This window comes from Kocuria sp. GQ42, from assembly GCF_059758435.1.
The window spans coordinates 1-224,098 of record NZ_JCAXEN010000004.1 but is presented as its reverse complement, the minus strand read 5'-3'; the positions used below and the strand labels follow the sequence as shown (position 1 = coordinate 224,098).

Here is a 224,098-nt window from a genome sequence, read left to right as displayed (position 1 = left end):
AGGAGCCGGCGGGCACGAGGCGGACGGAGACGGAGTTGATGCAGTACCGGAGGTCCGTGGGGGTCGGGAAGCCCTCGCCGCCGAAGACGTGGCCCATGTGCGAGTCGCAGGCGGCGCACCGGACCTCCACCCGCTCCATGCCCAGGGCGGTGTCCTTGATGTAGCGGACCCGGTCCTCGGCCAGTGGCGCGTAGAAGGAGGGCCAGCCGCAGTGCGCGTCGAACTTGGTGTCGGAGCGGAAGAGCTCCGCCCCGCACGCGCGGCACTCGTAGACGCCCTCGGCCTTCGTCTCCCAGTACTCGCCGGTGAAGGGGCGCTCCGTGCCCGCCTCGCGCAGCACGTGGTACTCCTCCGGGGACAGGATCGAGCGCCAGTCCTCCTCGGTCCGTCCGGTGGCGTCGGGGCGGTCGCCGTGCCTGGTGGTCTCGCTCATGGTGTGGTCCTCCGGGATGTGGTCGGTGCTCCGGGCGGCGGTCCCCGCACGGGGCCCGCCCGGCGGTCCGCACGGGGCGGCTCGGGGCCTGCGGGGCGCGGACCGCCCGGCCAGCACAACGACGCGTCCCTCCCGGTTATGCCCGGGCTGCGTGGAAGACTGGGGGGCATGCCCCGTCGCCCCCTGCCGGCCCCCGCCGCCCCCGAGCCCCAGTCCGCGACGCAGTGGGCGCGCGGCGCCGTGGTGGGCGCGGCCGTCACGGTGGGGGCGGCGTCCCTGTCCTTCGGGCTCTCGAGCGCGGCGGCCGCCTACTTCGCGCGGCAGGTGGTGGTCCCGCCGAAGTACCGCTCCGAGGACCTGCAGATCCTCGGCGTCACCCGCACCGGCGAGGACGGCGACCCGTCCGCGACGACGCTCGTGCGGCTCCCCGCCACGGTGGACACGACCGTGGCCGGGACCTACAGCCTGCGCTTCGACGCGGGCCGCGGTCACGCCCGGATCGGCGCCATCCGCTCCTACTCCCCCCGGGAGGGCACCGTGACCCGGGTGGTCGAGGAGGTCTACTCGGGGGACCTCTCCCGGGCGGCCCGCGGCTTCTGGTCCGGGACGGTCTACCCGGACCCCGGGGCGGCGGGCCTGCCGTTCGAGGAGGTGGAGATCCCGATCGAGGTCGGGCCGGCACCCTGCTGGGTGGTCCCCGCGGAGGGCGGGCCGACCCCGGAGGGCGAGCGGCCCCGGGTGCTCCCGGGGCCGTGGGCGATCATGGTGCACGGGCGCGGCGCCAACCGGATGGAGACGGTCCGTGCCGTGCCGGTGGCGCGGGAGCTCGGGCTGACCTCCCTGCTGATCTCCTACCGCAACGACCGGGAGGCGCCGCCCACGCACGACTTCCGGTACGGGCTGGGCTTCACGGAGTGGAAGGACGTGCAGACGGCGATCAGCTACGCGAAGTCCCGCGGCGCCACCCAGATCGTGCTCTTCGGCTGGTCCATGGGCGGGGCGATCTCGCTGCAGACGGCGGACCTGTCCTTCTACCGGGACGACATCGCGGCCCTCGTGCTCACCGGCCCGGTGGTCGACTGGTTCGAGCTGATCGCCCACCACTCCCGCTCCCGCCGGATCCCCTCGGGGATCGGCCGGCTGGCCACCAACCTGATCTCCCACCCGGCGGGGCGGATGCTGACCGGTCTCGCCGCTCCGGTGGACCTCCAGGCGCTCGACTGGCTCTCCCGGTCCGAGCACCTGCGCACGCCCACCCTGGTGCTGCACTCCGTGGACGACGAGTTCGTCCCGGCCGCCAGCTCCCGCCGGCTCGCGGAGCTCAACCGGCTCGTGGAGTTCGTGCCCTTCGCCCGCGCCCGGCACACCAAGGAGTGGAACGTGGACCCGCAGCGCTGGGAGGACGCCGTGCGGCGCTGGCTGCCCGCCCGGCTGGCCCAGGACGCCAGGACCCTCGGGCCCGTGCGCGCGCAGCGGCACTGAGAGGCGGTCCGGACCGCAGCGCGGCGGCGCTGAGATCTGGTCGGGGCCGCGGCCCGGCGGCGCCGAGACCGGGTCAGGAGCGCAGCGCGGCGGTGCGCCCGCCCGTGAGCCGCAGCAGCTCGGCCGGCGGCAGCTCGACGTCGAGCCCGCGCCGCCCGCCGGAGACGAGGACCGTGGGCCACGCCTCCGCGGAGTCGTCGAGCAGGGTGGGGGAGGGCGTCTTCTGCCCGAGGGGCGAGATGCCGCCCACCACGTAGCCGGTGCGCCGCTCCGCGAGCCGGGGCTCGGCCAGGGCGGCCCGCTTCCAGCCCAGGGCGGCCGCCGCCGCGCGCAGGGACAGCCGCGCGGAGACGGGCAGCACCGCGACCGCCCAGTCCCGCTCGTGCACGACCAGCAGCGTCTTGAACACCTGGTCCGGGTCGCGCCCCAGCGCGGCGGCGGCCTCCAGCCCGTAGGACGCCGCCGCCGGGTCGTGGGCGTACTCGTGCACGGTGAAGGCCACGCGCTCCCGCGCCAGGAGCGCGACGGCTGCGGTGGGGCCCGCCCCGCGGGACGCCTTCGCCATGCCGGTGCCCCGGGGCCTCAGGCGTCCTGGAGCTCGCGGACGCGCCGCTTGATCCGGGCCAGCATCGCGGACATCCCGCGCATCCGCAGCGGCGAGACCAGCTGGGTGAGCCCGAAGCGCTCCGGCAGGTCGTCGGGGACGTCCAGGACCTGCTGGGCCGGGAGTCCGTCGAGGCCCTCGTGCAGGATCGAGGCGAAGCCGCGGGTGGTCGGGGCCTCCGCCGGGGCGGAGAAGAACAGCCGCACCGGGGCGCCGGGGCCGGGGACGGCGCCCTCCTCCCACTCGACGGTCAGGAACAGCGGCGACTGGCACTCGACCACCTGCTCGAGCTCCTCCGGGTGCTCGCCCAGGCGGTCCGGCAACGCCGGCAGGGAGCGGGAGAAGTCGAGCAGCAGCTCGAGTTTGTCCTCCTGCGGCACGGCCGTGAAGTCCGCGACGAGCTCCTCGAGCTGGGCGGGCAGGGCCCCGCTCATCGGGCGGACCCCGGGACCTCGCCGGGCTCCTCGCCGCGGACGATCGGCACGCGCACGGAGTTGCCCCACTCGGTCCAGGAGCCGTCGTAGTTGCGGACCCTGTCGTAGCCCAGCAGGTGCTTGAGCACGAACCACGTGTGGCTGGAGCGCTCGCCGATGCGGCAGTACGCGATGATGTCGTCGTCGGGGGAGAGCCCGACCTCGTCGCGGTAGATCGCCTCGAGCTCCTCGCGCGAGCGGAACGTGGCGTCCTCGGCGGCAGCCCGCGCCCACGGCACGGACGCCGCGGTCGGGATGTGCCCGCCGCGCAGCGTGCCCTCCTGGGGGTACTCGGGCATGTGCGTGCGCTCGCCCGTGTACTCCGGCAGGGACCGGACGTCGATCAGCGGCTGCTCGCCCAGGTGGGCCAGCACGTCCTCCTGGAAGGCGCGGATCGGGGCGTCGTCGCGCTCGACCACGGGGTAGTCGGCGCGCTCGGGCACGACCTTCTCCGTGGACAGCTCACGGCCCTCGGCAACCCACTTGTCCCGCCCTCCGTTCATGAGCCGCACGTCCGGGTGGCCGAACAGCTCGAACACCCACAGCGCGTAGGCGGCCCACCAGTTGGACTTGTCCCCGTAGACCACGATCGTGGTGTCGCGGGAGATGCCCTTGCGGGCCATGAGCTCGGCGAACTGGGCCGCGTCGACGTAGTCGCGGGTGTCGGGGCGGTTCAGGTCGGTGTGCCAGTCGATCTTCACGGCGCCGGGCACGTGGCCGGTCTCGTAGAGCAGGACGTCCTCGTCCGACTCGACCACGACGACCCCGGGGTCGTCCCGGTGCTCGGCGACCCACTGGGTGGACACGAGTCGTTCGGGGTGCGCGTACTGCGCGAATGCTTCGTTGTTCTCCACGGCAACGCCCATGGGGACTCCTTCCGGGGTGGGGATCAGGGCAACAGGTCCTCGCGGACCGGCTTCCCCTCCAGGGTAGTGGTCCCGGCGGTGGACCGCCCCCGCCGGGGAGCCGCCGGGGCCCGGCCCGGCCCGGCCGCGACCCCGTCGCGGCGGTGCCGCCGCCCTGATGACGCGGCGGGCGCGTCCCGGGCGACGGGGAGCCGGTAAAATCGCCGGAGCACGCGCGTGCGCCGCTCGGCGCGCCGAACCAGCGAACCGCCGGGCGCGGCGGACAGAGAGGTCTCCCAAGTGAGCATTCAGATCGAACACCTCACCGAGCGGCGCCCCCAGGTGTCGGCCGACGAACTGCTGTCGGCGTTCCGGCCCTCGGAGCGCTTCGGGGAGGTCTCGTTCGACACCTACCGCCCCGACCCGCAGCAGCCGTCCCAGGCGGAGGCGGTGCGGGAGCTGCGGAAGTTCGCGGAGTCCGTCAACCGCTCGACCGGCTCCGGCGGCGGGTTCTTCACGAGGCTCTTCGGCGGGGGCCCCCGCAAGGACGAGGTCCGGACGGGGATCTACCTCGACGGCGGCTTCGGGGTGGGCAAGACCCACCTGCTCGCGTCCCTGTGGCACGCGGTCCCCGGCCCCAAGGCGTTCGGCACCTTCGTGGAGTACACCAACCTCGTGGGGGCCCTGACCTTCCGCAAGGCCGTCGACGCCCTGAGCGCCTACAGCCTCGTGTGCATCGACGAGTTCGAGCTCGACGACCCCGGGGACACGGTCCTCATGTCCCGGCTGATGCGCGAGCTCGCCGACTCCGGCGTGCGGATCGCGGCGACGTCCAACACCCTGCCCGGCTCGCTCGGCGAGGGCCGCTTCGCCGCGCAGGACTTCCAGCGGGAGATCCAGGTGCTGGCCGACCAGTTCGAGGTGCTGCGCATCGACGGCGAGGACTTCCGCCACCGGGGCCTGCCGCAGGCCCCGGCGCCGCTGTCCGACGGCGAGCTCGACCGGGCCGTGGAGGAGCACTTCCCGGGCCGGGTCGTCGCCGCCGACCGGTTCGCCGACCTCGTGGAGCACCTCGCGAGCGTGCACCCCTCCCGGTACCGCAAGCTCCTCGAGGGGATCGACGCCGTGGTCTGGCGCGACGTGCACACCATCGAGCAGCAGGCCGTCGCCCTGCGCTTCGTGGTGCTGGCGGACCGGCTCTACGACAAGAACCTGCCGATCATCGCCTCCGGCCGGCCCTTCGACGAGGTCTTCACGGCCGAGATGATGGCCGGCGGCTACCAGAAGAAGTACTTCCGCGCCGTCTCCCGCCTCACGGCGCTGGCCCGCGAGGGCATCCTCGGGGACGTCTCCGCGGTCTGAGCGCCCGCACCCCTCCGGGCGCCGCGGCGCCCGGAGGGACGGGCCCGGCGCCGGGCCCGCGCGTCGTCAGGACGCACCGACGACGACAGAGGGCCCCGGCTGGAATTCCAGCCGGGGCCCTCTGTGCACTGCTCGTGCGCGATACTGGGTTCGAACCAGTGACCTCTTCGGTGTGAACGAAGCGCGCTACCACTGCGCCAATCGCGCTCACTGCTCGAAAACCATAACCCACATCCCGGCCGCGGGCCAATTCGGGGGCGGGCACGGTCCGCCGGCGTCCGCCGTGCCGCGGCTCCCCGGGGGATTTGGCGTTTCGGAAAAGGGTCCCGTAAAGTCTCCACCTGTCAGGAACACCGACGGGTTCCGGCGAGCGGAGCGGCTGCGAGGCCGTCCAGGACACCGATCCCGTCGACCCCTGCACGCCCCGGACCGGCGCGAACATCGCCGGAACGGTTGTGCTAGAGTTCCTGATCGGAAGATCGAGAGATCGGCCGAAGCAAGACATGCGGACGTAGCTCAGCTGGTAGAGCACCACCTTGCCATGGTGGATGTCGCGGGTTCGACTCCCGTCGTCCGCTCGCAGTGATCGGCATGAACGATGTCGTGACCGACGGCCCTGTCCGCAAGGACCAGGTCCCGGTGGGGTGGCCGAGTGGTTAGGCAGCGGCCTGCAAAGCCGTCTACGCGGGTTCGAATCCCGTCTCCACCTCGGTGCACACCCACCACGCTTGACGGTCTCCTTCGGGAACCGCCGGTCGAGCGCGATTGGCGCAGCGGTAGCGCGCTTCCCTGACACGGAAGAGGTCACTGGTTCGATCCCAGTATCGCGCACCACCTGGAAGGCCCCGGCTCCACGAGCCGGGGCCTTCGTCGTGCCCGGACACGGCACCGCCCGGCGGGCGCCGTGTCCGAGGCGGTCGGTAGCCTGCGGGGCAGGACCCGGAGCACCGGGACCGCCCCGGGCCCCGGGGCGAGGCGAGGGAGAGGCGACGAGCAGCGTGACACAGCCCAGGCTGGCGGAACAGACTGAGTACGGGCGGATGTACGCGAGGTCCGTGGCGGACCAGGCGACCGTCCCCTCCATCACCACGGTCCTCTCCCGGGCCGCCACGGACCTGGACGGGTGGTACGGCTACTCCGCCGCGCAGGCCGCCGTGCGGGACGACCGGCTGCGCGCGGCCCTGGGCTCGCCGGCCCAGCTGCGCGCCGTGGTGCGGGACGCGGCCAAGGCCGCCGAGCGGCACCGCGACGAGGCCGCCGCGCGCGGGGACCGCGTGCACACCTACGCCGAGCAGATCGCCCTGCGGGCCCTCGGCCGGCCCCACCGGGCCGCTGAGGCGCGGGCCGCGCTGGCCGAGCACGGCGAGGAGCGCTTCGCCTCGCGCTTCGACGAGTGGTGGGACCTCTACGCCCCCGAGCCGCTGGCGGTGGAGGTCACGGTGTGGAACTCCACCGTGGGCTACGCGGGGACCCTCGACCTCGTGGCCCGGATCGCGGGCAAGGTGTGCCTGATCGACTACAAGACGAAGGGCACGGACCGGGACGGGCGCGTGAAGTCCCTGGACCCCAAGGTCGTGACCCAGCTCGTGGCCGGGCTCAAGGCGGAGGAGTCCCTCGTGGACGCGGACGCCGGTACCTGGGAACCGTGGGCGTACGGCAGCGCGGACCTGCTGCTGGGCGTGGCGGTCGGCGAGACGGAGGTCGTGCCCGTGCAGGCCGTCCCGGCGGTGCTCGAGCAGCACTGGTACAAGTTCTGCGCCCTGCACCGGCTGTGGACCCAGGAGACGGCCCTCGCCGCGGCCGGCCCCGCCCTGCGCCCTGTGCCGCCCCCGCCGCTGCGCGAGCAGGCGTAGGCCGCCCGTACCCCGCGTGCCCGCGGGGGACGGGCGGCCCGTAGACTTGCCGGGTCGAGAGCGAGGTCCCGCCATGTCCGTCCTGCCCATCCGCACCATCGGTGATCCCGTCCTGCGCACCCGCGCGGAGGAGGTCACGGCCTTCGACGACGCCCTGCGCCGCCTCGTCGCCGACATGCACGAGACGATGCTGGACGTCGGCGGCGTCGGTCTCGCCGCGCCCCAGGTCGGCGTCAGCGTGCGGCTGTTCACGTGGGCGGTCGAGGGCAGCGCGGGACACGTGGTCAACCCGGTCCTGGAGGTGGGCGAGGAGCCCCAGGAGGGCGGCGAGGGCTGTCTCTCCGTCCCGGGACTGGCCTACGACACCCCGCGCCGGAACTGGGCCCGGGTCACCGGCCTCGACCAGCACGGCGCCCCCGTGACCGTCGAGGGCACCGGCCTGCTGGCGCGCTGCCTGCAGCACGAGACCGACCACCTGGACGGGCGGCTCTACGTCGACCGGCTGACCGGCGCCGAGAAGCGGGACGCGATGCGGGCCATCCGCGCCGCCGGCTACGACGGCGTGGTGCGCGGCGTGGCCGGGCAGCGCGCCGCGCACGTCGGCACGTCCTTCGGGGCCGGCTCCTTCGGCGCCGGCCCGGCCTGAATCCCGCCCCCCGTCCCCACCCGTCAGGAGAGCCGTGAAGATCCTCTACGCCGGCACGCCGTCCGTCGCCGTGCCGCCCCTGGTCCACCTGGCCGAGCGGCCCGACGTCGAGATCGTGGCCGTCCTCACCCGCACCGACGCCCCCGTGGGGCGCAAGAAGGTGCTCACCCCCTCGCCCGTGGCCGAGGAGGCCCGGCGGCGGGGCCTGCCCGTGCTCAAGGCCAACCGGGTGGACGCCGAGCTGACCGAGCGGATCCGGGGGCTGGGCGCGGACGTCGCCGCCGTCGTCGCCTACGGGGCCCTGGTCCCGCAGGAGGCCCTGGACGCCGTGCCGCACGGCTGGATCAACCTGCACTTCTCCCTGCTGCCGCAGTGGCGCGGCGCCGCCCCCGTCCAGCGGGCCCTGATGGCCGGGGACACGGTGGTCGGGGCCAGCACCTTCCTGCTGGAGGCCGGCCTGGACACCGGGCCCGTCCTCGGCACGATGACCGACGAGGTCCGTCCCGACGACACGGCCGGGACGGTCCTGGAGCGCCTGTCCCGCACCGCGGCGCCGCTGCTGGCGGACTCCCTGCGCGCCGTGGTCGACGGCTCCGCCCGCCCGGCCCCGCAGCAGGGCGACGTGACCCACGCCCCGAAGCTCACCGCCGAGGACGGGCGGGTCCGCTGGTCGGACCCCGCCGTGGCCGTGGCCCACCGGGTGCGCGGGGCGACCCCCGAGCCCGGGGCGTGGACCCGGCTCGAGGAGCGCCGGCTCAAGCTCGACCTCGTGCTGCCCCGCCCCGACGTCCGGGACCTCGCCCCGGGCCGGTGCGTCCTGCGCGGGGACGCCGTGCTCGTGGGCACGGGCTCGTACGCCGTCCAGCTCACCCGGGTGCAGCCGGCGGGGAAGAAGACCATGGAGGCCACCGCCTGGGCGCGGGGCCGCAGCACGGAGGACGAGGTGGTGTTCCAGTGAGCGGGCACGAGGACAGGCAGGGCGGCGACCGGCGGGGCGACCGCGACCGGCGACCGGGAGGCCCGCGGCGCAGCGCGAGGGGCCACGAGCGCAACCGGCGGGCGCAGTCGGACCGCGCCTTCTCCTCGTCGGCGCCCGCGGGACGCACGCGGCGGGCCGATCCGGCCCGGCTGGCGGCGTTCGAGACCCTGCGCGCGGTGTCCGAGGAGGGCGCCTACGGCAACCTCGTGCTCCCCAAGCTGGTCCGGGCCCACCGCCTGGACCGGCGGGACGCGGGCTTCGCCACGGAGCTGGCCTACGGGGCGCTGCGCTGGCAGGGCACCTGGGACCCCGTGCTGGCCCGGTGCGTCGACCGCCCCCTGGGCGAGCTCGACGGCGCGGTGCTGGACGCCCTGCGCCTGGGCACCCACCAGCTGCTGGCGATGCGGGTGCCCGACCACGCGGCCCTCGACCAGACGGTGGGCCTCGTCCGGGCCGTCGTCGGCGCGGGCCCCGGCGGGCTCGTCAACGCGGTGCTGCGCAAGGTCGCGGCCCGGGACCTGCCCGCGTGGATCGCGGAGCTGACCGCCGACACCGCCGACGAGACCGCCCGCCTGGGCCTGGCCCACGCCCACCCGGCGTGGGTGGTCCGGGCCCTGCGCCAGGCGCTCACCGCCCACGGGCGGGACGCCGCCGAGCTCGAGGCGCTGCTCGAGGCGGACAACGCCGCCCCTGTGGTCAACCTCGTGGCCCTGCCGGGTCTCGGCGACCTCGACGAGGCCCTCGCCGCGGGCGCGGAGCTGGGGACGCTCGTCCCGGGCTCGGCGCTGAGCAGCGGCGGCGACCTGCACCGGCTCGCCTCCGTCCGGGAGGGCGGGGTCCGCGTCCAGGACGCCGGGTCCCAGCTCGTCGCCCGCGCCCTGCTCGCCGCCGGCCAGGACGCCGACGGCGGGGCCGGGGGCGGGCGCTGGCTGGACCTGTGCGCCGGCCCGGGCGGGAAGGCGGCCCTGCTGGCGGCGCTCGCCGACCGGCAGGGGGCGCACCTGACGGCCAACGAGGTGGCCCCGCACCGGGCCGAGCTCGTGCGCCGGGCCCTGCGGCCGGTCCCGGAGCGCGCCTGGACGGTGCGCACGGGTGACGGCCGCGCCGCCGACGAGCTGCTCGGCGGCCGCCCCGTCGAGGAGGCCGGCTTCGACCGGGTCCTCGTCGACGCCCCGTGCACCGGCCTCGGCGCGCTGCGCCGCCGCCCGGAGTCCCGCTGGCGGCGCACTCCCCGCGACCTGGCCGAGCTCGGGCCGCTGCAGCGGGAGCTGCTGCACGCCGCCCTGGACGTCGCCCGCCCCGGCGGCCTGGTCGCCTACGCGACCTGCTCCCCGCACGCGGCCGAGACCCTCGCCGTGGTCCAGGACGTGCTGGCCCGCCGCGAGGACGCCGAGCTGGTCGACGCCCTGGCGCCGGTCCGGGCCGCGGCCCTGCCCGGCAGCCTCGACGGGGACCGCGACCCGTCCCGCCCGTGGGCGGGGGACGCCGGCCCCGCGACCGTCCAGCTGTGGCCGCACGTCCACGGCACGGACGCCATGTTCCTGGCCCTGCTGCGCAGGCGCTGACCCCCCCCCGACCGCCCGACCACCAGGAGTCCCCGTGCCCCGCACCTGCATCCACCCCTCGATCCTCTCCGCCGACTTCGTCAACCTCGAGGCCGAGCTGGGCCGGATCGCCGCCGCCGACGCCGTGCACGTGGACGTCATGGACAACCACTTCGTCCCGAACCTGACGCTGGGCATGCCCCTCGTGGAACGGATCCTCGCCGTCAGTCCCCTCCCGCTGGACGTGCACCTGATGATCGAGGACGCGGACCGCTGGGCCGCGGGCTACGCCGAGCTCGGCTGCGAGTCGGTCACCTTCCACGCCGAGGCCGCGCGCGCCCCGCTGAAGCTGGCCCGCGAGCTGCGCGCCCACGGCGCCCGCGCCGGGATGGCCCTGCGCCCGGCGACCCCTGTGGAGCCGTACCTCGACCTGCTGCCCGAGCTGGACATGCTCCTGGTCATGACGGTGGAGCCCGGCTTCGGCGGCCAGGCCTTCCTCGACGTCACGCTGCCGAAGATCCGCCGGGCCGCCGAGGCGATCCGGGCCGGCGGGGGACGGGTGGCGCTGCAGGTGGACGGCGGGATCACGGAGGAGACCATCGTGCGGGCCGCGGAGGCCGGGGCCGACACGTTCGTGGCGGGCTCCGCCGTCTACGGCGCGGAGGACCCCGGGGCCGCGATCACGGCCCTGCGCGGGGCGGCCCGCTCCGCGCAGTCCTGAGCCGGCCGGCCGCGGGCCGCCGCGGGCACGCCCTGTGACATAATCGGGGCACGAACAACGTGTTCCGGGGTCGGTGGAAGTCCGAACCGGCGGTCACAGTCCGCGAACCGGACGACCACGTCCCTGCGGGCGCCCAGCGCCCGCACCGACGGGTCGCCCGGCCGAACCGGTGGAACTCCGGTACCGACAGTCACAGTCTGGATGGAAGGCAACACGTTCAACGGCCCTCGTGGCGTGCCGTCGACGGCACCGGCCACGGCGCCGTCCGGACCCGTGGGTCCCGACGGCGGCACCGTTGTCCTGCGCCCCGGTTCCGCCCCGGGAAAGGACGACGTGATGGACCCGCAGCACCGGACCGGCGACGACGCCGAGCGCTCGGTCATGCGGACCGCCCTGCACGCGGCGGCGCGCGGCCCGCGCGGGGCCAACCCCCTCGTCGGAGCCGTCCTGGTCGACGCCGAGGGGCGGATCCTGCACGTCGGCCACCACCGCGGGGCGGGCACCGTCCACGCCGAGGTCGACGTCCTGGAGCGCGCCGAGTCCGCCGGCACCGATCTCCGGGGCACCACCATGTACGTCACCCTCGAGCCGTGCAACCACTGGGGCCGCACCGGCCCGTGCGCCGAGGCGATCGTGGAGGCCGGTGTGCCCCGCGTGGTCTACGGCGCCCCCGACCGCACCGCCGCCGCCGCCGGCGGAGCCGCCACCCTGCGCGCCGCGGGCCTCGAGGTCCGCTCGGGGCTGCTGGCCGAGGACGCCGAGCGGCTCAACGACCGCTGGGGCGAGACCGTGCGCGCCCAGCGCCCGTTCGTGACCCTGAAGGTCGCCCAGAGCCTCGACGCCCGGATCGCCGCCGCGGACGGGACCAGCCGGTGGATCACGTCGTCGTCGGCCCGCGAGCACGGGCACGACCTGCGCGCCCGCGCCGACGCGGTCCTCGTGGGCAGCGGCACGGTCCTGGCCGACGACCCCCGGCTCACCGCCCGCACCGGCGACGGCGGCGTGGACCCGCGGCAGCCCCTGCGCGTGGCCATGGGCCTGCGCCCCGTGCCCCCGGACGCCGCGATCCGCGGGACCGACGGCCGGTTCCGGCACGTCGCCACCCACGATCCCCACTCCGCCCTGGCCGAGCTCTACGACGCCGGCGTGCGCCACGTGCTGATCGAGGGCGGGGCCACCGTCGCCGCCGGCTTCCTGCGCGCGGGGCTCGTCGACGAGCTCAGCCTCTACCAGGCGCCCCTCGTGCTCGGGGCGGGACGGCCCGCCTTCGAGGAGCTGGGCGTCGACACCCTCGCGGACGCCTCCCGGTGGCGGCTCGACCCCGCCGGCGGCGGGCCCGTGCAGCAGCTCGGCCCCGACCTGTGGATCCATCTGCGGCCCGTCCCGCCGGACTGAGCGGACCGCCGGCCCCGAGGACCGACAGACAGAGTCAGAGACCAAGACAGAGACAGAGGTAGCACCGCATGTTCACAGGAATCGTCGCCGGTCAGGGCACCGTGCGCTCGGTCGACCCCCGCCCCGACGGCACGAGCGCCCGCCTCCTCGTGGACGCCGGCCCGCTCGTGGCCGACCTGCCGCACGGCGGCTCCCTCGCCGTCAACGGGGTCTGCCTCACGGCCACGCGCACCGAGGAGATCGGTCCCGGGCACTTCCTGGCCGACGTCATCGGCGAGACGCTCGTGCGCACCAACCTCGGGGCGCTGGCCGCCGGGGACACCGTGAACCTGGAGCGCTGCGTGCCCGCCGGCGGGCGGCTCGACGGGCACGTGGTCCAGGGCCACGTCGACGGCACGGGCACCGTCACGGTCCGCGAGGACCTGGGGGAGTGGGAGCGGGTCCGGGTCGCCGTGCCCGCCGAGCTCGCCCCGTTCCTCGCCGAGAAGGGGTCGGTCGCCGTGGACGGCGTGTCCCTCACCGTGACGGCGGTCAGCGCGCCCGGTGCCGGGGAGCACTGGTTCGAGGTCGGGCTCATCCCGGCCACCCTCGCCGAGACCACCCTCGGACGCCGCCCCGTCGGCGCGTCCGTCAACCTCGAGGTCGACGTCCTCGCGAAGTACGCCCAGCGCCTGCTGGCCTTCGCTCGGACCGACAGCACCCCGGCGCCGGAGACGGCCCGGACCACGGCAGGAGAAGGAGCATGATGCGGACCAGCAGCACCCACGAGGGGACCGGCCGCGGGGGCGACGGGGCGACCGGGGAGATCCGGCTCGACCCCGTGGGGGCGGCCGTCGAGGCCATGGCCCAGGGCCGGCCCGTCGTCGTCGTGGACGACGCCGACCGGGAGAACGAGGGCGACATCGTCTTCGCGGCCGAGCACGCCACGCCCGCGCTGATGGGCTTCACCATCCGGCACAGCTCCGGCGTCGTGTGCGTGCCCATGACCGGGGCGCGGGCCGACGCGATGCGGCTGCCCCCGATGGTCGACGTCAACGAGGACTCGAAGGGCACCGCCTACACCGTCACGTGCGACGCCCGCCTCGGGGTGAGCACCGGCATCAGCGCCGCCGACCGCGCGCTCACCGCCCGGGTGCTCGCCGACCCCGCGGCCGGGCCCGGGGACATCACCCGGCCCGGGCACGTGCTGCCCCTCCGGGCCGCCGAGGGCGGGGTCGCCGTGCGCCGCGGGCACACCGAGGCCGCCGTCGAGCTGTGCTCCCTCGCCGGGCTCGAGCCGGTCGGCGTGATCGCCGAGCTCGTCCACGACGAGGGCGAGATGATGCGGCTGCCCGCCCTGCGCGCCTTCGCCGACCGGCACGGCATCCCGCTCGTGAGCATCGAGGACCTGGCGGCGCAGCTGCAGGAGGACCGCCGATGAGGCCGGACGCCCCCCTGGTCAGCTCCGAGCCCGTGGTGGTGCCCACGCCCGAGGGCCGGTTCGAGGTGATCGGCTGGCAGCTGCCGGGCGGGCCCGGGGGCGCGGTCGCCGAGCACCTCAGCCTCACCGCGCCCTCCTCGGACCGCGTGCCCGTGGGCCGGCCCCCGCTCGTGCGGCTGCACTCCGAGTGCCTCACGGGGGACGTCTTCGGCTCCTACCGGTGCGACTGCGGGCCCCAGCTGCACCTGGCGCTGCGCCGGATCTCCGACGACGGCGGCACCCTCATCTACCTGCGCAACCACGAGGGCCGGGGGATCGGGCTGGTGAACAAGCTGCGCGCCTACAAGCTCCAGGACGGCGGGGCGGACACGGTGGAGGCGAACGAGCTGCTCGGCCTGCCCGCCGACGCCCGGGACTACACCGCCGCGGCGGCCATCCTGCACCGGCTCGGGCTGACCCGGATCCGGCTGCTGAGCAACAACCCCGCCAAGGCCGAGCGCCTGGCCGACCTGGGGATCGAGGTGGTCGCCATGGTGCCCAACGAGGTGCCGGCCCGCCCGGAGAACCACGACTACCTCGTGACCAAGCGGGACCGCATGCGGCACCGCCTGCGCCACGTCGACGACCCCACCGCCCACCGCGGCGCGGCGGCGGAGCCCGCCGACCGAACTGACCGCACCACCGACCGCACGACCGACAGCACCACCAACGGCACAGGAGACCACACCCCATGAGCGGACACGGCGCCCCCGACATCGACCTCAGCACCGACGACGCGAGCAGCCTGCGCGTCGCCGTCGTCGCCTCCAGCTGGCACACCGAGATCATGGACGGGCTGGTCGACGGCGCCCGCCGCGCGCTCGCCGACGCCGGCGTGCGGGACGCGCCGGTCGTGCGCGTGCCCGGCAGCTTCGAGCTGCCCGTCGCAGCGGCCCGCCTCGCCCCGGGCCTCGACGCCGTGGTGGCCCTCGGCGTGGTCGTGCGCGGCGGCACCCCGCACTTCGACTACGTGTGCTCGGCGGCCACGCAGGGCCTCACGGACGTGTCGGTGCGCACCGGCGTGCCCGTGGGCTTCGGCGTGCTCACGTGCGACACCGAGCAGCAGGGCCTGGACCGCGCCGGGCTCGAGGGCTCCCAGGAGGACAAGGGCTACGAGGCCACGGCCGCCGCGGTGCGCACCGCGCTGCTGCTGCGCTCCCTCGGCGTCTGAGCCCCGACCCGCGGGCCGTGCGGGCCCCCGCCGGTCCGGAGGCCGTCGCGGACCCATTACCCTGGTAGTCGTGAAAACCTTCGAGACCCTCTTCGCCGAGATCAGCGACAAAGCCGTGACCCGACCGGAGGGCTCCGGCACGGTCCGGGAGCTCGACACCGGCGTGCACGGCATCGGCAAGAAGGTCGTCGAGGAGGCCGCCGAGGTCTGGATGGCCTGCGAGTACGAGACCTCGGAGCAGGCCGCGGAGGAGATCTCGCAGCTGCTCTACCACGTGCAGGTGATGATGGTCGCGAAGGGCCTGCGGCTCGAGGACGTCTACCGCCACCTCTGAGCGCCCCGCCGCACCGGCGTCCCCGCCCCACCGAATTCCCTGAGCCGAGAAGGAACCCCATGCTGCGTGTCGCAGTGCCCAACAAGGGCGCCCTGTCCGAATCCTCCGTCACCATGCTCAAGGAGGCCGGCTACCGGCAGCGGCGGGACTCCCGCGAGCTGGTGCTCGTGGACCCCGAGAACAACGTCGAGTTCTTCTACCTGCGCCCCCGGGACATCGCGGTGTACGTGGGCGGGGGCATCCTCGACGTCGGGATCACCGGCCGGGACCTGCTCCTGGACTCCGGGGCCCACGCCGACGAGGACCTCGGGCTGGACTTCGCCCGCTCCACGTTCCGCTTCGCGGGCCCGGCGGGCGAGTTCTCCTCGATCGCCGAGCTGGCGGGCCGGCGGATCGCCACGAGCTACGACGGCCTGCTGCGCGACTACCTCGCCGAGCGGGGTGTGGAGGCCTCCGTGGTCCGCCTCGACGGCGCCGTGGAGTCCTCCATCCGGCTGGGCGTGGCGGACGCGATCGCCGACGTCGTGGAGACCGGCAACACCCTGCGCGCCGCGGGCCTGCAGGTCTTCGGCGACCCCATCATGACCTCCGAGGCGCTGCTCATCCGCAGCCGCGCGGCCGGGGAGCCCGAGGGCCTGGCCGTGCTCCGGCGGCGCCTGCAGGGCGTGCTCGTGGCCCGGCAGTACGTGCTGATGGACTACGACGTCGCCGAGGAGTACGTCGAGGCCGCCACCCGGATCACCCCCGGCATGGAGGGGCCCACCATCTCCCGGCTCGGCCGCGGCAACGCCTGGGCCGTGCGCGCCATGGTCCCCAAGTCCGAGACCAACAAGGTCATGGACGCCCTCTACGACGTCGGGGCCCGCGCCATCCTGGTCTCCCCGATCCAGGCCGCCCGGATCTGACCCCCTTCCCGCCCCATCCCCGCAGCCGAGGAGGTGCCGCCCGTGGGCGTTGCCGTACGTGTCATCCCCTGCCTGGACGTCGACGCCGGTCGAGTCGTCAAGGGCGTGAACTTCGAGAACCTGCGCGACGCCGGTGACCCGGTGGAGCTCGCCAAGCGATACAACGAGGCCGGTGCGGACGAGCTGACGTTCCTCGACGTCACGGCGTCCTCGGCCGCCCGGGCCACGACCTTCGACGTGGTCTCCCGCACGGCCGAGCAGGTCTTCATCCCGCTCACGGTGGGCGGCGGCGTCCGCGCGGTCGCCGACGTCGACCGGCTGCTGCGCTGCGGCGCGGACAAGGCGTCCATCAACACCGCCGCGGTCGCCCGGCCCGGCGTGATCGACGAGATCACCGGGCACTTCGGCAGCCAGGTGCTCGTCCTCTCCCTCGACGCCCGGCGCACGGGCAACACGCCCTCCGGCTTCGAGGTCACGACCCACGGGGGGCGCACGCTGACCGGTCTCGACGCCCTGGACTGGGCGCAGGAGGCCGAGGACCGCGGCGTGGGGGAGATCCTGCTCAACTCCATGGACGCGGACGGCACCCAGGCGGGCTTCGACCTGGAGATGATCCGGGCCGTGCGCGCCCGGGTGCACGTGCCCCTGATCGCCTCCGGCGGCGCGGGCGCCCCCGAGCACTTCCCGCCGGCGGTGGACGCGGGCGCGGACGCCGTGCTCGCCGCCTCGATCTTCCACTTCGGTCCCGTGCACGCGATCGCCGAGGTCAAGGACGCGCTGCGCTCGGCCGGCCACGAGGTCCGCTGAACGGCCCCGTGGTCCGGGACGGCCACCCGGCGTAGAGTCGACAGTGAGCTGACGACAGTCGCTCGACAGGCCGACCCGAAGGAGAGTCCACCGTGGGACTGAACAGCATCATCAGGAGCTTCACCGGACGTGCCGGGGGGACCGCCGGCCGTCCCGCCGGCGGACGCCGGGGAACCCGCGGAATGAACGCCGCCGGCCAGGCGGGCGCGGGCAGGAGCGGCCGCGGTCTGGGCGGCAAGCTGCGAGGCCTCCTCAACCGCCGATAGCGCACCGCACAAGGGGCGGCCCCGGAACGGGGCCGCCCCTGCACATGCCGAGGACATCCATGACCACGAACGAGACGTCCGCGCCGGGCGAGGACTCCGGTCCCGCGGCGGACCCGGTCCGCCGGACGTCGTTCGCCACGAACGACGCCGACCGGGGCATCGCCGCCATGTCCGAGCTCTACACGGGTCTCGGCATGCGCCCGCCCACCGACGGCTCGTTCGAGCTGCGCATGGCGGCGGCCTCGGTGGGCCCGCTCCTGGCGCACCGGTTCCGGCTGTCCACCTCGGAGTCCTCCGGCACGGGCGACGTCTCGGGCACGTACTCGGTCGTGCACGTGCTGACCGGGCGGTTGACGGTCAGCTCCGGGAAGGAGCGCATCGGCACGACCCTGCCGTTCCTGCTGCCCCAGGGACTGTACGGCGGCCGGTGGGACGGGCTGCTGGAGCTGAGCACCGTGGTCCTGGACGCCCGCTCGGTCGAGCAGATCGCGCGCGGCCTGCTCGGTGCGCCGGACTTCGCGATGCGCTTCACGGGCAGCACGCCCGTGTCCGCGCAGATGACGCGGTACTGGCTGGCCCAGGTCCGGCACTTCCACCGGGACCTGCTGTCCAACGCGGAGGCGCTGCGCACGCCCCTGGTGCGGGCCGAGGCGTTCCGGTCGCTGGCCGGTGCCCTGCTGCACTGCTTCCCGAACACCTTCCTGGCGCAGCCGGCGCCGTCGGACAGCGCACCGGCGCTGCCGGCGCAGGTGCGCCGGGCGGTCGCCTTCGTCGACGAGAACCTGCACGAGGACATCGGTCTCGCCGAGATCGCCGCGGCGGCACGGATGAGTCCCCGCGGGCTGCAGGCCGCGTTCCGCCGGGAGCTCGGCCGCACCCCCGTCGGCTACCTGCGGGAGGCCCGCCTGGACGCCGCCCGGCGGGAGCTGCTCCGGGCCGACCCGGCCGGGGGAGTGACGGTCGCGGCCGTCGCGGCCCGCTGGGGCTTCGGCCATCCCGGGCGCTTCGCGACGGCCTACCGGGCCCGGTTCGGGGAGCCGCCCGGCACCACGCTGCACCGCTGAGACCTCAGGCTCGGTCCCCGTCCCGGCAGGTCCCCTCCAGCCAGTTCCGCACGGGGACGAGCGCCTCGTCGAGCGCCTGCCCGTCGAACCGCGCCGAAGGGTCCTCCGCCAGGTCCTCCCCGTAGGAGTCGACCAGCAGCTGCACCCGCGCGTAGTCCGCGGCCAGCGCCGGAGGAGCGGCCCCGCGCACGGACTCGACCTCGTCCTCGACGTCCTGCACCTCCGCCACGGTCGGGCCCGCCGAGAGGCCGGCCGGCAGCAGCGCGAGCACCAGGAGGTCGTCGGCGACCGCCGCGCACGCCTCCCGGCGGTCCGGATAGGCGCCCCACGTGACGTCCGTGGCGGGAGCGGTCGAGGCGGCGGGGGAGGCCGGGGGCTCGGTGGCCGTGGGGGCGCCGGTCGGCGGGCCCGGTGCGCCGGGGCTCCCGCAGCCGCACAGCACCGCGACGACGAGCGCGGCCACCGCCGTGCCGGGGGCCGCGCGCCGTTCCGTCGCCGTCCTGGGATGCATCGTCTCGGTCCCGCCCGCCGTCGCCGCTCTGGTCCTGCTCCCACCATAGGCGCCGCCGGCCCGACCCGGCAGGGCCACGGGCGGGCGGGCACGGCCTGCGGGGGCCAGAACTCCTATCCTGGAGCCCGGAGGCCGGGAGGAGGACGAACGTGCGAGTCGTCGTCGTCGCCGCCCGGGCCTGCGCCCTGGCCGTCGCGGTCTGGGCCCTGGTCTCCCGGGCGGACTGCGCCTTCGTGACGCGCACCTGCCTGGGGTCGAACCTCTTCAGCTACTTCACGGTCCACAGCGCCGTGCTGCTGGTCCTCGCCGTGCTGCTGGCCCTCCTGCACACCGCCGCCGGGGCCCAGGAGCCGGGCTGGCTGACCGGGCTCCGGGCGATGGCCACCACCTACACCGTGGTCTCCGGGGCGGTGTTCGGGGTGCTGCTGGCCAACGCGGAGCTGTTCGGCCACCTCTTCCTCGTCCCGCTGTCCTCGCAGGTGCTGCACTTCGTGCTGCCGGTCTACGCCGTGGCCGACTTCCTGCTGTGCCCGGGCCGCCGGCGGCTGCGCTGGGCCGCCACCTGGGCGTCCACCGTGTTCCCGGCGCTGTGGGCCGTGTACACCCTGGTCCGGGGGCAGCTGGTGGGCTGGTACCCGTACTTCTTCCTCGACCCCGCCCTGGTCGGCGGCTATCGCGCGGTGGGCACCTACGCCCTCGGGCTGTCCGTGCTGATCCTCGCGGTGTCCTTCCTGACCGTCGCCGCCACCCGTCTGCCCACCGTCCCGGTAGGGTCGGCCCATGGACGACTCCTCTCCCGCCGGCCCGGTCCCTGATCCGGACGACGCCCTGCTCCTGCGCTCGGTCCGGCGCCTGGTGGACCGCCTCGCCGCCCTGCCGCCCGAGCGCGGGGACGAGCCCACGCCGCTCGGGCGGCACCTGTCCGCGGTGCTCGGCGCGGACGTGCGCACCCTGCCGGTGGTCTCGGAGGACTTCGCCCCGCACCGCCTGGCGGACGTCGACATCGCCCTCGCCGAGCTGGCGGGGGACGGGCCGGGCTCCCTCCTCGGCGTCAGCGGCGGCCGGAGCCGCGACGACCTCGGCCTCGCCGAGCTGCTCACGGCCCCGTACTCCGGGGCCGACATCGGCCCCGTCGACTACGCGACCCGGGCCACGGGCCCGGCCGCCGAGCGGCAGGTCGTCGCGTTCGGCATCCGGTGCCTCACCGTGGACGGGGTGCCGGTGGCCGTGCTCCAGCGCATGCCCCGGCCCGAGTACGGCCGGCCGCAGGTGGTCCTGGAGGTGCTCGCCGCGGACCCCGCCGTCTGCGGCACGTTCCTCGCCCGGCTGCGGGCGCTGATGCTCGAGCGCAGCGTGCTGCGCGGCCAGGTGCTCTCGTTCGCCGCCACCGAGTACGGCAGCGAGGCCGGGGCCACGTTCCTGCCGCGCCCGCACGTGCCCGCCGACGAGATCGTGCTGCCCCCGGGCCTGCTGGAGCAGGTCGTGGGGCACGTCGTGGGCATCGGGGAGCACCGCGACGCGCTCCGGGCCGCGGACCAGCACCTCAAGCGCGGGATCCTGCTCCACGGCCCGCCGGGGACCGGCAAGACCCTCACGGTCCGGCACCTGCTCTCCGTCACCCCGGGGACCACGGCGATCCTGCTGACCGGGTCGGGCCTGCACCTCATCGGGGCCGCCGCCGAGGTGGCCCGCACCTTCCAGCCGTCGATCGTGGTGCTCGAGGACGTCGACCTCGTGGCGATGGACCGGGACCTCGGGCCCGGGCCCCAGCCGGTGCTCTTCGAGGTGCTCGACGCCCTGGACGGCCTCGACGGCGACGCCGACGTGGCGTTCGTGCTCACGACCAACCGCGTGGCCGTGCTGGAGCGGGCGCTCGCCGAGCGCCCCGGACGCGTGGACCTCGCGGTCGAGGTGCCGCTGCCGGACGCGGACGCCCGGTCCCGGCTGTTCCGGCGGTACGCGGGGGAGCAGCGGTTCTCCGCCGCCGCCCTCGACGCCGCGGCGGCGCGCGCGGAGGGGACCACCGGCTCCTTCCCGAAGGAGCTGGTCCGCCGGGCCGTCCTCGCGGCGGCCGTCCGGGGCGAGGACGCGGCGGACGCGGACCTGTCCGCCGCCCTCGACGAGCTCCTCTCCGGCCGGGAGGCGCTGACCCGCCGGCTGCTCGGCCACGCGGACGCAGGGGAGTCCCCCGACGAGTACGCGTACGACGACACGGACGAGGACACGGACCAGGACACGGACCAGGACACGGACGAGGACACGAACGGGCTCCGGTGGTGCACCCGGCCGGAGTCCCTCTGACGGCTCCGGAGGACCCCGGCGGACGCCGGAGGCCGACCGGGGGCCGGGCCGCCCGGACAGGTCGATAGGATGGGTGGCGATGAGCGAGCAGACCCCCGACACCGGAACCGACGTCCTCGACCCCGCCGTGGCCCGGCGGCTCAAGCGCGACCCCTCGGGCCTCGTGGCCGCCGTGGTGCAGCAGCACGACACCCTGGAGGTGCTCATGCTGGGCTGGATGGACGACGAGGCCCTGCGCCGCACCCTCACGGAGGGCCGCGTGACGTTCTGGTCCCGCTCCCGCCAGGAGTACTGGCGCAAGGGCGACACGTCCGGGCACGTCCAGGCCGTGCACAGCGTGAGCCTCGACTGCGACGGCGACGCCCTCCTCGTCCGGGTCGACCAGACCGGGGCGGCCTGCCACACCGGCACCCGCAGCTGCTTCGACGGCCGCGACCTCGGCGCCGTCGCCGCCGTCTGAGCCCCGCCACCCTCATTCCTCCCGTCCGCCACCAGGAAGTCAGGTCGACACCCATGCAGGACCTGGGCAGCATCAGCCCCACGCTCGAGGAGTTCCGCGCGCTCGCCGCGGAGCGCCGCGTCATCCCCGTCCGCGTCAAGATCCTCGCGGACGCCATGACCCCGATCGGTCTCTACCGGGCGCTCGCCCTCGAGGACGGGGCGGCCCGGGCGGGCACGTTCCTCCTCGAGTCCGCCGCCGAGGGCGGCGTCTGGTCCCGCTACTCCTTCATCGGCGCCAACTCGCGGGCCACGCTCACCGCCCGGGACGGCGAGGCGCACTGGATCGGGCAGGCCCCGGCCGGCGCCCCCACCGGCGGCAACCCCGTCGAGGCGCTGCGGGACACCATGGAGCTGCTGCACACGGAGCGCTTCGAGGACGTCCCCCCGCTGACCTCCGGGCTCGTGGGCTTCGTCGGCTGGGAGGCCGTGCGCCGCTGGGAGAAGCTCCCGCACCCGCCGGAGGACGACCTGCGCATCCCCGAGCTGGCCATGAACCTGGTCTCGGACATCGCCATCCACGACAACACGGACGGCACCGTGATGCTCGTGGCCAACGCGATCAACTTCGACGACACCGACGAGCGCGTCGACGAGGCCTGGGCCGACGCCGTGGACCGGGTGCACGCGATGCTGGAGCGGCTCGCCCGGCCCCTCGGCCACGGCACGGCCTCGACGCTCACCGGCAGCGACGAGATCCGGGGGGACCTCGAGTCCAAGGTCGACCAGAGCTGGGACCGCACCCTGTTCATGAACTCCATCGTGGAGGGCAAGAAGGCCATCGTGGACGGGGACATCTTCCAGGTGGTCGTCTCCCGGCGCTTCGAGACCGGGTGCACGGCCGACTCCCTCGACGTCTACCGCATGCTGCGCGCCATCAACCCCAGCCCGTACATGTACCTGTACAGCTTCGAGGACGCCGGCGGCCGTCCCTTCTCGATCGTGGGCTCCTCCCCGGAGGCGCTCGTGACCGTCACGGGGGACCAGGCGGTGACCCACCCCATCGCCGGGTCCCGCCCGCGCGGGCGCACGGTCGAGGAGGACCTCGCGCTGGAGCGGGACCTGCTCCAGGACGAGAAGGAGCGCTCCGAGCACCTCATGCTCGTGGACCTCGCGCGCAACGACATCTCCAAGATCGCCGTACCGGGCTCGGTGGAGGTCACGGAGTTCATGGAGGTGGAGCGCTTCAGCCACATCATGCACCTGTGCTCCAACGTCGTCGGCCGGATGCGCCCGGACGCCACCGCCTACGACGTGCTCGCCGCGACGTTCCCCGCCGGCACCCTCTCCGGCGCGCCCAAGCCCCGGGCCCTGCGCCTGCTCGACGAGTACGAGCCCCTGCGCCGCGCCGTCTACGGCGGCGTGGTCGGCTACCTCGACTTCGCGGGGGACATGGACATGGCCATCGCCATCCGCACGGCCCTGCTCGTCGACGGCAAGGCCTACGTCCAGGCCGGCGGCGGGATCGTCGCGGACTCCGACCCCGAGACCGAGGCCCTCGAGTCCCTCAACAAGGCCACCGCACCGCTGCGGGCGGTGCTGCTCGCCGAGCGCCTGCACGCCCTGGACCTCGACCGGGTGGCCGTGCCGGAGACGGGCGCCGGGCGTGCCTGAGGCCCGCGGCTCCCGGCGGGCGGCGCTGTCCCGGCGGTCCACGGTGGTGCTCGCCACCCTGGTCGCCGCCCTGGCCGTGTTCGCCTGCTCGGCCGCCACCTGGGTCTCCGCCACGGTGCAGACCACGCTCGAGCCCGTGACCGTGGACGTCGCCGGGTCCGACGCGGCGCCGGCCGTCACCGCCCTCGGGCTCGTCGCGGCCGCCGGCGCCCTCACCACGGCGATCTCCGGCCGGGTGCTGCGCACCGTGGTGTCCGTGGTGGTCGTGCTCGCCGGCCTCGGCGCCCTGGCCGCGTCCGTGGCCGTGCTGGCCGATCCGGCCGGGGCCGCGCAGACCGCCGTGGGCGAGGCCACCGGCATGATCAACGCCGGCGGCGACTTCGCCGTCACCGCCTGGCCCCCGCTCGCGGCGGCCGCCTCGGCGCTCGTGGCGCTGTGCGGCGCCTGGGCCCTGGTGGCCGGCCGCACCTGGACCGCCGCCCGGCGCTACGAGCGCTCCGGGGCGGACGGGCCCCCGGCCGGGACGGCCCGCTCCGGCGACGAGATCGACTCGTGGGACGCCCTCACCGAGGGCCGCGACCCCACCGCCTGAGCGCCCTGCCCGCCCCGGGGCTCCGGGCCCGCCGCGGAGGGGGAGCGGGTGCCCAGGGGCCCCGTGGGGCGTGCGCGGGCGTGGCCCGAGGGGTGGCACAATGGGACGGGACAGACTGTCAGCAACCGCCGCGCCCCGCCGGGGCCGTGCGCGCGGAGCCGGCCGGCTCCGGCAGGGAAATCGGGAGTGCAACAACATGGCAAACGGAAACGAGATCGTCCTCGACCACACAGGCTTCGTGGGGCACGGCAACACGCTGGCCGCGTGGGTGACCGTCGGCATCATGTCGGTGGGCGTCATCGTGGGCGTGGTGGGCTTCACGGTGGGCAGCACCGCCCTGCTGATCGCGGGCATCGTGCTGGTCGTCGTCGGGCTCGTCGCCGGCGCCGTGCTGAGCAGGATGGGCCACGGCAGCGGCTCCGAGCAGCGCAAGCACGAGGCACGCCAGCACCAGGGCTGAGACCGGGCCGGCGCGGGCCGGCCCCGGGAGCGCGGCACGCGCACGGGCCGACCGGTCCCCGGAAGGGACGGGTCGCCGTCCCCGCCCGGTCCGGGCGCGGCCCACGAACGCACCAGCGCGGCCAGCGCCGCCGAGAGGACAGGAAACCATGTCGCAACAGAGCACCGGGACGGTCCTGGACGCCATCATCGAGGGCGTCCGGGCGGATCTCGCGGAGCGCCGTGAGCACGTCGGCCTCGACGAGCTCCGCCGGGCCGCCGCGCAGCGACCGCCGGCCCTGGACGCCGAGTCGGCGCTCCGGGGACCCAGCGCGGACGCCGTGCAGGTCATCGCCGAGGTCAAGCGCTCGAGCCCCTCCAAGGGCGCGCTGGCACCGATCGAGGACCCGGCGCGCCTGGCTGCGGCCTACGAGCACGGCGGAGCCTCGGTGATCTCCGTGCTGACGGAGCAGCGACGCTTCAACGGCTCCCTGGCGGACCTCGACGCCGTGCGCGCGGCCGTGGGGGTGCCCGTGCTGCGCAAGGACTTCACGGTCGACGAGTACCAGATCTGGGAGGCGCGCGCCCACGGGGCCGACCTCGTCCTGCTGATCGTCGCCGCCCTCTCCGACGACGAGCTGCGCCGCTTCCTCGCGCTGACCCACGAGCTGGGCATGCACGCCCTGGTGGAGACGCACACGCCCGAGGAGATCGAGCGGGCGGTCGCCGTGGGCGCCCGCATCGTGGGCGTCAACGTCCGCAACCTCAAGACCCTCGACACCGACGTCGAGACCTTCGGCCGGCTCGCCGGCCTCCTGCCCCAGGACGCGGTGATCGTGGCCGAGTCCGGTGTCGAGGGCGAGGAGCAGATCGCCCTCTACGCCTCGCACGGGGCCAAGGCCGTCCTGGTCGGCGAGGCCCTCGTGCGCAGCGCCGAGCCCGCGTCCACCATCGCGGCCTTCCGCGCCGCCGGTGCCGCCGCGCGCGCCCGGCGGCACGTCCCCGAGGCCGAGGCCGAGGCCGTCGCCGCGGAGGCAGCCTCCCTGCGGGAGGCCCCCGGGCCGTACTTCGGGGACTTCGGGGGCCGGTGGATGCCCGAGTCCCTCATCGCCGCCCTCGACGAGCTCACGGACGTGTTCGAGAAGGCGAAGGCCGACCCGGAGTTCACCGCGGAGTTCCAGCGGCTCTCCCGCGACTACTCGAACCGGCCCTCCCTGCTGACCGAGGCCCAGCGCTTCGCCGCCGAGGCCGGGTGCCGGATCTTCCTCAAGCGGGAGGACCTCAACCACACCGGCTCGCACAAGATCAACAACGTGCTCGGCCAGGCCCTGCTGGCGCGCCGGATGGGCAAGACCCGGCTCATCGCCGAGACCGGCGCCGGCCAGCACGGCGTGGCCTCGGCCACCGCCGCCGCCCTGTTCGGCATGGAGTGCGTGGTCTACATGGGCGAGGAGGACACCCGGCGCCAGGCCCTCAACGTCGCGCGCATGGAGCTGCTGGGCGCCACCGTGGTGCCCGTGACCAACGGCTCCCGCACGCTCAAGGACGCGATCAACGAGGCCCTGCGGGACTGGGTCGCCTCCGTCGAGCACACCCACTACCTGCTGGGCACCGCGGCGGGGCCGCACCCGTTCCCCGCGATGGTCCGCTACTTCCACGAGCAGATCGGCGAGGAGACCCGCGAGCAGATCCTGGACCAGGCCGGGCGCCTCCCGGACGCCGTCGCGGCCTGCGTGGGCGGCGGGTCCAACGCGATCGGCATCTTCCACGGCTTCCTGGACGACCCCTCGGTGGAGCTCTACGGCCTCGAGGCCGGCGGGGACGGCGTGGAGTCCGGACGGCACGCCGCCACGATCTCGCTGGGCCGTCCCGGGGTGCTGCACGGCGCCCGGACCTACCTCATGCAGGACGAGGACGGGCAGACGCTCGAGTCCCACTCGATCTCCGCGGGCCTGGACTACCCGGCCGTGGGTCCCGAGCACTCCTACCTGCACGACATCGGGCGGGCGCGCTACGAGGCGATCACCGACGTGGAGGCGATGGAGTCCTTCCGGCTCCTGTGCCGCACCGAGGGCATCATCCCCGCCATCGAGACCTCCCACGCCCTGGCCGGCGCGCTGAAGATCGGCCGGCGCTGGGTGGAGGAGCTCGGGCCGGAGGCGGCCGCGGAGAAGATCATCGTGGTCTCCCTCTCCGGGCGCGGTGACAAGGACGTGGCGACCGCCGCGGAATGGTTCGGGATGCTCCCGGACGACAGCGCCGAGGCCGAGCTCGGCGAGAAGGGCGAGCGACTGTGAGCACCACCCGACACGAGACCCCCGGGGCGGACCTCGCCTCCCGCCTCCTGCCGCCGGGACTGAGCGCCGACCCCGGCTCGCGGCTCGCCGCGCGCATCGCCGAGTGCCGGGACCAGGGCCGGCCGGCCCTCGTCGGCTACCTCCCCGCCGGCTTCCCGACCGTGGACGAGTCCATCGAGGCGGCCGTGGCCCTGGGCACCAACGGCGCCGACGTCATCGAGATCGGCATCCCGTACTCGGACCCCGTCATGGACGGGCCGGTGATCCAGCACGCGACCACCACGGCCCTCGCCAACGGCTTCCGGGTGGCCGACGTGTTCCGCGTGGTCCGTGCCGTGGCCGAGCGCACCGACGCGGTGCCCGTGGTGATGACCTACTGGAACCCCGTCCTGCAGATGGGCGTCGACACGTTCGCCCGCCGGCTCGCCGAGGCCGGGGGAGCGGGGATCATCACCCCCGACCTGATCCCCGACGAGGCCCGGGAGTGGTTCGCCGCGTCCCAGGCCCACGGCCTGGACCGGATCTTCCTGGTGGCGCCCTCCTCCTCGCGGGAGCGGCTCGACCTGGTGGTCAAGGCCGCGAGCGGCTTCGTCTACGCGGTCTCCGTGATGGGCGTCACCGGCGCCCGGGACGCCGTCTCCGACGTCGCCGAGAAGCTCGTGGCGGACACGCGCGCCGCCGGGGCCCAGAACGTGTGCGTGGGCCTGGGCGTCTCCCGCCGGGAGCACGTCGAGGAGATCGGGGCCTACGCGGACGGCGTCATCGTGGGCACCGCCCTCGTGCAGGCGCTGGCCGACGGCGGCCCCGAGGCCGTGGGCGCGCTGGCCCGGGAACTGGCCGGGCGCGCCTGATAGCGTGACGTGGCGCCCCGCCCTCCTCCGGGCGGGGCCGCCCGTCCCGACGACCCCACGAGCCGAGGCCCCACCGCATGCTGCTGAGCGCCGTTCCCCCCGTGCCCGCCCTGATGAGCGCCCCGCTCCGGCAGGGCATCCCCTCCCCGGACTGGTCCGGCTTCTCGCTCGGCCCGCTGACCGTGCACGCCTACGCGCTGTGCATCCTCGCGGGCATCGCGGCGGCCCTGTGGCTGACCACGCGCCGCTGGGCGGCCCGTGGGCTGGACCCGGAGATCGTGTGGGACATCGTGATGTGGGCCGTTCCCGCCGGGATCGTGGGCGCCCGCGTCTACCACGTGCTCATCACCGACCCGGCCGGCTACTTCGGCCCGGGCGCCGACCCCGTCGACGCGCTGCGGATCTGGGAGGGCGGTCTCGGGATCATGGGGGCCGTGGCCTTCGGCGCGGCGGCCGCGTGGTGGGTGTGCCGCCGCAACAACGTCTCCCTGGCCGTCTTCGCCGACGCCGCGGCACCGGGCCTGCTGCTCGCGCAGGCGATCGGGCGCTGGGGCAACTGGTTCAACCAGGAGCTCTTCGGCCGGCCCACCACCCTGCCGTGGGGCCTCGAGATCGACCCCGGCAGCCCGAACTTCCCGGCCGGGCTGCCGGCGGACACCCTCTTCCACCCCACGTTCCTCTACGAGTCCCTGTGGAACCTGCTCGGCGTGGTGCTCCTGCTGGCCCTGGACCGGCGGTTCCGCCTGGACGGCGGCCGCCTCTTCGCGCTCTACCTGGTCCACTACGGCCTGGGCCGGATGCTCATCGAGCTGTTCCTGCGGATCGACCCGTCCCTCATGGTGCTGGGCCTGCGCGTGCACGTGTGGACCGCCCTGGGGCTCGTGCTGCTCGGGCTGGCCCTCTTCGCAGCGGTGGTGCTCCGCCGCCGCAGGGCCCGCGGCGCCGCGGTGGAGTCCTCGCGCGCCTGATACCGCACCGGGGGCCGGAACGGGGCTCCTGGCCGGAGAGTTTTCAGAGCTGTAACATCTGAGTGCTAGATTTTTCCAGCGCCTGACCGGCGGACGGGTGAACCACGTCCACCGCTCCGGTGCACGCCACGATCGTCCATCGTCGGACATTCCTGGAACGGGGCCCTTCCGCCGCCCGGCACCCCCTCGATCACTGCTCGAGGACGTCGGCGGCAGCTCACGATCCGGCGGCACCTCCCGACCGGAGCTCTGCCGCGGGGGCCGCTCCTGTTGACCGCATCCCATGGTGAGGAGACGTCAGTCATGACCTCTACCCCGGCCGGCACCCCCGGTGACACTTCCGCACAGGGCGGCACGGACCCGCGTCCGGCCGATCCCGCCGAGACCGCGCAGGAGCAGCCGGAGTCCCCGTTCGAGCAGTTCTCCAACGCGCCCGAGGAGCAGGGCCTCTACCACCCGGACGAGGAGAAGGACGCGTGCGGCCTCGCCGTGGTCGCGACCCTCAACGGCGCCCCGAGCCACGAGATCGTCGACGCGGCGCTGACGGCGCTGCGCAACCTGGAGCACCGCGGCGCCGTGGGCGGCGACGAGGGCACCGGTGACGGCGCCGGGCTGCTGACCCAGCTGCCGGACGCGTTCTTCCGCGCCGTGCTGGACTTCGAGCTGCCGCCGCTGGGCGGCTACGCCGTGGGCACCGCGTTCCTCCCGCACGGCGGGGAGAACGCGGAGCGGATCCAGGGCGCCCTCGAGGAGCTCGCGCGCTCCGAGGAGCTGCAGGTCCTCGGCTGGCGGCCCGTTCCGGTCGCCGAGTCCGTGGTGGGCCGCTCCGCGCGGGAGGTCATGCCCTACTTCGTGCAGCTCTTCGTGGCCGAGACCACGCCGGCCCCCGAGGACGAGGCCGCCCGGCGGCGCCTGGACCAGAAGGCGTTCCGGCTGCGCAAGCGCGCCCAGAACCGGTCCGGCGTCTACTTCCCCTCGCTGTCCTCGCGCACGATCGTCTACAAGGGCATGCTGACCACCCAGCAGCTCGAGCCCTTCTACCCGGACCTGTCCGACGAGCGGTTCACCACCGAGCTCGCGATCGTGCACTCCCGGTTCTCCACGAACACCTTCCCCTCGTGGCCGCTGGCCCAGCCCATGCGCACGCTCGCGCACAACGGCGAGATCAACACCGTCAAGGGCAACCGGAACTGGATGCGCGCCCGCCAGTCGCAGCTGAAGTCCCCGCTGCTGGGCCGCAACCCCGAGGAGCTGTTCCCGATCTGCTCGGAGGGCGCCTCCGACTCGCAGTCCCTGGACGAGGTCGCCGAGCTGCTCGTGCTCGCCGGCCGGCCCGTCACCCAGGCCATGATGATGATGATCCCGGAGGCCTGGGAGAACCACGAGACCATGGACCCCGCCCGCAAGGCGTTCTACCGCTACCACGCCTCCTTCATGGAGCCGTGGGACGGGCCCGCCGCGGTGGCCTTCACCGACGGCGTGCAGGTCGGGTCCCTGCTGGACCGCAACGGGCTGCGCCCCGGCCGGTTCTGGGTCACGGACGACGGCCTGGTCGTCTTCGCCTCGGAGGTCGGCGTCGTCGACGTCGGGGACCGCAAGATCGTGCGCAAGGGCCGCGTGTCCCCGGGCACGATGTTCCTCGTGGACACCGCGCAGGGCCGGATCGTCGAGGACGCCGAGATCAAGGCCCAGATCGCCTCCGCCGCCCCGTGGGAGGAGTGGGCCGACAGCAACATCGTCGACATCACGGACCTCCCCGAGCGCGAGCACATGATCCACCCGCGCTCCTCCATCACCCTGCGCCAGAAGACCTTCGGGTACACGCAGGAGGAGCTGAAGATGATCGTCGGGCCCATGGCGGCCAAGGGCGCCGAGCCCATCTACGCGATGGGCACCGACACCCCGATCGCCGTGCTCTCCGAGAAGTCCCGCACCCTGTTCGACTACTTCGTGCAGTCCTTCGCCCAGGTCACCAACCCCCCGCTGGACGCCATCCGCGAGGAGCTCGTCACGAGCCTGCGCGGCTCCGTGGGCCCCTCCGGGAACCTGCTGACCACCGAGCGGGTGCGCACCCGCCAGGTCGCGGTGGACTTCCCGGTCATCGACAACGACCAGCTGGACCAGTTCCTGCACCTGGAGGGCGAGGACGGGATGCCCGCGGCCCTCAAGGTGCGGGGCCTGTACCGCCCCGACGGCGGCGCGGAGTCCCTGCGCGCCCGGATCGCGGAGATCTGCGAGAAGGTCTCCGCGGCCGTGGCCCGCGGCGTCGAGTACGTGATCGTCTCCGACCGCGACTCCAACGGCGCGTGGGCCCCGATCCCGTCGCTGCTGCTCACCTCGGCCGTGCACCACCACCTCCTGCGCTCCGCGACCCGCACCAAGGTGGCGCTGGTCGTGGAGGCCGGCGACGTGCGCGAGGTCCACCACGTGGCGCTGCTCATCGGCTACGGCGCGTCCGCGGTGAACCCCTACCTGGCGATGGAGTCCGCGGAGGAGCTGGTCCGCTCGGGCGACCTCACCGGGATCACTACCGAGCACGCGGTGCACAACCTGATCAAGGCCCTGGGCAAGGGCGTGCAGAAGATCATGTCCAAGATGGGCATCTCCACGGTCTCCTCCTACTGCGGCGCCCAGGTCTTCGAGGCCCTCGGCCTGTCGCGGGAGCTCGTGGACGACTACTTCACCGGCACCCACACCCAGATCGGCGGCATCGGCCTCGACGTGATCGCGGAGGAGACGGCCTCCCGCCACCGCCGGGCGTACCCGGCGGACGGCGTGACCGAGCCCCACCGGGACCTCGAGACCGGCGGCGAGTACGACTGGCGCCGGGACGGCCCGCCGCACCTGTTCAACCCCCAGACCGTCTTCCGGCTGCAGCACGCCACCCGCACCGGCCGCTACGACATCTTCAAGTCCTACACGAAGCTCGTGGACGACCAGACGAAGAAGCTGCTGACCCTGCGCGGGCTGCTCGGCTTCACCGCGGACCGCAAGCCGGTGCCGCTCGAGGAGGTCGAGCCCGTCAGCTCCATCGTCAAGCGCTTCCAGACCGGGGCGATGAGCTACGGCTCCATCTCCCAGGAGGCGCACGAGACCCTGGCGATCGCGATGAACCGGCTCGGCGCGAAGTCCAACACCGGTGAGGGCGGCGAGGACGTCGACCGGCTGCTCGACCCGCAGCGGCGCTCGGCGATCAAGCAGGTGGCCTCCGGCCGGTTCGGCGTCACGAGCCTGTACCTGACCAACGCCGACGACATCCAGATCAAGATGGCCCAGGGCGCCAAGCCCGGCGAGGGCGGCCAGCTCATGGCCCAGAAGCTGTACCCGTGGATCGCCCGCACGCGCCACTCCACCCCGGGCGTGTCCCTGATCTCGCCGCCGCCGCACCACGACATCTACTCGATCGAGGACCTGGCGCAGCTGATCTACGACCTCAAGCGCTCCAACCCGCGGGCCCGGGTGCACGTCAAGCTGGTCTCCGAGATCGGCATCGGCACCGTGGCCTCGGGCGTCACCAAGGCCAAGGCGGACGTGGTGCTCGTCTCCGGGCACGACGGCGGCACGGGTGCGGCCCCGCTGAACTCCCTCAAGCACGCCGGCGCCCCCTGGGAGCTCGGCCTCGCCGAGACCCAGCAGACGCTGATGCTCAACGGGCTGCGGGACCGCGTGGTCGTCCAGGCGGACGGGCAGATGAAGACCGGCCGGGACGTGATCGTCGCCGCGCTGCTCGGGGCGGAGGAGTTCGGCTTCGCCACGGCGCCGCTGATCGTCGAGGGCTGCATCATGATGCGCAAGTGCCACCTGGACACCTGCCCGGTGGGCGTGGCCACCCAGAACCCGGAGCTGCGCAAGCGGTTCACGGGGCGGGCCGAGCATGTGGTGAACTTCTTCGAGTTCATCGCCGAGGAGGTCCGGGAGTACCTGGCCCAGCTCGGGTTCCGCTCGATCGAGGAGGCCGTCGGGCACGCCGAGGTCCTCGAGACCAAGGACGCCATCGACCACTGGAAGGCGCACGGGCTGGACCTCTCGCCGATCCTGCACTCCACGGTGCTCGAGCACCGGGGCGCGGCGGTGCGCAACATGCGCGGCCAGGACCACGAGCTGGAGAAGCACTTCGACAACGAGCTGATCCGGCTCTCCCGGGCCGCCCTCGAGAAGCGCGAGCCCGTGCGGATCCAGCAGCACATCATCAACACGGACCGCGCGGTCGGCACGATGCTCGGCCACGTGGTGACGCGGACGTTCGGCACGGACGTCCTCGCGCACGACACCATCGACGTGACGCTCACGGGCCAGGCCGGCCAGTCCCTCGGCGCGTTCCTCCCGCAGGGCATCACCCTGCGGCTCGAGGGCGACGCCAACGACTACAGCGGCAAGGGCCTGTCCGGGGGGCGGATCATCGTGCGCCCCGAGCGGGACGCGGTGTTCGAGGCCTCCGAGAACGTCATCGCGGGCAACGTGATCGGCTACGGCGCCACGAGCGGGGAGATCTTCCTGCGCGGCACCGTGGGCGAGCGGTTCCTGGTGCGCAACTCGGGCGCCACCGCGGTGGTCGAGGGCATCGGCGACCACGGCTGCGAGTACATGACCGGCGGCACCGCCCTGGTGCTCGGCCGCACCGGGCGCAACTTCGGCGCCGGCATGTCCGGCGGCGTGGCCTACGTCATCGACCTCGCCGAGACCTCGGTCAACAAGCAGGCGCGCGACAGCGGCGAGCTGCAGCTGCTGCCCCTGGACGAGGCGGACGCCGAGGTGGTGCTGGCCCTCATCACGAAGCACGCCGAGGAGACGGGCTCCGAGCTCGCGGACCGGCTCCTGGCCGACCCCGTGGCCACGCTCGGGCGTTTCACCAAGGTCCTGCCGCGGGAGTACGCCGCCGTGCAGGGCATCCGCGAAGAGGCCCGGACCCAGGGGCAGGACCCCGACGGCGACGAGGCCTGGCACAAGATCCTGGAGGTGACGACCCGTGGCTGATCCGCGCGGTTTCATGAAGGTGACCGAGCGCGTCGACCGCCCCAAGCGGCCGGTGCCCGTCCGGATCATGGACTGGAAGGAGGTCCAGGAGGCCCAGGACCGGGGGGTCCTGCAGAAGCAGGCCGGCCGGTGCATGGACTGCGGGATCCCCTTCTGCCACGAGGGCTGCCCCCTCGGCAACCTGATCCCCGAGTGGAACGACCTCGTGTGGCGGGGCCTCGACGCCGAGGCGGTCGAGCGCATGCACGCCACCAACAACTTCCCGGAGTTCACCGGGCGGGTCTGCCCGGCCCCGTGCGAGTCCTCGTGCGTGCTCGGCATCAACCAGCCGGCGGTGACCATCAAGCAGATCGAGTACTCGATCGGGGAGATGGGCTTCGACGAGGGCATCGTCAAGCCGTACGTCCCGCAGCGCCTCGTCGGCAAGACCGTGGCGGTCGTGGGCTCCGGGCCCGGCGGCCTAGCGGTCGCCCAGCAGCTGACCCAGGCCGGGTTCACGGTGGCGGTCTACGAGCGCGACGACCGCATCGGCGGGCTGCTGCGCTACGGCATCCCCGACTTCAAGATGGAGAAGGAGGTCCTCGACCGGCGCCTCGACGTGATGCGCGCCGAGGGCACCCGCTTCCGCCCCGGGGTGGAGATCGGCAAGGACATCACCTGGGACCAGCTCAAGCGCCGCTACGACGCCGTCGTGGTCGCCACCGGTGCCACCCGGCCGCGGGACCTCGAGATCCCGGGCCGGGACCTGGACGGCGTCCACTTCGCGATGGACTACTTGGTGCAGGGCAACCGCGTGGTGGCCGGCGACGAGGTCGAGGACCAGATCTCCGCGGCGGGCAAGCACGTGATCGTCCTGGGCGGCGGCGACACCGGCTCCGACTGCATCGGCACCGCCAACCGCCAGGGCGCGGCGTCGATCACCTCCCTGGCGATCGGGCGCAAGCCCGCCGCCGACCGCTCCGACGCCGACCCGTGGCCCATGATGCCCAGGGTCTTCGAGGTGTCGAGCTCCCACGAGGAGGGCGGCGACCGCACCTACATGGCCTCCACCGTGGAGTTCGTGGGCGAGAACGGGAAGCTCACCGGCCTGAAGGTCGCCGAGACCGAGTACCTGCCCGACGGCCGGCGCGCGCCCAAGGGCGGCACCGAGCGGGTGATCCCGGCCGACCTCGTCTTCCTGGCGCTGGGCTTCACCGGCAACGAGTCCGAGGACATCACCGAGCAGATCGGTGCCGAGCTGGACGGCCGGACCAACCTGGCCCGGGACGACCGGTACATGACCAGCGTGGACGGCGTCTTCGCGTGCGGCGACGCCGGCCGCGGCCAGTCCCTCGTCGTGTGGGCGATCGCCGAGGGCCGCGCGTGCGCGGCCGCCGTCGAACGCTTCCTCATGGGCTCGACCCGTCTGCCGGAGCCCGTGGCCCCGACCGACCGGGCCATCGACCTCACCCTGTAGGACGGCACCGGGCCCGACGGTCCCGCGGCGCGGGCCGCCCCCTTCCGAGAGGGGGCGGCCCGCGCCGTCGCACGTCCGGGGCGGGACGACGGGCCGGGCGCCTCGACACCGGCGGCGGCGTTGGTAGGCTGGGAACGACCTCCCGCCCCAGGGCGGACATCCAGGCAGTGCGGCCGGGAGCTGCGTCGCGTCCTGCGCGACGGAGCCCCCGGCCGCAGTGCTGTGCACGTCCTCCCCGGTGGCATCCCTCGACCCAAGGCGGCACACATGCGACGAGCAAAGATCGTGGCCACGATCGGCCCGGCCATCTCCTCGTACGAGAACCTCTCCCAGGCGATCCGGTCCGGCATGAACGTGGCCCGGCTCAACATGAGCCACGGCGACCACTCCGTGCACGACGCGTCCTACGAGAACCTGCGGCGCGCCTCGGCGGACGTCGGGCAGACGGTCGCGATCCTCGCGGACCTGCAGGGACCGAAGATCCGGCTCGGCCGCTTCGCGGACGGCCCGCACGAGCTGCTCCCCGGCGATGTGTTCTCCATCACCGTCGAGGACGTCGAGGGCACCGCGAGCCTGTGCTCCACGACGCACAAGGCCCTGCCCGGCGACGTCAACGTGGGCGACCCGCTGCTCATCGACGACGGCCGGGTGGCCCTGCGCGCCACCGCCGTCTCCGACACCACGGTGACCACCGAGGTGGTCGTGGGCGGGGCGGTGTCCAACAACAAGGGCATCAACCTGCCCGGCGTGGCCGTGAACGTCCCGGCCCTGTCCGACAAGGACGAGGACGACCTGCGCTGGGCCCTGCGCCGCGGCGTGGACCTGATCGCCCTGTCCTTCGTGCGCGACGCCAAGGACATCGTGCGGGTGCACGAGATCATGGACGAGGAGGGCCGGCGGCTGCCCGTGATCGCCAAGATCGAGAAGCCGCAGGCGGTGGACTCCCTGCACGAGATCATCGACGCGTTCGACGGCATCATGGTGGCGCGCGGGGACCTGGGCGTGGAGCTGCCGCTGGAGCAGGTCCCGATCGTGCAGAAGCGCGCCATCGAGCTCGCCCGGCGCTGGGCCAAGCCCGTGATCGTCGCCACCCAGGTGCTCGAGTCGATGATCGACAGCCCGCGCCCCACCCGGGCCGAGGCCTCCGACTGCGCCAACGCCGTGCTCGACGGCGCCGACGCGGTCATGCTCTCGGGGGAGACCTCGGTGGGCAAGTACCCGATCGAGACGATCGAGACGATGGCCCGCATCATCGAGGCCATCGAGTCCCAGGCCCTCGAGCGCGTCCCGGCCCTCGGCACGGAGCCCCGCACCCGCGGCGGTGCGGTGACGCGGGCGGCGGTGACCATCGCCCGGCAGCTCGACGTCAGCTACCTCTGCACGTTCACCCAGTCCGGGGACTCCGCCCGCCGGCTCTCCCGGCTGCGCCCGGCCCACCCGATCCTGGCCTTCACCCCCGAGCCCCTCGTCACGGCGCTCATGTCCCTGCTGTGGGGCGTGCAGCCCATCCAGGTCGCGAAGGTCGACCACACGGACGAGATGACCCGGCAGGTCGACCTGCACCTGCAGGAGCAGGGCCTGGCGGGCAAGGACGACCTCGTGGTGATCTGCGCCGGCTCGCCCCCCGGGGTCGCCGGCACCACGAACCTCGTCAAGGTGCACCGCGTGGGCGACGTGGCCGACGCCGGGGAGCTGCTGGGCAGCGGGCAGCGGCGCGAGCGCGTGGGACCGTGGCGGGAGGGGTGAGCAGCCCCCCGGCCATGACCCCCGAGGAGCACTCCCGGGACCTGCGCGAGCACGGGGTCCCCGAGGAGCTGCACGCCGCCTTCCCCGGTCACGGGATGGGCGGTCTGGCCCGGGCGATGGGCATCCGGTTCACGGAGCTCACGCCCGGGCGGGCGGTCGCCACGATGCCGGTCGAGCCGAACACGCAGCCGGGCGGGATCCTGCACGGGGGAGCGCACTGCGTCCTCGCCGAGACGCTCGCCTCGACCGCGGCGAGCGTGCACGCCGGTCCGGGGCGGTACGCGGTGGGTGTCGACGTCAACGCGACGCACCAGCGCGGCGTGGCCTCCGGGACGGTCACCGGCACGTGCACGGCGCTGCACCTGGGCGCCACGCTCACCGTCCACGAGGTCGTGATGACCGACGAGCAAGGGCGGCGGCTGTCCACCGCCCGGGTCACCAACCTGGTGCGGGAGCGGGGCGCCGCGGGCTGACGGCACGGGGGGTGGGACGAGAAGACCCCGGACCGAGAGGTCCGGGGTGCTGGTGCCCAAGGTGGGACTCGAACCCACACTCCAGGGGAACCGCATTTTGAGTGCGGCGCGTCTGCCAATTCCGCCACTTGGGCCTGCGGTCGCAGTCCGCGCCGCCTCGGGAGGGCGGCTCCTGCGCTCGACCACTCTACAACAGTTATAGGCTGGGGCTGATCGGACGGAACGCGCGGCGCCGGGCAGTCGGGCGCCGCCGGCCCCGCTGCCCGCGCGGCGCGGGCAACGACGCACCAGCAGCCAAGGAGTCAGCGTGACGGAGCAGCCGAACCCCTCCCCGGCGGAGGAGCCCGAGACCCGCGACGACCCGTCCGGCGAGGCGGCGGAGCGCGACCTGCGCCCGGCCCGCCGGGTGGTGGTCGCCGAGGACGAGACCCTGATCCGCCTGGACATCGTGGAGATGCTCCAGGACGCGGGCTACGAGGTGGTCGCGGAGGCCGACAACGGCCAGCGCGCCGTGGAGCTCGCCCGCGAGCACCGCCCCGACCTCGTGCTCATGGACGTGAAGATGCCCGTCCTGGACGGGATCACCGCGGCGGAGCAGATCGCCTCGGACCGGATCGCCCCGGTGGTCCTGCTGACGGCCTTCAGCCAGCGGGAGCTCGTGGAGCGGGCCCGCGAGGCGGGGGCCATGGCCTACGTGGTCAAGCCGTTCACGGTGGACGACCTCGTGCCGGCCATCGAGATCGCGATCTCCCGCGCCGAGGAGATCGCCGCGCTCGAGCGCGAGGTCTCGGACATGAAGGAGCAGTTCGCCACCCGCAAGCTCGTGGAGCGCGCGAAGTCGCTGCTGACCACCAAGATGGGGCTCACCGAGCCCGAGGCGTTCCGCTGGATCCAGAAGACCTCCATGGACCGCCGGCTGTCCATGCGGGAGGTCGCCGAGGCCATCATCAACCAGGTCGCCTGAGCGCACCGCCCGGCCGCGGGCTGACCCGCCGGGCCCCGGCGGACCGCCCGCCCCGGCTCCCGCCCGGCCCTAGGATGGGTCCGTGGAGAAAACGACGCAGCACACGCAGACCGACCCGAGCCCCGAGACCGCTGTCCGCACGGTGACCGTCGGGACCGACACCGACCACCCCGTCGACGTCGAGATCCCCCACCCGGTCTCCCGGCCCGACCGGAAGCTGCTGCTGGTCGACGGCCACTCCCTGGCCTTCCGCGCGTTCTTCGCGCTGTCCCGCGCCGCGGAGTACGGCGGCGGGCCCGCCTTCGTGACCTCCGACGGCCGGCACACCGAGGCCGTCTACGGCTTCGTGAACACGCTCGTGAAGCTGATCCGCGAGCAGAAGCCCACCCACCTGGTGGTCTCCTTCGACCTCGACGGCCCCACCCTGCGCTCCCAGGAGTACGAGGAGTACAAGGGCGGGCGGGACGAGACGCCCGAGGAGTTCCACGGGCAGGTCCCGCAGATCCGCCGGATCCTCGACGCCCTGGGCGTGCCCGTGGTCACTGCCGAGGGCCACGAGGCCGACGACGTCCTCGCCACCCTCGCCCGCCGCGGCGCCGAGCAGGACTACGAGGTGCTGGTCTTCTCCGGGGACCGGGACGCCTTCCAGATGATCGACGAGCACGTCACGGTGGTCTACCCCGGGCGCACCCCGTCCGACCTCAAGCACATGGACGCCGCCGCCGTGGTGGAGAAGTACAAGGTGCCGCCCCAGCACTACCCGGACCTCGCGGCCCTGACCGGGGAGCAGGCCGACAACCTCCCCGGGATCCCCGGCGTGGGCGCGGGGTTCGCGGCCAAGTGGATCCTCGCCTACGGCGGCGTCGACACGATCCTCGCGCACGCGGACCGCGTCAAGGGCAAGAAGGGCGAGGCGCTGCGCGAGCACCGCGCCGACGTCGAGCGCAACCGCCGGCTCAACCGCCTGATCACCGATCTCGCGCTGGACGTCGACCTCGCCGACGCCGGTCTGCCCGTGCCCGACGCCCAGGCGGTGGGGGAGGTCTTCGACGACCTCGAGTTCGGCGACGGCCTGCGCAACCGGCTCTTCGACGCCTTCGGGCGCCCCGCCGAGGAGGCGGCCCCGCCGGCCGATCTCGGCCTGGGCGAGGTCGAGCGCCCCGGCACCGCCGAGGACCTCGAGCAGTGGCTGGCCGGCGGGGAGGGCCCCGTGGTGCTGCACGCCCTGCACCGCGACGACGACCCCGTGCTGCCGGGCGCCCGCGAGCTCGCCGGGGCGGTCCTCGCCCGCGGCGGCCACCAGCCGTCCGCGCTGTTCCTGGACCTCGCGGCCGCCGACTCCGACCTCGAGTCCGCGCTGGCCCGCTGGCTGGCCGACGCGGACCTGCCCAAGATCGTGGACGGGCTCAAGGACGTCTGGAAGTCCCTCGCGGTGCGCGGCCTGCCGCTGGCCGGGGTCGTGGACGACCCCCAGCTCTCGGCCTACCTGCTGCAGCCGGCGCGGCGCAGCTACGAGCTCCCCGCGCTGCTCGAGGACCGGCTCGGTCTGGCGGTGGCGCCCGCCGCGGACGGCTCCGCCGCCGAGGGGCAGCAGCAGCTCGCCCTGGACGCCGAGCCCTGGCCCGCCCCGGCGGTGCTGCGGCGGGAGGCGGAGCTGGCGGTCGCCACCGTCCAGCTCTCCGAGCACCTGCTGGAGAAGCTGGCCGAGACCCACCAGACCGCCCTCCTCACGGACCTCGAGCTGCCCCTGGCGGTGGTGCTGGGCCGGATGGAGCTCGCCGGGATCGCCGTGGACCCCGAGGGGGTGCAGGTCCTGCTCGACGACTTCGCCCGGGTGATCGAGCAGGCGCAGCAGGAGGCGCACGCCCAGATCGCGGAGCCCGTGAACCTCGGCTCCACCAAGCAGCTGCAGCAGGTGATGTTCGAGGAGCTGGGGCTGCCGAAGACCAAGAAGATCAAGTCCGGCTTCACCACCGACGCCGACGCCGTGGCGGAGCTGCTCACCCGCACCGACCCGGACTCCCAGGGGCACCGCTTCCTCGCCGGCCTGCTGGCCTACCGGGACGCCAACAAGCTCCGCCAGACCGTCGAGGGCCTGCAGAAGGCCATCGCCGAGGACGGCCGTGTGCACACCACCTACATGCAGAACGTCGCCGCCACCGGCCGGCTGTCCTCCACCAACCCCAACCTGCAGAACATCCCCGTGCGCACCGAGGAGGGCCGCCGCATCCGCGGGCTGTTCGTGGTCGGGCGCCCGGAGGACGGGCGGGCCTACGAGCAGCTGCTCACCGCCGACTACTCCCAGATCGAGATGCGCATCATGGCGCACCTGTCCGGGGACGAGGCGCTGATCGAGGCGTTCCGCAGCGGCGAGGACCTGCACCGCTTCGTCGGCTCGAAGATCTTCGGCGTGGCCCCGGAGGAGGTCACCGCGCCCATGCGCTCCAAGGTCAAGGCCATGAGCTACGGGCTGGTCTACGGGCTGAGCTCCTTCGGGCTCTCCAAACAGCTGCGGATCCCTGTGGACGAGGCCCGCACCCTGATGAGCGACTACTTCACCCGGTTCGGGGCGGTGCGCGACTACCTGCGCGGCGTCGTGGAGCAGGCCCGCGAGGACGGCTACACGGCCACGATCGACGGACGCCGCCGATACCTCCCGGACCTCTCCAGCGACAACCGGCAGCTGCGCTCCATGGCCGAGCGCGCCGCCCTCAACGCCCCCATCCAGGGCTCGGCCGCCGACATCATCAAGAAGGCGATGCTCGGGGTGGACCGGCGCTTCGCAGACGAGGGCCTCGGCTCCCGGATGCTCCTGCAGGTCCACGACGAGCTCGTGGTGGAGGTCGTGCGCGGGGAGCGCGAGACCGTGGAGCGGGTGCTGCGCGAGGAGATGGGCGGCGCCGCCGAGCTGTCGGTGCCGCTGGAGGTCAACGTCGGCGCGGGCCGCTCCTGGCACGAGGCGGCCCACTGACCGGCCGGACCGGCGCCCCGGCCGGCCCGCTCCCCGACCCCACCGCGAACGAGGAACCCACCATGGACCCCCAGCACGACGCTCCGACGACACCGTCCACCCCCGGCACCGTGACCGAGTCCTACTCGGCCGGCGGGCACGACTACACCTTCGCGGAGTTCGGCGTGGGCCCCGGCGGCGTCGCGGCCAACCCCGCCGCCGTGGAGTGGGTGCGGGCCATCCGGCAGGGCTTCCACCAGGCGGAGCCGACCGACGAGACCCTCGAGCGCACCCTGTCCTGGATGCACGCCGAGCGGGTGCGGCTGCGGGCGGCGTACCCGCACGCCGTGCCGGAGGCGGCGCTCCCCACCCGGCGGCCCGTGGCGACCTTCACCTCCTGGGAGGGCTCGCTCAACGCGGGCCGCGGCCGGCTGCTGCGGGCCCGGCTCATCTCCGAGGTCACCGTGCGGCCCACGCACAGCCGCCGCGGGCTGCTGCGCCGGCTCATGACCGGGGAGCTCGACCGCGCCCGGCGGGACGGCTACCCCGTGGCGCTGCTGACCGCGACCGAGGCCACCATCTACGGCCGGTTCGGCTTCGGCGCGGCCACGTTCAACCGCGAGGTCACCGTTGACGCCACGACCCGCCTGCAGCTCAAGGCGCCGACCGTGGGCAGCGTGGAGATGGCCGACGGCGAGGCGGTGCGCCAGCTCGCCCCCGTGCTCTTCCAGCGCTTCCACGAGAGCTCCCACGGATCGGTGAGCCGGGTGGCCTACCACTGGCCCGAGTACACGGGGGAGTACGCCATCACCCCGCAGAAGGCGGACCCCGAGGTGCGCTGCGCCGTGCACTACGACGACGCGATGCGCCCGGACGGCTACGTGACCTACCGGTTCGAGCCCAACACCTCCTATCCGCTGACCCTGACGGTGCTCGACCTCGTGGGCGCCTCCCCGGACGTGTCGATCGCCCTGTGGGAGTTCGTGACCTCCCTGGACCTCGTGGACCAGGTCCGCTTCGGCCGCGCCCCCGTGGAGGACCCGCTGGTGTGGGCGATGGCGGACCGGGCCAAGTACCGCGTCACCGCGGAGTCCGACAAGGTGTGGGTGCGGGTCCTGGACCCCGCCGCCGCGCTGGAGGCCCGCCCGTACACCTTCCGCGGGCGGATCGTGATCTCCCTCGTGGACTCGATGGGCTACGCCGACGGCGTCTGGGCGCTGGACACCAGCGGCGGGACGCCCGTGGTCGAGCGGCTGGGCGACCGGCCCCGCACCGCCGACGACGACGCCGGGCGCTCCGTCCCCGCGGTGGAGCTGCCCGACGGGGCCGACGTGGCGATGCGGGTGGACGTGCTCGGGTCCCTGTACCTCGGGGCGGTGAAGGCGAGCACCCTCGCGCAGGCGGGGCTGATCGTGGTTCGGGACGAGGACGCGCTGCGGGACCTGCAGGACTTCATGGAGACCCCGACCGCCCCGTACGGCGTCACACAGTTCTGAGCCCGCGCGGCGCGGCGGGTCGCGTGTTGCGCCCCTTTTCCTCCGTCCGTAGACTGACCCGGTGCGTGCTCTGCACGTGCCCTGTCCAGCAATCCTTCGGAACGGCCGCGGTCCGGCCGGACAATCTCCGTTCCGACTGATCACAAACTATCCCCATCGGAGCCCCTACTACATGACCACCACCACCCCGCAGGTTGCCGTCAACGACATCGGGTCCGCCGAGGACTTCCTCGCCGCTGTCGACGCGACCATCAAGTACTTCAACGACGGCGACCTCGTCGAGGGCACCGTCGTCAAGGTCGACCGCGACGAGGTCCTTCTCGACATCGGCTACAAGACCGAGGGCGTCATCCCGTCCCGCGAGCTGTCCATCAAGCACGATGTCGACCCGGACGAGGTCGTGACCGTGGGTGATGAGGTCGAGGCTCTGGTCCTCACCAAGGAGGACAAGGAAGGCCGCCTGATCCTGTCCAAGAAGCGGGCTCAGTACGAGCGCGCCTGGGGCGACATCGAGAAGATCAAGGAGGACGACGGCGTCGTCACCGGCACCGTCATCGAGGTCGTCAAGGGTGGCCTCATCCTCGACATCGGCCTGCGCGGCTTCCTCCCCGCCTCCCTCGTCGAGATGCGCCGCGTGCGCGACCTCGCGCCGTACATCGGCCAGCAGATCGAGGCGAAGATCATCGAGCTGGACAAGAACCGCAACAACGTGGTCCTGTCCCGCCGTGCCTGGCTCGAGCAGACCCAGTCCGAGGTCCGCTCCAACTTCCTGCACAAGCTCGAGAAGGGCCAGGTACGCACGGGCACGGTCTCCTCGATCGTCAACTTCGGTGCCTTCGTGGACCTGGGCGGCGTCGACGGCCTCGTGCACGTCTCGGAGCTGTCCTGGAAGCACATCGACCACCCCTCCGAGGTCGTCGAGGTCGGCCAGGAGGTCACCGTCGAGGTCCTGGACGTCGACATGGACCGCGAGCGCGTCTCCCTGTCGCTGAAGGCGACCCAGGAGGACCCGTGGCAGCTGTTCGCCCGCACCCACGCCCTCGGGCAGGTCGTGCCGGGCAAGGTCACCAAGCTCGTCCCCTTCGGTGCGTTCGTGCGCGTCGAGGACGGCATCGAGGGCCTGGTGCACATCTCCGAGCTGGCCCAGCGCCACGTGGACATGGCCGAGCAGGTCGTCTCCGTGGGCGACGAGCTGTTCGTCAAGGTCATCGACATCGACCTGGACCGCCGCCGCATCTCGCTGTCGCTCAAGCAGGCCAACGAGGGCGTGGACCCGGACTCCACCGAGTTCGACCCGGCCCAGTACGGCATGGCCGCCGAGTACGACGACCAGGGCAACTACAAGTACCCCGAGGGCTTCGATCCCGAGACCAACGAGTGGATCGAGGGCTACGAGACCCAGCGCGCCGCCTGGGAGCAGCAGTACGCCGACGCCCAGTCCCGCTGGGAGGCGCACAAGGAGCAGGTCCGGAAGTCGATCGCCGAGGACGCCGAGGCCGCCGCCGGCGGCACGACGAGCTCCTCGTCCTCGTCCTCCTCGTCCTCCACCTCGTCCGCGCCGGCCCCGACCAGCTACTCCTCCGAGGCCCCGGCCGCCGACTCCGGCACCCTGGCCTCCGACGAGGCCCTGGCCGCTCTGCGCGAGAAGCTGACCGGAGCCTGATCCGACAGGCATCGCCAGGCCGTTCCGCACGGCGCTGACCACGACGGCCCCCACCCTTCGCAGGGCGGGGGCCGTCGTGCTGTCCCCGGGGACGCCGGACCGGCCGGGCGCCGCTCAGGGCCGGCTGCCGGCGGGGGTGTCCACCCAGTCCGTGCCGACGGGCCGCAGGAGACCGGCGCCGGAGGTCAGCGAGGCCACGCGGGAGTGCAGCGCGGCGACGGCCGCGTCGTCGTCGGGCAGGGCGAGGCCCAGCTCCGCGCCGGCCGCCCCGTAGGCGGTGTCCAGGACCGTGGTCCCGGCCGCGCGCAGCTCGTTCTCGATCCGGCCCGCGTCCGCGTGGGAGGCGGGGAGCCGGTAGAGGCGCTGCCGCCGGCGGACCACCAGGGACGCGCCGTCGAGGGCCTGGGACACCGCCTCGGAGTAGGCCCGGACCAGCCCGCCGGCGCCGAGCAGGGTGCCGCCGAACCAGCGGACCACCACGGCGCTCACGTCCGAGAGGTCGGTGACGTCCCGGCCCGCCGCGTCCGTGGCGGTGCGCCGCAGCACGAGGGCCTCGAGCATCGGCAGGCCCGCGGTGCCGGCGGGTTCGCCGTCGTCCGAGGAGCGCTGCACGTCCCGGTCCGGGCCCAGGACGAACGCCGAGCAGTGGTGACGGGCGTCGTGGAACTCGCGCCGCAGCTCCTCGACCAGGGCCCGGGCCTCGGTCTCCGTGGACGCCCGCCGCAGCACCGCCAGGAAGCGGGAGCGCTTGATCTCCAGCTCGGCCACCGCCTCCGTGCCCGCGGCGAGCGTCGTGTACCGGGTCGCGCGGCTGAGCAGGGGGTCCGGGTCCATGCTCCCCACTCTAGGCCGCGCCCCGCGCGCCCTCGACGGGACCGGAACGGGGTGCTAGACAGGGGAGCAGCCGCGACCGAGGGAGCAGACATGCGCATCGCCGACACCTCCGACCTCTGGTGGAAGCAGGCGGTCGTGTACTGCGTGGACGTCGAGCGGTTCCTGGACACGGACGGCAACGGCGTCGGCGACATCGCCGGGCTGGCCGAGAGGGTGGACTACCTGGCGGAGCTCGGCGTCACCTGCCTGTGGCTCATGCCGTTCTACCCGACGCCGAACCGGGACGACGGCTACGACATCACCGACTTCTACGGCGTCGACCAGCGGCTGGGCGGCTTCGGCGACCTCGTGGAGCTCGTCCGCACCGCCCAGGACCGCGGTCTGCGGGTCATCGCCGACCTCGTGGTCAACCACACCTCCGACCAGCACCCGTGGTTCCAGGCCGCCCGCTCGAGCACGGACAGCCCGTACCGCGACTACTACGTGTGGCGGGCCGACGAGCCGCCGGACACCTCCGAGAAGGCCGTGTTCCCCGACCAGGAGGGTGGCATCTGGACCCGGGACGAGATCACCGGGCACTGGTACCTGCACCGCTTCTACCGGCACCAGCCCGACCTCAACCTCTCCCACCCCAAGGTGCGGGACGAGATCGCGAAGATCGTCGGGTTCTGGCTGCACCTGGGCCTCGACGGCTTCCGCGTGGACGGGATCCCCCAGCTGCTCACGCTGGCGCAGGGCGACGACTTCGAGAACCAGGGCGGGTTCACGGACCCGCACGGATTCCTGCGCTCACTGCGCAGGTTCGCCAACCGCCGCAACGGCCGGGCCGCCCTGCTGGGCGAGGTCAACCTGCCCTACCAGCAGCAGCTCGAGCTGTTCGGCACCGAGGACGCGGGGGAGTTGACCATGATCTTCGACTTCGTTGCCATGCAGAACCTGTACCTCTCGCTGGCCCGCCGGGACGCCGGGCCGCTGGCGACCGCCCTGAAGAACCGGCCCCGCATCCCGCAGGACGCCCAGTGGGCCAACTTCGTGCGCAACCACGACGAGCTCACCCTCGACCAGCTCTCCGCGTCCGAGCGGGAGGAGGTCTTCGCCGCCTTCGGGCCCGAGGAGCGCATGCAGATCTACGGCCGGGGCCTCACCCGGCGGCTGCCGCCCATGCTGGACGGGGACCGGCAGCGCATCCGGATGGTCTACTCGCTGCTCTTCTCCCTGCCGGGCACCCCGGTGCTGTACTACGGCGAGGAGATCGGGATGGGCGAGAACCTCGCCGCCGAGGGCCGCATGGCCGTCCGCACGCCCATGCAGTGGACCTCCGGGCGCAACGGGGGGTTCTCCTCCGCCGGCGCCGAGGACCTCTCCGGTCCCGTCGTCGAGGGAGAGTTCGGCCCCGCGGCCGTGAACGTGGCCGACGCCAAGCGGGACCCGGACTCCCTGCTGAACTTCGTCACCGCGCTGGCCCGCCGCTACCGCGAGTGCACCGAGCTGGCGTGGGGGCCCGCCGAGGTCCTGGACCAGCCGCGGCGGGAGGTCCTCGCCCACCGGTGCTCGTGGGAGGGCTCCGGCATCGTGGCGCTGCACAACTTCTCCGCCGAGCCCACCACGGTGCCGCTGCGGCTGCCGGACGAGGAGGAGGGCACCGAGCTGCTGGACCTGCTGGGCAACGGGACGTGCACCCTCGACGCCGACTCCTCGGCGGAGCTGGCCCTGGAGGGCTACGGATACCGCTGGCTGCGGGTGCAGCGGGCGCACGGGCCCGGCACGCTGCCGGACGTCATGACCACCGTGGCCGGGGCCGGGGAGGCGTGAGCGCCCGGCGGGGCGCGGCCGGGACCGGCCGATAGAATGGTCCCATGCTGACCATCGGACTCACCGGCGGGATCGCCTCGGGCAAGTCCACGGTCTCCCGGCGGCTCATGGAGCTCGGGGCCACCGTGGTCGACGCCGACGCGATCGCGCGGGCCCTGCAGGAGCCGGGCCGGCCCGGTCTCGAGGGGATCGTGGAGGAGTTCGGGCCCTCCGTGCTGACCCCGGACGGCCGCCTGGACCGGGCCGCGCTCGGCGCCCGCGTGTTCGCGGACCCGGAGGCGCGCTCCCGGCTCAACGCGATCATCCACCCCCTCGTCCGGGCGGAGGCGGAACGGCTCGCGGCCGCGGCCGGGGAGGACGCCGTCCTGGTCGAGGACATCCCCCTGCTCGTGGAGACCGGCCAGCACGGGCGCTTCGACCTCGTCCTCACGGTCCAGGCCCCGGCGGAGGAGCGCGTGCGGCGGATGGTCGAGGACCGCGGCATGACGGAGGCCGACGCCCGCGCCCGGATCGCCGCCCAGGCCACCGACGAGGAGCGGGCCGCCGTCTCCAGCACCGTGCTGGTTAACGACGGCACCGTGCAGCGCCTGCTCGACCGCGTGGACGCGTGGTGGGAGTGGCACGTGGAGCCGCGCCTGCCGTCCACGCCGTCCCCGGAGTGAGGCTCCACCTCAGGACGACCACGCGGTAGGGTCGTAGCAACCAGAACGCACCACCGACGCACACTACCGACGCACACAACCGAGACACGGCGGCCGTCCGCTCGTCCGAGGCCGAGGGCAGCCGGGGAAGCACGGCGATGCTGAACAGACTGCACGACTCCCTGCGACTGCGGACCAGTCCCACCATCTTCTTCGGCTCCGCGCTGGTGATCGCCGCGTTCGTGGTCCTGACGCTGGTGTTCACGGAATTCATGGACGCTGTCTTCGCGGACGGCTCCACCTGGGTGATCGAACAGCTCGGCTGGTTCTACATCCTGGGTGTGACCGTCTTCCTGCTGTTCCTGATCTACCTCATGGTCAGCCGCTTCGGTCAGGTCCGGCTCGGGGCCGACGACGAACGGCCCCAGCACACCAACCTGTCCTGGTTCTCGATGCTCTTCGCCGCGGGCATCGGCACGATCCTGATGTTCTGGGCCGTCGCCGAACCGGTGAACCACTTCGCGAACCCGCCCCGGCAGGGCGTCGAGCCGGCCTCCATGGAGGCCGCCACCGAGGCGATGGGCTTCACGCTCTACCACTTCGGGCTGCACACCTGGACGATCTTCACCCTCCCGGCACTGGCCTTCGGCTACTTCATGTACAAGCGCAACCTCCCGCCGCGGGTGAGCTCCATGTTCCAGCCGCTGCTGGGGGAGCGCATCCACGGGCCGGTCGGGCGGCTCATCGACATCCTGGCCATCGTCGGCACCCTGTTCGGCGTGGCCGTCTCGATCGGGCTCGGCACCATGCAGATCAACAGCGGCCTGGCGCGGCTCTTCGGCATCTCCGAGTCGGCGCTGTCGCAGATCCTCATCATCGCCGCCGTCAGCCTGGTCGCCTCGGTCTCCGTGGCCCTCGGCCTCGACCGGGGCATCAAGCGGCTGTCCAACACCAACATCCTCATCGCGATCGGCCTGCTGGTCTTCATCCTCGTCTCCGGGCCCACCGTGCTGATGCTCAAGGGCATGGTCGAGTCCGCCGGCACGTACCTGTCGATGCTCCCGGCGCTCGCCTTCTGGAACGACTCGCTCGCGGACACCGGGTGGCAGAGCGGCTGGACCGTCTTCTACTGGGCGTGGACCATCACGTGGTCCCCGTTCGTGGGCATCTTCATCGCCCGCATCTCCCGCGGCCGCACCATCCGCCAGTTCGTCTCCGGGGTGCTCGCGTTCCCCACGCTGTTCTCCGTCATCTGGTTCGGGATCTTCGGCATGGGCGTGTTCGACATCGAGCTCAACGGCGGGGGCGGGCTCGTGGAGGCGGTCGTCGACGAGGGCGACATCCCCGGCGCGATGTTCGTCTTCCTCGAGAACTTCCCGTTCTCCACCGTCACCTCCGCCGTGGGCGTGCTCATCGTGGTGCTGTTCTTCATCACCTCGATCGACTCGGCCGCCCTGGTCATGGACACCATGGGCAGCGGCCACGAGGAGGAGTCCCCGGTGCACCAGCGCGTGTTCTGGGTCGTCGCCATCGGCCTCATCGCCGCGATCCTGCTGACCGCCACCGGCGCCACCGGGCTCGCCGCGCTGCAGAACGTGGCGATCCTCATCGGCCTGCCGTTCTTCGTGCTCGGGTACGTGATGATCTACTCGCTGCTCCGGGCCCTGCGCGAGGACGCCGGGGAGGTGGGTGTCCTGCCCACCCGCCAGTGGCGCCGGGTGCTGCCGCCCGAGGAGTTCCATCGCCGCACCTCCACCGGCGCCGAGGTGGACGAGGAGATCGTCGTGGCCCCGGACTACGTGCACGGCTCGGAGCCGGCCAACGCCCCGGCCATCGAGCACCCGGAGCAGCCCGACTACGTGCGGGAGTACCGTACGAGCACCGGCTCCCTCAAGCAGATCCGCGACGTCGAGTAGCCGCGCGGACCATAGGGACCGTACGGGCCCACCGGCGTCACACCCGCCGGTGGGCCCGGTCCGTGCCGGCACCCGGGCGCTAGACTGGTGATCACCATCACAGTCGGCAACGGGGGACGTCATGGCGCGGAACAGGCAGAACATCAACCGGGACGGCGAGCAGCAGCACCGCATCCTCGACCGGCTCAACACCATCGCGATGCGCGTCTACGGTCCGGGGGACCGGCTGGCCCAGGCGCAGGAGGGCGAGAAGATGAGCGAGGCCGCGGAGACGTGGTACCAGGAGGTCCAGGAGCACTTCTACGTGGAGAAGGACGAGCACGGCAACGAGTACCTCTACCACCGGGACGACTCCGGTGAGGGCACGAACACCGGCAGCGCGCGCAACTAGAACTCTCGCGAAGGGCGGGGAGCCTCCGGAGGCTCCCCGCCCTTCTGCGTGCGGTCTCCGGACGGACGGGCGGAGGCGACGGGGTGGCGCCGTGTCGGGTCAGCGCCCTGAGCCCTGGTCCTCGATAGGCTCCGAGAGCGCCGGAACACCCCTGGCCGGGACGCACCCACCCCTGCACCGAGAGCGAGCACCTGTCGTGACACCGGACCCCCAGCCCGTCTCCCGGACCGCCGTGACCGACAGTCCGGTCGTCCACGTCCAGCAGGAGCAGCCGGCGGACCTGTTCTGGCGCGGCGCCGCGGTGGTCGGCCTGTTCTTCGTCGCGGTCGTCGTCGCGCTCTTCATCGGCCTCCCTGTCTGGCTGATGATCGCGTTCTGGAACCCCTGGTTGCTGTTCACCCTGATCTTCGCCGCGGCCGGGGTGCTGCTCCTGGTGAAGACGGTGGTGGCGGTGCGGAGGATGGCCTGGCACGCGCGCCACCGCTCGAGCTACGTCCTGCGCGAGGCCGGCATCGAGACGACCGAGTGGAACACCTTCGGCGCCGACGCACCGGTCCGCCGGATTATCCCGTGGGAGGCCGTGGCCTCCGTCGTGGCCTCCTACCGGATCCTGCGCCGCATCATCCTCACCGAGAACGGCGGCGGAACGCTGACCGAGACGGCCCCCGTCCTGCACATCCTGTTCGACCAGGACGGGAGCCGCCGGATCACGAGCGTCCCCTTCTCCTCGCACAAGGACCCCGCGGTCGACGTCTGGATCGCGGCGCTGCGGAAGCACGGCGTGGAACTGGGCTACACCGCCCGGCCGCTCTCGTGGAAGGGCGAGGCCTACCTCGGGCCCGAGGCCCAGCTCGAGTACCTCGCGACCACCGAAGAGGTCATCCCCTTCCCCGCGACCGGCGGGTGGCTGGACAACACGATCCGGTTGGAGAACCGCTGGCATCAGAACGCCGCGCGGGTCCAGGAGCAGGCGGAGCGACGGGACCCCGCGCTGCGGGAGGCGCGTCAGAGGCCCACCGGCCGGCACTGGATCCTCGGCACCTGGTTCGCCGGCATGTACGCCCTGGGTGCCGGCTTGCTGCTGCCCCACCTCGTGCAGGACGGGTGGTTGCCCGCCGCCGTGTGGCCGCTGGAGATCCTCGTGGTCCTGCCGGCGGCTGCGCTCTTCTTCCTGCCGCTGCGCCGTGGCCTGCGCTGGTTCCACGGGCTGGTGTGCTGGCTTCTGCTGGTGGTCATCTCCTTCTCCGTCCTGGTGGGCAGCGTGGAAATGGGGCCGGCTGCCGAGCGGACCGCGATGATCGGCTTCGGACTGACCGTCCTCTCCGCGGCCCTGCTGTGGGCCCCGTACCTGCTCGTGAAGCGCAGCGTGCCCCGGCACGAGCTCGCCGGGGGCTCCGTGTAGTCCGTTCATCGAGGGGCAGGCAGGGTTCCTGATCGGTGCGAAAAGACCTCGTCCCGCGAGGTGCCGCTTGTCCGGTCCTGGGCCGGCGTGGCCAGGGAGCCGCCTCAGGGGGCACCGGGGACGGGGGCGGTGCTGGTGCGGGTGACCAGCTGGGCGGGGAGCACCACGTGCTCGCCCGTCACGGCGGTGTCCTCAGCCGTCGCGTCCAAGCGGCGCAGCGCCAGGTCCACGGCGGTGTGCGCGAGCAGGCAGGGGTCCTGGGCCAGGGTGGTGAGGTCGAGGTAGGGCAGGGACGCCTGCTCGGAGTCGTCGAAGCCGACCACCGACAGGTCCTCGGGCACGCACCGGCCCAAGACGCGGGCCTGGCTGATCACCCCGACGGCGCAGCGGTCGTTGAAGGCGATGACGGCGGTCGGCGCGGGGTCCTGGGCCAGGAGCCCGGTGAGCGCGGCAGCGCCCTCGGCCTCCGAGGCGCCGCCGCGCACGATCAGCATGTCGTCGCCCAGGCCCGCGGCGGCCATGGTGTCCTGGTAGCCGGCCCGGCGCCGCGCCCCGCCGGCCTCGCGGTCGGCGTCGATGTAGGCGATCCGCCGGTGCCCCAGGTCGAGGAGGTGCTCCACGGCCAGCACCGCGCCGCGGTGGTCGTCGGTGGCCACGCTGTCGAAGGCCGCCGCGTCGAAAGCCCGGGTGACGGAGACGACCGGCAGGGTCGCACTGATCTGCTCGAGGCGGGTCTGTGGCAGGGCGCTGCCCAGCAGGACCAGGGCCTCGCACCGGTCGCGCAGCAGGGCCTCCACCGCGGCGTCCTCCGCCCGGTGCGGTGTGACGGCCGATAGCACGACGTCGTAGCCCCGCTGCTGGGCGGCGGTGTGGATACCGTCGAGGATCTCTCCGTGGAAGGGCTGCACCGGCTCGAAGGCCACCCCCAGCAGCCGGGAGCGGCCCTGGCGCAGCAGCCGGGCTCGTTCGTCGCGGCGGTAGCCCAGTTCGGCGGCCACGGCCAGCACGTGGGCCCGGGTCTCCGCGCTGGCGCCGGGGGCGTCGCGGAAGACGATCGAGACCAGGGGCTGGGAGACCCCGGCCGCCCGGGCGACGTCGCGCATGGTGACGCGGCGCCCGGACGGGCGGCCGGGGGCTTCCCGCCCCGGGGCGTCCGGGCTCACGGGCAGGGAACGGTGAAGGCGTCCCGGAATCGTCTCAGCGCCAGCTCGGGGTCGGCGGCGGCAAAGGCCTCCATCGCGATCACTCCTTCGTATCCGGTCTCGGCCAGGGCGGTGGCGATGCGGGGGTAGTGGATCTCCCCGGTGCCCGGCTCGCACCGCCCGGGGACGTCGGCCACCTGGATCTCTCCCACGTACGGGAGGGCTCTCCGGCACAGTTCTACCAGGTTCCCCTCCCCGATCTGGGCGTGGTAGAGGTCCAGGTTCAGCCGCAGGTGCGGGCTGTCCACCGCCGCGACCAGCGCCAGGGTGTCCTCGGCCGCCCCGAAGGGCACCCCCGGGTGGTCGACGTCGCGGTTGAGGTTCTCCAGGGTGAAGACCCGCCCGTGGCGCTCGCCCAGGACGGCCAGCCGCTCCAGCGTGCGGGCCGCTGCCAGCCAGTCCGCCCCGGTGACCACCTCGTGCGGCACCACGGGGAGCCCCTGGGGGTCCAGGCCGGTGCCGTGGACGTTGAGCCGGGGGCAGTCGAGGACCTCGGCGGCGGCCAGCGAGTCCTCGGCGGTGCGCAGCAGTTCCGCCGCCCCGTCCGGGTCCACGAGGGCCCCGCGCACGTAGCCGGTCATCGACCCGAACCGGGCCCCGGTGGCGGCCAGGGCGGGCAGGTCCTTGGTGGTCCAGTCCCAGATCTCCACCTCGAACCCGGCCTCGTGCAGCCGGCGCACCCGCTGCTCGAACGGCAGGTCGACGAAGAGCATCTCCGCACTCGCTGCCAGGACGAAGCCGCTCATCGGGTGGCTCCCACCGGGTCCAGGCTCACCGGGGCGCCGGTACGGCAGGACTCGACGCACCCCAGGGCGATCCGCAGCGCATCCCGGGCCGCCTCCACCCCCGGACCCGGCGAGAGGTGGCCGAGGGCGGTGTCGGTGAAGGCCTGCAGCTCCGCGGTGTAGGCGCCGCGCATCGACTGGGTGTCGGCGCGGACGGTCTCCGCGGCGAGACCCTCCGGGCCGTAGTAGCGCATGCTTGAGGCCGCCAGGTCCCCGGCGGTGACCATGCCGGCGGAGCCGAAGGCCTCCGCCCGGGTGTCGTAGCCGTAGGCGGCCGAGAAGCTGGCCTCGGCGGTGGCGATCGCCCCGTTGTCGTAGCGGATGGTGACCACCGCGGTGTCCAGCAGCCCGGAGTCTTTGTACTCCGGGGCCACGAGGGCGTCGGCCACCACATACACCTGTACCGCCCGGGCCCCAGGGTTGAGGAAGTTCAGGGTGTCGAAGTCGTGGATCAGCGTCTCGAGGAAGATCGTCCACGGGGCCACCGCGCCGGGGTTCGCCAGTCCCGGGTCGCGGGTGGTCGAGCGCAGCAGCTGCGGGGTGCCGATCCGCCCGGCCTCGATGGCGGCGCGGGCCTGCGGGAATCCATCGGCGAAGCGGCGGTTGAACCCGATCCGGAACAGCACTCCGTGGCTCTCGACGGCCTGGTGGACCCGGTCGATCTCCTCCAGGGTCATCCCGGCCGGCTTCTCGCAGAAGATCGCCTTGCCGGCCGCGGCGACCTGCTCCACCAGCTCGGCGTGGAACCGGGCCGGGGCGGTGATCACCACCGCCTCCACCTCCGGGTCGGCCAGCAGCTCCGTGATGTCCGTGTAGGCCGCAGCCACGTGCAACGCCTCCGCCAGGCGCGCCGCCGCGCCCTCGACGGGATCGGCGATCGCGACCAGCCGGGCGTTGGGCACGGTGCGGGTGATCAGCTCGGCATGGCTGGAACCGATCCGGCCGGCGCCGATCAGGCCGATGTTCAAGGTACGGGGGTCCGACACGGGATTCTCCTTCAGGTCAGGGATGGAGCGCGGAAGGGGATGCCCGGGAACGGTGTCGTGAACATGTCCTGACAAACCCTTGGCAGAAACACTAGTACGTATTAGTGTGATCGCCAACACCTCTGCCGAACGAGTTTGCGGCAGTGCGGTGAAGGGCCGAGGCCCGGCCAGAAGAGGAGACCTTTCATGACCGCAACACTGTCCCTGCCGATCGACAGGAACTCCCCGGTGCCCCTCTACCACCAACTCGCCCTCCTCCTGGAAGGGGCTGTCCACAGCGGGGTTCTGGCGCCGGGCACCAAGCTGGACAACGAGCTCGAGCTCGCGTCCCGACTGCGCATTGCCCGGGTCACCGTGCGCAGCGCTCTGCAGCATCTGGTCGAGGCCGGCCTGGTGGTACGCACCCCCGGATCCGGCACGCACGTCACCCCGCCCCACCGGTGGGCGCGCCCTCCGGCGCACTCCACGTCGCAGCAGTCGCTGTAGACGTTTCGCGACCGTCGCACCGGATGTCGGGTGCGGCAACCGACCGGAGGAGCCACGAGCCCGTCCGGGCGGCGAAGCGTATTCCGCCTGCACGCCCGCCGGCCCCGAACGGCGTCCTGCCTTCTCGGCCAATCCCCGATCCACCCGCACGAACAACCCACCATCCGACCGGTGCCGCACACGGTTCGACCGTGCTTCACGAGGTCATCACCCAAGGAGTTCCCATGTCTCACAACACCGCAGACGGCAACCGAGTCGCCCTTCCACCGTTGACCCAGGGGCCGCATCGGAAGCGGCTCGGACTGATCTCGGTCGTGGCCTGCCTGGGCGGGCTGCTGTTCGGCTACGACACCGGCGTGACGAACGGCGCCGAGGGGCCGATGGCCCAGGACCTGGGGCTGAGTCTGATCCAGCTGGGCGTGGTGATCAGCTCGCTCATCTTCGCCGCCGCCGTCGGCGCCCTGGTCTGGGGCCGGGTCTCGGATGCCTGGGGGAGGCGCCGGACGATCATCCTGCTGGCCGTGCTGTTCTTCCTCGGCACCGCGCTGGTGGTCTTCACCCCGACGCCTCCGGAGGAGGGAACGTTCTCCCTGACCGGGTTCACGGTCCTGGTCTGTGGCCGGATCATGATCGGCCTCGCCGTCGGTGGAGCCTCGACGGTGGTGCCGGTGTACCTGGCCGAGCTCGCTCCCTATGAGATCCGCGGATCGATCACGGGACGCAACGAGCTGGCGATCGTCACCGGACAGCTGGCCGCCTTCGTCATGAACGCCATCATCGCCGTCACGCTCGGCGACGTCGTGGACGGGGTGTGGCGGATCATGTTCGCCGTCTCCGCGCTGCCGGCGATCGGATTGTTCATCGGGATGCTGCGCATGCCCGAGTCCCCGCGCTGGCTCACCGAGAAGGGCCGGTACGACGAGGCTCTGGCGGTGCTGGAGACGGTCCGCCCGGCCGACCGGGCCAAGGCCGAGCTGCAGGAGATCGAGCGCATCGCCGCCCTGGAGGTCAAGACGCACCAGGTCGGGCTGAAAGCGGTCCTGACGAACAAGTGGCTGCTACGGATCATCCTGATCGGCATCGGGGTGTCCATGACCCAGCAGCTGACCGGCATCAACTCCGTCATGTACTACGGCACCCGCATCCTGGAGGAGTCCGGGATGACAGCGCAGCAGGCCGTGCTGGCCAACATCGCCTTCGGTGCCGTGGCCGTGATCGGCGGACTCATCGCCCTGTACAACATGGACCGGCTCGACCGGCGCAAGACCTTCATCATCGGCCTGAGCCTCACCACGACCTGCCACCTGCTGATCGGGATCGCCGGCAATCTGCTCCCCGAAGGCAACCCGGCCCGCCCGATCGTGATCCTCATTCTCGTGGTCGCCTTCGTGCTCTCGATGCAGACGTTCCTGAACATCGCCGTCTGGGTGTGGCTGGCAGAGATCTTCCCGCTGCACATGCGCGGACTGGGCATCGGCATCTCGGTCTTCTTCGGCTGGACCATGAACGGTTTCCTGGCTCTGTACTTCCCGACCCTGGTGGGCACGGTCGGCATCTCGGGCACGTTCTTCCTCTTCGCCGGCATCGGCGTGGTCGCCCTGATCTTCGTCATCACCCAGGTCCCCGAGACCCGGAACCGCTCCCTCGAAGACCTCGAGGAAGACGTCTCCACCGGGGCCATCTACCAGGTCGCCAAGCCCGCCGACGCCCACCAGTCCTGATTCCCGCAGCGTGACCCCTCGCAAGCCGGGGGCAGGTGTCCGAGACAGGACAGGTCGCCGTTCTGCTGCCCGTGCAGGAACACCAGCGGGGTCCTGGTGCCGGTGCGGTGCATGCCGGCGATCTCCAGGCGGGGTCCGCACCGTCGATGATCGGTCCGGCGGTCCCGCGCTGGGGGCGGCCGTTCCGCCGTCGGTGCTCGACCGGGCCCGCGACCTCGTGGACGGGGCGCTGTCGTGCGGCATCTTCGCGAGGTGCCATGGGGATCGGGAGCCATTTTCCGCATGACGCCTGGTCTGCCGGAGATGCTCGTGGTTAGGGTGAGGTGTGGTCGAGCAGCCGGCCCGCAGTGCGCTGCTGTCGATGGAGGAAGCTCCTGTGGACCACACCCTGCTCGTGCCGGCCCAGGCCGCCCGCCGCGATGATGCCTCTGCTGAGGCGACTCCGGGCCGCCTCCGCAGGAGCACTCCTGTTTCCGGCCTCTTGGCCGATGCCCGGTACGTCCTGCCGCTGAAGTGGTCCGACGACACCGGTCTGGACGATCTCGCCCGCTACCTGGCCGAGGTCGTGACGTGGATGCCCGTCACCGTCGTCGACGGCTCCGCCGAGAAGCTCTTCGCAGTCCACCGCGAGGCGCTGCCGGAGACGGTCGAGCACGTGCGCCCCGATCGGTGGCAGGGAGCCAACGGCAAGGTAGCGGGGGTGATGACCGGTGTCCGCCGGGCGGTCGAGGAACGGATCGTGGTGGCCGACGACGACGTGCGCCACACCCGGTGCACCCTGGAGAGGATCGTGGGGCTGCTGCGGGAGGCCGAGGTGGTCCGCCCGCAGAACTACTACCTGCAGCTGCCCTGGCAGGCCCGCTGGGACACCGGGCGGACCCTGCTCAACCGGGCCCTGGGCGGGGACTGGCCCGGCACCCTGGGAGTGCGCCGGTCGGCCCTGCTGGACGCGGGGGGCTACGACGGCGACGTCCTGTTCGAGAACCTCGAGCTCGTGCGCACCGTGCGGGCGGCCGGTGGGAGAGAGGTCGTGGCCCTGGACGTGCTGGTGGGCCGGGTGCCGCCCACCGTGTCCCACTTCCTCGGCCAGCGCGTCCGTCAGGCCTACGACGACTTCGCCCAGCCTGCCCGTCTGCTCGTCGAGCTGTCGCTGCTGCCCCTGCTGAGCTGGGCGGTGCGGCGCCCGGGCCGGTGGGCGGCCGGAGCCCTGGCCGTGTGCGGGGTGGCCGAGTTCGGCCGACGCCGGGGCGGGGGGGCTGCGGTCTACCCGGGGAGCACGGTGCTGTGGGTTCCGCTGTGGGTGCTGGAGCGGTCGGTGTGCGTGTGGGCGGCCGTGGCCGTCCGGGCGCGCGGCGGGGTCTCCTACGCGGGCTCCCGGCTGCGCACCGCCGGGCACTCCCGCACTACCCTGCACCGGCGCCTGAGCCGCCCGAGCGAGGACGCGCTGCCGGTCGACGCCGGCACCGGACGGGTCAGGGGGCGGCGGTGAGCGTGGGGACGGGGGCGGCGGGTGCGGGTCCGGTCATCGAGATCGCCGAGGACGACCTGTACGGGCTGATCGCGACCCTCACCCACAACGACTGGCAGCCCTCGGGCGGGAGCCTGCGGATCAACGTGGTCTACCGCGGCCACGCAGTGGCCGACCGGGACCTGAACACCAGTCTCTTCCGGCTCCGGGGCGCCTCGAGTGAGCAGATCGAGCCCCACATCCTGCGGAACTTCCGCAAGTACGCCGCCCGGGACACCTCCCCGGGGGACTCGGACTGGAACTGGCTGTCCGTCGCCCAGCACCACGGGCTGCCCACAAGACTGCTGGACTGGTCGAACTCTCCCTATGTGGCGCTGCACTTCGCCACCGCGGACCCGCGCTGCTACGAGGTGCCCGGAGCGGTGTGGTGCGTGGACTACGCGGCAGTCCACGAACTCCTCCCCGACGAGTTGGGCCGCGAGATCACCGCCCACGCCGCGGGTCTGTTCACCACCGGCATGCTGGAACGGGTCGCGTACGCCATGGCCGACTTCGACCGGTTCCGGGACGCACACGGGCGGGCGGTGCCGCTGTTCTTCGAGCCTCCGTCGCTGGACGAGCGGATCGTGAACCAGGCCGCGGTGTTCTCCGCCATGTCCGCGGCCACGGGTTCCCTGCACGAGTGGCTGGGCGAGCACCCCGAGCTCTACCGGAAGGTCGTCATCCCGGCGGGTCTGAAGTGGCGGATCCGCGACCACCTCGACCAGGCGAACATGACCGAGCGTGTCCTCTTCCCCGGCCTCGACGGACTGTCCCGCTGGCTGACCCGCTACTACGGGCCGCGCCCGGAGCAGGGCGCCCGGGCAGAGCCGGCCTCACCGGCGATGGGCGACGAGCCGGAGCCGCTCCCGGGCTCTGCCTCGGCCGGCTGAGGGTGGACTTCTCGAGTGGTGGTGAGGGCGGACCAGGGTGTGTACTGCCTCCATGGCTACCGACCCCACCACCGCGAACCACCCGCTGGTGCTCCAGGACGACGACCGCCCGGTCGACGGCTGGCACGACGAGCGAGGGCACCTCATGTGGTGCATCCTGTTCTCCGCCGGCGCGACGCCCACCGACACCCTGGTCAGCGGGGTGGCCGAGCTTCCCGAGGGCGGGTTCCTCGCCCTGCACCGTCACGACCAGGCCGAGACCTACGACGTCCTCTCCGGGGAGGGCGTGGTCACCCTCGACGGCGTCGAGCACCCGATCCGTCCCGGGTCCAACGTCTTCATCCCGGGCGGCCGCGAGCACGGCGCCCGGAATGCCGGTCCTGGGGTGCTGCGCGTGTTCTACGTCCTCGCCGCCGACGACTTCACCGAGGTCGAGTACCACTTTTCCTGACCACACCCCTGTGACGACGGGGAACGGAGCCCGGCCACCGGGCCTTGTGGGGAACGGCCCCCGCCGTCGGCGGAGGGCCGCTCCCCACGGAGCACGGACACGTCCGATGCTCAGCGGCTGACCTCAGGTGCGGGTCCTGCGGTCCAGGAAGGACAGTCCGACCATGGTCAGGCCCAGGAGCAGGTGCAGCCAGTCGTCGGCGGTGTTCAGCGGTACGAAGTTGGCCCCTGAGTCCTTGTCGATGAGCAGGCCGTAGAGCCACAGCAGCAGGTACACGGCCCCACCCCAGCGCAGGTAGTTCCGCGCCCCCGAGACGGTCCGGGCCAGGGCGATGCCGGCGGCCCCGTAGAGCAAGTGGACGAGGTTGTGCAGGATCGAGACCTGGAACAGGCCCATGAGCATGGCCTCGGACTCGTGGCCGGCGACCATGAGCTGGTCGTAGTTCGTGGTGAGGCCCGGGATGAATCCGGCCGCGCCCACGAGCAGGAAGACGACCCCGTAGAGCAGGGCCGCCGTGCGGACGGGTGAGCGGCGGGTCGTGCGGTCGCCGGGGCGGGCGGCTCGAGTGGTCATGGTCTTGCCACTGGTTAGCTTTGAACGGGCAACGAGCAGGAGTCGCGCGGGTCCGTTGTGGCGGTGGATCACGGTGGCGGGAGTCGTTGCGACGGCCGGTCGTGTCCAGGCGGTGGATCCGGTGCGGTGAACCCGGCAGCCCGGGGACAGGAAGGGCCTGTCGGGCGGTGGTGGTTCGGCCAGGGCGAAACGTACCGGGTGGGCGGAGCAGGTCGTGTCCTCGTGCTCGACCTCCCAGCACAGCAGGTCCAGGGCGGCGTCCTCGAGGTGATCGACCGCGGTGAGATCGACGAGGACCTCGGTGTCCGGGGTGAGAGCCCGCAGGCGGTGGATCAACGGGTACAGAATCTGTTGATTCGTTTCCGTCAGCCACCCGGCGGTGATCAGGTGCACGCGTCGTCGGTCCGGGTCGACCCGGACGAGAACGGACAGTTGGCGATCCACGGCAGGACTCCCTGGCCACGAAAGGGGAGGCGCGGCCGGCTGCTGGACCCGTGCTCTCAGGCTAGGCGCGCTTCCTCGGGCCCACCAGGGTCTTCTCCGTCTGATTCCTTGTGATTCCTCGACGCGCGGCGGGACACCTGGTGCCGGTGACTGCGCCGCCGTGCGGCGGCGTCCGGCGCACAGGGCAGGCTGAGGACGGGCTGCTGGGTGAGGCCGGTCTGGAGACAGCGGGCCCGCCGGAGTCGGTGCTGTTCTCCCCGGGGGTGGACACCGTGTTCGGCAGACCCTGGAGCGTGCCAGCACCCTGAGCCACTCTGCCTCAGGCCGCTCTTCCTCACTGATCCCAGAGGAAATCTGGCCTCAGACGTTCCCGTGACGGACCTGCCCCGTCCCGGCACTCGAACACCAGCGGATCAGACGGAGCGGGTCTCCCCGGCCCGGTCGCGGAAAGCGTCGTCGAGGTGCTGGCGGGGACCGAGGTTGCGGTGCTGCAGCTGGGCGACGAGGTCGGTGCAGCAACCGATCGCGTGCGCGGCGGTGATCGGGTTGTTGATCCCCGGGGAGATCGCTTTCACCGCGATGTCGGTTAGCCGGCGCAGCCCCAGGGCCGCATTCCACGCAACCCGGTCAACGAGATAACGAAGGTGGAGAACAGAGTGGCCGGCACCCCCTGGGTCTTGGTGTCCCGGGCGAACTCCCTCAGCAATCTCGGGGAGAACTGTTGGGAAGCCGGCTGAAGGGCCACCACGGTCAGGGAGAAGGTCAAGGTCGTGGCAGTCATGATCGAGGTCGCCACCACCTGCAGCATCGTGACCACCAGCGACGCAGCCGCGGCCACGGCCGGCCAGAATCACAAGCTCGCTCTCAACGCCTCACCCCTGCCACCTCTGCTGGCGCACACTGCACGCTTCTCAACTCACTCGTTCCACGGACAGCCGCTGGCGACCCGGCGGTGATTTCTGACTCAGCAGGCTTACTATGACACGGAAAAGACCGGCCGGGGAGGGCGTGCTGCCCCGGCGTCGTTCGCGGGCACCGCACTGTGCGTTCACCGGACTCCGGGCCGGTGGCTTTTCGAGAGGACATCATGATGCGATCCATTGCCGAACAGAAGGTCGACGAGCTCGGCGGGCGGTTGAGCGTACTGACCCGGCAGAGACGGGACCACGTGAAGCTGGAGAACCTGCTGGAGGACCTCGAGGACACCACCGGGGCGGCCCAAGGGCAGGTGCTGCTGCGGATCTACCGGCTGGTCTTCCCGCACGCCTTCGCCGAGGAGGCCGTGCTGTGGCCGGTGATGCGCCGGGTCCTGCCGGACGGGCACGAGCTGACCCTGGAAGTGGAGCGCGAGCACCAGGAGGTCAACGAGCTCGTCACCGCCCTGGAGACCTTGGTGGAGGCCGATCCGGCGCGGAAGCCGGTGCTGGCCCGGTTGATCGACGTGCTGCGGGAAGACGTGCGCGACGAGGAAGACGTGCTGCTCCCGCGGTTGCAGGAGAAACTGGGCCGGACCCGGCTGCGCGGACTGGGCCTGGCGTGGGAGGTGGTCCGGCGGACCGCGCCCACCAGGGCTCATCCGGTGGTGGCCCGCAGGCCACCGGGCAACGCCGTGGCGGCCGTGCCGCTGTCGGTGCTCGACCGGGTCCGGGACCTGGTGGACGCCGCGGTCCTGCGCGGCCCCGGGCGCGGGGCGCCGGTCTTGCGCTCGGTCAGCACCCACCTCGGTAACCTCGCCCACCGGATCGAGCACCTGCCGGTGGTGCGCCGAGGAGAGGACCCCTCCACGAAGTCCCACAGCGCCTGATCTCCCGTCGACCCGCAGCCGAGGAACGAGACCACCGAACCGACGCGGAGGAGGAGATCCGAGTTCCCTTCGGTGCGCCTGGTCGTTTCTCCGCGGGGATGGTTCTGGCTCTCGTGCGGCTCGTGGCGGGGATCCTTGCCGGGCGGCAGAGCTTCGGATTCGTCGACTCCGGCGGGTGGTCCGGCGCGGCAGCTTGCCGAAGGCGGCGCCGAGGGGGCGGGCCGTGCGGCCGGCCAGTCGGCGAACGGTGGGCAGCAGGGCGCGTCTGTTCTTGGGCACGGCTCGCGGCACTTCGTCCGCTGGCAGGACTGACGCGTCGGCGCGGGGAACACCGAGGGTGGATACGACCTGGCGGGGCCCGGCCGGGGTCGATGTGATCCCGAAGTCGAAGATCGCGGTCGGGAGACAGACGGTCGCGCTCGCGTTGAGGATGGCGACGAGGCTGGAGAGATGTCCCTCGACGGGTGCGGCCCTCAACAGCAGGTAGGCCACCACGGGGGAGTAGCCGAAGGTGCTGAGGCAGTCGATGGCGTGCAGGCACGCCCGCTGGTAGGCCAGGTAGGGGTCCAGGTATGTCTGGTGATCGTCGACGGTGACCGAGATGCCGGAGAAGGAGATCCGTTCCTCGGATCGGGGGCTTCGTTCCCGGGCAGGAGGATCGCGTTCTCCCGCACCCGGTAGGTGGCCATGCGTCCGGGGAGGCGGTCGAGGGGCAGCTCCAGGCAACCGCCCATCTCGATCGCTCCGCAGAAGGTGATGGCCCCGTCGCCCTGACAGAAGTGCAGGTCCCCGGCCGAGAGGTTCGCTCCGTCGACGAACACCGGGTAGAACACCCGGCTGCTCCGGGCGAGGTCCTTGATGTCCTGGTTGCCGCCGTTCTCCCGCGGTGGGGCGGTCTGGGCGGCCTCCAGCGCCACGCGGGGGAGGTCCGCCTGAGGGACGCTTCCCAGGACTGGGAACTCATGCAGCCAACCGGACACGACAAGTCGGAACCGAGGCAGTGAAGTGACCCCCATCGTCCCGGACTCCTTGCGTCGGGACTGACTGCGGCCGGCCTCAGCGCTGTGGGTCGCTCCACTGGTGACTGCCGGTGATCATTCTGTGGTGAACCGGTGGGTGGGTGGTGCCGGATCGGGCGCCTGGTCGGTGGTGCCGTGACCACGCAGGGAGGTGGCGCAGGCGACTCCGGCCGCTACGCCCTGGGCCATGGCAATGGGCACGAGCTGCAGGCCCGGGGTGATGTCCCCGGCCGCATAGACCCCTTCAACACTGCTGTGCTGGCACACGTTGACGACGACGTGGCCCTCGTCGTCGAGTTCGCACCCCAGACAGGCGGCGAGGCTGTTGGTGGGGTGGTGGGCGTAGGAGAAGAACACCGTGGTGCCCTCCACCAGGCTCCCGTCGGCCAGCCGGAGGCCCTCCAACGCCCCCGGCGCCCCGAGCAGGGCTTCGGCCACGCCGTCCACGACCTCGATCCCGTGCTCGTGCAGAGACGCGCGCTGGTCCTCGGTGAAGGCGCGGTCGGTGGTGTCGGTGACGACCCGCACGGTGTCGGTCCAATCCAACATCTCCGAGGCATAGGCGGGCATGTGGCTACCCGTGCCCAGCGCGATCACCGCCTGGCCCCGGGCGTCGAATCCGTCGCAGGCCGGGCAGTGGTAGACATCCGTGCCGTAGTGGTCCTCGAAGCCGGCAATGCGCGGGAACTGGTCCCGCACCCCGGTGGCCAGTACGACTCGCTGGGCAGTGATCTCCTTGCTGTCGACGGTGGCCAGGAACTGGCCGTCCTCGGTGCGCTCCAGGGCGGCCACCGTTCCGTCGTGGAGGATTACGTGGGGGTACTGGTCCAGTCCGGCGCGGGCCTGGGCCAGCAACGTGTGCGGGCTGATGGGGTCCCGGCCCAGCAGGCCGTGGGTGTGGTCGGTGAAGCGGCTGCGGTGCTGCCCGGCATCGATCACCAGGGTGGAGCGCTGGTACCGGCCCAGCCAGGTCGCCGCAGACAGGCCGGCGACACCACCACCGACGACCAGGGCATCCACAGCGGACGGCAGATCATGGCTCATCGCTTCTCCTCAGTACGCAGCCGGGCGCCGGTCGGGCGCTGGTCTTCTTCTGGCCGGTTGCGGCCGTGCCGCGCGGCCAGGAAGTCTTGACGGATGTCGAGTTCGCCGGCCAGTTCCCGGGCCCGGTCCAGGGTCACCGGGTGCGGGCCGGCCGGATCGGTGCTCGAGGTCTCCAGGCCCTGCGGTACCGGGGCCGGCAAAGGACGGGCTGATCCGTCCGCGCGAGCCGTCGTGAGCAGATTCATGCGCCCGGCCCCACCGAGGTGGTGATGTTGTGCGGGCCGATGCCGGCCGGCACCAACGATTCACTGTTCATGGGAGCAGCTCCTTGCCACAAGGATGTTCGTGGCCGGCTGCTGGACCTCCCCCTCAGACTGGAGAGGTAGAACCGCCTCTGACCAGGGCTTTGCACGGTTTGCACCCGCTGGGGCCGGGAGCGGGACGGCAACCCTGCCCTTGGGGGGCTGTCGGCGTCTCGACAGGCACCGATCTCACCGACGGCGCTTGTCCTGCCGGGGGTCATGGGGTCGCCCCCGGGACCGCCGGGGGACGGCCCGGGGTGGCGGTGGGCATGGGAGGGAGACGCTGGATCTCGGCGTCGGTGACTTCGGCGGCGATCTCGGCCACGGGCCGGTGGGAGTCCTGGGCGGTGGCGCGCAACATCTCCAGGGCCTTCGGACGGGGAATCCCGTAGCGGGCCATCAGCACGCCCACCGCGGTGCCGATCTCTCGGGCCGGGGCGAGGGCGCGATCCAGGTGCTGGGCTCGCCGGCGGTGCAGCTGGGCCGACACGGCCAAGGCCCCGTGGGCGGCCAGCAGGCCCCCGGTGGTCAGGGCGTCGTCGCCGAAGGCCTTCGGGGCGTCGGAGTAGAGGTGCAGGGCCGCGACCGTCTCCGGCTCCCCGACCAGGTGCAGCCGGAAGCTCATCAGGCTCGCCAGTCCCAGCCGCTGGTGCAACCGGGCGCCCAGCACCGGCCAGCGGCACTGCTCCGCCAGGTCCCCGCAGCGGTAGACGTCCTCCCCGGGTCCTGCACCGAGCTCGCGCTGGAGAGCGTCGGCGTTCTGGGCCACCGGGGCCGTGGCGGCCAGGGTGCGGAAGTGCCCGTGGTGGGTCACGCTGGCCCCCCGGGCGCCGCGGACGTGGTGGGCGCCGACCCGGGCCACCGCCACCGGCACCGACCCGTGGGTGCCGGTGCGCATCCGCCGACCCAGCCCGAGCAGCACCTCGGCGATCTCGGCCAGCCCGGCAGAGCTGATGACCTCAGGGGGCGGCATGAGCGGACACCACCTGGTGGTACCTCGGCGACGTCAGTTCACCGAGGGCACCCGAGACAGGATCGGGGAACAGGAACTCGACCGGGCGCAGCATCTCCGCGCCCGCGTCGTGGTCGGTGGCCGCGCGCAACAGCTCCACCCCGGCGGGCTCCACGTGATGGGCTCCGGTGCAGTCCACGGTGACGTGGATGCCGGGGGTCAGCGTCCGCGCCCGGCGGATCAGCGGGTGCAGGGCCCGCTGGCTGGCTGCCGTCAGGCACCCGGTGGCGAGAACCCGGACGGCTTGACCGTCCAGATCGACCTGGACGGTCACGGAGAGCTTGTGGGTCACAACAGTAGCTTTCGGCGCGAAGGGGGTCGCGGCCTGTTGCTGGACCGGAGCTCCAGAATAGCCGATCCGCGCACAGATCACCAGCAGGCTTACTATGCGACGGGTCGTCCTTCCGCTGTTCCTCCGGGACGCGAGCCGTGGCAGCCCGAGACGAACCCCGCACCGATCGTGCGCGCCGCTCTCGCGTCCTCCCGCGGGTCACGGTGCTGTCCCGGGGTGGACGCCGGGCCTCGGCGGGCACGACTGCGGGGATGGGCACGCTCTTGGAGGGCACCACTGATCCGGCCGGGCGGCTAAGACCTGGTCTCAGAACCTGATCTGTCGTTGCCACCCGCCGGGGAGCGGTTCACAGTGCCTGCAGGACGACGAGGACGCAGTCGTGAATGGTCGATGACCGTCTGTGGGAGCTGATCGCCCCGCTGATCCTTCCCCAGCCACCGCCCCGAGGCCCCGGTGGCAGACCCAGGATCGAGGACAGGGCGGCCCTGGAGGGGATCCTGTTCGTGCTCCACACCGGGTGCCGGTGGCGGGACCTGCCCCCGGCTCTGGGTGCGGATCCGGGCACACCGCCTGGCGGCTGCACCACGGGCAGGAAGCCGGGGTGTGGGAGAAGCTGCACCGCGCCGTGCTCGAGGAGCTCTCCGAGCAGGAGCTCCTCGACTGGTCGCGGACCAGCATCGACGCGGTCTCGGTGCGGGCCAAAAAGGGGGGGCGAGCTGACCGGCCCCAACCCCACCGACCGCGGGGAACCGAGGGCGAAGTACCACCTGCTCACCGACCGGAACGACCTGCCGTTGCACGTGCTGGTCTCAGCAGCCAACGTCCACGACAGCAAACTCTTCGAGCCGCTGCTGGAGACCAACCCGGCGGTGCGCGGTCGCCGCGGTCGTCCAGGGCGACCTCGCCGCCGGCCGGAGAAGTTGCAGGCGGTCAAGGGCTACGACTACCCGAGGCGCCGCCGCTACCTGCGCCGGCGGGGCATCAAGGTCGGCTCGCCCGGCGCGGGATCGAGGCCAAGACCCACCTGGGCCGGCACCGCTGGGTCGTGGAGCGCACCATCTCCTGGGTGTTGCGCTTCAAGCGTCTCGGGCTGCGCTACGACCGCACCGCAGCCATGCTGCTGCCGTTGCTCCTGCTCGCCGTGACCCTCATCAGCCTCCGCCGACTGCACCAGGCGACCGTGTTATGAGACCAGGTCTTACTGGATCGAAGAGGGGCGCCGTCCTGCCGGAATTCAGGGGTTGACCCCGACGGGGCGCGGTGGGACGCTGTCGTGCATCGGAAGTCCACTGATGAACCAGGTCGACGAGCCGAGGTGGCGCGGATGCGAGCGATGGTCTATCGGGGGCCGTACAGGATCCGGGTGGAGGAGAAGGACATCCCGCGGATCGAGCACCCCAACGACGCGATTGTGCGGGTTACGCTCGCGGCGATCTGCGGGTCGGACCTGCACCTGTACCACGGGATGATGCCGGACACCCGGGTCGGGATGACCTTCGGCCACGAGTTCGTCGGGGTGGTCCACGAGGTCGGCCCCTCCGTGGAGCACCTGAAGCCGGGGGACCGGGTCATGGTGCCGTTCAACGTGTACTGCGGGTCCTGCTGGTTCTGCGCCCGGGGCCTGTACTCCAACTGCCACAACGTCAACCCCAACGCCACGGCGGTAGGTGGGATCTACGGCTACTCGCACACCTGCGGGGGCTACGACGGAGGTCAGGCCGAGTACGTGCGGGTGCCCTTCGCCGACGTCGGGCCCTCGATCATCCCCCAATGGATGGACGAGGAGGACGCGGTGCTGCTCACCGACGCCGTGGCCACCGGCTACTTCGGTGCCCAGCTCGGGGACATCGTCGAAGGCGACACCGTCGTCGTGCTGGGGGCGGGCCCGGTCGGGCTGTACGCCGCGAAGTCGGCGTGGCTGATGGGTGCAGGACGGGTGATCGTGGTCGACCACCTGGAGTATCGGCTCGAGAAGGCCCGTCGGTTCGCCCACGCCGAGACGTTCAACTTCGCCGAGCACGACGACCTCGTGGTGGAGCTGAAAAGAACCACCGACTACCTGGGTGCGGACGTCGTCATCGAGGCGGTCGGCGCCGAGGCGGACGGCAACTTCACCCAGCACGTGAGCGCGGCCAAGCTCAAGCTGCAGGGCGGGTCGCCGATCGCGCTGAACTGGGCCATCGACTCCGTGCGCAAGGGCGGGACGATCTCGGTGATGGGGGCCTACGGGCCGATGTTCAGTGCCGTGAAGTTCGGCGACGCCCTCAACAAGGGCCTGACCCTGCGGATGAACCAGTGCCCGGTGAAGCGCCAGTGGCCGCGGCTGTTCGAGCACATCCGCAACGGCTACCTCACCCCCAGAGACATCGTCACCCACCGGATCCCCCTGGAGCACATCGCCGAGGGTTACCACATGTTCTCGTCCAAGCTCGACGGCTGCATCAAGACACTTGTCGTCCCCGGCACCGGGTGAGACGGCCAAGGAGGGGAACCGAGACCATGGCGAGCACACCTGAGCACACCCCGTACATCGCTGGTGAGGCCCGGCGCACCGTCTCGCGCGAGGCGCTGCGGGCGCGCATCCCCGGTTGGGGCGCGGACCTGGACCCGGCCGACCGCCCCTCGGTGCCGAAGTTGCGTTACGATCCGGCGGGCACAGGAGCGCATTGGGAGTACCCGGAGGCGCAGCCCGAGAACCGGCCGCGCGAACGGTCGATCGAGCACGCACACCTGACCCCCGTCTTCGGCACCGCGTGCCCGTCGAAGGGCCTGCCCGGTGCACTGCGCCGGCACGCCTACCAGCGCTACAGCGAGGCACGGGCGGCGCACTGGCTCGTCCTCCTCGCCGCCGACCGCGTCGACGCCTGGCAGAGCCACTGCACCTCATGGGTCACCTTGAGCCCGGACAACCCGGTCACCGACGCCGGAGTGCTGGCCGAGCCCGTCCGGCACGGCTTGTCTTCACGGATCGGGACCCACCGCGCTGATCTCTCCCACCAATGGCTGGACCCGATCATCGTGGGAGGCCCCTGGGTGTTGAGCGCTGGAGCGGCCGTTGCAGTGATCAGGACGCTGATCCACCGCGGGCGAGGGAGCTGATGGAACCGGGACGGTCGTCCGCCGATCGGCACCAGCAGCATGGGTATGGTCACCGGCTTGCCCTCAGCCAGCGCCCGGCGGTCACGGTGCGGGGGTCTCCGCCGGTGGCCAGGCACTTGAGGACGATGTCGCGGTCGGTCACCACGCCATTGAGCCGGTTGTCCTCCCCGCAGATGGGCAGGGCACCGACGTCGAGTGCATCTTCTCCTGACAACGTGCCTGGGCCCAGGGGTGTGGGGCTCGGTTGCCGGACCGGTGAGAAGCGGCTCCCCGCCCGTGGTGGGAAGCCGCTTCTCGTTAGTTCATGGGCGCGAATGGTGTCCGTCAGTGGGGCTCAGGTGCGGGTCCTGTCGGCGGTCCGGTCGTGGGTGTTGCGGTCCAGGAAGGACAGTCCGACCATGGTCAGGCCCAGGAGCAGGTGCAGCCAGTCGTCGGCGGAGTTCAGCGGCACGAAATTGGCGGTGGACTCCTTGTCGATGAGCAGGCCGTAGAGCCACAGCAGCAGGTACACGGCCCCACCCCAGCGCAGGTAGTTCCGCGCCCCCGAGACGGTCCGGGCCAGGGCGATGCCGGCGATGCCGTAGAGCAGGTGGACGAGGTTGTGCAGGATCGAGACCTGGAACAGGCCCATGAGCATGGCCTCGGACTCGTGGCCGGCGACCATGAGCTGGTCGTAGTTCGTGGTGAGGCCCGGGATGAATCCGGCCGCGCCCACGAGCAGGAAGACGACCCCGTAGAGCAGGGCCGCCGTGCGGACGGGTGAGCGGCGGGTCGTGCGGTCGCCGGGGCGGGCGGCGGGGGTGGTCATGATCGCTCCTCTCCTCGAGGTGGTTCAGGGCCGTGCGGTGGGCGGCCGGCGGCTATTCCTTCTTGAGCTTGTCCTGGATGGTGCCGGCGGCCTTCTCCATGATGTTGGGCTGTTCGGTGGTGCCGTAGAACCGGGCGTCGGGGTGGGTGGGAGGCGGCATCGGCACCCCCGCCATGGGCTGGTCCTGGTAGCCGAACTGCCCGTTGCCGTCCGGCGTCGGCCCGGAGGCCCACGAGCCCTCCGCGGCGGCGGCACCGTCGGAGAAGTTGTAGTAGTCGTAGGAGAACTCGGTGGCCTCCTTGGCCTGCGGGAAGTTCGAGGGCACCGGCATCTGCTCCAGCCCGTCGGCCTGCAGCTCCTTGACCGCGGCCATCCACTGGTTCTGGTGCATGGTGTCCCGCGCCAGCAGGAACGAGAGCATGTCCCGGATGCCCTTGTCGTCGGTCATGTGGTAGAGCCTGGCCACCTGGGTGCGGCCCTGCATCTCGGCGTTGACGTTGGCGGTCATGTCCGCCAGCAGGTTCCCCGAGGCGGTGACGTAGGACCCGGACCAGGGGTTGCCCATCGAGTCCACCGGCCGCGCGCCGGCCCCGGCCACGATCGCGTGCTGCAGGTCGGTGCCGCCGATCACCGCCGCGACCGCCGGGTCGGACTGAACGGCGTCCTCGGTGATGCCCAGCGGGGCCTTCTCCAGCAACTGGGCGACCATCGTGGCCAGCATCTCGATGTGGCCGAACTCCTCGGCGGCGGTGCCGAAGAGCAGGTCCCGGTACTTGCCCGGGATGTGGGCGTTCCAGGCCTGGAAGCTGTACTGCATGGCCACGGTGATCTCCCCGTACTGGCCGCCGATCACCTCCTGGAGCTTGCGCGCGTAGACCGCGTCCGGGGCCTCCGGGGTGGACTTGTACTGGAGCTTCTGCTGGTGCAAGAACATGCTGACCTCCGTCATCGACTGCTGTGGCCGGTAGCGGCGCGGCACTCCGCACCCGTGATCTCCGGCTCTGTTCTCCACGCTAGTGATCCGGCCCCCGAAAGGGAAGCCTGCTTATTGAATGAACGGGGCATCAGATGAGCTGAGGCCGGGCGCTCCGGGCCGTCCCGCCCTGGGGTCTGCGGGCGGTGCAGGGCGGGAGCGGGGTAGGCCCGTGGGCCGGCATACCGTTGGGGATCAGCAGTTCGACCGGGCTGACCCCGTCCAAGGTCTCGTCGTGGTCGATCGCCCAGCGCAACAGGTCCACCGCGTTCGGCTCCACGTGGCCGGCGGTGGCGAGATCAACACTGACGGTCACCGGGGGCATCAGCGCCCGGGCACGGCGCACCAGCGGATACAGGACATGCTGGTTGGCCTCGGTCAAACACCCGGTGACGATCAGGCGCACGTAGGCGCCGTCCAGGTCGATCTGGACGAGCACGGAGAGCTTGTGGTCCATGAGAGCATCCTTCGTCGCATGCAATCTGTCTCATGGCCATCTTCTTGACCACTTCCCACGGTACTCGCGTCGTTGCAGGTGGGCCAGGGTTCCGTTGAATGTGTACCGTCAACTCAGGCGTTCCGCGTGCTGCAGAGAGTACCCCGTCCGCTCCCGCGGGTCGGGGTGCCGGCGCCACGAGAGCCCACGTCAGGCCTCGAAGTGGGTGGTGGCGGGGCCCTTGCCGACCGTCCCGACGAGCCCGGCGGCCAGATCGCGCAGCTTGACGTTGCGGTTGCTGGAGGCCGCCCGCAGGATCTCGAACGCTTTTTCCTGGCTGCAGCGGTTCTGGGCCATGACGATTCCCACGGCCAGGTCGATGGTGGTCCGGGACTCCATCGCGGTCCGCAGATCGGCCTCGGCGTCGCGGTGCCGGGCCAGGCGCACGGCCAGCCGCAGGATGGTGGAGGCCTCGGCCACCTGGCGCTCCACGACCTGACGGACCGCTTGATCGAAGGCATCGGGGACATCGGCGTAGACGTTCAGTCCCGCCGAAGCCTCCCCGCCGAGATCGAAGGGTACCCCCAGGACCGAGGAGACCCCGTTGGCGGCCGCGGTCTGCCCGTAGGCCGACCACCGGCCATCGCTGCGGGTGTCCCGGAGGTGGACCACCCGGTGCTCCCGGGCTGCGGTCAGGCAGGGGCCGTCACCGTAGTGGTACTGGATCTCGTCCAGGGCCTCGGCCCGGGGGCTGGAGGAGGCCACGGTGACGGAGCGCCTGGGGCGCAGCAGCGTCACCGCGCACCACACCTCCTCGTCGTCGGTGGACAGGGCCTGGGCGAGAGTGGTGGTGAAGGCGTCGAGGAAACCGCTGATGTCCTCGGAGACCAGCAGCAGCTCCTGGAGTCCCACCTCGGGTCTGTCGCTCGTTCCGTGCTGGGTCATGGTCGTCTCCTTCGTCTGCATGTGATGAGTACCGGGGGGCTCCGGGTGCAGGCCTTGGCGGTGGACGCGGTGGAGATCCGGGTGCCGTCCGCGTCGAGCGGGGAGAGCCCGGCTCCGGTCGTGCCCGGGACCATCTGCTGGGCTGCCTGGGCCACCGCGGCGCTGGTGTCGACCTTGACCCGGGAGCATGCCGCCCAGCTGGGCGACGACGGTGCTCGGCCCACTGGGTGCAGGTTCTGGAGACACGTGGTGCGCCGTTCGGCCGGCGCGGTCGGGCCGGCACGATGGCCGCTGCCGAGTCCGTCAGCGAAGAAGCGCCTCGTCCCACCGACTCCCTCTCGAGGATCAGACTACTGCCCTGCCGCAGGGGCAGGATCAGCCACTGGCCGGCAACGTCCCCCTGTCCTGTCCACCGGTCGCGGTCGAACAGATCAGACCGGCCAATGCCTCGGAGGTGTAGGGGGCTCGCGGTGGCGCGGCCTGAGCCAGGATCTCATTGGCCGCATGGGCCAACAGGTCCCGTTGGAGCTGGGGCAGCAGCAGGGCATGGTGTACGTAGGCGTCGATCTCGAACTCCTTGACGTTCCCACCGAGGCTGAAGTGGTGCAGCCACAGATCCTGCCGGTTGATGAAGGCTGCGGTCATCGTGGCCTGTAGCCCGCCGGCCTGCTCGTGACCCGTCGCGGCGTCGACCACGGCGGTGGCGATCTCGGCCAGGTCGCGCCCCTGGATGCCCGCTGCCTCCAGCAGTGCCGCCCGGGCCGTCTCGGGGCTCAGCCGGTCGCGATCCATCAGCACACCGGCGGCGAATCCGATGAGCTGGTCAGGGTCCGGGGCGTCCATGCCCGTGGCGCTCCGGTGCACCGGGGTGTCGGGATCCTGGGCCGTCCTCAGCACGGTGGCCGCCGCATCGGCCAGCAGGCCCAGCAGTCGCCCCTCGGCGTCCCCGAAGGCGTCCGGGGTGGTGGCGTAGACCGTCAGCGCCCCCGGGCGACGGTCGAGACAGGGCAGCGGGACGCTGAGCACCGAGCGGATCCCGGTCGTGGCCGCGCCCGCTTGCCACGGCCCCCATCGGGGGTCGGCTGCGGTGTCGTCGATGCGCTGGACCCGCCCGGTGATCCACGCGCTCCGGGACGGGCCCATCCCGAGCCGGTGCTGCAGGGCGTCGGCGGCCTCCACGGCCGTGCCGGTGGAGGCGATGGTGCTGCCGGTGCCGTCCTCGTCCAGCAGTGAGACCCCGGCCCCGACTGCGGTGGGAATCATCTGCTGGGCGGCGCGGACCAGGTGGTGCACCGCGGTGGTGGCGTCCTGGGTGGACAGTGTCCTGCGGGTCAGGGGGGGGTGGACGCGGTGGGCAGCTCACCGGAAGTGTCATCGGAGGACATGGGGCGCCGTTCGGCAGGGATGGTCAGGCTGGCACAACGGCCGCTGCCGACTCCGTCAGCAAAGAGAGTGCCATATCCTCACGACTCCTCTTGTGATCAGCTTACTGCCGTTTCGGCTCCGGGATCCCGGGCGGGCGCCCACTCCCTGGATGGTGGTCCGGGCACGGGACGGAGCACGACAACCCCGCTCCGAGCACCTAAACTGAACAGTGTGCTGATCATCGGGGAGTTCGGTGAGCAGCGCCTGCACCGTCCGGAACCCTCGACCACGGAAGGACCACGCCATGAGCCAGCCAGAGCAGCAGCAGGAGGTCCCCGGCGTCCAGGCCGCGATGACCCCCGTCCCGGACTGCGGCGAGCACAGCTACCGCGGCTCCGGCAAGCTCGCGGGAAAGGCAGCCATCATCACCGGCGGGGACAGCGGCATCGGCCGTGCCGCCGCGATCGCCTACGCCCGCGAGGGCGCCGACGTCCTGATCGCCTACCTCGAGGAGGACGACGACGCCCAGGACACCGCCCGCTGGATCGAGGAGGCCGGGCGCCGGGCCGTCCTGGTCCGCGGAGACCTCTCGGACCCGGCCCACTGCCGGGCCGTCGTCGACAGGGCCGTGCAGGAGTTCGGCCGGATCGACGTGCTCGTCTCCAATGCCGCCTACCAGATGAGCCGCGACAGCCTCGACGAGATCAGCGACGAGGAGTGGGACTACACGTTCCGGCTCAACATCGGCGCCATGTTCCACCTCACCAAGGCCGCCGTGCCGCACATGGCACCGGGCTCGGCGATCATCGGCAGCTCCTCGGTCCAGTCCGACCAGCCGTCCCCGCAGCTGGCGCCCTACGCGGCCACCAAGGCGGCGATCGCGAACTTCTCCGCCGGGCTCGCGCAGATGCTGGGCGAGAAGGGCATCCGGGTCAACAGCGTGGCCCCGGGCCCGATCTGGACGCCGCTGATCCCGGCGACCATGCCCGCGGAGAAGGTGGGGGCCTTCGGCGACGACGTCCCCCTGGGCCGTGCCGGCCAGCCCGCCGAGCTCGCGCCCGTCTACGTCCTGCTGGCCTCGGACGACGGCAGCTACATCTCCGGCTCGCGGGTCGCCGTCACCGGCGGCAAGCCGATCCTCTGAGCCCGGGTCCACTGCGGAGCGGACGGCACACCTGTTCCGCCGGACCTCGGCGGAAGGACATGGTTTCCGCCCAGGATGGGGCGGAGCTGATCACTCGTCGTCCACGATCTCGCGCGCGGTGTCCTCGACGTCCTGGCCGCTTTGCCTGGCATGGCCCACGGCGTTCTGTGCCCGACCTTCGGCCTGCAGATCGGGTTTGTCGGTGGCGGCGCCGATCTTGTCCTTGGCGGCACCGGCGGCCTTGTCCGCGGCGGCACCGACCTTGTTCCCGAGTCGCACGGGTGCTCCCTTCTCTCGGTCGACGGGTCCCTTCAGCCCGGCTCCGAAGTTGACCGACGTCGTGTCGGGGAGCCGCCCCGAAGGGTGGGTCGGATGTCGTGCCCGGCGGGAGAACTCTTCGTCGTCACCGAACCGATCCGACCCGCCCGAGGGCGCTACTGCTGGTTGTCGGGACGGGGAGCGCGTTCGCGCTCCTCCACCGCGGAGCGCACCTCCGGGTCGTCGGTGTCGTCGACCCAGGGCTCGGTCTGGCGGTGCTCCTCCACGTGGTCGGGTTGGATGCCGGCCACCTCGCCGGCGACCTCGTGCTTCATCTGGTCGTCCAGTTCCGCACTGTGCTTGGTGTTGCCTCGCTCGGCCATGTCGTTCTCCTTGCAGGGATGGGACAGCGTACTTCGGTGGGACGGCCCGTCAGGCGGTCCCATCCTCCTCGAGCAGACCCCGCTGGGCGCGGTCGGCTGCTTCGGAGGAGTCTTCCGGCAGCGGGTCGGTGGCCGGTGGGACCTGCCCGGGCGCGTAGTCGGTCAGCCCGGCGGCCACCCGCTCCTGTTCGGTGGCTGCGGCCAGTGCCTCGTCGTCGAGATGCTCGGGCATCCCGGCGTGGCCCTGGTGGATGGGGTCGGGCAGGGCGTCGCCCTCGGGCTCGAGGACGTCGTCGAGGTCCGGGGCGTCGTCGTTGTTCGGGGTGGTCATGGAGAACCTCCTGTGCTGAGCCGTGCTTCCCACCTTAGTGACCTGGCTCACGGAGCGGAACCACCCTGGGACCTGGGCGCACAGACCACGAACAAGCAAGATGCCGTCCACCGGAACAGGGACAGTCCCTCATCCGTGGAACGTGCGCACAGGATCGGTGCCGCTGAGGACATGGTCCCAACTCCCCGAGAAGCGGGGCCTGTCGAGGTCCCGCCCGTGCTCCTCCCGGGCTGCGTTGAGCAGTCGATCGTAGGCTGTTCGTGCGCATCGCCTGCGTGTTTCGAGGCCGCAGGTGCCGATGCGTTCCCCGACATGAGGACAGCTTGATGACTGACGTCGCTCCGGACCGACCAGCGGTTCTGCACCCCGTACCAGCCCAGCGTTCGATCGTCGTGATTCCACGGGTGCACGATGGCTCCGGGGCCCGGACCCGCTACGGGCTGGTCCAGGCCGAGCTGGACCCGGGCGGGCAGGCGCTGATCTTCCCGCAGGGCCCAGTGGTCGACCCCGACGAACTGCGCGCCGGGGCCGCGCTGCTGTTGGAGGAGGAGTTCGGGCAGGGCATGTCCGCGGCAGTGATCGCTCCGCTGGGAATCCTGTACGCCGATCAGCGCAGAGAAGAGCGGATCGACGTGCTGCTCGCAGTGGCGCGCCGGACCGATGCCGAGTACGGCGAGGCGCTGGAGCCGGCCGGCATCGCCGGGGTGGAGTGGGCCGATGAACAGCAGCTGCTCCAGCACCTGTGCTCCGGGCGGATCACGGACACCACCACCGCCTCAGCCCTGGCACTGCTGCAGGCCTGTGGTGAGTTCACCCGCTGACCGGCCCACCTGCAGCACATGTCGGACTTCGCCGCCCGGCTCGAGGGCACCGGCGAGTTCGTCGACGCGCAGGCGCTGTCCCCGGAGGGCACGTTCGTCCGCTACGGCGGCGAGGGGCGGCTGCCCGTCACCGACGGCCCGTTCCCCGAGACCAAGGACCTGATCTCCGGCTGGATGGTGATCGACGTCGAATCCAACGACCGAGCGCTCGAGCTGGCCGCCGAGCTGTCCGCGGCCCCGGGGGCGGGCGGGAGGCCGATCCACGAGTGGCTCGAGCTCCGCCCGTTCCTGACCGCGCCGCCGCAGCGGCGTACCTCCACGAGCGCGACGGCGACCCCGTGACCGCGGCGCGGTTCTACGCCGCGGCCGCCCGGTCGGCGCCCAGCCTCCCCGAGCGCGACCACCTCGTGCTGCAGGCCGCACGGCTCAACGCGGGGCGGCACGGTGGGGCGACCGGGCCGCACCGGTCAGGGGCCCCCCGGACCGGTTGACTCCTCGGGGCGCTCGCCGGTGAGGACGCCGGTGGTGGTCAGCCGCTCGGCGACGTCCCGGAGCTTGGTGTTCGTCTGGGAGCTGGCGGTCGTGAGGAGGACGAAGGCCTGCTGGGGCGTGATCTTGAACCGCTCCATGAGCACGCCCTTCGCCTGACCGATGAGGTCCCGCGTGGCCAGGGCCTCGTGGAGGTGGCCGACCTGCTGGGCGTCGGCGAAGGCCACCGCGGCGTGGGCCGCCACCAGCAGGCCGATCTCCTCGGACTCGTCGGTGAACGCGGCGAAGTCGGCGCCGTAGACGTTGAGCGCCCCGAGGACGTCGCCGTCGGTGTAGAGCTGGAACGCGAGCATCGACGTCGCTCCCGCCTCCAGGGCGGCCGGGGCGAACCGGGTCCACCGGTCCTCGTGGCGGAAGTCAGGGACGTGGACGATCCGCTCCTCGTAGGCCGCGTCCATGCAGGGTCCCTCCCCGGTGTCCTGCTGCAACCGGTCCACCCGGCGGGGGAGCGCGCCCGAGGCGGCCCGGGACTCGATGCCGCGGTGCCGCCGGGCGACCGAGATCGAGGCCTCCACCACCCCGGGGATGAGCTCCACCGCGGCGCGGACCATGGCCTCGAGGGTGCCCTGGACGTCGGTCTCGCCCTGCAGGGTGCGGGCCAGGTCGCTCAGCCGCCGGGCCAGGTCCGCGTCCACGGCCCCCGTCCGGTCCCGGCGGGGGTCCGACCTGGTCGTTCGTCCCGTGTCCGTGTCCGTGCCCATTGCCCCAGTCTCCCCCGCAGAAGGCCGTCAGGACCCGGGACCGGAGGAACTCGTTGCGGACGGGAACTTCCCGCCCTGTCAAGGGTGGCGGACGGCCGTCTCCGCACCGGTCCGTGCCGCGGTCCGTGCTGCGGTCCGTGGTGCGGCCCGCACAGGATCCCGGCGGGGACGCCCGGTGCTGCGGCGAACGGGCTCAGCCCGCGCTCAGGGCCGCGCACGCGGCCTCGATGGACTCCGGGGACAGGACGTGGTCGATGGCCAGCACCGCCGCCCCCATGACGCCGGCGCGCTCCCCGGCGACCGACGGGGCCACCCTCAGGTGCTCCGTGGCCAGGGGCAGGGACCGCCGGTAGACGACCTCCCGGATGCCTGCCAGCAGGTGCTCCCCGGCCTGGGCGAGGCTGCCGCCGATCACGATCACGGAGGGGTTGATGAGGTTCACGCAGGTGGCCAGGACGTCCCCGATGTCCCGCCCCGCCTGGCGGATCACCTGCACGGCGAGCGGGTCCCCGGAGCGGACGAGGTCGATCACGTCCTGGCTGGTGGACAGCGTGCCGGCGGTGTGCTCGTTGAGCGTCCGCACGAGGGCGGGCGCGCCGGCGAGCGCCTCGAGGCAGCCGGTGTTGCCGCAGCGGCAGAGCAGCTCGTCGCCGCGCGGCACCCGGACGTGGCCGAGGTCCCCCGCGGTGCCCTGGGCGCCGCGCTGGAGCGCGCCGCCGGAGATGATCCCCGCGCCGATGCCCGTGGCCACCTTGACGAACATCAGCTCGGTGGTCCCGGGCCAGAAGAAGCTGCGCTCGCCCAGGGCCATGATGTTGACGTCGTTGTCCACCAGCACGGGCACGTCGTAGTGGGCCTGTACGAGGGCCGGGACGTCGACACGGTCCCACCCCGGCATGATGGGCGGGTTGATCGGCCGGCCCGTCTCGTGCTCCACGGGACCGGGCAGCCCGATGCCGATGGCGGCGAGGTCCGCGGCGGGGCGGTCCGCGCGCTCGAGCAGCGCGGCCACCGTGCGCACGAGCCAGCCCAGGACCGCGCCGGGGCCTTCGCCGATCGCGAGCGCCTGGCGCTCCTCGGCGAGCTCCCGGCCGGAGAGGTCCGCGAGGATCGCCCGGGCGTGCGTCGCCCCGACGTCCGCGCCGACCACCACCCGGGCACCCGGGTTCAGGGCGAAGAGCGAGGGCGGGCGCCCCCCGGTGGAGGCGGCCCCGCCGTAGGGTGCGACGAGCCCCAGGGACATGAGCGTGTCCACGCGGGACGCCACGGTGGAGCGGGCCAGCCCGGTCAGCTGGGCGAGCTCCGCCCGGGTCCTCGGGCGGCCGTCGCGCAGCAGCTGGAAGACTTCGCTCGCCCCCGGGGCGGGCGAGTCCGAGGAGCGCGGCGACGGCGCCGACGGAGGACTCTGCAGCACTTTTTCAGTAGAGCACGCCCCCTTAGGGGGGTCAAGCACGTCACAAACGCACAGTGAAGGAACAACTTTTGCAGGACTGTCGACAGAAGTCTGTGGTGCGTGTCACAGTGACCGCATGAACGAGCGCACGAGCTCCCCGGTGCTGGACGTCACCGGCCTGTCGAAGTCCTTCTTCGGGGTGCCGGTGCTCGAGGACGTGGACCTGCGGCTGCACGCCGGCGAGGTGCACGGGCTCGTCGGTGAGAACGGCGCCGGCAAGTCCACCCTGATGAAGGTGCTCGCCGGGGTGCACGAGCGGGACGCGGGCACCGTGGAGATCGGCGGCACCCCCGTCGAGTTCCACCACCCCACCCAGGCGCACGTGGCCGGGCTGTCGACGGTGTTCCAAGAGTTCAACCTGCTGCCCGACCGCACCGTGGCCGAGAACGTGTTCCTCGGCCGCGAGCCGCGCCGGGGCCTGCTCGTGGACCGGCGGGCCATGAACGCGAGGACGAGCGAGCTGCTCGAGGACCTGGGCATCACCAGCATCCAGCCGACCACGACCGTGAGCTCGCTGTCCGTGGCCCAGCAGCAGATCGTGGAGATCGCCAAGGCCATCAGCTACGACGCCCGCATCATCTCCATGGACGAGCCGACCGCGGCCCTCGCGGGCCCCGAGGTGGACCTGCTCTACGCGATCGTCCGCCGGCTCCGGGCGCGCGGCACCGCCATCCTGTACGTGTCCCACCGGCTGAAGGAGATCTTCGACCTGTGCGACACCATCACCGTCCTCAAGGACGGCCGCGTGGTCGGCACCGAGCCCGCCTCCGCGATGGACGACGCCGCCCTGGTGCGGATGATGGTGGGCCGCCCGATCTCCGCCTACTTCCCGGAGGCGGTGCCCGGCACCGGGGTGGGGCGGGAGCTCCTGAGGATCGACGGCGGCGGCAACGACCAGCTCGACGGCATCGAGCTGACGCTGCGCGCCGGGGAGATCGTGGGGGTCGCCGGGCTGCAGGGCTCCGGGCGGACGGAACTGGTGGAGGCCGTCTTCGGCGTCCGCCCCTTCACCCGCGGGTCCATGGCGCTGGACGGCAGGCCGTACACGGCCACCTCGCCCCGGCAGGCCGTCCGGCAGGGCGTGGCCCTGATCACGGAGGACCGCAAGTCCCAGGGGCTGAGCCTCGACCAGTCCATCCTGGACAACGCCCTGGGCGTGATCCGCTCCGTCTTCCCGCGGCGGACCGCCGCCGCCCGGAAGGACGTCCCCGGGGTCCTCTCCTCGCTGGAGGTCGTGGCCCGGGACCTGGACCAGGAGGTCCAGTACCTCTCGGGCGGGAACCAGCAGAAGGTCGTCCTCGCCAAGTGGCTGGCCGTGGACCCGCGGGTCGTGCTGCTCGACGAGCCCACCCGGGGGATCGACGTGGGCGCCAAGATCGCCGTCTACAACCTCATGCGCATGCTCGCCGCGGAGGGCAGGGCCATCCTCATGGTCTCCAGCGAACTGCCGGAGGTCCTCGGCATGTCCAGCCGGATCGTGGTCCTGCGCGACGGCCGGATCGCCGGTGAGCTCCCGCCGGACAGCACCGAGGAGCAGGTGCTGCGGCTGGCCACCGGCGCCCGCACGGAAGGGGCGAGACCGTGAACGCGTTCTCGAGGCTCACGTCCACCCACATCGTCTACCTCGTGGTGCTGCTCACCGTCGTGGTCGGCACGGTGCTCGTGGGCGCCACCGGGCGCAGCTTCGTCAGCGCCGGCAACATCTCCGCGATCCTCACCGGGACCAGCGTCCTCGGCTTCATCGCCATCGGCCAGACGCTCGTGATCCTGGTGGGGAGCCTCGACCTGTCCGTGCCGTACGTCATCAGCCTCGCGAGCCTGCTCTCGGCCGGCCTCATGGCGAACCAGCCAGGGAACATCCTGCCCGGCGTGGCGCTGGCCCTGGTCGTCTCCGCGGGCATCGGCCTGGTCAACGGCCTGGTGGTGTCCGGGCTGAAGGTCCACGGGTTCATCGCCACACTGGGCACCGGGCTCGTCGTCAGCGGCTACCTCGCCACCAACTACAAGGGCAGCTCGGGGCAGACCCCCGTGGCCTTCCGCCTCATCGGGGCCACGGGCATCGGCCCGGTCCCGGTCTCCACGCTGATCATGCTGGCCTGCGCGGGCGCGGTGCTGCTCATGCTGACCCGCAGCCGCCTGGGCCACCACATGTACGCGGTCGGCGGGGACATCCGGGTGGCCCGGATGTCCGGGATCCGGACCGGCACCCCGATCGTGGCCGCCCACGTCATCTGCTCCGTCATGGCCGGTCTCGCCGGGCTGCTGCTCGCGGCGCGACTCGGGGTGGGCAGCCCCACGATCGGGTCCCAGGGCGGGTACGACCTGCTCTCCATCGCCGCCGTGGTCCTGGGCGGGACGCTCCTGGCGGGCGGCAAGGGGTCGCTGGTGGGGACGCTGGGCGGGGTCCTCATCTTCGCGATGATCGACAACATCATGAGCGTGATGCAGATCAACCCGTTCCTGAAGGACGTGGTCCGCGGCATCGTCATCGTCGTCGCCGTGGCCGTCTACGCCCGGCGCCGGGTGGTCAGCCGGCCCGCGCGCTTCGACGACCGGAGCGGGCGGACCGCGCAGGAGGTCACGGCATGAGCGCCACCGTCACGGACCGGACCGCGGTCCTGCAGCAGAACCGGTCACCGTGGCACGAGCGGGTGCTGCGCGGGCTGCGGACCCCCGGCGGGGCGGTCTTCGTGCTCCTCCTGGTGCTGCTGGTCGCGGCCGTCGCCGTCAACCCGTCCTTCGGCGAACCGGGCTCGCTGATCCGGTTCGTCGGCCGCACGGCGCCGATCGCCATCGCGGCCATCGGGCAGTACTTCGTGATCGTCTCCGGGGAGTTCGACCTGTCCATGGGCTCGGTGGTCACCGCCCAGGTGTTCGTGGCCGGCAACCTCATCGGCCAGGACGACAGCCGGACGGTGCCCGTCCTGGTCCTGATGCTCGTCCTCGGCGCCCTCGTGGGCCTGGTCAACGGGCTGGTCACCACGCTCCTGCAGGTGCCGAGCTTCATCGTCACCCTCGGCACCATGCTCGCCCTGCTCGGGCTGGTGCTCTACTGGACGGGCGGCGCCGCGACGGGGAACCCCGCGGACAGCTTCCGGCAGATCGGCCGCGGCGGCATCCAGGACGTCCCGGTCCTGGGGATCCTGCCCTACCCGGTGGTCCTGGTGGCGGTCGTCGCGCTCGCCGCCCTCTGGCTCATGCGCCGGCCCTACGGCCGCACGCTCGTCGCCGTGGGCGACAACCCCCGGGCCGCCGCGCTGACCGGGGCCCGGGTCTGGTGGGTGCGCACCCGGGCGTTCATGCTCTCCTCCCTGGCCGCCACCGTGGCGGGCATCATCCTGGTGGGCTACGCCGGCGTGCACCCGTCCGTGGGGCGCGGCTACGAGTTCACGGCCATCACCGCCGTGGTCCTCGGCGGGGTCGTGCTGGGCGGCGGGCGCGGCTGGGTGCTCTCCGCGGCCGCCGGCGCCTTCGCCCTCGAGACCCTCTTCGCGCTCCTGAACTTCCTGGGGGTCCAGTCGACCTGGCGGGACACCGTCCAGGGCGTGATCATCATCCTCGCCGTCGCAGCCGGCACCCAGACCTGGAAGCGCCGCCGGCGCGGCCGGACCACGGCGGCGCAGGAGCCGAGACGTGCCATCGCAGCACCGCCCACCCCGGGCACCGACGAGGAAGGAACATGATGCGCCGAAGCATCCAGTCAAAGGTCACCGTGGTGGCAGCGGCAGCGCTGCTGGGACTGACCGCCTGCACCACCGACCAGTCGATGGAGGAACCGCCGCCCGCCGAGACGGGGGGCGCGGAGGCCGCCGCCACGCCGGCCCCGGAGGGCGGTGACGAGTGGTTCGACCAGGCGGAGTACGACCGGCAGCTCGACCAGCGCTCCGCCTCCTTCGAGGGGGACCCGGAGCAGCCCTGGACGCAGTACATCGACGGGGAGACGACCGCCACCGCGGAGTTCGCCGCCGACGACCCGCAGAAGGTGTGCTTCTCCAACGCCTCCATCTCCAACCCCTGGCGCCAGACCGGGTGGATCACCATGAACGAGCAGCTCAAGGTGCTCCAGGACTCCGGGGTGATCTCCGAGATGGAGACCCGCGACGCCCAGGACGACGACAACACGCAGATCGCCGACATCGACTACTTCATCGCCGAGGGCGAGTGCGACGGGTTCATCATCTCGCCGAACTCGACCGCCGCCCTGACGCCCGCCGTGGAGCGCGCGTGTGAGACCGGCAAACCGGTGGTGGTCTTCGACCGCGGGGTGGAGACCGACTGCGCGACGACGTTCGTCCACCCCATCGGCGGCTTCGCCTGGGGCATCGACTCGGCGAACTTCCTGGTGGACAACCTGCAGGAGGGCGACAAGGTGGTGGCCCTGCGCATCCTCCCGGGCGTCGACGTCCTGGAGCAGCGCTGGGCCGCGGCCGAGCGGATCTTCGAGGAGAACGGGATCGAGGCGACGGACTACTTCACCGGCGCCGACCCCACCGAGATCAAGAAGATCATCTCCGACGAGCTCGCCACCGGGGACGTGCAGGGCGTGTGGATGGACGCCGGCGACGGCGCCGTCGCCGCCATCGAGGCGTTCGAGGACGCCGGCGCGGACTACCCGGTGATGACCGGCGAGGACGAGATGAGCTACCTGCGCAAGTGGGAGGACACCGGCCTGACCGGCCTCGCCCCGGTGTACTCGAACTTCCAGTGGCGCACCCCGCTGCTGGCGCTCGAGCAGATCTTCGCCGGCGAGGAGGTCCCCGCCGAGTGGGTCCTGCCGCAGGAGCCGATCACCGAGGAGCAGCGGGCGGACTTCCTCGCCGACAACGAGGGGATGCCGGACGGCCACTACGCCAAGTTCGGCGGCGAGGACCTGCCGGGCTACCCCGACGTCTGGCGGGACCGCGTCATCCCCTGACCCGCCCGACCGCGCCCTGCCCGCCACCGGCCCGGCCCCGGGAGACCCCGGCGGCGGGCGGGGCGCCATCCAGCCCACCGCACCGAGAGGAGGCAGACCCGTGCAGCGCCCGATCGCCGTCAACACCTGGGTGTGGGAGTCCCCCCTCACCGACGCGAACCTGCCCCCGCTCCTGGCGAGGATCGCGGACATGGGCTTCGACGCCGTCGAGCTCCCGCTGGAGAACGTCGGCGACCTCTCGGCCGGGGTCGTGCGGGACGCCCTCGGCGGGCTCAGCCCGCTGCTCGTCGGCGCCATGGCGCCCGGACGCGAGCTCGTCCTGGCGGACGACGCCGTGATCACCCGCACCCAGCACTATCTCAGCGCCTGCATCCGGCTGGCCCACGACATCGGCGCGCCGGCCGTGTGCGGGCCCTTCTACGCGCACACGGGCCGGGTGTGGCGGATGGACGCGGCGGAGCGCGCGGACGCCTACGCGCAGCTGCGGCGTCGTCTCGCCCCGCTGGCCGCCGAGGCCGAGGCCGCCGGGGTGGTCCTCGGCATCGAACCGCTCAACCGCTACGAGACGTCCCTGCTCAACACCACCGCCCAGGCGCTCGAGGCCCTCGGACCGCTGCTCGGCCACGGCGTGGGACTGGCCCTGGACACCTACCACCTGAACATCGAGGAGCGCTCCTCCGCCGACGCCGTCCGGGCGGCCGGCCGGCACCTCGTCCACGTCCAGGTCTGCGGCAACGACCGGGGAGCCCCCGGCGGTGACCAGACGGACTGGACGGGCATCTTCGACGCCCTGGACGCCGTCGGCTACACCGGCGCCCTCAGCATCGAGAGCTTCACCGCCCGCAACGCCAGCATCGCCACCGCCGCCTCGATCTGGCGGCCCCTGGCGGAGAGCCAGGACCAGCTCGCCGAGGACGGACTGGCGTTCCTGCGCTCGTGCGCCGCCCGATCCCCAGGAGGACACCCATGACCACCACCGTGCCCGACCCCGCCGTTCCCCCCGGCCACGGGAGCGCCGCCCTGGGCGTCGCCGTGCTCGGCCACTCCTTCATGGGCAAGGCCCACTCCAACGCGTGGCGCAACGTCAACGCCTTCTACCCCACGCCCCGCGTGGCGCAGAAGGTGCTGGTGGGCCGGGACGCCGGGCACGCGGCCGAGGCCGCCCGGCGGTACGGCTGGGAGGAGAGCGGCACCGACTGGCGGTCGGTGCTGGAACGGGACGACATCCACGTCGTCGACATCTGCACGCCCGGCCACCTGCACGCCGACATGGCCGTGGCCGCCCTCGAGGCCGGCAAGCACGTGCTCGTGGAGAAGCCGCTGGCCAACACGGTGGCCGAGGCCGAGCAGATGGCCGCCGCCGCGGCGGCCGCCCGGACCCGCGGCGTCCAGTCCATGGTGGGCTTCAACTACCGCCGGGTGCCGGCCCTGGCACTGGCCCGGCAGCTGATCGCGGACGGCCGCGTGGGCCGGGTCCGCCAGGTCCGGGTCAGCTACCTGCAGGACTGGCTCGCCGACGAGCACGCGCCCATGACCTGGCGCCTGCGCCGGGAGACCGCCGGGTCCGGGGCGCTGGGCGACCTCGCCTCCCACGCCGTCGACCAGGTGCGCTTCCTCCTGGACTCGCCGGTCACGTCCGTCTCCGGGACGCTCACCACGTTCGTCCCCACCCGGACGGGGGAGGACGGCCCCGAGCCGGTGACGGTCGACGACGCCGCCTGGGCCACCCTGCGCACCGCCTCCGGGGCGGTGGTCGGCCTGGAGGTCTCCCGCTGCGCCACCGGCTGCAAGAACGCCCTCGAGATCGAGGTCTACGGATCGCTGGGCGGACTGCGCTTCGACCTCGAGCGGCTCAACGAGCTGCACCTGTTCGACGCCACCGCGCCGCCGGACACCCAGGGCAGCAGCCGGATCCTCGTCACCGAGGCCACCCACCCCTACGTGGGGGCGTGGTGGCCGGCCGGGCACGTCCTGGGCTGGGACCACACGTTCACCAGCCAGGCCGCCGAGCTCCTGCGGGCCATCGACACGGGGGCCCCGGCCGCCCCCGGGTTCGAGGACGGCCTGGAGGTCCAGCGGGTGCTCGCCGCCGTGACGGACAGCGCGGCGCGCTCCGGCGCCACCGTCCACCTCTGACCCCGCACGAGCGGAGCACCGCTCTCCCCGACCCGAAGGACCGACGATGGGACACCACCGCTACACGCTGTTCACCGGCCAGTGGGCCGACCTCCCGCTCGAGGAGGTCGCCGAGCTGGCGGCCGGCTGGGGCTACGACGGCCTGGAGATCGCCGTCTCCGGCGAGCACCTCGACGCCTGGCGGTGGGACGACGACGCCTACGTCCGGGACCGGCTCGACATCCTCGAGCGCCACGGCCTCGGGGTGTGGGCCATCTCCAACCACCTCAAGGGCCAGGCCGTCTGCGACGACCCGATCGACTTCCGGCACGAGTCCATCGTGGGACCCCGGGTCTGGGGCGACGGCACGCCCGAGGGAGTGCGCACCCGAGCCGCCGAGGAGCTGCAGCACACCGCACGGCTCGCGCGAAAACTGGGCGTGGACACCGTGGTCGGCTTCACCGGGTCCTCCGTCTGGCAGTACGTGGCGATGTTCCCGCCCGTCTCCCAGGACGTGATCGACGCCGGGTACCAGGACTTCGCGGACCGGTGGAACCCCATCCTGGACGTCTTCGACGAGTGCGGGGTGCGCTTCGCCCACGAGGTCCACCCCTCCGAGATCGCCTACGACTACTGGTCCACGCACCGGGCGCTGGAGGCCATCGGCCACCGCCCGGCCTTCGGGCTGAACTGGGACCCCAGCCACTTCCTGTGGCAGCAGATCGACCCGGTGGCGTTCATCTCCGACTTCGCGGACCGGATCTACCACGTGGACTGCAAGGACACGAAGATGCGGACCGGCGGTGGGCGCAACGGCGTCCTGTCCTCGCACCTGCCCTGGGGCGACCCCCGCCGCGGCTGGGACTTCGTCTCGACCGGACGGGGCGACGTGCCGTGGGAGGACAGCTTCCGCGCCCTCACCGCCATCGGCTATCGCGGGCCGATCTCCGTGGAGTGGGAGGACGCCGGCATGGACCGCCTCCGGGGCGCCCCCGAGGCCCTGGCCTTCCTGAAGCGCTTCGACTTCGCCCCCTCCGGCGCCTCGTTCGACGCCGCCTTCCGGCAGTAGCCGGTCCGGGGCGGCACCCGGGCGGGCCCCGGTGTCAGCCGAACGGCGTCGTGGACACCGGCGGTCCGCAGGCGCACGATGGAGACCCACACCGCAGGAGGAACCATGGGCGAGGTCGGCCGGCAGGCCACGAGGGCGGCCGACGCCGCGGACGACGCGACGGACTCCCGCGGGTTCGTCCTCGCGGCCCGCGCCGGGTACGTGGCGGCGGGCCTGCTGCACGTCATGATCGGGGTCATCGCGCTGCGCGTGGCCACCGGCGGCTCGGGCTCGGCGGACCAGTCGGGGGCGGTCGCCGCGCTCGCCGGCAGCCCGGGCGGCACCGTCCTGCTGTGGGCGTGCTTCCTCGGCTGCGCGGCGCTCGCCGTCTTCCTGTTCAGCGAAATCTTCTTCGGTGCGACGCAGCGCTCGGACCGGGACCGGCTCAAGCACCGCGTCAAGATGGGCGGCCAAGCGGTCGTCTACGGCGCCATCGGCGCCGTGTTCGGGACCTACGCCCTCGGCGGCACGAGCGACAGCAGCGAATCCTCCCAGTCGCTCAGCGCCGGGCTCATGGCGCACCCCGCCGGCACGGTGCTGCTGATCGCCGTGGGACTGGGCCTCGTCGTCGCCGGCGCCTTCTTCGTCCACCGGGGCGTGACGAGGTCCTTCCGGGAGAACCTGACGAGCCTGCCGCCGGGCAGGGCCGGCCGGGCGGTGGTGTGGCTGGGCACGGTCGGCTACGCGGCCAAGGGCGTGGCCCTGGCCGTGCTCGGGGTGCTCATTGTCGTCGCCACGGTGCGCAGCGACCCGGAGCAGTCGTCGGGACTGGACGGTGCGCTCAAGGCCCTCCAGGAGCAGCCCTTCGGGGCGTGGATCCTCGGCGCCGTGGCCCTGGGCCTCATCTGCTACGGGGTTTTCATGGTGGTCCGGGCCAGGTACCAGCGGATGTGACCGCGCCCTCCCGGCACACCGTCCGGGGTGTCCGGGGCTGCCGGCCGACCGGCCTTCGCGGGGCGCGGCACGAGGAATAGAATGGTCCCATCCGCACCGCGGTCACCTGGGGGACGTCATGTCTGAAGAGCAGCACACCGTCAACGAGGACGCGCCGTCGTCGGGCTACCGCCTCTTGGACCGGTTGAACCAGATCGCGCTCAAGGTCTACGGCGCGGCCGATCGCATCGCGCCGGAGACCCACGGCGCCGGGGAGAGCGAACGGGCCCACGCCTGGTACGAGGAGTGCCAGAAGCACTTCGTGATCGAGCGGGACGAGCACGGCAACGAGTACCTCTACCACCGCGACGACTCCCGCGGCGGCCCCCGGGCCGGGACGTCCCGCAACTGACGGCCCCGCCCGCGGCACCGCGCGTCAGCGCATCGCGCGCAGCGCGTCCACCAGCGCCGTGGTGCGCCGGCCGAGCAGCCGCGACAGGTCCCCGGTGACCAGGTCCAGCGCGCCGTCCTCGATGTTGGCGTCCAGGGCCACCAGGAACCGCGCGGTGCTCTCGTCCACGCCGGTCCGCTCCAGCTCCGCCAGGTGCTGCTCGGGCGTGAGCCGCCGGTAGGTCACCTCCCGGTCCAGGACCTCGGTCAGCGCGGCGGCCAGTTCGTCGAAGCTCCACGCCGCGTCCCCCGAGAGCTCGTAGGTCCGGCCCGCGTGGCCGTCCTGGGCGAGGACCGCGGCGATCGCCTCCGCGTAGTCCTCGCGGGTGGCGCTGGCCACCCGGCCGTCCCCGGCACTGGCCAGGACCACGCCGGTGGTCTCCGCGTGCCGCAGGGCCGGCTCGAAGTTCTCGGTGTACCAGCCGTTGCGCAGGATCGTGAACGGGAGCCCGGACGCGGCGATCGCCTCCTCCGTGGCCAGGTGCTCGTCGGCGAGCAGCAGCTTCCCGCGGTCGGCGCCGAGGGCGCTGGTGTAGACGAGGCGGGACACCCCGGCCCGGACGGCGGCGTCGACCGCGTTCCGGTGCTGGGGCACCCGGATCCCCACCTCGCTGCTGGAGATCAGCAGGACCGTGTCCGCTCCCGCGAACGCCTGGTCGAGGGTCGCGGGTTCGGTGTAGTCCGCCCGGACGGTGGCCAGGCCCAGCTCCCGGAGGGCGCCGAGCTTCTCCTCGTCGCGGCCGGCGGCCACGAGGTCCGGCAGCTGCACGTCCAGGCGCAGCAGGGAGCTGATGACGTGGCGGCCCAGCCGGCCGGTCGCGCCGGTGATGACGATGGACACGGTGTTCCTCCCGGTGGTGGCCCGGCCGCTCCCGGGCGGGTGCCGGCGGGGGCCCGCCGGCACCCGCCGGGCGCGGCGGTGTGTCCTGTGCAACGGGCGGCGCCCGCGGCGTATTTCCGGTGTGCGGTCCCGGCGGCCGCGGGTCCGATCGCCTCCGGAGGAACCCGGCCTCCGTGTCCGGGGCGGCGCGTAGCCTGGTGCCATGAGCCTCGCCCAGAAGATCAACCGTGTCGTCGCCCCCTTCGAGGTCATCTCCGACTACGTTCCCGCCGGCGACCAGCCCAGGGCCATCGAGGAGCTCGCCGCGAGGATCGAGGCGGGGGAGAAGGACGTCGTGCTGCTCGGCGCCACCGGCACCGGCAAGTCCGCGACCGCCGCGTGGCTCATCGAGCGCGTCCAGCGGCCCACCCTCGTCATGGTGCAGAACAAGACGCTCGCCGCGCAGCTCGCCAACGAGCTGCGGGAGCTGCTGCCCAACAACGCCGTCGAGTACTTCGTGTCCTACTACGACTACTACCAGCCCGAGGCCTACGTGCCGCAGACGGACACCTTCATCGAGAAGGACTCCTCCATCAACGAGGAGGTCGAGCGGCTGAGGCACTCCGCGACCAACGCGCTGCTGACCCGCCGGGACGTCGTCGTGGTCGCCACCGTGTCCTGCATCTACGGCCTGGGCACCCCGGAGGAGTACGTGGCGCAGATGGTCACGCTGCGCCGGGGGGAGGAGATGGACCGCGACGAGCTGCTGCGCCGGTTCGTGAACATGCAGTACGCGCGCAACGACGTCGACTTCCACCGCGGCACGTTCCGCGTGCGCGGGGACACCGTGGAGATCATCCCGATGTACGAGGAGCACGCGGTCCGGGTCGAGTTCTTCGGCGACGAGATCGAGTCGATCTACACCCTGCACCCGCTCACCGGGGAGATCATCCGGGAGGAGACGGAGATGTACGTCTTCCCCGCCTCCCACTACGTGGCCGGCGCGGACCGGATGGCCACGGCCGTGAAGTCCATCGAGGACGAGCTCGCCGCGCGGCTGAAGGAGCTGGAGTCCCAGAACAAGCTCGTCGAGGCCCAGCGGCTGCGGATGCGCACCACGTACGACCTCGAGATGATGGAGCAGATGGGCTACTGCAACGGCATCGAGAACTACTCGCTGCACATCGACGGCCGTCCCCGCGGGTCCGCCCCGCACTGCCTCATCGACTACTTCCCGGACGACTTCCTGCTGGTGGTCGACGAGTCCCACGTGACGATCCCGCAGATCGGCGGCATGTACGAGGGGGACATGTCCCGCAAGCGCACCCTCGTGGAGCACGGCTTCCGGCTGCCCTCGGCGATGGACAACCGCCCGCTGAAGTGGGACGAGTTCCTGGGGCGCATCGGCCAGACCGTCTACCTCTCGGCCACGCCGGGCAAGTACGAGCTGTCCCAGGCGGACGGCTACGTGGAGCAGATCATCCGGCCCACCGGGCTGATCGACCCCGAGGTGGTCGTCAAGCCGACCAAGGGGCAGATCGACGACCTCCTCGACGAGATCAACGCGCGGGTCGAGCGGGACGAGCGCGTGCTCGTCACGACCCTCACCAAGCGCATGGCCGAGGACCTCACCGAGTACCTCATGGAGCACGGGGTCAAGGTCCAGTACCTGCACTCGGACGTGGACACCCTCCGCCGCGTGGAGCTGCTGCGCGAGCTGCGGATGGGCACGTTCGACGTCCTCGTGGGCATCAACCTGCTGCGCGAGGGCCTGGACCTGCCCGAGGTCTCCCTGGTGGCGATCCTCGACGCCGACAAGGAGGGCTTCCTGCGCTCCACGACGTCCCTCATCCAGACGATCGGCCGTGCCGCCCGCAACGTCTCCGGCCAGGTGCACATGTACGCGGACCGGATCACCGACTCGATGGCCACGGCCATCGAGGAGACGAACCGGCGCCGGGAGATCCAGGTCGCCTACAACACGGAGCACGGGATCGACCCCCAGCCGCTGCGGAAGAAGATCGCGGACATCACCGACCAGCTCCAGCGCGAGGAGGAGGACACCCGGGAGCTGCTCGCCCGCCGTGCCGCCGCCGGGAAGAAGACCGCGCCGACCGGGGCGAAGGGCGGGCGGGACGCCGTGGCGGCCGCGGAGGACAAGCTGCGCCGGGACGGGTTCGCGGCCGCGCCGGCCGAGGACCTCACGGACCTCATCGCGCAGATGACGGAGCAGATGCAGGCCGCGGCCGCCGAGCTGCAGTTCGAGCTCGCCGGGCGGATCCGCGACGAGCTCTCGGACCTCAAGAAGGAGCTGCGGCAGATGCAGCAGGCGGGGCACGCCTGAGCCCGGTCCGGCCGGGACCCGCACCCCGGGGGGCACGCCCGTTCCCGGCGTTCTCCCAGGTTCGGATAGAGTGCTCTCCGCGTAGGGGAGTATCCCTCAGCGCTGCGGTCGTCAGCACGCCGGGCAAGGGAGCCGGGCCGGTCGCAGCGACCGCACCTCGGCACCCGGGCCCCCAGCCCGCCGGGGCCGGTGGAGAGACTTGCGGCTCATCGTGATGCCCCGGTCCGCCCCGTTCCCCGGACGACGCCGGCCCGCGGGCTCACCCATCTCCAAGCGAAAGAACTCGCGTGCACACACAGCTACCCGCGTGGTTCGAGATCGGCTCCTTCGTCGTTCTCGGCTGCATCCTTCTCTTCGACCTGATCATGGTCGCCAAGCGCCCCCACGAGCCCTCCATGAAGGAGGCCGGCATCTGGGTGGGCGTCTACGTGGCCCTCGCCCTCGTATTCGGCGCCCTGATGTTCGCCTTCGCGGGCGCCGAGCAGGGCACGCAGTTCGTGGCGGGCTGGATCACGGAGTACAGCCTCAGCATCGACAACCTGTTCGTGTTCATCGTGATCATGACCCGGTTCGCGGTGCCGCGGAAGTACCAGCAGGAGGTGCTGATGGTGGGCATCATCATCGCGCTGGTCCTGCGCGGGATCTTCATCCTGCTGGGCGCCACGATCATCGCGAACTTCTCCTGGGTCTTCTACCTCTTCGGCGTCTTCCTGCTCTGGACGGCGTACCACCAGGCCAAGGACGACGGCGAGGACGAGTCGGCGGAGAACGGCCTCATCCGCAGGCTGCGCACCGTGGTCCCCATGACGGACCGGTACGACGGCAACAAGCTGCGCACCACCGTGGACGGCAAGAAGCTCTTCACGCCGATGCTCGTCGTCTTCGTGACCATCGGCGTGACCGACCTGATGTTCGCCTTCGACTCCATCCCGGCGATCTTCGGACTGACCCAGAGCCCGTTCATCGTCTTCACGGCCAACATCTTCGCCCTCATGGGCCTGCGCCAGCTCTACTTCCTGCTCGGCGGGCTCATGGAGCGGCTCATCTACCTCAAGCACGGACTGTCGCTGATCCTGGCGTTCATCGGCGTCAAGCTCATCCTGCACGCCATGCACGAGAACGAGGTGCCCTTCATCAACGGCGGCGAGCACATCGGGTGGGCCCCTGAGATCCCCACCTTCGTGTCCCTGGGCGTGATCGTGGCCATCATCGTGGTCGCCACGGTCGCGTCGATGGTCAGCCCGAAGGGCCGGTCCGCCCACGCCGTCGCCGAGCTGCACCGGGCCATCCAGGTCTACCGGGGCATCCCGGAGGGCACCCCCACCCAGGAGATCCGCATCGTGCAGGCCGAGCTCGTGCAGAAGCACCGGGCGGCCCGCGGCGCCTCGGAACGCTCCGCCGTGGAGCTGCCCGACCTCCACGAGCACACGGGCAAGTCCGCGGAGGAGCACCACACCGAGAGCCGGCACCTGGAGCACGCGAAGCACGGGGAGGCCCGGCACTGAGCACCACCGCAGGCTGAGCGCCCGGGGACCGTCCTCGACGGCCCCCGCGGGGAGGGGCCCGGTCCGCCGCACGGCGGACCGGGCCCCTGGCCGTGCGGGCCGGGACGTCCGTATAGACTGGCCCGAGCCTAGGGGAGTATCCCTCAGCGCTGTGGACGTCAGCACGTCGGGTGCCACAACCCGGCCGGACGCAGCGGTCGAGCCCAGGACTGGACCGGAACGGTCCGGCGGGAACGGCGGAGAGACTTACGGCTGTCCCGTACTCGACCCCGAAAGCAGAACCATGGAAGTCTCACTCACCGTCTGGATCGTCACCATCGCGGCCATCGCCGGCCTGCTGCTCTTCGACTACGTGTTCCACGTGCGCAAGGCCCACGAACCGCAGCTCAAGGAAGCCGCGATCTGGTCCGCGATCTACGTGGGCATCGCCCTCCTCTTCGGCCTGTTCGTCCTCGTCCAGTGGGGCGGCCGGTACGCCGGCGAGTACTACGCCGGGTACATCACCGAGAAGGCGCTGTCGGTCGACAACCTCTTCGTCTTCCTCATCATCATCGCGTCCTTCAAGGTCCCGCGCGAGGACCAGCAGAAGGTCCTGCTCTTCGGCATCACGTTCGCCCTGATCGCCCGCACCGCCCTGATCTTCGTGGGCGCCGGGCTGATCAACCAGTTCGCCTGGATCTTCTACCTGTTCGGCCTCATCCTGCTGCTGACGGCCGGCTCCCTGATCAAGGGCGAGCTGTCCGAGTCCGCCCACGACGAGGCGGACAACTTCATCATCCGCACCGCCAAGCGCTTCATGCACACCTCCGACGAGTACGACGGCGACAAGCTGTTCACCATGGAGAACGGCAAGAAGGTCATGACGCCGATGCTGCTCGTCATGGTGGCCATCGGCGGCACCGACGTCCTCTTCGCGCTGGACTCCATCCCCGCGATCTTCGGCCTGACCCAGCAGACCTACCTGGTGTTCACCGCCGTGGCGTTCTCCCTCATGGGCCTGCGCCAGCTGTACTTCCTCATCGACGGGCTCCTGGACCGGCTCATCTACCTCTCCTGGGGCCTGGCGATCATCCTCGGCTTCATCGGCGTCAAGCTCATCCTGCACGCCCTGCACGAGAACAACCTGGGCTTCATCAACAACGGCGAGCACGTGGAGGTCGTCGAGGTCGGCATCAGCCTGTCGCTGACCGTCATCGTGGGGGTGCTGGTCCTCACCGTCCTGGCCTCCCTGTACAGCCCCAAGGGCCGGGCCCTGCGCGTGCTCAACGGCCTGCAGACCGTGGCCGAGAAGTACGTGACCCTGCCGCAGGACGCTCCTGCGGAGGAGCGGCGCAAGCTGGCGGAGAAGGCCGCGAAGTACCAGCGGCAGATGCCGAAGATCTCCGACAAGCACCGCGAGGAGCTGCTCGAGTCCGAGAAGCAGTTCCACGAGCTCCTCGACCGCGCCCGCGGCAAGCACCGCGAGTTCGAGCGCACCGGGGTGGGACCGGAGCCGGACGCCGTGCCGGCCCCCGAGGCCGAGGCCCTCTCCGGTGCCCGGGCCGAGACCCAGGAGGCGGCCGGCACCACGACCCCGGACGCCCCCCGCGGCGGCGGCAGCTCCGCCGTCTGAGCCACACCTCCCGGTGCCCCGCGCGCCGGGAGCAGGAGCCCCCGGCGCGCACCGAGCAGGTGCGCACCGGGGGCTCCGTCGTCGTCGGGGGGACCGCCGGGCGGCCCCGGCTCAGCGGCCCGTCTCGGTGATGGGCCCGACGTTGTCCACGACCACCGCGGGGAAGCCGTCCTCGTCCGAGGTCCGCAGGTCGATGCGGGCGTTGATGCCCCAGTCGTGGTGGCCGTCCGGGTCGTCGAAGACCTGCACCACGGTCCAGAACCCCGGCAGGCCCTCGGGCTGCTCGTCGATCCGGATCAGCCCCGGCCCCCTCGACTGGGGGTCCGTGTAGATGTCCTCGTGCTCGCCGAAGTACGCGTCCATGGCGTCCGCCCACCGGTCCCGGTCCCAGCCGTGCTCGCCGTCGAGGGCGCCCAGGACCTTGTCCTTCTCGTCCGCGAACAGCTCGACGCGCTGGAACAGGGCGTTGCGCACCATGACCCGGAACGCCCGCGGGTTGGACGTGATCACGGGGGGCTGCTCGTCGATGAGCTCCTCGAGGGAGTCCGCGGAGGTGCCCATGGGGGACTCCTCCCCGGCGGCCAGCTTCTCCCACTCGTCGAGCAGCGAGTTGTCGGTCTGCCGGATGAGCTCGCCCAGCCACTCCACGAGGTCCTCGAGGTCCTCCCGGAGCAGGTCCAGGGGCACGGTCTGGCGCAGGGCCTTGTAGGCGTCGGAGAGGTAGCGCAGCAGGATGCCCTCGGACCGGGCCAGGCCGTAGAACTGCACGTAGTCGCCGAACGTCATGGCGCGCTCGTACATGTCCCGCACCACGGACTTGGGCGTCAGCTCGAACTGCGCCACCCAGGGGGCGCCGGTGCGGTACGTCTCGAACGCCTGGGTCAGCAGCTCCTCGAGCGGCTTGGCGTAGCTGACGTCCTCGAGCTCCTTCATCCGCTCGTCGTAGTCGAGGCCCTCGGCCTTCATCGACGCCACGGCCTCCCCGCGGGCCTTCTTCTCCTGCATGTTCAGCACCTGGCGGGGCTTCTCCAGGGTCGCCTCGATCACGGAGACGACGTCCAGGGCGTAGCCCGGGTCCTCCCGGTCCAGCAGGGTGAGGGCGGCGAGGGCGAAGGGGGACAGCGGCTGGTTGAGGGCGAAGTTCTCCTGCAGCTCCACGGTCAGCCGCCAGGTGCGGCCCTCCTCGTCGGGCTCCGGGAGCTTCTCGACGACGCCGGCGGCGCGCAGCTCCTTGAGGATGCCGATGGCCTGCTTCAGCAGGGCGCGCTGCCGCGGCCGCGTCTCGTGGTTGTGGGTCAGCAGGTGCCACGCCGCGAGCACCGGGTCCCCGGGGCGCTGCAGGAGGTTGAGCAGCATCGAGTGGGTCACCGTGAAGGACGAGGTCAGCGGTTCCGGATCGGAGGCGACCAGGGTCTCGAACGTCGGCTTCCCCCAGGACACGAAGCCCTGCGGCGGCTTCTTCCGCACCACCTGCCGCAGCTTCTTCTGGTCGTCGCCGAACTTGGCGTGGGCCTTCTTCATGGCCTTGTTGTTCTCGATGACGTGCTCGGGCGCCTGGACCACCACGGTGCCCGCCGTGTCGTAGCCGGCTCGCCCGGCCCGGCCGGCGATCTGGTGGAACTCGCGGGCGTTGAGCCGGCGGGTGCGCTCGCCGTCGAACTTGGACAGCGCCGTGATGACCACGGTGCGGATGGGCACGTTGATGCCCACCCCCAGGGTGTCGGTGCCGCAGATGACCTTGAGCAGCCCCGTCTGGGCGAGCTGCTCCACGAGCCGGCGGTACTTGGGCAGCATCCCGGCGTGGTGGACCCCGATGCCGTGGCGGACCAGGCGGTTGAGGGTCTTGCCGAAGCCGGCCGAGAAGCGGAACCCGGCGATGAGCTCGCCGATGCGCTCCTTCTCCTCCTTGGTCAGCACGTTGACGGACATCAGGTTCTGGGCCTGGTCCATGGCCTGCAGCTGGGAGAAGTGCACCACGTAGACTGGGGCCTGGTTGGTGCTCAGCAGCTCCTCGAGGGCCTCGTGGATGGGGTCCTCGGACCAGTAGTGGTGCAGCGGGATGGGCCGCTCCGCGGAGGACACCGTCGTGGTCGGGCGGCCCGTGAGCTCCGTGATCCCCTCCTCGAAGCGGGAGACGTCCCCGAGCGTGGCGCTCATGACCAGGAACTGCGCCTGGGGCAGCTCCAGCAGCGGCACCTGCCACGCCCAGCCGCGCTGCGGGTCGGAGTAGAAGTGGAACTCGTCCATCACCACTGGCCCCACGTCCGCGTCCCGGCCCTCGCGCAGGGCGACGTTGGCGAGGATCTCCGCGGTGCAGCAGATGATGGGGGCCGCGGCGTTGACCGCGGAGTCCCCGGTGACCATGCCGACGTTCTCCGCGCCGAAGATCTCCACGAGCGAGAAGAACTTCTCGGACACGAGCGCCTTGATCGGGGCGGTGTAGTACGAGCGCTGCCCGGCGGCGAGACCCGCGAAGTGCGCCGCGACGGCCACCGTGGACTTCCCGGACCCGGTCGGGGTCGCGAGGATCACGTTGGACCCGCTCGCGAACTCGAGCACGGCCTCGTCCTGGGCGGGGTAGAGCTCCATGTCCCGGGAGGCGATCCAGCCGAGGAACCCCTCGTAGACCTCGTCCCCGGACAGGGCGTTGGTGGCGAAGTCGCCGCGGTAGTACGGGTGGCCCGGAGTGCCGAGCTCGGGGGAGAGGGCTTCGAGGAGTTTCATCGTCCTCCACTGTATCGGGACGGCGCGTCCGGGCCCGTGCCGGTTCCGCGCCGCCGGGGCCCGCGCGAGGACGGCGGGGCACTGGCCGGGACGCCCCGGGTCCAGCAGACTGGCCCCATGACCCACGTCACCGACCCGATGCCCTCGGACCTGGAGATCGCCCAGGCCGCCCGGCCCCGCCCCGTGAGCGAGATCGCGGCCGCCGCCGGGATCGCCGCCGACCGCCTGGAGCCCTACGGGCGCTTCGTGGCGAAGGTCGACCCGCGCCCGGACGAGGTGTCCACCCCCGAGGAGGCCGCCGCGCGCAAGCACGCCCGCGGCGTGCGGTACGTGGTGGTCACGTCGCTGACCCCCACGCCGCTCGGCGAGGGGAAGACGGCCACGGCGGTGGGCCTGGCCCAGGGCATGGCGGCCACCGGCCGCTCCGCCGCCCTGACGCTGCGCCAGCCCTCCATGGGGCCGACGTTCGGGATCAAGGGCGGGGCGGCGGGGGCGGGATACGCCCAGCTGCTGCCGATGGACAAGCTCAACCTGCACCTGACCGGGGACTTCCACGCCGTGACGGCCGCCCACAACCTGCTGGCGGCGATGATCGACAACCACCTGCACCACGGCAACGCCCTGGGCCTGGACGCCCGCTCGATCACGTGGCGGCGGGTCCTCGACGTCAACGACCGGGCGCTGCGCACCGTGGTGGTGGGCCTCGGCGACCACCAGGACGGCGTGCCCCGCCAGACCGGCTTCGACATCACGGCCGCGTCCGAGGTGATGGTGATCCTCTCGCTCGCCACGTCCTTCGCCGACCTGCGCCGGCGCCTGGGCCGGATCGTGGTGGGCGCCACGCACGACGGCGAGCCGGTCTCCGCCGAGGACCTCAAGGCCGCCGGGTCCATGGCGGTGCTGCTGCAGGACGCCTTCCAGCCGAACCTGCTGCAGACTCTCGAGGCGACCCCGGCGCTGGTCCACGCCGGACCGTTCGGCAACATCGCGACCGGCAACTCCTCCGTGGTCGCCGACTACGTGGCCATGGCCCACGCCGACTACGTCATCACCGAGGCCGGGTTCGGCGCGGACATGGGCCTCGAGCGGCTGGTCAACGTCAAGGCCAGGGCCTCGGGGCTGACCCCGGACGCGGCGGTGCTCGTGACCACGGTGCGGGCGCTGAAGAATCACTCCGGCCGCTACAGCGTGCGCCCGGGCAGGGCGCTGCCGGCGGAGATGCTGCAGGAGAACCCCGGGGACGTGGAGGCGGGGGCGGCGAACCTGCTCCACCACCTGGCGATCGCCCGGTCCTTCGGGATCTCCCCGGTCGTGGCGATCAACGCCTTCCCCGGGGACCACCCCTCGGAGCACGAGGCGATCCGCCGGATCGCCCGGGCAACCGGGGCGGAGGTGGCCGTGTGCACGGCGGTGCCCGAGGGCGGCGCCGGGGCGGCCGAGCTCGCCGACGCCGTGGCCGCCGCGTGCGAGCACCCGGCCGGGTACACCCCGACCTACGGGCTCACCGAGTCCCTCGAGGACAAGCTCACCGCGGTCGCCACCCGCGTCTACGGCGCGGACGGCCTCGAGATCACCCCGGCCGCGGAGCACCAGCTGGCCCGCTACGAGGAGCTCGGCTACGGGGGGCTGCCGGTCGTCATCGCCAAGACCCACCTGTCCACCACCGCGGACCCGGCCCGCAAGGGAGCGCCCACCGGGTGGTCCCTGCCCGTCCGGGAGCTGCGCGCCGCCGTGGGCGCCGGGTACCTCTACGCGATCTGCGGGACGATGCGCACCATGCCGGGACTGGGCACCTCCCCGGCGGCCGAGCGGATCGGGATCGACGACGACGGGCGCGTCACCGGCCTCTTCTGAGACCCGCCTCCTTCGGGACCCGCCTCGTCCGGGACCGGCCTCGTTCCGGACCTGCCTCGTTCCGGACCCGCCTCGTCCCGGACCCGCCCCGTTCCCGACCCGGACCGGCCGGCTCACCGGCGGGGCAGCAGCTCCTCGCCGGGGCCGTGCCGCCGCAGCATGGCCTCGGCGGGCGCCCACCACAGGACAGCCGCCCAGGCGTAGGCGGCCCCGGCCACGGCCGCCAGGTCGGTCCACAGCGCCCCGGGACCGCCGGCCCAGGACCACAGCACCCAGGACGCGGCGCCGCCGACGGCCGCCGCGGCCGGGACGACGGTGAGGGCCCAGGCGGGCCGCACCCACCCCGCCAGGAGCAGGGCACCGACCGCCAGCAGCGCCACGGTCAGCGCCGCGGCCCGCGCTCCGGCGCCGTCCGGCACGAGCCCCGGGAGCCCGGTCAGGGCCGCCCCGGCCCAGACCGCCACCGCGGCCGGCACCACGAGGACCGCCCGCCCGACCTCGCCCAGGACCTCGCGGCTCGGCACGCGCACCGCGAGCACCGCGCTCAGGCGCTCCAGGGCGAGCACGCCGAGCACCAGCAGCAGGACGGCGGCCGCACGCCCGGACGGCACGGCCGCCCCGAGCGGGAGGAGCAGGGACAGGGCGGCCGCACCCGCGAGGGCGGACCGCCGCAGCGCGCCGCTGCGGGCGGCGGCGACCTCCCCGACCGTGACCGCCGGGACGACGGAGCCCCCTGACCCCCCGGGGGTGGGCCGGGTGCGAGGAGACGGCCGCTCCCCGGCGGCGTCCCGGACGGCCGCCCACCGTCGCAGCGCGCGCCGCCCCGTCCGCAGGATGGACAGCACGAGCGCCGCGGAGACCGCCGCGAGCAGGGCGGCACCGGGCCAGGACCACGCCCGTGCCTCCGCGGCGACCGGGCCCGCGGCCGGCCACAGTCCGGCCGTCAGCGCCACGGCGACCAGGGCTGCGCGCACCGGGGTCACCACCGCGGGCACGAGCACGAGCAGGGGCTGGAGCACCAGCAGCACGACCTCCCAGACGGGGCGGGGCAGGTCCGGGGTGCCCGCCAGGGCCCGCCCCAGCACGCGCACCCCGCGCGAGGCCAGCGAGAGGCGGTGCCCCGGGGCCAGCCGGTCCAGCCCGTCGGCGCTCGCGCCGACCGCAGCCCGGCCGCGGGCGGGGCAGCCGTGCCCGGCGTCGCGCAGCAGGGCGTCCTGCAGGCCGGCGACGACGGCGTCGGCCATCGGGTTGCTCCCGCCCGGGGAACCGCCGGGCGCGCCCGGCGGGGTCGTCGAGGTCGCCGGGATCGTCGGGGGCGTCGAGGGCGTTGGGGGAGACGCCGGAGCGGCCGTCGGCAGCCCGCGCAGGAACCCGGCGACCCCGGCCGCCGCGTCGAGGCGTCCCCACCACCAGTCGTGGGCCCGCCAGTCCGCGGCCAGGAACCCCCGGAAGTTCAGCAGTCCCGCACCGGCCAGCTTGGCGCCCGCCGGCATCCGCTCCTCGGCGTCCGTGAGCAGGCGGGCGAGCTCCCGGGGATCCGCCCCCGGCGCGTCAAGGGCCTGCTGGAGGCGGTTCCGGGCGAGCGCCGCCCGGAGCGCGGGGAACGCGTCCGGCGCCGCGGGGGTCTGGTCGCCGCGGATCTCCCCGTAGGCCACGGGGGACACCGCGGCGGGGATCCCGGCGGCGGCCAGGAGCGGGGGCAGGTCGGCCGCGGCCGGCGCCCTGTCCCCGGCGGGGATCCTGGACCACGGGGACGCCTCCCAGACCGCGCGGCTGGCCGCCCGGCCGGGGACGTCGGCGTCCAGGTGCTCGTCCACCGCGGCGCGCAGGCCCCGGAGCCCGTCCACGACCGCGTTGAGCTCGGCCCAGGAGGTGGCCGCCGGCCGGTGCCCCGCGCCGGTCGCGCCGAGCCAGGGGTCGACGGCCTCCGTGGGGTCTGCCGCCGGGTCCGCGACGGCGGCCAGCACGGCGTGGAAGCGCCGGTCGCGCTCGTGGCGGGCGCGCGCCAGCACCTCATAGGCGCGCTCGCGGGCGAGGGACCGGTCGAATCCTTCGGCCGGCCCGGCCGGCCCGTCGAGGCCCAGCTCCTCCAGCACGCGCACCCAGGACAGCACGCAGGACGCGGCGTCGAACAGGGCCTGCGCCCCCCGCAGCACCGCCGCGGCGGCGGGGTCCTTCAGCGGGCCCCGGGAGAGGGCGTCGTAGCGCCGGAGCAGCTCCGCCCGCAGCGGGTCGAGCGCACGGGGCGGCCGGGCCCGCAGGGCGTCGCGCCGGGCCAGGGTCGAGGTGAGCTGCCACTGCGCCGGGCGGGTCAGGAGGCGGGACAGCAGGTCGGCGTCGGTCCGGGCCCGGTAGCGCAGGTAGGCCCGGCGCCGCTCCTCGAGGGAGGCCTCGTCCCAGCCCCCGATCAGCGCCGCGAGCGGGTGCAGGCGGCCGCCGGCCACGAGCTGGGCGTCCAGGTAGTCGGACAGGGCCAGGACCTCGTCGTCGTCCGACTCCCGCCGCGGCAGCCGGGAGACCGTGGCGGCGAGCGTGCCCACGAGCCGCGGCAGGTCGCGCACGAAGGGCACGGCACGCTCGCGGTGCGGCGGGTCCGGGTCGAGGTACAGCAGGGCCCGGTCGGCGTGCCGCAGGGACGTCCTGGTGCGCGCGGCCTCCAGGGCCCGGTCGATGGGGATGTTGTCGAACACCCCGCCGTCGACCACGTGGTAAGGCAGCTCCGCGGGGTCGCGGTGGGCGCCGAACGCATGGCTCAGATCCGGGCGCCCGGCCGCTGGGGCCGGGGCGCCCCGCGGGCCCGGGGTCGGGGCGGACCACACCGAGGCCGGCTCGAAGGCGCCGGGGAAGGAGGACGTCGCCCGGGCGGCGTAGGCCAGCCGGGACAGCGCGGCCGCGGCCTGCTCGGGGGCCGTGTCCCGCCCCGGGATGTCGTTGTCCAGGGACGGGCCGGGGGAGCCCGGCTCCGGGGAGGAGAAGTGGAAGTCGCTGCGCCCCTCCGCCGACGCGCTGTAGGGGGAGGGGTCGCTGTCCAGGACCGTCGCGGAGAGCTCGACCGTGACGTGCTCGGCCACCAGGTCCGGGTGGTGCTCCGGGCTGCCCCGGAGCGCCAGGAGCGCCTCCAGCAGCCGCGGCCACAGGTAGTCGTCGCCGCGCAGCAGGGAGTCCACGGGGTGCCGTCCGAGCGGGCGCAGCAGCCGGCCGAGGGCGCCGTGCTCCGTCCAGATCCGGCCGAGGGCGTCCAGGTCGGAGCCCGCGCGCTGGGCCACGGCGTGCACCACGCCGTTGAGCCCGCCGGCGCTGGCCCCGGCGAGGAGGTCGATGTCCACCCGGTCGTAGCCGGCGTCCGCGAGCAGCCGCGCGTACACCGCGGCCCGCTCCTCGAGCGCCGGGTCCCGGGTGGTGGCGGGGTGCAGGAGGTAGGCGTGCAGCGCTCCGCGGCCGTCCCGGTGGATCCGGATCCGGCGCAGGAGGTCCAGTTCGGCCACCGCGCCGCCGATCCACACGGCGAGGCTCACGCCGCCGCGCATGGCGAGGGCGAGGCGGAGGGTGCGGCCGAACGCCGGCGCCTGTCCGGCCGTCGCCCCGGCCAGCCTCCGGGACGGCGGCAGGACGGTCAGCGGCAGGCCCGGGGGCTCACCCGACAAGGGCCGCGAACGCCCGTCCCGGCCCGGGCCGGCGGGTCAGGTCGTGCCGGAGGTCCTCGAGCGCCCCCCGCCGCTCGTGGCCGTCGTCGAGCAGCCCGGCCACGGCGTCCCGCACCTCGGCGGTCGACAGGGCGTTGGGGTCGAGCACCGTCCCGAGCCCCGCCGCCTCGAGGGCCGCCGCCCCGGCGAACTGGTCCGTGGACATCGGCAGCAGCAGCAGGGGCACCCCGGCGGTGAGCGCCTCGGTCACGCTGTTGTTCCCCCCGTGGGAGACCGCGACGCTCGCGCGGCGCAGCAGGGTGACCTGCGGCAGGGTGCCGCGCACGAGCCAGGACTCCGGGACCGGGCCGAGCTCGGCGGGCCGGGTCGCCCCGGCCGCGAGGGCGACCCGCACGTCCAGGCCGCGGAGGGCCTCCGCGACCCGGGCGAGCACGTCCCCGCGCACGGACAGGAAGCTGCCGAGGCTGATGTAGACGATCGGGCGGTCCGAGCCGGCCAGCCACGCGGCCACCTCCGGGTCCTCGGCCTCCTCCCGGACGGCCGAGCCCAGGAACGTGTGCTCGGGCAGCGCCCGGGTCCGGTGCTCGTCGTGGAGCTCGCCCGGATAGTTGAGCAGGAGGTCGTCGCCGGTCTCCGCGAAGGCGTCGGCGCTCGCCGGGGACCCGGGGGCGATCTGCTGCAGGGCCTCGTTCCACTGCTCCGTGAACTCGTCCCGCACCGACGAGCACAGCCGGTGCAGCGCCTCCAGCTCGGCCGGGGACGGGCGCAGCCGGCCGGGCCAGGCGGGCGGGTGCCCGTAGACCTCGTCGGCCACCGTCAGGGCCGAGGGGTGGCCCAGGACCACGTCGGCGTGCCGGATCCCGGAGCCGGTCAGGGCCAGGCGCGCCGCGAAGGCCAGGTGGTCCACGACCACCTGGTCCGGCCGGACGCGGTCCACCACGTCCTGCACCCGCCGGGCGGTGCCCAGCGGGTCCCAGAGCAGGTCGTCGCGCCGTGCCCGGGCCTGGAAGGCCAGGGTCTCCGCGGGGCCGCGGCGGGTGGCGGCGAAGAACCCGCGCAGGGCGTCGTCCTCCCCGGGCGGCTGCTCCTCGGCCCGGATGACCCCGGGGTTGGAGCCGCGGCCCAGCGGCAGGATCTCGACCTCGAAGCCGAAGCCCCGGGCGATGGCGGCGGTCGCGGGACCGGTGGCCACGACCACCCGCTCCCCGGCGTCCCGCCACGCGGTGGCCAGGGTCGCGAGGGGGAACAGGTGGGAGGCGTAGTCCGGGCTGATCACGAGCAGGGTCACGGGGTGGGGCTCCTGTCGGCCGTGTGCGCCACGGCGTCGTCGTAGACGGAGGTGAGGGCGGTCGCCATCCCCTCGATGCTGAAGCGGTCGCGGACCATGGCACGGGCCGCGTCGGCAGCGCGCTCCGCGTCGGGGCGCGCCGCCAGGTCGAGGGCCAGGTCCACGGCCCGGGCCAGCGCGGCGGGGTCGCCGGTGTCGACGAGGACGCCGGTGACGCCGTCGGCCACGAAGGTGGCCGGCCCGCCGGCGTCGGGCGCCACGACCGGCAGCCCGGTGGCGAGGGCCTCGACCAGCGCCACGCCGAACTCCTCCTTGAGGCTCGCGCAGACGTAGACGCCGGCGGGGGCGGACAGGCCCGGTCGCCCCCGGCGCACCGCGGCGAGCCAGGCGGCCACGGTGGCGTGGGGACGGTGGCCGGCCAGGAGCAGGCCGGCGGTGGCGGCCTCGTCCCGGGGGAGGACGGCGTCGATCCGGGTGAGCTGCTCCCGCTCGTCGGCTGAGGGGGAGACGAGGTCCCCGCCCACGACGAGGAGGTTGCAGCGGTCCCGCAGCCCGGCGTCCCGGGCCCAGGCCTCGACGAGCGTGGCCGTGCCCTTCACCCGGTGCAGGCGGCCCACCGTGACCACGAGCGGCAGTCCGCGCCGGGCGGCGGGCAGGGCCGCGAGCACGGTGTCGAGCTCCGCGAGGTGCGCTCCGGCACCGGTGCGCACCTGCGCGGCGGCGCGGTCCACGGCGCCCAGGTCGATGCCCTCCGGCACCACCGTGCACCGCCCGGGCTCGTCCAGGTCCACGTCGAGCAGCGCGCGGGCGTCCCGGGCCAGGTCCGGGCGGGGGAAGAGCACCAGGTGCTCCGCCCGCGCCGCGAGGTCGGCGAGCAGGCGCACGCGGAACCACAGGTGCTCCACCCGGTCGGCCGCGCCGAAGCCGGCCCGGGTCAGGGTGCCGGCGCGCTCGCGGGCGGCGACGAGCGCGTGCGGATCGGGGGCCATCGTGAGCACCCACGGGATGCCGAGCTCCGCGGCCACCGCCGCGGCCGCCATCGAGCCGACGTCGGCCATGCGCAGGTGCAGCACGTCCACGGGGCCGGCCCGGCGCAGCACGCGCCGCAGCCCCCGTTCCGCGGCCACCCGCCGCGGCCAGGCGTCCGCCATGTGCACCGGGGGTCCGGTGAAGGGGACGACGCCGAAGACGTGCCCCGCCCCCGCCGGACGGGCCGTCGCCGCCCGGGCCTCGTCGTGGGTGCCGCGGGACACCGTGAGCACCCGGGCGACGCCGCCGGGGCCGTCCGGGGCGCTGAGGGCGTCGCCCAGCTGGGCGAGCAGCGTGGCGATCCCGCCGTTGTCCCCCCGCCCGGAGAAGGTGAGGTCCCGGTCGATCTCCGCGTGCAGGAACGGCTGCAGGACCGTGAGCCCGTCCCCGCCGGACGCCGGGGCGGGACCGGCGGCGGCGTGGACGTCGGCGAGGGCGAGCCGGGCCACGGCGGCGAGCGGCCCGTCCGCGTCGGCGCACGCCCCGGCGAGGTCCGTCAGGTCGGCCACGGACTCGGCGCCGGCCTGCCGGCGGTCCACCAGGGCCTCGAGGGCGGCCCCGCGGACGTCCTGGTCCTCGCCGGGACTGCCGGCCAGGGCGCGGAGGCGCGCGGCGGGCCCGGCACCGGGGACGAGCCCCAGGGTCTCGGCGAGCCGTGCGCGGGGCCCGGGGGCGACGGCTCCCGCGAGGGCGTGCTCGAGGGCGGTCCCGACCGTGTCCGGTGCCGCGGGGGCCCAGGCCTGCAGGGTGCGCTGGGCCAGCATGCCGGGGAATCCGCCGCCGGCCACGAGGTCGGCGAGGTGCGCTGCGGCGCGGGGGAGGGGGGCGCGGTCGGCGAGCACCCATGCGGAGTGCTCCCGCAGCCACGGCTCGTCGTCGAGGAGCGCGGTGAGGAGCGTGTCCGCCCGGGACCCGGGCACGGAGGCGAGGGCATGGACGGCGGCGATCGCCGCGACGTGGTCGTCGCGCCGGCGGATCTCCTCCGCGAGCACGGGCAGCGCCCCGGCTGGATCCTCCCGGGCCGCCTGCAGCAGGTCGTCGGCGCGGCGGATGCCGTCGAGGATCGAGGGGGCGCGGCGGACGGCCTCGAGGGCCGCGTGCGTCGCCGCGCCGGTGCGCTCTGCGCTCGTTGTCGGGGCGCGGGGCGCGGCGAACGTCATGGGGCTCACGGTAGCCGAGGCCCGGCCCCGCGCACAGCGGGTCCCCGGGATTCTCAGGCTCCTGGGAGCCGGCGCGCCGTCCGCGCGTCGGCTCGGCGGCAGAGCAGGGCGAACAGGGCGCCCGAGAGGTTGTGCCAGACCGAGAACACCGCGGCGGGCAGGGCCGCGAGGGGGTTCATGTAAAGGGCGGCGAGCCCGGCGGCCAGCCCGGAGTTCTGCATGCCCACCTCCACAGCGGTGGTGCGGCGCACGGCGATCGGCTGCCGCGTCACCGCCCCCACGAGGTGGCCGAGGGCCAGGCCCAGGACATTGTGCAGGGCCACGGCCGCGAGCACGAGCAGGCCCGCCTCCACGATCCGGTCGGCGCTGCCCGAGACGACGATGGCCACGATCACGGCGATGGCCGCCACCGACACCCACGGCAGGGCGGGCAGGGCGCGCTCGACCAGGCGGGGCGCGAGCAGCCGGACGGCGAGGCCCGCGACGACGGGCAGGAGGACGATCTTGGTGATCGACCAGGCCATCGCCCCGCCGTCCACCGGCAGGTACTGCCCGGCCAGCCACAGGGTGAGCAGCGGGGTCAGCAGCGGTGCGAGCAGGGTGGAGATCGAGGTCATGGCGACGGACAGGGCCACGTCGCCGCGGGCGAGGTAGGCGACCACGTTGGAGGCCGTCCCGCCGGGCGCGCAGCCCACCAGGATCACGCCCGCGGCGAGCTCCGGCGGCAGCCGCAGCAGGAACACCACGAGCAGCGCCACGAGCGGCATGATCACGTACTGGGCCGCGACGCCGAGCAGCACCGGCAGCGGCCGCTTCGCCACGAGCGCGAAGTCCACGGGCCGCAGGGTCAGGCCCATGCCGAACATGACCACGCCCAGCAGGGGGTTGATCCACCCGGACAGCCCGCTCACGGCGCCGGGGGCGAGGAAGCCCACGAGCCCGCCCGCGAGGACGAGCACGGGGAAGAGCAGGACGGCGGTGTAGGCGCCGCGGTCGGGCGCGGCGGTGACGGCCGCCGCGGGCCCGGGACCTACCACCCGCGGGCCCGCCACTCCTCGAGGTGCGGGCGCTCCGCCCCCAGCGTGGTCGGCTTCCCGTGGCCGGGGTGGACCACGGTGTCGTCGTCGAAGCGCTCGAAGACGCGCTCGGTGACGTCGTCCATCAGCTGCTGGAAGTCCTCGGGGCTGTTCGTCCTGCCCACGCCGCCGGGGAAGAGGGAGTCGCCGGAGAAGATGTGCGCCGGACCCTGGGGGTCGCGGTAGACCAGGGCGATCGAGCCGGGGGTGTGGCCGCGCAGGCCGATGACCTCGAGGTCGAAGCCGTCGAACTCGGCCGTGTCCCCGTCCTCGAAGGTCAGGTCCATGGGCACGGCGATGTCGGACTCGTCGTCGGCGCCGCACGCCGTCATGGCCTCGGAGCGGGAGCGGACCTCCTCGAGGGCGCGGACGTGGTCCCAGTGCGAGTGGGTGGTGATGATGAGCTGGAGATTGCCGTAGGCCTGCGAGCAGTCGCCGTTGCCGGCGCCCACGAGACCGGCGATGGCCCGGGCGTCGTCGGCCGCGTCGATGAGGACCTGCGTGCCCTCGTCCTTGGACGTGAGGAGATAGACGTTGTTGTCCATCTCGCTCACGGAGATCCGGCGAATCGTGACCTCGGAGAGGTCGGTGACCTCCGTCTTCGTTGCGATCATGAGGACGAAGGTACTCCCGACTCCTGACACTGGCCAATCGCGGGCGCTCCGGGGCGCCGGGCGGTGTGTCCGACGGCACGGGCGCCGGGGTTGGCTTCCCCGCGCCGTCCGGATAAAGTTGCGTGAGGCAACAAAGCATCAGGGCATCCGGTGGCACCACGCCCGCGTCGTCGTCGACGCGGGACCCCGCGAGGAGCGGGGCGTGCGGACCGGGTGCCCCTTCGTCGTTGTCCACCCCCGTCCCCGATCCCGGAGGAGCCCCGTTGCCCGTCTCCCACGACACCGCCGTGGAGCTCGTGCGCGACCTGCTCGAGCTGCAGCGCGTCATGAAGCGCGTGACCAAGACCGACGCCGGTCAGCGCCAGCTCAACCCCACGGCGATCGCCCTGCTCTACTACCTCGACGGCAACGGGCCGCGGCGGGCCACCGTGATGGCCTCCGAGACCGGCCTCGGGCCCTCGGGCCTGAGCCGGCAGCTGGCCGCCCTCGAGGGGGAGGGCCACGTGGAGCGCACCCCCGACCCCGACGACGGCCGCGCCGCGCTCGTCGCCATCACGGAGTGGGGCCGGGAGCAGGTCCGGACGGTGCTGGAGCAGGACGCCCAGCGCCTCGCCGCGCGGCTCGAGGGCTGGGACGAGGGCCAGGCCCGCACCAGCCGCGGCGCCATCAACGAGATCACCACCGTCTTCCTGGACTCCCTCGGCGTGGAGCGCACCACGTCCTGCCGGGACCACGCAGACCGAGAGCACGAGGAGCAGACCGCACCATGACGTCACAGCAACCGACCACCGCACCGGGCGGGGGGACCGGCGCCTCCCACAAGGAGGTCATGCGGGCGCTCACGGGGATCCTCTCGGTGTTCTTCATGGCGATGGTCACCCTCACGATCATCGGCACGGCCCTGCCCGTCATCATGGCCGACCTCGGCGGGGACCAGACCTCGCTGTCCTGGACGGTCACCGGCACCCTGCTCGCCAACGCCGCGACAACGCCCGTCTGGGGCAAGCTCGCCGACCTCTTCGACAAGAAGAAGCTGCTGCAGCTCTCCATCGTGATCTTCGTGCTCGGCTCGGCCATGGCCGGGCTGGCCCCGACCATCGAGTTCCTCATCCTGGCCCGCGTGGTCCAGGGCGTGGCCATGGGCGGGATCATGGCCCTGGCCATGACCATCATGGGCACGATCATCCCGCCCCGGGAGCGCGGCCGCTACGCCGGCTACATGGGCGCCGTCATGGCCGTGGCCACCTCCGCCGGCCCGCTGCTCGGCGGGCTCATCGTGGACCTCTTCGGCTGGCGCTGGGTGTTCCTCATCCCCGCCCCGCTGGCGGTCCTGGCGGCCGTGCTCGTCCACCGCACCCTGCGCATCCCGCCGCAGGCGCCCCGGAAGGTGAGCATCGACTGGCTCGGCATCGCGCTGCTGGTCCTCTCGGCCTCCGCGCTGCTGCTGTGGGTGTCCCTGGCCGGGCAGCCGGGCATGTTCGAGTGGGTCTCGGCGACCTCCGCGGCCCTCGTGGCCACCGCGCTCGTGGGCTCCGTGCTGTTCGTGCTCGTGGAGCAGCGCGCCGCCGAGCCGGTCCTGCCCATCCGCGTGGTCACCGAGCGCACCACCGCGCTGGCCATCCTCGCGGCCATCGCCACCGGCGGGGCCATGTTCGCCTCGACCACCTACCTCGGCCAGTACTTCCAGCTGGGCCAGGGCTTCAGCCCCACCATGGCCGGGATGCTCATGCTCCCGCAGGTCTTCGGCTCCCTCGTGGGCGCCACGGTCGCCGGGCAGCTGATCACCCGCTACGGGCGGTGGAAGATCATCCTGGTGGTCGCCGCCGTGCTCATGTCCACCGGCCTGTTCCTCGCCGCCACGCTCACGCACGACACCGCGCTGTGGGCCGTGAGCGTCTTCATCTTCCTCGTGGGCCTCGGCATCGGCGCGCTGAACCAGAACCTGGTCCTGGCCGTGCAGAACACCGTGGGGCTCAAGGACATGGGCGCGGCCTCCTCCTCGGTGGCCTTCTTCCGCACCATGGGCGGCGCCGTGGCGGTCGCCGTGTTCGGCGCCCTCATGAGCTCCCACCTGGCCCGGCAGCTCGCCGAGAGCACCCGGGCCCGCGGCGGGGACCCCGCGGCGGTGGACAGCTCCACGATGGACCTGGAGTCGCTGCCGGCGTCCGTCGAGGGCGTGGTGCGCGAGGCCTACGGCACGGGCACCGGCCTCGTCTTCCTGGTCGCCGCAATCGCGTCCCTCGTGACGCTGCTCGCCGTGCTCCTCATCAAGGAGGTGCCGCTGCGGCGCACCGTGGACATCGTGGAGGTGGACCCCGCCACGGGCCGGCTCAAGGTCGTCACCCGCACCCTCGACGCCCGCGAGGTCCGCCGCCGGCAGGAGGCCGCGGCCGGCCCGCACACCGAGGAGACCGGTCCAGGCTCCGCCGGGGGACGAAACGGCTCCGCCGGAGGAGCGGCCCCGGACCGGGTCCGCGAGGACACCACCACCGGCCCCGTGGACCGGGTGTGAACCCGCCCACGGACCCGGCCCCGATGTCCGGGCCCGGTACTAGAGTGGAGGGCGTGTCTGAGCCGATCCCCACGTCCACCCTGGTCCTGAACCCGTCGACCGATTCCTCCGAAGCCCTCGACGGGCCGGTGACCGCCACCGGCGCCCGGACCGCCCGCAGGTCCGACCTCACCGAGATCGTGGTGCAGGGCGCGCGCGAGCACAACCTCGACAACGTCTCGCTGACCGTGCCGCGGGACGCCATGGTCGTGTTCACGGGGCTCTCCGGCTCCGGGAAGTCGTCACTGGCCTTCGACACGATCTTCGCCGAGGGCCAGCGCCGCTACGTCGAGTCCCTGTCCTCCTACGCCCGGATGTTCCTGGGCCGGGTGGACAAGCCGGACGTCGACTTCATCGAGGGCCTGTCCCCGGCAGTGTCCATCGACCAGAAGTCCACCTCCCGCAACCCGCGCTCCACCGTGGGCACGATCACCGAGATCTACGACTACATGCGCCTGCTGTGGGCGCGCGTCGGCCACCCGCACTGCCCCGAGTGCGGCGAGGCGATCAAGAAGCAGACCCCGCAGCAGATCGTGGACCAGCTCCTCGAGATGCCGGCCGCGACCCGCTTCCAGGTGCTCGCGCCCGTGGTGCGCGAGCGCAAGGGCGAGTTCGTGGACCTCTTCCAGGAGCTCTCCGCGAAGGGCTTCTCCCGTGCCACCGTGGACGGCGAGACGGTCCAGCTCTCGGACCCGCCCAAGCTCAAGAAGCAGTACAAGCACACCATCGAGGTGGTCGTGGACCGGCTCGTGGTCAAGGAGGGCATCCGCCAGCGCCTGACCGACTCCGTCGAGACGGCGCTGGGTCTCGCCGAGGGGCGCGTCGTCGTCGAGCTCGTGCCCCGCTCGGACGAGGAGATCGCCCACCCGCTGGAGCTGCGCCGCCCGTTCTCCGAGAACCTCGCCTGCCCCAACGAGCACCCCCTGCAGGCCGACGAGATCGAGCCCCGGTCCTTCTCCTTCAACGCACCGTTCGGCGCGTGCCCGGAGTGCGACGGCATCGGCTCGCGGCTCGAGGTCGACGAGGAGCTCGTGGTCCCCAACCCGGACCTCTCCCTCGTGGAGGGCGCGATCGCCCCGTGGTCGCTCGGCAAGGCCACGAGCGAGTACTGGAACCGCCTGCTCGCCGGCCTGGGCCAGGAGCTCGGCTTCGACCTGGTCACCCCGTGGGGGAAGCTGCCCGCCAAGGCGCGCAAGGCGATCCTCGAGGGCAAGGACTACCAGGTCACCGTGGCCTACCGGAACCGGTTCGGCCGGGAGCGCCGCTACACCCAGGGCTTCGAGGGCGTGATCGGCTACATCAAGCGCAAGCACGCGGAGACGGAGTCGGACAACGCCAAGGACCGCTACGAGCAGTACATGCGCCAGGTGGCCTGCCCGGCCTGCGACGGCGCCCGGCTGAACCCGACCATGCTCGCCGTGACCATGGGCGGGAAGAACATCGCCGAGACCACCCGCATGCCCATGCGGGACGCCCACGCGTTCTTCCGGGACCTGGAGCTCAGCACCCGCGAGACGAAGATCGGCGAGCAGGTGCTCAAGGAGATCCAGGCGCGCCTGACGTTCCTCGTGGACGTGGGCCTGGACTACCTCAACCTGGAGCGCGCCGCCGCGACGCTGTCCGGCGGCGAGGCCCAGCGCATCCGCCTGGCCACCCAGATCGGGGCCGGGCTCGTGGGCGTGCTCTACGTCCTGGACGAGCCCTCGATCGGCCTGCACCAGCGGGACAACCGCCGGCTCATCGGGACCCTCACCAAGCTGCGGGACATGGGCAACACCCTGATCGTGGTCGAGCACGACGAGGACACCATCCGCGAGGCCGACTGGATCGTGGACGTCGGCCCCGGCGCCGGCGAGCGCGGCGGGCGCGTGGTGCACTCCGGGACCTACGCGGAGCTCCTCGCCAACGAGGAGTCCATCACGGCCGACTACCTCTCCGGCCGCCGGGCCATCCGGGTGCCCGCGCAGCGCCGGACGATCGACCGCAAGCGGATGCTCAAGGTCGTGGGCGCGCGGGAGAACAACCTGCGCGGCATCGACGTCTCCTTCCCGCTCGGGGTGCTGACCGCGGTGACCGGGGTGTCCGGGTCCGGGAAGTCCACGCTGGTCAACGACATCCTCTACACGGCGCTGGCCAACAAGCTCAACGGGGCCAAGCAGGTCCCCGGCCGGCACAAGCGCATCGACGGCGTGGACCAGCTCGACAAGGTGGTGCACGTGGACCAGAGCCCGATCGGGCGGACCCCGCGCTCCAACCCCGCCACGTACACGGGCGTTTTCGACCACATCCGCAAGCTCTTCGCCGAGACCCCGGAGGCGAAGGTGCGCGGCTACCAGGCCGGCCGGTTCTCGTTCAACGTCAAGGGCGGGCGCTGCGAGGCGTGCTCCGGCGACGGCACGATCAAGATCGAGATGAACTTCCTGCCGGACGTCTACGTCCCGTGCGAGGTGTGCAAGGGCGCCCGGTACAACCGGGAGACCCTCGAGGTGCACTACAAGGGGAAGACGATCGCCGAGGTCCTGGAGATGCCCATCGAGGAGGCCGCCGAGTTCTTCAAGGCGTTCGGCCCGATCGCCCGGCACCTCAACACCCTCGTGGACGTCGGCCTCGGCTACGTCCGGCTGGGCCAGCCTGCCACGACCCTCTCCGGCGGTGAGGCCCAGCGCGTGAAGCTCGGCGCGGAGTTGCAGAAGCGCTCCAACGGCCGGTCCATCTACGTGCTGGACGAGCCCACCACCGGCCTGCACTTCGAGGACATCCGCAAGCTGCTGCTCGTGCTGCAGGGGCTCGTGGACAAGGGCAACACCGTGATGACCATCGAGCACAACCTGGACGTCATCAAGTCCGCCGACTGGATCGTGGACCTCGGACCGGACGGCGGGTCCGGCGGCGGGCAGGTCGTGGCCGAGGGCACCCCCGAGCAGGTGGCCCGGAACACGAACAGCCACACCGGCCGGTTCCTGGCCGAGGTGCTCGCCGAGCGCCCCGTCCCGGCGGGGGCCGCCCGATGACCGCCCCCGTGGTGCTCTGGGACCTCGACGGCACCCTCCTGGACCCCGCCGGGGCGATCACCGGCGGCATCGCCCGGGCCCTGGCCGAGCACGGCCACGCCGTGCCCGAGGACCTGCGCCGGTTCGTGGGCCCGCCCGTGGGCTTCTCCCTGCGGACCTTCACCGACGTCCCGGAGGAGGACATCCCGGCGGTGGTCGCCACCTACCGGGCCCGCTACCGCACCGAGGGGCTCGCGCAGACCCGGATCTACCCGGGGGTGGAGGAGCTCCTGGAGCGCCTGCACGGGGCCGGCGTGCGGATGGCCGTGGCCACCCAGAAGCCCGAGCCCACCGCCGAGCTCGCCGTCGAGCGGTTCGGCCTCACCCGGTGGTTCGAGACCGTCTCGGGGGCCGCCGACGACGCCGCGGCCGCCCCGCGCGACGGACTGGCCCACGACAAGCCCGCGATCATTGCCGAGGCCCTGCGCCGGCTCGGCGTGGCCGCCCCGGACCGCGCGCGCACGGTGATGATCGGGGACCGCCGATACGACGCCGAGGGCGCGCTCGCCCACGGGATCGACTGCCTGGGCGTCGCCTGGGGCTTCGCCGACGAGGACGAGCTGGGGACCGGCTTCGCCGCCGTGGCCCGGGACGCCGCCGAGCTCGGGGAGCTCCTGGCCCGGTACACCGCCCCGGCCCCGACCGGCAGCTGAGGGGGACCGGACCGTGGCCGATCCGGAGAGCTACCGCCCCGCCCGCCAGGACATCCCGACCGCCCCGGGGGTCTACCGCTTCCGCGACGAGTACGGGCGCGTGGTCTACGTGGGCAAGGCCAAGAACCTGCGCAACCGGCTGAGCTCCTACTTCGCGCCCCCGCACGCCCTGAGCCCCAAGACCCGCGCCATGGTCACCACCGCGGCCGGGGTCGAGTGGACCGTGGTGGGCAGCGAGCTGGAGTCCCTGCAGCTCGAGTACACGTGGATCAAGGAGTTCAAGCCCCGGTTCAACATCGCCTACCGGGACGACAAGTCCTACCCCTACCTCGCCGTCACGATGGCCGAGTCCGTGCCGCGGGCCCAGGTGGTCCGGGGGGAGAAGAAGAAGGGCAACCGCTACTTCGGGCCCTACTCCCAGGCCTGGGCGATCCGCGAGACCCTCGACGCCCTGCTGCGGGTCTTCCCCGTGCGCACCTGCTCGAAGGGCGTCTACCGGCGCGCCGAGCAGTCCGGGCGCCCGTGCCTGCTGGGCTACATCGACAAGTGCTCCGCCCCGTGCGTGGGGCGGATCTCCGAGGAGGACCACTACGCCCTCGCGGAGGACCTGTGCCGGTTCATGGCCGGGCACGCGACGCCGTTCATCAAGGAGCTGCAGCGGCAGATGCAGGAGGCCGCCGCGGCCATGGACTTCGAGACCGCCGCCGCGCGCCGGGACGACATCGCCGCCCTGGAGAAGGCCTTCGAGCGCAACGCCGTGGTGCTCTCCGACAGCACCGACGCCGACTTCTTCGCGCTCGCCGAGGACGAGCTGGAGGCCGCCGTCCAGGTCTTCCACGTCCGGGGCGGCCGGATCCGCGGCCAGCGCGGCTGGGTCACCGAGAAGGTCGAGGAGGCCGACGGCGGACGCCTGCTGGAGCAGCTGCTCGAGCAGGTCTACGGCGACACCGCCGCGGACGCCGCCGAGAGCGCCCACGCCGCCGCGCCCCCGTCCCCGGGCGGGTCCAAGCACCGGCCCTCCGCGGAGCTCGCCTACCGGGAGGACGCCATCCCGCGCACCGTGCTGCTCTCCGAGCCCGCCGACAGCACCGACCGGCTCGAGGAGTGGCTCTCGGGGCTGCGCGGCTCCCGCGTGACGATCGCCGTGCCGCAGCGCGGGGAGAAGGCGCACCTCATGGAGACGGTGCAGGAGAACGCCCGGCAGGCGCTGAAGCTGCACAAGTCCCGGCGGGCGGGCGACATCACGACCCGCTCCGCGTCCCTGCAGGAGCTGCAGGAGGCCCTCGACATCCCCGTGCCGCTGATGCGCATCGAGTGCTACGACATCTCGCACGTGCAGGGGACCAACGTCGTCGCCTCCATGGTCGTCTTCGAGGACGGGCTGCCCAAGAAGTCGGACTACCGGAAGTTCTCGGTCACCGGCGAGGCCGCCCGGGACGACACCGCGTCCATGCACGACGTCATCTCCCGGCGCTTCCGCCGCCACCTCGAGGAGCAGGCCGAGCGGGAGGCCGCCGGGCCGCGCACCGGGCAGGTGGACGCCGGGGCCGAGGCCCCCGAGCGGGCGCGCTTCGCGTATCCGCCCAGCCTGGTGGTGGTCGACGGCGGGCCCCCGCAGGTCGCCGCCGCCGCCCGGGCGCTGCGCGAGCTCGGGATCGACGACGTCCACGTGGTGGGCCTCGCCAAGCGGCTCGAGGAGGTGTGGGTGCCGGACGACGAGTTCCCCGTGATCCTGCCGCGCGCGAGCCAGGGCCTCTACCTCCTCCAGCGGATCCGCGACGAGGCCCACCGCTTCGCCATCACCTTCCACCGCAAGAAGCGCTCCTCCGCCATGACGGTCTCCGTGCTCGACGAGCTGCCCGGGGTGGGCCCCGCCAAGCAGAAGGCCCTGCTCAAGCACTTCGGCTCCGTCAAGAAGCTACGGACGGCCCGGGTCGAGGAGCTGGAGCAGGTCCCCGGCTTCGGGCGGACCCTCGCCGAGAAGGTGGCCGCCGCGCTGCAGGCCTCCGACGACACCACCGCCCCGGCGGTCAACATGACCACCGGGGAGGTGCTGTCCTGATCCGGGCGCGCCGCCGGGGTCGCGGCGGGGCCCCGCCGACTTCGTTAGGCTGGGGCGGGACCACCGGGCGCAGGCCACCACGACGGGAGACGGAGCGGACATGAGCGAGCACACCGCCGGAGCGGACGTCGGGACGGCGGACGGGACCGGCCACGCGAAACCGACCAGCTCGGAGCTGCTCGTCGTCACGGGCATGTCCGGGGCCGGGCGCAGCACGGCCGCGAACGCCCTCGAGGACCTCGGCTGGTACGTGGTCGACAACCTGCCGCCGCAGATGCTGCACACCCTCGCCGACCTCGTCTCCCGGACCCCGCAGGCCCTGCCCAAGCTGGCGGTCGTCATCGACGTGCGCGGCAAGGCCCTGTTCAGCGACATGAAGGAGACGCTGGCCGCCCTCGAGGCGTCCGACGTCGACTTCTCGGTGCTCTTCCTGGACGCCGCCGACGAGGTCCTGGTCTCCCGCTACGAGCACCAGCGCCGGCCCCACCCGCTGCAGGCCGGCGGGCGGATCCTCGACGGTATCCGCGCCGAGCGCGCCCTGCTGACCGACCTGCGGGAGTCGGCCGACGTGGTCCTGGACACCTCCGGGTTCAACGTGCACGCCCTGTCCCGGGCCGTGGCCGACCTGTTCTCCACGAACGGGCCGGTGGTCCTGCGCCTGACCGTGCTCAGCTTCGGCTTCAAGTACGGGGTCCCCGCGGACGCGAACTACGTGGCCGACGTCCGGTTCATCCCCAACCCGCACTGGGTCCCGTCGCTGCGCCCGCGCACCGGCAAGGACGACGAGGTCCGGGACTACGTCTTCCAGGACGACGGCCCCCGGCAGTTCGTGGACCGGTTCGTCGCCATGCTCGAACCCGTCTTCGCGGGATACCGTACGGAGAACAAGCACTACGCCACCATCGCGATCGGCTGCACGGGCGGGAAGCACCGCTCCGTGGCCGTGAGCGAGGAGGTGGCCCGCAGGCTCGCCAAGCTGCCGCTCGTGACGGTCAACATCCAGCACCGGGACATGGGCCGGGAGTGACCGGCTCGCCCTCACCGCGATGGGACCCCCGATGACCCTTCCTCCCACCGGCGCGTTCCCCCGGCTGCCCCTCAGCAGCGGCGCCGATGCCGACCCCCACCACTCGCCCGACCCCTCCGCCCGGCGGCCCGGTGGCGCCAGCCCCTCCGTGGTCGCCCTCGGCGGCGGGCACGGGCTCTCGGCCAACCTCGCCGCGCTGCGCCGGATCACCCCGGTGCTCACGGCGGTCGTGACCGTGGCCGACGACGGCGGCTCCTCCGGCCGGCTGCGAGACGAGCTCGGGGTCCTGCCCCCGGGGGACCTGCGGATGGCGCTCGCCGCACTCTGCGACGACTCCGAGTGGGGCCGGACGTGGCGCGACGTCATGCAACACCGGTTCAGCTCCTCGGAGGGGCGCCCCACGACGCTCGACAACCACGCGCTGGGCAACCTGCTCATCGTCACGCTGTGGGAGCTGCTGGGGGACCCGGTGGCGGGGCTCGAGTGGGCGGGCGCCCTGCTGGGCGCCCGCGGCCGGGTGCTGCCGATGTCCACGCAGCCGCTGGTCATCGCCGGCGACGTCCCCTGTGCCCCGTCCGGCGGGAGCGCGGCGGTGCGCCCGGGCGAGGCGGGCACGGTGCGCACGATCACCGGGCAGGCGGTCCTGGCCAAGCAGGCCGACGTCTGCAACGTGCGGCTCGTGCCCCCGGACGCCCCGGCCTGCCCGCAGGCGGTCGAGGCGGTCGGGCTCGCCGACTGGGTGATCATGGGGCCGGGCTCGTGGCACACCTCCGTGCTGCCGCACCTGCTGCTGCCCGAGCTGCGCCGGGCGATCTGCGGCTCGCCGGCGCGCCGCTGCGTCACCCTGAACCTCTCGCCGGACACCGAGACGCGCGGCAAGACCGCCGCCGACCACCTGCGGGTGCTGCACGACTACTGCCCGGAGCTGACCCTGGACGTGGTCCTCGCCGACCCCTCGGCCACCGAGGACGGCGCCGACCTCGAGGAGGTCGCCCGGGGCCTGGGCGCCGAGGTCTTCTACGCCGACGTCCGGGCGCACCCCGGCACCGCCGTGCACAACACGCTCCGGCTCGCGGCCGCCTACCAGGAGATCTTCGAGCGCCACCGCTGAGCATGCCGCCCCACCCCCACACACCCCAGCATCCCCAGGAAAGGAACCGCGTGGCCCTGACGTCATCGGTGAAGGAAGAACTGTCCCGCCTCGAGATCAAGAGGTCCTCGGAGCGCCGCGCCGAGCTCTCCGCCCTGCTGCGCTTCGCGGGCGGGCTCCACATCATTTCGGGACGCATCGTCGTCGAGGCGGAGGTGGACCTCGGCGCCACCGCGCGCCGGGTGCGCCGCGCCGTCCACGAGGTTTTCGGCCACGACAGCGAGATCGTGGTCGTCTCCGGCGGGGGACTGCGGCGCGGGAGCTCCTACGTGGTGCGCGTCGTCGAGGACGGCGAGGCCCTCGCCCGCCAGACGGGACTGCTCGACTCGCGCGGGCGCCCCGTGCGCGGGCTCCCGCCCGCCGTGGTCAACGGGGCCGTGGCCGACGCCGAGGCGGTGCTGCGCGGTGCCTTCCTGGCCCACGGCTCCCTCACGGAGCCCGGCCGCTCCGCCGCGATGGAGTTCACCTGCCCCGGCCCGGAGGCCGCCCTCGCGCTCGTGGGCGCGGCACGCCGGCTCGGCGTCCTCGCGAAGGCCCGCGAGGTGCGCGGCGTGGACCGGGTGGTCGTGCGGGACGGGGACGCGATCGCCGCACTGCTCACCCGGATGGGCGCCCACCAGACGCTCCTCCAGTGGGAGGACCGGCGGATGCGCAAGGAGGTGCGCGCCACGGCCAACCGCCTCGCCAACTTCGACGACGCCAACCTCCGCCGCTCCGCGCAGGCCGCTGTGGCCGCCGGCGCCCGGGTCGAGCGCGCCCTGGAGATCCTCGGCGACGAGGTCCCGGAGCACCTGCGGCAGGCGGGGGAGCTGCGGCTGTCCAACAAGCAGGCCAGCCTCGACGAGCTGGGCCGGCTCGCCGACCCCCCGCTCACCAAGGACGCCGTGGCGGGCCGGATCCGCCGGCTGCTGGCCATGGCGGACCGCCGGGCGGAGGAGCTGAACCTCCCCGGCACCGACGCCGGTGTCGCCGCGGAGGCCCTGCCCTCCTGAGCGGGGCGCTCCGGCGGCGCTGCGCCGGCGCGGTCACTCCGGGGCCGCGCCGGAAGAGGGCCGTGGTACCGCGTGGGTTTCCGAGGGTCCGCATCCCCCGATGTGGGTTTGTGTGGGTTTGGCGATGAATGCCGGGTGAATCTTTCACGACCCCAAGACAACCCAGGGATAACCACGTAGAATGGGACCTGGTTCAACGATCCAGACCCCGACCAACACAGGAGTACCCAGTGACCATTCGAGTGGGCATCAACGGTTTCGGACGCATCGGACGCAACTTCCTCCGCGCGGCGCGCGAGCAGGGCGAGAACATCGAGGTCGTGGCCGTGAACGACCTCACGGACCCGGAGGCCCTGGTCCACCTCTTCAAGTACGACTCCATCATGGGCCGGTTCCCCGGCGAGGTGACGCTCAACGGCGACACCATGAGCGTCGACGGCCACGAGGTCAAGTTCCTCGCCGAGCCCGACCCCGCCAAGCTGCCCTGGGGCGAGCTCGGCGTGGACGTCGTCGTCGAGTCGACCGGCCGCTTCACCAACGGCTCCAAGGCCAAGGCCCACCTGGACGGCGGCGCCAAGAAGGTCGTCCTGTCCGCCCCCGGCAAGGAGATCGACGGCACGTTCGTGCCCGGCGTCAACCTCGACACCTACGACGCCGCGTCGATGAACATCGTCTCCGCGGCCTCCTGCACCACGAACTGCCTCGCGCCCATGGCGAAGGTCCTCAACGACGCGTTCGGCATCGAGCGGGGTCTGATGACCACCATCCACGCCTACACCGCGGACCAGAACCTGCAGGACGGCCCGCACAGCGACCTGCGCCGCGCCCGCGCCGCCGCCCTCAACATGGTGCCCACCACCACCGGCGCCGCCGCCGCCGTCGGCCTCGTGCTGCCCGAGCTCAAGGGCAAGCTGGACGGTTTCGCCGTGCGCGTGCCCGTGCCCACCGGCTCCGTCGTGGACCTCACCTTCGACGCCCAGAAGGAGGTCACCGTCGAGTCGGTCAACGCCGCCATGAAGGAGGCCGCCGAGGGCCCCATGAAGGGCATCGTCAAGTACACCGAGGACCCCATCGTCTCCTCGGACATCCAGGGCGACAGCATCTCCACGATCTTCGACGCCCCGCTGACGAAGGTCATCGGCAACCAGGTCAAGGTCATCGCCTGGTACGACAACGAGTGGGGCTACACCTCCCGCCTCGTCAACGTCGTCTCCCACGTCGGCGCGCAGCTCTGAGCCCGTCGCCGCGCGACGCCGCCGGGGTAGGGTGAGTGACATGGCTCATGCACTTGACGAACTGATCGCCGACGGCGTCGCCGGGCGCCGCGTCCTGGTCCGCTCCGACCTCAACGTCCCCCTGGACGGCTCCACCGTGACCGACGACGGGCGCGTCCGCGCGTCCCTGCCGGTCCTGAAGAAGCTGGCCGACGCCGGGGCCCGCGTCATCGTGATGGCGCACCTCGGCCGGCCCAAGGGACAGGTCGACCCGAAGTACTCGATCGCGCCCGCCGCGCGGAAGCTGGCCGAGCTGGCCGACTTCCCCGTGGCGGTCGCCTCCGACGTCGTCGGGGAGGACGCCCGGGCCAAGGCCGAGGCCCTGGCCGACGGCGAGGTCCTCGTGATCGAGAACGTCCGCTTCGACCCCCGCGAGACCTCGAAGGACGACGCCGAGCGCGGCGCCTTCGCGGACGAGCTCGCCGCCCTGACGGGCGAGAACGGGGCCTACGTGGACGACGCCTTCGGCGCGGTCCACCGCAAGCACGCCTCCGTGTTCGACATCGCCCACCGGCTCCCGGCCTACCTGGGCGACCTCGTCAAGCGGGAGCTGGACGTGCTCACCAAGGTGGTCTCCGCCCCCGAGCGCCCCTTCGTGGTGGTCATGGGCGGGTCCAAGGTCTCCGACAAGCTCGCCGTGATCGAGAACCTCATCGGCAAGGCCGACTCGCTGCTCATCGGCGGCGGCATGGTCTTCACGTTCCTCGCCGCCCAGGGGCACTCCGTGGGCGGGTCCCTCCTGGAGCAGGACCAGATCGGGACGGTCAAGGACTACCTCGAGAAGGCCTCCGCGGCCGGCACCGAGATCGTCCTGCCCGTGGACATCGTCTACGCGGCGGAGTTCGCCGCGGACGCCGCGCACGAGGTGCGCCCCGTCGACGCCATCGAGGACGGCGAGATCGGCTCCACCGGTCTCGGCCTGGACATCGGCCCCGAGTCCGCGAAGCTGTTCGCCGAGCGGATCCGCGGCGCGAAGACCGTGTTCTGGAACGGTCCCGCGGGCGTGTTCGAGATGGAGGCCTTCGCCGGGGGCACCCGGGCGGTCGCCGAGGCCGTGGTGGCCTCGGACGCGATGAGCGTCATCGGCGGCGGCGACTCCGCCTCGGCCGTGCGCAACCTCGGGTTCTCCGACGACCAGTTCGGGCACATCTCCACCGGCGGCGGCGCCTCCCTCGAGTTCATCGAGGGCAAGGAGCTCCCCGGGGTCGTGGCCCTGGGCGCCTGACCCGCACGCTCCCCGCCACGGCGCCGGGGGCGCCCCGGGCCTGCACGGCCCGGGGCGCCCCCGCCGCCCAGCGCACCACTGCCGAACCGCACGACGAGCGGCGCACCCGCCGCGGACAGGAGTCCCTATGACCTCGCAGACCAACGGTCAGTTCGACCGCACGCCGCTGATCGCCGGCAACTGGAAGATGAACATGGACCACGCCCAGGCGATCACCCTGCTGCAGAAGCTGGCGTGGACCCTGGACGACGCCAAGCACGACTACTCCCGCGCCGAGGTGGCCGTCTTCCCGCCGTTCACCGACCTCCGCTCCGTCCAGAGCCTCGTGGACGGTGACGACCTGCGCGTCGTCTACGGCGCCCAGGACCTCTCCGACCAGGACTCCGGCGCCTACACCGGCGACATCTCCGGCCAGTTCCTGGCCAAGCTCGGCTGCACCTACGTGCTCGTGGGCCACTCCGAGCGCCGCACGATCCACGGCGAGTCCGACGAGCTGTGCAACGCCAAGATCGCCGCCGCCCACCGCCACGGGCTGGTCCCGGTGCTGTGCGTCGGCGAGGGCCTCGAGGTCCGGCAGGCCGGCGAGCACGTCGCCTTCACGCTCGAGCAGCTGCGCGGCTCCATCGCCGGCCTCGAGGCGGACCGGGTGGCCGAGCTCGTGGTGGCCTACGAGCCCGTCTGGGCGATCGGCACCGGCGAGGTCGCCGGCCCCGAGGACGCCCAGGAGATGGCCGCCGCCATCCGCGCCGAGCTGGCCGAGCTCTACGACGCTGAGACCGCCGCGAAGACCCGCATCCTCTACGGCGGTTCCGCGAAGGCCGCCAACGCCGGCTCGATCCTCAAGGGCAAGGACGTGGACGGCGTCCTCGTCGGCGGCGCCAGCCTCGACGCCGAGGAGTTTGCTAGCATTGCCAGGTTCGAGCAGCACCTCGTGACCGACTGATCACGACCCCCTGACCGTCCGCGCCCGCCGGGCGCGGTTGCTCGACGGACACCCCCGAGGGAAGGCCCCAGTGGAAATTCTGCAGAACGTGCTCCTGGCGATCATCGTGCTCACGAGCCTCCTGGCCGTTCTCCTCGTCCTGCTCAACAAGGGCAAGGGCGGTGGCCTCTCCGACATGTTCGGCGGCGGCATGACCCAGTCCCTCAACACCTCGGGCGTGGCGCAGAAGAACCTGGTCCGCCTCACCACCACCACGGCCGTGGTCTGGGCCCTGTCCATCGCGGCCTACGCGCTGACCATGCGCTTCGCCGAGGTGGCCGTCTGAGCCGACCGCTCCCCGAACGACCCCGGGTCCTCCGGCCGACCACGACGTCCCGTGGCCGGCCGGAGGACCCGGGGTCGTTCGCGTCGGGGCCGCATGTCGCCGTGTGACGGGGTCGATCACGCCGCCGTCACGCAGGTGGCGGAAGGTTGGCGGGGTGCCGTGCCCCGGCCGGGGCACGGTGAGCCGCCCACCTCGCGAGGAGCCGACACCATGGTCCCGACCATTCCTCCGGCGGACGTGGAGGAGCTCGGACGGCAGATCGCCGGACCGGTCCTCACGCCGCAGGACGACGGTTACGAGCGGGAGACCGCCGCCTACAACCTCGCGACACCCATCCGTCCCGACGTGGTGGTGGGGGCCGTGGACGCCGACGACGTGGCCGCCGCCGTCGCCTGGGCCGCCGCCCACCGGGTGCCCGTCGGGGTGCAGGCCACCGGTCACGGCGCCGACGGCCCGATGCGGGGCGGCCTGCTCATCAGCACGGCCCGGCTGCAGGAGTGCACGGTGGACCCGGAGGCCCGCACCGCGCGCGTGGGCGCGGGGGTGCGGTGGCGGAGCGTGCTGGAGGCGTCCGTGCCCCACGGCCTCGTGGGCCTCAACGGCTCCACGACGGACGTGGGCGTCGTCGGCTACACCCTCGGCGGGGGTCTCCCGGTCCTGGGGCGGACCTTCGGGTTCGCGGCCGACCACGTGCGCTCCGCCGACGTGGTCACCCCCGACGGCCGGCGCCGGACGGTGGACGCCACGCACGAGCCCGAGCTCCTGGGACTGCTGCGCGGGGGCAAGGGCAACCTGGGCGTCGTGACGGCGATGGAGTTCGAGCTGCTCCCGCTCGACGGCCTCTACGGCGGGGGGATCTTCTATCCCGGCGACGACGCCCGTCAGGTGCTCACCGCGTGGTCGCGGTGGACCGCGGACCTCCCCGAGACGGTGTCCACCTCTCTCGCTCTGCTGCGGCTGCCGGCCATGGACATCGTCCCGGAGCCGCTGCGCGACCGGTTCGTGCTCCACCTCCGGTACGCGTGCACGGCCGGGGACGAGGAGGGGGAGCGGCTGCTGGCGCCGATGCGCGCGCTCTCCGACCCGGTCATGGACACGGTCGGGCCCATGAGCTACCGGGACGTCGACGCGATCCACCTGGACCCGCCGGTGCCCATCCCGTACCGGGAGACGGGCCGGCTGCTGGACGACCTGGACGACGCCGCCGTCGACGCCCTCCTGGGGCAGGCGGGTCCTGGCACGGACTGTCCCGTCACCCTCATCGAGATCCGGCTCCTGGGCGGCGCGCTGGCCCGTACCCCGGAGGGCGTGGCGGACCTCGTGGCGGGCCGGGACGGTCGCTACGTGATCGGCCTCGTCGGGCTCGTGGTGCCCCCGGGCGGCGAGCGGGTGCCGGCGGCGATCGAGGGCATCCTGGCGGCCCTGGCCGGCCACGTGTCGGAACGGACGCTGGTCAACTTCCAGGGCTCGGTGGACGGGGAGGGGGACTCCTCCCGGTCCTGGACCGAGGAGGGCCACGCCCGGCTGCTGGCGGCCAAGAACGCCTACGACCCCGACAACCTGCTCCGGTTCCAGCACGCCGTGCGCGCCTGAGCGCCGTGTGACGGGTGCTCCCGCGTCATCGGTTCCCCGGGGCGTTCTCCCCGGCCGCTCCACCGGCGGTCACCGCGTCACAGGCGCACCACGGGCCCGACGAGCCGCACCAGTTCGTCGGAGGGGCCCGCTCCCGTCTCGGCGACCGCGACGGCGCAGTAGCGGCGGAAGTCCCGCAGCGCCGCGGCCTGGTTGCCGAGGGCGAGATGGGAGCGCACGAGCAGGCGCACGGCGCTCTCCCGCAGCGGATCCGCCCCGCGCACCGCCTCCGCCCACCGCACGGCCCGGGACGGGTCGCCGTGGGCCAGGCACAGCGCCGCGGCGTGCTCGGCCGCGTGGACGTAGAGGCCGCGCAGCTGCTCCTGCTCGGCGAGCACCCAGTCCTCGTACCATCCCGGCAGCAGCGCGGGAACACCCGGTCCGACGAGGTCCGCGGCACCCAGCGCGGCGGGGTCCTCGGTGCGCGCCACCGCGATGAGGCGGGCCCGGAGCACGTGCACGTCCACGGCGAGGGCCGGGGACAGGGCGAGGTCGTGGCCGTCGCGGACCAGGGCGCCGGGCAGGTGGTGGTTCACGCCGCAGACCGCGGCCCGCAGGCTGCCCAGGGCCCGGGCCTCGGGGCAGCCGGGCCACAGCAGGCCGCCGAGGTATCCCCGGGTCCGGCGCCCGAGCAGGGCGAGAGCCGCGAGGAGCCGCAGCTGCCGGGCGCCGGGGTCCACGCTCCGCCCGCCGCACCGGACCGCGCAGGTGCCCAGCAGCCGCAGCTGCAGGACCGGCTCGGAGGAGGGTCCGGCGACGGGCGCGGGGCCGGGCGCGTGGGTCATGGCGGAGTGTCCCCTCGGCTGACGGCGGCGCGCGGGACGGTGCGCGTGTGCCCATGGTCCCGGTCGCGGACCGGGCCGGTCCACGGGCGTGGCCGGATCGTTAGCCGGTCAGGCAGTCCTCCGTCACGAGCAGCAGCGTCTCCTCGGTCCCGCGCACCCCGGCCCCGGGAGTGCGCTCGAGCGGGGCGCCGCCGCGGACGGCCGCGACCGCCCCGGCCTTGTCCGCTCCGGCCACGAGGAACCAGACCCGCTCCGCGCTGTTGATCATCGGCAGCGTCATGGTCACCCGCTCCGGCGGTGGCTTGGGGGAGTCCCGCACCCCCAGCACGGTGGCGTCCTGCTCGTGCACGTGCGGCAGCCCCGGGAACAGGGAGGCCACGTGGCCGTCGGGGCCCAGGCCCAGCAGCGAGAGGTCGAACCGGGGGAAGGCCTCCGTCCGCTGCTCCGCGTCGGCGGCCGCCGCCAGCTCGCGCCGGTAGTCGAAGGCGGCGTCCTCGGCGGTGTCGAAGTCGTCGGCGCTGCCCATGTAGTGCACCCGGTCCGGGTTCAGATCCAGGGCTCCGCCCACGGCCTCGACGGCCTGGACGCAGTTGCGCTCGGCGCTGTCGCCGGCCACGAAGCGCTCGTCCGACCACCACACGTCGACCCGGGTCCAATCGACCTCGTCCCGGCGGGCGGAGGCGGCGAGGGCCGCGAGCACCGCGGTGCCCATGCTCCCGCCGGTGAGCACCAGGCTCGCCTCCCCGCGCTCCTCCTGCGCCGCCACGACCACGTCGAGGACCCGCTCCGCGGTGTCCGCCGCGAGCGACTGCTTGTCCGGATGGGCGACGGTCTCCAGCTCCGCGCTCATGCGCGCTCCTCCCCGGGGGCCAGGACGGACGCCTCGGGTGCCGGGACGGACGCCCCGGCGGCCGGGACCGCACCGGAGTCCGGATCCGCCGGTTCGTCGGCCGGGGCGTCGTCGGGCGTCGTCCGCGCCGGCCGGTCCCGGTCCGGGAGGCGGCCGCCGTGCTCGGCCAGGAACCGAGCGGCGCCGGGGGTGAGCTCGCCGGCGGTGTCCACGATCTGGGCTATCCGCACGTCCCGCAGGCCGGTGGTGACCACCTCGCCGTAGACCTCGTCGGGGTCCAGGCGCCGGAGCTCCTCGGCGATGCAGGCGTTGAGGTCCCGCACGGGCATGGCGATCTGCTGGTCGGGCTGACCCGGCTGCCTCAGCATCGCCACGGACCGGCCCGGGCGCTCGAGCACGATCTCGCCGTCGTCCCGGACGAGGGTCACCCGGTCGAGGCGACGGGGCCCGGGGCTGTTGACCAGCGTCACGTCGGCGTCGAGCCGGGTGCCCAGCCACGTGCCGAGCAGCACCACGCTGGGGGAGCGGCCGCACCCCTCCACGACGACCTCGCGCACGGGCGCGGGCTCCGCCTGGTCCAGGACCGCGGCCAGCTGGATCCGCCAGTTGGTCACCCGGGTCCAGGCCAGATCCGTGTCGCCGGGGACGTACCGGGTGCTCAGCTCGGCGAGCGTCTCGTAGGCGTCGTCGCTGCGCGCGGAGTCCGTGATCCGCCGGTGGGCGATCCCGGCGATGGACGAGGTGTGCGGCGAGGGCGGCGGCACCGTGTGCGCCCACCAGGCGACGATCGGCGCGTCCGGCAGCAGCAGCGCCGAGAACAGGGTCTCGGTGGGCTCGGCGAGCTCGCCGTAGCCGTGCAGCACGATGACCTCGGAGGCGCCGGCGTCACCGCCCATGCGCAGCTGGGCGTCGAGCCGGGTGCTCTCCGCCTGGGAGTGCGCCACGTGCACGAGGATCCGGCACGGGTGCTCGTGGCTCGCGAAGTTCGCGGCCTCCAGGGCGGCCTCGGAGTGCCCGGCCTGGGCGAGGATCACGAGCGTCAGGACCCGTCCGAGCGTCACGACGCCGTGCTGGTCCCGCAGCTGGCTCAGCTTCTTGTCGATGGCCGAGGTGGTGGTGTTCTCCATCGAAACGATCACGGTCGCCTCCAGACGCGTCCGTCGCGGGCCAGCAGCTCGTCGGCGGCGGCGGGTCCCCAGGACCCGGGCGCGTACGGCTCCGGCATGATCTCCTGCTCCGACCAGCACTGCTCGAAGGGGTCGAGGATCCGCCAGGACAGCTCGACCTCCTCGTGGTCGGGGAACAGCGGTGGTTCCCCGAGCAGCACGTCGAGGATCAGACGCTCGTAGGCCTCCGGGCTGGACTCGGTGAACGAGTGGCCGTAGCCGAAGTCCATCGTGACGTCCCGGATCTCCGACTGGGTCCCGGGCACCTTGGAGCCCAGCCGGATGGTCACGCCCTCGTCGGGCTGGATCCGGACCACGATGACGTTCTGTCCCAGGTCCTCGTGGCCGTTGTCCCCGAACAGCAGGTTGGGGGAGTTCTTGAACTGCACCGCGATCTCCGTCACGCGCCGGCCCAGGCGCTTGCCGGCGCGCAGGTAGAACGGCACGCCCGCCCACCGGCGGTTGTTGATGTCCAGGCGCAGCGCCGCGTAGGTCTCGGTGCGGGAGTCGGCGGGGATGTCCTGCTCCTCGAGGAAGGCCCGCACGCGCTCACCGCCCTGCAGACCGGCTTCGTACTGGCCGAGCGCCGAGTGCGCCGCCCGGTCCTCGGGGACGACGACGGAGGCCAGGACCTTCGCCTTCTCGGCGCGCATGTGGTGGGCCTGGAAGGACAGCGGCTCCTCCATGGCGGTGAGGGCCAGCAGCTGCAGCAGGTGGTTCTGGATGACGTCGCGGGCCGCGCCCACGCCGTCGTAGTAGCCGGCGCGGGAGCCGATGCCGATGTCCTCGGCCATGGTGATCTGCACGTGGTCCACGAACTGCGCGTTCCACAGGGGCTCGAACATCTGGTTCGCGAAGCGCAGCGCCAGGATGTTCTGCACCGTCTCCTTGCCCAGGTAGTGGTCGATGCGGAACACCGAGTCCGCCGGGAACACCCGCTCCACGATGGCGTTGAGCTCCTGCGCGGACTCGAGGTCGTGGCCGAAGGGCTTCTCGATGACCACGCGGCGCCACCCGGAGGCGTTCTCGTGCTGGGCCAGGCCGTGGTCGGCGAGCTGCTGGCAGACCGTCTCGAACGCCTTGGGCGGGATCGAGAGGTAGAACGCGTGGTTGCCGCGCGTCCCCGAGTGCACGTCGAGCTCCTTGAGGGTCGACTTGAGCGCCTCGTAGGCCTTGTCCTCGTCGAACTCCCCGCGCACGAACCGGACGCCGGAGGCGAACTGGCGCCACACGTCCTCCTGGAAGGGGGTGCGGGCGTGCGCCTCGACGGACTCGCGCACCACCTCGCGGAACTGCTCGTGGGACCAGTCGCGGCGGCCGAAGCCGACGAGCGCGAAGGACGGCGGCAACAGACCCCGGTTGACGAGGTCGTACATCGCCGGCAGCAGCTTCTTCTTCGCGAGGTCTCCCGTCACGCCGAAGAGCACGAGCGCCGACGGGGCGGCGACCCGGACGAGCCGCCTGTCCCTCGGGTCCCGCAGGGGATTGCGGGCGTTGTTGTCTGGCAACGGTACTCCTTCACGTCTCTGCGGGGCCGTGGCACCCACGGGGGCCTGCACGCGCAACGGTCGGCGCGGGAACTCCCGCGCCGACCGTGGCGTGCTCCCATTCTAGGTCAGCGGTCCGGTCGTGCCGGCCGGGTCAGCCGCCGAGGGAGTCGACGGCCTGGCGCAGCCGGGCCACGCCGGCGGCGCGGTCCGCGAGCCGCAGCCGCAGCACGGGCCGCCCGTGGTCGGCGAGGACCTGGGCGTCCCCGTCGGCCTGGGCCGAGATCAGCTCGCCGAAGCTGAACGGGCTGTCCGGGATCTCGAGGTCCGTCTCCGAGGCGGCGGTGATCTGCAGGTACACGCCCTCCGCCGGTCCGCCCTTGTGGTACTGGCCGGTGGAGTGCAGGAACCGGGGGCCCCAGCCGAACGTCACGGGCCGACCGGTGGCCCGGGCGAGGACGGGGCGGACGCTCTCCAGCTCGGCCCACGAGAGCCGGTCGAAGTACGCCTGCACGGACAGGTAGCCGGTCTCCGGCAGCTGCGCGAGCAGCTTGGCCAGCGCGTCCTCGACCGTCTGCGCCCCGTCGAGCAGCTCCTGCGCCCCGCGGATCTCCACGGGCCCGTCCACGACGTCCGCGGCCGTGGGCTGCGGCTCGTCCTCGAGCAGGGCGCGGGTGGCGTTCTTGGCGGACTCCACGTCGGGCTGGTCGTACGGGTTGATGCCGAGCAGCCGCCCGGCCGCCGCGGTGGCGACCTCCCACAGCATGAGCTGGGCGCCGAGGGAGCCGGAGACCCGCACGACGTCGCCCTCGGGGGCCTGCTCCTCGTCCACGCCGACGAGTTCCACGACGAGGACGTCGGAGGCCCCCGAGGAGGCCTCCGGGGCGTCACCGGCGCCGACGACGACGGGCAGCACGCCCTTGCCCTCCTTGCCCGTGGACTCGGCGATCAGCTGCTCCGCCCAGTCGGCGAACCCGGCGATCCCGGAGCCCAGGTCCCGGAACACGAGCTTGTTGCGCAGCGGCTGCGTGCCGCCGAGCGCCGCGCCCAGGTGCAGGCCGGGGTTGTCCTCGGCGTCCTCGCGCAGCACCTCGCCGGCCTCGTCGGCGTCGTCGAGCAGGGCCCCGACGTCCACGCCGGCCAGACCGGAGGGGACCAGGCCGAAGGCGGTGAGCGCCGAGAAGCGCCCGCCCACGGTCGGGTCGGCGGTGAAGACCCGGCGGTAGCCGGCCTCCCGCGCCGACGCCTCCATGGGCGAGCCGGGGTCGGTGACCACCACGATGCGCGAGGCGGCGTCGATGCCCGCGTCCTCGAACGCCCGGGCGAAGACCCGGCGCGCCGAGTCGGTCTCCACGGTGGAGCCGGACTTGGAGGAGACCACGATCGCGGTGCGCTCGAGGCGGTCGGCGAGGGCCGCGCCCACCATCTCCGGGTCCGTGGAGTCGAGCACGAACAGCTCGACCCCGGCGGTCCGGGTGATCACCTCGGGGGCGAGGGAGGACCCGCCCATGCCCGCCAGCACGAACCGGTCCACGCCCTCCGCCGCGAACTCCTCGCGCAGCGCGGTGATCTCGGCGACGAGCGGGCGGGAGACCTCGGCGGCCTCCACCCAGCCCAGCCGCTTGGCGGACTCGTCCTCGGCCGCGGCACCCCACAGGGTGGGGTCCTGGGCGAAGAGCTTCGAGGCGAACCTGTCGCCCACCAGCGCGGGCACGTGCCGGTCGACGGCCTCGCGGGCGGCACCGGAGGTCTGGACGGACAGGGAGCTCATGGGTTCTCCTTCGGGTGGGGCGGCACGGACGGTGCTCGGGTCAGGACGGGACGGGCTCAGCGGGCGTTGTCGAGGGCGGCGCGCACGGTGTCGAGCAGCTCCGCCCAGGAGTCCTCGAACTTGGTGAGACCCTCCGCCTCGAGCTTCTCGACGACCTCGTCGTAGGAGATCCCCACGCCGGCGATCCGGTCCAGGAGCTCGTTGGACTCCGCGTAGGTGCCGGTGACGGTGTCCCCGGTGACCTCGGCGTGGTCGAACGCGGCCTCCAGGGTCTTCTCCGGCATGGTGTTCACGGTGTTCGGGGCCACCAGCCCGGTCACGTACAGGGTGTCCGGCAGGGACGGGTCCTTGACCCCGGTGGAGGCCCACAGCGGGCGCTGCGGGTTCGCCCCGGCCGAGGCCAGCCGCTCCCAGCGCTCGGTGGTCAGGGCGTCCTCGTAGATCTGGTAGGCGAGCCGGGCGTTGGCCAGACCGGCCTTGCTCTTGAGCGCGGCGGCCTCGTCGGTGCCGATCGCGTCCAGGCGCTTGTCGACCTCGGAGTCCACCCGGGAGACGAAGAAGGACGCCACGGAGTGGATGGTGGAGAGGTCCTTGCCGTTCTCGAGCGCCTGCTCCAGGCCCAGCTGGTAGGCGTTGATGACTGCGCGGTAGCGCTCGAGGGAGAAGATCAGCGTCACGTTGACGGAGATCCCCTCGGCGATGGTCGCGGTGATCGAGGGCAGGCCCGCCTCGGTGGCGGGGATCTTGATCAGCGCGTTGGGGCGGTCGATGGTCTGGGACAGGCGCTGGGCCATGGCCGCGGTCGCCTCGGCGTCCTGGGCCAGGCGCGGGTCCACCTCGATGGACACCCGCCCGTCCTCCCCCTGGGTGGCCTCGGCGATGGGGGCGAAGAGGTCGCAGGCGTCGCGCACGTCGTCGGTGGTGATGGCCAGCACGGCCTCGTCCACGTCCGTGCCGGCGGCGGCGAGCTGCCTGACCTGGTCCTCGTAGGCGTCGTGCTTGGCGAGTGCGGCGGCGAAGATCGTCGGGTTCGTGGTCACGCCCACGACGTCCTTCTCGTCGATCAGCCGCTGCAGCCCGCCGGAGGTCAGGCGTTCGCGGGAGAGGTCGTCGAGCCAGATCGAGACGCCGGCGTCGGAGAGCTTCTGGGTGGGGGTGGTCATGTGTCTGTCAGTCCTCGTGCTCGGGGAAAGGTGGTCGGTCGGTGCGCGCCGCGGCTCAGCGGCCCACGGAGGCGGTGGCCTGCGCGGCGGTGAGGGACTCCTGGGCGGCGGCGGTGACGGCTTCGGCGGTGATGCCGAACTCGCGGTAGAGGGTCTCGTAGTCGGCGGACTCCCCGAAGTGCTCCAGGGACACGGCCCGCCCGTGCTCGCCGAGCAGGTCCCGCCAGGACATCGCGACCCCGGCCTCCACGGACACGCGGGCCTTCACAGCCGCCGGGAGCACGGACTCGCGGTACTCGGCGTCCTGGGCGTCGAACCACTCCCGGCACGGCATGGACACCACGCGGGCGGCCACCCCCTGCGCCTTGAGCTGCTCGCGGGCTTCCACGGCCAGGGAGACCTCGGAGCCGGTGCCGATGAGGATCACGTCCGGGGTGGACTCGGTGTCGGCCAGGACGTAGCCGCCGCGGGCCACGCCCTCGGCGGAGGCGAACTTCTCCCCGTCGGCCTCGGGGTGCAGGTCCGCCCGGGCGAAGGTGGGCACGTTCTGGCGGGTCAGGGCGATCCCGGCCGGGCCGTGCCGGTTCTCCAGCATCGTCCGCCACGCGATCGCGGTCTCGTTGGCGTCGGCCGGGCGCACCACGTCCAGGCCCGGGATCGCGCGCAGCGCCGAGAGCTGCTCCACGGGCTGGTGGGTGGGTCCGTCCTCGCCGAGGCCGATGGAGTCGTGGGTCCACACGTAGATCGAGGGGACCTTCATCAGCGCGCCCAGGCGCACGGCGGGGCGCTGGTAGTCGGAGAAGATCAGGAACGTCCCGGAGAACGCCCGGGTCTGGGAGGACATGGTGATGCCGTTGACGATCGCCGCCGCGGCGTGCTCGCGGATGCCGAAGTGCAGCACCCGCCCGTAGGGGTTGCCGGTCCACTTCGCGGTGGAGCGGGCCTCGGGGATGAAGGAGGGCGCGGACTCGATGGTGGTGTTGTTGGAGCCGGCCAGGTCGGCCGAGCCGCCCCACAGCTCGGGGAAGGTGTCGGCGATCGCGTTGATCACCTTGCCGGAGGCCGAGCGGGTGGCCACGTCCTTGCCGGCCTCGAAGACGGGGAACGCGTCGGCGTAGTTCTCGGGGAGCTCCTCGGCGCGGATCCGGTCGTAGAGCTTCGCCCGCTCCGGGTTGGCCTCCCGCCAGGCCTGGAACTCCCGCTCCCACTCGTCGCGGATCTGCTTCATGCGGTCCTGGATGCCGCGGGTGTGGGCGATGACCTCGTCCTCCACCACGAAGGACTTCTCGGAGTCGAAGCCGAGGATCTCCTTGGTCGCCGCGACCTCGTCGGCCCCGAGCTTGGAGCCGTGGATGCCGCCGGTGTTCTGCTTCTTCGGCGCCGGGTACCCGATGATCGTGCGCAGGGCGATCAGCGAGGGCTTGGCGGTCTCGGCCTTCGCGGCGCGGATCGCGGCGTAGAGCTCCTCGATGTCCTCGACGTAGTCCCCGGTCTTCGTCCAGTCCACCCGGGCCACGTCCCAACCGTAGGCCTCGTAGCGCTTCAGGACGTCCTCGGTGAACGCCACGTCCGTGTCGTCCTCGATCGAGATGTGGTTCTGGTCGTAGATCACCACGAGGTTGCCCAGCTCCTGCACCCCGGCCAGCGAGGACGCCTCGGAGGTCACGCCCTCCTGGAGGTCGCCGTCGGAGGCGATCACGTAGACCGTGTGGTCGAACGGGGAGGTCCCGGCGGGGGCCTCGGGGTCGAACAGGCCGCGGGTGTAGCGCTGGGCGTAGGCGAAGCCCACGGCCGAGGCCAGGCCCTGGCCCAGCGGGCCCGTGGTGATCTCCACCCCGGTGGTGTGCCGGTACTCCGGGTGCCCCGGGGTCTTCGAGCCCCAGGTCCGCAGGGACTCGATGTCGTCGAGCTCCATGCCGTAGCCGGACAGGAACAGCTGCAGGTACAGCGTCAGCGAGGTGTGCCCGGGGGAGAGGATGAAGCGGTCACGCCCCGTCCACCGGTCGTCGGTGGGGTCGTGGCGCATCACCTTCTGGAACAGCAGGTACGCCGCGGGGGCCAGGGACATCGCCGTGCCGGGGTGGCCGTTGCCCACCTTCTCCACCGCGTCCGCGGCCAGCACCCGCACCGTGTCCACGGCACGCCGGTCCTGCTCGGTCCAGGTCAGCTTCTGATCGAGTTCGGTCGCCAAGATTCGGTGCCCTTTCCATTGGGGTCCGCTGCCGTGCGCAGCGGGTGCCGGTCGTGGACCGGCGGTTTGGGTCCAGCTTAGGTCACGCGCATTTCGGGCGTGTGACCGACGGCACCGGTCCCCGGGGCCCCGGACGTCTTTCCCGTCATGTCCGGAGCGGGAACGGACGTCGCCACGCGCTATGCTGTATAGGACCTTCTTCCGCGCCCGCGACCACCGCGCCGACCGCTCCTGCGTGCCGGCGACGCACCGTCTCCGGGCCGACCTCGCGCACGGAGCCGGGGGAACACCACCGCAACCGGGAGCAATGATTCTGTGAACTCACTCGAGACGTCGGGACCCGCAGGACGAGCCGTCCTCGGCAACGGGCACACGGGTGATGCGGCGGCCCCCCGCAGCGAGGGACGGATGACGGCCTCCCGGAAGGTGCGGGCCTACGTGGCCCTCATGAAGCCGCGGATCATCGAGCTGCTGCTCGTGGCGACCGTGCCGACCATGATCTTCGCCCAGCAGGGCATGCCGAACCTCTGGCTCATCCTCAACACCCTCGTGGGCGGCACGCTCGCGGCGGGTGCGGCCGGCGCCTTCAACTGCTACATCGACCGGGACGAGGACCGGGTGATGAAGCGCACGGCCAAGCGCCCGCTGGTCACCGGCGAGGTCACCGACCGCGAGGCCCTCGTCTTCGCGTGGGTCCTCACGGCCGTGTCGGTCGCCTGGCTCACGATCGGGGTCAACGTGCTCGCCGGCGCCCTGGGCGCGGCGGCCATCTTCCTCTACGCGGTCTTCTACTCGATCGTGCTCAAGCGCCGCACCGCCCAGAACATCGTCTGGGGCGGGGTCGCCGGGTGCATGCCGGTGCTGATCGGGTGGGCCGCCGTGACGGGCGGCCTCGACTGGCCCGCGCTCGTGCTGTTCCTGTTCATCTTCCTGTGGACCCCGCCGCACTACTGGCCGCTGTCCATGAAATACGCCGACGACTACTCCCGCGCCGGGGTCCCCATGCTGGGCGCCGTGGCAGGGGCCCGCACCGTGGGCAGCCAGGTGGTCCTCTACGCGTGGGCCACGGTGGTGTGCTCGCTGCTGCTCGTCCCCGTCGGCGGCGCCGGCTGGGTCTACGCCGTGACCGCCCTGGCCTCCGGTGCCTGGTTCGTGGGCCACAGCCACAAGCTGCACGCCCTCGCGGTGGCCGGCCGGCCCACGGACAAGCAGGCGATGCACGTCTTCCACGGCTCCATCGCCTACATCACCTTCGTGTTCCTCGCCCTGGCCGTCGACCCGTTCGTGGGCGGCCCCGTCCTCTGAGCCCGTCGGGGCCGGCCGGCCCCGCGGCGCCCGCGTCCGGCCGGGGGACCGGCCGGACCTAGGATGGTCGCATGCTCAGCATGACCTTCACCGGGCTCGTCGCCTACCCGATCACACCGTTCCAGCAGGGTGGCCGCCTGGACCTGGAGTCCTTCGGGCGCTACGTCGGCCGGCTGTCCCGATCGGGCGTGGACGCCCTGGTGGTCCTGGGCAGCTCGGGCAGCTTCGCGTACCTCTCCGGGGAGGAGCGGGCCGAGGTCGTGGGCGTCGCCGTGGAGGCCGCCCGCGGCTCCGGGGTGCCGGTGGGGGCGGGGATCTCCGCGATGACCACCCGCGAGGTCCTCGAGATGGCCTACGCCGCGGAGAACGGCGGGGCGGACGGGCTCGTGCTCAACCCGCTGTCCTACATCCCGCTCGTCTCCCAGGAGATCGCCGACCAGGTGGAGACGGTCTCGGCGGCCGTGTCCCTGCCGCTGTGCATCTACAACAACCCGACGACGACGGGCTTCACGTACCCGGTGGAGCTCGCCGCCGAGCTGTCCTGGCTGGAGAACGTCAGCGCGTTCAAGGACACCGCGGACTCCCCGGCGGACCTCGCCGCACGGCGGCACCGGTTCGCCGAGCTGGCGGAGCCGGGGACGGCCCACGGGGTCAGCGGGGAGCGGCTGCTCCACGAGGCGGCGCCGGACGCCGCGGCCTGGCACTCCGGGATCGCCGCGGTGCTCCCGCGCCAGTACGCCGCCTTCCGCGCCGCGGTCGTCTCGGGCGACGACCGCGCGGTGCGCACCTGGCAGGCGGCGCTCACCCCGCTGATGGAGATCCTGCGCCAGGAGCGGCCCCTGAGCTCCCTGTACGCGCTGGCGGAGGTGTGCGGCGTCAGCACGGCCCCGCCGCGGCGGCCGCTGCTGCCGATCCCCTCGGCCAGCCGGCAGCGCCTGGCCCAGGCCGTCGAGGAGCTGCTCGACGAGGCGCCCGACGAGCGGGCCTGAGGGCCTCAGCCGCGGGACGGGGCCTCGGCCGACTGCATCCGGTCGGTGCTGCGCAGCACCGGGGCCGGGGTGCGGGTGACCGCGAAGCCCTTCTCCACGGTGCGGGCCGTGGCCCAGATCAGCACCGCGGAGCCCACCAGGTGCAGGGCCACGGCGACGATCGGCACGCCGTTGAAGTACTGGTAGTAGCCGATGAGCGCCTGCAGGACCAGCGCGGCCAGGAGCACGTTGAGGCTCGAGGCCAGCGGCACGGGCCACCGGTGCCGGCGGGCGAGCACGAGGCCGAGCACCACGGCCACGACGATCAGGTACACGGGGACCGCGTGGGCGCGGGTGATGAGGTAGGCGTCGAACGCGTGCCGGGCGGTGGTGTCGTCCCCGGCGTGCGGGCCGGTGCCCGTGACCAGGGTGCCCAGGTAGAGGATCAGCGCCGTGAGCACCCCCAGGCTCACCATGAGCCCGCGGACGGTCCGCCGCTGCCCGTAGGCCTGACCGGGGCGCTCGGCGTCCCGCACGGCGGGCAGGGAGCGCCGCCGGGTGCGGTTGACCAGCACCGTGGCCAGGGCGATCATCACCCCGGAGATGAGGTAGTGGATGCCCACGATCCACGGGTTGAGCCCGGTGAGCACGGTGATCCCGCCGACCACGGCCTGCAGCGGGATGCCGAGACCCAGCAGCAGGGCGATCCGGAAGAGGTCGCGGTGCTCGTGGCGCAGCCGGAGCACGGCCAGGAACGTCAGCACCGCCACGGCGGCCAGCAGGAAGGTCAGCAGCCGGTTGCCGAACTCGATGAGGCCGTGCATGCCCATCTCGGGGGTGTTGGTCCAGGACTCGTCCGTGCACCGGGGCCAGGTGGGGCAGCCCAGGCCCGAGCCGGTCAGCCGGACGAGCCCGCCGGTGAGGATGAGCACGGAGTTCGCCAGCAGCGACGCGACGGCGAGCCACCGCACCCACGGGGTGATCCGGCTCGGCAGCAGTCCGCCGCCGTGCTCGCGGACGTCGACGTCGCTGGGGTCGCTGGCGCGGTTCATGAGTTCACTTCCGGACGGGGTCGGTGCGGTGGGGTCTCCGCGCCCAGTTTATCCGCCTCCGCGGCCCCCGGGTCCCGCCGGCCCGGGACGGGCCCGCGGCCCCCGGTCCGCACCGGCGGCTCAGCTCCAGCGGAACCAGCGCACGGCCCCGGCCCAGGCGGCGGCGGCCCAGACACCGAGCACCAGCACCGGCAGCAGTGTGGGCGCCCCGGTGAGGAACGTCTCGCGCAGGGCGGTGCCCAGCGCGCCGGAGGGGAGCACCTCCACCACCCAGGTGAGCCCCGCCGGCAGCGTGCTCGAGGGGAACAGGGTGCCGCCCACGGCGGCGAGCAGCACCCACACGAGGTTGGTGACGGCCAGGGTCGCCTCGGCGCGCACCGTCCCGGCGAGGAGCAGCCCCAGCCCGGTGAACGCCGCGGCGCCGAGCAGCAGCACCGGCACGGAGACGAGGACGACGGCCGCGTCCGGGCGCCAGCCGAGGGCCGCGCCGAGCACGGCCACCAGCACGTACTGCACCACGAGCACCGCGACGATCGCGAGCAGCTTGCCGGCGATCAGCCCGCCGCGGCCCAGGGGAGTGGTGGAGAGGAAGCGCAGCACCCCGTAGCGGCGGTCGAAGCCGGTCTGGATGCCCTGGCCCGAGAAGGCGCTGGAGAGCACGCACAGCGCCAGCACCCCCGGCACGGCGACGTCCACGCGGGAGGCGCCGGCCGGGACGGCGGCGTCCAGCAGGTCGGTCAGGGTCAGGGCCACGAGGGCCATGAGCGGGAGGATGACCAGCAGCAGCAGCTGCTCGCCGTTGCGCAGCACGGCCCGCGTCTCGTAGCGGGCCTGGGCGGCCACCCGGCGGGCCAGGGAGGCGGGCTCCGGGCGAGGGGCGGTGGCGGTGGGCAGGGCGGGGGCGGTCATCGGATCTCCCGTCCGGAGATGTCGAGGAAGACGTCCTCGAGGGTGCGCGGCTGGAGGGACAGGGACTCGGGCAGCGTGCCGGTCGCGGTGAACCACCGGGTCACGGTCTCGAGCATCGGGGGCGTGAGGGCGCCGGTGAGGGTCACGGTGCGGTCGGCGCGGTCCGCCCGGATGCCCTCGAAGCCGGGGCCGTCCCACGGGAACGGCCCCGCGCGCAGCTGCTCCGGGGCCAGCGTCAGCACGAGCACGGCGGGGGCGTCGGCGCCGGGGGCCACCAGCTCCGCCACGGACCCCTGGGCCATGACCCGGCCGTGGTCCACGATGTAGACCTGGTCGGCGAGGCGCTGGGCGTCGTCGAGCAGGTGCGTGGTGAGGATGATGCACACCCCCTCCCGGCGCAGCTGCTGGACGAGGTCGAAGACGATGTTGCGGGACTGCGGGTCCATCCCGGCCGAGGGCTCGTCGAGGAAGAGCACCTCCGGGTTGCCCGCGAGGGCCGCCGCCAGGGCCACGCGCTGGCGCTGGCCGCCGGAGAGCCGGCGGACCACGGTGCGGTCGAAGCTGCTGATGCCGAGCCGCTCCACGAGCTCGTCCATGTCCCGGGGGCTGCGGTAGAGGGACGCCACGTGCCGGAGCAGCTCCAGCGGGCGCACAGCCTGGGGGAGCCCGCCGTCCTGGAGCATCACGCCCACGCGGGCGCGCAGCGCCGGGCTGGCCCGCCACGGGTCCTGCCCCAGCAGCCGGACGGTGCCGCCCGTGGGCCGCTGCAGGCCCTGGGCGCACTCCAGGGTGGTCGTCTTGCCCGCGCCGTTGGGGCCCAGCAGCGCCGTGATCTCGCCGTGCCGCGCGGTGAGGGACAGGCCGTCGACGGCGTGCACCACGTCGGCGCGCACCGCGCCCGGTCCGGCCGGGCGGCGGGAGCGGCGCCGGCGGACCGGGAACTCCTTCACGAGGCGCTCGATCGAGAGTGCGGGCGAGGACGCGGGGGGACTCTGGGCGGGCACCGGACCAGTGTAGTGCGGGCGCGCCCGCGGCCCGGCCCCCCTTGGCCCCACCGCGCCCGGGGGTTATTATGAGTAAGTCGTGATTTTTGGACGGAGCCCGGTAAGGCTCCACTTACTGGTCAGACCGGAATGAATTACGACATACTCCGGTTGTGTATTAGAAGCGCCCCTTGAGGGTCGCGCGCTGCAGCACGAGAGCCTCCACCCCCGAGCAGGAAGCGAACGGTTCACCCATGACTCAGACCACGGACGCCCGGAGCAGGTCCCGCTCCGGCCCGCGGGCGGAGCAGGAGGAGAACACCCGTTCGCGCGTGCTCGGCGCCGTCCTCGAGCACGGTCCCGTCTCCGCCGCGGACCTCGGCGAGATGCTCGAGCTGACCCCGGCCGCCGTGCGCCGGCACCTGGACGCCCTCGAGCAGCAGCACTTCATCGAGGTCACCATGGTCCGCCGCCGCAGCGGGGGCGCCGGCCGCCCCGCGCGGCGCTACGTCGTCGCCCCCGAGGGCCACGCCAAGCTCGGCGACGACTACCTCGAGATCGCGACCGACGCACTGGAGTCCATCCGCCGCATCGCCGGCCCGGACGCCGTGCACTCCTTCATCCAGGAGCGCGTGGACCGCCTGGAGGCCTCCTACCGCCCCGAGGTCGAGGCCGCCGGGGACGACGTCGCCGACCGCCTGCCCGTCCTGGTGCGGCTGCTCAGCCGCGACGGGTTCGCCGCCTCCACCAACGAGGTGGCCGTCGGCCGCGGCGAGTCCCGCACCATCGTCTCGGCGCAGCTGTGCCAGGGGCACTGCCCCGTGCGCGAGCTGGCCGCCCGCTACCCGCAGTTCTGCGAGCTGGAGACCGAGCTCATCGCCCGGCTGCTCGGCACCGACGTCCGCCGGCTCTCGACCCAGGCCGCCGGCGCGCACGTGTGCACCACGCACGTGCCCCTCACGCGGCCGGGACCCGCCGCGGCACCGACTTCCGTGGACCGCACCGCGGCCCACGCCACAGACCAGACAACAGAGGAAGGCCGTCATGACTGACCAGATCGCCAGCGGCAACGACACTGTCATCGCCGACATCCTGGAGAAGAACCCCGAGCTCGAGGGCATCGGCACCTACGAGTACGGCTGGGCCGACTCCGACGTGGCCGGCGCCTCCGCGCGCCGCGGTGTCGACGAGGACGTCGTCCGGGACATCTCCGCGAAGAAGAGTGAACCGCAGTGGATGACCGACCTGCGGCTGAAGGGCCTGAAGTTCTTCGACCGCAAGCCCATGCCCACGTGGGGCGCGGACCTGTCCGGGATCGACTTCGACAACATCAAGTACTTCGTGCGCTCCACGGAGAAGCAGGCCGCCACCTGGGAGGACCTGCCCGAGGACATCCGCAACACCTACGAGAAGCTGGGCATCCCCGAGGCCGAGCGCGGGCGGCTCGTCTCCGGCGTGGCCGCCCAGTACGAGTCCGAGGTCGTCTACCACCAGATCCGCGAGGACCTGGAGGAGCAGGGCGTCATCTTCCTCGACACCGACACCGCGCTCAAGGAGCACCCGGAGCTCTTCGCGGAGTACTTCGGCACGGTCATCCCCGTGGGCGACAACAAGTTCGCGTCTTTGAACACGGCCGTGTGGTCCGGCGGCTCCTTCGTCTACGTCCCCAAGGGCGTGCACGTCGAGATCCCGCTGCAGGCATACTTCCGCATCAACACGGAGAACATGGGCCAGTTCGAGCGGACGCTCATCATCGCGGACGAGGACTCCTACGTCCACTACATCGAGGGCTGCACCGCGCCGATCTACAAGACCGACTCGCTGCACTCCGCCGTCGTGGAGATCATCGTCAAGAAGAACGCCCGCGTGCGCTACACGACCATCCAGAACTGGTCGAACAACGTGTACAACCTCGTGACCAAGCGCGCGATCGCCCACGAGGGCGCAACCATGGAGTGGATCGACGGCAACATCGGCTCGAAGGTCACCCAGAAGTACCCGGCGGTCTACATGACCGGCGAGCACGCCCGCGGCGAGACCCTCTCGATCGCGTTCGCCGGCGAGGGGCAGCACCAGGACACCGGGTCCAAGATGGTGCACATCGCCCCGAACACGTCGTCGTCGATCGTCTCGAAGTCCGTGGCCCGCAACGGCGGCCGCGCCGCCTACCGCGGTCTCGTGCAGGTGCGCGAGGGCGCCCACGGCTCGAGGTCCAACGTGGTCTGCGACGCCCTGCTGGTGGACACGATCTCCCGCTCCGACACGTACCCGTACGTCGACATCCGCGAGGACGACGTCACCATGGGCCACGAGGCGACCGTCTCGCGCGTCTCCGAGGAGCAGCTGTTCTACCTCATGCAGCGCGGGATGGCCGAGGACGAGGCCATGGCGATGATCGTGCGCGGGTTCGTGGAGCCGATCGCCCGCGAGCTGCCCATGGAGTACGCGCTCGAACTCAACCGCCTCATCGAACTGCAGATGGAAGGATCCGTTGGCTGACATGTCCAAGCTGAACGAAACGATTCGCAACGCCACGGAGGCCGCCGCCTCCGCGGCCACCGCGGTGGCCGACAAGGCCGTCGGCGCGGCCAAGGACGCCTACGGCAACCTCGGCGAGAAGGTCGACGGGGTCCGCACCGGGGAGGGGCGCGTCGCCATCCCGGGCATGGACCTGGAGGGGGAGCGGCTGGCCCGCGACAAGGTCGAGAACGACACCCTGGTGCGGCACACCGCCCACGGCGACATCTCCGGCGTGCCCGACTCCTCCCGCGCCGGGCGGCGCACGTCCTACGACGTCGCCGACTTCCCGAAGCTCACCGGCCGGGAGGAGGACTTCCGGTTCACCCCGCTCAAGCGCCTCAAGGGGCTGCACGCCGACGCCCTGACCGGCCCCGCGCCCGCGGTGACCGTCGACTCGGACGCCGTGCGCGTCGAGACCGTGGGCCGCGACGACGCCCGCATCGGCAGCGCCGGGATCCCCGAGGACCGCGTCTCCGCCAACGCGTGGAGCAGCGTCACCGAGGCCACGGTGCTCACCGTGCCGCAGGAGACCGAGATCGCCGCGCCCGTGCTCGTCGACATCCACGGCTCGGACGCCACCCCGGCGGCCCAGCACCTCGTGATCGACGCCCAGCCCTTCTCCAAGGCCCTCGTGGTCCTGCGCCACCACGGCAGCGCCGTGCTCTCGCAGAACGTCGAGTTCCGGGTCGCCGACTCCGCGAACCTCACCGTGGTGACCCTCCAGGAGTGGGACGACGACGCCGTGCACGCCTCCTCCCAGCAGGCGCGCCTCGGCCGGTCCGCGACCTTCAAGCACGTGCTCGTCAGCCTCGGCGGCGACCTCGTGCGGGTCACCCCGTCCACCCGCTTCGACGCCCCGGGCGGCTCCGTGGAGATGTACGGGCTGACCTTCGTGGACGCCGGCCAGCACCTGGAGTCCCGGCTGTTCGTGGACCACTCCCAGCCGCACTGCACCTCGCGGGTGACCTACAAGTCCGCGCTGCAGGGCGAGAACGCGCACGGCGTGTGGATCGGCGACGTCCTCATCCGCGCCACCGCGGAGGCCACCGACACCTACGAGCTCAACCGGAACCTGATCCTCAACGACGGCCCGCGGATGGACTCCGTGCCGAACCTGGAGATCGAGACCGGCCTCATCACCGGTGCGGGCCACGCCTCCACCACGGGCCAGCTGGACGACGAGCACCTGTACTACCTCATGTCCCGGGGCATCCCCGAGGACGAGGCGCGCCGGCTCGTGGTCCGCGGATTCCTCTTCGAGATCATCCAGCAGATCGGTGTCCCGGACATCGAGGAGCGGCTGCGCGGGTCCGTCCAGGACGAGCTCGCCTCCGCGAACTACTGATCCGCCGCGCCCGCACGCACCCTTCCGACCCCAGACTTTTTCGACCACAGGAGAACCATCCATGGCAACTCTCGAGATCAAGGACCTGCACGCGTCCGTCGTGCTCGACGACGAGACCACCAAGCCGATCCTCAAGGGCGTGAACCTGACCATCACCTCCGGTGAGGTGCACGCGATCATGGGCCCCAACGGCTCCGGCAAGTCCACGCTGGCCTCCACCATCGCCGGGCACCCCAAGTACGTCGTCGACTCCGGCGAGGTCCTCCTGGACGGCCAGAACGTCCTGGAGATGTCCGTGGACGAGCGCGCCCGCGCCGGGCTCTTCCTGGCCATGCAGTACCCGGTGGAGATCCCCGGCGTGACGACCTCCAACTTCCTGCGCACGGCCAAGACCGCGATCGACGGTGAGGCCCCCTCGCTGCGCACGTGGACCAAGGACGTCAAGGCCGCCATGGAGCAGCTGAAGATCAGCCCCGACATGATCCAGCGCAACGTCAACGAGGGCTTCTCCGGCGGCGAGAAGAAGCGCCACGAGATCCTCCAGCTCGAGCTGCTCAAGCCGAAGATCGCGCTGCTGGACGAGACCGACTCCGGGCTCGACGTGGACGCGCTCAAGGTCGTCTCCGAGGGCGTCAACCGCGCCCTGGAGACCAACGACATGGGCGTCATGCTCATCACCCACTACACCCGCATCCTGCGCTACATCAAGCCGCAGTTCGTGCACGTGTTCCACGACGGCCGCGTAGTCGACGAGGGCGGTCCCGAGCTCGCCGACCGGCTCGAGAACGAGGGCTACGACCGCTACCTGGCCCCGGCCAAGTAAGCGGTCCCGACCCCACCAGCTTTCGAAAGGAGGCCAGCGATGGCCGACACCCCCGCTGAGACCACCGCCGACCCCGCGACCGCGGGCCGGCCCTCCGCCGAGGAGGTCGAGGAGGCGCTCAAGAACGTCATCGACCCCGAGCTCGGCGTCAACATCGTGGACCTGGGCCTGCTCTACGGCTCCAAGTGGGCCGAGGACGGCGCCCTGGTGCTCGACATGACCCTGACCACGGCCGCGTGCCCGCTGCAGGACGTCATCGAGGAGCAGTGCGCGCAGAACCTCGATCCCATGGTGGACGAGTGGCGCGTCAACTGGGTCTGGATGCCGCCGTGGGGTCCCGACCGGATCACCGAGGACGGCCGCGACCAGATGCGGGCCCTGGGCTTCAACATCTGAGTCCTCCTCCGCACCGACGCCGCCCCGCCCACCTCGCAGGAGGTGGGCGGGGCGGCGTCGTCGTGCCGTGTCCCGTTCGATAAGTAACCTTGCGAATTGTGGGTGCGCCGCCGCCGCGCGCTCCTACACTGCCGTCATGGGCCAGACCTTGCTCTTCGGGATCGTCGCCTCGAGCGCGCTCATCATCGGGGCGCTGGTCGGCGTGCGCTTCGAGCTCCCCAAGCGGCTGCTCGCCATCCTGCTGTCCTTCGCCGCGGGCGCGCTCATCACCGCGCTGGCCTTCGAGCTGTTCGAGGACGCCTACGAGCGGGGCGGGCTCTGGCTCGCCGTCATCGGTCTCTTCGCCGGTGCCGTGGTCTTCACGGCGCTCAGCGCCCTCCTGGACCGCTGGGCGCAGCCGGGACCGGCCGCCGAGGACGCGGAGCAGCAGCAGGGCAGCGTCAAGCTGGACACCGACGCCGCCGCGGACGAGAAGGCGCCGACGGCCGCCTCCACCGGCGGCGCCGCGGGGCTCGCGCTGCTGGCCGCCGTCACCCTGGACGGCGTGCCCGAGAACGTGGCGCTGGGCGTCTCGCTCACCGAGGGCACGGGTGGGCTGGCCCTGCTCGCGGCGATCTTCGTGTCCAACCTGCCCGAGTCCCTGGTGGGCGCGGCGTCCATGCGCGAGCAGGGCATGTCCCGCGGCAAGGCCGTCCTGCTCTGGTCGGTCTGCGCCGTGCTCCTGGTGGTGGCCGTGCTGATCGGCGCCGGTCCGCTGGCGGGCAGCGACCCCGAGACGATCTCCCTGCCGCTGGCCTTCGCCGCCGGCGCGGTGATCGCGTCCCTGGCCGACACCCTGATGCCGGAGGCCTACGAGCACGGCGGGCCGGCGGTGGCACTGAGCACGGCGGCGGGCTTCGCCCTGTCCTTCGCCCTGTCCCTGGCCTGAGCGCCCCTCGCCGCTCGCCGGGGGCGTCACGCCGCGCGTCCCGTGCTCCGCTCGGGTCCGGTCCGTGGCAGAGTCGACGCGTGAACACCGACGAAAAGCGCATCGCCCTGCTCATCGACGCCGACAACGCACCGGCGGCCAAGATCGACGTGGTCCTCGCCGAGGTGGCCCGCCACGGCGCCGCGAACGTCCGGCGCGCCTACGGCAACTGGAAGAGCCCGCACCTGCAGCAGTGGGAGGCGGTGCTGCACGCGTACGCGATCCGGCCGATCCAGCAGTTCGCCTACAGCACCGGCAAGAACGCCTCGGACATGGCCATGGTGATCGACGCCATGGACCTTCTCTACGCCGGATCGGTCGACGGCTTCGCGATCGTCTCCAGCGACGCCGACTTCACCCCGCTGGTGATGCGCATCCTCACCGACGGGCACAAGGTCTACGGCTTCGGCCAGCGGCAGACGCCGGAGCCGTTCATCAACGCCTGCTCGCAGTTCACCTACGTGGAGAGCCTGGGGGAGCCCGCCGAGGAGAAGCCCGGGGAGGCGCCGGCGGCCGCGCCGCAGCAGGCGCTGCGCGGTGACGCCCGGCTGGTCAGGATGCTGCGGAGCGCGGTGGACGCCGCCAGCGGCGACGACGGCTGGGCGCACCTCGGCGCGGTCGGCCAGCAGATCGGCAACCAGGCGTCCTTCGACTCCCGCAACTACGGGTACCGCAAGCTCAGCGACCTCATCGAGGCCACCGGTCTCTTCGATGTCCGCCGGCAGAACCCGGGCGTCCAGGTGCGGGACAGCCGCCGCCGCTGACCTCCGAGGGTGCACCCACCTCGGCAACCCGAATCAGGTGTACCGCCATGCGCGATTCGACCAGTGTCGAGTCCCCACAGAGCTCGCATGTCCCCACAATCGGATTGGGGGTCTGCGAGCACTTTGGGGACTCGGCGCCCCGGGCGGCGCCGGAGTGGGGACTGGGCGTCCGAGATGGCGTGACGGCCAGGGGTCAGAGGGCCGGCGGGGCGTTCAGGTCGCGGGCGCTGAAGGTGTCGCAGGCGTTGAGGTCGCCGGTGCGGTAGCCCGCGTAGAACCACAGCTGCCGCTGGGCGGAGGCGCCGTGGGTGAAGTTCTCGGGGCTGACCCGGCCCTGGGTGGTCTCCTGGATCCGGTCGTCGCCGATCGCGGAGGCGGCGTCGAGGGCCTGGTCGAGCTCCTCCTGGGAGATGTCGCCCAGGTCCACGGCCCCGGACGTGTCTCCGGCGGCGCCGCCGGCCCACAGACCGGCCAGGCAGTCGGCCTGCAGCTCCACGCGCACGGCGCCGGACTCGGGGCCCTGCGGGTCCTGCTGGGCGTAGCCGAGGGTGCCGATCTGGTTCTGGATGTGGTGGCCGAACTCGTGGGCGAGCACGTACTCCTCGGCCAGCGGGCCGCCCTCGGCGCCGAACTGGGTCTGCAGCTCGTCGAAGAACGCGATGTCGAGGTAAGCGGTCTCGTCCGCGGGGCAGTAGAACGGGCCCACGGCCGACGACGCCGCGCCGCACCCCGTGTTGGTCTGGCCCTCGAACAGCTCCACGCCGGGCATCATGTACTGCTCACCCGTGGCCTGCGGCAGGTAGTCCTCCCAGAACTGGTCGAGGCTCTGCGCCGTGGCGATCATCCGGCAGTCGGTGTACCGGTTGGCGTCCTCACCGGTCCGGCACCGCTCCGCCCGCTCCTGCTCCACGGAGGTCTGCGACCCGGTGTCCTGGCCGCCCCCGCCGGTGATCGCGTCGATGCCGTCCTGGCCGAAGAGGAGCCCCACGACGAGCAGCAGCAGTCCGCCGCCCAGTCCACCGCCCACGGCGATCCCGCGTCCCCGCCCGCCGCCGCTGCCGACGCGCGAGGCGTCCAGCTGGGAGCTGTTGTCGAAACTCATGGCTGAAGTGTAAGCCGTCTGATGGTGGCGCGGGTGCCGGCGCTCAGTCGAAGCCGCGGGCGGCGAGGGCCTCACCGGTCCGCTGGGCGTAGGCGACGGCGGAGATCACCGCCGGGGTCACCAGCCGCACGGGGTTCGGGCGCAGCCCACGGGCGCGCACGGCGTCCCGGAGCTCGCCCACGGCGCCCACGATGAAGGGGATCGAGCGCAGCATCAGAGAGATCGCCAGACCGATGCGCTCGGGGTCCGCCCCGACCAGCCGCACCGGCGAGCACAGCCACACCACTCCGTCGAGCAGCTCCGGCAGGGGCGTGGTGTGCATCAGGACCCGGGTGAGCACGAGGAGGACGACGATCGTCAGCACGACGTCGGCGGCCTCCGCCGGCCCCGAGGTCAGGACGTGGTAGACGGCCAGCAGGACCAGCACGGGCAGGGCGGGGGCGAGCCCCCGCCACCACTCGAGGGCGCCGATGCCCGCGGCGGAGCCCGCGACGAGCAGGAGCAGGGTGAGCGCGGCGGGGACCGGCCACGAGGGCGAGAGCACCACGGCCAGGGTCACGGCGACGATGCCGAGCCCCTTGACCCGGAGCGGGGCGCGGTGCAGGAGGCCGGTGCCGGGGGAGTAGCTGCCGAAGAGGTCCGGGCCCCGGCTCACGGGCGCACCTCCCCGGGGAAGCCGTGCGCGCACCACCGCTCGTAGGCGGGGACGACCTCCCCGGGCGGACCGTCCGCGACCAGGGCGCCCTCGTGCAGGACCAGGACGCGCGGGGCGGTCGCGGCCAGGCCGAGGTCGTGCGTGGAGATCAGCAGCTGGTGCGGCAGCCCGTCGAGCAGCCCCATGAGCCGCCCCCGGTTGCGCAGGTCGAGGAGGGTGGTGGGCTCGTCGAGGACGAGCACCTCGGGCTCCACGGCCAGCACCGCGGCGAACGCCGCCAGCTGGCGCTCCCCGCCGGAGAGGTCGTAGATGCTGTGCTCGGCCCGGTGGCCGATGCCCGCGCGCTCGAGCAGCTCGAGTGCGGCGGTCCGTCGTCGGGCCCGGGGCACGCCGGCCCCGCGCAGGGACAGCTCGACGTCCTCGACCGGGGTCGGCATCACCAGCTGGGAGAGCGGGTCGGTGAACACGAAGCCCACCCGCCGCCGGGCCGCGCGCACGTCCCGGGTCACGTCCGTGCCGTGCACCGTGACCGTGCCCGAGGACGGGCGGACGAGGCCGTTGAACAGCCGCAGGAGCGTGGACTTCCCGGATCCGTTGAGCCCGAGCACGGCCACCCGCCGCTCGCCCAGGCTCACGTCCAGGTCGCGCAGCAGGGTCAGCTCACCCGAGGCGGTGGGCACCGTGACGGTCACGCGGGAGCACACGAGGGCCGCGGCCCCGGGGGTTCCGGGCACGGCTCAGCGCGTGCCCGCGATCCGGGGGAACGCCTTGTGCACGCCCACGGCGATGACCGCGGCGAGCACCACCTTGAGCAGGTCGCCGGGCCAGAACACGAGGTCGGCGAGGAACGCGTCCTGGAAGGGCAGGCGCGCGTTGACCACCAGGCCGAGGATGCCGCCGATCCGGATCACCACGAACCCGGCCAGGGCCGCGGCCACCAGCCGCAGGGTGTAGGTGCCGGTGCGCTCGTAGCGGGCGTTGGTGGCGCCGCCGTCGTTGGCCCGGCGGGCCGGGATCAGCCACTGGGCCACGTAGCCGGCCGCGGCCGCGGCGAACGGGAAGGCGAGGATGTAGCCCGCCGAGGGCCCGGCGAGCACGCCGAAGCCGCCGCGGAAGCCCGCGAACACCGGTACGCCGATCAGGCCCACCAGGACGTACAGCGCCACGGCCAGGAGCCCGCGGGTGCCGCCCAGGACCAGGCCGGTCAGGAACACGGCGAGCGTCTGCAGGGTCAGTGGCACCCCCGCCGCGCCCAGGGGGATCCCGGGGAGCACGGACAGGGCGGCCGTGAGGGCGGCGAACACGGCGATGTTCGCGAGGTCCTCGGCGGTGATGGTGCGGCGGCGCTCGACGTTGGTCATGGCACCCAGACTAGGGCTTGCGGGCCCCCGCGGCGGAACCGGTGTCCTCGTCCTGGGCGGGCGCCGCGCCGTCGGCGTCGTCGCGCTGCCGGACGGCGTCGCGCTCCGTGGCCCCGAAGCGCCCGCCCAGGGCCTGCTGGTAGCGCATCCGCTGGTACTTCCAGCGCTCGGCCATGGTGGCCTTGGCCTCGACGCGGTCCTTCTGGTTCACCGGGTCCGGGCCGAGCACCGGGTCGTCGCCGACCTGGTAGCGGTTGGACCAGACCTGGATGACGGCCCACGCGACGGCGGTGTACGGCACGGCCAGGATGGCGCCGAAGATGCCGCCGACCAGGGTGCCGACGGTCAGGGCGAGCAGCACCATGAGGGCGTGCAGGCTGAGGGTGCGCCCCATGATGATGGGCTGCAGGATGTTGCCCTCGATCTGGTTCACCGCGACGATCACGACGACCACCGCGAGGGCGATGACCGGCCCGTTGGTGACCAGGGCGACCAGGGCGGCGATGATGCCCGCGATGGTGGCGCCGACCACCGGGATGAACGCGGTGACGAACACGAGGACCGCGAGGGGGATCGCCAGGGGGACGCCCAGGACGAGCAGCGCGCCCCCGATGAGCACGGCGTCCACCGCCGCCACGAACGCCGTTCCGCGGACGTAGCCGCCGAGCACCTGCGCGCTGCGGTCCACGGACTCCGCGAGCTTGGCGCGGCGCTCGCCGCGGAACCAGCGCAGCGTGAAGTTCCACATCTTCTCGCCGTCCTTGAGGCAGAAGAAGAGCACCACGATCATCAGCACCAGGCCGGTCACGAACTCGGTGGCCGCGCCCAGGCCGCTGAGGGCGCCGCCCGCGAAGGAGCCGCTGGTGACGAAGTCCCCGGCCTGCTGGACGGCGGAGTCGATGGCGGCCGTGTCGACGGGGATCGGCCCGGACTGCACGAGGCGCTGCAGCTCCTGCCAGCCCTCCACCGCCGAGGCCGTGAGCGTGTCCCACTCGCTGCGCACGGCGAGCACGATGCCGGTGAGCACCCCGCCGACGAGTGCCAGGATCCCGAGGAAGGCGGCGAGGGTGGCCAGCAGGTTGGACCAGCCCTTGCGCTCGAGCCACTTCACGGCCGGTCCCACGGCGGAGGCCAGGATGAGCGCGACGAGCACGGCGATCAGCACGACCTTGACCTGCAGCAGGATCCAGATCAGCCCGACCACCACGGCGGCGACGAGCAGCGTCTGGGCGGCCCGGGAACCGGCCCGGCCGAGGGAGTCCGCCCAGGGGCTGACGGCGGGGGCGAGGGCCTGGGTGGCCTCCTCGAAGCCGGCGGGCTCAACCTCGGGGCCCATCGCGGGGGCCGCGCTGGTGCCGGGGTCGGCCTGACCGCCGAGGACGCGCTCGGCGTGCAGCGGCGCGGCACTCGAACCTCCGGACGACATGCTGTGCTGCTCGGGGCGTGGGGGATTTCCCATGCGGGTGCTCCTCGGGGGCGTGGATGGCGAAGGGAAGACGGGCACCGCGGAAGGGACGACGGCGATCGAGCCAACACTAAGGCGACTGCTGGAGGGCTGTCCAACGTCACACCGGCGAACGGAGCCCGCTCCGGTAGAATGGACAGGTTGCCCGGTCAGGGCACCCACTCCTCACCACTGCCTCCCGAAAGGTCTCCTCCGTGATCACTGTCCAGAACCTCGAACTGCGTGCCGGTGCGCGGCTGCTCATGGACGAGGTCAACTTCCGGGTGGACAAGGGGGACAAGATCGGTCTGGTCGGGCGCAACGGCGCCGGCAAGACCACGATGACCAAGGTCCTCGCCGGGGAGACCCTGCCCGCGGGCGGGACGGTCACGCGCACCGGGGCCATCGGCTACCTCCCGCAGGACCCCAAGGTCGAGGACATGGAGCAGCTGGCCCGGGACCGCATCCTCTCCGCCCGCAACCTCGCGGGCGTCGTCGCCCGTCTGCGCCAGGCTGAGCAGGACATGGCCTCCGAGGAGGACGCCGTGCGCAACAAGGCCATGCGCGGCTACGACCGGCTCGAGTCGGAGTTCCTCGCCGGCGGCGGCTACGCCGCGGAGTCCGAGGCCGCGACGATCACGTCCAACCTGGACCTGCCCGAGCGGATCCTCGACCAGCCGCTGCGCACCCTCTCCGGCGGTCAGCGCCGTCGCGTGGAGCTGGCCCGCATCCTGTTCTCGGACGCCGACATCATGCTCCTCGACGAGCCCACCAACCACCTGGACGCCGACTCCGTGGTGTGGCTGCGGGACTTCCTGAAGAACTTCCAGGGCGGGCTGCTGGTGATCAGCCACGACGTGGAGCTGATGGAGATGGTGGTCAACAAGGTCCTGTACCTGGACGCCAACCGCTGCGTCATCGACCTGTACAACATGGGCTGGAAGAACTACCTGCTGCAGCGCGAGCAGGACGCCCACCGCCGCAAGCGCGAGTACGCCAACGCGGAGAAGAAGGCCACCGCGCTGATGGACCAGGCCAACAAGATGCGCGCCAAGGCCAGCAAGGCCGTGGCCGCCCAGCAGATGATCAAGCGCGCCGAGCGGCTCATGAACGGCCTCGAGGGCGAGCGACAGGCGGACAAGGTCGCGAACATCCGCTTCCCGAAGCCCGCCGACTGCGGCAAGACCCCGCTGACCGCCCGGGACCTGTCCAAGTCCTACGGCTCGCTCGAGATCTTCAACGACGTGGACCTGGCCATCGACCGGGGCTCCCGGGTGGTCATCCTCGGGTTCAACGGCGCCGGCAAGACCACGCTGCTGCGGATGCTGGCGGGCGAGGCACAGCCGGACACCGGTGAGGTGGTCCCGGGGCACGGCCTCAAGCTCGGCTACTTCGCCCAGGAGCACGACACCCTGGACCCGGACCGGACGGTGCTGGAGAACATGCGCTCCGCCGCCCCGGACCTCGCCGACACGGAGGTCCGCAATGTCCTGGGCTCGTTCCTGTTCCAGGGCGACGACGTGTCCAAGCCGGCCGGAGTGCTCTCCGGCGGCGAGAAGACCCGCCTGGCGCTGGCGACCCTCGTGGCCTCCTCCGCCAACGTCCTGCTGCTCGACGAGCCGACCAACAACCTGGATCCGGCCTCCCGCCGGGAGATCCTCAACGCGCTGCGCACCTACGAGGGCGCGGTCGTGCTCGTGTCCCACGACGAGGGCGCGGTCGAGGCGCTGGACCCCGAGCGCGTGGTGATCCTGCCCGACGGCACCGAGGACCTGTGGAGCCAGGAGTACCAGGACCTCATCTCCCTCGCCTGACGGCGGACGCCCCTCGCGACGTCAGTCGCGGGCGGCGGAGGTGCGCTCGCGCTCCAGGGCGTCCAGCATCGCGTCCTCCTCGTCCTCCCACGTGGGGCCGGAGCGCCGGCGCTGCGGCCGGGGGCGCATGAGCGACCTGAGGTGGGCCGGCATGTCGTCGGCCATCTCGAGCTGGCGGACGACGAGCTCCTCGTCGCCCTCGCCGATGTAGTTGCCGTCCTCGTCGTAGAACCGTGCGAGCCGGCGCTCCATCTCCTGGGCGAACTGGCGGTCCCAGGCGTCGTTGCGGGCCTGCTGGCGGGCGGCGTAGCCCCAGGCCACGAAGAACAGCGCCGCGAACGCGTACCACTGCAACGAGTAGGACAGGTGCGGCCCGGAGTCGATCTCCGGCTCCGGGGCCGGAGCGGGGGCCGCCGCGGGGGCCGGGTCCTCGGCGAAGACCTCGCCGTAGGCCGCCGTCCCGATCGGCCGGTCCCAGCGCTCGCGCAGCTCCTCGAGATCGATCGAGGCGATCTGGCCCGCGGGGGCGCCGCGGCTGACGGCCGGCTCCCCGGGCTGGAGCCGGGCGGTGACCGTCACCCGGCCGGCGGGCGGGGCCGGCACCTCGTCCGGCATCCCGTTGGCCGCCTCGCCCGTGGGGATCCAGCCGCGGTCGAGGACCACGACGTCCCCGTCCTGCGTGCGGAACGGGACGAGCACCTCGTAGCCGACGCGTCCGTCCTGCGGCCTGTTGCGGACCAGCACCTGGTCCTGGGGCAGGTACTCGCCCGTGAGCTCGACGGGGTGCCAGGTGAGGCGCTCGTCGTGGGCGGCGAACTGCTCGGCGGCGGCCGCACCGGTCAGGGGCTCGGCGCGGTAGTTCTGGGTGATCTTGGCGTTCTCGCCGATCAGGTGGTCGTTGCGGTCCATCTGCCAGCCGCCCAGGTACACCGAGACCACGGCGGCGGCGCAGGCGAGGAGGAAGAAGCCGAGCCACTTGCCGCTGAGCAGGAAACGGTAGTCGTTCATCCCCGGCGCTCCTGCGCGGGGTCGGCGTCGGCGAGGGGGACGGTGTCCTTCCAGAAGCCGCGCGCGCCGAGGAACTGCTCGAGGTCGCCGCGGTGCTCGGGGCACGCCAGCCACGTCTTGCGGCGCTCCGGGGCGTGGATGCGCGGGTTGTTCCAGCGGATCTGCCACGCGGCGTCCGCGCGGCAGCCCTTGCGGGAGCACTGCGGGGTGTCGGGCCCGGCCGGGGGAGCGTCGGCGCCTCGCGGGGACAGCGATCCGAGCAGGTCGAACTCCACGGCGGTCGTGCTCCTCAGGGTCTTCGGCGGGTCCCGGTACGGCCCGCGGCGGGCTCAGGCCGCTCCGCGGCGCCGGGTGGTGTCGTCCTCGACAGTAGCGGAGGAAGCCGGGTCCCCGCTGGGAGCGGTCGTGCTCTCGTGGCCGGCCGGGGCGGAGTCGTCCTCGCGGTGCCCGGCGACGAACTCGCCCTCGAGCACGAAGTCGATCGCCAGGGGCGGGGCAGGCGGCCGCGGCTCGGGGGCGGCGGCCAGCGCCGGCGCGGCGGGCGGCTCGTAGTACTGGCTCGTCCGGGCGGAGCGGTCGTTGCTGTTGGCCAGCAGCACCGCCATCCACGGCAGCACGGCCACGCCCAGGATCGCGACGCCGCGCACCCAGATGTTGTCGACCGCGACGAACACGATGAGGCACACGATGCGCAGGCCCATCTGGATGCTGTAGACCTTCATCCGGTGGCCCATGTCCTGGGTGTGCGGCTCCGCGGTGGCGGTGATGGAGTGGACGTCGTCCTGACCGGCGGCCTCGCCGGTCGTGAGATAGCGCTTGCTCATGGTCCTCCCAACAGACGATCAAGTATCTCACCGGGGTCCGACATCGAGAAGACGGTCCTCCGGGGCTACCGTCCGGTCGCCCGCGGCGACCGGTACGATTGGGGGGATTTCCACGCGGGCCGGCGCCGACCGGTGTGCCGCGCACCCGCGACCCACGACCGAAAGGCCCCCTTCCCATGGCAGACGAGCAGCGCAGCCCGGCCCCCCGCACCGTCCTCGTGACCGGCGGCAACCGCGGGATCGGACGGGCCATCGCCCAGGCGTTCCAGGACGCCGGGGACAACGTGGCCGTCACCTACCGCTCCGGCGAGGCGCCCGAGGGCTTCTTCGCGGTGCAGGCCGACGTCACCGACTCCGCGTCGATCGACGCCGCGTACAAGGCCGTCGAGGCCGAGTTCGGCCCGGTCGAGGTGGTCGTGGCCAACGCCGGGATCACCCGGGACACCCTGCTGCTGCGGATGAAGGAGCAGGACTTCCAGGACGTCGTGGACACCAACCTCACCGGCGCGTTCCGCGTGGTGCAGCGCGCCGCCAAGGGGTTCATGCGCCTCAAGCGCGGGCGCGTGGTCCTCATCTCCTCCGTGGTCGGGCTCTACGGCTCGCCCGGGCAGGTCAACTACGCCGCGTCCAAGGCCGGCCTGGTCGGCATCGCCCGGTCGATCACCCGGGAGCTGGGCGGGCGCAACGTGACCGCCAACGTCGTCGCCCCCGGGTTCATCAACACGGAGATGACCGCGGCGCTGCCGGAGGACACCCAGAAGAACTACCTCGCCTCGATCCCGGCCGGCCGGTTCGCCGAGCCGGAGGAGGTCGCCGCCGTCGTGCGCTGGATCGCCTCCGACGAGGCGAAGTACATCTCCGGCGCCGTCATCCCCGTGGACGGCGGCCTCGGCATGGGCCACTGAGCCCCGCCGCCCCCTGATCCCCGCACGTTCCACCGAAGGAGCACCATGAGTTCACTCGCAGGCAAGACCGCCGTCGTCACCGGGTCCTCGCGCGGCGTCGGCGCCGACACCGCCAAGCTGCTGGCCGGGGAGGGCGCCAACGTGGTCGTCAACTACCGGCAGAAGGCGCCGCGCGCCAACAAGGTCGTCAAGGAGATCGAGGCGGCCGGCGGGAAGGCCATCGCCGTCCAGGCGGACATGACCGAGCCCGAGGACGTCCGCAACCTGTTCGCCCGCGCCGTGGAGGCCTTCGGCGGGGTGGACGTGCTCGTGCTCAACGCCTCCGGGGGCATGGAGACGGACCTCGGTGAGGACTACGCGCTCAAGCTCAACCGGGACGCGCAGAACGACACCCTCAGTGCCGCGCTGGAGCACCTGCCCGAGGGCGGGCGCGTGGTGTTCGTGACCAGCCACCAGGCGCACTTCATCAACGACGTCGAGACCATGCCGGAGTACGTGGAGGTCGCCAGGTCCAAGCGCGCCGGTGAGGACGCCCTCACCGCCCGCATCCCGGAGCTGACCGAGAAGGGCATCACGTTCGTGGTGGTCTCCGGCGACATGATCGAGGGCACCGTGACCGCGACCCTGCTCAACCGGGCCCGCCCGGGGGCGCTCGAGGAGCGCCGCGAGGCCGCCGGCAAGCTCTACTCCGTGCAGGAGTTCGCCGAGGAGATCGCCCGCATGGTCACCGCGGACGTCCCCACCGGGCACGTCGAGCTCGTCGGCGGCGCCGACGACTTCCTGGCGAAGGCCGGTCGCCGCTAGGCCCGCGGCTCCCGACGACGGCGGGGCGGTCACCTTCCCGGGTGACCGCCCCGCCGTCGTCCCTGCCGGGACCGGCGGCGGCGGCGCGAAACCGTCCGCAATGTGACGCCGTCCGCCCTCCGGGGGTGCTAATCATGGACTCCACGGCACGAGGCCGATCGCGCCTCGGCCAGGAGCACCTCCGCGCGGTGCGGAGCCGAGCGAGGAGCCACCATGACCCCACAGCCCACCGGACGCCTCGACGCCGGCGGTCACCTCGTCCTCACCCGCACGTTCCGCGCCCCGGTCGAGGAGGTCTGGGCCGCGGTGACGGACTCCGCCCGGCTGGCCCGGTGGTACGGGGCGTGGAGCGGGGACCCGGCCACCGGGCGGGTCGAGGTGCTGCTGACGGTCGAGGACCTGGACGAGCCCGAGCCCCTGCTGATCCGCCGGTGCGACCCGCCCCGGCACCTGGCGCTCACCCTGGGCGCGGCGGCCGACGCCTGGCGCGTGGACCTCGACCTCCAGGACGACGACGGCACCACCGTCCTGCGGCTCACCCACCGGTACCCGGACCCCGACGAGGTGGAGTCGGTGGGGCCCGGCTGGGAGTACTACCTGGACCGGCTCGTGGCCGCCGAGACCGGCGGGGACCCGGACGCCGTCGACTTCGCCCGGGACTACCACCCCGCGATGTCCGGGCACTACCGGCCGCTCGCCGAGCAGCTCCGGGCCCGGGACTGATCCGGGCCGGGTGGGCCTCACCCGGGGTTGGGGCTCGCGATCTGGATGAGGTTGCCGCAGGTGTCGTCGAGCACCGCGGTGGTGTACGGGCCCGAGACCGTGGGCTCCTGGACGAAGTGCACGCCGCGCTCGCGCAGCCGCTCGTACTCCGCCCGCACGTCCTTGACCCCGAAGCTCGTGAACGGGATGCCGTCGGCCACGAGCGCGGCCTTGAACGGTCCCACGGCGGGGTGCTCGGAGGGCTCGAGCACCAGCTCGACGCCCTCGGGCGCCTGGGGCGAGACCACGGTGAGCCAGCGGGCGCCGCCGGCGGGGACGTCGTGCTTGACCATGAAGCCGAGCTTGCCGGTGTAGAACAGCAGCGCCTGCTGCTGGTCGTCGACGAAGACGCTGGTGTGGGTGATGCGCATGGGACGCTCCTTCTCGGGTCGGGCGGCGCGGGGCGCGTCAGGAGCCGGCGTCGCCGACGCTGAACATCCAGTGGATGCCGAACCGGTCGGTGCACATCCCGAACAGACCGCCCCAGGGGGCCTCCTCGAGCGGCATCGTGACGGTCCCGCCCGCGCCCAGTGCCTCCCACCAGCCGCGCATCACGGACTCGTCGTCCCCGCTCACGGAGACCGAGACGTTGTCGCCGACGGTCAGGTCCATGCTGTTCGGGGTGTCGGCGGCCATCAGGACCATGCCGGTCCCGGTGGTGAGCATCGAATGCATCACCTTGTCCTGCTCCGCCGGGTCGTCGCTGGCGCCGTACTCGCTGAACCGGCTGACCGACAGCTCCCCGCCGAACACGGAGCGGTAGAAGGTCATCGCCTCCTCGGCCGTGTCCCGGAACGAGAAGTAGGGATTGAGCAGCATGGGCATGGCCGGGCCTTCCGCGTCGATCGGTCGATGCTCCCATCATGACGCCGTCCGCGGCGCGGGGGAAGCAACCCTGGGAAGCCGCCGGAGGGGTGCGTAACCTGGTGCGCATGAGCAGAACGCAGTACTACGTGGCGGCCAGCGCCGACGGGTACATCGCCGACCGGGAGAACCACCTCGACTGGCTGCTGCAGTACGGCTTCGAGGCCTACCAGGAGCACTACGACGCGTTCCTGGCCGACGTCGGCGCGCTTGCGATGGGCGCGAGCACGTACGAGTTCGTCCTCGACCAGGGGGACTGGGCCTACGGGGACCTGCCGGTCTGGGTCTTCACCCACCGCGAGCTGCCGCGGCCGGCGGGGGCGGACCTGACGTTCGTCAGCGGACCGGTCACGCTGCACGCCGAGGCCCTGGTCGCCGCCGCGGGCGAGCGGAACCTGTGGGTGGTGGGCGGCGGGAAGCTCGCGGCCCAGTTCGCGGACGCCGGTCTGCTCGACGAGCTGTGGCTGACCTACATGCCGATCGTGCTGGGCGGAGGACATCCCGTCCTCCCGACGGCGACGGCGTGCGACCTGCGGCTCCAGCGCACCACCCACTTCGAGGGCGGCGCCGTGGAGCTGCGCTACGTCCTGCAGGGCCCGGACCGGCAGGTGTGGCCGGAGTAGCCGCCCTCCGTTGTCGGGCCGGGGGCCGAGGACTACACTTCCTGCCACGCCCTCGGCGGCCGCTTCGCCGCTCCACCGGGGCCCGAGCGCCCCTCGTCGCAGGAACTCGCCATGAGCACCCACCCTCCGGTCACCGGTGACCGCGCGACCGACCGGGTCCTCCGCGACCTCGCGGGGCATCTCACCGGCGCCCTGATCGAACCGCAGGACCCCGGCTACGACGACGCGCGACGGGTCTGGAACGGCATGGTCGACGTCCGTCCGCGCGCCCTCGTCCGGGCCGGCTCCGTGGCCGACGCCGACCTCGTCCTGGCGACCGCCCGGAGAACCGGACTGCCGCTGGCCGTGCGGGGCGGCGGGCACAACATCGCGGGGCACAGCACGGTCGCCGACGGTCTCGTCCTGGACCTCGGCGGTCTGCGCGGTGTCGTCGTCGATCCGGCGGCGCGACTCGTGACCGCTCAGCCGGGGGCCACCCTCGCCCACGTGGACCGGGCGACGGCTCCGCACGGCCTCGCCGTTCCGCTTGGGGTGGTCGGCGGCACGGGCGTCGCCGGTCTCACCCTCGGCGGCGGCATCGGATGGCTGACCCGCACCCACGGCCTGACCATCGACAACCTGGTGTCCGCGGAGGTCGTGACCGCCGCGGGGGAACACCTGCACGTCGACGAGGCCGAGCACCCCGAGCTCCTCTGGGGACTGCGCGGCGGGGGCGGGAACTTCGGCGTGGTCACCTCCTTCCGGTACCGGGCCCACCCGCTGGCGTCCCCCGTGCTGGTGGGTGGCCTCGTCTACCGCCGCCCGCGGTGGGAGCACGCGCTGGCGGCCTTCGAGGCCTGGACGCGGGAGCTCCCGGACGAGATGAACACCATCGTGTCCTTCGTGGTGCTCCCGCCGGAGTACGGGCTCGGGCCCGAGGTGCTCATGACCGTCGGGGTCGCCTGGGCCTCGCCGCAGCACGGAGCCGGCCTCGAGCTCGTCGACCGGTTGCGCGCGGCGGCGCCGCCCGACCTCGAGACCGTGGGCCTGGTGCCCTGGACCGTGTGGCAGACGGCGAAGGACCCGGTCTTCCCGACCGGCTCCCGGGGCTACTGGAAGAACGTGGCGTTCAGCCGCCTGGACGAGGAGGTCGTCTCCGCGCTCGTGGCCGTGGCCTCCGAGATCACCTGGGTGGGCAGCGGCATCAACCTGCACTACCTCCGGGGCGCCTTCGGCCGGGTGCCCGAGGACGCGACGGCGTGGCCCAGCCGCGCCGCGCGGTTCTGGGTGAACATCTTCGGGTTCTGGCGCGAGCCGGCCGACGACGTCCGGCTCACGGCGTACGCCCGGACGGTGCACGCGGCTCTGAAACCCTTCGCGGAGCAGGGCCAGTACGTCAACTTCCTGGGGGCGGAGACCGGCGGAGACCCCGTGGCGGCGGCGCGGCAGGCCTACGGGCGCGACAAGCACGAGCGGCTGGTCGAGCTGAAGAACCGCTTCGATCCGGAGAACATGTTCCGCGGCAACCACAACATCGTCCCGACGGCGTCCCGCTGACTCCTGCCGCGGCGCGAGACTCGGACGGCGGGCCCGGGGCCCTCAGGGCGCGGCCGCCGGACGCGGCAGCCCGTACCAGGCCGCGGCGTTGTCGTGGAGCACGGCCGCCGCGGCGCCGGCGCCCAGGGTCTCGGTGATCAGCGCGACGTCCGCGTCCCGGAACGGGCGCTCCGCCCGAGTGCTCGGCAGATCGGTGCCGAAGAGCAGGGCCGTCGGGTCCACAGCGTGGATCCGGCGCAGCGCGTCCGGCACGTCGAGGTCGACGCGCCCGAACCCCGTGGCCTTGACCTTCACGCCCCGCTCGACGAGCTCGAGCAGCCGCGGCAGCCCCGCCGCGCTCATGCCGAGATGGTCGACGCCGGCCCGCGGCAGGCGCCGCAGCACGGGGGCGAGGTGCTCCAGCGCGGCGGCGTCCGCGTAGAACTCGGCGTGCCACCCGGCGAGGTCGTGCACCCGCCGGGCGAGCCGCTCGATGCCGGCAGGGTCCGCGTCGGCGCCGCGGCGGAGGGTGAAGCGCACCGCCCGCACCCCGGCCCCGTGGAGCTGGCGCACCTGCTCGTCCGGGACGGTGGGCGGCAGCTGGGTCACGCCGACGAATCCGGGGCCCAGCTCCGCCAGCGCTGAGCGCAGCCACTCCTGGGCGTGGCCCTGGAAGGAGCCGCTGACCACGGCCCCGCCCGCCACGCCCAGCTCCCGGACCCTGCGCCGGTAGTCCCCGACCGTGAAGCTCGGCGGCAGGTACCCCTGGTTGGGCACCAGCGGGAACCGCGGGTCGACCACGTGCAGGTGGGCGTCGATCATGCGGTCATTCTGCCCGAGACCGTGGGGCGGTGCGCGGGGGCCGCCGGTCCGGCGGCGCGACCGGGGTGGCGCCCGCCCTCGTTGCTTCCGCACACATACACTGCATGCCTGTGACCACCACTGTCCTGACCCCCGACCTCGTGCTCCAGGCCGCCGAGGAGGCCCTCGACCGGGCCCGGCGCAGCTACGCCCGGAAGCTGCTGCGCATGGTGGCCGCCGAACTGAGGCGCCGGCACCCCGACGCGGTGCGCCTGGACGTGCTCGGTCACGACGGTGACCAGGAGTTCTTCGTCGACGCCCTGCGCGACGCCGCGGGCGACTACGTCTGGGGCGACCCGGGCCGGGTCGTGGTGGTGCGCGAGACGGCCGACGACGAGCTCGGCGGCACCGTCACGGTCGCCGCGCGGGACGTGCGCGAGCTCGTGGGCCGCGCCCTGGACGCCTACGACGGACCGCTGGAGCGGCTGCTGCACCACGACGAGCAGAGCGACACCTACTGGCTGGACCTGACCGCGCCCTGACCGGCCCCGGACCGTCCCGGCCGGGCCGCGGCGACCGTGCCCGGGCGGTGCGGATCACTCCTCGTAGGGGGGCCACAGGCTGACCCCCAGCCGCACCTCGAGGCGGGCGATCGTGTACCCGTCCGGCCAGACGTGCCCGTCCAGGATCCGGGACAGCGCCGTGTGGTCCACACCGGTGAGCGCCCCGAGCTCCCGCAGCGTCCGGGACCCCGCGGCCGCCCGCAGGTTCAGCGCGAACAGCCTCGCCCGCTCCGCCACCGGGTCGCCGCAGATCTCGTCCGGCCAGGAGAGACACTGGTCCTGTGGTTCCGGTCGCACCCTGCTCGCCATGGCGGGCAGTCTAGGGACCGGCCCTGAGCATGAACCTGGGATCAGGAGGCCGCGGGCCCGTAGCGGTGCTCCGGGCGGCCGGTGCTCCCGTAGCGGAGCTGGATCTCGACCGACCCGTCCTCGGCCAGTGCGGAGAGGTAGCGCTGGGCGGTGGCCCGGGAGATGCCGACCTTCCGGGCGATCTCCGCGGCCGAGAGGGGCACCCCGGCCTCCAGGGCCGCCAGGACCGAGCCCTCCGTCGCGGACCGGGTGCGCTCGCCGGGGGAGGCGGTCTCGCCCGGGTGCAGGGCGTGCAGGGCGCGGTCCACGGTCTCCTGCGTCAGCGCGTCCCGGTCGGTGAGCAGCCGGCGGTACCGGGCGTAGGCCCGCAGGGTGCGCGCCAGCCGCTCGTTCGGGAACGGCTTGATGAGGTAGGCGAGCGCGCCGCGGCGGACGGCGGTCCGCACGGAGGCCGGGTCGGCCGCCGCGGTGAGCATGATGACGTCCACGTCGAGGGCCCGCAGCAGGTCCAGGCCGAGCGCGTCGGGCAGGTAGACGTCCAGCAGCACGAGGTCGGGCTGGTGGGCGTGGACGGTGCGCATCGCCTGCTCGGCGGTGCCCACGGGGGTCAGCGCCGTGAAGCCCGGCACGGCGTTGACGAAGCCGGCGTGCAGCCGTCCCACGTGGAAGTCGTCGTCGACCACGAGGACCACCAGGTCGTCGCTCATCCTGCACCTCCTGATCTGCCGGCGGACCGGTCGCCGCCGACGTCGGCCCCGGGCCCGGGGTCGCGGACCACGGTACCGGGCAGGCGCGCGCAGAAGACGGCTCCGGGCCCGCCGGGGCGTCCGGGATCGGCCACCCACACCTCCCCGCCGCGCCGGCGGGCCAGCTCCCGGCTCAGGGACAGGCCGAAGCCCTGGCCGTGGACGTCGGGCAGCACGGCGAACGGTTCTCCGCCCCCGTCCCCGGATCCGCCGGAGGGAACGGCGGTGGACCAGCCCTGGGCGAAGATCGGCTCGGGGTCCGCCACGGGGAGCCCGTCGCCGGAGTCGGCCACGACGAGGTGCAGGGTGCCCTCCCCGCCGGTCCAGTCGTCGAGCAGCTCGACCTCGACCCAGCGGTCTCCCGCCGCGCCCTGGACGGCGGCGCGGACGGCGTTGTCCACGAGGCTGCCGATCACGGTGGTGACGTCCTGCGGGTCCGTGATGCGGCCGCGGACGAGGGTGTCGGCGCCGATGCGCAGGCTCACGCCGCGCTCGGCGGCCTCGACGCTCTTGGCCCCCAGGAACGCCTGCAGGTAGGGGTCACGCAGCAGCTGTGCCCCCTCGGCGGGGTAGCTGAGGGGGCCGGTCTCGGTCACCTCGGCCACGTACCGGCGGGCCTCCTCGGCGTCGCCGATCGCGAGCAGCCCCGCGATGGTGTGCAGGCGGTTGGCGAACTCGTGCCGCTGGGCGCGCAGGGCGGTGCTGAGGGCGCCGACGGCGTCGAGCTGGCGGGTCAGGGACTGCAGCTCGGTGCGGTCCCGGACCAGGACCACCCAGCCCAGCGGGGGCAGGCCCGGGCGGTCGGGCCGGACGGCGCGGGCGGAGAGGATCAGCACGTGCCGGCCGACGACCTGCTCCACGGCCGGAGACGCGGGGGTCGCCGCGGCGAGCAGCGCCGAGAAGGACGCCGGCAGGCCCGCCTCGGCCAGCGGGGTCCCCACGAGCCGGGCGGGCTCCGCCACGCCCAGCAGCCGTCCCGCCTCGGCGTTGACCACGGTGATGCGGTGCTCGGGCGAGATGCCGATGACGCCTTCGTCGACCCCGCGCAGCACCGCCTCTTGGTCCTGGGCGAGCGTGGCGATCTCCTCGGGCTCCAGGCCGAGGGTGAGGCGCTTGAGCCGGCGCGCGATCGCCGCGGAGGCGGCCGCGCCGAGGCCGAGGGCGCCCACGGCGGTGGCGGCCACGGGGGTGATGTCCTCCCGCAGGGTGGCGAGCATGTCCGTGCGGGAGATCCCCACGCTGACGGCGCCCACCACGGCGGCGTCCGTTCCCGGGGCGTACACCGGGACCTTGGCCCGGGCGGAGCGCCCCAGGGTGCCGCGCTCCTGGCTCGTGACCTCCCGCCCGGCCAGGGCCTCGGTGGGGTCCGTGCTGACGGGCCGGCCCAGCTGCTCGGGATTGGGGTGGGAGAGCCGCAGCCCGGTGTCGTCGGTGATCACCACGAAGAGGGAGTCCGTGCGGTCGCGGACCTCCTCCGCGGCGGTCTGCAGGGCGCCTCCGGACAGCACCTCCGGGTCGAGGTCCGCGGGACCGGCGTCGAGCAGGTCCGCCACGCCCGCGCGGACGTCGTCGTCGGCGGCGACCGACCGGGCGATGGACAGCGCCTGGCGCTCGGCGTCGCGGCCCAGCCGCTCGTAGGTCAGCCAGCCGTAGACGCCCCCGCACAGGGCGACGACGAGGGTCACCACGGCGAGGTGCAGCAGCATCATCCGGGCCAGGAAGCCGGGGCGCTGCCGGGGCGCACCGGGTGCCGTCACTGTCTCTCCTCGGGGCCGGGCGTGGTCTCGTGCTCGAGGGCCGCGCGTGCTGCATCCCACTCTACGACCCGGGTCGGCCGCCGGGAGCGGGGTCCCGGCGGGGGGCGGGGGATCAGAGGTCGGCGAAGAACCGGACCGCGTCGAGGTTCGGCAGGTTGACCTGGGCGTCGGCGGCCGCGCGCAGGGCGGGCTTGGCGTTGTAGGCCACGCCGAGCCCGGCGGCCGTGAGCATGTCGAGGTCGTTGGCGCCGTCGCCCACGGCGATGACGTCCTCGGGGGCGACGTCGAGCTCCTCGGCCCAGGTCCGCAGGCACCGCTCCTTGACGGTGCGGTCCACGACCTCGCCGAGCACCCTGCCGGTGAGCGTGCCGTCGACGACCTCGAGGGTGTTGGCCGCGTGCCGGGTGAGCCGAAGCTGCTCGGCGAGCGGGGTGAGGACGCCCAGGAAGCCGCCGGAGACCGCCGCCACGGCGTGCCCCTCCCGCAGGAAGGCCTTGACGAGCACGTCCGCGCCGGGGGAGAGCCGGACCGCGGCCAGGACCTCGTCGAGCACGGACGCGGGCAGCCCGGCGAGGGTCTCGACGCGCGCGAGCAGGGACTCGGCGAAGTCCAGCTCCCCGAGCATGGCCGCCCGGGTCACGGCGGCGACCTCGGCCTCGCGCCCCGCGTGGGCGGCGAGCATGTCCACGACCTCCTGCTGGATGAGCGTGGAGTCGACGTCCATGATGAGCAGCTTCTTGCGCCCGGGCTCGAAGAGGGTGGTCGGCACCACGTTGACGTCCACGCCCGGCAGCATCTGGGTCAGCGGGTCGGGGCGCAGGGCGGCGAGCAGGGCGGTCGCGTCGGAGCCGTGCACGAGCGCGGTGAAGGCGTTGTAGCCGGGGACCTCCGAGTCCGGCCCGGCCGAACCGGGGCCGGTGACCCGCACCGTGGAGAAGCGCTCGACCTCGGCGCCGGCGTCCTGCACCAGGGTGAGGATGCGCTCACGGGCCTCCGGGTCCGGATTCTGGGCAAACGCGATGACGGCGAGGTCGGTGGTCATGTGTGCCAGCTTATCGGCAGGCGCGGGCAACGGCCGACCGGGGCTCTCACTCGGGGCGGAGCACCGCGACGTCGGAGACGAGTTCGATGTGCTCGGCCATCGCGCGGGCCGCCCGCTCGGGCTCCCGGTCGCGGATGGCGTCCACGATCGTCCGGTGGGACTCCAGGGACCGTTCGGGGCGGCCCTGCTGGCTCAGGGACTCGATGCGGGTCTCCCGCACGAGTCCGGAGATCTCGGTCATCATCCGCGCCAGGACCGAGGAGTGGGCGGCGGCGGTGACCGCGGCGTGGAACAGCTCGTCGCCCTCCAGCCCGCGGCCGCCGCCGGCGATGTCCTGCGCCATGAGCGCCAGGGCGTGCTCGATGGCGGACAGGTCCTCGGGGGTGCGACGGGCCGCGGCCAGGGCGGCGATCTTGGTCTCCACGGCGCTGCGGGCGTCGACGATGTCCGGCAGCCGATCGGCGTGCTCGCGCAGTCCCCGCAGCACCACGGCGCTGGAGGGCCGGTAGCGCAGCACCGCCCCGTTGCCGTGCTGCACGTCGATCACCCCGAGCACCTCCAGGGCCACCAGGGCCTGGGCGACGGTGGCCCGGGAGACGCCCAGGCTGTCGGCGAGGTCCCGCTCCGGCGGGAGCCGGTCGCCGATCTCGAGCCGGTCCTGGATGACGTGGTCCAGCAGCCGCTCCACCACCTGCTCGTAGAGCCGAGGGCGTTCCACCCGGTCGATCCTGCTGGGCCCTGCCATGTCCGTCCTCCCCGGTCGCACGGCGCCGGGGCGTCCCGGCGGCGCGGCACCTCGCGGCGACTGCTGCCTCCCATGCTAGCCCAACGATTGACAAGGACCCCTAGTGTCCTATTGGCTAGTCCAAAACTGGCGGTGTGATCCACACCACTGTTCCCGCAGGAGCTTCACCCTCACCGGCGGGACCGTCCTGATCCGAAGGAAGACCCATGGGCCCAGAAGTGCTCTCCATCATCATCCTGGCCGCGATGTTCGTCGTGGCCACCGTCCTGCCCGTCAACATGGGGGCGCTGGCCTTCGTGGGCGCGTTCGTCCTGGGGGTGTTCGTCCTCGGGATGGACACCGACCAGATCCTCGAGGCGTTCCCCGGCGGGCTGTTCCTCACCATCGTGGGGGTGACCTATCTGTTCGCCATCGCCCAGAAGAACGGCACCGTGGACCTGCTCGTGCAGGCGGCGGTGAAACTGGTGGGCAGCCGGGTCGCGCTGATCCCGTGGATCATGTTCTTCATCACCGCCGTGATCACCGCCGTGGGCGCCCTGTCCCCGGCCGCCGTGGCGATCATCGCCCCGATCGCGCTGAGCTTCGCCGCCAAGTACAAGATCAATCCCCTGATGATGGGCATGATGGTCATCCACGGCGCCCAGGGCGGCGGCTTCTCGCCGATCTCCGTCTACGGAGTGACCGTCAACGGCATCGTCGCCGGGGCCGGCCTGGACGTCAGCCCCATCGCGGTGTTCCTCTCCAGCCTGGTCTTCAACCTGCTGATCGCCGTGGGCCTGTTCGTGACCCTCGGCGGGCGCGGCCTCGTCTCGGCCCGCGCCGAGGACTTCGTGGAGCGGGCCTCCGAGGCCCGCCTGTCCCGCAGCCGGGTCGCCGCCGGGCACGCCGGGGACCGGGACGTGGACTTCAAGGGCTTCGGCTCGGGCATGTACGGTCCCCGTGACCCGGCCGGATCCTCCGAGCCCCCGGTCCGGCGCGAGGGCAGGGACGGACTGCTCCCGCAGGCCGCCACCATCCTGGGCCTGGTCGTGCTGGCCGTCGTCGCCCTGGGCTTCGGCGTGGACGTGGGCTTCGTGGCCATCACCGTCGCCGTCGTCCTGGCCCTGGTCTCCCCGAAGGCGCAGAAGGGCGCGGTCAACAAGATCGACTGGTCCACCGTGCTCCTGCTCGGCGGCATGCTCACCTTCGTCGGCGTGCTGCAGGAGGCGGGCACCATCGAGTACGTCTCCAACGGCGTGGCCGGGCTGGGGATGCCGCTGCTGGCGGCGCTGCTGATCTGCTACATCGGCGCCGTCGTCTCCGCCTTCGCCTCCTCGACCGCCATCCTCGCCGCGCTCATCCCCCTGGCCGTGCCCTTCCTGCTCGCGGGCGAGGTCGGGGCCACCGGGCTGATCTGCGCCCTGGCCGTTTCCTCGACCATCGTCGACGTCTCCCCGTTCTCCACCAACGGCGCGCTCGTGCTGGCCAACGCGCCCGCCGACGTGGACCGCGACGTCTTCTACAAGAAGATCCTCGTCTACGCCACCGGCGTGGTCGTCATCGGCCCGCTGCTGGTCTGGGCCGTGATGGTCGCCCCCGGCTGGCTGTAGCCCGCCGCCCCGCCCCGCCGATGCCCACCGACCCGATCCCGGAGGAACCCGCCATGACCGACATCCAGCCCGCCACCGGCACCCCGCCCCGCACCGCCCCCCAGGAGCCCTCGCCGTCCGGCGGCCCCCTGGCCGGCACCCTCGTCGTGGACCTGTCCCGGGCCCTCGCCGGCCCGCACGCGGCCATGATGCTCGCCGACCTGGGCGCGCGGGTCGTCAAGATCGAGAGCCCCGGCACGGGCGACGACACCCGCGGGTGGGGCCCGCCCTTCGTGGGACCCGAGGACGACCCGCAGGCCACGTACTTCCTGTCCTGCAACCGCAACAAGGAGTCCGTGGCCCTGGACCTCAAGTCCGACGACGGCGGGCAGGTGCTCCGGGCGCTCGTGGAGCGCGCCGACGTCCTGGTGGAGAACTTCCGGCCCGGGGTGCTGGACCGGCTCGGCTTCTCCGTCGAGGAGCTGCACCGCCTGAACCCCCGCCTGGTGGTGCTCTCCATCACCGGCTTCGGCCACGACGGACCGGAGTCCCGGCGCTCCGGCTACGACCAGATCGTCCAGGGGGAGGCCGGGCTCATGTCGCTCACCGGGTCCGGCCCGGACGACCCCCAGCGGGTGGGCGTGCCCATCGCCGACCTGCTGGCCGGGATGAACGGCGCCTACGGCGTGCTGGCCGCCCTCTACGAGCGCGAGCGCACCGGGGCCGGGAAGGTCGTGCGCACCTCCCTGCTGTCCTCGGTGGTCGGGGTGCACGCCTTCCAGGGCACCCGCGCCACCGTGGCCCACGAGGTGCCGCGGGCCCAGGGCAACCACCACCCCTCCATCGCGCCCTACGGCCTGTTCGCCTGCCGCGGCGGGAAGGTGCAGATCAGCGTGGGCAGCGAGAAGCTGTGGCGCACCTTCGCCGGGGCCTTCGGGATCGACCCCGACCGGCCGGAGTTCGCGACCAACGCCGACCGCGTCCGCAACCGACCGGCCGTGATCGCCGCCGTCGAGGAGGCCTTCGCCGTGCACGGTCCCGAGGAGCTGCTGGAGCTGCTGGCCGGGATCGGCATCCCGGCCGGGAAGGTCCGGACCCTGGACGAGGTCTACGCCTGGGAACAGGTGCGCTCGCAGGGGCTGGTCGTGGGCGTCGACCACGAGGTCCTCGGTCCCGTCGAGCTGCCCGGACCCGCGGTGCGGTTCTTCGCCCCCGGCGACACGGACGAGACGACACGGCGGATGCACGCCGCCCCGCCCGTGCTCGACCAGCACGGTGCCTCCGTCCGCGACTGGCTCGCGAGCACCGCGACCGGGGCCGGTCCGACCGGGAACACCACCGATCCGAAGGCGGAGGCCCTCCGATGACCGCTCAGCCCCTCCCCGAGATGTCCACAGGCGCACTGGAGGTCCGGCGGGAAGGCCCCGTGGCCTGGGTGGTCCTCGACCGCCCCGACCGGCGCAACGCCCTGTCCCCGGCCATGTGGGCGGCCCTGCCGGGCGTGCTGGAGAAGCTCGACGCCGACCCCGGCGTGCGGGTGATCGGTGTGCGCGGAGCGGGCGGGGTGTTCTCCGCCGGGGCCGACATCGCCGAGGTGTTCGAGTGCCTGGGGGAGCCCGGCACCGGTCTGCCCCGCGGCGGGCTGCTCACCGAGGCCGAGGCGGCCCTGGCCGCGGTGCACAAGCCCACCGTGGCCGCCCTGGAGGGCTACTGCATGGGCGGGGCCTGGATGCTGGCCGGTGCCTGCGACCTGCGCATCGCCACGGCCTCCCTGCGCATCGGACTGACCCCGGCCCGGATCGGCATCGTGTTCCCGGCCTCCGGGATCCGGCGCCTGGTCCGCCTGGTGGGCCCCGGCACGGCCTCCTACCTGCTGCTCACCGGCGACACCGTCACCGCCGCCGACGCCGAGCGGTGGGGCATGCTCACCCGCGTGGTGGAGGACGCCGGCTTCGAGACGGCCCTGGAGCAGCTGGTCACGGACCTGGCGGGGCGGTCCCAGCTCTCCGTGCAGGCCCACAAGCACCTGATCGGGCGCGCCTCCCCGGACGAGGGCGAGGCCGCCGAGCTCGGCGCGGACGAGGTGTCGGAGGCCCTGTTCCGGGAGGTCCTCGACGGACCCGACGCCCGCATCGGGCAGCGGGCGTTCCTGGCCAAGGAGACGCCCCGCTTCCGCTGGGCCGGGGAGGACTTCTGGGCCGCCCGCTCCGGCGCCGCCGGGAAGGGCCGGGAGCACCGCGCGTCGATCATCCGTGGGCGGTGGCCGCGCCGCTCCGCCCGTCCCTGACGGGGTGCGCGCCGCACCGGCACGCCGGTGCGCCGCTCCGCGTGTCCTAGAGTGGCGGGTATGAGTGCTGTGGTGGAGATGGTGGACGTCAGCGTGGTCCGCGGACAGAAGACCCTGCTGGATTCCGTGGACTGGGTCGTCAACGAGGGCGAGCGCTGGGTCATCCTGGGCCCCAACGGCGCCGGCAAGACCACCCTGCTGTCCATCGCGGCCGCCCGCCTGCACCCGTCCCGGGGCATGGTCGACATCCTGGACGAGATCCTCGGCGCGGTGGACGTGTTCGAGCTGCGCCCCCGCATCGGGCTGACCTCCGCCGTGCTCGCCACCCAGATCCCCGACGCCGAGTCCGTGCGCAACTGCGTGGTCACCGCCGCGTACGGGGTGACGGGGCGGTGGATCGAGAGCTACGACGACGCCGACGAGGCCCAAGCGCAGGAGCTCATGGCCGCGTGGGGGATCGAGCACCTGGCGGAGCGCCGCTTCGGCTCGCTCTCGGAGGGGGAGCGCAAGCGCGTCCTGATCGCCCGCGCCCTGATGACCGACCCCGAGCTGCTGCTGCTCGACGAGCCCGCCGCCGGCCTGGACGTGGGCGGGCGGGAGGACCTGGTGGCCCGGCTGGACGAGCTGGCCCGCGACGGGGCGTCCCCGGCGATCGTCATGGTCACCCACCACCTCGAAGAGGTGCCCGACGCCTTCACCCACGCGCTGCTGCTGCGCGAGGGCCGGGTGGTGGCCGCGGGCCCCGTCCGCACCGTCATGACGCAGAAGAACCTCTCCGAGACCTTCGGCCTCCCGCTGAAGCTGGTGAAGGTCGGCAACCGCTTCGCCGCGTTCGGCCGGTCCTGACCCGACGTGGTGCCCGACACGCTCGCCGCCCTCACCGCGGACTTCCCGTTCGAGTGGTGGCAGGCCGCCCTCATCCTGCTCGCCGGCGTCGCCGCAGGACTGATCAACACCATCGTCGGCTCCGGCACCCTCGTCACCTTCCCCGTGCTCGTGACCATGGGCGTCCCGCCCGTGACCGCGTCCATGTCCAACGCGATGGGCCTGATCGCCGGCAACCTCACCGGCGCCTGGAACTACCGCCACGAGCTCGCGAGCGTGGAGCGGACCCTGCTCAAGCTCATCCCCTGCTCCGCGCTGGGCGGGGTGATCGGCGCGTGGCTGCTGCTGCACCTGCCCGAGGAGGTCTTCGGCTACGCCGCGCCGGGGCTGATCGTCGTCGCCCTCCTGTTCGTGGTCTTCCAGCCGCGGCTCCAGGCACTCGTGCGCCGGCGCAAGGACGAACAGGCGGAGGCCGCCGCCGCGGCGGCCCGGGCCCGGGGGGAGACCCCCCGCACCCTCGACCCGGACCGCGCCCCGCAGCCCGCGTCCCTGTACGTCCTGGTGTTCCTGGCCGGGATCTACGGCGGGTACTTCGTGGCCGCCCAGGGCGTGCTGCTGCTCGGCATCCTGGGCGTGTTCCTGCTCGCCTCGCTGCAGGCCGCCAACGCCGTCAAGGTGGTGCTGGTGGCGGCGGTGAACATCGTCGCCGCCGTGTCCTACATCCTCTTCGCGTTCGACCGGATCAACTGGTGGGTGGTGCTGCTCATCGCCCTCAGCTCCACGGTGGGCGCCTGGGCGGGGGCCAAGATCGGCCGCCGGCTCTCCCCGGTCCTGCTGCGCACCGTGATCGTGGTGCTCGGCGTCGTGGCCCTCGTGAGCCTCGTGTCCCAGCTGCTCTGAGACCGGCCGGGCCCCGGACAGGCTCCGGCTACCATTCGGGGCGGACCCTGTCCGCGGCCCCGACCCGCCCGCCACGAACCCCGACCCCGAAGAGACCCCGTGACCGACCTCCCCCAGATGATCCGCCTCGACAGCGCCGACGACCCCCGGGTCGCCGACTACGCCCGCCTGACCGACGTCCGGCTGCGGCGCAAGCTCGAGCCCGAGCGCGGCATGTACATCGCCGAGTCCTCCAAGGTGCTCCGCCGGGCGCTCGCGGCCGGGCACACCCCCCGGTCCTTCTTCATGGCGGAGAAGTGGCTGGAGGACCTCGCGGACGTCCTCGCCCAGTACCCGGACGTGCCCCTGTACGTCGGCCCGGACGAGGTGCTCGAGCAGATCACCGGCTTCCACCTGCACCGCGGGGCGATCGCGGCCATGCAGCGCCCGGAGCCGGTGGAGCTGGAGCGGCTCCTGGCGTCGTCGCACCGGGTGGCGGTCCTCGAGGACATCGTCGACCACACGAACGTGGGGGCGATCTTCCGCTCCGCCGCCGCGCTGGACGTCGACGCCGTGCTCGTCACCCCGCGCTGCGCCGACCCCCTGTACCGGCGCTCCATCCGGGTCTCCATGGGCACCGTGTTCCAGGTCCCGTGGACCCGGCTGCAGCACTGGACGGCCGACCTGCAGCGGATCAAGGACGCGGGCTTCACCACGGCGGCGCTCGCCCTGAGCGACGACTCGATCACCCTCCAGGAGCTGTCCGCGCGCCGCGACGAGCGGCTCGCCCTGGTCCTCGGCACCGAGGGGGACGGGCTGAGCGCCGCCACCGTCCACCACGCGGACCTCACCGTGCGGATCCCGATGTCCCACGGCGTGGACTCCCTCAACGTCGCCGCCGCCTCGGCCGTGGCCTTCTGGGAGACCCGGCCCGGCCGGTAGCCCTCCGGGTGCGCCGCCACGAACCCAGCGCACGGTCACGATGCGGCCGCACGGTCACGATTCGGCCGTCGAACCGGCGCTGACGTGCGTCGACGGGGCGCACCGCGCGAGATGATGGGGACACACGGTCGCGCCGCCGGGCGCGACGAGGAGCAGGGGGTGCGTCATGCAGAAGGTGCTCGCGTGGGTCTCCGCCGCCGGGCTGGCCCTCGGTCCCGCGCTGCTCGCCCCGACCGCGGCAGCCGCCGCCCCCGGGTGCAGCACCGACTGGGGCACGGAGGCGGAGTACCAGGCGCCGTCGATGGTGCCGCACGAGACGGCGCACCCGCTCAGCGTCCGCGCCGGCCAGGACGAGTGCTGGGACCGGCTGGTCGTCGAGCTGGAGGGCGACTTCCAGGGCTACGTCGTGGGCTACGTCGACGAGCTCCGCGGCATCGGCTCGGGCCTGCCGATCCCGTCGCGCGGGGACGCGGCCCTGGCCATCAGCTTCGAGGCCCAGGCCTACGGGGAGCTGGACGGCACGGACTTCCGGATCTTCTACGGCCCGCACGACGCCGACGAGGTCTGGGACGTCAGCGGGTTTCAGGCGTTCCGGCAGGTCCTGTGGCAGGGCAGCTTCGAGGGACGGACGGCCATGGGACTGGGTGTGCGCGAGGAGCTGCCGTTCCGGGTCCTCGTGCTGGACGGACCCGACGACTGGACCCGGCTCGTGGTGGACATCGCGCACGCGCCGTGATCGGCGCGTCCCGGCAGATCACGGTTCGGGCGTCGATCACGGTGCGACCAGTGCTGTTGGCAAGTGCGAAGACTATCCTGGAGGGGTCTGCGAGGCCCGGTCCTTCCAACCGCGGCACCAGCCGGCGGCCGGGCGCAGAGGAACGATCGGGTGTGTCATGAAGAAGGTGATCTCGTGGCTGGCGGCAGTGGTGCTGGCCATGGGGCTGGGGCTCATCGTCCCCGGCAGCGCGAACGCCGCGGCCCCGTACTGCGGCATCACGTGGGGATCGGGGGCCAAGGCCCGCAGCGGTGAGGCGACCACGCCCCGCTATCCCCACGTCACGGACGTCCGGGCGGGGCAGCACCGCTGCTTCGACCGGATGGTGATCGACCTCGATGGCAGGCTGCGGGGCTACGACGTGCGCTACGCGCGCTTCACGGGCATCGGCTCCGGCGACCCCATCCCCCTGCGGGGGACGGACCTGGTGATCACGGCCAACGCCCCCGCCTACGACGGCAGGGGCAGGCCCACCTACGAGTTCGACGACCGGCGGGAGCTCGTGGACGTCGCCGGCTACCGCACGTTCCGCCAGATCGCGTGGGGCGGCAGCTACGAGGCCCGGACCTCGGTCGGCCTCGGCGTGCGCGCCCGGCTGCCGTTCCGGGTGTTCGTCCTCGACGGGCCGGGCCGGGGATCGCGGCTCGTCGTGGACGTCGCCCACCGGTGGTGAGGCGCCCGCGGCCCGGGCGCAGGGGCGCGGGGGGAACGGCACGCACCGGGCCCCTCGCGCCGCGGGACGGCGGGTGATTTTCCACCGGCGATCCGGTACGCTGAACCGCTGGTGCCCGATGCCCCCGCCCTTCCCGGACGGTGCGGACGGACGACGACGGCGCACCGCCCACCGAGCGAAATTGTGGCTGGCAAAATCCAGGCACCGACGACAAAGGTTTGTACCCCATGAAGACTGACATCCACCCGGACTACCACCCGGTCCTCTTCCGCGACCTGGCCTCCGGCAAGACGATCCTGACCCGTTCCACCGCCACCTCGAAGAAGACCGAGACGTGGGAGGACGGCAACGAGTACCCGATCATCGAGGTCGAGATCTCCTCGGAGTCCCACCCGTTCTACACCGGCAAGCAGCGCATCATGGACTCCGCCGGCCGCGTGGAGCGCTTCAACGCCCGCTTCAAGAACTTCGGCAAGTCCAGCAGCTGATCTCCGTCCCGCTCGCGGGGCCCCGCACGATCGCCCGCAGGCCCGGACCGCACCGGTCCGGGCCTGCGCCGTGCCCGGGGTCCCCGGCGTAGGCTGACCCGGGACCACCGGCACGGACGAGGGAAGGACGCGGATGGCGCAGGAGCGGCGGCACGGGGAGTACAAGGTGCTGGGCGGCAAGCTCGTGGTCGCGGACCTGGACGTGGTCGACGGGCGGCTGGCTGACGTCTCCGTGAACGGGGACTTCTTCCTCGAGCCCGACGAGGCCCTCGAGGACATCAACGCGGCGCTCACCGGGCTCAGCGAGCACGCCTCCCCGCAGGAGATCGTCGCGGCGGTCGAGGCGGCCCTCGCGCCCGACGTCGTGCTGTTCGGCTTCTCCCCGCAGGCGATCGCCACCGCGGTCCGCCGGGCGCTGGCCCACGCCACGACGTGGGACGACCACGCGTGGGAGGTCATCCCGCCCACCGTCCGCCCCACCCTGGAGAACCTGGCGCTCGACGAGGTCCTCGCCCGCGAGGTGGGCGCGGGCCGGCGCCCGCCCGCCCTGCGCCTGTGGGACTGGGAGGAGCCGTCCGTGGTGATCGGATCCTTCCAGTCCCTGCGCAACGAGGTGGACGCGGAGGGCGCCCGGCGGCACGGCGTCTCCGTGGTGCGCCGCGTCTCCGGGGGCGGGGCCATGTTCATGGAGGCGGGCAACTGCATCACCTACTCGCTGTACCTGCCGCAGACGCTCGTGGACGGACTCAGCTTCTCGGAGTCCTACCCGTTCCTCGACCAGTGGGTCATGCAGGCGTTCCAGGAGATGGGCCTGGAGGCGTTCTACGTCCCGCTCAACGACATCGCCACCGAGCACGGCAAGATCGGCGGAGCGGCGCAGAAGCGCTTCGCGGGCGGCGGGATGGTCCACCACGTGACCATGAGCTACGACATCGACGCGCAGAAGATGACCGAGGTCCTGCGGATCGGCAAGGAGAAGCTCTCCGACAAGGGGCACCGCTCGGCCAAGAAGCGCGTGGACCCGCTGCGCCGGCAGACCGGCATGGCCCGCGCCGACGTCGTGGACAAGCTCGTGGAGGTCTTCGCGGGCCGCTACGGCGCCGCGGAGGGCGCCGTCCGGGACGCCGAGATCGCCGCCGCCCGCGAGCTCGTGCGCACCAAGTTCGCCACCCCGGAGTGGATCGCCCGGGTGCCCTGACCCGCCCGTGCCCCTCCTCCGCCCCGGCTCTCCCAGCGACCTCCGGGCGACCTCCGAGCAGCGGCGGCCTAGCATGGGCGCACCGGCCGGGACAGGCGCCGCGACCGGCGTCCGCCCGACCCACCGAACGGGGAGCCTCCGATGACCGTCCACGACCGCGAATCCGCCCGCGACGCCGACCGTGGTGCCGAGCGCGCGGCGGCCGCGCCGCGCCGCCGCCCGGTGCGGCGCGTGCTGCTGGTGCTCCTGGGTCTCGTGCTGGTCCTCGCCCTGGTGGCCGCCGCGTTCGTCTGGAACCTGGGACGGACCTTCGACGCCCGCAAGCAGGTCGTGGACGACGCGTTCCCCGCCGAGAGCGGGCGCCCCGCCGCGGGCTCCGCCCAGGACCGGGGCACCACCGTGCTGCTGCTCGGCGCCGACAGCCAGCCCGGCGGGCGGGCGGACGTGGGCGTCGAGGGGGCGCGGGCGGACACCATCATGCTGGTGCACCTCCCCGAGGACGGCGGCGAGGCCTACATCATCTCCGTGCTGCGGGACACGTGGGTGCCGATCCCCGGGGTGGGGGAGGCGAAGATCAACGCCGCCCTCGACCTCGGCGGCGTCCCGCTGATGGTGGGGACGGTCGAGAACCTCTTCGGCACCCGGGTCGACCAGGTCGCCGAGGTGGACTTCGCCGGCTTCCAGGCCCTCACCGACGCCCTCGGCGGCGTGACCGTCGACGTGCCCCAGGACTTCGTGTCCAACGAGGGCATGACCTTCGAGCAGGGCCCCGAGCACATGGACGGGGAACGGGCGCTCGAGTTCGTCCGGGAGCGCAAGGCCTTCGAGGACGGGGACTTCCAGCGGGTGGAGAACCAGCGCAACTACGTCCAGGCCGCTCTCGAGCGGCTGCTCGGCCCGCAGACGCTGCTCAACCCGGTCCGGCTGCACACCGTGGTCAGCGACTTCTCGCCCTACCTGACGGTCAGCGAGGGGCTCGACGCGGCGTGGATCGCCGGGCTCGCCCCCGACCTGGCCGGTCTCTCCGCCGGGGACCTGCAGATGACCACGGCCCCCGACCAGGGCCTCGGCGTGTCCCCGGACGGGCAGTCCGTGGTCCTGCCGGACCTCGAGGCGATGGCGGGCATCGGCACGGCCGTCGCGGCGGACGATCTGGGCCCATATCTTGCTACCCTGAACCCTGACGATCAGTAGTTCCCCACCGGCCCCCGACCCGGCGAGGAACGTCTTCCCCCCGCCCGCAGCACGCCCCGTGATCGACCGGGACGGCCCCTCTTGACCCCCGCGAGAAGGCCATGCCGCACACTCCCCGCCCCTTCAGTCCGGACGACGAGCCCGAGGCCTTCTGGCTGCCCGCGGCCCGGGCCCTCCCCGCCGGCGCGGCGCGACCCGCCGCCCGCGCCCTGCTGCGCAGTCCCTGGCCCGAGGCCGGGGCCGCCGTGGCCCGCACCCTGGGCCCGGACCCGCGCGCGGAGCGGCAGCTCGAGCGCCGGCTCGGCCGGGCCCGCCGCCGGCGTCCCGCGCCGGGCGCGGCCCGCCGTCTCGCCGAGGCCGCCCTGTCCGCGGGCCGCGTGGCCGAGGCGGACCGGTTCCTCGCGCTGGTGCCGCCCGGCACCAGCGACCTCGCCGGCACACGGGCCCGCCGGCACCGCCACGTCGGCCGGATCTCGGAGGCCGTGGTCGAGCTCCGGCGCGCCGTGGCCGCCGGGCGTGCCACGCCGGGGGAGCGCCGCCGGCTGCTCCACTACGAGGACGACCTGCGGCTGCTCTCCGGCTGGCGGCCCGCGCTCACCCCGGTGGTCGGCTACCGGCCGGAGGCCGCCTCCGTGCTGCACGTGCTGGCCGAGGCCCCGCCGCGCGCCCGGGGCCGCCGCGCCCCGCGCCACCACTCCCTGCTGTCCGCGACCGTGGCCCAGGGCTGGGCCGTGACCGCCGTGACCCGCCCCGGTCCCGTGCCCGCCGACGGCCGGTCGCACGGGCCGTCGCCCGTGGTGCTCGACGGCGTCACCTACCACCGGATCCTGCCCGCCCGCCGCGCGCTGCTGCCCACGGCCCAACTGCAGCAGGAGGCGCAGGCCCTGCTCGCACTGGCCCTGCGCGCCCGGCCCGCCGTGCTGCACACGACGAGCCGCCCCGGCAACGGCCTCGTGACCCGCGCGGTGGCCGAGGCCCTGGGCATCCCGTGGGTCTACGAGGTGCGCGAGCTGCCGGCCGACCGGTGGGCGGCCTCCCGTCCCGCCGAGGCCGCCACGAGCGAGCGCCACCGGCTCGACTGCGCCCGGGAGGCCGAGGCCCTGGCCGCCGCGGCCGACGTGGTGGCCACGAGCCGCGCGATGGGCGAGCGGGTGCGGGCGCTGACGCGGACCCTGCCGGCCGGCCCGGTCCCGGTCCGCGTGGCGCCCCCCGCCGTGGACGGCCCCTACCTGGCGGATCCCCGCCCCCTGCGGGAGGCGCGCCGGGTCCTCGGCCTGCCGGAGACGGCCCGGGTGGTGGGCGCGGTCGCGGACCTGGTGGAGCACGAGGGCCTCGACGACCTCCTGCGCGCCGCGGCCCTCGTGCGCGCCGACGTGCCGGAGCTGCTCGTGGTGGTCGTGGGCGAGGGCCCGGCGCGGCGGGAGCTCGAGCGGCTGGCCGCGGAGCTCGGCCTGGGCGGCCGGGTCCGCTTCACGGGGCGGGTCCCGGACGAGCAGGTCGTGCAGTACCACCAGGCGTTCGACGTGTTCGTGGTCGCCCGCAAGGACCGCCCGGTCACCCGGGCCGCGGCCCCGACCGAGTCCGTCGAGGCCCTGGCCACCGGGACCCCCGTGGTCGCCTCGCGGCTGCCGGTGCTCGCCGAGACCGTGGCCGACGGCATCACCGGGATGCTCACGCCGCCGGAGGAGCCCGAGACCCTCGCCACCGTCCTGCGGATGATGCTCGAGTGCCCCGCCGTGCGCCGCTGCCTCGGCGGCGAGGGGCGGCGCCGGGTCGTGCCGGGACGGACCTGGCACGGCGTGGCCGCGGCGGCCGCGGAGGCCTACGACCACGTCACCGGGCGCGCCGGGACCGAGGAGGCCTCGGCCTGAGCGCGGTGCGGACTCAGAGCAGGCCAAGGCGAGCGAGGCGGCGGCGTGCGGCCGCCTCGCTCGGCCCCGTCTCCCCGAGGGCGTGGCCGACCACCGCCAGGGTGAGCCCGGCGGCGCTGCGCGTGGGCAGCGGCACGGGGCCCAGCCGCGGACGCTCGAGACCGAGCAGGTCCAACCGGTCCCCGGGCAGCGAGTCCACGACGGCGGCGAACAGGGCCCGGTAGCCCGGCAGCAGCACCGGGTCCAGGGGAGGGCGGCGCAGGAACGCCACGACGTCGTCCACCCGCGGGCCTCCGGCGAGGCGGGGGCCGAAGGACCGGAGGCGCTCGTCCAGCTCGGCCTCGGAGCGCGGCGGCCGCTCCACGCCCATCAGCCGGCCCGCCACGGCCCACTCCCGCACGTAGGCGTCCGGCCCGCCCGGGATCGGCCCGCCCCACCGCTGGTGGGAGCGCAGGAACGCGTCCGTGAACGCCAGGTGGACCCACTCGGCGAGCTCGGGGTCGTTCGCGCAGTACGGGCGCCGCACGCCGTCGGCCCCGGTGTAGGTGCCGCGCACGCCGTCGTGGATCCGGCGGACGTGCGCCGAGGCCCGGTGCGCGGCGGTGGTGTCCCCGTAGGTGACGGTGAAGATCCACCGGATGGTCCCGGCGAGGCGCCCCAGGGGGTCGTTCCGGTAGTCCGAGTGCTCGACGACGCCGGCCAGCGCCCCCGGGTGCAGGGCCTGGGTGAGCAGGGCGCGCACGCCCGCGGGGATGGTCGCCATCGACCCGTGCACGGCCCACACCGCCGAACCGGGCCGGAAGTGCCCGGCGTCCTGGCCGTCGGCCAGCGCCAGCTCCCACTCCGGCACCCGGTCCGCCTGCCCGGCGAAGGTCGTGCGCAGCCTGTCCTGCAGCGGCGCCATCAGTCCCACGTCGAGCCCCTTCCGTCCCGGTGACCGGTCGGACCCATCATGGCCGCCGCCTCCGACATCCGCGGCGGCGCGCCGGGCAGGACCGCGCCCGGATCCGCCACCGGGGCGGGGCCGCACCGGACAGGACCGGGAGTTCAGGGCCGTTCGGAGCCCCCGGGGACCAGTCCGGCCAGGGGCCCGCCCCGGAGGAAGCGCACGAGGGCGGGGGAGCGGGTCACCACCGTCTCCTGGTAGCGGCCCGGCAGCTCGGGGTCCTTGCCGATGACCAGCTGCTCGACGTCGTCGTCCAGGAACATCGCCATGGTGCCCCGCAGCAGCTCCAGCACCGCGTCGTCGCCGAGCATGGCGCGCACGGCGCCGGGCAGCCGGACGGTGCGCGCGCCGTCGAGGACCAGGTCGGCGAAGTCGGGGGTGTCGCCCTCCGACCACCGGGCCGTGGACGCGGCGGCGACCGCCCCGACGGCCTCGACCGCAAGGGTCACGACGATGGTCGCCTCCGTCAGCGCCGTCCGGACGTCCTCCGCGCGGCCCCGCTCGCGGTTCCGCCGCCAGCGGCTCGGACGGGTGCGGTCCACCACCAGGTACTCCAGCTGCAGCCTGCCTCGACAGTCCTCCAGGAAGGAGACGGTGACGGTCTCGGCGGGGCAGTCCTCCCGGACGGCGGCGTAGGCCCGGCGCAGCAGGTCCTGCAGGTCGGTGGAGCCGCGGCCGAGCGTGCGCGCCGAGAGGCGCACGGGCCGGCCGTGCTCGTCGAGGCAGCGCACCGTGATCGGGACGCGTGCCACCGTGGTGTCGAGGGGGGAGTCCACGCTGACGTCAGGCCTTCCTGTGCGGTCGGGGAGAGGTCATCAGTCTAGATGCGCAGTCATGATCTGCCCGCGCCCGACTCGTCGCCCGTTGTGGGGACAACCGTGCTCTCACCAGCGGCGACGGCCGGGCCGGACGCGTTTCCGCCGCCCGGCCCGGCCGTCCCTCCGCGCGCAGCGCCGATCAGGGCCAGGAGCCCTCCTCGGCGTGGGCGACGAACAGCTCGCGGATCTCGCACCCGCGGGGCTGGCCGAGGGCGAACAGGACGGCGTTCGCGACGTTCTCCGGATCGTTGAGCTGGGAGTCGTCCTGGGGCTTGTACTGCTCGTCCCGGTCGTCGAAGAAGTGCGTCTTCATGCCGCCGGGGATGAGCTGGGTGACACCGACCTCGCCCTTGAGCTCCGCGGCGAGAGCCTGGGTGAAGCCCAGCACCCCGAACTTGGAGGCGCAGTACGCCGTCGCGTCCGAGACGCCCTTCAGCGCCAGAGTGGAAGCCACGGTGACGACCCGCCCCCGGGACTCCCGCAGGGCGGGCAGCGCCGCACGCACCGTGGACACGGTGCCGAACAGGTTGACCTGCACGACCTTCTCCCACTCGGTGCTCGCCACGTCCTCGAGCCGGCCGCAGCGGTCGATGCCGGCCGCGGTGACGACCGCGTCCAGACCGCCGGCGGCCGCCACGGCCCGGCGCACCGTCTCGGTCACCGCGGCGGTGTCCGCCACGTCGACCTCGTAGGCGGTGACGCCCGTGAGCGTGCTGATGTCCCGGTCCAGGACGATGGGGGTGCCGCCGTTGTCGCGGACCGCCTCCGCCACGGCGGCGCCGAGCCCGGAGGCACCGCCGGTGATCAGCACCCGGCCGGGGTTGGTGGGCTGGAGACTCATGCAACTTCCTCTCTGCTGGACACGGCCGCGCCCACGGCCGGTGCCGCGGGCGGGCGTGCTGCTCCTCGTCGGAACAGGGGGCAGGCACCGCGGGTGCGGCGGCCTGGTCCCTGCTACCGTAGCCGCTCCCGAGCCGTTCATCAGTATGCTCATCAGGACGGCCCCCGGGGTGTCCGCACCCGCACGGCCGGAGGACGCCCGCCCGCACGGAGAAGGAGTTCCATGACCACCGCAGCACCCGCCACCGCCCCGACGACCGAGCTCACCGTGCAGGATCCGCGGGACGGGTCCACGGTCGGCACCCTGGCCGCCGCCACGGAGGAGGAGGTGCGGGCCGCGGTCGCGGCCGCCCGCGGCGCCGCCCGGGATTGGGCGCGGACCGCCCCCGAGGAGCGCGGGAAGGCCCTGCGCGCGGCCGCCGACCGCCTGGCCGCCCACGCCCAGGAGCTCGCCGAGCTCAACGCCCGCGAGACCGGCAAGCCCGTCGAGGAGTCCCGGGGCGGGGTCATGGCCGGGGTCGGCACGCTCCACCAGTACGCGGAGCTCGGCCCGGTGCACCGGGGCCACAGCCTGCGCGGCAGCGTGCTCGCGGCCGACTACACGGTCGCGGAGCCGCGCGGCGTCGTCGTCGCCCTCACCCCTTGGAACGACCCCGTGGCCGTGGCCGCGGGCCTGCTGGGCGCGGCGGTCGTCACCGGCAACACCGTGGTGCACAAGCCGAGCGAGCGCTGCCCCCACGTCGGGGCCCGCCTCGGGGAGATCCTCGCCGGGGCCCTGCCGGCCGGCGTGCTCGGCACCGTCACCGGCGGCGCCTCCGTGGGTCAGCTGCTCACGGCGCTGCCCGGCGTCGACGTCCTCGCCCACGTCGGCTCGACCGCCACGGGGGAGGCCATCGCCCGCGCGGCGCTCGGCACCGGCGCCCACGTGGTTCGGGAGAACGGCGGCAACGACGCCCTGGTGGTCGACGACGACGTCGACCCCGTCTGGGCCGCCGGGCAGGCCGCCCTCGGCGCGTTCGCGAACTCGGGCCAGATCTGCGTGGCGGTCGAGCGGATCTACGTCCACCGCGGCGTCGCCGAGCCGTTCCTCGAGGCGCTCGCCGAGGAGGCGCGCCGGCGCAACACCGACGGCACGCTCGCACCGCTGGTCGACGAGCGGCTGCGCGAGGAGGTCCACCGCCAGGTCGCCGAGGGCGTCGCCCAGGGGGCGGTCGTGCTCGAGGGCGCCCAGGTCCCGGAGGGCCCCGGCGCGTTCTACCCGGCCACCGTGCTGCGCGGGTGCACCCCCGCGATGACCGTGATGACCGAGGAGACGTTCGGGCCCGTGGCGCCGGTCCAGGTCGTCGACAGCTTCGACGAGGGGCTCCGGCTGGCCGCCGCCGACCGCTACGGGCTGGCCGCGACCGTGCTCACCGGCCGGATCGCCCACGCCCAGCGCGCCGTGGCCGAGCTGCCGGTGGGCACGCTCAAGGTCAACAACGTCTTCGGCGGCGCCCCGGGCGGTGCGGCGCAGCCGCGGCGGGCGTCCGGCGCGGGCTTCGGCTACGGCCCCGAGCTCCTCGACGAGATGACCCAGGTGAAGGTCGTGCACCTGGAGATGCCGCCCGCGGCCGGCTGAGCCCGGACCGCGGCGCCCGCTGGCCCGGGCCGTGGTGGCCCGGGCCGTGGTGGCCGCGGCCCGGCCCCGGGGCCCGGGTCCTCACCGCCGGCGCCGGGGCTCGAGCAGCCCCCGGACCCGGTGCGAGGGCTGCTCGCCCAGCTCCGCCGCGAGGGCCGAGCGGTACTCCTGGAACGCCCGCCGGGCCTCGGCCTCGTTGCCGAGAGCGAGGTGGGCGCGCAGCAGCAGGCGCACGGCGCTCTCGCGCAGGGGAGCGGCGTCACGGACCGTCCGGGCCAGCGCGAGGGCGTGGTGGACCTCACCGCGAGCCAGGCAGAGCTCGGCCCGCTCCTCCACGGCGTTGACGTAGAGCTCCTGCAGTCGGGCCTGCTCCTCGACCACCCAGTCGTCGTACCAGCCCGGCAGCAGCGCCACCCGGGGGCGGTCCAGCACCCAGGCGTCGTCCTGCTCGGCGGACCAGGACGCCACCGGGCGCACGACCAGCTCGAGCAGGCGGTGCAGGTCCACGTCCACCGCCCCGGAGAGCGCGAGATCGCCGCCGCCGCCTTCCAGGGCTCCCGGCACGCGCCGGGACAGGGCGAAGACGGCCGCGCGCAGGCTGCCGAGAGCGTGGTCCTCCGGGCACTCCGGCCACAGCAGGCCGGCGAGGTAGTGCCGGGACCGGGGGCCGTGGATCGCCAGCGCCGCCAGGAGCCGCTGCTGCCGCGCCCCGGTGTGCACGGGGGCGCCCTGCACGGCGAGGTCCCAGCTCCCCAGCAGGCGCAGCGTGATCGCCCTCCGCTCGCCCATGATCCTGCTCCCCCCGGCTGACCAGGCGCAACGTCCGCGCCCGGGCTCCACCGCCATGCTCTGCCGCGGGGTGGGGGAAGTCAACGGGATGTCGTGCCCCGCCGCGAGTGCGTCCGTGCCGAGTCTGTGCCGGGTCCCCGCGGCGGGGGCCCGGGGCGGAGGCCGGGCGGGCCGCCCCGCCGGGGCTCAGAAGCGGCGGCGGACCCGGATGGTGTTGGCCAGGCGCCGGACCTTGGGCACGTTGGTGGAGAGCACGAGATAGCCGGTGAGCGTGCCCACGGTGGTCGCGCCGCCGGCGATCAGGGGGGTGTGGAACTTCCGCCACCGCTCCGGGTCGGACGCCAGGATGTGGGCCATGCCGTTGATGGACGCGGCGATCACCGCGCCGGCCACCACCTGGTGGCCGATCTTCTCGCCGCGCTTGAGCAGCGGCTCGAACTCGTCGGCGCGCAGGTGGACGTCGAAGCCGCCGCGCTCCAGCACCACGATGAGCCGCCGGAGGTACTCGGGGGCCTCGACGCCCATCTGCACCGCGTCCTGCAGGATCTCGCGCACCCGCTTGGCCAGGATCTCCGGGGAGAGCCGGTGCAGCACGAACCGCTGGGCGTACGGGGCGAGGACCGAGACGAGGTCGAACTCCGGGTCCAAGCCGGTGCCCACGGACTCCGCCGTGACGAGCATCCGCAGGAACAGGGCGGACTCGCGCGGCAGGTGCATCCGGTAGCGGCGCAGCATCCCGATGAGGTCGCCCATCAGGTGGCCCACCCGCACCTCGTGCAGGGGCTTGTTCGCGTAGCGGCGCAGCAGGATCGCCACGTCCCGCTCGAGGTCCTTCTTGTTGACGTCCAGCTCCTGCGAGGTCAGCCCCAGCAGCCCCGCGGCGACCCGCCGCGGGTTCTCCTGCACCACGCCGAGCATCAGGGTCACCAGGTGGTCCCGGAACTCGTCGGTGAGGGTGCCCATCATCCCGAAGTCGATGATCCCGATCCGCCCGCCGGTCTCCACGAAGAGGTTCCCGGGGTGCGGGTCCGCGTGGAAGAAGCCGTGCTCGAAGATCATCCGGCAGATGGCCTCGGTCGAGTCCACGGCCAGCAGGTGCCGGTCGAGCCCGGCGGCCTCGAGGGCGGGGTAGTCGTTGATCTTGATCCCGCGGATCCGCTCCATCGTGAGGATCCGGGAGGTCGAGGCCTCCCAGAAGATCTCCGGGACGTGCACCCGGGGGTCGCCCCTGAAGTTCTCGGCCATCCGCTGGGCGTTGCGGGCCTCCGTGAGGTAGTCCAGCTCGTCCCGCAGGGACTGGGCGAACTCGTCCGCCAGACCCACGAGGTCGAAGTGCTGCACCGCCGGCCAGTAGGTGGACAGCAGCTTGGCCAGCTCCGCGAGGATCTCGAGGTCGCGGTTGACCTCCTCGACGACGCCGGGGCGGCGCACCTTCACGACGACGTCCACCCCCTTGTAGACGGCCGCGTGCGCCTGGCCGATCGAGCCCGTGGCGAGCGGCACGGGGTCGATCTCGGCGAGGATCTCCTCGGCGGCGGAGTCGGGTTCCGACTCGATCATCGCCCGGATCCGCTCCGGCGGCACCGGGGGCGTGCTGTCCTGCAGCCGGGTCAGCTCCTGCACGTACCGCGGCGGCAGCAGGTCCGGCCGGGTCGAGACCACCTGGCCGAGCTTCACGAACGTGGGCCCGAGCTCCTCGAGGGCCTGCCGCAGGTGGACCGGCTGGCTGTAGAGCTTGTCGGGGTCGATGAGCCGGACCCGGGCCAGCGGTGCGCGCCACTCCTCCTTGATCCCGCCGAGGGCGAAGCCGAAGCCGTGCTTCGAGAGGACCTCGAGGATCTGGAGGAAGCGTTCCCGGCGGCTGATCATCGGCGGGCCGCTCCGGTGCTCATCCGGGCGAGGTAGAAGGACATGAAACCGGTGGCGACGGCCACGATGAAGCACAGCGCGCTCACCAGCGGCTCGATGCCGAGGAAGACCACGCCCACCCCGCCCAGCAGCACGGTCATGGCCAGCAGCGCCCACACGGCCACGTGCACCCGGCCGAGCACGCCGGTCCCCGGGCCGGCGGAGGAGCGCTGGGCGGACACGTCGTCCTCGTGCCCGGCGCGCTCCGCGCCCCCGGACCCCGCCGCGGAGACGGCCAGGCCCTTGCGCCACTTCTTCGCGTTGCGCGAGCGGTCGGCCTCGGCCGCGACGTAGGCGTCCGGGACGGGGAAGCTGCCGCCGGGCGGCAGGAGCTCGGGGACGTCGTTGGGCAGCTGCTCGAACCACTCCGCGGGGATGTCCTCCGGACGCGCGGCCTGGAGGGTCATCGAGACCTCGAAGGCCGAGCCGCGGATGGTGCCCCACACCGCGGTGAGCTTCTCCTGCTGGAAGGCGTGGTCGATGATCGGGATGAACTGCTGGGACATCTGGGTGGAGAGCCGGCCCACCTGGCGGCGCTCGTAGAGGACGTCGACGATGTCCAGGGTCTGGCCGTGGTGGTTGCGGACCTTGTTCGTCTCCAGGGTCAGCATCACGCGGCCCTCCCCGGACGGGGGGATGACGCTGTGCAGGTACTCGGCGAACTCCTGCTCGTCCAGGACCTTGATCGACGGGCCCTGCGGCAGCACCGCGGCCTGCGCCGGGGGCGTGTTGAGCGGGAACAGCAGGTCCGGGGCCGCGATCGACAGCCGCGCCGCGGCGTCGACCTCCGCCTGCCCGTCCTGGCGCAGGACCGTGGCCTCCAGCTTCAGCGGCGCCACCGGCGTGTAGCCGGACGCGATGACCCGCGCGAGGTAGGGCCAGTACCGCTGCGCGTCCTGCTGGGCGAGGTGGCCGATCTTGTTGGGCCCGATCCGCACCGAGACGGTGTGGGGGTCGAAGGGGTTGTCCGGCTCCGGGACCAGCGCCGCGTTGCCCGTCCAGGTGCGCAGCTTGCCGAAGGACAGACCGCCGAACACCCGCATGATCTCGGTGTCGTAGAAGTTCTCCGTGACGATCTCCAGAGAGCCGCGGTCGTTGAGCGCGTAGTCGGTCATGGTCTCCCTCGATGGAGCTGGGGCATCAAGTCGTCAATAGCTTCTCACGATTCCCGTGACGCCCGGTCCACCGCCGGGCCCGTACGGTGTCCGCGCTGACTGGTGCAATGATGGCCGATCAGGACACCGGGCGGGCCCCGGTGAGACGCCCCGGGACGAGAGCCGGACCGGGACCCCCGAAGGAGGCGCGCGGATGCCCCAGGGCCAGGACCTCCCGCCCGAGCCGGACCGCCCGGCGGTGGACGTCGACGTGCTGCGCACGCTCTTCCTCAGCCCCGGCGACTGGATCCACCGGCGCGTGGAGTCCGTGCTGATGAGCCCCGACGGGGTCACCCGCCGGAAGGTCTCCCTCGACGTCGACCTCGCCGCGCGCGCCCCGTGGCCGGCCGACGCCGCCGGCCGGCTGCTGGTGCCCGTGACCATCCAGGCCAAGCAGCCCCTGCGCAACTTCGACGCCGTCTGCCAGGGCGACCCCGTCCCGGTCCTCAGCACGGAGGACAACGGCGCGCTCGCCGAGCTGCTGCTGCGCGGACTGATCCCGGAGCAGCTGCCGCTGGCCGAGGCGGCCGTCCTGGCGGACGACCACGTCCCGGCCGTGGTGCACGCCCCCGAGCTGCTCGTGGAGGACGCCCTCGACGGGTTCTGGGCCTACTGCGAGCACCTGCGCGCCGTCGTCCAGGAGCTCGTCGACCGGGGACGGCTGCCGGCGGAGGACGCCGAGCACTGGGAGGCCGACCTCGCCCTGTTCACCACCGTGGCCGACCAGCTGGCCCGCGGCTTCCTGCTGACCTTCGCGCTGCCCGCCGAGTACGCGGGGCGCCGGCTCGTGCTCAAGTACTCGATGGACGAGCAGTACGCCGCCGGCCGGAGACCGCGCGCCCGGGACCGGCTGCGGCACTGCTGGATGCCCTGGGTGGGCCGGGTCGGCCTGCACGACCTCGCGTCCTGCCGCAGCTTCCACCTGGAGCTGACGGTGCCCCCGGAGGTCCGGCTGCACGAGTTCACGGTCCTCTCGCACGAGGGCGGGCGCCCCGGCGGGCCGGGCGGCTCGCACCGGGCGGTGGACCGGGTGCTCGCCGAGGACCGCGCCGTGCGGCGGTGGCCCGGGGCGGTGCGCGGCCACCTGGCGCTGCGGCCCACGTCCCGGTTCGACGACGCCTTCTGCGAGATGGTGATCCTGCCGGCCCGGCAGGGGATCACGGCGTTCGCCTCCGTGGCGGTCAGCCTCATCACCGCGGTCCTGCTGCTCGTGGGGCTCGTCGCCACCGTGCGGGAGCACGTCCTGGGGCCGGGCTGGCAGGTGCCCTCCGCGGCGGCCTCGATCGTGATGTCCGTGGTGGCGGTGCTGCTGTCCTGGATCAACCGGCAGCCCGAGCACGACATCTCCGTGCGCGTGATGCGCCCCCTGCGCTACGCGCTGAACCTGGAGGCCCTGGTCATGCTGATGCTCGCCGGCGCGGCCTCCGTCCCCTTCACCCCGGTGGCGGCCGCGGCGTACTGGTCGGTGCTCGTGCTGCTGCACGTGCTGTCCCTCGTGCTCGTGGCGCGCACCTGGTGGGTGCGGCGGTCCGTGGACCGGGGCTGGTTCACGTCCCGGGCGCGGCGGCACGGCCGATGACCGGCGGCGCTCTGTTCAGTGGGACGGCGGCCTCCTACACTGGAGGTGTCACGGAAAGGATCCACCATGGCCTATGACGCCCGGACCGGTCCGCAGGCGCCCCAGCCGCGCCGCGAGCACCGCAACGACTCCAAGGTGAACCTGCTGCAGCTGGGCAACTCGTCGATGTCGCTCGGCCAGAGCCTCGACCGGCGGGTCTTCAAGTCCAACGAGGACGCCCAGCGCGCCGTCGACCGCGTGCTGCGCCGCTCGGGACGCCCCGCCACCTGAGTCCGCGCCGCCCGGAACCCCCGGGTCCCCCGGACCGTCGCAGTCCCCCCGGTGCACACCGGGGGGACTGCCGCTGCCCGGGGGCCCCGGGGCCGGCCTCGGCGTGCGGGGGTCAGGGGCGCGCCGCCGCCTGCGCCCGCAGCGCCCGCAGCAGGTGGTCCCGCTCCTCGACCAGGATCCGGCGAAGGGCGGCGGGCGCCCCGGCGTGGTTGCTCAGCCACAGCTCCGTGCGGGCGAGCACCGGGTGGTGCTCGGGATCGTGCCCCGGCTCGAGATCGGCGCCGGCGGGGTAGAGCCCCTGCACGATGCGGGTGGCCATCCCGATGGACCGGCGCGCCCACACCTCCTCCAGCATGACGAAGTACCGCTCCCGGTACGGCTCCACCAGCTCCGCCGGGCCCAGCTGGAAGCCGGCGACCGTGGCGCTCAGCAGATCGTTGGACAGCTCGTCACCGGTGATCGCTTCCCACGCCTCGGCCTTGGCACGGGGGAGCGGGCGGGCGGCGCGGGCCCGGGCCCAGCCGACCTGCCCGGTGCGGGTCCGGTCCGCGGCGCGCTCCCGCTCCAGGGCGGCGTCCAGGACGGGGTCCGCGCCGTGGCCGGTGGCCGCGAGCGCCGTCCACAGCGCCCAGCGCAGGTCCGAGCCCAGCCGCAGCCCGGGCAGCGCGTCCCGTCCGCCCAGGAGGTCGCGCAACCAGCCGGCGTGGCTCCCGTCGCGCCGGGCCGTGCGGGCGGTGAGCCGGGCGAGGGCCAGCTGCCGGTCGCTGCCCGGATCCGCCCGGCGCAGCTCCCGGACGGCGGCGTCGAGCAGCCGGCCCCGCAGCCGGGCCCGCCGGGCGGTCGGGGTGAACCGCTCGACGGCCTCCACGGCGTGGTCCACGGCGGTGGAGAACATCCCGGTCTGCGGCTCGGCGAAGCCGTGGTCCAGGACGGCGCCCACCCAGTCCCCGGGGTCGAGCTCGGCGTCCCGGGTGGCGTTCCACAGCCCCGACCACAGCTGGGCGCGGGCCATGTCGTCCTCCACGGAGGACAGGGAGCTCAGGGCCGTGGTGAGCGAGAGCGGGTCCAGGCGGGTCTTGGCGTAGGTGAGGTCCTCGTCGTTGACCACCAGCAGCGGCGCGGTCGAGCCCACGAGCTCGGGGACCTCCACGGAGGACTCGGCGGGCAGGTCCACGCTGACCGTGCCGGTGCGCACCAGGACGTCCCCGGGGCCGCGCTCGTAGCCGCCGAGCAGCAGCCGGTGCGGGCGCAGCACCCCGGCGCCGGGGTCCTGGAGCAGCGCCGCGAAGGTGACGGTGCCGTCGTCGTCCCGGGCGAGGTCCAGGGCCAGCGAGGTGACGCCGGAGGTGCCCAGCCAGGACTCGGCCCAGCCGCGCACGTCCCGCCCGGAGGCCTCCTCGAGCACGGCCAGGAAGTCCTCCAGGGTGGTGGACCCGTAGGCGTGGCGACGGAAGTAGGCGCGGCACGCGTCGACGAACGGGCCGTAGCCCACGAACGCCACGAGCTGCTTGAGCACCGCGGCGCCCTTGGCGTAGGTGATGCCGTCGAAGTTCTGCCGGGCGGCCTCGAGGTCCTGGATGTCGGCGACCACCGGGTGCGTGGTGGGCAGCTGGTCCTGCCGGTAGGCCCAGGCCTTCCGGCGGTCCGCGAACGCGATCCACGCCTCCTCGAAATCCGTGGCCTGCACCGACGCGTGCGCCCCCATGAACTCGGCGAAGGACTCCTTGAGCCACAGGTCGTCCCACCACGTCATCGTGACGAGGTCCCCGAACCACATGTGGGACATCTCGTGCATGAGGGTGTTCGCCCGCCCCTGGTACTGGGCGCGGGTGGCCCCGTCCGGGAACAGGTACTCCTCGGTGAAGGTCACCAGCCCGGGGTTCTCCATGGCACCCAGGTTGTACTCGGGCACGAACGCCTGCTCGTACTTCCCGAACGGGTACGGGTAGCCGAACAGCTCGGTGAAGAACGTCAGTCCCTGCCGGGTGAGGTCGAACAGCTCGCGGGCGCCGGTGGCCGCGTCGAGGTGCTCGGCCAGCGAGGCGCGGCAGTACAGGGCCAGCGGCACGGACATGCGGCTGCCGTCCTCGAAGGAGTGCCGCCACTCGCCCGCGACCCGGTGGTACGGGCCCGCCAGCACCGTGGTGATGTACGTGGAGATCCGCTCCGTGGGGGCGAACTCGTGGCGCACCGCCCCGGGCCGCTCGGCCTCCGGGGCGGGGGACGCCGCCATGCGGACCCCGTTGGAGGAGACCTGCCAGCTGTCCGGGGCCAGGACCGTGAACCGGAAGGACGCCTTGAGGTCCGGCTGCTCGAAGTTCGCGAAGACCCGGCGGGCGTCCGCCGGCTCGTACTGGGTGTACAGGTAGACCCGGCCGTCGGCCGGGTCCACGAACCGGTGCATCCCCTCCCCGGAGCGGGAGTACAGCCCCCGCCCGGCTACCGTGACCTCGTTGGCGGCCTCGAGGGACGGCAGCCGGATCCGCGCGCCCTCCACGACGTCGTCCGGGTCCAGCTCCCGGCCGTTGACCGTCACCGACTCCACGGCGCGGCCGATGAAGTCCAGGAACGTCTGGGCGCCCTCCTCCGCGGCGAAGCGCACCGTGGTCACGGACCGGAACGAGTCCGCCTCCGGGTCCGGCGCGGAGGACAGGTCCAGCAGGACGTCGTAGCTCTCCACGGCGACGAGCTCGGAACGGTCGGCGGTCTCGCGGCGGGTCAGGTTGTCGTTGCGCACCGTGCCATTGAACCACCCGGGCCGGTCCGCCCGCCGGGCCCTGCCGTGCCGGGCCACAGACGGACTGAATCCGGACAGCCGGGGCCCGGGCGGCCGTAGGCTGGGTCGCAACCCCGCCCGCCCGCACCAGGAGGACACCATGGCCGACCAGGACCGCCGGACGGTGATCGCCGGCACGCTGCTGGGGGCGGGCATCGCCGCCTCCGTGGTGGACCTCGCCGTCTTCCACCTGCTCCTGCACTGGCACCACTTCTACGACCTCTCCACCACCGGTGTCGCCCTCGCCTCGGACGGGCTCTTCCACGCCTTCGGCTGGTTCGTCACCGTGGGCTCCCTCTTCCTGCTGGCCGACATCCGCCGCCGCGGCGCCCTGTCCTGGGGCCGCTGGACCGGGGGACTGCTCGCGGGCCTCGGCGCGTTCCAGCTCGTCGACGGCGTGGTCCTGCACAAGGTGCTCAGGATCCACCAGATCCGCTACGACGTGAACCTGCTGGTCTACGACGCCACCTGGATCGGCACGGCCGTGCTCGCGCTCGCCGCGGGACTCGTGCTCCTGCGCCGGACCCGCCCGCACCGGACCGCCCGCCCGCGCCGATGACGCACGACCACGGGACCACCGGCTGGGCGCTCTTCGACGCGACCGTGCTCGCCCTGCTCGTCCTGGGCGCCGCCGGCTGGGCCGCGGGGCTGTGGGCGGCACGGCACCGCGGCCCGTGGCCGGCGCACCGCACGGTGCTGTGGTGCGCGGGACTGCTCTGCGCCGGCACGGCGCTGGTCGGGCCCCTGGCCGAGGCCGCCCGCGCCGGCTTCACCGCCCACATGGCCGGACACCTGCTGCTGGGGATGGCCGCCCCGCTGCTGCTGGTGCTCGCCGCCCCCGTGACCCTGGCGCTGCGCGCGCTGCCCGTGGCCCGGGCCCGCACCCTGTCCCGTCTCCTGCGCACGCCGCCCGTCCGGGCGGTGACCCGTCCGGCGGTGGCCGGGACGCTCAACGCGGGCGGCCTGTGGGTGCTCTACACCACCGGGCTGTACGGCACGATGCACGCCTCCGTGGCCGTGCACGCGGCGGTGCACGTCCACGTCCTCCTCGCGGGCTGCGTCTTCACCGCCGCCGTGGTCGGGGTGGACCCGGACCCGCACCGGGGCTCCTTCCGCGTGCGGGCGGCGGTCCTGGTCGGCTTCGTGGCGGTCCACTCGGCGCTCGCCAAGCACCTGTACGGGCACCCCCCGGACGGGGTCGGGGCGTCGGACGCCCGCACGGGGGCGCAGCTCATGTACTACGGCGGGGACGTGGTGGACGTGGCCCTGATCGTCGTGCTCTTCGCCCAGTGGTACGCCGCCGGGCGGCCCCGCGTCCGGGCGGCCCGGTCCGTGGCCTGAGAACCGGTCACGCCCCGGGGGCCTCGTCCCGCCGGGCCTCGAGCTCCGCCACGAGCTCCTCGTGGCGGTCCTGGGTGACGGGGTGGGGGCCGTCGGTGTTCACGAGGTACTCGTGCTCGAGCTGGCAGACCACCCGGCTGTGCAGGACCTGCAGCTCCACGAGGGGGAGCGCGGAGAGCTCCGCGGGGAAGTCGCAGTCCGGGCTCAGGCACGTGTCGCAGTCCCGGGTGCCCCCGGCGCCGGTGCCGGCCGGCGACGTGGCGACGTCGACGCCGCTCACGCCGCCACCCCGCCCGGCTCGGCGCCGTTCCAGCGCGCGGGTGCCGGCGCGTGCGCACCGGTCGTGGGGCGGTCCGCCTCGGTGAGGCCGAACGGCGCGGGCCGGGTGAGCACCCGGACGGCGCCGCCGGACTCCGGGAGGGGGTCGTGGTCGAGGGACCACCACAGCAGGTCCAGACCGCCCGGGTCCACGTGCTGGGCGCCCGTGAGGTCCACGACGACGGCCGCACCGGGCACCAGGGTGCGGGCGCGGGCCACGAGGGGGGTGAGGACGCGGTGGTTGCGCTCGGTGAGATCGCCGGTGACCACCAGGTGCACGCACCGGGTGTCCAGCTCGATCTGCACGACGACGGACAGGGAGTGGTCCATGGAGGGGTCCTTCCACGACAGGACGTCACGGCCGGCTGCTCGACCCGTGCCATCGAGCCTAGACGCCCGTGACCTGCGTCACCAGTTGTTGCGCCGACTCGTTATGGGACGTGACAGTGCTCCTGGTCCGCCCGCCGAGCGGCCGGGGCGACCCCCGGGGCCGACACGAGATGTATATCAGCCGCCTGATCGTTTTGTGCCATACTCCGGTTCATGAACTACCTGGGTGTCAACGCGATCTTCCACGACCCCGCGGCGGCCCTCGTCGTGGACGGCACAGTGGTGGCCGCGGCGGAGGAGGAGCGCTTCTCCCGCCGCAAGCACGGCAAGCGCCCCGTGCCGTTCTCGGCGTGGGAGCTGCCCGAGCAGGCCATGCGCTGGTGCCTCGCCGAGGCCGGCCTCACGCCCGCCGACCTGGACGCCGTCGGCTACTCCTTCGACCCCGCCATCGCCGCCGAGATGCCGGACGACCCGTACGACCCCGTGCGCGTGGACTACGCCCGGCGCGCCGCCGGGTTCCTGGCCGAGGCGCTCCCGGGCCTGGACCGCGACAAGGTCCGGTTCGTGGAGCACCACGTGGCCCACGCCGCCTCCGCCGGACTCGCCGCCCCCACGCGCACGAGCAGCGTCCTGGTGGTCGACGGCCGCGGCGAGGCGCACTCGCACCTGGCCGGCCGCTACCGGGACGGGGAGCTGGAGATCCTGCACCGCCAGGCCCTGCCCGAGTCCCTCGGCCTGCTCTACGAGTCCCTCACCGACCACCTGGGCTTCCTGCGCTCGAGCGACGAGTTCAAGGTCATGGCGCTCGCCTCCTACGGCGAGCCCCGCTTCCTGCCCGAGCTGCGCGAGATCGTCCGTGCCACGGGCGACGGCGGCTTCCGTGCCCAGGCCCCCGACTGGACCCGCTTCGCGCCCCGCCGGATCGACGACGGCACCTGGGGCGGCGACCACGCCGACCTCGCCGCCTCGGTCCAGGCCGTGGTCGAGGAGGTCCTGGTCGACCTCGCCACCTGGCTGCACGGGCAGACCGGGGACACGGTGCTCACCATGGCCGGCGGGACGGCCCTGAACTGCGTGGCCAACTCCCGGATCTGGCGCGAGACGCCGTTCGAGGAGGTCTGGGTCCAGCCCGCCTCCGGGGACTCCGGGACCGCGCTCGGCGCCGCCCTGCACCTGGCCCAGGAGGCCGGTGACCTCGGCGCGCCGCAGCCCACCGCGGCCCTCGGGCGCAGCTGGTCCGGCGAGGAGCTCGCGCAGTGGCTGAGCACTGCGCAGGTGCCCTTCACCACCCCGGAGGACCTCGCCGGCGAGGTCGCCGACATCCTCGCCGGCAACGGCGTGATCGCCTGGTTCGAGGGCCGCAGCGAGTTCGGGCCCCGGGCGCTGGGCCGCCGGTCCCTCCTGGCGAACCCGATCCACCCCGACAACCTCGAACGGCTCAACGACGTCAAGGGCCGCGAGCAGTTCCGGCCCGTGGCGCCCATGGTCCTCGAGGAGCGCGCCGCGGAGATCTTCGGCGGCGGGCCGCTGCCCAGCCCCTTCATGCTCTTCGTGCACGACGTGGCCCCCGAGTGGCGGGAGCGGATCCCCACGGTCACCCACGTGGACGGCACCGCCCGGATCCAGACGGTCACCGACGAGGACAACGCCGGGATCGCCGCGCTGCTGCGGGCCTTCGACGAGCGCACGGGCGTGCCCGTCGTCGTCAACACCTCGCTCAACACCGCCGGCCGGCCCATGGTCGACGACCCGCGCGACGCGCTCGAGCTCTTCGGCTCCGCCCCGGTGGCCGCGCTCGTGCTCGGCCCGCACCTGGTCCGCCGCGCCGCCTTCTTCGAGGGGGCCGAGTGACGGCCGCGCCCGCGACCTACGCCGTGGTCGTCCCCTCGATGGGCCGGCCGAGCCTGCAGTGGCTGCTCGACACCCTCGCCGCCCAGGACGTCGACGCCGACCACCCGGGGCCGATCGAGGTCGTGGTGGTGGACGACCGGCCCGGCGACGTGGAGCCGCTGCGGCCCAGCGTGCCCGGCGCCGTGGCCTGGACCGTGCGCACCGTCCGCGGCTACGGGCGGGGCCCGGCCGCCGCGCGCAACCGGGGCTGGCGGGTCGCCCGCCGCTCGGGGGCGCAGTGGATCGCCTTCCTCGACGACGACGTGGAGCTGCCGGCCGGCTGGGCCCGGCGCCTGGCCGAGGACCTCGCCGCGTGCGGGCCCGAGATCGGCGCGACCCAGGGCCGGATCGACGTCCCCCTCCCGGGCTCCCGCCGGCCCACCGACTGGGAGCGCAACACCGCGTCCCTGCAGGACGCCGACTGGGCGACCGCGGACATGGCCTACCGCACGGCCGCGCTCGAGGCCGTCTCCGGCTTCGACGAGCGCTTCCCCCGGGCCTACCGGGAGGACGCCGACCTCGCGCTGCGCGTGCGCCGGGCCGGGTGGCAGCTGGTGCGCGGGCATCGCCGGATCACCCACCCCGTGCGGCCCGCCGACGACCTCGTGAGCCTGCGCGTGCAGGCCGGCAACGCCGACGACGCCCTGATGCGCCGCCTGCACGGACCCGACTGGCGCCGCGCGGCCGAGGCTCCTCCCGGGGGCTTCCGCTGGCACGCCGCGACGGTGGCCGCCCTGGGCGCCGCGGGCGCGGGCGCCGGCGCGGCGCTCACCGCCGCCGCCCTGGGCCACCGGCCCGCCCGGCGCTCCGCCCTGGCCGCGGCCGGCGCCGGCGCCGCGGCGTGGGGCTGGCTGACCGGCCGGTTCGTGCTGCTGCGCACGGTCCCGGGCCCCCGTCCGGGCGACCCCGAGTTCCTGCCCGAGCTCAGCCGCATGGTCCGCACCAGCGCCACGATCCCCGTGGCCGCCGTGCGACACAAGGCCCGTGGCTGGTGGCGGCACCGGGGCACCGGGCCCTGGCCCGTCCCGGTGCGCGCCGTGCTCTTCGACCGCGACGGCACCCTGGTCCACGACGTGCCCTACAACGGCGACCCGGACGCGGTCGAGCTGGTCCCCGGGGCCCGGGAGGCGGTCGACGCCGTGCGCGCGGCCGGGCTGCGGGTGGGCGTGGTGTCCAACCAGTCCGGCATCGGCCGCGGCCTGCTGACCCGGGAGCAGGTCGACGCCGTCAACGCCCGCGTGGCCGAGCTGCTCGGCCCCTTCGACACCTGGCAGCTGTGCCCGCACGCCCCCGAGCAGGACTGCGCGTGCCGCAAGCCTCGGCCCGGCATGGTGCTGGCCGCGGCCGCGGAGCTGGGCGTCGACCCCTCCGAGTGCGTGCTCGTCGGCGACATCGGCGCGGACGTCGAGGCCGCCCAGGCCGCCGGCGCGCGCAGCGTCCTGGTCCCCACCCCGGTGACCCGCGAGGAGGAGGTGGCGGCCGCCCCGGTGGTCGCCCCGACCCTGCGCGAGGCCGTCGCCGCCGTCCTGGCCCCCGCGGCGGACGGGGGGACGGCCGCCCGGCCCGACGCCCGCCCGGTCGCGGCCGGGGCCAGGAGCTGAGCGTGGGCCGCACCCTCGCCGTCCGCCTCGACTCGGACGGGGACGTCCTGCTGACCGGGCCCGCGGTGCGGGCCCTGGCCCGGCTGGGGAACCCGGTGGATCTGCTGGCCTCCCCGTCCGGCGCCGCGGCCGCCCGCCTGCTGCCGGACGTGGACGAGGTCCTCGAGTACTCGGCGCCGTGGTCGGGCTTCCGGCCCCCGCCCGTGGACCGGGAGACGACCGAGAACCTGGTGGACGCCCTCGCCGCCCGCGGCTACGACCTCGCCGTGGTGTTCACGTCCTTCCACCAGAGCCCCCTGCCCATGGCGCTGCTGGCCCGGCTCGCCGGGATCGACCGCGTGGTCGCCACGAGCGAGGACTACCCCGGGTCGCTGCTGGACGTCCGGCACCGCCGCGCGGACCCGCCCGGCGGTGGCCACGAGGTCGAGGCGGCATGTGCGCTCTCCGTCGCGGCGGGCGCCCCCGAGCCCACCGCGGCCGACCTGCGCCTGGCCGTGCGCCGCCCGCTCCCGGAGCTCCCGGCCGAGGTGTCGGCGCTGCCGGACGGGTTCGTGGTGCTGCACCCCGGCGCCTCGGTCCCGTCCCGCGGGCTCACCGCCGAGCACGCCGGGGCCCTCGCGGCGGGACTCGCCGCGGCCGGGCGCCCGGTCGTCCTCACCGGCGGGCCGGGGGAGCGGGAGCTCACCGCGGCCGCCCGGGCCGCGGCCCGCGCGGCCGCCCCGAGCGGCACGGTGCTGGACCTCGCCGGCCGGACCGACCTGCCCGGCCTGGCCGCCGTGCTGGACGCCGCCGCGTGCGTCGTCGTCGGCAACACCGGTCCCGCGCACCTGGCCGCGGCCGTGGGCACCCCGGTGGTCTCCCTCTTCTCCCCGGTCGTGCCGCCCGAGCGGTGGGCGCCCTGGGGCGTGCCCGTCGTGCTGCTCGGGGACCAGGGCGCGGACTGCCGCGGCTCCCGCGCCCGCGACTGCCCCGTGCCCGGCCACCCGTGCCTGTCCTCCGTGTCCCCGGCGGCCGTGCTCGCGGCCGTCGAGGAGCTCGTGCACGGCGCTCCGGGGGCCCTCGCCACTGTTCCCGAACCGGAAGGAGGACGCGGGTGCGCATCCTGACCTGGCACGTCCACGGATCGTGGACGACATCGTTCGTGCACGGTCCCCACACCTACCTGCTGCCCGCCGTCGCCGACCGCGGCCCCGACGGCCGCGGCCGGGCCGAGACCTGGGACTGGCCGGCCGCCGCCGTCGAGCGCACGCCCGAGGAGCTGGCCGACACCGCGTTCGACGTCGTCCTGCTGCAGCGACCCCACGAGCTGGAGCTGCTCGAGCGGTGGACCGGGCGCCGGGCGGGGACCGACGTCCCGGCGGTCTACGTGGAGCACGACACCCCGCGCGGGCCCGCCGTGGCCACCCGTCACCCCCTGGCCGGGCGCTCCGACATCCCCGTGGTCCACGTGACGCACTTCAACCGGATGATGTGGGACAACGGGGACGCGCCCACCGAGGTCGTGGAGCACGGCGTCCTGGACCCCGGACCGCTCTACACGGGGCGCACGGCCAGCCTGGCCGCCGTGGTCAACGAGCCCGTCCGGCGCGGGCGGATCGCGGGCACCGACCTGCTGACCGCGCTGGCCCGCGAGCTGCCCGTGGACGTGTACGGCATGGGGATGGACCAGCTCGCCGAGCACGCGCCCCACATGGCCGGGCGGCTGCACGAGAACTATCCTCAGGAGAAGCTGCACGCGGCGCTCGGCGAGCACCGGGCCTACTACCACCCCTACCGGTGGACGAGCCTGGGCCTGGCGCTGCTGGAGGCGATGACCATCGGGATGCCGGTGCTCGGGCTCTCGACCACCGAGGCGCCCCGGGCGGTGCCGCCCGGGGCGGGGCTGCTCTCCAACGACCCGGAGGCCCTCGCCGCCCGCGCCCGGCACTGGCTGGACGACCCCGGCGCGGCGGCCGCCGCGGGCGCCGCCGCCCGCGAGCACGCCCTGGAACACTACGGCGCGGACCGCTTCCTCGCGGAGTGGGACCGCATCCTGGAGAAGGTGACAGCATGAGAATCGCAATGGTCTCCGAGCACGCCAGCCCGCTGGCCGCGCTCGGCGGGGTCGACGCCGGAGGGCAGAACGTCTACGTGGCCGCCCTCGCCGCGGGTCTCGCCCGGCTGGGCCACGACGTCGTCGTGTACACCCGCCGCGACGACGCCCGGCTGCCCGACGTGGTCGAACTCGCCCCCGGGGCGCACGTGGTCCACGTCCCGGCGGGACCCCCGAGCTTCCTGCCCAAGGACGACCTCGCCCCGTACATGGACGAGTTCGGCCGCTGGCTCGCCCGCGACTGGGCCCGCCGCGGGGTCCCCGACCTCGTGCACGCCCACTTCTGGATGTCCGGGACCGCCGCCCGCCGCGCCGCGGAGACCATGCAGGTCCCGGTGGTGCAGACCTTCCACGCGCTCGGGGCCGTCAAGCGCCGGCACCAGGGAGCGGCCGACACCAGCCCCACCGGCCGGCTCGCGGCCGAGAACGAGCTCGTCGCCGCGGCAGACCTCGTCCTGGCCACCTGCCGGGACGAACGGGCCGAGCTCCTGGCCCTCGGCGGGGACCCCTCACGGATCGACGTGGTCCCGTGCGGCGTGGACCTCGACGCCTTCCTCCCCGCGCCGCCGCCCGCCGGCGACCGGAGGCCACGGATCGTGGCGCTCGGCCGGCTCGTGGAGCGCAAGGGCGTGGACGTCGTCGTGCGCGCCCTCGCCGAGCTGCCGGACGCGGAGCTCGTCGTGGCCGGCGGCCCCGCCCGCGCCGAGCTGGACCGGGACCCCGAGGCCCTGCGGCTGCGGGCGCTGGCCCGGGAGCTCGGCGTGGCCGAGCGCGTGGAGCTGCTCGGCCGCGTGGACCACGACGACGCCGCCGCGCTGCTCGCCACCGCTGACGTCGTGGCCTGCACCCCCTGGTACGAGCCGTTCGGCATGGTCCCGCTCGAGGCGATGGCGTGCGCCCGCCCCGTGGTGGGCAGCGCCGTGGGCGGGCTGCTCGACAGCATCGAGGACGGCGTGACCGGCCTGCACGTGCCCCCGCGGGACGTCGCCGGGACCGCTGCCGCCCTGCGCACCCTGCTGGCGGACCCCGAGCTGGCGGCCCGCATGGGCCGCGCCGGGCGGGAGCGCGTGGAGCGGCTCTTCGGCTGGCGGCACGTGGCCCAGGAGACCGAGCGGTCCTACACCCGCGTCGTCGCCCGGCACCGCCGGGAGCACCCGCCGCTGCTCCGGCAGACCGAGAACTGGCTCGGGGCCCACCTGGACGAGCTGTCGGTCGCCGCGGGCGAGGCCGCCCAGCACGCCGACGTGGTGGACCGGTGGGGCGCCCGCCTGGCCGGGATGCTCACGCACGGCGGACGCGTGCTCGCCGTGGGCAACGGCGGCAGCGCCGCGGAGGCCCAGCACTTCACCGCCGAGCTCGTCGGCCGCTTCGTCGACGACCGGCGGCCGCTGTCCGCCGTGTGCCTGTCCGCGGAGACCTCGAGCCTGACCGCCATCGTCAACGACTACGGCGCGGAGGAGGTGTTCGCCCGCCAGGTCCAGGCGCACGGGCGGGCGGGCGACGTGCTCGTGGTGCTGTCCACCAGCGGCCGCAGCCCCAACGTCCTGGCGGCGGCCGACCGGGCGCGGGAGCACGGCCTGCACGTCTGGGCGCTCACCGGCCCCGGCCCCAATCCGCTGACCGAGCGGGCGGACGAGTCCCTGACCGTCGACGCGTCCAGCACCTCGGTGATCCAGGAGGTCCACCTCATGCTGCTCCACGCCGTGTGCGCCGCGGTCGACGCGCGCCTCGTCCCGCGTCCTGATGCCGGCCCGGCCGTGCGCGGGGCCTCCGGCGCCCGGGCCGACGGGGCGGCCGTCCGGGCGGGGGTCGCATGAGCCCCGTCCGCGTCGTCGTGGTCGGCGACGCCCTCCTGGACCGGGACGTCGACGGCACGTCCACGCGCCTGAGCCCGGACGCCCCGGTGCCCGTGGTCGACGTCGGTGACGTCTTCGCGAGCCCCGGCGGCGCCGGCCTGGCGGCGCTGCTGTGCGCCCTGCCGCCCGCCGTGGGCCCCGTCCCGGTGGAGGTCGCGGTGACCCTGCTGGCACCCGTGGCCGCCGACGCCGCCGGCCACGAGCTCGCCGCCGCCCTCGGGGAGGTGGCCCTCGAGCGCCTCGGCCACGAGGGCGGGACCCGCACCAAGACCCGCATCCGCAGCGCCGGCCAGACGCTGGTGCGCGTGGACGAGGGCGGGCCCGGCACCCCGGTGGGCGTCTCGGCCTCGCACGTCTCCGCGGTCCTCGCGGGCGCGGACGCCGTGCTCGTGTCCGACTACGGGGGAGGCGTCACCCGCGACCCCGCCGTGCGCGCCGCCCTCGCGGAGCACGCCCGGACGGGCACGGTCGTCTGGGACCCCCACCCGCGCGGCGGGGAGCCGGTCCCCGGCTGCGCCCTGGTCACCCCCAACGCGGCCGAGGCCGCCGCCGCCCTGGGCGCCCCCGCGTCGACCGGCGCCCGCCAGCTCGCGGGCACCCTGCGCGAACGGTGGTCGGCCCGTGCCGTGGCGGTGACGGCCGGGGCCGAGGGCGCCCACCTCGCGACCGCCACGGGCACCGAGCTCGTGCCGGCCGCTCCCGTGCGCAACACCGACCCGTGCGGGGCGGGGGACCGCTTCGCCTCGACCGCGGCCCTGGCCCTCGGCGCGGGCACGGACGTGACCACGGCCGTGGAGTCCGCCGTCGAGGCGGCCGGGCAGTGGGTCGCCGCCGGCGGCGCCGCCACCTTCCGCACCCGCCGCGCCCAGGGCGCCCAGGGCCGCGCGCGCCTGCACCCCGGTGCCGAGCGGCTGCCCCGGGAGGTCCAGGACCTGCTGGTGGACGTGCGCGCCGCGGGCGGCACGGTGGTGGCCACCGGCGGCTGCTTCGACGTCCTGCACGCCGGCCACATCGCCTCCCTCGACGCCGCGCGCCGGCTCGGCGACGCGCTGGTGGTGCTGCTGAACTCCGATGACTCCGTGCGCCGGCTCAAGGGCCCGGGCCGGCCGGTGGTCGGCCAGGAGGACCGCGCCCGCGTGCTGGCCGCCCTGCGCAGCGTCGACGCGGTCGTCGTCTTCGACGAGGACGACCCCCGTGCGACCCTGTCCGTCCTGCGCCCCGACGTGTGGGTGAAGGGCGGCGACTACACCCCCGAGCAGCTTCCCGAGGCCGTGGACGTGCGCGGCTGGGGCGGGGAAGTTACCGTCCTGCCCTACCTCTCCGGGCGCTCCACGACGGCGATCCTCCAGCGGGCCGGCCGTGAGCGCTGAGCCCCGCGGCCCCCGCACCGTGGACCCGGGCGAGGTCGGGCCGGGCGACGTGCTGGTGCTGCGCGCCCTCGGCCTGGGCGACGGCCTGACCGGCGTGGCGCCCCTGCGCGGGGTCCGGCGGATGCTGCCCCGGCACCGGCTCGTGCTGGCCGCGCCCGAGGGCATCGGCACGTGGCTGGCCGAGCTGGGCGTGGTGGACGCGGTCCTGCCCACGTCCGGGCTCGACCCGCTCCCGCCGCTGTCCGGCGGGCACGTGGCGGTCAACCTGCACGGGCGCGGTCCCCTCAGCCACGAGCTCCTGCTCGCCACCGGCCCGGAGCGGCTCGTCGCCTTCGCCGCCGCCGGGCACGCCGGCCCCGCGTGGCGGGCCGCCGAGCACGAGGTGCACCGGTGGTGCCGGCTCGTGCGCACGGCGGGGGGACCCTGCGGCCCCGAGGACCTGCTGCTGCGCGAGCACGCTCCGGCGCCCGACGGTGCCCCCGTGGTGATCCATCCGGGTGCCGCCTCCGGCGCCCGCCGCTGGCCCGCGGCCCGCTGGCGGACCGTGGCGGAGGCCCTGGCCGCGGACGGCCACCGGATCGTGGTCACCGGCTCCGCCGCGGAGGTGGAGCTGGCCGCGACCGTCACCGGCGGGCTGCCCGCGGCGGAGAACCGGTGCGGCCGGCTCTCCCTGCCGGAGCTCGCCGCCACGGTGGGGGACGCCGCCGCGGTGCTCAGCGGCGACACGGGCGTCGCCCACGTGGCCACCGCCCTGGCCGTGCGCTCCGTGGTCCTCTTCGGCCCAACCCCGCCGGCCCGGTGGGGCCCCGCGGTGGACCCCGGGCTGCACACCGTGCTGTGGCACGGGGACCCCGCGGCCGCGGCGTGGGGCGATCCGCACGCGGACGCCCTGGACGACCGCCTCGCCGCAGTGACGGCCGACGAGGTCCTCGCCGCCGCCCGCGCCCAGCTCGCCCAGGGCGCCGGGGTCCCGGCCCGGCCCTGACGCCCTCCGCCGGCGCCCACCACCCGGCCCGTTCGCCGAGCCGTTCCCATCCGTCCCGATCCGTCAGGAGCACCGTGAATCCCACAACGAACGCGACCACCGCCGCGAGCGCGACCCGTCCGATCCGCCGGGCCGTGGTGACCGGGGGGACCGGCTTCCTGGGCAGCCACTTGTGCACCGAGCTGCGCCGCCGGGAGGTCGAGGTGGTGTGCCTCGACAACTTCCTCACCGGTTCCGCGGCCAACATCGGCCACCTCGTGGGCGACCCCGGCTTCCGGCTCGTCCAGTGCGACGTCACCGACTACGTGCACGTGCCCGGGGACGTGGACCTCGTCCTGCACTTCGCGTCCCCGGCGTCCCCGATCGACTACCTGAAGCTGCCCATCCACACGCTCAAGGTCGGCTCGATCGGCACCCACCACGCCCTGGGCCTGGCCAAGGACAAGGGTGCCCGGTTCGTGCTGGCCTCCACCTCCGAGGTGTACGGCGACCCGCAGGTGCACCCGCAGGCCGAGAGCTACTGGGGCCACGTCAACCCGGTGGGCCCGCGGGGGGTCTACGACGAGGCGAAGCGCTTCGCCGAGGCCCTGACGGTCGCCTACCGCGCCGAGCACGGGGTGGACACGGCGATCGTGCGGATCTTCAACACCTTCGGGCCCCGGATGCGGCCCTTCGACGGCCGCGCGATCCCCACGTTCATCCGCCAGGCCCTGGCCGGTGAGCCCCTCACCGTGGCCGGGGACGGCACGCAGACGCGCTCCGTCTGCTACGTCTCCGACCTCGTCCGCGGCATCCTGGCCCTGGCCGACAGCGGGCACAGCGGGCCCATGAACATCGGCAACCCGCACGAGCTCTCGGTGCTGCAGATCGCCCACGACGTCATCGCCGCGACCGGCACGTCCTCGGGGGTCGAGTTCGTCGAGCGTCCCGTCGACGACCCCATGGTGCGCCGCCCCGACACCACGCTCGCGACCGAGGTCCTCGGCTGGGCCCCGGAGGTCCCGTGGCCGGTGGGGCTGGAGCGCACCGTCGAGTGGTTCCGGGAGGGGGCCGGCCTCCCGGCGACCGCCGTGCGGGCGCGCTGAGCGCGCGGTTGCGGGGGCGGCGGCCCGGCGGGGCACTCCACCGGCCGCTCCGCCGTCCGGTCCGCCCTCCGGTCCGCCGGGAGCTCAGCTGACGTAGCGGCGCGCGGCGCTGTCGCGCTGCGACTCCTCCAGCGCCCGGAACCGCCGCTCGACGCGCTCGGGCAGGGGCCGCCGCTCGCGCAGCACCCACGGCGCCCCGCGCAGGGCGTCGAGCAGGGCCAGCGCCGTGACCCGGTCCCGCGGGGCGGCGCCGACCACGTCCCGGGTCCGGCGCAGGGCCGCGCGCAGCGGGCGGCGCAGCCAGATGAACCACAGGGTGTTGCGCAGTCCGTGCCGGCGCCGCAGGTGCGGGTCCCGGACCGTGGAGGCCTGGTGGTGGACCACCACGTCGGGCAAGTGCACGAGCTCCCACCCCGCGGTCGCGAGGTCCGCCGCCAGCAGCTCCTCCTCGCCGCCGAGCCACAGCCGCTCGCTGAACCCGCCCACCTCGCGGAACGCGGTCCGGCGGACCACGGAGGCCCCCGCCAGGAAGCTGCCGAGGGCGGGGCCGGGCATCCACGCGGGGCCCTCGACGGGCGAGTGCAGCAGCTCCGCGTTGATCGCGTCCTCCCGGGATCCGGGCTCCACGAGGATCCTGCCCGTGACCACGCCCAGCCGCGGGTGCGCCTCCAGGGCGTCGGCCGCCCGGCGCAGGGACCCGGGCTCCCACCAGGTGTCGTCGTCGCAGAAGGCCACGAACGGGGCGTCCACGCGCTCCAGCGCGACGTTGCGGCCCACGGCCCCGAGGTTGACGGGGCTCGCGACGAGCTCCGCCCAGGGGTGCCGCTCGCGGATCGCGTCCGCGGTGCCGTCCCCGGAGCCGTTGTCGACGACCACCACGTGCGGCCGTTCCGGGAGCTCCCGCAGCCGGGCCAGGGCCAGCAGGGCCTCCTCCCGGCGGTTGTGGGTGATCATCACGACCGCCACGCGCGCGTCGGGACCGGTCGCGGGCGGGGGTGCGGGGGTGGTCTCGGTCACGGGCTCTCCTCCGGTGCGGCGGGGGCGGGGCCGTGCAGCAGCGCGAGCGCGGCCTCCGTGGTCGGGGACACCCGGTGCCGGGCGCGCAGCGCGGCCGGGGTGCGGGGGAGGGCGCGGAGCAGACCGCGGCGCCCCGCGCGGCCGCCGCGCAGCGCCTCCCGCAGCTCGTGCGCCACGACCCGCCAGGGCCGGCGCAGGAGCACGGTGAGCAGGTGGCTGCGAACGAGCGCGACCTGCCGGCGCTCGTCCGAGCCCCGGTGCGGCGAGGGGTGGTGGTGGGCGCGGATCTCCGGCACGTAGGACAGCCGCCAGCCGGCGTCGAACAGGTCGAGGGCGAGACGCTCCTCCTCGCCGGGGAAGCGCACGACGTCGTCGAAGCCGCCGGCCGCGAGGAACGCCGTGCGGCGCACGATCGCCCCGCACGCGACGAAGCCGAGCAGCGCCGGGCCGGGGGCCCCGGTGGGGATGCCCAGCGGGGACGCGGCGAGCACGGCGTTGAGCGGGTCCGGGCGCTCCTCGGGGCCCACGGCGATGGACCCGGCGATCAGCCCGAGCCGGGGATGGGCGTCGAACACGGCCGCGGCGCGGGCGAGCGCCCCGGGGGCCCACCACGAGTCGTCGTCGGCGAAGGCCACGTAGGGGGTGCGGGCGAGCCGGACGCCGACGGTCCGGGCCACGGCCCCGACGTTGCGGGGCAGCTCCAGCACCTGCACGTGGGGGTGGGCGGCGCGCACCGCCTCGGCGGAGCCGTCCGTGGAGGCGTTGTCCACGACGACGACGGGCCCTTCGTGCCGGCCCAGGTGCGCCACGAGCTCCTCCCGGCGGTTGCGGGTGGCCACGACCACCGTGACGCGGCGCTGGGGGTCCGGGGCGTCCATCGTGTCCTTCCGTCGGGTCCGCCGCGCCGCGGCGGCGGACGCGGTTGCGGTCGCGGGCCCGCCTCCGGGCGGACACGCCCTCCCATCGTAGGGGCACGTCCTCCCGGCCTCCGGTGCACGGCGCGTGACACAATCGGGAGGAGCCTCGGCCACCGGGTTACCGCTGCGAAATACGGCCCGTCCATACTGCACGTACTGCCCGCCCCGACCCCGAAAGGCCTGTGATCGCCCGACATGTCCGACCTGTTCGAGAACTACGCCGCCGACATGGCGGTGGCGGCGGCCTACGACGAGATGTACACGCCGGACCGGCAGGTCCGCCCCGGCTACGACCGCATCGGCGGTGTCCTCGACGACCTCTCGCTCAGCGACGTCAACACCCGCGCCGACTCCATGGCCCGCTCCTTCCTCGACCGGGGCGTGACCTTCGACTTCGCGGGGGAGGAGCGGCCCTTCCCGCTCGACATCGTGCCCCGGGTGATCACCGCCGAGGAGTGGGACGTCATCGAGCGCGGCGTGAAGCAGCGGGTCCGGGCCCTGGAGTGCTTCCTCGACGACGTCTACGGGGAGCAGCGGGTCGTGGCCGACGGGATCGTGCCGAAGGCGCTGATCACCTCCTCCGCCCACTTCCACCGGAGCGTGTGGGGCTTCCGGCCCGCGGGCGGCGTCCGGATCCACGTGGCGGGCATCGACGTGGTCCGGGACCAGCAGGGCGTGTTCCGGGTCCTGGAGGACAACGTGCGCGTGCCCTCGGGGGTCTCCTACGTCATCGAGAACCGGCGGGCCATGACCAAGGGCCTCCCGGAGGCGTTCATGTCGCAGCCGATCCGCGCCGTGGAGGCCTATCCCCGGCACCTCTACAAGGCGCTGCGCGCCACGGCCCCGGAGGCCGCCGAGGACCCCGTGGTGGTGGTCCTCACCCCGGGCGTGTTCAACTCCGCCTACTTCGAGCACACCCTGCTGGCCGGGCTCATGGGGGTGGAGCTCGTGGAGGGCCGCGACCTCGTGGTCCGCGGCGACAAGGTCTACATGCGGACCACCGACGGCGAGCAGCGCGTGGACGTGATCTACAAGCGGATCGACGACGAGTTCGTCGACCCCCTGCACTTCCGCTCCGACTCCGCGCTCGGCTGCTCCGGGCTGGTCAACGCGGCCCGCGCCGGGAACGTGACCATCGCCAACGCGATCGGCAACGGCGTGGCCGACGACAAGCTCACCTACTCCTACGTCCCCGACCTCATCCGGTACTACCTCGACGAGGAGCCGGTGCTGCCCAACGTGGACACCTACCGGCTGGAGGAGGACGAGGCCCGCGCCTGGGTGCTCGAGCACCTGGACGAGCTGGTCGTCAAGCCCGTGGACGGGTCCGGCGGCAAAGGCCTGGTCATCGGCCCCCATGCCACCGCGGCGGAGCTCGAGGAGCTGCGGTCGAAGGTGCTCGCGGACCCGCGCGGGTGGATCGCCCAGCCGGTGCTGCAGCTGTCCACCGTGCCGACGTTCGCGGACGGGGAGTTCAGCCCCCGGCACGTGGACCTGCGGCCCTTCGCGGTCAACAGCGGCGACGAGGTCTACGTGCTGCCCGGCGGGCTGACCCGGGTGGCCATGCAGAAGGGCTCGCTGATCGTCAACTCCTCCCAGGGCGGCGGCTCGAAGGACACCTGGGTGCTCGGCCAGCCGCAGACCCAGGACCTCGACCCCGGCCAGGCCCCGCCCCCGGACGTCGACTCCTCGGTGCACACGTGGCCGGTCTCCGCGTCCTGGCAGGACGAGGGCGACAGCGGCCAGCAACAGCAGCAACAACAGCAGGCCGTGACCACCACCGCGACGACCCGCACCGGAGAGGGGCCCACATGCTGAGCCGCATTGCCGAGTCCCTGTTCTGGATCGGCCGCTATGTCGAGCGGGCCGACGGGGTGGCCCGGATCCTCGACGTCCACCTGGAGCGGATCACCCAGCTGCCCATAGGCGAGCAGGAGGCCGAGGTGCGCCGGATCATGGCGGTGATGGGCGTGGAGCCCGGGGACGGCGACTACAGCGTCCGGTCGATGATCCACGAGCTCGCGTGGAACAAGGACTGCCTGACCTCCATCTCGGGCTCCCTGCACGCCGCCCGCGAGAACGCCCGCCGCGCCCGGGAGACCGTGTCCTCGGCCATGTGGGAGTCGCTCAACTCCACGTACTACGGCCTGGGCCAGCACCGCCGCGACGTCGTCGGCACCTTCCGCGTCTGCCACTGGACCATCGAGCGGATGGCCACCGTGCGCGGGCAGACCCAGATGACCATGTCCCACGACGAGTCCTGGATGTTCCTGTCCCTGGGCGCGGCGATCGAGCGGGCGGACATGACGTCCCGGCTGCTGTGGACCCGGTCCACGTCCACCTCCGGCATGTCGTGGGTGTCGATCCTGCACTGCGCCGGCGGGTACGAGGCCTTCCTGCGCACCCGCTACGGCACGTTCAGCGACGAGTCCGCGACCGAGTTCCTGCTCCTGGACCGGCTCTTCCCCCGCTCGATCCTGCACGCGCTCACCACGGCGGAGGAGATCCTCGTGGGCCTGGAGCCCGGTCTGCAGCGGGTCGGGTTCAAGGACGACGCCCGGCGGATCATCGGCGAGGCGCGCACGGCGCTGGAGTTCCACCACGCGGAAGACCTCATCGCGGTGCTGCCCGAGCACCTGAACAACGTCCAGGCCGCGTGCGCGAGGGCGTCGGAGGCCGTGAGCACCAAGTACTTCTCGCACGCCGTCGAGGCGTCCTGGTTCGGAGGCATGCTGTGACCCGGCTCAAGATCGACCACGTCACCCGCTACGACTACAACGACAACGTCTCGAAGTCCTACAACGAGGCCCGGATGACCCCCCTCTCGGACGACGAGCAGATCGTGCTCGAGGCGGAGCTGACGCTGAGCCCCGGGACCGCCACGGTCAGCAACTACCGGGACTACTGGGGCACCCGGGTCGCGGCCTTCGACATCCAGGGCCGGCACCGGCACCTGGAGGTCCGCTCCTCGGCCACGGTGGAGGTGCACCGGCGGCCCGGCGACGAGGTCGCCGACGGGCTGAGCTGGGAGGAGCTGGCGACCCCCGAGGTCCTCGACGCGGTCTCCGACCACGTGCCCCAGACCCCGCTCACCCGGCTCGGGCCCGAGCTGGAGAAGGTCGCCGAGGAAATCCGCAAGGAGGCGGCCGACCCGGCCGCGGCGGCCGCGGCGATCTTCCAGGGCATCGCCTCGCACATGCAGTACGTGCCGGGGGTCACCGGGGTCCACACGGACGCCGAGGCCGCCTGGCGGGAGGCCAAGGGCGTGTGCCAGGACCTCGCGCACGTGGCCATCGGCATGATGCGGCACATCGGGATCCCCGCCCGCTACGTCTCCGGGTACCTGCACCCCGACTACGAGGCGGGCATCGGCGCGACCGTGCCGGGGGAGTCCCACGCGTGGGTGGAGTGGTGGAACGACCGCTGGTACGCCTACGACCCCACCAACCACACGCGGCTCACCGACTTCCACGTCACCGTGGCCCGCGGGCGCGACTACACCGACGTCACCCCGCTCAAGGGCATGGTCACCGGCGGCGGCGGCACCTCGGGGCTGCAGGTCCAGGTCGAGGTCACCCAGACCGCGTGACGACGGCGGGGCCGCCCACCTCCCTGAGGTGGGCGGCCCCGCCGTGACGGGTGGGATCCCTAGCTCTCGAACCGGAAGTTCTTCGGGGCGACCGTCAGCCCGGAGGGCGTCACGGTGAGGCCGCGGGCCCGGTCCTGCTCCGCGTCCACGCCGACCTTCACGCCCGGGGGCACGACCACGTTCTTGTCGAGGATGCACCGCTCCACCACGGCCCCCTCGCCGATCCGGACGTTGGGCAGCAGGATCGACTCGTTGACGGTGGCGTCGTTGTTGACCAGCACCTTGGGGGAGAGCACCGACTCGGTCACGCGCCCGCCGGTGACCAGGACCCCGCGCGAGAGGATCGAGTCGGTGGCGATGCCGCCCTCGCCCCGCGGGCCGCGCACCAGCTTCGCCGGCGGGGCCTGCATCTCGTTGGTGTAGAGCGGCCAGTCGTAGTTGTACAGGTTGAACACCGGCAGCGGGCGGATCAGGTCCATGTGGGAGTCGTAGTACGAGTCCAGGGTGCCGACGTCGCGCCAGTACTGCCGGTCACGGTCCGTGGAGCCCGGGACGTCGTTGTTCGTGAAGTCGTAGACGGCGGCCTCGCCGCGGTCCGCGAACCACGGCATGATGTCCCCGCCCATGTCGTGGCTCGTGTCCTCCTTCGCCTCGTCGGCCCGCAGGGCCTCGACGAGCGCGTCGGTGTCGAAGACGTAGTTGCCCATCGAGGCGAAGAAGGCGTCGGGGTCGTCCGGCAGGGGAGCCGTGCTCTCGGGCTTCTCCACGAAGCGGGTGATCTTCGTGACGTCCTGCGGATCCGTCTCGATCACGCCGAAGGACGTCACCATCTCCATCGGCTGGCGCACGCCCGCCACGGTGGCCCGGGCCCCGGACCGCACGTGGAAGTCCACCATGTCGGAGAAGTCCATCCGGTACACGTGGTCCGCGCCGACCACCACCACGATGTCCGGCTTCTCGTCCTCGATGAGGTTCATCGACTGGAAGATGGCGTTGGCGGAGCCCAGGAACCACTCCTTGCCGCGCCGCTGCTGGGCCGGCACGGTGACCACGTAGTTGCCCAGCTGGGCGGAGAGGCGCCAGGTCTGGGTGACGTGCTGGTCCAGGGAGTGCGACTTGTACTGCGTGAGCACCACGACCTGCAGATAGCCGGAGTTCACGATGTTGGACAGCGCGAAGTCGATCAGCCGGTAGCCGCCCGCGAAGGGCACCGCGGGCTTGGCGCGGTCCTCGGTGAGCGGCATCAGGCGCTTGCCCTCGCCTCCGGCCAGGACGATCGCGAGTACCTTCTTACGGTGGGGCATGGGAACCTCTCTGACTTCTTCGGCAATCGGGCGCAACATCTCCGCCTCGCGGTGCGGAACCACTCGACAGGCGCCTTCATTGTGTCTTAACAGCCGCGAAGGGGAGTGACCGCTCGCACAGGAGTCCTGATGTGTCTCCGGGAACGGCGCGCACGGATCCCGGCGCGCGATTCCCCGTGGCACCGTGCCGATCCTGCAGTACGCTCGGAACCGTGCGAGTAGATATCTTGTCCAAGGAGTTCCCGCCCGAGATCTACGGCGGCGCCGGAGTCCACGTGTCCGAGCTCTCGCGGGTCCTGGCCCCGCTCGTCGACCTGAGGGTGCGGTGCTTCGGTGCTCCGCGCGAGCCCCGGGTCAACGGCGTCGAGGTCCAGGCCTACCCCGTGCCCGCGGACCTGGCCGGCGCCAACGCCGCGATCCAGACGCTGGGGGTGGACCTCGCGATGATCGGCGACATCGCCGGCGCGGACCTGGTGCACTCCCACACCTGGTACGCCAACATGGGCGGGCACCTCGCGTCGCTGATGTACGGCATCCCCCACGTCCTCTCCGCGCACTCCCTCGAGCCCCTGCGCCCCTGGAAGGCCGAGCAGCTCGGCGGCGGGTACGCGGTCTCCTCGTTCGTGGAGAAGACCGCCTACGAGGCGGCCGCGGCGATCATCGCCGTCTCCGACGGGATGCGCCAGGACATCCTCCGGTCCTACCCGGACGTCGACCCCGACCGGGTCCGGACGGTGCACAACGGCATCGACGTGAGCCAGTGGGTGCGCGACGAGGGCACCGACGTGCTCGAGTCCTACGGCATCGACCCGGCCAAGCCCTCGGTGGCGTTCGTGGGCCGTGTCACCCGGCAGAAGGGCGTGCCGTTCCTGCTGCGCGCCGCGGCCCTGCTGCCCGAGGACGTGCAGCTCGTGCTGTGCGCCGGCGCCGCCGACACCCCGGAGCTCGGGGCCGAGGTCAACGCGCTCATCGACGAGCTGAGGGCCACCCGGTCCGGGGTGGTGCTCATCGAGAAGATGCTGCCGCGCCGCGAGATCGTCCAGATCCTCTCCGGCGCCACGGCCTTCGCCTGCCCGTCCGTGTACGAGCCGCTCGGGATCGTCAACCTCGAGGCCATGGCCTGCGGCACCGCCGTGGTCGCCTCCGCCACGGGCGGCATTCCCGAGGTCGTCGTCGACGGGGAGACGGGCCGGCTGGTCGCCATCGAGCAGGCCCAGGACGGCACCGGCACGCCGGTCGATCCCGAGAAGTTCGTGGCCGACTTCGCCGCCGCGCTGACCGAGGTGGTCTCCGACCCGGTGCGCGCCCGGGAGATGGGCGCCGCCGGCCGGCGCCGCGCCGAGGAGCACTTCGCGTGGGAGTCCATCGCCGAGCGGACCCTGGAGGTCTACCGCTCCGTCCTCTGAGTCGCCGCGGCACCGCACGCCCTCGGCGGGCGGTGCCGGCGCCGGACGGTGAGAGGCGGCGGCCACCGTGGTCCCGTGGGAGAACGGGGCGGCGGCGGCCGCCGCCGGCACAGGTGAGGGGGGTCCCCGGCCGTGTCGAGGGTCCCTGGCACCGGCGGGGACGGGGGGCTCCCCGGTGGCGCGAACGCAACCCTCGAACGAGCATCGCCCCAGGTCAGCTGGAGAATCCTGGAGATGCTCAGCCACCATTCAACCGCATGGCGGGGCGCGGTGGAAGCCGGAAGTGCACTTACTCAGGGGTTTTCATCAAAATTTTCGGCGCGGTCGCGCCGCTCCTCCGGACATCGGCGCCGATGTGAACGGCGGCCGCGCATGTGGTACCTTATTTTCTGTTGCGTTCAGGAGGAACGGCCGGAAACGGCACCACGTTCGCCCTGGATCCACTCGCGCGGGTGGCGGAATAGGCAGACGCGCTAGCTTGAGGTGCTAGTCCTCGTATTAGAGGGTGGGGGTTCAAGTCCCCCCTCGCGCACAGTGCGATGTCCCAGGACATCGGAAACACCCCGGACCTACGGTCCGGGGTGTTTTTGTGTGTCCGGGGTGTTTTTCTGTGTCCGGGGGTCGGGTGAGGGTCCTCAAGCCGCTGACGGACACCGACCACGGCTCCCCCCAGTTCACGATCCGCGACGGCGGCGGCAACCTGTGGACCATGGGCACCTGCCGCGGCGCATGAGCCGATGAGGACCGGCGCCCCGACTCGTGCTCCACCCTGAGCCGTCCTGGCCTGCCGCAACGGGCGCTGGGCGTGCGAGCTCACCCACTGCACCGCAGTCGGACCACCGGCCTCACCATCGAGTCTTTCCACCGAGGAGGTGGGATGGTTTCAGATCCGACGGTGGCCAGTGTCCGGAGCCGGTTCGACGGCCACGAATGGGCCCGCGTACTGTCGCGCCCACGGGGGGCTCGGCGGTTCGGGGCGCGCCCTCCGTGTCAGGGAACGTCGGCGGCGGCCTCCAGGTCGGCGATGACGAGCTTGCGCATCGACATCATCGCGGCCATCACCCGCTGCGCCCGCCCCGGATCCGGATCGGCCAGCAGCTCGACGAGCCTGCGGGGCACCACCTGCCAGGACAGCCCGTACTTGTCCTTGAGCCACCCGCACATGCTCTCCTGCCCGCCGTCGGCGGTGAGAGCCTCCCAGTACCGGTCCACCTCCGCCTGATCGGCGCAGTCGATCTGGAACGACACCGCTTCGCTGAAGCTGAACTCGGGCCCGCCATTGAGCGCGGTGAACGGATGACCGTCGAGCTCGAACTCCACGGTCAGCACCATCTCCGCCGGCCGCGGCCCGGCCTTGCCGTAGTAGGTGATGTCGGTGATCCGGGAGTTGGGGAACACCGTCAGATAGAAGTTCGCTGCGTCCTGGGCTTCGGTGTCGAACCACAGGCAGGGCGTGAGAGTAGTCATGGTGGGATTGTCTGCTTCCGCGCCCGGCCCGGGGAAGGTGTAGGGAAGACATGACGACGCCTCGTGCAGAAGAACCTCGAGGGCGCCCGAATGTCGACGCCTTCGGGGCTGGGTGCTGTGGGCGCGTGTACTTCCCCGCCCTTCTGGCACTCCGTCACCCGGCGATCCCGTTCGCGACCGGGCGACCGTTTCCTGGGACTCCCGTCACAGCCCTTGGATGGCCGAGTCGGACGCGTCAGGCCTCGTACTGCACGAGGGGGTCGATCTTCACCGGTGGCTCGGAGAGGGCGAGTTGCCGCGCGATGGCCGGGATCCCGGGATCGGAGAGGAACCCCTGGTAGTCCTCGATGCCCCAGTCGAAGAAGATCCACACCCGGTCGGGGTCATCGGGATCACGGAACACGTAGGCGCCCTTGCATCCGTGCTCCTTCCTTTTCTCGACGCCGATGGTCGAGAAGGTCGCCATGAACTGATCGAACTCGGCGACCTTGGCGATGGTGGCGATCATTGCCCCTTCACCATTTCTTTCGACTGAACCGTTGTTGATGTGCTCGACAGAGAACGGAGGCAGACTCAGGCCCGCCCAGCAGGTGGGTCACATCTTCTCGCCGGGCAGCTTGCTGGCCTGCTCGATCCAGGTCCGCAGGTGACCCGCATCCAGCTCATCGGTTTCGCGGATGTCGAGGTAGCGCACCTCCTCGTGCTTGGAGGCCTTGGGCGGCACCGGTTCCAGTGAAGCTCCCTTGAAGAACTGCACCTGCACGTAGTTCGTGTAGCACCGGAACGACAGGCACCAGCCCTCGTCCTTGAACCCGTAGAACGGCTGGTTCCATTTCACGGCCTTGTGAACGTCAGGAACGGTGTGCACGATCAGGTCATCGAGGCGTTGCCCGATATTTCGTTTCCACCCCGGCATGGCCGCGATGTAGTCCTGCACCGGGCCATCAACCGTGCCCTTGGGGATCTGTGGGTTGCCCCCGGAGAGCAACCTTGATCCTGCGTCTTCCTCGTTGCGATCAGTCATCGGGTGACGCCCCCTGAAACGGTCCGTGGCAACGGCTGAGAAGTTCCATGCCTGCTTCGACGCGCCCCAGTGTAGTTCGGGCTTTCACGTCGGTCACTGTGACGCCACCCGTGATCGATACTGGTCAGGGCGCACAGCAGGGGACCAGTACCGCTGGCAGCAGCCTCCTGTTGTGGGTCGGGTGCCGCGTCATTGCCGTTCGAGGCCGGCGGGACCTTTACAGGCCCTCGGCGATGGCACGCAGGGCGTCGAGGTGGCCGGTGTAGGCGGTGCGCCCGGCGGGGGTGAGGGACAGCCAGGTGCGGGGACGCTTGCCGACGTACCCCTTGCGGATCTTCACGTAACCGGCGGCCTCGAGCTGGGTGGCCTGTTTGGAGAGCACCGAGTCGGAGACCTCCACAGTGTCGCGCACGTGGGCGAACTCGGCCTCGTCGACCTGGGCCAACGTCGCGACGATGCTCAGACGCACCGGGGCGTGGATGAGCTCGTCCAGGCGGTGCCGGGCGTGCTGGCCCTCGGTGGTGCTCACCTGGACCCCCAGCGGATCACGGCCGCGGCGACCAGGGTGGGAACAGCGGCGACGGCGGCCCCGGCGGCGACCATGGACCAGGTGTTGGGTGCGGTCTGGGCGGAGAAGTTCAACCACGGCAGCACCACGGTCAGCGTCAGCACGAAAGAGGCCACGATCCCGCCCCGCGACCACATCTTGGCCCGGCGCGGCACTGTGCGTGCCACCCGCTCGATCCACCACACCGCCACAACCCAGACGGCAGCGAGCACCGCGGTGCCCACGGAGTGGCTGACCCAATCGGACAAGATGTTCTGCGCAGCCATGTAGAGGGCCGTGACCACCCCGAACACCGCTGTTGCTGCGGCGTGCACCGTGCGGTCACGGGAAGTGTCCAGGGTGCGCGCTTGGATGGTGGCCAGTTGCTGGCGGGCTTGTTCGGGGGTGAGGTGATGGCTCATGGGGTCCTCCGGGGGCAAGTTCGGCGATATCACCATCAAATCAAGTACTTGCCGAATAGGCAAGTACTTGCCTCAAGTTAACCGAGGTCAGTCGAATCGTCGCGTCACCCAAGGGATGCGAGACGTCTCGTCCGAGAAATTTGCGCCCGCACGTTTCCGCGGTTGAGCATGTCTCGCATCCTTGTGCTTTATCCATGCCCCTAGAATCGGATACTCAACGTTGGTTGCGAGACAGATGAGGTGGACGTGGGGAAGCTGATCGGGTACGCACGAGTGTCGACGCGTCAGCAGGACGCGGACCGCCAGTTGCATGACCTGCTGGCAGCTGGCGTACGGCGCGATGACGTCTATGTGGACAGTGGAGTGTCTGGAGGGCGTGCGTCTCGTTCGGCCTTCGACAAAGCCGTGGCGGCCCTCGAGGAAGGCGACACCTTGGTCATCACGACGTTGGACCGGCTGGGGCGGTTCACGCAGAACATGCTGGCCTTCGCCGAGGCGCTGCGGGGCAGGGGAGCCGGGCTGAGGGTGCTGAACCTCGGTGGGGGCGATGTGGACACGCACACCCCGATGGGCTCGATGGTCTTCACCGTGATGGCCGCCCTGGCGCAGATGGAGCTGGAGATCAAGCGGGAGCGGATCACCGACTCGGTGGCCAAACGCCGGGCCGCCGGCAAGGACCTCGGTGGGCGGCGCCAGACCTTCACCGACTCCCAGATCCGCAACGCCCTCCGGCTGATCGAGTCCGGGGAGCCGGCCACCCAGGTGGCCCGCGACCTCGGCATGTCCAGGGCCACCCTCTACCGGCGCATCCGAGAACTGCCGCAGGTGACGATCATCTGAGTCCGTCATCTCCTGTGGACATCATGATGCGTATATCGCACACCTGCATGGGCTTCCCATCGCGCAGGGTAAACGGGCATCACCCACGCCTAGTTTCTCGCCCCCGCACCATCACCCACAGTCGGACCGGCAAGGGGCTCTCTAACGTGCCTTGTACGGGCAGCAGATGATGAAGCCGGGCCGGCCCCAGAGGGCCGGCCCGGCTCGTGTCGATCGAAGAATAAAACTACTGCTGGTCGCCGTCGTTCTTCCCGTCCAAGGCGTCCTTGGCCTTGTCCTTGCCCTGGTCGACCTTCTCAGGGTTGTCCTGGGCGTAGTCCTTGGCCTTATCGGCTGCTCCACCAAGATCCGGCATGGAAACTCCTTCCGTTGATCCCCCTCCGCCATGACTCATCACGGTCACCGCGGGCTGACTCGTCCATCCTGACGGATGCCTCCGGAAGAAACCACCACCTGCCGGGGCCTCCCCGGAGCCGTCACCACTGCCGCCTCGCCTGCCGGCGCTGGTAGCTCAGTCCCAAGTCAGGAGGGGCTCCGGCCCCTGTCGCTTTGACATATGGCCCATTAGAGGCAGACCGCATTGCGGTGAGGCCTCCTTGGGGCCTGCGACGTCTGTGCCGTAGGGCACAAGAAGGGCCGTGGTCGCTGTGAGAACAGGGATCACTTTGGGTCTTTCGGAGTGGGCTAGTCGTTGATGAGCTCGGAGGCGGCGTGGTCGAGTAGCTGACGATCGAGGCGGGGCAAATGCAGCGCCTGGTGGAGGTAGGCCTCGATTTCGAGCTGGCCGACATCACCGCCCAGACTGAAGTAGTGCCACCAGAGCTGGAACACCGAAATGTCAGCCTGAGCGATCGTGAGCTGCAGCAGCCGAGCTTGCTGGGCGGCAAGGGCGTCGCGCACCAGGTGCTCCTTCAATATCGAGGCCGCGCAGGGCGTTCATGATGGAGCGGGCTGGCTGGCTGCTTAACCACCCCTGTAGCAAATGAAAATAGTCCCGGACGCTGGTTGCTACACGTCGTTGACGTTTTTGGACCGCCACCCGCAGTAACGCCATCGTTCGGTGCCGCAGGCAGGGCAGGGTTCCGGATGATGACAGGGGGGGCGTGTCCCATGTCCTGACCATGGTCGCCTCCAGCACCCGGGGTGCTGAGCCGGTAGTGGGTCGCTCAGCCGATGACAGTCAGGGCCGAGGGGGCGGACTCGATGCGCACCGTGGTGTGGGCGGGCACGGAGTGGACCTCCCCGTCGAGCTGGTAGGGCATCGGCTTGAGGGCGATGAACTCATAGCGGGCCACACTAGGCTGGTCCCCCAGCCCGGTGGTGGTGGCGCGGGCGGCCTTGAGCAGCACCTTCCACTTGGCGGTGTGCGGGAACAGGATCACCTCGAACTTCCCATCGGCCGGCCGGTCCTCTGCCTCACTGAGGGTGGCGAACTTGGCCATCTGAGGAATGTTGGCGAAGACGAGGCTGTCGATCTTGGCCCGGGTGCCGTCGGAGTGCTGGATGTGGAAGGGCCGGAACTTCGCGAAGGTCCGCACCACCGAGAGCATCTCCTTGAGCGCTCCCTTGTTGCCCTTCTCCATGTCGATGGCCACCACCGGGGTCAGCCCGAAGCCGATGTAGGAGTGGGCGTAGAGGGCCTCGGCACCCGGGTGGTTCCCGGTGGACAGGTGCAGCAGGTCCATCTCTCGCACGTGACCTTCGGCGATGGCTTCGGCCAGGGGCTTTCGGGCGGTGGTGCGGTGGTGGTCGTTGGCGTTGCCGGCCGCGAGCACCGCGCACACGGCATCGGTGCTCCCGGCGGCCATGACACCGTTGACGACCTCGTTGTAGCCCCCGTCGCCGCTGACCGAGACCACCAGGGCGTTCGGGGCGCCGGCCGCCTCCTTCGCCAGATCCACGGCGTGCCCGGCGTGCTTCGTGGGCAGCATCCGGATCTCCGGGCTGTAAGGCAGGTCCTGGGCCAGCTGCTCGCGCAGCTGCCCGGCCAGTTCCGGGGCGTCCCCGGTGCTGTGCGGATTGAAGATCACGCAGATGGCATCGAACCTGCGGACCGCCGGATCAGTGGTGTCGGTGGGGTCTGTGGCGTGGGTGGTGTTCATGGTGTGCCTGTCGGTGAGGGTTCGATCTGGGTCATGCGGTCTCATGCGGTGTCGCGGGCGTCCAGCTCAGCGGCCACCTCGAAGCTCCGGTCCATGGTGGCCGAATGGGGCCCGGCGGGATCGGTGAGGTAGTCGTGGTCGAGCTGGCGGGTGATCCTCGAGTGCAGCACCTGCAGATCCGCCATGCCCAGCCCGGTCAGATCTTCCGGGAAGTCCTCCTCCGGATCCAGGCGGCTGCCCGGTGTCTTTGTGGGCGCGAGGGCCATGGGTGCGGCCAGGACCGGTGCCACCAGGGCGGGGGCGGTCTGCTCGTGGGGTGTGGAGTGCTGGTGGCGCCCGGTGTGGTCAGCGGCGGTGGTGGTCATGAGAGCTCCTGTGGGCCGGGATCGGGCATCGATGTGCTCGGGGTGCTGGGTGCGGTGGGGTGGAGCTGGGTGGCGAGGCCGCCCAACAGGATGGTGATGCCCTGGTCAAGTTCGGCGGCTCCGTCATAGTCGGCCAGCAACGACGCCATGGCGCGCAGCCGAGGGAACTGGCGGGCGGGCAGGCGGTGCAGGCCCAGGCGCAGCAGGGACTCGTTCTCCTCCGCGTCCACGACGACCTCCTGGAGTTCGTTGAGGACGTGCCCGTAAAGGAACCCGTAGTAGGCCCGGTAGACGTGCAGCGCATCGGCCGGGGCGAAGCCGGCGTCGATGAGCAGGGCCAGGATGTTCTCCAACGGCCGCAGGGTGCCCAGCGGGCGCAGCCCGAGTGGGGTGGACAGCGGCCGGGTCACCAGCAGCGGCACCACGTACGGATGCTCCAGGGCCAAGCGGCGGAAGTCGTGGGCGGTGGCGCGCAGCTGCGCCTGCCAGTCCGCCCCGTCGGTGGGGATCACCAGCTGGTCCAGCACCACCTCGGTGATCCCGTCCAGCAGATCCGCCCGGTTCTTCGCGTAGCGGTACAGGCCCATCGGGTCCCGGCCCAGCTCAGCCCCCAACCGGCGCATGCTCAAGGCGTCGAGGCCCTCGGCGTCCACCAGCTTCAGGGCCGCGGTGAGCACGACCTCCCGGCTCAGCCGCGGTCGGCGCGCCTTGGCCTGGGGGGTCGGTACGGGGTCCTCGACGGCTTCGGGGACGGGGTCTGCGGGAAGGGAGCTCATGGGCATCAGGGTCCTTTAATAAGCGGGCTTTGCATTAACTGCAGTCTACACGTACAGTCTACGGCGTAGGCAAGGCGTCGAGTACACGGCGCCCCCACGCCTTCCACTGACTGCGCCGACGGCGATCCGCCCTCCGGTGCCCTGCCGAATCCGGCACCCCCTTACTTCTTCAGGAGAATCCCTTGACGAACACTGCTTCCCACACCGCCACCACCGGCGCCGAGCACACGAGTCGTCGCGCCACCGAGACCAAGGCTGCGACCACGACCACCGAGTTCATCGCCTACCTCGGGGTGCTGGTGGCCATCGTCGTCACCGCCATCCTGGTCGGTGACGGCGGGGCCGAGGACGGCGCCGATCTGTTCGACGCGCGTCAGGCCATGGAGTACATCACCTACCTGACCATCGGTTACCTGGTGGCCCGCGGGCTGGCCAAGTCCGGCAGCCGCGAGAACTACTCCGCCTGAGCACCCCTTCCGGTCTGCGGGGATCCGAGCCTAATTTCGGGGCTCGGATCCCCGCAGACCGGGCGCAGCATGTTGAATCTCCCCGCACGAATTTGAACAGGACGCATCATGACCACCACTGATCCATGGCTCCACGACCTCACCCGGGTGCACCCCGGGGACCGGATCGAAGTATGGGATGAGCACCACCTGCGCCATGCCGGCACCGTGAGCCAGGTGGCAGCCCACCTGGGTGTGCTGTGGGTGCGCGAGGCCAGCAACGGGCTCGCCAAGCTGATCCCCGCCGACGAGTACCGGCTGCGTCACGCCTCGGTGGCCCACGCCGTCTGAAGCGGTCGCAGATCCCCCGGTAGCCCGTGCTTCCGCGTCAGTGGAGGCCTCCGGGTGGGGTGAGGCACCAGCAGGATTCGTGAGGCCCGCCTCGGCCCGGTCACCCCGTGCCGAGGCGGGCCTCACCATCTTTGAAGGTCACTCAGGTTGTCAGAGTCCCGACTCGGGGCAGTCACCGCACCAGAAGCGGCGCCCACTCCGTGACCATTCACCGGCTGCCCGGCCCGGTGCGGCCCGGCGTATCCCTGAGAGAAGGGGCAGTCATCGTGCGAGAAACTACCGGCTATCGAGGCCGCCACGACAGCACACGATGCACCGTGGACTCGACCCGCCCCGTCGGACCGAGAGAGGTCCTCATGCACCCCGAGTCCTCCGCGACGGAGCCGACCACGGTCTTCGCCCGCATCCAGAACCTGCTGCTGTCCCAGGAGCACGCTGCGGCCGCGGTGCACCAGCTGGCCCAGGTCGCCCAGGCCCTCATCCCCGTAGCCGCCGGTGCCGGGGTCTCCCTGCTCGACGCCCAGGGCACCAGGATCAGCACGGGGGCCACCGGCCATCTCGTGGAGGCTGCCGACGCGCTCCAGTACGACCTCGGGAACGGCCCGTGCCTGAGCGCCTGGGCCACCGCGACCCCCCAGCGCGTCAACGACACCACCGACGACGACCGGTGGCCGCAGTGGTCGACGGCTGCCGCTGCCTCCGGAATCCGCTCGATGCTCAGTGTCCCGCTGGTGTTCCAGGACCGATGCCTGGGTGCGATGAAGGTCTACGCCACCGTCGGCGATGCCTTCACCGACCACGAGGAGCAGCAGCTGGGCCTGCTGGCCGCCGCGGCGGCCACCCTGCTGGGCTCGGCCCAGACCTGCGACGCTCCGCAGCGGCTCAGCGCCGCGTTGCAGGCCGGTCTCGAGGATCGACAGGCGATCGACCGGGCCACCGGGATGCTGATGGAACAACGGGTCACCGACCCCGACGACGCCCATTGCGTGCTGCTCACGGCCGCCCGCGCAGGGGCGTCCGATGGCCGAGGTCGCCCGCCAGATCCTGGAGCGCCACCCGGACCCGGAAGGGTGAGGGGCACCCGTGGATGACGACGGGATCGGGGCGGAACAAGCCCGCCTGCTGCTCGAGGTCATCGGCCGCGCCGGCATCCAGGTGAAGCAGCTGTGGTTGCACTACTTCGCCCTCGGCGGCAGCGCCGGGGAGATCGAGGTCGAGGCCTACCTGCACCATTGCTTGGACCTGCCCGCCTTCCAGCGCGACCTGTTGGCCCACGCCGCCAACGAGCTCATCGACCGGCAGCCTCCGTTGCGCGCCCCCTACACCTCCGAGCTGCTCCACCGCGAAAACTCCGACGGCGCAGAATGAACACTCCCCTCCGTCGGTGTTGCATCCGGATCTCCGGAAACGATGTCAAGCAGGCCGTGGACAGCAGAGCCAAGGGCGGCTCCGTCCCCTCCGCTATACATATGGCCCCATTAGAGGCGATCTGCGTTGGGAGGGAGGGCTTCATCTCGGTTCTGCGATCGAGGGGCCAGGCCTTCATAGCACCGTCGTGTGCGTGGTGGGTGTGCGGGCCCGGCTCTGATGGTGGCTGTCCTCCGAATCGGGGACGCTGGAATCCTGGCCGTCGGCAGAACGGGTGCCGGTGTTCGAGTGTGATGCACTGCGGTCCGGCATCGTGCCTGGTCACAAGGAGAGCCGTTCCGTTCCCCTCAGGGCAGACCTTGGGGTGCCTATGCTCGAAGGGCAACGTGTGCATGTTTCGAGGGATCGGGGGACCCCATGCGCGTGACCGTCTTCGGGGCTGACAACGACATCGGCCGCAAGGTCGTCGAGGAGCTGATCTGGCGCGGCTATGAGCCCCGGGTCTTCACCTCGGACCCCAGCACGGTGCCCGAAACCTGGGGGCGCCGGGTGCAGATGCTGAGCGGGCAGCTCACCGACCCGGTGGCCGTGGCCGCGGCTATTGCGCGGACCGAGGCCGTGGTCAACGCCCTGGATCCGCGCCTGGACCGTCCCGGGGCGCACTTAGTGGAAGGCACCGTACGCGTGGTGGCCGCGATGCAGGACCACGGGGTGCACCGCTACATCGGCCTGGGCAGCCCCGCCGTCGGACTGTGCCCGAAAGAACAACCCACCCCGGCGGTGAAAACCCACCGGGCCCTGCTGCGAGCCCTGCACCCGCGCGTCCACGGGCAGATGCGGCAGATGATGACCACGGTCACCGGCGCTGGGCTGGACTGGACGATCGTGCGGTTCCTGCGCTCGACTCCCGGTCGAGGACGCGGGCTGAAGTACGTCGGATACTTCGGCCAGGACGCCATCGGCTGCAGCGCCGCCGCCGGCGACGTCGCCGCCTTCGCCGTCACCCAACTCCTCGATGCCCGCCACATCACGAACGCCCCGGCCGTGAGCAACTGAGCCACGGTGCCCCCGCGACCACCGAACTTCAGGCCCCGCTCCTAATTCACCGGACGGCAGCACCGATGTTGGCTGGCCGCAGCCCAGCACGTGACCGGTCGCCTGCTGGGTCCTTCGCCGAGACAGCCCCGATCACGCGGGGGTCCGGACGGTGAGGTGCCGGAGTCCTCCCAGATGCGGTCGTAGAAGGCGGCGCAGGGACCGACTGGCACCCCGAGGGGTGCTGCGGAGGTGCCGGGCGTGTCTGAGTGCGGGGTCTTGTCGGGGTGGATCGGTCCAGGTCACCTGTCGGCGGGATCCTGGGGGTGCACCTGGTACTCCCGCAGGTCCAGGAGCTTGCGTTCCCCCAGTCCGTCCTCGCGGATCCACACCACCCCCAGCGGGACCGCGACCGTCTCCACCGTCCCCGTCCAATGCGCCACCCCATGCAGCTGGGCCTGCACCCGCTGACCCAGCTGCAATCGTTCCACGGTCGCGCCGATAGCACGGGGCGCGTCGTCGGCCTGGCCGTGCGGCACCGCCTCCCCTGTGCCTCCACCGTCGCCTGCGGCTTCATGCCAGCTCATGGTTCATCCTCGTCACGGGAACGCGGCGGCCGGGAACTGTGACCGAAAGTGGCGCTGACCTGCGAGAATCAGCCGCCCACAGGTGTCATCCGTCACTGCGCTTTCGGGCCGGCCCGCGTACGGTGGAACCCAGTTGTTGAAGTTTCGTTTTTCGCATTTCAAGCAGTTCGCCCGGACATCGGGTACGGCAGTTTTTCTGAGAAGACGTTTTGGCAGGCATCGCAACGCCCGAGCACCCCGATCGCCG

207 protein-coding genes, 6 tRNA genes, 6 pseudogenes and 1 riboswitch (1 of these 220 cut by a window edge) are annotated in these 224,098 nt (G+C 73.0%); of the genes and pseudogenes, 133 read left to right on the top strand and 86 right to left on the bottom strand.

The window, feature by feature from the left end; genetic code table 11:
- Positions 1-433 carry the 5' portion of a peptide-methionine (R)-S-oxide reductase MsrB gene (msrB, locus tag AC6CH6_RS10705; RefSeq protein ID WP_017834188.1) on the bottom strand. It extends 2 nt beyond the left edge of the window, so the window shows 433 of its 435 coding nt (coding positions 1-433); its start codon is at positions 431-433; its stop codon straddles the left edge of the window (only 1 of its three bases is visible, at position 1).
- A 168-nt stretch (positions 434-601) separates the two neighbouring features.
- On the opposite strand from msrB, the gene AC6CH6_RS10700 reads away from it, so the two are divergent.
- Complete coding sequence (locus AC6CH6_RS10700) at positions 602-1,915, top strand: alpha/beta hydrolase family protein (protein ID WP_498255108.1); 1,314 nt, start codon at positions 602-604, stop codon at positions 1,913-1,915.
- A 73-nt stretch (positions 1,916-1,988) separates the two neighbouring features.
- On the opposite strand, the gene ybaK is transcribed toward AC6CH6_RS10700, so the two are convergent.
- Genes ybaK through AC6CH6_RS10685 form a run of 3 tightly spaced genes read right to left on the bottom strand, consistent with a single transcriptional unit; the run spans position 1,989 to position 3,858 of the window.
- On the bottom strand, positions 1,989-2,480 hold the full coding sequence (gene ybaK, locus AC6CH6_RS10695) for a Cys-tRNA(Pro) deacylase (RefSeq protein WP_035924020.1): 492 nt from the start codon (positions 2,478-2,480) through the stop codon (positions 1,989-1,991).
- 17 nt (positions 2,481-2,497) lie between these two features.
- Positions 2,498-2,953, bottom strand: coding sequence for a SufE family protein (locus tag AC6CH6_RS10690; protein ID WP_035924019.1), 456 nt, complete (start codon positions 2,951-2,953; stop codon positions 2,498-2,500).
- Positions 2,950-3,858: a sulfurtransferase gene (locus AC6CH6_RS10685; RefSeq protein ID WP_498255107.1), complete on the bottom strand. Its 909-nt coding sequence runs from the start codon at positions 3,856-3,858 to the stop codon at positions 2,950-2,952. The genes AC6CH6_RS10690 and AC6CH6_RS10685 overlap by 4 nt, the downstream gene beginning before the upstream one ends.
- Positions 3,859-4,137: 279 nt before the next feature.
- On the opposite strand from AC6CH6_RS10685, the gene zapE reads away from it, so the two are divergent.
- Entirely contained in the window at positions 4,138-5,199 is a 1,062-nt protein-coding gene (gene zapE, locus AC6CH6_RS10680; protein WP_115162584.1) for a cell division protein ZapE, read from the top strand.
- 135 nt (positions 5,200-5,334) lie between these two features.
- On the opposite strand, the gene AC6CH6_RS10675 is transcribed toward zapE, so the two are convergent.
- Positions 5,335-5,406, bottom strand: a tRNA-Val gene (locus AC6CH6_RS10675).
- Between the two features lie 298 nt (positions 5,407-5,704).
- Between AC6CH6_RS10675 and AC6CH6_RS10670 the strand changes: the two genes are divergently transcribed.
- From AC6CH6_RS10670 to AC6CH6_RS10590, 17 genes are all read left to right on the top strand, one after another.
- Positions 5,705-5,777: transfer RNA gene (locus AC6CH6_RS10670), tRNA-Gly, on the top strand.
- Positions 5,778-5,837: 60 nt separating this feature from the next.
- A tRNA-Cys gene (locus AC6CH6_RS10665) sits at positions 5,838-5,908 on the top strand.
- Between the two features lie 50 nt (positions 5,909-5,958).
- Positions 5,959-6,033: transfer RNA gene (locus tag AC6CH6_RS10660), tRNA-Val, on the top strand.
- Positions 6,034-6,197: 164 nt separating this feature from the next.
- Positions 6,198-7,052: a hypothetical protein gene (locus AC6CH6_RS10655; protein ID WP_031283248.1), complete on the top strand. Its 855-nt coding sequence runs from the start codon at positions 6,198-6,200 to the stop codon at positions 7,050-7,052.
- Between the two features lie 73 nt (positions 7,053-7,125).
- Positions 7,126-7,698 carry a peptide deformylase gene (def, locus tag AC6CH6_RS10650; protein WP_017833939.1) on the top strand — a complete coding sequence of 191 codons (573 nt, stop codon included), beginning with the start codon at positions 7,126-7,128 and terminating at the stop codon, positions 7,696-7,698.
- Positions 7,699-7,732: 34 nt separating this feature from the next.
- On the top strand, positions 7,733-8,656 hold the full coding sequence (gene fmt, locus AC6CH6_RS10645) for a methionyl-tRNA formyltransferase (protein ID WP_498255106.1): 924 nt from the start codon (positions 7,733-7,735) through the stop codon (positions 8,654-8,656).
- Positions 8,653-10,242, top strand: coding sequence for an RsmB/NOP family class I SAM-dependent RNA methyltransferase (locus tag AC6CH6_RS10640; RefSeq protein ID WP_498255105.1), 1,590 nt, complete (start codon positions 8,653-8,655; stop codon positions 10,240-10,242). Before fmt ends, AC6CH6_RS10640 begins: the two co-directional genes overlap by 4 nt.
- A gap of 34 nt (positions 10,243-10,276) precedes the next feature.
- Positions 10,277-10,942 (top strand): ribulose-phosphate 3-epimerase, encoded by a 666-nt coding sequence (gene rpe / locus AC6CH6_RS10635; RefSeq protein ID WP_419967213.1) that lies wholly within the window; start codon positions 10,277-10,279, stop codon positions 10,940-10,942.
- Between the two features lie 55 nt (positions 10,943-10,997).
- Positions 10,998-11,161: riboswitch (FMN riboswitch) on the top strand.
- A 117-nt stretch (positions 11,162-11,278) separates the two neighbouring features.
- Positions 11,279-12,337 (top strand): bifunctional diaminohydroxyphosphoribosylaminopyrimidine deaminase/5-amino-6-(5-phosphoribosylamino)uracil reductase RibD, encoded by a 1,059-nt coding sequence (gene ribD, locus AC6CH6_RS10630; protein ID WP_498255104.1) that lies wholly within the window; start codon positions 11,279-11,281, stop codon positions 12,335-12,337.
- Between the two features lie 68 nt (positions 12,338-12,405).
- Positions 12,406-13,083: a riboflavin synthase gene (locus AC6CH6_RS10625; RefSeq protein WP_498255103.1), complete on the top strand. Its 678-nt coding sequence runs from the start codon at positions 12,406-12,408 to the stop codon at positions 13,081-13,083.
- The gene (gene ribB, locus AC6CH6_RS10620) at positions 13,083-13,757 is read left to right on the top strand and encodes a 3,4-dihydroxy-2-butanone-4-phosphate synthase (RefSeq protein ID WP_126347014.1); all 675 of its coding nucleotides are present in this window, start codon (positions 13,083-13,085) and stop codon (positions 13,755-13,757) included. Before AC6CH6_RS10625 ends, ribB begins: the two co-directional genes overlap by 1 nt.
- A complete protein-coding gene (locus AC6CH6_RS10615; protein WP_498255102.1) occupies positions 13,754-14,491 on the top strand; it encodes a GTP cyclohydrolase II in 738 nt (245 codons plus the stop codon). The genes ribB and AC6CH6_RS10615 overlap by 4 nt, the downstream gene beginning before the upstream one ends.
- Complete coding sequence (gene ribH, locus AC6CH6_RS10610) at positions 14,488-14,967, top strand: 6,7-dimethyl-8-ribityllumazine synthase (protein WP_498255101.1); 480 nt, start codon at positions 14,488-14,490, stop codon at positions 14,965-14,967. The genes AC6CH6_RS10615 and ribH overlap by 4 nt, the downstream gene beginning before the upstream one ends.
- A 70-nt stretch (positions 14,968-15,037) precedes the next feature.
- Positions 15,038-15,301, top strand: a complete 264-nt coding sequence (locus tag AC6CH6_RS10605; RefSeq protein WP_017833948.1) for a phosphoribosyl-ATP diphosphatase — start codon at positions 15,038-15,040, stop codon at positions 15,299-15,301.
- 59 nt (positions 15,302-15,360) lie between these two features.
- On the top strand, positions 15,361-16,206 hold the full coding sequence (gene hisG / locus AC6CH6_RS10600; protein WP_017833949.1) for an ATP phosphoribosyltransferase: 846 nt from the start codon (positions 15,361-15,363) through the stop codon (positions 16,204-16,206).
- A 42-nt stretch (positions 16,207-16,248) separates the two neighbouring features.
- Positions 16,249-17,013, top strand: coding sequence for an imidazole glycerol phosphate synthase subunit HisF (gene hisF / locus AC6CH6_RS10595; protein ID WP_419967209.1), 765 nt, complete (start codon positions 16,249-16,251; stop codon positions 17,011-17,013).
- Positions 17,014-17,338: 325 nt separating this feature from the next.
- On the top strand, positions 17,339-18,343 hold the full coding sequence (locus AC6CH6_RS10590; RefSeq protein WP_498255100.1) for an AraC family transcriptional regulator: 1,005 nt from the start codon (positions 17,339-17,341) through the stop codon (positions 18,341-18,343).
- 4 nt (positions 18,344-18,347) lie between these two features.
- Here AC6CH6_RS10590 and AC6CH6_RS10585 read toward each other — a convergent pair whose 3' ends face one another.
- Positions 18,348-18,854: a hypothetical protein gene (locus AC6CH6_RS10585; RefSeq protein ID WP_498255099.1), complete on the bottom strand. Its 507-nt coding sequence runs from the start codon at positions 18,852-18,854 to the stop codon at positions 18,348-18,350.
- 149 nt (positions 18,855-19,003) lie between these two features.
- Here AC6CH6_RS10585 and AC6CH6_RS10580 point away from each other — a divergent pair, with 149 nt between their 5' ends.
- From AC6CH6_RS10580 to AC6CH6_RS10520, 13 genes are all read left to right on the top strand, one after another.
- Positions 19,004-19,669: a Pr6Pr family membrane protein gene (locus AC6CH6_RS10580; protein WP_419967206.1), complete on the top strand. Its 666-nt coding sequence runs from the start codon at positions 19,004-19,006 to the stop codon at positions 19,667-19,669.
- Entirely contained in the window at positions 19,635-21,155 is a 1,521-nt protein-coding gene (locus AC6CH6_RS10575) for an AAA family ATPase (protein WP_498255098.1), read from the top strand. The genes AC6CH6_RS10580 and AC6CH6_RS10575 overlap by 35 nt, the downstream gene beginning before the upstream one ends.
- Positions 21,156-21,234: 79 nt before the next feature.
- Complete coding sequence (gene hisI, locus AC6CH6_RS10570) at positions 21,235-21,615, top strand: phosphoribosyl-AMP cyclohydrolase (protein WP_017833956.1); 381 nt, start codon at positions 21,235-21,237, stop codon at positions 21,613-21,615.
- Positions 21,616-21,668: 53 nt separating this feature from the next.
- Positions 21,669-23,267 (top strand): anthranilate synthase component I, encoded by a 1,599-nt coding sequence (locus tag AC6CH6_RS10565; protein WP_498255097.1) that lies wholly within the window; start codon positions 21,669-21,671, stop codon positions 23,265-23,267.
- A complete protein-coding gene (locus AC6CH6_RS10560; protein WP_035924011.1) occupies positions 23,260-23,859 on the top strand; it encodes a Trp biosynthesis-associated membrane protein in 600 nt (199 codons plus the stop codon). Before AC6CH6_RS10565 ends, AC6CH6_RS10560 begins: the two co-directional genes overlap by 8 nt.
- A gap of 196 nt (positions 23,860-24,055) precedes the next feature.
- Positions 24,056-24,319, top strand: coding sequence for an HGxxPAAW family protein (locus AC6CH6_RS10555; protein ID WP_017833959.1), 264 nt, complete (start codon positions 24,056-24,058; stop codon positions 24,317-24,319).
- Positions 24,320-24,467: 148 nt separating this feature from the next.
- Positions 24,468-26,594, top strand: a complete 2,127-nt coding sequence (gene trpB / locus AC6CH6_RS10550) for a tryptophan synthase subunit beta (protein WP_498255096.1) — start codon at positions 24,468-24,470, stop codon at positions 26,592-26,594.
- A 47-nt stretch (positions 26,595-26,641) separates the two neighbouring features.
- Positions 26,642-27,445: a tryptophan synthase subunit alpha gene (gene trpA, locus AC6CH6_RS10545; protein ID WP_240722545.1), complete on the top strand. Its 804-nt coding sequence runs from the start codon at positions 26,642-26,644 to the stop codon at positions 27,443-27,445.
- Between the two features lie 77 nt (positions 27,446-27,522).
- Positions 27,523-28,413, top strand: a complete 891-nt coding sequence (gene lgt, locus AC6CH6_RS10540) for a prolipoprotein diacylglyceryl transferase (protein ID WP_419967203.1) — start codon at positions 27,523-27,525, stop codon at positions 28,411-28,413.
- A gap of 303 nt (positions 28,414-28,716) precedes the next feature.
- Entirely contained in the window at positions 28,717-33,387 is a 4,671-nt protein-coding gene (gene gltB, locus AC6CH6_RS10535; RefSeq protein WP_498255095.1) for a glutamate synthase large subunit, read from the top strand.
- Positions 33,380-34,843: a glutamate synthase small subunit gene (locus AC6CH6_RS10530; RefSeq protein WP_419967201.1), complete on the top strand. Its 1,464-nt coding sequence runs from the start codon at positions 33,380-33,382 to the stop codon at positions 34,841-34,843. The genes gltB and AC6CH6_RS10530 overlap by 8 nt, the downstream gene beginning before the upstream one ends.
- A 267-nt stretch (positions 34,844-35,110) precedes the next feature.
- Complete coding sequence (pyk, locus tag AC6CH6_RS10525) at positions 35,111-36,589, top strand: pyruvate kinase (RefSeq protein WP_498255094.1); 1,479 nt, start codon at positions 35,111-35,113, stop codon at positions 36,587-36,589.
- Positions 36,586-37,062, top strand: coding sequence for a PaaI family thioesterase (locus AC6CH6_RS10520; protein ID WP_498255093.1), 477 nt, complete (start codon positions 36,586-36,588; stop codon positions 37,060-37,062). The genes pyk and AC6CH6_RS10520 overlap by 4 nt, the downstream gene beginning before the upstream one ends.
- 50 nt (positions 37,063-37,112) lie before the next feature.
- Here AC6CH6_RS10520 and AC6CH6_RS10515 read toward each other — a convergent pair.
- A tRNA-Leu gene (locus tag AC6CH6_RS10515) sits at positions 37,113-37,196 on the bottom strand.
- A 254-nt stretch (positions 37,197-37,450) separates the two neighbouring features.
- On the opposite strand from AC6CH6_RS10515, the gene AC6CH6_RS10510 reads away from it, so the two are divergent.
- The 4 genes from AC6CH6_RS10510 (at position 37,451) to rpsA (ending at position 44,135) form a co-directional block, all read left to right on the top strand.
- Positions 37,451-38,026 (top strand): ANTAR domain-containing response regulator, encoded by a 576-nt coding sequence (locus AC6CH6_RS10510; RefSeq protein ID WP_133410381.1) that lies wholly within the window; start codon positions 37,451-37,453, stop codon positions 38,024-38,026.
- A gap of 82 nt (positions 38,027-38,108) precedes the next feature.
- Positions 38,109-40,997 (top strand): DNA polymerase I, encoded by a 2,889-nt coding sequence (gene polA, locus AC6CH6_RS10505; RefSeq protein ID WP_498255092.1) that lies wholly within the window; start codon positions 38,109-38,111, stop codon positions 40,995-40,997.
- 62 nt (positions 40,998-41,059) lie between these two features.
- A complete protein-coding gene (locus tag AC6CH6_RS10500; RefSeq protein ID WP_419967198.1) occupies positions 41,060-42,472 on the top strand; it encodes a GNAT family N-acetyltransferase in 1,413 nt (470 codons plus the stop codon).
- Positions 42,473-42,644: 172 nt separating this feature from the next.
- A complete protein-coding gene (gene rpsA / locus AC6CH6_RS10495) occupies positions 42,645-44,135 on the top strand; it encodes a 30S ribosomal protein S1 (protein WP_419967197.1) in 1,491 nt (496 codons plus the stop codon).
- Between the two features lie 114 nt (positions 44,136-44,249).
- Here rpsA and AC6CH6_RS10490 read toward each other — a convergent pair whose 3' ends face one another.
- Entirely contained in the window at positions 44,250-44,969 is a 720-nt protein-coding gene (locus tag AC6CH6_RS10490) for a YigZ family protein (RefSeq protein WP_419967196.1), read from the bottom strand.
- A 90-nt stretch (positions 44,970-45,059) separates the two neighbouring features.
- Between AC6CH6_RS10490 and AC6CH6_RS10485 the strand changes: the two genes are divergently transcribed.
- From AC6CH6_RS10485 to AC6CH6_RS10465, 5 genes are all read left to right on the top strand, one after another.
- On the top strand, positions 45,060-46,781 hold the full coding sequence (locus AC6CH6_RS10485) for an alpha-amylase family protein (RefSeq protein ID WP_498255091.1): 1,722 nt from the start codon (positions 45,060-45,062) through the stop codon (positions 46,779-46,781).
- Between the two features lie 44 nt (positions 46,782-46,825).
- Entirely contained in the window at positions 46,826-47,443 is a 618-nt protein-coding gene (gene coaE, locus AC6CH6_RS10480; RefSeq protein WP_126350096.1) for a dephospho-CoA kinase, read from the top strand.
- Between the two features lie 137 nt (positions 47,444-47,580).
- On the top strand, positions 47,581-49,338 hold the full coding sequence (locus AC6CH6_RS10475) for a BCCT family transporter (RefSeq protein ID WP_498255090.1): 1,758 nt from the start codon (positions 47,581-47,583) through the stop codon (positions 49,336-49,338).
- A gap of 121 nt (positions 49,339-49,459) precedes the next feature.
- Entirely contained in the window at positions 49,460-49,729 is a 270-nt protein-coding gene (locus AC6CH6_RS10470; protein ID WP_498255089.1) for a hypothetical protein, read from the top strand.
- A 232-nt stretch (positions 49,730-49,961) separates the two neighbouring features.
- Positions 49,962-51,131, top strand: coding sequence for a hypothetical protein (locus tag AC6CH6_RS10465; protein WP_498255088.1), 1,170 nt, complete (start codon positions 49,962-49,964; stop codon positions 51,129-51,131).
- A 104-nt stretch (positions 51,132-51,235) separates the two neighbouring features.
- On the opposite strand, the gene AC6CH6_RS10460 is transcribed toward AC6CH6_RS10465, so the two are convergent.
- From AC6CH6_RS10460 to AC6CH6_RS10450, 3 genes are read right to left on the bottom strand one after another with little or no spacing between them, the layout of a single operon-like run.
- The gene (locus AC6CH6_RS10460) at positions 51,236-52,234 is read right to left on the bottom strand and encodes a LacI family DNA-binding transcriptional regulator (RefSeq protein WP_498255087.1); all 999 of its coding nucleotides are present in this window, start codon (positions 52,232-52,234) and stop codon (positions 51,236-51,238) included.
- 56 nt (positions 52,235-52,290) lie between these two features.
- Entirely contained in the window at positions 52,291-53,079 is a 789-nt protein-coding gene (locus AC6CH6_RS10455; RefSeq protein WP_498255086.1) for a TIM barrel protein, read from the bottom strand.
- The gene (locus AC6CH6_RS10450) at positions 53,076-54,104 is read right to left on the bottom strand and encodes a Gfo/Idh/MocA family oxidoreductase (RefSeq protein ID WP_498255085.1); all 1,029 of its coding nucleotides are present in this window, start codon (positions 54,102-54,104) and stop codon (positions 53,076-53,078) included. The genes AC6CH6_RS10455 and AC6CH6_RS10450 overlap by 4 nt, the downstream gene beginning before the upstream one ends.
- 186 nt (positions 54,105-54,290) lie before the next feature.
- Here AC6CH6_RS10450 and AC6CH6_RS10445 point away from each other — a divergent pair, with 186 nt between their 5' ends.
- From AC6CH6_RS10445 to AC6CH6_RS10425, 5 genes are all read left to right on the top strand, one after another.
- The gene (locus tag AC6CH6_RS10445; RefSeq protein WP_498255084.1) at positions 54,291-54,590 is read left to right on the top strand and encodes a GntR family transcriptional regulator; all 300 of its coding nucleotides are present in this window, start codon (positions 54,291-54,293) and stop codon (positions 54,588-54,590) included.
- A 224-nt stretch (positions 54,591-54,814) separates the two neighbouring features.
- Positions 54,815-56,311: a sugar porter family MFS transporter gene (locus AC6CH6_RS10440; RefSeq protein ID WP_498255083.1), complete on the top strand. Its 1,497-nt coding sequence runs from the start codon at positions 54,815-54,817 to the stop codon at positions 56,309-56,311.
- A 376-nt stretch (positions 56,312-56,687) separates the two neighbouring features.
- Positions 56,688-57,800, top strand: coding sequence for a glycosyltransferase family 2 protein (locus AC6CH6_RS10435; RefSeq protein WP_498255082.1), 1,113 nt, complete (start codon positions 56,688-56,690; stop codon positions 57,798-57,800).
- Positions 57,797-58,711, top strand: coding sequence for an FRG domain-containing protein (locus AC6CH6_RS10430; protein ID WP_498255081.1), 915 nt, complete (start codon positions 57,797-57,799; stop codon positions 58,709-58,711). The genes AC6CH6_RS10435 and AC6CH6_RS10430 overlap by 4 nt, the downstream gene beginning before the upstream one ends.
- A gap of 52 nt (positions 58,712-58,763) precedes the next feature.
- Entirely contained in the window at positions 58,764-59,162 is a 399-nt protein-coding gene (locus tag AC6CH6_RS10425) for a cupin domain-containing protein (RefSeq protein WP_498255080.1), read from the top strand.
- A gap of 123 nt (positions 59,163-59,285) precedes the next feature.
- Here the strand turns inward: AC6CH6_RS10425 and AC6CH6_RS10420 are convergent, their stop codons facing one another.
- From AC6CH6_RS10420 to AC6CH6_RS10410, 3 genes are all read right to left on the bottom strand, one after another.
- Positions 59,286-59,735, bottom strand: a complete 450-nt coding sequence (locus AC6CH6_RS10420; RefSeq protein WP_498255194.1) for a DUF4383 domain-containing protein — start codon at positions 59,733-59,735, stop codon at positions 59,286-59,288.
- An 857-nt stretch (positions 59,736-60,592) separates the two neighbouring features.
- Positions 60,593-60,778 (bottom strand): DUF2254 family protein, encoded by a 186-nt coding sequence (locus AC6CH6_RS10415; RefSeq protein ID WP_498255193.1) that lies wholly within the window; start codon positions 60,776-60,778, stop codon positions 60,593-60,595.
- Positions 60,766-60,960 (bottom strand): DUF2254 family protein, encoded by a 195-nt coding sequence (locus AC6CH6_RS10410; protein ID WP_498255192.1) that lies wholly within the window; start codon positions 60,958-60,960, stop codon positions 60,766-60,768. Before AC6CH6_RS10410 ends, AC6CH6_RS10415 begins: the two co-directional genes overlap by 13 nt.
- Between AC6CH6_RS10410 and AC6CH6_RS10405 the strand changes: the two genes are divergently transcribed.
- Positions 60,950-61,135 (top strand): hypothetical protein, encoded by a 186-nt coding sequence (locus tag AC6CH6_RS10405; protein ID WP_498255195.1) that lies wholly within the window; start codon positions 60,950-60,952, stop codon positions 61,133-61,135. The genes AC6CH6_RS10410 and AC6CH6_RS10405 overlap by 11 nt on opposite strands.
- A 131-nt stretch (positions 61,136-61,266) precedes the next feature.
- Positions 61,267-61,983 carry a hemerythrin domain-containing protein gene (locus AC6CH6_RS10400; RefSeq protein ID WP_498255079.1) on the top strand — a complete coding sequence of 239 codons (717 nt, stop codon included), beginning with the start codon at positions 61,267-61,269 and terminating at the stop codon, positions 61,981-61,983.
- 318 nt (positions 61,984-62,301) lie between these two features.
- On the opposite strand, the pseudogene AC6CH6_RS10395 reads toward AC6CH6_RS10400, so the two are convergent.
- The 5 genes and pseudogenes from AC6CH6_RS10395 to AC6CH6_RS10375 form a co-directional block, all read right to left on the bottom strand.
- A pseudogene (locus AC6CH6_RS10395) lies at positions 62,302-62,936 on the bottom strand (acetamidase/formamidase family protein); the annotation flags it as partial.
- 141 nt (positions 62,937-63,077) lie between these two features.
- Positions 63,078-64,046 carry an NAD(P)/FAD-dependent oxidoreductase gene (locus tag AC6CH6_RS10390; RefSeq protein ID WP_498255078.1) on the bottom strand — a complete coding sequence of 323 codons (969 nt, stop codon included), beginning with the start codon at positions 64,044-64,046 and terminating at the stop codon, positions 63,078-63,080.
- Positions 64,043-64,291: a hypothetical protein gene (locus AC6CH6_RS10385; protein WP_498255077.1), complete on the bottom strand. Its 249-nt coding sequence runs from the start codon at positions 64,289-64,291 to the stop codon at positions 64,043-64,045. The genes AC6CH6_RS10390 and AC6CH6_RS10385 overlap by 4 nt, the downstream gene beginning before the upstream one ends.
- 274 nt (positions 64,292-64,565) lie before the next feature.
- On the bottom strand, positions 64,566-65,321 hold the full coding sequence (locus AC6CH6_RS10380; RefSeq protein WP_498255076.1) for a GAF and ANTAR domain-containing protein: 756 nt from the start codon (positions 65,319-65,321) through the stop codon (positions 64,566-64,568).
- A complete protein-coding gene (locus tag AC6CH6_RS10375) occupies positions 65,308-65,652 on the bottom strand; it encodes a hypothetical protein (RefSeq protein ID WP_498255075.1) in 345 nt (114 codons plus the stop codon). The genes AC6CH6_RS10380 and AC6CH6_RS10375 overlap by 14 nt, the downstream gene beginning before the upstream one ends.
- Positions 65,653-66,035: 383 nt before the next feature.
- Here AC6CH6_RS10375 and AC6CH6_RS10370 point away from each other — a divergent pair.
- From AC6CH6_RS10370 to AC6CH6_RS10360, 3 genes and pseudogenes are all read left to right on the top strand, one after another.
- Positions 66,036-66,841, top strand: a pseudogene (locus tag AC6CH6_RS10370) (IS5 family transposase).
- Positions 66,842-66,976: 135 nt separating this feature from the next.
- Positions 66,977-68,125: a zinc-dependent alcohol dehydrogenase gene (locus AC6CH6_RS10365; RefSeq protein WP_498255074.1), complete on the top strand. Its 1,149-nt coding sequence runs from the start codon at positions 66,977-66,979 to the stop codon at positions 68,123-68,125.
- 26 nt (positions 68,126-68,151) lie between these two features.
- Positions 68,152-68,751 carry a hypothetical protein gene (locus tag AC6CH6_RS10360; RefSeq protein ID WP_498255073.1) on the top strand — a complete coding sequence of 200 codons (600 nt, stop codon included), beginning with the start codon at positions 68,152-68,154 and terminating at the stop codon, positions 68,749-68,751.
- Between the two features lie 44 nt (positions 68,752-68,795).
- Here the strand turns inward: AC6CH6_RS10360 and AC6CH6_RS10355 are convergent.
- The 6 genes and pseudogenes from AC6CH6_RS10355 to AC6CH6_RS10330 all read right to left on the bottom strand — a co-directional run.
- Positions 68,796-68,947: pseudogene (locus tag AC6CH6_RS10355) on the bottom strand (CBS domain-containing protein); the annotation flags it as partial.
- Between the two features lie 138 nt (positions 68,948-69,085).
- On the bottom strand, positions 69,086-69,559 hold the full coding sequence (locus tag AC6CH6_RS10350) for a DUF4383 domain-containing protein (protein WP_498255072.1): 474 nt from the start codon (positions 69,557-69,559) through the stop codon (positions 69,086-69,088).
- Between the two features lie 52 nt (positions 69,560-69,611).
- The gene (locus AC6CH6_RS10345) at positions 69,612-70,493 is read right to left on the bottom strand and encodes a manganese catalase (protein WP_368811399.1); all 882 of its coding nucleotides are present in this window, start codon (positions 70,491-70,493) and stop codon (positions 69,612-69,614) included.
- Between the two features lie 130 nt (positions 70,494-70,623).
- On the bottom strand, positions 70,624-70,989 hold the full coding sequence (locus AC6CH6_RS10340) for a hypothetical protein (RefSeq protein WP_498255071.1): 366 nt from the start codon (positions 70,987-70,989) through the stop codon (positions 70,624-70,626).
- Positions 70,990-71,178: 189 nt separating this feature from the next.
- On the bottom strand, positions 71,179-71,913 hold the full coding sequence (locus AC6CH6_RS10335) for a GAF and ANTAR domain-containing protein (protein ID WP_498255070.1): 735 nt from the start codon (positions 71,911-71,913) through the stop codon (positions 71,179-71,181).
- 375 nt (positions 71,914-72,288) lie between these two features.
- On the bottom strand, positions 72,289-73,233 hold the full coding sequence (locus AC6CH6_RS10330; protein WP_498255191.1) for a GAF domain-containing protein: 945 nt from the start codon (positions 73,231-73,233) through the stop codon (positions 72,289-72,291).
- Between the two features lie 349 nt (positions 73,234-73,582).
- Here AC6CH6_RS10330 and AC6CH6_RS10325 point away from each other — a divergent pair, with 349 nt between their 5' ends.
- Positions 73,583-74,422, top strand: coding sequence for an SDR family oxidoreductase (locus AC6CH6_RS10325; protein ID WP_498255069.1), 840 nt, complete (start codon positions 73,583-73,585; stop codon positions 74,420-74,422).
- A 90-nt stretch (positions 74,423-74,512) separates the two neighbouring features.
- Here the strand turns inward: AC6CH6_RS10325 and AC6CH6_RS10320 are convergent, their stop codons facing one another.
- The 3 genes from AC6CH6_RS10320 to AC6CH6_RS10310 form a co-directional block, all read right to left on the bottom strand.
- Complete coding sequence (locus AC6CH6_RS10320) at positions 74,513-74,701, bottom strand: CsbD family protein (RefSeq protein WP_498255068.1); 189 nt, start codon at positions 74,699-74,701, stop codon at positions 74,513-74,515.
- 155 nt (positions 74,702-74,856) lie between these two features.
- Complete coding sequence (locus AC6CH6_RS10315) at positions 74,857-75,063, bottom strand: hypothetical protein (RefSeq protein ID WP_498255067.1); 207 nt, start codon at positions 75,061-75,063, stop codon at positions 74,857-74,859.
- Between the two features lie 49 nt (positions 75,064-75,112).
- On the bottom strand, positions 75,113-75,394 hold the full coding sequence (locus tag AC6CH6_RS10310; RefSeq protein WP_498255066.1) for a hypothetical protein: 282 nt from the start codon (positions 75,392-75,394) through the stop codon (positions 75,113-75,115).
- 326 nt (positions 75,395-75,720) lie between these two features.
- On the opposite strand from AC6CH6_RS10310, the gene AC6CH6_RS10305 reads away from it, so the two are divergent.
- Positions 75,721-76,215, top strand: a complete 495-nt coding sequence (locus AC6CH6_RS10305) for a hypothetical protein (protein WP_498255065.1) — start codon at positions 75,721-75,723, stop codon at positions 76,213-76,215.
- A gap of 18 nt (positions 76,216-76,233) precedes the next feature.
- Positions 76,234-76,557 (top strand): annotated as a pseudogene (locus AC6CH6_RS10300) (YciI family protein); the annotation flags it as partial.
- 125 nt (positions 76,558-76,682) lie between these two features.
- Here the strand turns inward: AC6CH6_RS10300 and AC6CH6_RS10295 are convergent.
- Both AC6CH6_RS10295 and AC6CH6_RS10290 read right to left on the bottom strand, forming a co-directional pair.
- On the bottom strand, positions 76,683-77,465 hold the full coding sequence (locus AC6CH6_RS10295; RefSeq protein ID WP_498255064.1) for a GAF and ANTAR domain-containing protein: 783 nt from the start codon (positions 77,463-77,465) through the stop codon (positions 76,683-76,685).
- Between the two features lie 193 nt (positions 77,466-77,658).
- Complete coding sequence (locus AC6CH6_RS10290; RefSeq protein WP_498255063.1) at positions 77,659-78,879, bottom strand: ROK family transcriptional regulator; 1,221 nt, start codon at positions 78,877-78,879, stop codon at positions 77,659-77,661.
- 115 nt (positions 78,880-78,994) lie between these two features.
- On the opposite strand from AC6CH6_RS10290, the gene AC6CH6_RS10285 reads away from it, so the two are divergent.
- From AC6CH6_RS10285 to AC6CH6_RS10245, 9 genes are all read left to right on the top strand, one after another.
- Positions 78,995-80,503, top strand: a complete 1,509-nt coding sequence (locus AC6CH6_RS10285) for a sugar ABC transporter ATP-binding protein (RefSeq protein ID WP_498255062.1) — start codon at positions 78,995-78,997, stop codon at positions 80,501-80,503.
- Complete coding sequence (locus tag AC6CH6_RS10280) at positions 80,500-81,507, top strand: ABC transporter permease (RefSeq protein ID WP_498255061.1); 1,008 nt, start codon at positions 80,500-80,502, stop codon at positions 81,505-81,507. The genes AC6CH6_RS10285 and AC6CH6_RS10280 overlap by 4 nt, the downstream gene beginning before the upstream one ends.
- Complete coding sequence (locus tag AC6CH6_RS10275; RefSeq protein WP_498255060.1) at positions 81,504-82,601, top strand: ABC transporter permease; 1,098 nt, start codon at positions 81,504-81,506, stop codon at positions 82,599-82,601. Before AC6CH6_RS10280 ends, AC6CH6_RS10275 begins: the two co-directional genes overlap by 4 nt.
- Complete coding sequence (locus AC6CH6_RS10270; protein ID WP_498255190.1) at positions 82,601-83,833, top strand: substrate-binding domain-containing protein; 1,233 nt, start codon at positions 82,601-82,603, stop codon at positions 83,831-83,833. Before AC6CH6_RS10275 ends, AC6CH6_RS10270 begins: the two co-directional genes overlap by 1 nt.
- A 100-nt stretch (positions 83,834-83,933) precedes the next feature.
- Complete coding sequence (locus tag AC6CH6_RS10265) at positions 83,934-84,803, top strand: sugar phosphate isomerase/epimerase family protein (protein WP_498255059.1); 870 nt, start codon at positions 83,934-83,936, stop codon at positions 84,801-84,803.
- Positions 84,800-85,969 carry a Gfo/Idh/MocA family protein gene (locus tag AC6CH6_RS10260; protein WP_498255058.1) on the top strand — a complete coding sequence of 390 codons (1,170 nt, stop codon included), beginning with the start codon at positions 84,800-84,802 and terminating at the stop codon, positions 85,967-85,969. Before AC6CH6_RS10265 ends, AC6CH6_RS10260 begins: the two co-directional genes overlap by 4 nt.
- 46 nt (positions 85,970-86,015) lie before the next feature.
- Positions 86,016-87,017, top strand: a complete 1,002-nt coding sequence (locus tag AC6CH6_RS10255; protein WP_498255057.1) for a sugar phosphate isomerase/epimerase family protein — start codon at positions 86,016-86,018, stop codon at positions 87,015-87,017.
- Positions 87,018-87,122: 105 nt separating this feature from the next.
- Complete coding sequence (locus tag AC6CH6_RS10250; protein WP_498255056.1) at positions 87,123-87,950, top strand: DUF1206 domain-containing protein; 828 nt, start codon at positions 87,123-87,125, stop codon at positions 87,948-87,950.
- Positions 87,951-88,068: 118 nt separating this feature from the next.
- On the top strand, positions 88,069-88,341 hold the full coding sequence (locus AC6CH6_RS10245; RefSeq protein ID WP_133410042.1) for a hypothetical protein: 273 nt from the start codon (positions 88,069-88,071) through the stop codon (positions 88,339-88,341).
- A gap of 24 nt (positions 88,342-88,365) precedes the next feature.
- On the opposite strand, the gene AC6CH6_RS10240 is transcribed toward AC6CH6_RS10245, so the two are convergent.
- Entirely contained in the window at positions 88,366-89,220 is an 855-nt protein-coding gene (locus tag AC6CH6_RS10240; protein WP_498255055.1) for an SDR family oxidoreductase, read from the bottom strand.
- A 202-nt stretch (positions 89,221-89,422) separates the two neighbouring features.
- Here AC6CH6_RS10240 and uvrB point away from each other — a divergent pair, with 202 nt between their 5' ends.
- From uvrB to AC6CH6_RS10225, 3 genes and pseudogenes are all read left to right on the top strand, one after another.
- Positions 89,423-91,543: an excinuclease ABC subunit UvrB gene (gene uvrB / locus AC6CH6_RS10235; RefSeq protein ID WP_133410044.1), complete on the top strand. Its 2,121-nt coding sequence runs from the start codon at positions 89,423-89,425 to the stop codon at positions 91,541-91,543.
- Between the two features lie 287 nt (positions 91,544-91,830).
- Positions 91,831-92,820 (top strand): annotated as a pseudogene (locus AC6CH6_RS10230) (TerC family protein); the annotation flags it as partial.
- Between the two features lie 511 nt (positions 92,821-93,331).
- Positions 93,332-94,660, top strand: coding sequence for a TerC family protein (locus AC6CH6_RS10225; protein ID WP_498255054.1), 1,329 nt, complete (start codon positions 93,332-93,334; stop codon positions 94,658-94,660).
- Positions 94,661-94,771: 111 nt separating this feature from the next.
- Here the strand turns inward: AC6CH6_RS10225 and AC6CH6_RS10220 are convergent, their stop codons facing one another.
- Positions 94,772-97,384 carry a DEAD/DEAH box helicase gene (locus tag AC6CH6_RS10220; protein WP_498255053.1) on the bottom strand — a complete coding sequence of 871 codons (2,613 nt, stop codon included), beginning with the start codon at positions 97,382-97,384 and terminating at the stop codon, positions 94,772-94,774.
- 117 nt (positions 97,385-97,501) lie between these two features.
- Here AC6CH6_RS10220 and AC6CH6_RS10215 point away from each other — a divergent pair, with 117 nt between their 5' ends.
- The gene (locus tag AC6CH6_RS10215; protein ID WP_498255052.1) at positions 97,502-99,238 is read left to right on the top strand and encodes a formate--tetrahydrofolate ligase; all 1,737 of its coding nucleotides are present in this window, start codon (positions 97,502-97,504) and stop codon (positions 99,236-99,238) included.
- 113 nt (positions 99,239-99,351) lie between these two features.
- Here the strand turns inward: AC6CH6_RS10215 and AC6CH6_RS10210 are convergent, their stop codons facing one another.
- Genes AC6CH6_RS10210 through AC6CH6_RS10190 form a run of 5 tightly spaced genes read right to left on the bottom strand, consistent with a single transcriptional unit; the run spans position 99,352 to position 108,049 of the window.
- Complete coding sequence (locus AC6CH6_RS10210; RefSeq protein ID WP_498255051.1) at positions 99,352-102,882, bottom strand: patatin-like protein; 3,531 nt, start codon at positions 102,880-102,882, stop codon at positions 99,352-99,354.
- The gene (locus AC6CH6_RS10205; RefSeq protein ID WP_498255050.1) at positions 102,872-104,170 is read right to left on the bottom strand and encodes a glycosyltransferase; all 1,299 of its coding nucleotides are present in this window, start codon (positions 104,168-104,170) and stop codon (positions 102,872-102,874) included. The genes AC6CH6_RS10210 and AC6CH6_RS10205 overlap by 11 nt, the downstream gene beginning before the upstream one ends.
- Entirely contained in the window at positions 104,167-106,359 is a 2,193-nt protein-coding gene (locus AC6CH6_RS10200) for a glycosyltransferase (RefSeq protein WP_498255049.1), read from the bottom strand. The genes AC6CH6_RS10205 and AC6CH6_RS10200 overlap by 4 nt, the downstream gene beginning before the upstream one ends.
- Before the next feature lie 53 nt (positions 106,360-106,412).
- Positions 106,413-107,396, bottom strand: a complete 984-nt coding sequence (locus AC6CH6_RS10195) for a bile acid:sodium symporter family protein (RefSeq protein ID WP_498255048.1) — start codon at positions 107,394-107,396, stop codon at positions 106,413-106,415.
- Entirely contained in the window at positions 107,390-108,049 is a 660-nt protein-coding gene (locus tag AC6CH6_RS10190) for an MBL fold metallo-hydrolase (RefSeq protein WP_498255047.1), read from the bottom strand. The genes AC6CH6_RS10195 and AC6CH6_RS10190 overlap by 7 nt, the downstream gene beginning before the upstream one ends.
- 263 nt (positions 108,050-108,312) lie before the next feature.
- Here AC6CH6_RS10190 and AC6CH6_RS10185 point away from each other — a divergent pair, with 263 nt between their 5' ends.
- The 13 genes from AC6CH6_RS10185 to AC6CH6_RS10125 all read left to right on the top strand — a co-directional run bounded on the left by AC6CH6_RS10185 (position 108,313) and on the right by AC6CH6_RS10125 (position 124,894).
- Positions 108,313-108,819, top strand: a complete 507-nt coding sequence (locus AC6CH6_RS10185; protein ID WP_498255046.1) for a MarR family winged helix-turn-helix transcriptional regulator — start codon at positions 108,313-108,315, stop codon at positions 108,817-108,819.
- Positions 108,816-110,561, top strand: coding sequence for an MDR family MFS transporter (locus AC6CH6_RS10180; RefSeq protein WP_498255045.1), 1,746 nt, complete (start codon positions 108,816-108,818; stop codon positions 110,559-110,561). The genes AC6CH6_RS10185 and AC6CH6_RS10180 overlap by 4 nt, the downstream gene beginning before the upstream one ends.
- A gap of 44 nt (positions 110,562-110,605) precedes the next feature.
- Positions 110,606-113,611, top strand: a complete 3,006-nt coding sequence (uvrA, locus tag AC6CH6_RS10175; protein ID WP_498255189.1) for an excinuclease ABC subunit UvrA — start codon at positions 110,606-110,608, stop codon at positions 113,609-113,611.
- Positions 113,608-114,303 (top strand): HAD hydrolase-like protein, encoded by a 696-nt coding sequence (locus tag AC6CH6_RS10170; RefSeq protein ID WP_498255044.1) that lies wholly within the window; start codon positions 113,608-113,610, stop codon positions 114,301-114,303. The genes uvrA and AC6CH6_RS10170 overlap by 4 nt, the downstream gene beginning before the upstream one ends.
- Positions 114,304-114,316: 13 nt before the next feature.
- Positions 114,317-116,365, top strand: coding sequence for an excinuclease ABC subunit UvrC (gene uvrC, locus AC6CH6_RS10165; RefSeq protein ID WP_498255043.1), 2,049 nt, complete (start codon positions 114,317-114,319; stop codon positions 116,363-116,365).
- A 100-nt stretch (positions 116,366-116,465) separates the two neighbouring features.
- The gene (rapZ, locus tag AC6CH6_RS10160) at positions 116,466-117,392 is read left to right on the top strand and encodes an RNase adapter RapZ (RefSeq protein WP_144836077.1); all 927 of its coding nucleotides are present in this window, start codon (positions 116,466-116,468) and stop codon (positions 117,390-117,392) included.
- A gap of 31 nt (positions 117,393-117,423) precedes the next feature.
- Positions 117,424-118,503: a gluconeogenesis factor YvcK family protein gene (locus AC6CH6_RS10155; RefSeq protein ID WP_498255042.1), complete on the top strand. Its 1,080-nt coding sequence runs from the start codon at positions 117,424-117,426 to the stop codon at positions 118,501-118,503.
- Between the two features lie 50 nt (positions 118,504-118,553).
- Positions 118,554-119,534: a DNA-binding protein WhiA gene (gene whiA / locus AC6CH6_RS10150; RefSeq protein ID WP_498255041.1), complete on the top strand. Its 981-nt coding sequence runs from the start codon at positions 118,554-118,556 to the stop codon at positions 119,532-119,534.
- Positions 119,535-119,764: 230 nt separating this feature from the next.
- A complete protein-coding gene (gene gap / locus AC6CH6_RS10145; protein ID WP_031282661.1) occupies positions 119,765-120,769 on the top strand; it encodes a type I glyceraldehyde-3-phosphate dehydrogenase in 1,005 nt (334 codons plus the stop codon).
- A 40-nt stretch (positions 120,770-120,809) separates the two neighbouring features.
- Positions 120,810-122,033, top strand: coding sequence for a phosphoglycerate kinase (locus AC6CH6_RS10140; protein ID WP_017832805.1), 1,224 nt, complete (start codon positions 120,810-120,812; stop codon positions 122,031-122,033).
- A 127-nt stretch (positions 122,034-122,160) separates the two neighbouring features.
- On the top strand, positions 122,161-122,976 hold the full coding sequence (gene tpiA, locus AC6CH6_RS10135) for a triose-phosphate isomerase (RefSeq protein WP_498255040.1): 816 nt from the start codon (positions 122,161-122,163) through the stop codon (positions 122,974-122,976).
- Positions 122,977-123,046: 70 nt separating this feature from the next.
- Positions 123,047-123,301 carry a preprotein translocase subunit SecG gene (gene secG, locus AC6CH6_RS10130; protein WP_035923973.1) on the top strand — a complete coding sequence of 85 codons (255 nt, stop codon included), beginning with the start codon at positions 123,047-123,049 and terminating at the stop codon, positions 123,299-123,301.
- A gap of 210 nt (positions 123,302-123,511) precedes the next feature.
- A complete protein-coding gene (locus AC6CH6_RS10125; protein ID WP_498255039.1) occupies positions 123,512-124,894 on the top strand; it encodes an FAD-binding oxidoreductase in 1,383 nt (460 codons plus the stop codon).
- A 77-nt stretch (positions 124,895-124,971) separates the two neighbouring features.
- Here the strand turns inward: AC6CH6_RS10125 and AC6CH6_RS10120 are convergent, their stop codons facing one another.
- The 7 genes from AC6CH6_RS10120 to tkt form a co-directional block, all read right to left on the bottom strand.
- Positions 124,972-125,718, bottom strand: coding sequence for an AfsR/SARP family transcriptional regulator (locus AC6CH6_RS10120; RefSeq protein WP_498255038.1), 747 nt, complete (start codon positions 125,716-125,718; stop codon positions 124,972-124,974).
- Between the two features lie 100 nt (positions 125,719-125,818).
- Positions 125,819-126,568, bottom strand: coding sequence for a 6-phosphogluconolactonase (gene pgl / locus AC6CH6_RS10115; RefSeq protein WP_498255037.1), 750 nt, complete (start codon positions 126,566-126,568; stop codon positions 125,819-125,821).
- Positions 126,565-127,707 carry a glucose-6-phosphate dehydrogenase assembly protein OpcA gene (locus AC6CH6_RS10110; protein WP_498255036.1) on the bottom strand — a complete coding sequence of 381 codons (1,143 nt, stop codon included), beginning with the start codon at positions 127,705-127,707 and terminating at the stop codon, positions 126,565-126,567. Before AC6CH6_RS10110 ends, pgl begins: the two co-directional genes overlap by 4 nt.
- A complete protein-coding gene (zwf, locus tag AC6CH6_RS10105; protein WP_133410386.1) occupies positions 127,704-129,215 on the bottom strand; it encodes a glucose-6-phosphate dehydrogenase in 1,512 nt (503 codons plus the stop codon). The genes AC6CH6_RS10110 and zwf overlap by 4 nt, the downstream gene beginning before the upstream one ends.
- 160 nt (positions 129,216-129,375) lie before the next feature.
- Positions 129,376-130,992, bottom strand: coding sequence for a glucose-6-phosphate isomerase (locus AC6CH6_RS10100; RefSeq protein WP_498255035.1), 1,617 nt, complete (start codon positions 130,990-130,992; stop codon positions 129,376-129,378).
- A 56-nt stretch (positions 130,993-131,048) separates the two neighbouring features.
- Entirely contained in the window at positions 131,049-132,155 is a 1,107-nt protein-coding gene (tal, locus tag AC6CH6_RS10095; protein WP_498255034.1) for a transaldolase, read from the bottom strand.
- A 55-nt stretch (positions 132,156-132,210) separates the two neighbouring features.
- Positions 132,211-134,346 carry a transketolase gene (gene tkt, locus AC6CH6_RS10090; RefSeq protein WP_498255033.1) on the bottom strand — a complete coding sequence of 712 codons (2,136 nt, stop codon included), beginning with the start codon at positions 134,344-134,346 and terminating at the stop codon, positions 132,211-132,213.
- Positions 134,347-134,754: 408 nt separating this feature from the next.
- Here tkt and AC6CH6_RS10085 point away from each other — a divergent pair, with 408 nt between their 5' ends.
- Both AC6CH6_RS10085 and AC6CH6_RS10080 read left to right on the top strand, forming a co-directional pair.
- The gene (locus tag AC6CH6_RS10085; RefSeq protein WP_017832795.1) at positions 134,755-135,651 is read left to right on the top strand and encodes a heme o synthase; all 897 of its coding nucleotides are present in this window, start codon (positions 134,755-134,757) and stop codon (positions 135,649-135,651) included.
- A gap of 71 nt (positions 135,652-135,722) precedes the next feature.
- Positions 135,723-136,640: a dihydrodipicolinate synthase family protein gene (locus AC6CH6_RS10080; protein WP_017832794.1), complete on the top strand. Its 918-nt coding sequence runs from the start codon at positions 135,723-135,725 to the stop codon at positions 136,638-136,640.
- 5 nt (positions 136,641-136,645) lie between these two features.
- Here AC6CH6_RS10080 and AC6CH6_RS10075 read toward each other — a convergent pair whose 3' ends face one another.
- The 3 genes from AC6CH6_RS10075 to AC6CH6_RS10065 all read right to left on the bottom strand — a co-directional run bounded on the left by AC6CH6_RS10075 (position 136,646) and on the right by AC6CH6_RS10065 (position 139,530).
- Positions 136,646-137,671, bottom strand: coding sequence for a COX15/CtaA family protein (locus tag AC6CH6_RS10075; RefSeq protein ID WP_498255032.1), 1,026 nt, complete (start codon positions 137,669-137,671; stop codon positions 136,646-136,648).
- 120 nt (positions 137,672-137,791) lie between these two features.
- Positions 137,792-138,580 carry an ABC transporter permease gene (locus AC6CH6_RS10070; RefSeq protein WP_498255031.1) on the bottom strand — a complete coding sequence of 263 codons (789 nt, stop codon included), beginning with the start codon at positions 138,578-138,580 and terminating at the stop codon, positions 137,792-137,794.
- Positions 138,577-139,530 carry an ABC transporter ATP-binding protein gene (locus AC6CH6_RS10065; RefSeq protein WP_498255030.1) on the bottom strand — a complete coding sequence of 318 codons (954 nt, stop codon included), beginning with the start codon at positions 139,528-139,530 and terminating at the stop codon, positions 138,577-138,579. The genes AC6CH6_RS10070 and AC6CH6_RS10065 overlap by 4 nt, the downstream gene beginning before the upstream one ends.
- Positions 139,531-139,817: 287 nt before the next feature.
- Between AC6CH6_RS10065 and AC6CH6_RS10060 the strand changes: the two genes are divergently transcribed.
- The 7 genes from AC6CH6_RS10060 to AC6CH6_RS10030 all read left to right on the top strand — a co-directional run bounded on the left by AC6CH6_RS10060 (position 139,818) and on the right by AC6CH6_RS10030 (position 146,378).
- Positions 139,818-140,615: a helix-turn-helix transcriptional regulator gene (locus tag AC6CH6_RS10060; protein WP_126346340.1), complete on the top strand. Its 798-nt coding sequence runs from the start codon at positions 139,818-139,820 to the stop codon at positions 140,613-140,615.
- Entirely contained in the window at positions 140,608-142,062 is a 1,455-nt protein-coding gene (gene sufB, locus AC6CH6_RS10055; RefSeq protein WP_035923965.1) for a Fe-S cluster assembly protein SufB, read from the top strand. The genes AC6CH6_RS10060 and sufB overlap by 8 nt, the downstream gene beginning before the upstream one ends.
- Before the next feature lie 166 nt (positions 142,063-142,228).
- The gene (sufD, locus tag AC6CH6_RS10050; protein WP_498255188.1) at positions 142,229-143,428 is read left to right on the top strand and encodes a Fe-S cluster assembly protein SufD; all 1,200 of its coding nucleotides are present in this window, start codon (positions 142,229-142,231) and stop codon (positions 143,426-143,428) included.
- Between the two features lie 61 nt (positions 143,429-143,489).
- Positions 143,490-144,251, top strand: coding sequence for a Fe-S cluster assembly ATPase SufC (gene sufC, locus AC6CH6_RS10045; RefSeq protein ID WP_109222866.1), 762 nt, complete (start codon positions 143,490-143,492; stop codon positions 144,249-144,251).
- 39 nt (positions 144,252-144,290) lie between these two features.
- Positions 144,291-144,647, top strand: a complete 357-nt coding sequence (locus AC6CH6_RS10040) for a metal-sulfur cluster assembly factor (RefSeq protein ID WP_035923963.1) — start codon at positions 144,291-144,293, stop codon at positions 144,645-144,647.
- Positions 144,648-144,783: 136 nt separating this feature from the next.
- Positions 144,784-145,575, top strand: coding sequence for a ZIP family metal transporter (locus tag AC6CH6_RS10035; RefSeq protein ID WP_498255029.1), 792 nt, complete (start codon positions 144,784-144,786; stop codon positions 145,573-145,575).
- 80 nt (positions 145,576-145,655) lie between these two features.
- On the top strand, positions 145,656-146,378 hold the full coding sequence (locus AC6CH6_RS10030) for an NYN domain-containing protein (protein WP_017834300.1): 723 nt from the start codon (positions 145,656-145,658) through the stop codon (positions 146,376-146,378).
- Between the two features lie 193 nt (positions 146,379-146,571).
- Here AC6CH6_RS10030 and ypfJ read toward each other — a convergent pair whose 3' ends face one another.
- From ypfJ to AC6CH6_RS10005, 5 genes are read right to left on the bottom strand one after another with little or no spacing between them, the layout of a single operon-like run.
- Positions 146,572-147,480, bottom strand: coding sequence for a KPN_02809 family neutral zinc metallopeptidase (gene ypfJ, locus AC6CH6_RS10025; RefSeq protein WP_368796237.1), 909 nt, complete (start codon positions 147,478-147,480; stop codon positions 146,572-146,574).
- Positions 147,481-147,523: 43 nt separating this feature from the next.
- The gene (locus AC6CH6_RS10020; RefSeq protein WP_498255028.1) at positions 147,524-148,135 is read right to left on the bottom strand and encodes an energy-coupling factor transporter transmembrane component T family protein; all 612 of its coding nucleotides are present in this window, start codon (positions 148,133-148,135) and stop codon (positions 147,524-147,526) included.
- Positions 148,132-148,869 (bottom strand): energy-coupling factor ABC transporter ATP-binding protein, encoded by a 738-nt coding sequence (locus AC6CH6_RS10015; protein WP_498255027.1) that lies wholly within the window; start codon positions 148,867-148,869, stop codon positions 148,132-148,134. The genes AC6CH6_RS10020 and AC6CH6_RS10015 overlap by 4 nt, the downstream gene beginning before the upstream one ends.
- Positions 148,870-148,872: 3 nt before the next feature.
- Positions 148,873-149,496, bottom strand: coding sequence for a biotin transporter BioY (locus AC6CH6_RS10010; RefSeq protein ID WP_017834295.1), 624 nt, complete (start codon positions 149,494-149,496; stop codon positions 148,873-148,875).
- 10 nt (positions 149,497-149,506) lie between these two features.
- Positions 149,507-150,955 (bottom strand): AI-2E family transporter, encoded by a 1,449-nt coding sequence (locus AC6CH6_RS10005; protein WP_498255026.1) that lies wholly within the window; start codon positions 150,953-150,955, stop codon positions 149,507-149,509.
- Positions 150,956-151,155: 200 nt separating this feature from the next.
- Between AC6CH6_RS10005 and abc-f the strand changes: the two genes are divergently transcribed.
- Positions 151,156-152,754, top strand: coding sequence for a ribosomal protection-like ABC-F family protein (gene abc-f / locus AC6CH6_RS10000; protein WP_133410080.1), 1,599 nt, complete (start codon positions 151,156-151,158; stop codon positions 152,752-152,754).
- A gap of 21 nt (positions 152,755-152,775) precedes the next feature.
- On the opposite strand, the gene AC6CH6_RS09995 is transcribed toward abc-f, so the two are convergent.
- The 3 genes from AC6CH6_RS09995 to AC6CH6_RS09985 are packed head-to-tail and all read right to left on the bottom strand — an operon-like array spanning position 152,776 to position 154,586.
- Entirely contained in the window at positions 152,776-153,762 is a 987-nt protein-coding gene (locus tag AC6CH6_RS09995) for an SURF1 family cytochrome oxidase biogenesis protein (protein ID WP_419967141.1), read from the bottom strand.
- On the bottom strand, positions 153,759-154,037 hold the full coding sequence (locus tag AC6CH6_RS09990) for a hypothetical protein (RefSeq protein ID WP_498255025.1): 279 nt from the start codon (positions 154,035-154,037) through the stop codon (positions 153,759-153,761). Before AC6CH6_RS09990 ends, AC6CH6_RS09995 begins: the two co-directional genes overlap by 4 nt.
- A 54-nt stretch (positions 154,038-154,091) precedes the next feature.
- Positions 154,092-154,586, bottom strand: a complete 495-nt coding sequence (locus AC6CH6_RS09985) for a DUF3099 domain-containing protein (protein WP_498255024.1) — start codon at positions 154,584-154,586, stop codon at positions 154,092-154,094.
- 176 nt (positions 154,587-154,762) lie between these two features.
- Here AC6CH6_RS09985 and AC6CH6_RS09980 point away from each other — a divergent pair, with 176 nt between their 5' ends.
- The 3 genes from AC6CH6_RS09980 (at position 154,763) to AC6CH6_RS09970 (ending at position 157,018) form a co-directional block, all read left to right on the top strand.
- Positions 154,763-155,491 carry a beta-ketoacyl-ACP reductase gene (locus AC6CH6_RS09980; RefSeq protein WP_017834285.1) on the top strand — a complete coding sequence of 243 codons (729 nt, stop codon included), beginning with the start codon at positions 154,763-154,765 and terminating at the stop codon, positions 155,489-155,491.
- A 45-nt stretch (positions 155,492-155,536) separates the two neighbouring features.
- Complete coding sequence (locus AC6CH6_RS09975) at positions 155,537-156,295, top strand: SDR family oxidoreductase (protein WP_498255023.1); 759 nt, start codon at positions 155,537-155,539, stop codon at positions 156,293-156,295.
- Positions 156,296-156,508: 213 nt separating this feature from the next.
- Positions 156,509-157,018 (top strand): SRPBCC family protein, encoded by a 510-nt coding sequence (locus AC6CH6_RS09970; protein ID WP_498255022.1) that lies wholly within the window; start codon positions 156,509-156,511, stop codon positions 157,016-157,018.
- A gap of 17 nt (positions 157,019-157,035) precedes the next feature.
- On the opposite strand, the gene AC6CH6_RS09965 is transcribed toward AC6CH6_RS09970, so the two are convergent.
- Together AC6CH6_RS09965 and AC6CH6_RS09960 are read right to left on the bottom strand one after the other, a co-directional pair.
- A complete protein-coding gene (locus AC6CH6_RS09965) occupies positions 157,036-157,428 on the bottom strand; it encodes a VOC family protein (protein ID WP_368796226.1) in 393 nt (130 codons plus the stop codon).
- A gap of 37 nt (positions 157,429-157,465) precedes the next feature.
- Positions 157,466-157,882, bottom strand: coding sequence for a VOC family protein (locus AC6CH6_RS09960; protein WP_109268955.1), 417 nt, complete (start codon positions 157,880-157,882; stop codon positions 157,466-157,468).
- A gap of 107 nt (positions 157,883-157,989) precedes the next feature.
- On the opposite strand from AC6CH6_RS09960, the gene AC6CH6_RS09955 reads away from it, so the two are divergent.
- Together AC6CH6_RS09955 and AC6CH6_RS09950 are read left to right on the top strand one after the other, a co-directional pair.
- Positions 157,990-158,544, top strand: a complete 555-nt coding sequence (locus AC6CH6_RS09955) for a dihydrofolate reductase family protein (RefSeq protein WP_498255021.1) — start codon at positions 157,990-157,992, stop codon at positions 158,542-158,544.
- 111 nt (positions 158,545-158,655) lie between these two features.
- The gene (locus AC6CH6_RS09950; RefSeq protein WP_498255020.1) at positions 158,656-160,080 is read left to right on the top strand and encodes an FAD-binding oxidoreductase; all 1,425 of its coding nucleotides are present in this window, start codon (positions 158,656-158,658) and stop codon (positions 160,078-160,080) included.
- A 42-nt stretch (positions 160,081-160,122) separates the two neighbouring features.
- Here the strand turns inward: AC6CH6_RS09950 and AC6CH6_RS09945 are convergent, their stop codons facing one another.
- Entirely contained in the window at positions 160,123-160,881 is a 759-nt protein-coding gene (locus tag AC6CH6_RS09945; protein WP_498255019.1) for an amidohydrolase family protein, read from the bottom strand.
- A gap of 110 nt (positions 160,882-160,991) precedes the next feature.
- On the opposite strand from AC6CH6_RS09945, the gene AC6CH6_RS09940 reads away from it, so the two are divergent.
- Positions 160,992-161,402: a hypothetical protein gene (locus tag AC6CH6_RS09940; protein WP_498255018.1), complete on the top strand. Its 411-nt coding sequence runs from the start codon at positions 160,992-160,994 to the stop codon at positions 161,400-161,402.
- A gap of 54 nt (positions 161,403-161,456) precedes the next feature.
- Here AC6CH6_RS09940 and AC6CH6_RS09935 read toward each other — a convergent pair whose 3' ends face one another.
- The 5 genes from AC6CH6_RS09935 to AC6CH6_RS09915 all read right to left on the bottom strand — a co-directional run bounded on the left by AC6CH6_RS09935 (position 161,457) and on the right by AC6CH6_RS09915 (position 166,022).
- Entirely contained in the window at positions 161,457-161,720 is a 264-nt protein-coding gene (locus tag AC6CH6_RS09935) for a helix-turn-helix domain-containing protein (RefSeq protein ID WP_368796220.1), read from the bottom strand.
- A 53-nt stretch (positions 161,721-161,773) separates the two neighbouring features.
- Positions 161,774-162,439: a response regulator gene (locus tag AC6CH6_RS09930; RefSeq protein ID WP_017834353.1), complete on the bottom strand. Its 666-nt coding sequence runs from the start codon at positions 162,437-162,439 to the stop codon at positions 161,774-161,776.
- The gene (locus AC6CH6_RS09925) at positions 162,436-164,235 is read right to left on the bottom strand and encodes a sensor histidine kinase (RefSeq protein WP_498255017.1); all 1,800 of its coding nucleotides are present in this window, start codon (positions 164,233-164,235) and stop codon (positions 162,436-162,438) included. The genes AC6CH6_RS09930 and AC6CH6_RS09925 overlap by 4 nt, the downstream gene beginning before the upstream one ends.
- 112 nt (positions 164,236-164,347) lie before the next feature.
- A complete protein-coding gene (gene serB, locus AC6CH6_RS09920) occupies positions 164,348-165,277 on the bottom strand; it encodes a phosphoserine phosphatase SerB (RefSeq protein WP_498255016.1) in 930 nt (309 codons plus the stop codon).
- 46 nt (positions 165,278-165,323) lie between these two features.
- Positions 165,324-166,022, bottom strand: coding sequence for a FadR/GntR family transcriptional regulator (locus AC6CH6_RS09915; RefSeq protein ID WP_498255015.1), 699 nt, complete (start codon positions 166,020-166,022; stop codon positions 165,324-165,326).
- Between the two features lie 206 nt (positions 166,023-166,228).
- Here AC6CH6_RS09915 and AC6CH6_RS09910 point away from each other — a divergent pair, with 206 nt between their 5' ends.
- The 12 genes from AC6CH6_RS09910 (at position 166,229) to AC6CH6_RS09855 (ending at position 178,722) form a co-directional block, all read left to right on the top strand.
- Positions 166,229-167,611, top strand: a complete 1,383-nt coding sequence (locus tag AC6CH6_RS09910; RefSeq protein WP_133410094.1) for an SLC13 family permease — start codon at positions 166,229-166,231, stop codon at positions 167,609-167,611.
- A gap of 53 nt (positions 167,612-167,664) precedes the next feature.
- Positions 167,665-168,957 (top strand): CaiB/BaiF CoA transferase family protein, encoded by a 1,293-nt coding sequence (locus AC6CH6_RS09905; RefSeq protein ID WP_498255014.1) that lies wholly within the window; start codon positions 167,665-167,667, stop codon positions 168,955-168,957.
- Positions 168,954-169,877, top strand: a complete 924-nt coding sequence (locus AC6CH6_RS09900; protein WP_498255013.1) for an enoyl-CoA hydratase/isomerase family protein — start codon at positions 168,954-168,956, stop codon at positions 169,875-169,877. Before AC6CH6_RS09905 ends, AC6CH6_RS09900 begins: the two co-directional genes overlap by 4 nt.
- Before the next feature lie 60 nt (positions 169,878-169,937).
- Positions 169,938-170,723 (top strand): ABC transporter ATP-binding protein, encoded by a 786-nt coding sequence (locus tag AC6CH6_RS09895; RefSeq protein ID WP_031283465.1) that lies wholly within the window; start codon positions 169,938-169,940, stop codon positions 170,721-170,723.
- Between the two features lie 9 nt (positions 170,724-170,732).
- Positions 170,733-171,602, top strand: a complete 870-nt coding sequence (locus tag AC6CH6_RS09890) for a sulfite exporter TauE/SafE family protein (protein WP_498255187.1) — start codon at positions 170,733-170,735, stop codon at positions 171,600-171,602.
- A gap of 117 nt (positions 171,603-171,719) precedes the next feature.
- The gene (locus AC6CH6_RS09885; RefSeq protein WP_498255186.1) at positions 171,720-172,523 is read left to right on the top strand and encodes a TrmH family RNA methyltransferase; all 804 of its coding nucleotides are present in this window, start codon (positions 171,720-171,722) and stop codon (positions 172,521-172,523) included.
- 166 nt (positions 172,524-172,689) lie between these two features.
- Entirely contained in the window at positions 172,690-173,259 is a 570-nt protein-coding gene (locus AC6CH6_RS09880; protein WP_498255012.1) for an AMIN-like domain-containing (lipo)protein, read from the top strand.
- Between the two features lie 157 nt (positions 173,260-173,416).
- The gene (locus tag AC6CH6_RS09875) at positions 173,417-173,971 is read left to right on the top strand and encodes an AMIN-like domain-containing (lipo)protein (protein WP_498255011.1); all 555 of its coding nucleotides are present in this window, start codon (positions 173,417-173,419) and stop codon (positions 173,969-173,971) included.
- Positions 173,972-174,198: 227 nt separating this feature from the next.
- Complete coding sequence (locus AC6CH6_RS09870; RefSeq protein ID WP_017834341.1) at positions 174,199-174,459, top strand: type B 50S ribosomal protein L31; 261 nt, start codon at positions 174,199-174,201, stop codon at positions 174,457-174,459.
- A 133-nt stretch (positions 174,460-174,592) separates the two neighbouring features.
- Positions 174,593-175,657, top strand: coding sequence for a lipoate-protein ligase LplAB (gene lplAB / locus AC6CH6_RS09865; RefSeq protein ID WP_498255010.1), 1,065 nt, complete (start codon positions 174,593-174,595; stop codon positions 175,655-175,657).
- Between the two features lie 141 nt (positions 175,658-175,798).
- Positions 175,799-176,851, top strand: coding sequence for an LCP family protein (locus AC6CH6_RS09860; protein ID WP_498255009.1), 1,053 nt, complete (start codon positions 175,799-175,801; stop codon positions 176,849-176,851).
- Positions 176,852-176,952: 101 nt separating this feature from the next.
- On the top strand, positions 176,953-178,722 hold the full coding sequence (locus AC6CH6_RS09855) for a glycosyltransferase (RefSeq protein ID WP_498255008.1): 1,770 nt from the start codon (positions 176,953-176,955) through the stop codon (positions 178,720-178,722).
- 13 nt (positions 178,723-178,735) lie between these two features.
- Here the strand turns inward: AC6CH6_RS09855 and AC6CH6_RS09850 are convergent, their stop codons facing one another.
- The 3 genes from AC6CH6_RS09850 to AC6CH6_RS09840 form a co-directional block, all read right to left on the bottom strand.
- Positions 178,736-179,626, bottom strand: coding sequence for an oxygenase MpaB family protein (locus tag AC6CH6_RS09850; RefSeq protein ID WP_133410388.1), 891 nt, complete (start codon positions 179,624-179,626; stop codon positions 178,736-178,738).
- A 143-nt stretch (positions 179,627-179,769) separates the two neighbouring features.
- Complete coding sequence (locus AC6CH6_RS09845; protein ID WP_498255007.1) at positions 179,770-180,444, bottom strand: hypothetical protein; 675 nt, start codon at positions 180,442-180,444, stop codon at positions 179,770-179,772.
- Between the two features lie 181 nt (positions 180,445-180,625).
- Positions 180,626-181,327, bottom strand: coding sequence for an SDR family NAD(P)-dependent oxidoreductase (locus tag AC6CH6_RS09840; protein WP_419967122.1), 702 nt, complete (start codon positions 181,325-181,327; stop codon positions 180,626-180,628).
- 222 nt (positions 181,328-181,549) lie between these two features.
- Here AC6CH6_RS09840 and AC6CH6_RS09835 point away from each other — a divergent pair, with 222 nt between their 5' ends.
- On the top strand, positions 181,550-182,944 hold the full coding sequence (locus tag AC6CH6_RS09835) for an aldehyde dehydrogenase family protein (RefSeq protein WP_498255006.1): 1,395 nt from the start codon (positions 181,550-181,552) through the stop codon (positions 182,942-182,944).
- Positions 182,945-183,025: 81 nt separating this feature from the next.
- Here AC6CH6_RS09835 and AC6CH6_RS09830 read toward each other — a convergent pair whose 3' ends face one another.
- The 3 genes from AC6CH6_RS09830 to AC6CH6_RS09820 form a co-directional block, all read right to left on the bottom strand.
- Positions 183,026-183,733, bottom strand: coding sequence for an AfsR/SARP family transcriptional regulator (locus AC6CH6_RS09830; protein ID WP_498255005.1), 708 nt, complete (start codon positions 183,731-183,733; stop codon positions 183,026-183,028).
- 186 nt (positions 183,734-183,919) lie between these two features.
- The gene (locus tag AC6CH6_RS09825) at positions 183,920-185,602 is read right to left on the bottom strand and encodes an ABC1 kinase family protein (RefSeq protein ID WP_498255004.1); all 1,683 of its coding nucleotides are present in this window, start codon (positions 185,600-185,602) and stop codon (positions 183,920-183,922) included.
- Entirely contained in the window at positions 185,599-186,756 is a 1,158-nt protein-coding gene (locus AC6CH6_RS09820) for a hypothetical protein (RefSeq protein WP_498255003.1), read from the bottom strand. Before AC6CH6_RS09820 ends, AC6CH6_RS09825 begins: the two co-directional genes overlap by 4 nt.
- A 193-nt stretch (positions 186,757-186,949) precedes the next feature.
- On the opposite strand from AC6CH6_RS09820, the gene AC6CH6_RS09815 reads away from it, so the two are divergent.
- Both AC6CH6_RS09815 and AC6CH6_RS09810 read left to right on the top strand, forming a co-directional pair.
- Positions 186,950-188,374 (top strand): hypothetical protein, encoded by a 1,425-nt coding sequence (locus AC6CH6_RS09815; RefSeq protein ID WP_498255002.1) that lies wholly within the window; start codon positions 186,950-186,952, stop codon positions 188,372-188,374.
- A 66-nt stretch (positions 188,375-188,440) separates the two neighbouring features.
- Positions 188,441-188,644, top strand: a complete 204-nt coding sequence (locus AC6CH6_RS09810; RefSeq protein ID WP_017834330.1) for a hypothetical protein — start codon at positions 188,441-188,443, stop codon at positions 188,642-188,644.
- 112 nt (positions 188,645-188,756) lie between these two features.
- Here AC6CH6_RS09810 and pepN read toward each other — a convergent pair whose 3' ends face one another.
- Positions 188,757-191,381 (bottom strand): aminopeptidase N, encoded by a 2,625-nt coding sequence (gene pepN / locus AC6CH6_RS09805; RefSeq protein WP_498255001.1) that lies wholly within the window; start codon positions 191,379-191,381, stop codon positions 188,757-188,759.
- A 139-nt stretch (positions 191,382-191,520) separates the two neighbouring features.
- On the opposite strand from pepN, the gene AC6CH6_RS09800 reads away from it, so the two are divergent.
- Together AC6CH6_RS09800 and AC6CH6_RS09795 are read left to right on the top strand one after the other, a co-directional pair.
- On the top strand, positions 191,521-191,979 hold the full coding sequence (locus AC6CH6_RS09800) for a DUF2243 domain-containing protein (RefSeq protein WP_498255000.1): 459 nt from the start codon (positions 191,521-191,523) through the stop codon (positions 191,977-191,979).
- Positions 191,976-192,761 (top strand): cytochrome c oxidase assembly protein, encoded by a 786-nt coding sequence (locus tag AC6CH6_RS09795; RefSeq protein WP_498254999.1) that lies wholly within the window; start codon positions 191,976-191,978, stop codon positions 192,759-192,761. The genes AC6CH6_RS09800 and AC6CH6_RS09795 overlap by 4 nt, the downstream gene beginning before the upstream one ends.
- Before the next feature lie 7 nt (positions 192,762-192,768).
- Here the strand turns inward: AC6CH6_RS09795 and AC6CH6_RS09790 are convergent, their stop codons facing one another.
- A complete protein-coding gene (locus tag AC6CH6_RS09790) occupies positions 192,769-193,041 on the bottom strand; it encodes a hypothetical protein (protein ID WP_498254998.1) in 273 nt (90 codons plus the stop codon).
- Positions 193,038-193,409: a hypothetical protein gene (locus AC6CH6_RS09785; protein WP_498254997.1), complete on the bottom strand. Its 372-nt coding sequence runs from the start codon at positions 193,407-193,409 to the stop codon at positions 193,038-193,040. Before AC6CH6_RS09785 ends, AC6CH6_RS09790 begins: the two co-directional genes overlap by 4 nt.
- 213 nt (positions 193,410-193,622) lie before the next feature.
- Here AC6CH6_RS09785 and AC6CH6_RS09780 point away from each other — a divergent pair, with 213 nt between their 5' ends.
- The 9 genes and pseudogenes from AC6CH6_RS09780 to AC6CH6_RS09740 all read left to right on the top strand — a co-directional run bounded on the left by AC6CH6_RS09780 (position 193,623) and on the right by AC6CH6_RS09740 (position 204,288).
- The gene (locus tag AC6CH6_RS09780; protein WP_133410113.1) at positions 193,623-195,260 is read left to right on the top strand and encodes a carbamoyltransferase family protein; all 1,638 of its coding nucleotides are present in this window, start codon (positions 193,623-193,625) and stop codon (positions 195,258-195,260) included.
- On the top strand, positions 195,257-196,900 hold the full coding sequence (locus AC6CH6_RS09775) for an HAD-IIIA family hydrolase (protein WP_498254996.1): 1,644 nt from the start codon (positions 195,257-195,259) through the stop codon (positions 196,898-196,900). The genes AC6CH6_RS09780 and AC6CH6_RS09775 overlap by 4 nt, the downstream gene beginning before the upstream one ends.
- Before the next feature lie 2 nt (positions 196,901-196,902).
- On the top strand, positions 196,903-198,006 hold the full coding sequence (locus AC6CH6_RS09770; protein ID WP_498254995.1) for a glycosyltransferase family 9 protein: 1,104 nt from the start codon (positions 196,903-196,905) through the stop codon (positions 198,004-198,006).
- Positions 197,994-198,953, top strand: coding sequence for a glycosyltransferase (locus AC6CH6_RS09765; protein WP_498254994.1), 960 nt, complete (start codon positions 197,994-197,996; stop codon positions 198,951-198,953). Before AC6CH6_RS09770 ends, AC6CH6_RS09765 begins: the two co-directional genes overlap by 13 nt.
- Positions 198,950-200,128, top strand: a pseudogene (locus tag AC6CH6_RS09760) (glycosyltransferase); the annotation flags it as partial. The gene AC6CH6_RS09765 and the pseudogene AC6CH6_RS09760, both read left to right, overlap by 4 nt.
- 141 nt (positions 200,129-200,269) lie before the next feature.
- On the top strand, positions 200,270-200,809 hold the full coding sequence (locus tag AC6CH6_RS09755) for a D-sedoheptulose-7-phosphate isomerase (RefSeq protein ID WP_498255185.1): 540 nt from the start codon (positions 200,270-200,272) through the stop codon (positions 200,807-200,809).
- The gene (locus AC6CH6_RS09750) at positions 200,806-202,218 is read left to right on the top strand and encodes a PfkB family carbohydrate kinase (RefSeq protein ID WP_498254993.1); all 1,413 of its coding nucleotides are present in this window, start codon (positions 200,806-200,808) and stop codon (positions 202,216-202,218) included. The genes AC6CH6_RS09755 and AC6CH6_RS09750 overlap by 4 nt, the downstream gene beginning before the upstream one ends.
- The gene (locus tag AC6CH6_RS09745; RefSeq protein WP_498254992.1) at positions 202,208-203,203 is read left to right on the top strand and encodes a glycosyltransferase family 9 protein; all 996 of its coding nucleotides are present in this window, start codon (positions 202,208-202,210) and stop codon (positions 203,201-203,203) included. The genes AC6CH6_RS09750 and AC6CH6_RS09745 overlap by 11 nt, the downstream gene beginning before the upstream one ends.
- A gap of 74 nt (positions 203,204-203,277) precedes the next feature.
- Positions 203,278-204,288 carry an NAD-dependent epimerase/dehydratase family protein gene (locus AC6CH6_RS09740; RefSeq protein WP_498254991.1) on the top strand — a complete coding sequence of 337 codons (1,011 nt, stop codon included), beginning with the start codon at positions 203,278-203,280 and terminating at the stop codon, positions 204,286-204,288.
- Between the two features lie 84 nt (positions 204,289-204,372).
- Here the strand turns inward: AC6CH6_RS09740 and AC6CH6_RS09735 are convergent, their stop codons facing one another.
- Both AC6CH6_RS09735 and AC6CH6_RS09730 read right to left on the bottom strand, forming a co-directional pair.
- Positions 204,373-205,305, bottom strand: coding sequence for a glycosyltransferase family 2 protein (locus AC6CH6_RS09735; protein WP_498254990.1), 933 nt, complete (start codon positions 205,303-205,305; stop codon positions 204,373-204,375).
- Positions 205,302-206,183: a glycosyltransferase family 2 protein gene (locus tag AC6CH6_RS09730; protein WP_498254989.1), complete on the bottom strand. Its 882-nt coding sequence runs from the start codon at positions 206,181-206,183 to the stop codon at positions 205,302-205,304. Before AC6CH6_RS09730 ends, AC6CH6_RS09735 begins: the two co-directional genes overlap by 4 nt.
- Positions 206,184-206,417: 234 nt before the next feature.
- Between AC6CH6_RS09730 and AC6CH6_RS09725 the strand changes: the two genes are divergently transcribed.
- The 3 genes from AC6CH6_RS09725 to AC6CH6_RS09715 are packed head-to-tail and all read left to right on the top strand — an operon-like array spanning position 206,418 to position 209,811.
- Complete coding sequence (locus tag AC6CH6_RS09725) at positions 206,418-208,040, top strand: circularly permuted type 2 ATP-grasp protein (RefSeq protein WP_498254988.1); 1,623 nt, start codon at positions 206,418-206,420, stop codon at positions 208,038-208,040.
- Positions 208,034-208,960 carry an alpha-E domain-containing protein gene (locus tag AC6CH6_RS09720; protein ID WP_498254987.1) on the top strand — a complete coding sequence of 309 codons (927 nt, stop codon included), beginning with the start codon at positions 208,034-208,036 and terminating at the stop codon, positions 208,958-208,960. The genes AC6CH6_RS09725 and AC6CH6_RS09720 overlap by 7 nt, the downstream gene beginning before the upstream one ends.
- Entirely contained in the window at positions 208,957-209,811 is an 855-nt protein-coding gene (locus tag AC6CH6_RS09715; RefSeq protein ID WP_133410122.1) for a transglutaminase family protein, read from the top strand. Before AC6CH6_RS09720 ends, AC6CH6_RS09715 begins: the two co-directional genes overlap by 4 nt.
- Before the next feature lie 59 nt (positions 209,812-209,870).
- On the opposite strand, the gene glgC is transcribed toward AC6CH6_RS09715, so the two are convergent.
- Positions 209,871-211,115, bottom strand: coding sequence for a glucose-1-phosphate adenylyltransferase (gene glgC / locus AC6CH6_RS09710; protein WP_498254986.1), 1,245 nt, complete (start codon positions 211,113-211,115; stop codon positions 209,871-209,873).
- A gap of 212 nt (positions 211,116-211,327) precedes the next feature.
- Between glgC and glgA the strand changes: the two genes are divergently transcribed.
- Together glgA and AC6CH6_RS09700 are read left to right on the top strand one after the other, a co-directional pair.
- Entirely contained in the window at positions 211,328-212,521 is a 1,194-nt protein-coding gene (gene glgA / locus AC6CH6_RS09705; RefSeq protein ID WP_031283439.1) for a glycogen synthase, read from the top strand.
- A gap of 446 nt (positions 212,522-212,967) precedes the next feature.
- Positions 212,968-213,053: transfer RNA gene (locus tag AC6CH6_RS09700), tRNA-Leu, on the top strand.
- Between the two features lie 458 nt (positions 213,054-213,511).
- Here AC6CH6_RS09700 and AC6CH6_RS09695 read toward each other — a convergent pair.
- From AC6CH6_RS09695 to AC6CH6_RS09675, 5 genes are all read right to left on the bottom strand, one after another.
- Positions 213,512-213,988, bottom strand: coding sequence for a VOC family protein (locus tag AC6CH6_RS09695; protein WP_498254985.1), 477 nt, complete (start codon positions 213,986-213,988; stop codon positions 213,512-213,514).
- Positions 213,989-214,223: 235 nt separating this feature from the next.
- Positions 214,224-214,496, bottom strand: coding sequence for a putative quinol monooxygenase (locus AC6CH6_RS09690; RefSeq protein WP_498254984.1), 273 nt, complete (start codon positions 214,494-214,496; stop codon positions 214,224-214,226).
- 87 nt (positions 214,497-214,583) lie between these two features.
- On the bottom strand, positions 214,584-215,012 hold the full coding sequence (locus AC6CH6_RS09685; protein WP_498254983.1) for a DUF1801 domain-containing protein: 429 nt from the start codon (positions 215,010-215,012) through the stop codon (positions 214,584-214,586).
- A gap of 217 nt (positions 215,013-215,229) precedes the next feature.
- The gene (locus tag AC6CH6_RS09680) at positions 215,230-215,541 is read right to left on the bottom strand and encodes a winged helix-turn-helix domain-containing protein (protein WP_498254982.1); all 312 of its coding nucleotides are present in this window, start codon (positions 215,539-215,541) and stop codon (positions 215,230-215,232) included.
- On the bottom strand, positions 215,538-215,981 hold the full coding sequence (locus AC6CH6_RS09675) for a hypothetical protein (RefSeq protein WP_498254981.1): 444 nt from the start codon (positions 215,979-215,981) through the stop codon (positions 215,538-215,540). The genes AC6CH6_RS09680 and AC6CH6_RS09675 overlap by 4 nt, the downstream gene beginning before the upstream one ends.
- Before the next feature lie 246 nt (positions 215,982-216,227).
- Here AC6CH6_RS09675 and AC6CH6_RS09670 point away from each other — a divergent pair, with 246 nt between their 5' ends.
- Positions 216,228-216,821 (top strand): recombinase family protein, encoded by a 594-nt coding sequence (locus tag AC6CH6_RS09670; protein WP_498254980.1) that lies wholly within the window; start codon positions 216,228-216,230, stop codon positions 216,819-216,821.
- Positions 216,822-217,047: 226 nt separating this feature from the next.
- Here the strand turns inward: AC6CH6_RS09670 and AC6CH6_RS09665 are convergent, their stop codons facing one another.
- The 5 genes from AC6CH6_RS09665 to AC6CH6_RS09645 form a co-directional block, all read right to left on the bottom strand.
- Positions 217,048-217,176, bottom strand: coding sequence for an Rv0909 family putative TA system antitoxin (locus AC6CH6_RS09665; RefSeq protein WP_336650675.1), 129 nt, complete (start codon positions 217,174-217,176; stop codon positions 217,048-217,050).
- 329 nt (positions 217,177-217,505) lie between these two features.
- The gene (locus tag AC6CH6_RS09660; protein WP_498254979.1) at positions 217,506-217,721 is read right to left on the bottom strand and encodes a hypothetical protein; all 216 of its coding nucleotides are present in this window, start codon (positions 217,719-217,721) and stop codon (positions 217,506-217,508) included.
- 266 nt (positions 217,722-217,987) lie between these two features.
- Positions 217,988-218,923 carry a diacylglycerol/lipid kinase family protein gene (locus AC6CH6_RS09655; RefSeq protein ID WP_498254978.1) on the bottom strand — a complete coding sequence of 312 codons (936 nt, stop codon included), beginning with the start codon at positions 218,921-218,923 and terminating at the stop codon, positions 217,988-217,990.
- 41 nt (positions 218,924-218,964) lie between these two features.
- Positions 218,965-219,288 (bottom strand): hypothetical protein, encoded by a 324-nt coding sequence (locus tag AC6CH6_RS09650; protein WP_498254977.1) that lies wholly within the window; start codon positions 219,286-219,288, stop codon positions 218,965-218,967.
- A complete protein-coding gene (locus tag AC6CH6_RS09645) occupies positions 219,285-220,064 on the bottom strand; it encodes a TetR/AcrR family transcriptional regulator C-terminal domain-containing protein (protein ID WP_498254976.1) in 780 nt (259 codons plus the stop codon). The genes AC6CH6_RS09650 and AC6CH6_RS09645 overlap by 4 nt, the downstream gene beginning before the upstream one ends.
- 182 nt (positions 220,065-220,246) lie before the next feature.
- On the opposite strand from AC6CH6_RS09645, the gene AC6CH6_RS09640 reads away from it, so the two are divergent.
- From AC6CH6_RS09640 to AC6CH6_RS09620, 5 genes are all read left to right on the top strand, one after another.
- Positions 220,247-220,531, top strand: a complete 285-nt coding sequence (locus tag AC6CH6_RS09640; RefSeq protein WP_498254975.1) for a hypothetical protein — start codon at positions 220,247-220,249, stop codon at positions 220,529-220,531.
- 108 nt (positions 220,532-220,639) lie between these two features.
- Positions 220,640-220,861, top strand: a complete 222-nt coding sequence (locus AC6CH6_RS09635) for a hypothetical protein (protein ID WP_368827135.1) — start codon at positions 220,640-220,642, stop codon at positions 220,859-220,861.
- A 356-nt stretch (positions 220,862-221,217) separates the two neighbouring features.
- A complete protein-coding gene (locus tag AC6CH6_RS09630) occupies positions 221,218-221,952 on the top strand; it encodes a GAF and ANTAR domain-containing protein (RefSeq protein ID WP_498254974.1) in 735 nt (244 codons plus the stop codon).
- On the top strand, positions 221,945-222,229 hold the full coding sequence (locus AC6CH6_RS09625) for a hypothetical protein (RefSeq protein ID WP_498254973.1): 285 nt from the start codon (positions 221,945-221,947) through the stop codon (positions 222,227-222,229). Before AC6CH6_RS09630 ends, AC6CH6_RS09625 begins: the two co-directional genes overlap by 8 nt.
- Positions 222,230-222,646: 417 nt before the next feature.
- A complete protein-coding gene (locus AC6CH6_RS09620; protein WP_498254972.1) occupies positions 222,647-223,285 on the top strand; it encodes an NAD(P)-dependent oxidoreductase in 639 nt (212 codons plus the stop codon).
- A gap of 281 nt (positions 223,286-223,566) precedes the next feature.
- Here AC6CH6_RS09620 and AC6CH6_RS09615 read toward each other — a convergent pair whose 3' ends face one another.
- Positions 223,567-223,851: a hypothetical protein gene (locus AC6CH6_RS09615; RefSeq protein WP_498254971.1), complete on the bottom strand. Its 285-nt coding sequence runs from the start codon at positions 223,849-223,851 to the stop codon at positions 223,567-223,569.
- Between the last annotated feature and the right edge of the window lie 247 nt (positions 223,852-224,098).

Excerpts from the sequence above, each read along its gene's own strand:
- AC6CH6_RS10485 (WP_498255091.1), top strand. The coding sequence starts at position 45,060 with ATGCGCATCGCCGACACCTCCGACCTCTGGTGGAAGCAGGCGGTCGTG.
- AC6CH6_RS09880 (WP_498255012.1), top strand. The coding sequence starts at position 172,690 with ATGCAGAAGGTGCTCGCGTGGGTCTCCGCCGCCGGGCTGGCCCTCGGT.
- ypfJ (WP_368796237.1), bottom strand. The coding sequence starts at position 147,480 with ATGAGTTTCGACAACAGCTCCCAGCTGGACGCCTCGCGCGTCGGCAGC.
- AC6CH6_RS10400 (WP_498255079.1), top strand. The coding sequence starts at position 61,267 with ATGATGCGATCCATTGCCGAACAGAAGGTCGACGAGCTCGGCGGGCGG.
- rapZ (WP_144836077.1), top strand. The coding sequence starts at position 116,466 with ATGAGCGAGCACACCGCCGGAGCGGACGTCGGGACGGCGGACGGGACC.
- AC6CH6_RS10275 (WP_498255060.1), top strand. The coding sequence starts at position 81,504 with ATGAGCGCCACCGTCACGGACCGGACCGCGGTCCTGCAGCAGAACCGG.
- AC6CH6_RS10350 (WP_498255072.1), bottom strand. The coding sequence starts at position 69,559 with ATGACCACCCCCGCCGCCCGCCCCGGCGACCGCACGACCCGCCGCTCA.
- lplAB (WP_498255010.1), top strand. The coding sequence starts at position 174,593 with ATGGCGCAGGAGCGGCGGCACGGGGAGTACAAGGTGCTGGGCGGCAAG.
- AC6CH6_RS09695 (WP_498254985.1), bottom strand. The coding sequence starts at position 213,988 with ATGACTACTCTCACGCCCTGCCTGTGGTTCGACACCGAAGCCCAGGAC.
- AC6CH6_RS09980 (WP_017834285.1), top strand. The coding sequence starts at position 154,763 with ATGGCAGACGAGCAGCGCAGCCCGGCCCCCCGCACCGTCCTCGTGACC.
- serB (WP_498255016.1), bottom strand. The coding sequence starts at position 165,277 with ATGACCACCGACCTCGCCGTCATCGCGTTTGCCCAGAATCCGGACCCG.
- AC6CH6_RS09850 (WP_133410388.1), bottom strand. The coding sequence starts at position 179,626 with ATGGCGCCGCTGCAGGACAGGCTGCGCACGACCTTCGCCGGGCAGGCG.
- AC6CH6_RS10440 (WP_498255083.1), top strand. The coding sequence starts at position 54,815 with ATGTCTCACAACACCGCAGACGGCAACCGAGTCGCCCTTCCACCGTTG.
- AC6CH6_RS09615 (WP_498254971.1), bottom strand. The coding sequence starts at position 223,851 with ATGAGCTGGCATGAAGCCGCAGGCGACGGTGGAGGCACAGGGGAGGCG.
- AC6CH6_RS10590 (WP_498255100.1), top strand. The coding sequence starts at position 17,339 with ATGACCACGAACGAGACGTCCGCGCCGGGCGAGGACTCCGGTCCCGCG.
- AC6CH6_RS10245 (WP_133410042.1), top strand. The coding sequence starts at position 88,069 with ATGTCTGAAGAGCAGCACACCGTCAACGAGGACGCGCCGTCGTCGGGC.
- AC6CH6_RS10005 (WP_498255026.1), bottom strand. The coding sequence starts at position 150,955 with ATGGGAAATCCCCCACGCCCCGAGCAGCACAGCATGTCGTCCGGAGGT.
- AC6CH6_RS10445 (WP_498255084.1), top strand. The coding sequence starts at position 54,291 with ATGACCGCAACACTGTCCCTGCCGATCGACAGGAACTCCCCGGTGCCC.
- AC6CH6_RS10120 (WP_498255038.1), bottom strand. The coding sequence starts at position 125,718 with ATGACCCACGCGCCCGGCCCCGCGCCCGTCGCCGGACCCTCCTCCGAG.
- AC6CH6_RS10085 (WP_017832795.1), top strand. The coding sequence starts at position 134,755 with ATGACGGCCTCCCGGAAGGTGCGGGCCTACGTGGCCCTCATGAAGCCG.
- AC6CH6_RS10340 (WP_498255071.1), bottom strand. The coding sequence starts at position 70,989 with ATGGACCACAAGCTCTCCGTGCTCGTCCAGATCGACCTGGACGGCGCC.
- AC6CH6_RS09720 (WP_498254987.1), top strand. The coding sequence starts at position 208,034 with ATGCTGAGCCGCATTGCCGAGTCCCTGTTCTGGATCGGCCGCTATGTC.
- AC6CH6_RS09860 (WP_498255009.1), top strand. The coding sequence starts at position 175,799 with ATGACCGTCCACGACCGCGAATCCGCCCGCGACGCCGACCGTGGTGCC.
- AC6CH6_RS10060 (WP_126346340.1), top strand. The coding sequence starts at position 139,818 with ATGACTCAGACCACGGACGCCCGGAGCAGGTCCCGCTCCGGCCCGCGG.
- AC6CH6_RS09915 (WP_498255015.1), bottom strand. The coding sequence starts at position 166,022 with ATGGCAGGGCCCAGCAGGATCGACCGGGTGGAACGCCCTCGGCTCTAC.
- AC6CH6_RS09630 (WP_498254974.1), top strand. The coding sequence starts at position 221,218 with ATGCACCCCGAGTCCTCCGCGACGGAGCCGACCACGGTCTTCGCCCGC.
- pgl (WP_498255037.1), bottom strand. The coding sequence starts at position 126,568 with ATGAGCGCGGAGCTGGAGACCGTCGCCCATCCGGACAAGCAGTCGCTC.
- AC6CH6_RS10080 (WP_017832794.1), top strand. The coding sequence starts at position 135,723 with ATGCTCAGCATGACCTTCACCGGGCTCGTCGCCTACCCGATCACACCG.
- AC6CH6_RS09885 (WP_498255186.1), top strand. The coding sequence starts at position 171,720 with ATGATCCGCCTCGACAGCGCCGACGACCCCCGGGTCGCCGACTACGCC.
- AC6CH6_RS10575 (WP_498255098.1), top strand. The coding sequence starts at position 19,635 with ATGGACGACTCCTCTCCCGCCGGCCCGGTCCCTGATCCGGACGACGCC.
- AC6CH6_RS09690 (WP_498254984.1), bottom strand. The coding sequence starts at position 214,496 with ATGATCGCCACCATCGCCAAGGTCGCCGAGTTCGATCAGTTCATGGCG.
- AC6CH6_RS09785 (WP_498254997.1), bottom strand. The coding sequence starts at position 193,409 with ATGGACCACTCCCTGTCCGTCGTCGTGCAGATCGAGCTGGACACCCGG.
- AC6CH6_RS10260 (WP_498255058.1), top strand. The coding sequence starts at position 84,800 with ATGACCACCACCGTGCCCGACCCCGCCGTTCCCCCCGGCCACGGGAGC.
- AC6CH6_RS10555 (WP_017833959.1), top strand. The coding sequence starts at position 24,056 with ATGGCAAACGGAAACGAGATCGTCCTCGACCACACAGGCTTCGTGGGG.
- AC6CH6_RS10010 (WP_017834295.1), bottom strand. The coding sequence starts at position 149,496 with ATGACCAACGTCGAGCGCCGCCGCACCATCACCGCCGAGGACCTCGCG.
- rpsA (WP_419967197.1), top strand. The coding sequence starts at position 42,645 with ATGACCACCACCACCCCGCAGGTTGCCGTCAACGACATCGGGTCCGCC.
- AC6CH6_RS10390 (WP_498255078.1), bottom strand. The coding sequence starts at position 64,046 with ATGAGCCATGATCTGCCGTCCGCTGTGGATGCCCTGGTCGTCGGTGGT.
- tal (WP_498255034.1), bottom strand. The coding sequence starts at position 132,155 with ATGACCACCCCCACCCAGAAGCTCTCCGACGCCGGCGTCTCGATCTGG.
- ybaK (WP_035924020.1), bottom strand. The coding sequence starts at position 2,480 with ATGGCGAAGGCGTCCCGCGGGGCGGGCCCCACCGCAGCCGTCGCGCTC.
- trpB (WP_498255096.1), top strand. The coding sequence starts at position 24,468 with ATGTCGCAACAGAGCACCGGGACGGTCCTGGACGCCATCATCGAGGGC.
- AC6CH6_RS10690 (WP_035924019.1), bottom strand. The coding sequence starts at position 2,953 with ATGAGCGGGGCCCTGCCCGCCCAGCTCGAGGAGCTCGTCGCGGACTTC.
- AC6CH6_RS09635 (WP_368827135.1), top strand. The coding sequence starts at position 220,640 with ATGACCACCACTGATCCATGGCTCCACGACCTCACCCGGGTGCACCCC.
- AC6CH6_RS10325 (WP_498255069.1), top strand. The coding sequence starts at position 73,583 with ATGAGCCAGCCAGAGCAGCAGCAGGAGGTCCCCGGCGTCCAGGCCGCG.
- AC6CH6_RS10685 (WP_498255107.1), bottom strand. The coding sequence starts at position 3,858 with ATGGGCGTTGCCGTGGAGAACAACGAAGCATTCGCGCAGTACGCGCAC.
- AC6CH6_RS10255 (WP_498255057.1), top strand. The coding sequence starts at position 86,016 with ATGGGACACCACCGCTACACGCTGTTCACCGGCCAGTGGGCCGACCTC.
- AC6CH6_RS09870 (WP_017834341.1), top strand. The coding sequence starts at position 174,199 with ATGAAGACTGACATCCACCCGGACTACCACCCGGTCCTCTTCCGCGAC.
- AC6CH6_RS10425 (WP_498255080.1), top strand. The coding sequence starts at position 58,764 with ATGGCTACCGACCCCACCACCGCGAACCACCCGCTGGTGCTCCAGGAC.
- AC6CH6_RS09910 (WP_133410094.1), top strand. The coding sequence starts at position 166,229 with ATGGGCCCAGAAGTGCTCTCCATCATCATCCTGGCCGCGATGTTCGTC.
- AC6CH6_RS10455 (WP_498255086.1), bottom strand. The coding sequence starts at position 53,079 with ATGAGCGGCTTCGTCCTGGCAGCGAGTGCGGAGATGCTCTTCGTCGAC.
- AC6CH6_RS10315 (WP_498255067.1), bottom strand. The coding sequence starts at position 75,063 with ATGGCCGAGCGAGGCAACACCAAGCACAGTGCGGAACTGGACGACCAG.
- AC6CH6_RS10200 (WP_498255049.1), bottom strand. The coding sequence starts at position 106,359 with ATGACGTTCGCCGCGCCCCGCGCCCCGACAACGAGCGCAGAGCGCACC.
- AC6CH6_RS10490 (WP_419967196.1), bottom strand. The coding sequence starts at position 44,969 with ATGGACCCGGACCCCCTGCTCAGCCGCGCGACCCGGTACACGACGCTC.
- AC6CH6_RS09820 (WP_498255003.1), bottom strand. The coding sequence starts at position 186,756 with ATGACCGACTACGCGCTCAACGACCGCGGCTCTCTGGAGATCGTCACG.
- AC6CH6_RS10190 (WP_498255047.1), bottom strand. The coding sequence starts at position 108,049 with ATGATCGCAACGAAGACGGAGGTCACCGACCTCTCCGAGGTCACGATT.
- AC6CH6_RS09675 (WP_498254981.1), bottom strand. The coding sequence starts at position 215,981 with ATGAGCCATCACCTCACCCCCGAACAAGCCCGCCAGCAACTGGCCACC.
- AC6CH6_RS09830 (WP_498255005.1), bottom strand. The coding sequence starts at position 183,733 with ATGGGCGAGCGGAGGGCGATCACGCTGCGCCTGCTGGGGAGCTGGGAC.
- sufB (WP_035923965.1), top strand. The coding sequence starts at position 140,608 with ATGACTGACCAGATCGCCAGCGGCAACGACACTGTCATCGCCGACATC.
- AC6CH6_RS10565 (WP_498255097.1), top strand. The coding sequence starts at position 21,669 with ATGCAGGACCTGGGCAGCATCAGCCCCACGCTCGAGGAGTTCCGCGCG.
- AC6CH6_RS10475 (WP_498255090.1), top strand. The coding sequence starts at position 47,581 with ATGCTGAACAGACTGCACGACTCCCTGCGACTGCGGACCAGTCCCACC.
- AC6CH6_RS09875 (WP_498255011.1), top strand. The coding sequence starts at position 173,417 with ATGAAGAAGGTGATCTCGTGGCTGGCGGCAGTGGTGCTGGCCATGGGG.
- AC6CH6_RS09800 (WP_498255000.1), top strand. The coding sequence starts at position 191,521 with ATGGCCGACCAGGACCGCCGGACGGTGATCGCCGGCACGCTGCTGGGG.
- tpiA (WP_498255040.1), top strand. The coding sequence starts at position 122,161 with ATGACCTCGCAGACCAACGGTCAGTTCGACCGCACGCCGCTGATCGCC.
- AC6CH6_RS09965 (WP_368796226.1), bottom strand. The coding sequence starts at position 157,428 with ATGCGCATCACCCACACCAGCGTCTTCGTCGACGACCAGCAGCAGGCG.
- AC6CH6_RS09970 (WP_498255022.1), top strand. The coding sequence starts at position 156,509 with ATGACCCCACAGCCCACCGGACGCCTCGACGCCGGCGGTCACCTCGTC.
- AC6CH6_RS09895 (WP_031283465.1), top strand. The coding sequence starts at position 169,938 with ATGAGTGCTGTGGTGGAGATGGTGGACGTCAGCGTGGTCCGCGGACAG.
- AC6CH6_RS10040 (WP_035923963.1), top strand. The coding sequence starts at position 144,291 with ATGGCCGACACCCCCGCTGAGACCACCGCCGACCCCGCGACCGCGGGC.
- AC6CH6_RS10035 (WP_498255029.1), top strand. The coding sequence starts at position 144,784 with ATGGGCCAGACCTTGCTCTTCGGGATCGTCGCCTCGAGCGCGCTCATC.
- AC6CH6_RS10225 (WP_498255054.1), top strand. The coding sequence starts at position 93,332 with ATGGAAGTCTCACTCACCGTCTGGATCGTCACCATCGCGGCCATCGCC.
- AC6CH6_RS09840 (WP_419967122.1), bottom strand. The coding sequence starts at position 181,327 with ATGAGTCTCCAGCCCACCAACCCCGGCCGGGTGCTGATCACCGGCGGT.
- AC6CH6_RS10380 (WP_498255076.1), bottom strand. The coding sequence starts at position 65,321 with ATGCCGCCCCCTGAGGTCATCAGCTCTGCCGGGCTGGCCGAGATCGCC.
- AC6CH6_RS10250 (WP_498255056.1), top strand. The coding sequence starts at position 87,123 with ATGGGCGAGGTCGGCCGGCAGGCCACGAGGGCGGCCGACGCCGCGGAC.
- AC6CH6_RS09855 (WP_498255008.1), top strand. The coding sequence starts at position 176,953 with ATGCCGCACACTCCCCGCCCCTTCAGTCCGGACGACGAGCCCGAGGCC.
- AC6CH6_RS10075 (WP_498255032.1), bottom strand. The coding sequence starts at position 137,671 with ATGAACCGCGCCAGCGACCCCAGCGACGTCGACGTCCGCGAGCACGGC.
- AC6CH6_RS10155 (WP_498255042.1), top strand. The coding sequence starts at position 117,424 with ATGACCCTTCCTCCCACCGGCGCGTTCCCCCGGCTGCCCCTCAGCAGC.
- AC6CH6_RS10100 (WP_498255035.1), bottom strand. The coding sequence starts at position 130,992 with ATGAGCTCCCTGTCCGTCCAGACCTCCGGTGCCGCCCGCGAGGCCGTC.
- AC6CH6_RS10140 (WP_017832805.1), top strand. The coding sequence starts at position 120,810 with ATGGCTCATGCACTTGACGAACTGATCGCCGACGGCGTCGCCGGGCGC.
- pyk (WP_498255094.1), top strand. The coding sequence starts at position 35,111 with ATGCGACGAGCAAAGATCGTGGCCACGATCGGCCCGGCCATCTCCTCG.
- AC6CH6_RS10365 (WP_498255074.1), top strand. The coding sequence starts at position 66,977 with ATGCGAGCGATGGTCTATCGGGGGCCGTACAGGATCCGGGTGGAGGAG.
- sufD (WP_498255188.1), top strand. The coding sequence starts at position 142,229 with ATGGACCTGGAGGGGGAGCGGCTGGCCCGCGACAAGGTCGAGAACGAC.
- AC6CH6_RS10310 (WP_498255066.1), bottom strand. The coding sequence starts at position 75,394 with ATGACCACCCCGAACAACGACGACGCCCCGGACCTCGACGACGTCCTC.
- AC6CH6_RS10460 (WP_498255087.1), bottom strand. The coding sequence starts at position 52,234 with ATGCGCGACGTCGCCCGGGCGGCCGGGGTCTCCCAGCCCCTGGTCTCG.
- AC6CH6_RS09780 (WP_133410113.1), top strand. The coding sequence starts at position 193,623 with ATGAACTACCTGGGTGTCAACGCGATCTTCCACGACCCCGCGGCGGCC.
- AC6CH6_RS09650 (WP_498254977.1), bottom strand. The coding sequence starts at position 219,288 with ATGACCACCACCGCCGCTGACCACACCGGGCGCCACCAGCACTCCACA.
- AC6CH6_RS10180 (WP_498255045.1), top strand. The coding sequence starts at position 108,816 with ATGACGTCACAGCAACCGACCACCGCACCGGGCGGGGGGACCGGCGCC.
- AC6CH6_RS09810 (WP_017834330.1), top strand. The coding sequence starts at position 188,441 with ATGGCCTATGACGCCCGGACCGGTCCGCAGGCGCCCCAGCCGCGCCGC.
- sufC (WP_109222866.1), top strand. The coding sequence starts at position 143,490 with ATGGCAACTCTCGAGATCAAGGACCTGCACGCGTCCGTCGTGCTCGAC.
- AC6CH6_RS10335 (WP_498255070.1), bottom strand. The coding sequence starts at position 71,913 with ATGACCCAGCACGGAACGAGCGACAGACCCGAGGTGGGACTCCAGGAG.
- ribH (WP_498255101.1), top strand. The coding sequence starts at position 14,488 with ATGAGCGGACACGGCGCCCCCGACATCGACCTCAGCACCGACGACGCG.
- AC6CH6_RS09795 (WP_498254999.1), top strand. The coding sequence starts at position 191,976 with ATGACGCACGACCACGGGACCACCGGCTGGGCGCTCTTCGACGCGACC.
- AC6CH6_RS09755 (WP_498255185.1), top strand. The coding sequence starts at position 200,270 with ATGCTCACGCACGGCGGACGCGTGCTCGCCGTGGGCAACGGCGGCAGC.
- ribB (WP_126347014.1), top strand. The coding sequence starts at position 13,083 with ATGCGGACCAGCAGCACCCACGAGGGGACCGGCCGCGGGGGCGACGGG.
- gltB (WP_498255095.1), top strand. The coding sequence starts at position 28,717 with ATGACCTCTACCCCGGCCGGCACCCCCGGTGACACTTCCGCACAGGGC.
- AC6CH6_RS09645 (WP_498254976.1), bottom strand. The coding sequence starts at position 220,064 with ATGAGCTCCCTTCCCGCAGACCCCGTCCCCGAAGCCGTCGAGGACCCC.
- AC6CH6_RS09945 (WP_498255019.1), bottom strand. The coding sequence starts at position 160,881 with ATGATCGACGCCCACCTGCACGTGGTCGACCCGCGGTTCCCGCTGGTG.
- AC6CH6_RS10470 (WP_498255089.1), top strand. The coding sequence starts at position 49,460 with ATGGCGCGGAACAGGCAGAACATCAACCGGGACGGCGAGCAGCAGCAC.
- ribD (WP_498255104.1), top strand. The coding sequence starts at position 11,279 with ATGGACCCGCAGCACCGGACCGGCGACGACGCCGAGCGCTCGGTCATG.
- uvrB (WP_133410044.1), top strand. The coding sequence starts at position 89,423 with ATGAGCCTCGCCCAGAAGATCAACCGTGTCGTCGCCCCCTTCGAGGTC.
- AC6CH6_RS10170 (WP_498255044.1), top strand. The coding sequence starts at position 113,608 with ATGACCGCCCCCGTGGTGCTCTGGGACCTCGACGGCACCCTCCTGGAC.
- AC6CH6_RS10585 (WP_498255099.1), bottom strand. The coding sequence starts at position 18,854 with ATGCATCCCAGGACGGCGACGGAACGGCGCGCGGCCCCCGGCACGGCG.
- AC6CH6_RS10345 (WP_368811399.1), bottom strand. The coding sequence starts at position 70,493 with ATGTTCTTGCACCAGCAGAAGCTCCAGTACAAGTCCACCCCGGAGGCC.
- AC6CH6_RS09750 (WP_498254993.1), top strand. The coding sequence starts at position 200,806 with ATGAGCCCCGTCCGCGTCGTCGTGGTCGGCGACGCCCTCCTGGACCGG.
- AC6CH6_RS10270 (WP_498255190.1), top strand. The coding sequence starts at position 82,601 with ATGCGCCGAAGCATCCAGTCAAAGGTCACCGTGGTGGCAGCGGCAGCG.
- AC6CH6_RS10305 (WP_498255065.1), top strand. The coding sequence starts at position 75,721 with ATGACTGACGTCGCTCCGGACCGACCAGCGGTTCTGCACCCCGTACCA.
- AC6CH6_RS10070 (WP_498255031.1), bottom strand. The coding sequence starts at position 138,580 with ATGACCGCCCCCGCCCTGCCCACCGCCACCGCCCCTCGCCCGGAGCCC.
- AC6CH6_RS09950 (WP_498255020.1), top strand. The coding sequence starts at position 158,656 with ATGAGCACCCACCCTCCGGTCACCGGTGACCGCGCGACCGACCGGGTC.
- AC6CH6_RS09960 (WP_109268955.1), bottom strand. The coding sequence starts at position 157,882 with ATGCCCATGCTGCTCAATCCCTACTTCTCGTTCCGGGACACGGCCGAG.
- AC6CH6_RS10700 (WP_498255108.1), top strand. The coding sequence starts at position 602 with ATGCCCCGTCGCCCCCTGCCGGCCCCCGCCGCCCCCGAGCCCCAGTCC.
- hisI (WP_017833956.1), top strand. The coding sequence starts at position 21,235 with ATGAGCGAGCAGACCCCCGACACCGGAACCGACGTCCTCGACCCCGCC.
- glgC (WP_498254986.1), bottom strand. The coding sequence starts at position 211,115 with ATGCCCCACCGTAAGAAGGTACTCGCGATCGTCCTGGCCGGAGGCGAG.
- AC6CH6_RS09825 (WP_498255004.1), bottom strand. The coding sequence starts at position 185,602 with ATGATCAGCCGCCGGGAACGCTTCCTCCAGATCCTCGAGGTCCTCTCG.
- AC6CH6_RS10125 (WP_498255039.1), top strand. The coding sequence starts at position 123,512 with ATGGTCCCGACCATTCCTCCGGCGGACGTGGAGGAGCTCGGACGGCAG.
- AC6CH6_RS09975 (WP_498255023.1), top strand. The coding sequence starts at position 155,537 with ATGAGTTCACTCGCAGGCAAGACCGCCGTCGTCACCGGGTCCTCGCGC.
- coaE (WP_126350096.1), top strand. The coding sequence starts at position 46,826 with ATGCTGACCATCGGACTCACCGGCGGGATCGCCTCGGGCAAGTCCACG.
- AC6CH6_RS09620 (WP_498254972.1), top strand. The coding sequence starts at position 222,647 with ATGCGCGTGACCGTCTTCGGGGCTGACAACGACATCGGCCGCAAGGTC.
- def (WP_017833939.1), top strand. The coding sequence starts at position 7,126 with ATGTCCGTCCTGCCCATCCGCACCATCGGTGATCCCGTCCTGCGCACC.
- lgt (WP_419967203.1), top strand. The coding sequence starts at position 27,523 with ATGCTGCTGAGCGCCGTTCCCCCCGTGCCCGCCCTGATGAGCGCCCCG.
- AC6CH6_RS09725 (WP_498254988.1), top strand. The coding sequence starts at position 206,418 with ATGTCCGACCTGTTCGAGAACTACGCCGCCGACATGGCGGTGGCGGCG.
- AC6CH6_RS10500 (WP_419967198.1), top strand. The coding sequence starts at position 41,060 with ATGGACCCCCAGCACGACGCTCCGACGACACCGTCCACCCCCGGCACC.
- AC6CH6_RS09930 (WP_017834353.1), bottom strand. The coding sequence starts at position 162,439 with ATGAGCGACGACCTGGTGGTCCTCGTGGTCGACGACGACTTCCACGTG.
- AC6CH6_RS10215 (WP_498255052.1), top strand. The coding sequence starts at position 97,502 with ATGACCCACGTCACCGACCCGATGCCCTCGGACCTGGAGATCGCCCAG.
- AC6CH6_RS09900 (WP_498255013.1), top strand. The coding sequence starts at position 168,954 with ATGACCGCTCAGCCCCTCCCCGAGATGTCCACAGGCGCACTGGAGGTC.
- AC6CH6_RS09985 (WP_498255024.1), bottom strand. The coding sequence starts at position 154,586 with ATGAGCAAGCGCTATCTCACGACCGGCGAGGCCGCCGGTCAGGACGAC.
- AC6CH6_RS09665 (WP_336650675.1), bottom strand. The coding sequence starts at position 217,176 with ATGCCGGATCTTGGTGGAGCAGCCGATAAGGCCAAGGACTACGCCCAG.
- AC6CH6_RS10385 (WP_498255077.1), bottom strand. The coding sequence starts at position 64,291 with ATGAATCTGCTCACGACGGCTCGCGCGGACGGATCAGCCCGTCCTTTG.
- AC6CH6_RS09685 (WP_498254983.1), bottom strand. The coding sequence starts at position 215,012 with ATGACTGATCGCAACGAGGAAGACGCAGGATCAAGGTTGCTCTCCGGG.
- hisG (WP_017833949.1), top strand. The coding sequence starts at position 15,361 with ATGCTGCGTGTCGCAGTGCCCAACAAGGGCGCCCTGTCCGAATCCTCC.
- AC6CH6_RS10615 (WP_498255102.1), top strand. The coding sequence starts at position 13,754 with ATGAGGCCGGACGCCCCCCTGGTCAGCTCCGAGCCCGTGGTGGTGCCC.
- AC6CH6_RS09655 (WP_498254978.1), bottom strand. The coding sequence starts at position 218,923 with ATGAACACCACCCACGCCACAGACCCCACCGACACCACTGATCCGGCG.
- AC6CH6_RS10220 (WP_498255053.1), bottom strand. The coding sequence starts at position 97,384 with ATGAAACTCCTCGAAGCCCTCTCCCCCGAGCTCGGCACTCCGGGCCAC.
- AC6CH6_RS10625 (WP_498255103.1), top strand. The coding sequence starts at position 12,406 with ATGTTCACAGGAATCGTCGCCGGTCAGGGCACCGTGCGCTCGGTCGAC.
- AC6CH6_RS10410 (WP_498255192.1), bottom strand. The coding sequence starts at position 60,960 with ATGACTGCCACGACCTTGACCTTCTCCCTGACCGTGGTGGCCCTTCAG.
- AC6CH6_RS09955 (WP_498255021.1), top strand. The coding sequence starts at position 157,990 with ATGAGCAGAACGCAGTACTACGTGGCGGCCAGCGCCGACGGGTACATC.
- AC6CH6_RS10285 (WP_498255062.1), top strand. The coding sequence starts at position 78,995 with ATGAACGAGCGCACGAGCTCCCCGGTGCTGGACGTCACCGGCCTGTCG.
- AC6CH6_RS10295 (WP_498255064.1), bottom strand. The coding sequence starts at position 77,465 with ATGGGCACGGACACGGACACGGGACGAACGACCAGGTCGGACCCCCGC.
- AC6CH6_RS09835 (WP_498255006.1), top strand. The coding sequence starts at position 181,550 with ATGACCACCGCAGCACCCGCCACCGCCCCGACGACCGAGCTCACCGTG.
- AC6CH6_RS09815 (WP_498255002.1), top strand. The coding sequence starts at position 186,950 with ATGCCCCAGGGCCAGGACCTCCCGCCCGAGCCGGACCGCCCGGCGGTG.
- AC6CH6_RS10360 (WP_498255073.1), top strand. The coding sequence starts at position 68,152 with ATGGCGAGCACACCTGAGCACACCCCGTACATCGCTGGTGAGGCCCGG.
- AC6CH6_RS09730 (WP_498254989.1), bottom strand. The coding sequence starts at position 206,183 with ATGGACGCCCCGGACCCCCAGCGCCGCGTCACGGTGGTCGTGGCCACC.
- AC6CH6_RS10420 (WP_498255194.1), bottom strand. The coding sequence starts at position 59,735 with ATGACCACTCGAGCCGCCCGCCCCGGCGACCGCACGACCCGCCGCTCA.
- AC6CH6_RS09905 (WP_498255014.1), top strand. The coding sequence starts at position 167,665 with ATGACCGACATCCAGCCCGCCACCGGCACCCCGCCCCGCACCGCCCCC.
- AC6CH6_RS09995 (WP_419967141.1), bottom strand. The coding sequence starts at position 153,762 with ATGAACGACTACCGTTTCCTGCTCAGCGGCAAGTGGCTCGGCTTCTTC.